Origin of the sequence: Eubacterium sp. AF16-48, from assembly GCF_003479405.1 — a bacterium.
GTDB lineage: Bacteria > Bacillota > Clostridia > Lachnospirales > Lachnospiraceae > Eubacterium_G > Eubacterium_G segne.
Genome location: NZ_QUHB01000001.1, coordinates 1 through 230,686, shown reverse-complemented (window position 1 = coordinate 230,686; position 230,686 = coordinate 1). Strand labels below are relative to the sequence as shown.

The following is a 230,686-nucleotide window of genomic DNA, read 5'->3' as shown; positions in this document are numbered from 1 at the left end:
TCCGGTACATATAACCGGAATATGTCCCTTGGCCTTTAAAAGTTTAATTGCCTCATAAGTATCCTTTGGCATCCCTGTATCAAATCTATATATTGTTCCGTCAATATCGAAAAAAACTATTTTTCTATTATTCATATTAATCCTCTTTATCATTCTTTTTAAAATCACTTTTTATAGACTAACATTTTTGTTTTTTTTATTCAAGTAATGTTTTTTAATGTATTACTGCTTTTATTTCGGCTAAAATAGTATTATAATAAATGATAATAATTATGCTATTGCATAAAAATAAATGTATCGGAGGATTTTATATATGGGATTTTTAAAAAAGCTATTCGGAACCGCAGCAGTTGTTGGAGCCGCAGCAGGAAGTGCACTTTATGTAAAGAAACGCAAAGACACACGTGAAACAAAGGCAGATGATTTCGACGATTTCGATGATACAAAAGCCTTTGAATTTAACAAAAATGATGATTCCGACGGAAACACAAAAGTTACAATAACCATTAATAAAAAGAAAGTTAAAAAGGTAGCAGATGATACTGCTGACATGGTTATTGATGCTGCTGATAAATTAAAAAATACAGTTACTGATAAAATCGGCGAGGAAAACATTGATAATATAAAGGATAAAATTAACAATGCAACGGATTTCGCCAAAGAAAAAGCTAATGATGCTAAAGACATAATTGTTGAAAAAGTTGGTGAAGACAATATCAATATGATGAAGGATAAGGTTTCAACTGTTGCATCTAATGCTAAGGATAAGGTGAATGAAACTGTTGGTAAAATATTTAACGGCGAAGACGAAGATGAAGATATTTTTGAGGATGAAGATATAAATACTTCTTCTGACGATACACCGGACTTGAATGTTACTACAGATGAGGCAGAAAATGCTGAAACTGAAGATGATGTTACCATTGATGATGAGGGCGATGACGATGAATTTCTTACAGATGAGTTAAAGGATTTGTAAGAATTATGATTAATAATTTATAGTAAATAAAAAGGTTGTATCACAATTGATGCAACCTTTTTATTTACCGTATTTATTATTTTGGAAGTTTAAAAGAACTCTTTAATGAAACAATTCTGTTAAATACCGGATGTTCTTTTGTATAATCCTTAATGTCTGCACAAAAATAACCCTGTCTCACAAACTGGAATTTATCCTCTGGCTTAACATCTGAAATGTTTGGCTCAATGTAACATTCCTTAAGAACTGTAAGAGAATTAGGATTTAAGTTAAGGGTTCCATCCTCATTTAACTTTCCTTTCTCTTCATCTACAATATTCTCATAAAGTCTTACTTCTGCCTTCACAGCATGTGGTGCAGAAACCCAGTGAATGGTTCCTTTAACCTTTCTTCCTGTAAAACCGCTTCCGCTTTTAGTTTCAGGATCATATGTGCAATGAATTTCAGTTATATTTCCATTTTCGTCTTTTTTATAGTCAACACATTTAACAAAGTAGGCATTCATAAGTCTTACTTCATTGCTTGGGAATAATCTGAAATATTTCTTAGGAGGTTCCTCCATAAAATCTTCTCTTTCAATATATAATTCCCTGCTAAAAGGTACTTTTCTGCTACCAAGTTCAGGACATTCAACGTTGTTATCCACGTCAAGCCATTCAACCTGTCCTTCAGGATAATTATCAATAATAACCTTTACAGGATCTAAAACAGCCATAATACGTGGTTTTTTAGCCTTAAGATCTTCTCTGATACAATATTCAAGCATAGCGTAATCCACAGAGCTCTGGCTCTTTGAAATACCGCACAATTCAACAAACATCTTAATTGATTCAGGAGTAAAACCTCTTCTTCTAAGAGCTGCAATGGAAACCAGTCTCGGATCATCCCAACCGTCAACAATTCCGTCTTCAACTAATTTCTTAATATATCTCTTTCCTGTAACCACGTTTGTAAGATAAAGTTTTGCAAATTCAATCTGTCTTGGTGGGTTAGGATACTCAAGTTCATTTACAACCCAGTCATATAAAGGTCTGTGATCTTCAAATTCCAATGTACATATAGAATGTGTTACTCCTTCTATGGCATCCTCAATAGGATGCGCAAAATCGTACATAGGATAAATGCACCACTTATCTCCTGTATTATGATGTGTCATATGTGCAACTCTGTAAATAATAGGATCTCTCATATTAATATTAGGACTTGCCATGTCAATTTTGGCTCTTAAAACTTTTTCACCATCTTTATATACACCATTTTTCATGTTTTCAAAAAGCACAAGGTTCTCTTCAACACTTCTGTCTCTGTATGGGCTGTTTTTTCCCGGTTCTTTAAGAGTTCCTCTGTATTCCCTTATTTCGTCTGAACTAAGGTCACAAACGTATGCTTTTCCTTTTTTTATTAATTTTACGGCTGCTTCATACATCTGTTCAAAGTAATTTGATGCAAAAAACAATCTGTCTTCCCAGTCTGCACCTAACCATTTGATATCTTTTAATATGGATTCAACAAACTCTTCCTTTTCCTTTGTAGGGTTTGTATCATCAAATCTCATGTTAAACTTGCCGTTGTATTCCTTAGCAAGTCCATAATTTAAAAGAATTGATTTTGCATGTCCAATGTGAAGATATCCGTTTGGTTCCGGTGGGAATCTTGTTTGAACATGGTCAAATCTTCCTATTTCTAAATCATTGTCAATTATCTGCTCAATAAAATTCCTTGATTCTGCTTTTTCTTTTTCATTAATTTCTGTGTCTATTGCCATCTTTTGCCTCCGGTTTTTATTACTTTATACACAATTGTTAAAATTATACACTAAATGGAACTCTATTTCAATAACGTAAAAAAGGAACTTATAGTAAAGCTCCTTTTTTATGTGTTCTTATCTTTTTACATAAACGTCACAGTATCTTACACCCCAGTCTAAAGCCTTTGAATGGGAACTGAAGAATATATCAATTCTGTTTCCTCTGATAGCACCACCTCTGTCTTCAACAGTATATGTGTGACCGTTAATCACAACCTTTGAGCCAAATGAAAACTGTGATGTATCTGCAGCTATAGTTCTTCCTGCCGTTGCCACGGTACCTGATGCGGTAATACCTGTTGACTTTCCACAGCATCTTGCACAACTGCAATAACCTGTAACTTTAAATGTTCCAACCTTTATATATTTACTTTTTTTCTTTTTTCTCTTGTTCTTAGCAGTTTTCTTTGATTTCTTCTTCTTTTTCTTCTTGCTCTTAGAAGATTTGGACTTCTTTTTTGTGATTTTTATTGAATCATTTGATTCAATAACTATTGGCTCTTCTGAAGTATCTGCTAATAAATTATTGGTGGCTGCTGTATTTGTGTTTAGAACATTTGTAGATAACTTACTAACCTGATTAACAGATTTCGTAATAATGTCTGCATTAACTGACTGTAAAGCTTTAACCTTATCTTCTGTAAGCTTAACATCATTGTTTATTTCATTACCATAGAAACAACTTGAAACCGTAATAACAAGTGTCATGGCAAATAAAACAATGCCAGTAGTGAGTTTTGTTTTATTCATAAATACACTCCTTCTCTATGCACTTATCCTGTGCACAAAGAGTACTATACAGCATTTATTACGTTTTGTCAATAAAATATTACGAATTTGTTACATTTGTGTTTTAATTTGAAATTATTTGGTTAAAATTATTACATTGTATTAGAAGATTTTTTCTAATATTCTGTCTAATACATATTCATGTCCACAAATAACTATTGTGTCATCATTTACAAGAATAAAGGCTGTTTTTCTAAGATTGTATACAACCCCTAATTCGATTCCACCATAGGTTTCTGCTTTTCTTATAATGGAATTTATTTCACGTTTTGACATATTAACTACCGGCATGTCATCTCTACGTTTAAATTGTATAATAGGATATCCACCCTGGTAGCCTGCCACAATTAAATTCTCAAGATTATATTTTTGTGACCAGCACAGAAGTTTTTTATCGCTGATTGTATTCATAAAAGTTTCCTCATTTCCAATTATTTAATATGACGCTGTATAAAATTAATAACCAAACGTCTTGTATCTTCAAGAGCATTTGCAGTAGCAAATTTTCTTTCCGGATGCCACTGTAATGCAAGAATTTTCATTTCGTCTGAACCAAATGCCTCAATGGTGTTGTTTTCCCTGTCTATGGCAAGAGGCTTGAAACATGGTGCCAGACCATCTGCCGGAACCACATCCTGATGGAAATTATTAACCCATATTTCCCTGTTTTCTTCAACAAGATAAACCTTGTGATCAACTCCCCTTGGTCTGTCACTTTCAAGAGTAGGATGATAAAGTAATTTTCCACCAAACAAAACATTTAAATACTGCATACCACGACAGGTGGCAATAATAGGTATACCTTCCCCTATACAATGCTTAATAAGTTTATCTTCCATAATATCACGGTGGGGCTGCAATTCTTCATTATGGCTTCTGTCATAATATTTAACAGGTAGTGCTCCTCCTCCGGCTACTATTAAAAGATCACATTGTCTCTCAAACAATTTTCCGACATTTTTTACATAGTTAGACGCAGGCTGTGGTATAAAGCCCAATAGCTCATAAAATCTAATGTATGCTGCCTCTAACACATCTGTAGGGTCTCCATATTGATTAATTCCCTCTCTTTGGGTAATAAGAGCCCTTAAATCCTCACATTGTATGCCCTCTTTGATAATGCCGTTGGCACAGTCTAATTCCATGTAATTAATGCCTGATGCATAATTATATATTTTTTCACCACATCCTATGGCAGCAGGTATTTCAAATTCTGCACATCTTATTGCCATATGGGATGCCATTCCACCGTACTTTGTAATAAAGCCCTTAATTCCCTTAGTAAATATCCACTCATATCCCGGATCAGCCTTTGGAATCATTACGATTTTATCCATAAGGTCTTCATCGGTTTCATGCTCTAAATTTACAACTTCACCTTCTACTTTTTTGGAAGTAATAAAGTTAGGTCTTGCTTTATTTACCGGAATAACAGATATACCTGTTTCGTTTAAAATTACATCAGGTAAAATTATGTTTGAGTACTCATTGTAATAATCCTGATTTTGTTTTATTACATTTTTAAGAAAAGCTTCTATTTCCTTTATTCCAAGTCTTCTGCAATCCTCTAAATCCTCAACGGAAATCCAGGACAAATCATTTCTGTCAATATTTAATATTTTTCCAAGACTTTGTATTAAGTCAATGGCAAGACTAAGGGATTTTGTAAATTCAAATTTAAAATACTCCCTGCTTTCTATTGCCGTTGTCATAAAATGAATAAAATCCTTTGCAGGTATGTCAAAATTAATAGATAATAATGCTTTTGCCAGAATTTCCTCGCTAAGCCCTGTCTTTATTGCTTTTTCCTTTTGAGGCTTGTAAGTTCCTGTAACCGGTCTAAATACCATCTGATTGTAACTGTCGGTTCTTATGTCATATGTGCCACTTCTTAAATGACCGTACTTGCTGTTAAAATCATCTCTTGTCATTTCACCGGCAGAATATTCCTGGTAATCTTTTTCAAAATCTGAAGATACAGTGGCAATTTCCTTCATAAAATTATCTATATCTTCCTGAACAAACCATCCTGATGCCACAAGGGAACTGCAAAAACTTCTTGCTATAAAAGCCATTCTTGCCTGACGGGTAAACTGTGGTGTTCCAAATCTTCTTATATTTTCAAGAAGTTCAATTATAACTTTAATCAACTCCTGAGGGTTAGAACAATTCTCATATCTGTCTTTAATCCGTTTCCTTATACTTTCAAGTTTCTTAATGTCACCGGTATCATTAACGGAAATTTCATTGTAATTTGATACATTATTAAATGTAAGCTCTTTAAGTGCTTCCACTATTTGTTTTCTCTCACTGCTGGAAAAACCATAGTCTAACAACTCGGTAGTTCTAAGATAAGTGTTAAAGTCATAGCTGGAATATACAATTTCAAATTCTATCTTATCATGTGCCGTAACGTCTTTTTTTAACTTAGATGAATAGAATGAAACTAATTTTTGAGCCAGCTCTTCATCAAGCTTAGCCGGTATAAGGGAATAAAATGAATATTCCAGACTTATATATGGCTTTACACCTATTTTGTACATGAGCTCGTCGTCTAAGCGCCTGTATCCCATAGGTACCAGACCTTCATTCCATGCCTTTGACGTTATAATAAATCTATATAGTGAATAATCCAATGTTCTTGGACTTGTTCCAATAATTTCTGACGGATTCCAAAATGCCATGTCGGAAAACATCATATAATTGCCATCTATTATATTCTTTATGTTTCGATAATCATTTTTCAGATTATTTATTTTGTCATAAAAAACATTAAAACTCTCAGAAGCCCTTTTATTTTTTGAAAAGTTAGCCACTAAAGGTCTGACCTGAAAAATAATAACTTCATTTTTTTTATTAATTGCAAACTCAATATCAAGGGGTATCTTAAGAAGTTCCTCAATTTCGTTAACAGCCGTAAGTAAGTTACACCATTCCACATCTAATTCGTTTAACCGGGTGTTTCTTGCTATCCAAAGTGTTTTTCCACCAATACCACTGGTAACGGAATCCGTTGAGCCACTGTCATCATAATTAATTAAATAATATGGTCTCTGGCCCTGAATATCGTAAGTAAATAATACCCCGCTGTATGCTACATCCACTGCCTGATGCTGAATTAATACCTGCTGATTTGATATATCATCAATGTCTGATGAATAGGACGCAATAACATCATCAATTGCATTTATTACAGATGTAACATTAGATGAATCCACATCCAACAAACTGGTGTAATGACCTGCATTGGACTTTTTGTAACAGTCCTCGTTTGTAGATGAACTTCTTACAACAATTTTTGCTCCCTTAAACTTTTTCCCAATGTTAAGGGCAACCTCTCTTTTGTTTTTTACGTAGTCCTCTACCACAATAATAAGCATTTCTTCAATAAACGCCTTTGTGATAATTTTCTCTAATGCCTTTAAAGTATTTGCTTTTGTTGAAATTATTTCATTCTTAAGGTTATTATTTTTCTCCATTAATTTACTCCTTTGTACTTTCAGGCTCTTTTATATCCTTATTTTCCTTATTATCCTCTAAAAGCTGCTTAGCTGTATTAATGGTATTTTCATCAGGAACCATAACATATGCTTTCTGATTTGGAATACTGTATGTGTAATCTGATGTTCCCTGACCGCTTACACTGTACTGTGTTATTTTCCACTTAGGTGCACGGTTTAACTGAAATCTTACAAGAGCTTTAATGCTTTTCTTTGTCATATTAGTTTGAAAGCATTCACTAATTTCACTTAAAATACTGTCATAATTTTTCAGTAATGCAGGTGACTGGCATTTGGCAATTACAGATTCAATTACTTTCATCTGGTCCCTGCCTCTCTGATGGTCACCTGCAGCAAAGGAATGTCTTTCTCTTGCAAACCAAAGGGCTTCTATTCCGCTTAAATTTTCATTAAGACCTTCTTTGTAGCTAAATCCTGCCGCTGAAAATGCGTAATCAGAATCAACGTCTATACCACCTAAGGCATCAATTATTTTAACAAATCCCGTAAAATTAAGTCGTACATAATAATCAAAATCTACACCATAAATCATTTTAAGAGTGTCCATAGATACATCAATTCCATAATTTCCTGCATGGGTCAGCTTGTCCTTTACACCATTGGATATAGATAATGGTACATAGTAATCTCTCGGTGTTGAAATAAGAACAATGTTACCTGTAAGAGGATTTACTGACATAATAATGTTTACGTCACTTCTACTTTTAACGGTAACGTCTCCTTCTGTATCAATTCCGCTTAAATATACATTGAAACATCTTTTTGTGGCATTACCCTTATCATTCATTTGGGCAACGGCATTTTCCACTGTAGTTGTATAAATACATTTAATTTTGTCTGTAAAATCAGAATATTTGCCATTTTTCTTTCCATCATCCGTGTCATCTCCTGCTGATTCAATGGCATCAATTAATGACTGGTTAAGAATAATTGCATCAACATTTCCCTCTAAGAGTTCCTGTGCTAATGTAACAGGGTCATTTATTTCTTCGTTATCTACAATAGCTGTAAGTTCAGTTTCTATGGCATTTAAAACATTTTTAATATCTTCTGATGAAAACTGACTGTTATATCCGAACTTATACTTAAGGGCATGTTTTAACTTTTCGGCTTTATTTTCTTTAAGAACATACACACCATATTCGTCTGTGGCTAATAAAGAGTTTTTAACTATTTCATCAATGGTTTCTTCTGTTTTAGTAAACATGCCTTTGATTTTTGAATTATATGTTATACCTAAAATACCTGATGTTACCATTGCTGCAATAAGTATTAATGACAAAACAATTGAGAAAATCCTACTTTTAAATCCTCTCTTTACCACGAAAGGAATAATTGAAATTACCACAAGAAATATCTCGGCAAAAACAATATACTTAACCGGGAGATATTCTAACAGCAGATAGTTTTTATATGAGGCAATATCATAAAAAACAACCTCTAAAAATATTAATGCCGCTGTTACCAGAATATTAAATATTAATGCAGTAATTTTTAACTTTTTTCTTATATTCTTCTTTTCCATCTTTTCCTCCAAAAGCATTATTTCAAATATCTTACAGTATACCATTTAATAGTGAAAATAAAAATATATTATTGGAGGCACTGACAATTTTTTTATTATTTTAATCACTGATAAATAATTTCAGCATATTTTATAGCATGGAGGTTATTATGAAAACTATTTCTATTATTTCAGGTGACAAACGACAGTTTTATATAAAAGAATATTTGAAAAATAACGGATATAATGCCGAAATAATAACAAACATGGATTTTAATAATACTGACATTATTGTTGCAGGAACTCCATTTGTGAAAAATAATGAATATATAAATTGCGATTACTATACCGGTTTTCCGGTGGATACATTTCTAGGACTTTTAAAACCGAAACAAATTGTATTTGCCGGTAGCATCAGTGAGGATATAATGAAACTTTTTACTAAAAATATTAAATTAATTGATGTTTTAAAGGATGAAGATGTGGTCTGGAGTAATGCCATGCTTACAGCCGAGGGATTAATTGGTGAGATTATTAAAAATACGGATTTTTCCCTTAATAATTCAAAAGTGCTTATTTTAGGCTTTGGAAAATGCGGAACTAATATTGCTTCGAGACTTTTTAACTTAAATTGTGATGTATCCATATATGACCATACAAAAAAACATTTAAGTCAGGCAGTATCATATGGATACAAAACCTTAGAAAAAGACGATTTTTCCATGGGACTTAATAAATTTGACATTATAATTAATACAGTTCCTGAAGTCATTTTCACAGAATATAACATGAGTCTTTTAAAAAAATCCTGTGTTCTTTTTGAAATTGCAGGCTATCCATATGGCTTTGATAAAAAATTGTCAGAAAAATATGGAATATCCCTTATTACATGCCCCGGATTGCCGGGAAAAACAGCTCCTAAAGCAGCCGGGGAATTAATTGCTAAAAGCATTATTTCATATTTAAAACAGAAAGGACTGGGATAAATGGCTCATAACTTTAAGGATAAGAATATTGGTGTTGGAATTACAGGCTCATATTGTACTTACAAGAAGGTATTTGAAGAGCTGAAACACCTTGCTGACACAAAAGCAAACATTATCACGATTTTTTCAGATAACGCTGCCTCAACGGACTCAAGGTTTGGAAAATGTAAGGACTTTTTAAGTCTTGCAGAGAAAATCAGTGGGCATCCGCCAATTGTTACCATACCTGACGCTGAACCTATAGGGCCAAAATCAATGCTTGACCTTATGATTATTGCACCTTGTACCGGTAACACATTGTCAAAGCTGGCAAACGGCATTTCAGACACACCTGTTCTTATGGCAGCTAAGGCTCATCTTAGAAATAACCGTCCTCTGGTTATTTTTTTAAGTACAAATGACGCACTGGGAATGAATCTTAAGAATATTGGTATTCTATTAAATACCAAGAACATTTACTTTGTGCCATTTGGCCAGGATAACTATATATCCAAGCCCAATTCTATGATTGCGCATGTAGATTTAATAGAAGAAACCATTGAAAAAGCTCTTAGTGGAAGACAAATTCAGCCTGTTATTAAGAGTCCACATGTGACAATTATGTAAAAGGAGTTTTTTATGTGCGGTATTGCCGGTTTTTTTCAAACTAAACATGACGTGTTTAATGAGCATTCCTGTAGATTGCTTACAAATAAACTAACTAATATGAAAAAATCAATAAAACACCGTGGACCGGATGACGATGATATATATTTAGAAGGTTTTGCAGGTCTTGCCCACACCCGCCTTTCCATTAGGGATTTAAAAGGCGGGCATCAGCCTATGTCCTGTATGTATCGTAACCGGATTGCTACTATTATATATAATGGGGAGCTTTACAATACTTCTGAGCTTACAGAAAAGTTAAAGGAGTACTCCGTCACTTTGAAAACAACCAGCGATACCGAAGTTATTTTGTACTGCTACCTTGTATTTGGTCATAGAATTTTCTCCCAGCTAAACGGGATTTTTTCCTTTGCAATATACGAAGATAACACGTTAACTATTGTAAGAGATCATCTTGGAGTTAAACCTTTATTTTACCATTACGACTTTAACCAGTTCGTATTTTCATCAGAAATAAAGGGAATTTTTGCTTACGGAATTGAGCCGGAATTAAATAAGGAAAGCTGGTGCGAAATTATCGGCTTAGGTCCTGCCCATACTCCGGGAAATGGCGTTTTTGAAAACATAAAAGAACTTCTTCCGGGACATTTTATGGAAATCACCTGTGATTCCCATAAAAATATTTTGTGCCGTGACAAATGCTATTGGAAGCTTACATCTAAGCCTCACACTGAAAACTATGAGGATACAGTTAACCATTGCTCCTATTTAATCGAAGATGCCATTGAAAAACAAATGGTTTCAGATATTCCAATATGTACTTTTTTATCCGGAGGTCTTGATTCCAGTTTAGTTTCAGCCATTGTGGCAAAAAAACTTGCCCCTGATAAATTAAACACCTATTCCTTTGACTTTTTAGGTAATAATAAGAATTTTAAGGCAAGTTCCTTCCAAAGCACCCAGGATAGACCTTATGTGGATATTATGGCTAATCATATTCACAGTAACCATTCCTACCTTGAGTGTACTAATAAAGACCAGATTGACTGTTTATACAAAGCCATGATTGCAAGGGATATGCCTTGTATGGCTGACGTGGAATCTTCAATGCTTTATTTTTGTAATTTAGTTTCACAGGAGTGTAAAGTAACCCTTACCGGCGAATGTGCTGACGAAATCTTTGGAGGTTATCCATGGTTTCATAGGGACGATATGCTAAATCAGGCTACCTTTCCATGGTCTTATGATTTAGACGCAAGAACCTGTCTTTTTAAAGATGATTTTATAAGAGAGCTTCCTTTAAAGGAATATATTAATGAAAAATATTTAAATACCATTAAGGAATGTCCTGATTTAATTGATGATGATAAAATTGAAAGAAACAGGAGAAAAATCTGTTATTTAAACGTACGATGGTTTATGATGACACTTTTAAACCGTATGGACAGATGTAGTATGTTTTCAGGACTTGAAGCCCGTGTTCCCTATGCGGATTACAGGATTTTAGAATATGTGTTTAATGTTCCATGGAAATACAAATGTTACAATAATCAGGCAAAAAGTTTATTAGTGGAATGTGGGAAAAATTATCTTCCAAAAGAAGTTTTGTACCGTAAAAAAAGTCCGTATCCTAAAACATATGACCCTGATTATGAAAAACTCTTAGGCAATCTTGCCTTAGAGGAATTTCATGCAAATCCAAAATTAAGTGAAATAATTGACAAAGAAAAACTTGTAAATTTTATAAAAAGTCCAAAAGATTACGGAAAGCCGTGGTATGGGCAGCTAATGGCAGGTCCACAGATGCTTGCATATATAATACAGATAAGCTACTGGTTAAAAGAATATATAAAATAAGAAAACAGGGCTGTATTATAATGATATGCTCCCTGTCTACTTGACAGGGAGCATATCATAACATTTATGTTAAAGTACAGCCCCTTCTTCTTAAATTCCTTTATTTATGCTTTCGCTAATAAGGTTTTCAACTCTTTTAACTTCCTCTAAGAAATTCATCGCAGACATTCTTAGTGCCCCATGTCCCATAATAATCAGCTGCTCTAGGGCATCTGATGTGGCAACGGTAACTTTATATTTGCTACTCATTTTGTGGGTAGTTTTTGCTATATACATATCTGCTGTTTCAGCTGCCCTTGTATACACCACAAACACATTATCATGTTTGTATACTGTTTCAGTATGCCTTTTTACATTATAAGCATCAAATACAACTATAACGGTACAGCCTTTATATCCCTGATAATTAGACATAATATCAAGAAGCTTATCCCTTGCCCCGTCAATGTTGTCTTTAGCTAATTCTTTTAATTCATCCCACGCAAAAATAATATTATACCCGTCTACTAAAACACATTCTGCCAGATTATTCTTATTATTTCCTTTATAAACCTTAGGTTTACTGTCATATCTTCTAACAGTAGGTGTAGCAATTTTTTTTCGTTTTATTTTGCCGAAGGTTCTCTCAAAAATTTCCTCTAATTCCTTATCTCCTGCATAAGTATTTAACCGGGTCTTAGACGGAGTATCAGTATTAATTGTTGTAATTTCCCCAACCTCTATGTTATTAAGATTAGTCTCATCCTTAAGGTGCATATAATCTTCCACCAAATCCCACGGGACATTAAATCCGGCACCGTGGGCACAAAATACAGACCCTGTAGGATTATTTACATCGCTTTCACTGTCATATCCTATTTCATTAATAACTTCCTCTTCATTGTGACAAGGTGCATAGCCTTTATATTTTAAGGTAAGTCTTCCCTTACCATGAGTATACTCGTTGACTTCCGTTATATAATTCCAGATTTCCGATACCGGTGCATAGCCCTTAAGGGTGGCATTACTTTCAGACAACTGTGGTGGATTTGTATAGCCGTACATTCTGCTAATATCATTCATAGCTCTTCCCACACAATCTGCCGGAACATCCAAAGTAAAATCATAATATGGCTCTAAAAGCACTGATTTTGCCTTTTTTAACCCCTGTCTTACGGCTCTGTATGTTGCCTGTCTGAAATCACCACCTTCAGTATGCTTTAAATGTGCCTTTCCGGCAACAATAGTAATACATATATCAGTAATTGGTGCACCTGTTAAAACTCCCTTATGCTCTTTTTCTGCTAAGTGAGTAAGAATAAGCCTTTGCCAGTTTTTTGTCAAATCATTTTCTTTAACCTTTGAGTCTAATATAATTCCACTCCCCGGTTCAGCCGGCTCTAACAATAAATGAACCTCTGCATAATGTCTTAAAGGCTCAAAATGCCCAACACCAATTACCGAATCCCCTATAGTTTCCTTATATAAAATTCCGGCAGAACCAAATTCAACATCCATGTCAAACCGTTCCTTAATAAGCTGCTTTAAAACCTGAATCTGAATAGGCCCCATAACGTTTGCTGTTATTTCCTGTTTTTCACCATTCCACTTTAATTGCAGGGTAGGGTCTTCTTCCTCTAATTCCTTTATTTTTAAATATGCCTGATTAATATTAACCTCATCAGGTGGAATAATTTTGTAGCAAAGAACAGGTATTAAACCAGGGGGTTCACTTTCTTCTTCCTGACCCAATCCCTGACCTGAACATGTTTTGGTAAGGCCAGTTACGGCACATACATCTCCTGCCACAACACTTCCTACAGGTTGGTATTTTTCACCGGAATAAATTCTTATTTCATTTACCTTTTCTTCCCACTCACCGCTATCTATACTGCTTCCTTTAATGCTTTCCTTAACAGACAACTTTCCACCGGTGATTTTCATATGGGTAAGTCTGTTGCCGTTATTATCCTTTGATATTTTATATATTTTGGCTCCGAATTTATCACTGTACACAGTTTCAAAGGTATACTTAAATATCCCCTCTAACAAATCTTCAACTCCTTCAAGCTTTAAAGCCGCACCAAAATAGCATGGAAAAAGCTTTCTGCCAAATATAAGTTCAGTAATGGTTTCCTGACTGATATTTCCTGTTTCCATATATTCCTCTAAAACATTTTCATCAGTCATGGCTATATCTTCTAATATGCCTACATCTCCCTGAAATCTTACAATATTATCTCCAAATTTTTCCTTTAATTCATGTAAAACAAAATCGCCACTTACATTTGGCATATCCATTTTATTTACAAAAATAAAAGTTGGAATCTGGTATCTGGCTAAAAGCTTCCATAATGTTTCAGTATGTCCCTGTATGCCATCTGATGCACTTACAAGAAGAACAGCATAATCTAATACCTGCAATGTTCGCTCCATCTCAGTGGAAAAATCCACATGTCCCGGAGTATCTAATAATGTTACCTCCATATCCTTATATTCAAAGACTGCCTGCTTTGAAAAGATCGTTATTCCTCTGTCTCTTTCCATCTGAAAATTATCCAGATATGCATCTTTATGGTCAACACGACCTAATTTTCTTATTTTTCCCGTTAAATACAATACTGACTCAGAGAGAGTAGTTTTACCACCATCTACATGAGCCAGTATTCCTAATGTAATCTTTCTCATAAATAAGATTATAACTTATAAATTGACAATTTTCAATTTAAGATACACTTATCTGATTACTTTTTTAATATCATAATTTTCATCAATGAGAACAATTCCTGCCCTCTTTCCGTCCTCTATAGTACCACATTCTGAAAGAATGCCTATAGATTTTGCCGGGTTATATGTTGCTGCTTTTATGGCACTGCATTCAGGAATGCCCATTTTAATAATGTTTACCATACATTCATAAACATTTGTGGCACTACCTGCTAATGTTCCATCTTTAAGTCTTACAGCCTTATCCTTTAAGTAAACCGGTAAACCACCTAGTTCGTATTCACCCTCAGGCATACCACATGCCATGGTACTGTCACTTATAAGAATAATTCTGTCATCTCCAAACATCTTAAATGCTGCCTTAATTGCCGCAGGATGAATGTGTATGCCATCACAAATCATTTCAGCCATAACCCTTTCATTTTCTGCAGCTGCCCCTACAACTCCCGGTTCTCTGTGAGTCAGACCGGTCATTGCATTATAGAGATGAGTAATGTGATTAGCTCCCATATCAAAGGCTAATTTTGCTTCATTATAATTAGCAATTGTATGTCCTACTGAAAATGAAATTTTATCTTTTAAAGCCTTTATACAATCAATGGCACCATTTACTTCCGGTGCAATGGTCACAAGCTTTGTAAGTCCCTTAGAATCCTTAATTAATTCCTCTAAAAATTCCACATCCGGCTTATGGACATATTCCGGATTTTGCGCCCCGCACTTATGAGGTGAAACAAATGGACCCTCTAAATTAATTCCACATAAAACAGCCTCACCTTCACCTGATTTGTGATTAGCTGCAACTGAACAAATTTTTTTAAGCCTTTCTAATGGTAATGTCATTGTAGCAGGACAGATATTTGTAACACCATTACTTAACTGATACTTTGCCATAGCACTTATGGCTTCATCAGTTCCATCGCAAAAATCATATCCCACACAACCGTGAAAATGAATATCCGTTAGTCCCGGAATTACCTTAAGTCCCAAAGCATCAACAATATGATTTTCATCAATGTTATCTGCTTTAATAAAATCATCTACTTTTTCTATAATTCCATCTTTAATAAGAATATCCTTTTTTTCAAATTTAAAATCTTTTGTAAAAACTAAACCGTTTTTAATAAGCATTTTTTGCCTCCATATCAGATATATTCATCTATAAGTTCTAAAGCCTCTGCATCACCTACTAACGTTACATCGTTATGTAACTGTAAAACTGAAGCCGGAACATTTGGAGTTACCGGTCCAAAAAATGCTTTCTTAACTATTTCAGCCTTGTTTTTACCATTTACAACAATAACAATTTTCTTTGCCTGCATAATTGATTTGATGCCCATGGTATATGCTTCCTTTGGTACATCATCTATATTTTCAAAAAAACGAGAATTTGCGTTAACTGTACTTTCTGATAATTTTACACAATGAGTTTCTTTTTCAAAAGCCTCATCAGGTTCGTTAAATCCTATATGTCCGTTATTTCCAAGACCTAACAGCTGTAAATCCACCCCTCCGCTTTTCCTGATAATCTCATTGTACTCATCACATGCTTTCTTAGAGTCAGGCTCTAATCCGTTTGGTACATAAGTATTTTCTTTTTTAATGTTAATATGGTCAAACAGATTTTTATTCATGAAATAACGATAACTTTGGTCGTTTTCAGGTGATAGTCCTTTATATTCATCTAAATTAATTGTCGTTACTTCGCTAAAATCCAAATCGCCCTTTTTATACCACTCTATAAGCTGTGCATAAGTTCCAAGTGGTGTCGAACCTGTTGCCAGTCCGATAACACATTTAGGTTTCATTATTATCTGGGCAGAGATAATGTTAGCTGCCATTCTGCTCATTGAATAATAATCCTCCGCTTTGACAATACGCATATTGATTCCTTTCCACTATCAATCATACGTTGGTATTATTTCTGAATTCCTTAGGTGACACTCCTTCATAATTTTTAAAAATTCTTGAAAAATGGGTAACGTCCTGAAAACCTATTTTTTCAGAAATATCCTGAATCTTGTATGACGTAGTTTTCAATAATTCTTTTGCTTTGTCAATACGAATTCTATTAATTATTTCAAAGAAACCTTTTCCCGTATACTGATTTAACAACTTGCTAAGATGCCAGTTACTTATAAAGCACTGGTCAGCCACATCTACAAGACTTAATTTCAAAACATAGTGCTCATACATGAATTTTATGGCATTTTTGATTATGTAATTGTTTGCATCAGTAAACTTAAGTTTCCCTTCGTAATCTGATTCGTCTATGACTCTGTTTTTAATAAATGTATCATAGAGATATTTTTCTTCCGGATCACTTAAATCCCAGATATCACTATCTGACTCCTCGCCCATATCTCCTTTGGACTGGAGATTTTTTATCATAGCATCAATTGCTTCCTCTAATTCATCAAACTTTGACGGCTTAAGTAAAAATCTTGTTACTCCCAGCTTAATAGCCTGCTGTGCGTACTCAAAATTTCTGAATCCGGTAAGAAGGCAAACCTCAATATTAGGATATTCTGATTTGACAGCGGCAACCATTGCCAAACCATCCATATTAGTCATTGATATATCTGAAATGAGAATATCAGGCTGTAATTCCTTTACTAATTGTAACCCTTCTAATCCATTACTTCCTGTTCCTACTATTTCACAATTCCAATTTGCCCACTCAATCCCCTTTTGTAAACCTTCAACGATGATTGGCTCATCATCAACTATGACAACTTTATACATAATTTTTCTCCTTTGCCATTTTTATGTTCTTAATATTTTAACACAAAATGGCAAATTTTTTAACCCTTTACGGCACCTACAGTCATTCCTTTAATAATGTACTTCTGTAAACATAAGTAAACAACAAGTACCGGAACAACTATTAATGTAACGGAAGCAAATAACATTCCGTAGTTTACACCCTCTTTTGAAGATATGTTATTAAGTAAAACCGTAATTGCCCAGTTCTCCTTTGTTCTTAAGAAGAACATCTGTGTGAACAAATCATTGTAACTCCATAGGAAACTAAATATTCCTACCGTAACAAATGATGGCTTGCTAAGAGGCATTATAACTTTAAAATAAATCTGGAATATGTTACATCCTTCCATATATGCTGCTTCTTCTAATTCAACAGGCAATCCCTGTATATAACTTGATAATACAATAATGGCAAATGACATATTACCTGCAATCTGCGGTAAAATTACCGATAAAAGATGTGCACCAACGCTATTTGTATTAACTAATCCCCATGCAGATTCTAATCTGAATACCGGAATAATTGTGGAATAAATTGGGAACATCATTCCCGCATACAAAAGCGCCAGAAGAATACCTTTTCCTTTAAATTTGTATCTTGTAAGTACATAAGCAGCCATTCCCGATAACAAAATAACAACCACAGCCACTGTTCCTGAAATAATGAAACTGTTTTTATATGCACTTATAATATCGTAATTGTCAAATATTTTTACATAATTATCCAATGAAAACAAATCTCCAAAAGGAAGTGAAAAGGAATTACTATATATAGCCTTTCTATCCTTAAATGAGTTTAAAATTGACCATATTAATGGAAAAATTGTTGTCATTGCCCATGCAATAAGGAAGATATAGATGATTATTGTAGAAATTTTTATTTTACTTGCTTTGGTTTTATTCTCCATCTTTACCTCCTACACTTCATAATCACTTTTAGTTTTAAATATTTTATTAACCACAACGGATAACACTACACCGATTATAACAATGATTACACCGATTGCTGCCGCAAAGTCAACATCAGAGAATACATTGTCATACATATATGTACCTGTCAACCATGTATCTGACATACCATTCGGGAACATTGTCCATGGTAAATCAAATACTTTAAGAGCACCTGTAACTGCAAGAACCACACATGTACAAATACTATTTCTAAGAAGTGGTAATGTAATGTATCTTGCACGTTGAAGTTTTGTTGCTCCGTCAATTGACGCCGCCTCATATAATTCTTCCGGTATTCCACTTAGCCCGGTTAGCAATATGATGAAGTAAAATCCAACATATTGCCATATAACCGGTACCAACATGGTAAATATTGCGTGGTCTGCTTTCCAGTCAATAAGTTCATTAGTTGAGGCGTCTAAATAACCAACAAACTGTAAAACCTGGTTAATCATACCTTTATCATAAAGAAAGATAAGGTTAAACAGCAAACCAAGCGCCGTTGCCGAAACAACGATTGGGAAGAAATATACAACTCTGAAAAATCCTGAACCTTTCCTGATGTTGCTTACAAGAAGTGATAAGATAAGCGCAATTCCTACCTCTCCAAGTATTGTTGCAACTATCATGATTCCTGTATTTTTCAAAGCTATAAGCATTTTAGGATCTTGAAATATTTTAATATAATTTATATAAAATGGTTTATTCCACTCAGCAGATGCCGTTCCCATGTATTTAATATGCTGAAAACTGTTTATTATGTTTTGAACAAATGGGTAATACAGGAAAACAAACATGAAAATGAATGCCGGTATAAGGAAAAATATTATCATTTTTTTATTTTTGTAAATTCTTGAATCCATTTTCTCCATTAACCTTTCTAAAATATAAGGGGTTGCTGTTTACCAACAACCCCTGTAGGTTTCAAATTTATTTTATAAAGCTTCTGCTTTATTTATAAATATTATTCACCAAGCTTGTCGATAACTGCCTGTACTGCATCCTTAACGGCTGTTTTGCCCTGTACTATTGATGACATTTCACCAAAGATCGGCTTTCTTACTGCTTCTGATAAGTTATCCTGAACAGCAGGTGAAATTGCTGTTACACCTGCACTAAATGTTACAGCATCTTTTGAAAGAGCAGTCATATTATCTGCCGGTGTTGTTCCATTCTTTAATGCTGTTACACCTGTACCTGCAAATTTAGATACCATTTCATCGCTTGTCATATACTCTACAAAATCAACAGCTGCAGCACGTTTTTCAGGATCATCCCATGCTTTCTTTGTAATGTAGTATCCCATTGAAATACCACCAATAATATCTGTTGATTTACGATCACCCTTACCAGGTACATATGTTACTGTATAGTTTTCCGGGTCCTTAACAGCACTTTCAATACCACCGACTTTCCATGAGCCATCGCAAAGGAAAGCTGCCTTGTCGTTTGTGAATAACTGGAATGTTTCGTCGTCTTTTGCTGTTAATGTATTAGCCGGGAAATATCCTTTTTCGTATAATGTTTTAATATCCTCTAAACCACTAACCCATGCTTTTCCTGCAGCATCATCTACCTTAGCAGGAACTGTGTTATGTGTTGTAGGTGAATCAAAGTTGTAAATTGAATATTCAAACCAATAATGTGGAATTTCAAGTAATGATGCAGCAATTGGTGTATATCCTGCTTTCTTGATTTTCTCACACATCTGTAAAAATTCATCCCATGTAGTGTCTTTTGTTGGAACATCTACTCCTGCTTTTTTAAGAACTTCTTTGTTTACAAACATTCCTTCCCAGAAACCATTAACAGGAATTGAATAATTCTTTCCATCTACAGGTGATGCGCCAAGCATATCATCCTTCATATTGCTTGCATAATCAGGATATTCTTTTCTAATCTCATCAACTGAAACTACCTTGCCCTGTTCAACGAACTGATTTGAATCAACTCCGTTAAAGAAGAATAATACATCAGGTTCTGAACCTGTTTCAAAGTCTGTTGTAATTCTTGACTTAAATGTTTCATCAGATGTTGCTGAACTGTCATCAACCTTGTTTCCGGTCTTGCTTTCCCAGGCTGCTACTGCATCTTTGTAATTCTGTGCATTTGTGTCCTCACCTGCATAAGTTGTTGTAACGCTCAACTTAACTGATTTCTTACTTGTTTCATCACTGGTTTTTTTACCAGAATTGCTGCTACCGCATCCGACCATTGATACTGCCATAGCACCGCATAATACTAAAGCTAGCGCTTTTCTCATAATTAAATCCTCCTTATTCTTATGAATCAGCATTTTTGTATATTATGTATGACGATGATTCATTTATTTGATTTACATTAATTATTTTACACAAAAAATACCAATAAGTGAATGTATCTTATTGGTATTTTCTTGATATTATTTGGTTATTTTATTACAAAAAAAGTGGTGTTTTTGTTTATAATTGCCATTTTTTGTCTGTTGTTGTTCGTTACTCTTTCAACAAAGTACAATTTTACAAGAATCAGCTTAATTTGCTCTTTTTTATTTTAATCTCACTTACCGTTAAATTATCCTGGGGATTAGATATTGTCAATCCACTATCTTCCCCATAAAGTATCTTTAATCGTTTATTTACATTTCTTATTCCTATATGAGAATGATTTTTAATATTTCCCATATCGTTAAGAAGACTGTCTATCTGTTTCCTGTCATGCTCACTTATATTTCCATTATTTTCAACAACAATATATAAGTAATCCTCTTTTTCATATATTTTTAGCTTTCCAATTCTGTTGCCATAAATATCACCACCATGTTCCACCATATTTTCAACTAAAGGCTGAACAATTAATCTTGGAATGTTTATATTAAATAATGTCTCATCCACCTCTTTTTTAAACTGAAACTTACTTCCAAATCGCTGAACAATAATATACAAATATGCATTAACATAATCCATCTCTTTTTTTATTGAAATGAAGGACTCATTATTTCTGTTCATTGTTGCTTCCATCATAACACTTAACGATTCAATCATTTTACTTACATCGTTGTTGCCGGCTATCCTTGCTTTCCAGTTAATAATTTCCAACGTATTGTTAAGAAAATGGGGATTAATCTGAGACTGCAATGCCTGCATTTTTGCATCCCTTACGGCAATTTCTTCAGCATAAATCCTCTCAAAAGATTGTTCAAGACTTACGGACATATGATTAAAGGTATCAATAAGCGTACCAAATTCATTTTTCTTGTTAAAATCTGATATTTCGTATCCATATTCTCCATTTTCAATTTTTTCAGATGCTTTTACAAGACTTGATATAGGCTTACTTACATTGGTATAAAAATAATAAAATGTTGCAAAGAATAATGGAATCAATAATAAAATAATTATGATATATACATAAACTGCCACGTTATTTTCACTTAACATTCCAACTCTGTCAAGTTTTATTACAAAGGAAAGCCTTTGATTATTAACTGACATTGTGATATATGACATACCTTTATTTTTATTGCATCCATATTTAAGAACTGAATCGGTTATTCCTTCACCGTTCATAACTTTTTCATTGGCAAAATATAATAATTTTTTTCTATCCATTGTGTCTAAGGAGCTGCAATTCTTAATCATATCATTTTCCAGATAAATTAATGAATCCTGCGCCCATACCACATTATCAATACTTTTAAATATGTAACTTTTGTTAATTTCCATTACAAGAATTGCTATTGGCTTATACTGACTATTAACAATGTTTCTAATAAGATATAAGTGATTCGAGATTTCAACAAATTTAGTTCCTGTTCCAAGATTTTTTGCCACACTACTTACAGTTGAAAGTGCATTTGCCATAAATTCATTAATGTTAGCATATGTAGAACCTGCCATATTGCTATATGCATAATACTGATATGGAGTTTTCATATTAAACAATAATATGGTATTTGATATTAAGGCGCTATATTTGTAGGTATTATTCAGATATGACGATATTTCATCATACATCTGGGCATCATTGCCGTTTTTTTTATATGAATTATAACTGTCTCTTATAACTCCATCATAAGAGGCTCTTTTAGACTCTTCAATTGCCGCCATAATATTGGTTCTGCAAATTTCAGCAGCATTCTCCATGGAAGTATTTACAGTATCATTTATCTGCTCGTTAGTTTTGGTTTCTGCCACATAAAAAAGAACAATAGCCAAAGCAAGACACGGTATAAACCAACACATTAAAATAACCCTTATCATTCCCCTTGTTAAATCAGATTGTTTAAACTGATTTACATTAAATGAAGCCTTGATATTGTTGAATTTTGTTGACATCTTTCCGTTTTTTCCTGCCTTGTCCATTGTCCTAATAATTCTCCTTAACGTCTATTTATTATTTCAGGCCAAGGAATTTTTCAAATATTTCACATACTTTAATCGCATCATCCTTCTCAGGCATTTCACAGAAAATTCTAATAAGAGGTTCTGTACCCGAGAATCTTCCAATTACCCAGCCACCATTCTTAAAGTATACCTTGCATCCATCCATATAGGATACATGATCTATTTCATATGGCAATTCCGGTAACTTCTTTTCAATCATTAAAAGTTCATGAATTTCTTCTTTCTTTTGAGGACTAAACTTGTAATCTCTCTCTTCCATGTAGATACTTCCGCATTCTGCTTCAATATCCTTATAGATTTCTGAAATTTTTCTTCCGGTTACAGCAATCATCTCAATAAGAAGCATTGCAGCATATATACCGTCTTTTCCATTTATATGTCCTCTAACCGTCAGACCACCGGATGACTCACCACCAATTACAGCATTAACTTCTGTCATTTTTGCTGAAATATACTTAAAACCAACCGGCACTTCATAACATTCCTCGCCAAATTTCTTTGCAACCTTGTCAAGCATATGGGTTGTAGCTACATTTCTAACTACAGCTCCATGCCATCCCTTGTATTTTACCAGATAATAATATAATAACACAAGTATATCATTTGGATGCAAAAATCTTCCTGTATCATCTATAACACCTATCCTATCGGCATCACCATCTGTAGCTATACCAATATCAAAGTTATAATCCATAACTCTTGTTATCAGACCTCTTAATGTTGATGCCGTAGGTGATGGGAGTTTTCCGCCAAAAAGTGTATCATGTCTGTCATGAATTGTTTCTACATCACACCTTGCCGTAAGAAGTAATGTCTTAAGAGGTATTTCAGATACCCCATACATTGGATCAAGAGCCACTCTTAATCCTGCTTCCTTGATTTTTTTCATATCCACAGCTGCAATGATGTTATCTAAATATTCATTTAAAGGATATACTTCCTTTATAAGTCCTTCCTTTTTTGCTTCCTCATAATTCATTTCCTTAATATCATCCGGATTAATTTTTGAAGCATAATCCTCTATTTCTTTTGTCTGATGCTCATCTGCATCTCTACCACCATATGTAAATACCTTTACACCATTGTAAATTGCAGGGTTATGACTTGCAGTAACCATCATTCCGTAAGGCAATTCATGCTTTTCTACATAAAACATAAGAAGAGGTGTTGGTGCTGATTTATTTACAAGTAAAGTTTCAATACCTTCAGCTGCAAATACCTGTCCCATCCACTGCATTGCTTCCTTTGACAAAAACCTTTTGTCATAACCAATTATAATTCCTTTATCTGTCTTATTTTCAGCCTTCATTTTGTTGCACATAGCCTTTGCTAATAACTGAATGTTAGATTTGATAAATTCATCACCAATAACTGCTCTCCATCCACCGGTTCCAAACTTAATCATAGTTTCCTTCCTTTCTTATAACTTTTATCCTAAAACCACTTCTATTTCATTTACGGTTCCTTCCGGTAATACCCTTATTTCAGGAACAATTTCACCATTTACCTTTATTCCCTTAACTCCTTTCATAACAGCATCAGGATTAAGTACTGTGATATTATAAGTAGCTCCTCTCCATTTTCTTACTGCAGAAAATTGCTTCCAGTCTGCCGGTATACATGGATTGATTTCCAGTTTGTCAAAATCAGGTCTGATACCCAGCATATATCTTGTTGCCGAGAAATATGACCATCCACCGGAACCCGTCATAAACGGATGTCTTGCACGGCCAAAGGCTGTGTGATCCTTCCCCATAATAAACTGACAGTAGGAATAAGGCTCTGATTCCCTGATTTCAATCATATCATTCTGGTTATACGGACAAAGTGAATTGTAATATTCCATTGCACGGTCACCACGTCCCAGGACACATTCAGCAGCCCATGCCCATGGATTTGGATGAGAGAATATAGAACCATTCTCCTTTACTCCCGGATATACTCGTGTAACAAATCCAATGTCATCATCCGGAACTGTATATGATGGTGCGTTAAGCATAATTCCGTATTTTGTTGCAAGGTACTTGTGAACACTGTCCATTGCCTTTATGCCCCGTTCATAATCAGAAGCTCCTGATAAAACTGCCCAGGCATTACTTTCCAAATGAACCTTTCCTTCCACATCATTCTTTGTTCCGATTTTCTTAAGATTCTTTGTTATTCCTCTTATATACCAGTCTCCGTCCCAAAGCTGTGTTTCGCATACTTTTTTAACCTTACATGCCATGGCTGTATACTTTTCTACGTCATCATCTCTTCCTAAATACCCTGCCAACTCTAAAAAGCTGTTAATTGCCCAATAATGAAGGAATGAAACCATTGCACTTTCTCCACCGCCTAAATTAAGGCAGTCATTCCAGTCAGCCCTAAGACCCTTACACACACCGGTCTTTCCTACTTCTCTGTCAGAAAAATCAAGTATACTCTTCATATGGTCATATACACGGTCTCTTCCTTTATCTGCATAATCAACTTCCCTGTCAGCAAAGGCTAAATCTCCTGTTTCCTTTATGTATTCAACTATAGATGGTATCAACCATAATGCATCATCTGAACATGCATCTTCTATACCGTGAATAATGTCTTTTTTATTAATTCCCGGAATAACCGTTGGTGATTTGAAAGGCTTTTTCTTTTCCTCTTTCTTTTCAAACCATTCCGGGGAGAATAAATGTAATCCATAGCCCTCTGATACCAGTCCGTTTAGAAGCTGTAGAATTCTTTCTTTACATTTTTCCGGATTTGAATGAGGAATAGTCATGGAATCCTGTGCCGTATCCCTGTATCCTAATCCCGTTCTTCCGCCTAACTCAATAAAGGAAGCAAATCTTGAAAACATAATGTTAACTTCAGACTGATATAAATTCCAGATATTAATCATGGTATTCATGCCTTCGTTTGGTGTATTAATCTGAAGACGGGACATTTTATCTGCCCAATATTCTTCTAACTGCTTATATGAATTATCCACATTTTCAAAGTTAGAATATTTTTCCCTTATTTCTTTTCCTTTTTCTCTATTACCTTCTCCCAGCATAAATACTAAACGTATTTCTTCGCCCGGCTCAAGAATGATATTTTTTTGTAACGAACCGCAATGATTGTTTCCCTTTTCAAAAGAGCCACTGCATTTTCCATTAACAACTGCTATAGGATTGTCTTCTGTATGATACAAACCGATGAATTTATCCCTTAAACAATCAAATCCATCCGGCTCAAAATTTGATGTGAAATACTGATACCCAAACTCTTCATAGAACAAATCATGCTCTATAACTCCATCCTCGTAGGATGAACCTGCGCAATACAAACTCATTTGGAAATTCTGATTATCAATCATAATATGATGGAATGAAAATTCACAGTATGAAAAAATGCTTAGGTTTCTTGGCTTATCATCAGTATTTTTTATTACAACATCCCATAATTCTACATCATCATCCATGGGAACCGTCATTCTCTGACTTGCTTTTATTTTGTCGTAAAGACACTCATATATGGAATAAGAAAGTCCGTGACGGCATTTGTACTGTGCCTTATCAAGAGGCTTCCCTACCGGCTGCCATGAAATACTAAAATAGTCTCCATTGTCATTATCCCTTATATATACATAATGTCCCGGTCTGTCCATTGGAACTGCATTTCCCCTAAATCTTGTAACTCTGTGATATTCCGGTGATTTATAAAACATATATCCACCTGCCGTATGATTTATAACGACACATGTATCCTTTACTCCGAGATAATTAGTCCATGATGCAGGTAGTGCTACATTATCTATAACATACTCTTTTTTCTCATTGTCAAAATGTCCGTATCTCATATACTCCTCCATTTTTCTTGTAAGATTTCCTTTTCACTGTTCATTATAAACATGAATAGAAATAAAAAGAATGACTGGGGTTGTTTATTACTTTTCTAAATTTGGCGAATTAATACCTTTTTACATATAAAATTTTTAAGATGTAATTGAAAACTTTGCAATATAAAAAGAGACACCATTATTGAGGTGTCCCTTTTGTAATTTAAACTACATATACATTTTGTTAAAGTTTGTTAATCTTAAATGCTTCCCATGCTCCTGCAACAGTATCACTTATAGCATATAACTTACCACCATCATTTAGATTAGCCTGAACATACTTACCGTTAGCTATGGAATATAATGCATATTCACCATCGGATATTTTTTCAATAATGAACTTTTCCCACGTTCCTATACTATCACTTCTTGGTAATAACTGACATTTCTCATCAATTACGGCACACACATATTTTCCATTAGAAACTGATCTTAAGGATACTGTTCCGTCGTCATTTGTAACTATTTGGAATGATTCCCATGCTCCACCACATGATGAACGGTTAGCTACAATAGTATCACTACCTCCGTTTTCAGCACAAACAACTTTTCCATTGGCAATTGATGTAATATATGTATCTGCGTTATTAAAATTAACTCTGTCAACTTTTTCAATAATTATAGATGATGTTTTGTCGTTAAAGTCTCCCAGTCCTGATGCATCCTGTAAAAGCGTTTTAGCCCCTCCTGAAAATCCTGCATCATTATATAATATTACTCTATATCCGTCAGGAACTTTAACTGATGAAATCTGGTCGTTTTTAATTCCCGCTGCAACCATGGCACTATAATCATATTTTCCCTCGCCTAATGAAACTGACCATCCACCATAATCTGAATGCTCACAGAAAGTTGCCTTTGCATTAGATGACACATTGGAAGTTGAATCTCCTACCTTTTCAATTACAAATGCTTCCCATGCTCCTGCTATTGAGTCACTTCCTGCAATTAATTTTCCACCATTATTTAAGTCTGACTTAACGTATTTGCCATTTTCAGCACTTCTAATTCCATATTCTCCGTCTTTAATTTTGTATATTTGGAATTTTTCCCATGTACTTGGGCTGTCACTTCTTGAAGTGAGCTGGTTTTCTTCATCTAAAACAGCACATGCATATTTGTTATTTGCTTCAGCTTTAATATTAACTGTTCCATCACCATTATTCTCAATAAAGAATGTTTCCCATGCTCCGCTGTAACTATCCCTGTTAGCCATAAGCGGGTCACTTCCACCATTTTCTGCAACAACATACTTTTCATTTGCTATTGATTTGATACTATATTTGCCATTTGAAAGGTTGGCAGTAGAATATGATGATGTATTAGAACTTCCGATTTTTTCTATTTTGATAGACGAAGTCTTATCATTTAAATCATCACCTACATATGATGCATCTGATGTAAAATCTTTACTGGAACCCTTAAAATCAGCATCATTATATAGGGTAACTTTATAACCTGATGGAACTTTTAAAGATGAAATTGCATCATTTTTAATTCCAGCAGCTAAAATATCACTGTAATTATATGAACCTACACCTAAGGACACTGACCAGCCTCCATAGTTTGAATGTTCATAGAAAAATGCTTTTGCATCCGAGGATGTTGAATCTCCTACTTTTTCAATTACAAATGCTTCCCATGCCCCTGCTATTGAATCACTTCCTGCAACTAATTTTCCACCATTATCTAAATCCGCCTTAACGTATTTGCCGTTTTCAGCACTTCTAATTCCATATTCGCCATCTTTAATTTTGTATATTTGGAATTTTTCCCATGTACTTGGGCTGTCGCTTCTTGGAGTAAGCTGGTTTTCTTCATCTAAAACAGCACATACATATTTGTTATTAGCCTCCGCTTTAATATTAACTGTTCCATCACTATTATTTTCAATAAAGAATGTTTCCCATGCTCCACTATAACTGTCTCTGTTAGCCATAAGTGGGTCGCTTCCACCATTTTCCGCAACAACATACTTTTCATTTGCTATTGATTTAATGCTATATTTACCATCAGACAACTTTATTGCTGCATAAGATGTTGAACTTGAATTATTAATTTTTTCAATTTTAATTGATGATGTTTTGTCATTTAAATCATCACCCACATATGATGCATCTGAGGTAAATTCCTTTTTGTCACCTTTAAAATCTGCATCATTATATATTGTTACCTTATATCCCGACGATACTCTAATAGATGAAATTGCATCATTCTTAATTCCGGCTGATATTATGTCACTATAATTATGTGAGCCTTCACCTAATGATACAGACCAGCCTCCATAATTTGAATGTTCATAAAATGTTGCAACACCTGATGTGTTACTGCCTGATGAATTATTATCTGATGAACTGCTTCCACCTGTAGATGAAACCTTACCCGGTAAATATTCCTTCACAACATTATATATCATATTGTTTTTCCATACTGATGATGTTCCTACAGCTGACCATTTATTTTTAATGGTATCTGCTGAATCATTATATATATCAACTGATTGCGGACTATGATTATAAATACCCCACGAACTGTTTCCGGTAACCTTGTAAGACCATGTTGTCCAATGCCATCCCTGGCTGTTAAATGTAGACATAGCAGTCTTCCAACCCTGTTCCTGTTCAAAACACGTAAATTCTCCTACAAAAGTCGGTACACCATAATTGTGACTTGAAATATCAGAAACTTTTCCTGAAAAATACGATTGCTGGGCGGAACTGCTGTTTTGTGCATTCCATGGATAATAATGGTATTCATATGCAACATTTGTCCATCCGTACTGTGATGGTCTCGGAAGATTATCTGCATCCCAACATGATTCCATTATAATAATATGATCTGAATCTTTTGAACGTATTGCGTTATATATCTCATTGTAAAAGTCCCACTGAAGACTATATGTTGCAGCCGCTTTGATTCCCGGTTCATTTAAAATATCATAAGCTGCTACAGCAGGATTTCCCTTAAAATGTTCAGCTATGCTTTTCCACAAATTCAATGTTTTATTTTTATTGCTTTGATTGTAATATAACTGCGTACCATCATTTACCTCACCGGAATGATCCATACCATTTTGCGAACCAAATGCTCCGTGCATATCCAGTATTACATACATTCCTCTTGAACTACAGTTACTTACAAACCAATCCAATCTATCAAAGGCATTAGACTTTAAATTACCATTATCATCACATAAATTCATATATGTAAAAGGTAGTCTGATAACACTCATACCCATTTCAGCACAATTATCAAAATCCTGTGTTGTCCAGTAATTGTCTTCATATGTTGCTACCAGTTCATCTCTCTTTGAAGAACCAAATCTGTTAGCTAAAGTGTCCATCATTGTTCTTTGATCTGATGCATTAGTGGGATTCATCCAGTTTTCCTGAACAAGCCATCCACCTGCGTTGGTTCCACGCAAATATACAACATCGCCACTTCCCTTTGATTTTCTTATTTGCGTTCCGTTTACCTTTAAAAAATCATTTAATCCAAGGGCTGATGCTGCCTTCACCTGTGTAATGTTTGCAATATTTCCCGTAGCTACCAGTCCTAGTGTCATTGTCAAAGCAAGAGCTGCACTGACAAATTTTCTTCCCATTCTTTTTAAACGTCTCATAAATTACTCCTTGTAAAATCTGTTACATTAATTTTACAACTAAGGATTATCCCTAACAACGGTTCATATTTTAGATGAAACGATTTTATTTTATGAGTACACTAAAAAATACATACCTAAATTTTAGATTACATCGAATTAATTTTATTGAAGTCAATACTTTATAAAATAAAATTCTGTAGACTTCTCGTAGACTTTTACGCGGTATTGACTTGTAGGCACAAAAAAGAGACTCCTGTCAAAATCTACAAGAGTCTCTAAATTCCTTATAAAATCAAAGTTTTAATTAAAATTTGCCTTCATCAGCAGCCTGCTGTACGGAAACAGCAACAGCAACTGTAGCACCAACCATTGGGTTGTTACCCATTCCGATAAGTCCCATCATTTCAACGTGAGCCGGAACTGATGAAGAACCTGCGAACTGAGCATCTGAATGCATACGTCCTAATGTATCTGTCATACCATATGAAGCAGGACCTGCAGCCATGTTATCCGGATGAAGTGTACGTCCTGTACCACCACCTGATGCTACTGAGAAGTACTTCTTACCCTGTTCGATACATTCTTTCTTGTATGTACCTGCTACAGGATGCTGGAATCTTGTTGGGTTAGTTGAGTTACCTGTAATAGAAACACCAACATTTTCATGATGCATAATTGCAACACCTTCCTGAACATCATCAGCACCATAACATTTAACTGTTGCACGAAGACCTGTTGAATATGGCTTTTCGTATACAATGTTTAATTTTGCTTCTTTATAATCATACTTTGTTTCAACATATGTGAAACCGTTAATTCTTGAAATAATCTGTGCAGCATCTTTTCCAAGACCATTTAAAATAACTCTTAAAGGTTTCTGACGTACTTTGTTAGCCTTTTCAGCGATACCAATAGCACCTTCAGCTGCAGCGAATGATTCGTGTCCTGCAAGGAATGCGAAACATTCTGTTTCTTCTTCAAGTAACATCTTTCCTAAGTTACCATGTCCTAAACCAACTTTTCTATGGTCAGCAACAGAACCCGGAATACAGAAAGCCTGAAGACCTTCACCGATTGCAGCAGCAGCGTCAGCAGCTCTTCTACAACCTTTCTTAATAGCAATAGCTGCACCTACTGTGTAAGCCCAGCATGCATTTTCAAAACAAATTGGCTGAATTTTCTTAACCTGATCATAAACATCTAATCCAGCGTCCTTTGTAATCTTTTCAGCTTCTTCAATAGAAGCAATACCATAACTATTTAAAACAGAATTAATCTTGTCAATTCTTCTTTCATATGATTCAAATAATGCCATTGTTGTTACCTCCTATTCCTTTCTTGGGTCGATAATCTTAACAGCGTCATCAACACGACCGTACTGACCTTTTGATTTTTCCCAAGCTGTTGTAGGATCATCACCTTTTTTGATAAAGTCTGTCATCTTTCCTAAGTTAACAAACTGGTAACCAATAACTTCATTATCAGCATCAAGAGCGATACCTGTTACATAGCCTTCAGCCATTTCAAGATATCTAACACCTTTTGCCTTTGTGGCATACATAGTACCTACCTGTGAACGAAGACCTTTTCCTAAATCTTCAAGTCCGGCACCTACTACAAGACCGTCATCTGAGAAAGCACTCTGTGTTCTACCATATACAATCTGTAAGAATAATTCTCTCATAGCTGTGTTGATAGCATCACAAACTAAGTCAGTATTTAAAGCTTCAAGAATTGTTTTTCCCTGAAGAACTTCAGCTGCCATAGCTGCTGAATGTGTCATACCTGAACATCCGATTGTTTCGATTAATGCTTCTTCAATGATACCTTCTTTAACATTTAATGTAAGCTTACAAGCACCCTGCTGTGGAGCACACCAGCCAACACCATGTGTAAAACCTGAAATATCTTTGATTTCTTTTGAGTAAACCCATTTTCCTTCTTCAGGAATTGGAGCCGGCTCATGTTTTGCGCCCTTAGCTACAGGACACATCATTTCAACTTCTTTTGAATAAATCATTTGAATAAATACTCCTTTCGAAATATGTGATAAAATCGTGGGTCAAAGCTGTCTAATGCCCACACCACTACATATTTTCTCATAAAATGACAAAATAGTCTATACTTTTAATGATTTTTTATCAAAATAATTTCCTATTATTTCTGAGTTTCTCTTGTTTCTTCCAATTTGTATCCCCACAAAGCCTTAATTTGAGTTGCCAATCTGTCATATGTCCATTGTTTTTTGCTTCTGGTAACACAATTTGGATCATTTATTTTTAAACCATTATCGTCATAACCATATATAACTATAAAATGACCACTTAAGGTAAAGTCTCCGGGACCCATTGCACATATAATCAGTACACCGTTATCTAATTCACTTTCAATACGTTCCTTAGATAATCCCACCTCATGTATGTTTATTCCATATTCTGCCGGAAAAGTTGTCATTAGCTTCCAAGCTGTTCCGATTCCCTCTACATAATATCCGTTTTCTTCACTATATTTCGCCGCTGTAACCGGTGTTACCTTATCATTTCTTGTTAAACTATACACCACCATTGAAACACAGGTTGGTCCACAGCCTGCCAATCCTATATTAGAATCACCGTAGGTCTTATATCCCCACCTTTTATCCCATTGGATAAGTAGTGGAACTTCAGCAGCCCTTTCATTTTTTGACAACTTGGGCTTGCCCTCTGATTCGTAATCAAAATAGTTCGCTATAAATTCCGCCATTTCAGGATTATTTGCCACTTTTTCCAGCAAATCAGTATCATAATTGTCACGATTTTCATATAAATACTTAATATTCTCGTCACTGTCTGAATATTGTTTTAAAAATTTTAATATTTGTGTTCTTGTATATTCCTTTGGAGCACTAATCTTATATTTCTTTTTTGTTTTACTTTTCTTTTCTGCTGTAGTCTCCTCTTTCTTTTCAGTTTCAACCTGTTTAGTAGCGTTTTCTTTAGACTTATGACTTTCATTCTGTTTTGCAATATTTTGAACAATTCCCACTAACAATACAATGCTGATTATTATTCCGCTTATTGTTATGGCAATTTGAATTTTTCTAAGTTTTTTCTGCTCTCTTCTGTAATCTGACTGTTTCATTGTAAATCTCCTGTAAGTTTGATAAAACAGTTATAGTAATTCTGTGTATATTTTTTGTATCAACTATTGCATTTTTTAATCTTAAACATAAAAAGAGTTATTGCTTTAAAAATCAAATTTAATAAATAAAGCAATAACTCATAATTATTACATATTATTTTGCTGTAATATATCCCTTTGCAACTAAAAGTTCTGCTGATAATACAGCTCCTCCTGCGGCACCTCTAAGAGTATTATGTGATAATCCCACAAACTTGTAATCGTATACACTGTCTTCTCTTAAACGTCCTACTGAAATTCCCATTCCATGCTCAAAATTAACGTCTAAAGCTACCTGCGGTCTGTTATCATCCTCTAAGTACTGAATAAACTGCTTTGGTGCACTAGGAAGTTCTAACTTCTGCGGCTCTCCACTAAAGTTTACCATAGCCTCAATTAATTCTTCCTTTGAAGGCTTTTTAGCAAACTTAACAAATACAGCTGCCGTATGTCCGTCTAAAACAGGTACTCTGATACACTGTGTTGTAATAACCGGTGATGTAGCCTTAACAATCTCTCCATCAACAATCTTACCCCAAAGTCTAAGTGGCTCCTGCTCTGATTTTTCTTCTTCACCACCAATGTATGGAATAATGTTTCCAACCATTTCAGGCCAGTCCTTAAATGTTTTGCCGGCGCCTGAAATAGCCTGATATGTTGTAGCTACAACCTCTGTAGGCTCAAATTTCTTCCATGCTGTAAGAACAGGTGCATAACTTTGTATTGAACAGTTAGGTTTAACTGCAACAAATCCTTTTGTTGTGCCAAGTCTCTTCTTCTGGAATTCTATTACTTCATAATGTTCAGGATTAATTTCAGGAACTACCATTGGTACATCAGATGTCCATCTGTGAGCACTGTTGTTTGATACAACAGGTGTTTCTGTTTTTGCATAATCCTCTTCAATTTTCTTGATTTCTTCCTTTGTCATGTCAACAGCACTGAAAACGAAGTCAACTGTTGAAGCAACTGCCTCTACTTCATTAACATTGTGTACAATCATCTTTTTTACACTTTCAGGCATTGGAACTGACATTTTCCATCTGTCTCCAACAGCCTCTTCATATGTCTTTCCTGCTGAACGTGGGCTTGCAGCCAATGTTGTAACTTCAAACCATGGATGATTATCAAGCAATGTGATAAATCTCTGTCCTACCATACCTGTAGCTCCAAGTACGCCTACTTTTAATTTTTTGTCTAATTTCATAATTTCTCTCCTAAAAAATATATTTTAAATTTTATTTAACAAACTTAATAAAACTCAGACCAGCCATCTCCATTTTTTGAATCAGATTTTTTAGTTTCATCTTCTGTTTTAGAGGTAGTATTCTGCTCATTTTTTTTCTTTGTTTCTTTATTTTCAATGGCTTCATTTGTGAAAATATCATTCATTTCATTGACGTTGCCATTTTTTTTATCATTTTTAGTTTTGCCTGTCTTTTCAGTTGTAGCACTACCAGGCTTTGTTGTTTCCACAACAACGTTTCCCTGTGCATCTGTTACTATTTCTGACAAAGCTTCAACGGTCTGATCCACGTATGTTGTGGTTTCTTTTATTGCAGTTGATGTGGTTATCTTGTTACTGTCACCTTTATCTTTATTTGATTTTTTTATGCCAAATATAACTGCTACAATGGCAATTACAACTATAACCGCTAACACAATTATTACAATCTTCTTATTTTTCATTTACATCTCCACTCTGCGTTGTCTTTTCACGCTGTTCAATTAAATACCTGTTATAATCATCCCGGGATTTTTTCCAGGTATCTGACATACAGTAAATATTAATGTTTACCATCAAGTAACAAAACATCCATATAATAATTAATCCTGTTATGGAAGCGCCTGCCGTTCTCCTTTTAAATAGTGGAATCGAATCCCGATATTTAAAATCTGATAAGAAAATGGCGGGACTAAAAAATAATATGAAAAAGAAAATATATTTTATGACAAACAACACCACATCCATAGGTTCAAAAGTGTAATACTTTATTTCACCGTAGATTCCGGTAATTATATAAAACGTCATAAAACCATAATATAAAATAGCAAGTATCATCTTATATGAAACACCTGAACGGAAACCAAAAAGTTTTATTCTGTCATCTTTTAGGGAATTTTGTCTGTTGTTTCTTCCCTGCCTGTTTCCTCTTGAATAAATATTGTTGTTTTTTGGTACCTTATAAGGTTTGTATGACATATAAAAGCCTCACTATTAATAAAAAATAAAAGCTCCTGGCGTGACTCGAACACGTGACCTGCTCATTACGAGTGAGCTGCTCTACCAACTGAGCTACAGAAGCGTCTAAACAATGATATTATACATAGTTAAAATATAAATGTAAAGTTTAAAATTACATTTACATTACATTTTACCACATTATAATAAGTATTTTTCTTTAACATTCTTGATGTGAAGTATTTTGTCTGCTATAATTTTTTTATGATTAGTTTTAAAGTAAATGATATAAATAATTTTATGCAGCATCTTTTAGTTAAGGAGACTTTTGATAATTATTTATTATGCGAAGGACAAATTGATACTTCTAATTCGTTCTCCCTTAACGGACGGATAAATGCGGCTTTTTATGATTCTGATGAACTTGAAGCAAAAATAAATGACTTTGTATATTGGAAGGATATTAAACATATATGCTTTGAAATCATAAAAGGTAAAAAAGTTCCAACTAAAATGAAGCTGGTATTTTCTCTTGCCAAGGAATATCACGGCAAAATTCTAGACGCCTCCGGTATGGATATGGATTTACACCAAATAGGCGGACTGTACATACATGTTTTATATGAAAATAATACATTAGAAGTTATAACAGGCACTTCCATTAATGTTTTCACCATGGATAAAACATTAGATCATTATTGGGATAAAATGGTTCTTACGTTTTTCAACAATTATTTTTCCTGTGATGAAAACTAATTTTTTCTAAAATGTTAACAAACAGTAAACTTTTAGCACTCGTTTGAAGCGAGTGCTAATTTTGTATTGACTTTTTATTTTTGTGCGTTAAAATTGACTTTATTGAGAAGGATTACCTCTCTTTTTAGATTTGAAATAAAATATTTTTATATAAGGAGTGATTAATAATGGCAAAAACAGGAAGTTTATCTATTAATAGCGAAAACATATTTCCTATTATTAAGAAATGGCTGTACTCTGACCATGACATTTTTTTCAGAGAATTAGTATCAAACGGATGTGATGCGATTACCAAATTAAAGAAATTGGATATGATGGGTGAAACAGAAATCGCTGATGACGAAGAGCTTAAGGTTCAGGTTATTGTAAATCCTAATGAAAAAACCATCACTTTTATTGATAACGGTATCGGTATGACGGAGGATGAAGTTGATGAATATATTAACCAGATTGCCTTTTCAGGTGCTGAAGCTTTCCTTGAACAGTACAAGGACAAAACATCTGATGACCAGATTATAGGACATTTTGGTTTAGGCTTCTACTCTGCTTTTATGGTTGCCGACAGAGTTACAATTGATACATTATCTTACAAGAAGGATGCTAAGGCTGTATTGTGGGATTGTGAAGACGGAACCGAATTTAACATGAGTGAATCTGACAAAACAACCCGTGGCACAAAGATTACTCTTTACTTAAATGAAGACAGTGTAGAATTTGCCAATATGTACAGAGCCCGTGAAGTTTTAGATAAATATTGCTCATTTATGCCTGTGGAAATATTCTTATCTGACGAAACTGCAGAGCCTGAATATGAAACAATTGACGAATCAGAATTAACAGAAAAAGATACTGTTATTGAACATATTGTAGAGCCGGCTAAAACTGAAGAAAAAGAAAAGGAAGACGGTACTAAGGAGACTGTAGAGGTTGAACCTGAAAAGAAAAAAGTTAAGGTTTTGAAGCGTCCGGTAAGTATCAGTGACACTACTCCTCTTTGGACAAAACATCCAAATGAATGTAGTGATGAAGAATATCGTGCATTTTATCATAAGGTTTTCATGGATTATAAGGAACCTTTATTCTGGATTCATTTAAATATGGATTATCCATTTAATTTGAAAGGTATTTTATACTTCCCTAAGATTAATATGGAATACGAATCCATAGAAGGCACTATTAAACTTTACAACAATCAGGTATTTATCGCCGATAATATTAAAGAGGTAATTCCTGAATTTTTAATGCTTTTAAAGGGTGTTATTGATTGTCCTGATCTTCCACTTAACGTTTCACGTTCTGCTTTGCAAAATGATGGTTTCGTTAAAAAGATTTCAGACTACATTACTAAGAAAGTTGCTGATAAATTATCCGGTATGTGTAAAACCGATAAGGAAAATTATGAGAAATACTGGGATGACATTAGTCCCTTCATTAAATACGGCTGCTTAAAAGACGAGAAATTCTGCGAAAAGATGTCTGACTATGTTCTTTTCAAGAACTTAGATAATAAATATCTTACATTTAAGGAATGCCTTGAAGAAAATAAGGAAAATCATGAAAACACTATTTTCTATACAAACGACCCTGTTCAGCAGAGCCAGTATGTAAATATGTTTAAGGCTCAGGGCATCGATGCAGTTATTTTAAAGGACAGCATTGACCAGCCATTTATTACACAGCTTGAATCAAAGAATGAAGGGGTTAAATTTAAACGTATTGATGATGAATTAAACGATTCATTCACGGAAGAATTAAGTGAAGATGAAGAAAAATCATTAAAAGAAAAGTTAAGCGAAACCTTCAAGAAAGCGTTGGGAAGGGAAATTGATATAAAGGTTCAGAAATTAAAGGATGAAAAGGTATCTTCCATGATTACCGTTTCTGAAGAGACACGCCGTATGCAGGATATGATGAAAATGTACGGTATGTCTAATATGGATCCTTCAATGTTTGGCGGAGCCGGTGAAACTCTTACCCTTAATGCTTCTAACAATCTTGTTAAGTATATTTTGGACAATCCGGAAGGTGAAAACACAGAGCTTATTTGCAAACAGCTTTATGATTTAGCATTAATAAGCCATACACCACTTAATCCTGAAAGCATGACAGCCTTCATTGAACGAAGCAATAAAATTCTTGAAATTTTAACTAAATAATTCAAAGAAACTCCGGTTACCTTTTCTTGTGTAATCGGAGTTTTTTCTTTTTATTTAAGTTCCATTGTTCCAAATATTTCTTCTACTGCCAGGTTGTATTTGTACAAATTCTGGCATTTTCTAACTAACTTGGCACACTTATTTTCATCTTCAAAATTCCATGATACATAATTCCAAAATTCCTTCATTTTGAATAAAAGGTGCTTATCAGCTTTCATTATTTTTTCAAAATCCCGGTACAGCCTGTCATGGTACTGTTTTAACATTTCTTTAGTAAGCTTCTCTTGTCCCTTAATTTCATTTACCAACTGTGGATTTGCAATCAGTCCTCTGCCAATCATTACCGCCTCTACATTGTACTTTTTTGCAAAATTTTCATAATCCACAACTGTTCTAATGTCCCCATTATAGCACAAAGGATTCCTGCTCACCTTAAAAGCATAATCAAAAGCATTCATATCCGGCGTATCCCTATACATTTGCTTTCTAGTTCTGGGATGTATGGTAAGTTCACTAATTGGATATTGGTTATAAACCTCCATAATTTCCGAAAATTCTTCAGCATCATTTACTCCTATCCTTGTTTTTACTGAAATATCCAGTCCACTTTCGTCTGAATCCCTCCAGTTAAATATTTCCTCAAAAAACCTGCCCATGGCATCTGTATCCCTAAGGAATCCCGAACCTTTGTTTTTGGCTACTACCGTACCTGAAGGGCAACCAATATTTATATTAATTTCCTTTGTATAACCCATATCCATAATCTGTTTTGTAGCCTTTATAAAATAATCTGCCCGATTAGTTAAAATCTGAGGAACTAGATTTACCTTACCACTATTGTTTTCCGGCAAAATATCCCTTATTTCTTTTCCCTTTAATTTGTCATTTACACAGGGAGAAATAAAGGGAGCATAGTATTTATCCACTCCACCAAACAAATCTGCAAAAACATTTCTATATGTAAATCCCGTTACTCCCTCTAAAGGTGCAAAATAAAATTTCATTTCAACTGACCTTTCATTAGTTTTCTAATTATTTCATTGATTCTTAAGCAAGCTATAGTATATCAAAAGAACATTTGAAAAACCAGTGCTTAAATGATATACTTTTATAGTTGTAGGCTTATTAGGTCTTAAATAAACTAAAAATTACGAAATAGCGAGGTATACATATGAAATTATGGGGCGGTCGTTTTACAAAAGAGGAAAATCAGTTAGTTCATAACTTTAATGAATCTCTCTCTTTTGACCAGAAATTTTATGCACAGGATATACGTGGAAGTATTGCTCATGTTAAAATGCTTGGTAAGCAAAATATTATTTCCACAGATGAAATGAATCAGATTATCAAAGGATTAGAAGGTATTAAGGAAGATATTGATAATGGTACTCTTCAGTTTTCAAAGGAAAGTGAAGATATTCACAGCTTTGTTGAAGCTAATTTAATAGAACGTATTGGCGACGCCGGCAAAAAGCTTCACACAGGAAGAAGCCGTAATGACCAGGTTGCCTTAGATATGAAATTATACACCAGAGATGAAGTGGTTGAAATTAACGGATTACTTAAGACTCTTCTTTCTTCTCTGTTAAATGTTATTGAAAATAACACAGAAACATATATGCCGGGATTTACACATCTTCAAAAGGCACAGCCAATTACTCTTGCCCATCATTTTGGTGCATATTTTGAAATGTTTAAACGTGACCGTGACAGACTTGATGATATTTATAAAAGAATGAATTATTGTCCTCTTGGTTCAGGTGCCCTTGCAGGAACTACCTATCCGTTAGACAGAGAATATACTGCGCAGTTACTTGATTTTGACGGACCGACTTTAAACAGTATGGATTCAGTATCAGACAGGGACTACATCATTGAGCTTCTCAGTGCATTGTCTACTATTATGATGCATTTAAGCCGCTTCTGTGAGGAAATCTGCATTTGGAACTCCAATGAATACAGATTTGTAAACATTGACGATTCCTATAGCACAGGTTCAAGTATTATGCCACAGAAGAAAAATCCTGACATTGCAGAACTTATTCGTGGTAAAACAGGACGTGTATATGGTGCCCTTACTTCTATTCTTACAACAATGAAGGGACTTCCTCTTGCCTATAATAAGGATATGCAGGAAGATAAGGAACTTACCTTTGATGCCATTGATACTGTAAAGGGCTGTATTGTTTTATTTACAGGAATGATTGACACAATGACTTTCAATAAAGATATTATGGAAGCCAGCACCAAACATGGATTTACTAATGCCACAGATGCTGCTGACTACCTTGTAAATCATGGTGTTCCTTTTAGAGATGCCCACGGAATTGTAGGTCAGTTAGTTCTTTTCTGTGAAGAAAAGAAAATTGCCTTAGACGATATGACTTTAGACGAATATAAGGCAATCAGTCCTGTTTTTGAAGATGATATATACAATTCCATCAGCTTAGAGACATGCGTAAACAAGCGAACAACTATCGGTGCTCCGGGACCTGACGCAATGAAAAAGGTAATTAAGGTATATAAAGAATATTTAAACAAATAAATCCGTACACAAAAATCTCCTGTCAGGCTATCCTGTAACAGGAGATTTTTAGTATGTATATTTTTAATCTATATTATTGTTTGATTTGTCCACCTTTTTCTGAATCCAATAAAATATTATGGCAGTCATAATGATTGACCATCCCAGATAAATCCCATTGTTTTCAAAGTGGATGTTCATATATGGAATGTATACTACTTCCCAATCAGTTACCCTTCTGTCAAAGTAATTTGAAACCGAGAAAATGCTTCCAAAAAGTTGAACTGAACCTATTAATAACATCATAAAATTTAATATTTTCCTGTTTTTTACAACCAGTGCCATGACAACAGCAGCTATTAGACCAATCAAAACTGCCATGAAAAAACATTTGTCCCAAATTGCATAATTATCTCCCATAAAATATTTTTCAACATAACTTCTGTCTTTATCTGATATTATGTGTATGCTGTTTTTTAATCTTTCAGCATTATGAAAAATGATACTTGTGGGTATAATATATCCCCATTCCATAACACACACAAACGATACCAGAAACATTCCATTATTTTTAAAAATTTTATCAGTCAGAAAAAATATGAAATAACCTATTACACAACCAAAAATCATAAGAATGGCATTTGGGTTAAGTAAAAACATAATCAATGAACCAAATATTACTCCACAATAACCTGAAAACATTTTTTGTATTGTTACTGTTGAAATTTTGTTCCCCTTTATGCATAAATACAAGCCTCCCAAAATGGATGCCGTTGCTTTAAGTATAAACAACCTCCAAAAAAGAAAAGTTAATATTTCCATAACTCCCTCCATGAATCAATCAAGCCTTAAAAAGGCAATGTTAACCTATATTAATACAAAAAATTATATTTCAAAATTGTATCTTTCTTGTAACATTATCAAATATTTCATACTAAAACAGGCATTACCTTAACGCCAAGGTAACACCTGTTTCTAAATCATATCTATAGTCTAAGTCATTCTAAGGGTTACATATTTTACACGGTTCATACCCCTGTTCTATCACTTCTTCTCTAGAGCCTTTATATTTGCCTTTATTTGCCTCACTCATTTGCTTAACACCTCTACATCCCGGCAAATGGAACTTATGTGTATTCATGTTTAAAATATAATCATACTTTGAATCATCCTGATTCTCATTAGATGTTTGATTTTTTGATGTTCCACCTTTTGAAGTGGTATTTTTACTGTTTCCATTTTGTGCTGTCTTAATTTCCCCTGAGCCACTGCTTTCCCCTGTAGCATAGTTTATTTTTACCTTTGGCTGAACATTATAGCAAAATACGTTAAAACATATTCCGTCTCCATCATCCTCGACAGAATATCCTTCCATTAAGACACCTCTTGCCACCAATTCATTTCCACCAAACACAGGAGTAACCCTATACATTACGTGATTTTTGGTTTCTTTTACATAATCTGCCACCATATTTTCAAAAGGAAGCATACCATCAACATTTAAATATCTGGTTCCCGTAATAAGGTTTCTCTCGTTGGCATTTTCTCCTGATAACTGGTATCCGATTAAATGACATCGGTTGTACAGAGATTTTCCGTCAACAAAATTATATCTAACCGAATGCCAGCCTGTGGGCTTTACCTGACTTATGGAGCCTCTCTTTTCACTAGGCATTAAGTCTGTTCCAACAGATGCCTCAGCCACTCCACATCTTCCCAGATAATCAAGCTTTGAATACTTTTCAAAGGACTTTCCCTTTAATTCATTCTTTTTAAAAAATGGCTCGTTGTTGTTAATTGCAACATATGGTTTGTCTTTATATTTTGGAACACTTTTATAGCTAAATGACGATTTGCTGCTCTTAGTTGTCCTTTTACTACTTTTATTCTTTTTCGACGATGTGTTTTTGCCACTTTTTTTCTTTGGCTTCTTAGAATCACTTTTAGTGGCACTGTTGCTCTTAGTAACTGCCTGAGTTACCTCTGTATTGTCTGAGTAAGTGGATATATCCTGACTACATCCTGAAAACAATAAAGCAATAAGTGTTAAATATACCAGTAAACCTTTAAATTTATTCTTCATTCCTCAAATACACCTCTTTAACTATTTTTTCATGGGAATATCCCTTAAATTCCAAAGTAGACGTTAAATGGTAGCCTTCTAAATTGAGGCAATAATCTGACGGATATACTTTGTCCCATCTGTAAACAATTATTTTCTTTATATTTTCTAACTGAACATCTTCGTTTTCCACAAAACAAAAGTCATTTTCCAAATATTGCCCTTCAAAATCATCAGTTATAACTATGTTTTCACATTCATTTTCAAATAATTTATGAGAATATTCAGTCATTATTAAATTATTGTTTTTAGTAATAAAGGCTATATCCTTAATTACTTCTCTATCCCGGCTTTGTCTTCTGTTATTAAAATACATACCGTTATTTAAATCCAAACATACAATTAAAACCATAGCAAGTGTTTCCTCCTCGTCTACTTATTTGAAATATGCACGTCTAACTGATTATAAGGTATAACAATGTCTTTTTCATCAAGACCTGTTTTGATATGTTCATTTAAATAGTCATATGCCTGCCAGTAATCCTTTGTTTCCACCCATACTCTTGCCTCTAATGCTATGGCACTGTCATCTAATTTGGTAATTGCCACATCATTAGACCTGTCCTTTAGTGTATATGGGCATTTTGATATAATATCCCGTACAACATTTTTAACATTAGCAAGGTCGCTGTCATAGTGAACTGAAAACTTTACGTCTACACGTCTGCCGTCTTCATTGGAATAATTAATAATAGTATTATTTGCCACTTCACCGTTAGGACATTTTATAATTCTGTTGTCATATTTAACCAATGTTGTATATATAATGTCAATTTTCTTAACAATACCTTCTTCACCACATATTTGTACATAATCCCCTATTATAAATGGTTTTGAAACCAAAATAAGTACGCCACCTGCAAAGTTGGCAAGGCTTCCCTGAAGTGCCAGACCTATGGATAATCCACCTGTTCCTAAAAGGGTAATAAAAGATGTTGTCTGGATGCCGATTTCACCACATATAATGATTAAAACCATAACATAACCCACAACTTTTATTATTGAGTCAATAAATTTTACAACTCCCAAATCCACTGTAGACTTAAGAAGTAACTTTTTAACAAATTTCCGGACAAACTTAATTATAATTTTTCCAATTACAAATATTATAATTGCAACTAGTATGCTAAATCCGAAATTAATAAGCTTGTCCACCATGCTATCTGTAAATTTGGCTAATCTGCTTACATCCTGGCTGATTTTTTCAGCATCTAATTCATCTGCCACATTATCGGCTGCTAATAAAAATTCCATAATACTCTCCATAAAATCAATAATGAGGCTATTATACAACAGCCTCATTATATCAGTAAATTATTAAAAATAAATTATTTAACTACTCTTACCTTAATTACACCTTCAACTGCATTTAATTTTTCAATTAAAGCATCTGTTACAGGGTGGTCTAAATCAATAATTGCGTACGCAAAGTCTCCTCTTGACTTATCTACCATATCTGCCACGTTAATGTTTTCACCTGCTACTACAGATGTAAGCTGACCAATCATGTTTGGTACGTTTTTATGACAAATAGTAATTCTGGCTGTCTTATCACATACACCAAGAGTTGCTGCAGGATAGTTTACTGAATTTGTAATATTTCCGTTTTCAACGAAATCCATGATTTCATTTACTGCCATTACAGCGCAGTTGTCTTCTGATTCTTCTGTTGATGCTCCAAGGTGAGGAGTTGCAATTACGCCATCCATATTAGCTGTCTTTGCATTAGGGAAATCTGTAACGTATTTTTTAACCTTACCTGACTTAATTGCCTCAGCCATATCATCATCACATACAAGTAAATCTCTTGCAAAGTTAAGAACAACAACACCATCCTTCATCATGGCAATTGTGTCTTTATTAATCATTTCCTTTGTATCATCAAGAAGAGGTGTGTGAACTGTAATAAAATCACATGTCTTAAAAATTTCTTCTCTTGTATTTACAAGATTAACTGCTCTCTTAAGGCTTAATGCACTTTCAACTGAAAGATAAGGGTCTGTTCCATATACTTCCATTCCCAGTGAAACAGCCATATTTGCTACTAATCTTCCGATTGCTCCAAGACCAATAACACCAAGCTTTTTACCTTTAATTTCATTTCCGGCAAAATTCTTCTTTGCCTTTTCCATTGTCTTGTTAATGTTTTCATCTTCCTTGTTATCGCTTACCCACTTGTTACCTCCGATTATATCTCTTGAAGCAAGAAGCATTCCACAAAGAACTAATTCCTTTACTCCGTTAGCATTTGCTCCAGGTGTGTTAAATACAACAATACCCTTTTCAGCACACTTATCAAGGGGAATGTTATTAACTCCTGCACCTGCTCTTGCTACTGCCATAAGGCTTTCCGGTAAATCTAAATCATGCATTGCCGCACTTCTTACCAAAGCTACATCAGCCTGTGCAAAATCATCTGTCATTTCATAATTATCGCTAAATAAATCTGTTCCTAATTTAGAAATAGGATTTAAACAATTTACTTTTGTCATTTCTCTGCTCCTTATTTTATATTATAATCTGCAGCATAACCTAAAAAGCCATGCTGCAATATATTAAATTACATATTCTCTTTTTCAAATTTATCCATAAATTCTACCAAAGCCTTAACACCTTCAATAGGCATAGCATTATAAATACTTGCTCTCATTCCACCTACAGTTCTATGTCCCTTAAGATTTTCAAGTCCTGCAGCCTTAGCTTCTGCAACAAATTTTGCGTCTAATTCTTCGTTTCCTGTTACAAAAGGAACATTCATTAATGAACGGTCTTTTGGAACTACTGTTCCCTTAAATAACTTGCTGTTATCTAAGAAATCATAAAGAATTTTAGCCTTTTCTTCGTTATGCTTCTTCATTGCTTCAAGACCACCCATTTTCTTAATCCACTTAAATACCTTACCACAGATATAAATTCCATAGCAAGGAGGTGTATTGTAAAGTGAGCCTGCATCTGCCTGTGTCTTCCATGCCAGCATAGTTGGTACAGTACTGTCAACTTCCTCAGGAATTAAATCTTCCCTAATAATTGCAATAACAACACCTGCAGGTCCTACGTTCTTCTGAACACCACCATAAATAACGCCATACTTTGTAACATCAACCGGCTCTGAAAGGAAACATGATGATACATCAGCTACTAATGTATGTCCCTTTGTATTTGGTAATTCATGATATTTTGTACCATAAATTGTATTGTTCTCACAAATATAAACGTAATCTACATCATCATCAATATCCAAGTCACTGCAATCAGGAATATATGAGAATGTCTTATCAGCTGATGAAGCAACTCTCTTTACCTCAAGAAATTTTTCAGCCTCTGCAGCTGCTTTCTTTGCCCACTGACCTGTGATAATATATGCTGCCTTACCATTTTTCTTTAAATTCATAGGAACTGCAGCAAACTGCTGTGAAGCTCCTCCCTGAAGGAATAATACCTTATAGTTATCAGGAATATTCATTAAATCTCTAATATCCTGTTCTGCTTCATCAATAATCTGCTGGAACATTTTTGAACGATGGCTCATTTCCATTACGCTCATTCCACATCCCTTGTAATCAAGCATTTCATCTGCTGCTTCTTTCAATACTTCTTCCGGTAATACTGCCGGACCTGCTGAGAAATTATATACTCTGCTCATTTTTTATTTGCCTCCTAATTTATATTATATATTTAACAATCATATCCTCTTGCTGCTAAATCCTCTTCAGAGAATGCCTCACTGATAGCTGTATTAGCAGGAACCATTGGAAATACCTTATCGTCTTCATCTATCTGTGCATCAATTACACAAGGGATGTTTAATTCGATAGCTTCCTTCAATGCCTTTTCAAATTCATCTACAGTTGTTACACGGTAAGCCTTAGCTCCCATACCTTCTGAAATCTTTACGAAATCAACTGCATCATTAAGAACTGTATTAGAATATCTCTTTCCGTAGAATAATGTCTGCCACTGTCTAACCATTCCCAAAACGTGATTGTTAATTACAATCTGAATAATTGGAATGTTATATCTTGTTGCTGTGGCAATTTCGTTCATATTCATTCTAAAGCAACCGTCACCTGCGATATTTACGCAAATCTTGTCTTTGTTGCCCATTTTTGAACCTATACAAGCGCCAACACCATATCCCATGGTACCAAGTCCACCGGATGTAATAAGCTGTCTTGGTCTGCTATATTTATAAAACTGTGCTGCCCACATCTGATGCTGTCCAACATCTGTTGTAATAATAGCATCTCCCTTTGTAATGTTGTACAAAGAATCAATAACTGCCGGACCTGTAAGTTTCGACTTATCTAAATCAAGAGGATATTTTTCTTTCATTTCCTCTATATGCTTCATCCAGTCTTCATGATTCTGTGGAGTAACTAATTTATTGAGTCTTACGAGAACTTCCTTAATGTCACCTATAATGCTGGCATCAGCCTTAATATTTTTATTAATCTCTGACGGATCCACATCAATATGTACAACACTGGCATTATTAGCAAACTTCTTTGCATTACCTGTAACTCTGTCGCTAAATCTCGCTCCAAGAACTAACAGTAAATCACATTCAGTAACACCAAAGTTTGATGTCTTTGTTCCATGCATACCAATCATACCTGTATATCTCTTATTAGTTCCCTCAATAACACCTTTACCCATAAGTGTGTCACATACAGGTGCGTCAACCAATTGAGCAAATTCTCTTACTTCCTTATCTGCTTCAGATATTACGGCACCACCGCCAACTAAAATAAACGGTTTCTTAGAAGCTGCAATCATTTCTGCAACTGTATTTAAATCATCTTCAGTAATCATATCTGAATATCTCTTTATTTCTTCAGGCTTCTTACTTTCAAAATCAATCTTGTTAGCTGTAACATCCTTTGTAATATCTACAAGTACAGGGCCCGGTCTTCCGCTCTTAGCAATTTTAAATGCTTTCCTAAGTGTAGGTGCTAAATCCTCAATTTCCTTTACAATAAAGTTATGCTTTGTAATAGGCATTGTTGCACCAACAATATCTATTTCCTGGAATGAATCCTTTCCAAGACCTGATTTTGCAACGTTAGCTGTAATAGCTACCAGTGGAACAGAATCCATATATGCTGTTGCAATACCTGTAACAAGATTTGTTGCTCCCGGACCTGATGTTGCCATACAAACTCCAACCTTACCTGTTGAACGGGCATATCCGTCAGCAGCATGGGCTGCACCCTGTTCATGGGATACAAGGATGTGATTTATATCATCTGAGTTCTTGTAAAGCTCATCGTAAATATTTAAAATAGTTCCTCCCGGATAACCGAATACTGTATCAACACCCTGTTCTTTAAGACATTCTATAACAATTTGTGAACCATTTAATATCATAGTATTTCCTCTCTTCCGCTTTATTTATTTATCTCTAATGTAGCTCCCTTATTGCCTGATGTAACCATAGAAGCGTATCTTGCTAAATAGCCTGTAGTTACCTTTGGCTCTCTAGGCTGCCATTTTTCTTTTCTCTTTGCCATTTCTTCATCTGAAACATCTACATTAAGTGTCATTTCAGGAATATTTATCTTAATAATATCTCCCTCTTCAACTAATGCTATAGGTCCGCCTACAGCTGCCTCAGGTGATACGTGTCCAATGGAAGCTCCTCTTGAAGCACCTGAAAATCTGCCGTCTGTAATAAGAGCAACTGTCTCACCAAGACCCATACCTGCAATAGCTGATGTAGGATTTAACATCTCTCTCATACCAGGGCCACCCTTAGGTCCTTCATATCTGATAACAACAACATCACCATCAACAATTTTTCCACCTTTAATTGCTGCAATAGCATCTTCCTCACATTCAAACACTCTTGCCGGTCCTTCATGTACCATCATTGAGTCTGCAACTGCTGAACGTTTAACAACTGAACCATCAGGTGCAAGATTTCCCTTAAGAACTGCAAGACCACCTGTTTTACTATATGGATTGTCTAACGGCCTTATAACCTCAGGGTTCTTATTTACGCAGCCCTTAATATTCTCTCCAACAGTCTTTCCTGTAACTGTCATACAATCTTCATGTAATAAACCAAGTTCACTTAACTCATTCATAACTGCGTAAACACCACCGGCTTCGTTAAGGTCTTCCATATATGTAGGACCTGCAGGAGCCAAATGACATAAGTTAGGTGTCTTAGCACTGATTTCATTAGCAAATGAAATATCAAAATCAAATCCTATTTCATGGGCAATTGCCGGAAGATGTAACATACTGTTTGTTGAGCATCCCAGTGCCATATCTACTGTTAATGCATTGAGAATTGCATCTTTTGTCATAATATCTCTTGGTCTGATATCTTTTCTTACCATTTCCATTACAGCCATACCTGCATGTTTTGCAAGTTTAAGTCTCTCAGAATAAACTGCCGGAATGGTTCCATTTCCTTTAAGTCCCATACCCAGTGCTTCTGTTAAGCAGTTCATTGAGTTAGCTGTATACATTCCTGAACATGAACCACATGTAGGACATACCTTTTCCTCAAATTCTCTTACGTCATCAAGAGTCATTTTACCGGCAGCATTAGCACCAACCGCTTCAAACATTGATGAAAGACTTCTCTTCTGACCATGTACATGTCCTGCAAGCATTGGTCCACCTGAAACAAATACTGTTGGAACATTAACTCTGGCAGCTGCCATTAAAAGTCCCGGTACGTTTTTGTCACAGTTAGGAATCATTACCAATGCATCAAACTGATGGGCTTTAGCCATACATTCAGTTGAATCTGCAATTAAATCTCTTGTTACGAGAGAATATTTCATTCCCTCATGTCCCATAGCAATACCATCGCAAACAGCAATAGCCGGGAACATAATTGGAGTACCACCTGCCATGGCAACTCCCATTTTAACTGCCTGTGCTATTTTGTCCAGATTCATATGTCCCGGAACAATTTCATTATATGAACAAACAATACCAACCAAAGGTCTTGAAAGCTCTTCCTCTGTCATACCGAGAGCATTAAACAATGACCTGTGTGGTGCCTGCTGTATTCCTTTTTTTACTGAATCACTCTTCATAATAAACCTCCTGAAATTTAAATTCTCTTTACGATTTCATTGCCCATTTCCTTACAGCCTACCAGTGTCATGCCATCTGACATAATATCAATTGTTCTGATATTATCTTCAAGAACCTTTTCCACTGCCTTTTCCACTGCATCAGCTTCCTCATCCAAATCAAAGGAATATCTAAGCATCATAGCTGCTGAAAGAACTGTAGCTATAGGATTTGCCTTGTTCTGTCCTGCTATATCCGGTGCTGCTCCATGACTTGGTTCGTAAAGTCCGAACTTATCCTCTCTAAGACTTGCTGATGATAACATTCCTATGGAACCTGTTATCATACTTGCCTCATCTGATAAAATGTCACCAAACATATTTTCAGTAACTACCACATCAAACTGTGCCGGATTTTTTACCAGCTGCATTGCACAGTTATCTACCAACATATGGGTAAGGGTAACTTCAGGATAATCCTTTGCCACTTCGTTTACAATTTTGTCCCACAATCTTGAACTGTCCAATACATTAGATTTATCAACGCTTATGACATTCTTTCTTCTCTTCATTGCAATGTCAAAAGCTTTTTTAGCAATTCTTCTTATTTCATTTTCGTTATATGTCAAAGTATCTGTTGCCGTAAGAACCCCATCAACTTCCTCTGTTTTTCTTTCGCCAAAATAAAGTCCGCCTGTAAGCTCTCTTACAATAATCATATCAAAGCCTGCATCTGCCACTTCTTCCTTTAACGGACATGCACCCTTCAATTCTTTGTAAAGATAAGCCGGTCTTAAATTAGCAAAAAGATTCAAACCTTTTCTAATTGCAAGAAGCCCTGCCTCCGGTCTTAAATTAGGTGGTAGTTCATACCAACTGTCTTTACCGACGACTCCACCCACGGCACCTAATAATACCGCATCACTTTTCTTTGCTGTCTCAAGTGCATCCTCTGTAAGAGGGACACCATATTTGTCTATAGATATGCCACCCATATCAACTTCCGTGTATTGGAAACTATGTCCAAACTTTTCCCCGACAGCATTAAGAACCTTCTGTGCTTCTGTAACAATTTCCGGTCCGATTCCATCTCCTGGAATTACTGCAACATTAAAATTCATTATGCATCCTCTTTTCCTTATAGTTTCTAGTGGATATAATTAATTTCTATGTATAATCAGTGTATTTAATTTCTAATTATAAAAATCCACATTAACTCATAAATTATAACCCAAATAAACTCATTTTTCAACACATATATCTTAATCAGTTTTATTGATTATTTTTACTGTGAAAAAATCGTATATTTTAGTTAAGTTTTGCCGTAAATATATAACTATAAAAAGAAGGAACATCTGAAACCCTGATTTCAGATATTCCTTCCAATATCAAATCTAAAAACCTAGATTATAACCCGCATGTTTAAAATATTATGCTTCTGCTTTTTCCACGTCAACTATTGCTGCCTTCTGCATTGGTATTCTGCAGTTTTTGTTTCCACCAAACTCAACAATAACTGTTTCTTCCTGAACATCAATAATCATTCCGTAGAATCCGCTTGTGGTTAAAACACTATCACCGATTTCAACACTATCCATTAAAGCTTTCTGCTTTTTTTCCTGTTTCTTCTGTGGTCTGATAGCGATAAAATACATAAATCCAATAATAATTACAACATATGCAATCATTATAAGTATTCCCTGACTTGAGCCTGAACCTGCTGCTACTAAAACTGGCATAAAACCTACCTCCTAATTCTTGTCGTTTTCTTTAAAACCTTCCAGTTTATTATTTTTATACTCACTGTATCTTCCGGCTTTTATAGCCTCTCTGATTTCCTCCATCATTGTATTATAAAAATATAAATTATGCAATACACACAAACGCATTCCCAACATTTCTTTAGCTTTAAGTAAATGTCTGATATATGCTCTTGTATGATATTTACATGCCGGACACTGACATCCTTCCTCTATCGGTCTGTCATCAGTCTCATACTTTGCATTAAACAAATTGAGCTTTCCTGCATTAGTATAAACATGACCATGTCTTCCGTTTCTTGAAGGATATACACAATCGAAAAAGTCAACTCCCCTCTCAACTGCCTCTAATATATTAGCCGGTGTTCCTACACCCATAAGATAAACCGGCTTGTCTCCCGGAAGATATGGAACTACCTTTTCAATAATACGGTACATTTCCGCGTGACTTTCCCCAACTGCCAGACCGCCTATGGCATAACCATCTAAATCAATATCAGAGATGGCTTTTGCATGCTCAATACGGACATCATCATATATCCCCCCTTGGTTGATTCCAAAAAGCATCTGATTTTTGTTTATTGTATCCTCAAGACCGTTTAAACGATTCATTTCCTTTCTGCATCTTTTAAGCCATCTTGCAGTTCGTGCAACTGAATTTTCAATATAGTCTCTTGAAGCCACACTGGAAGGACATTCATCAAATGCCATGGCTATGGTTGATGCAAGATTTGACTGAATCTGCATACTTTCTTCCGGACCCATAAAAATCTTTCTTCCATCTACATGAGAGTTAAAATAAACTCCTTCTTCTTTTATTTTTCTAAGACCAGCCAGAGAAAAAACCTGAAATCCACCTGAGTCTGTAAGTATGGGCTTATCCCAATTCATAAACCTGTGTAAGCCCCCAAGCTGCTTAACTATCTTATCTCCCGGTCTTACATGAAGGTGATAAGTGTTAGATAATTCCACCTGTGTCTTTATTTCCTTTAAATCTTCTGCAGCTACTGCACCTTTTATGGCTCCTGCCGTACCTACGTTCATAAATACAGGAGTTTCAATAGTGCCATGCACCGTTTCAAACCTACCGTACTTTGCTGCCCCATCTTTTGCTAGAACTTTAAACATATTATACCTGCTTTATTATATTATACTCAAAAATGCGTACATTTATATTTTATAACATTATTTTGATATATTTTCAATATGTAAACAAACCCAAAATGTATTTTCCGGTCAAACATTAAGTTGACACCTGTTTGAGGATATTGTTATACTGTTATAGGCGATTTTACGGAAAGGAGACTTGCTATATGGCTGGTTCAACATACGGAAATATTTTCAAAATTACAACATGGGGTGAATCCCACGGCAAGGCATTAGGTGTTGTTGTAGATGGATGTCCTGCGGGACTTGAATTAAACGAAGATGACATACAGAAGTTTTTAAATAGAAGAAAACCCGGTCAGTCAAAATATACAACCCAGCGAAAAGAAGATGATAAGGTTGAAATACTTTCAGGTGTATTTGAAGGAAAAACAACCGGTACACCTATTTCAATGATTGTAAAAAATAAAGACCATCATTCTGCGGATTATAGTGATATTGCTTCATATTACAGACCGGGACATGCAGATTATACATTTGATGCCAAGTACGGATTTAGGGATTATCGTGGTGGTGGACGTTCCTCCGGTCGCGAAACCATCGGACGTGTTGCTGCCGGTGCCATTGCCTCAAAAATTCTTGAGAAGCTTGGCATTGAGATTCTTACATATTCTAAGAGTATTGGCAATGTTGAAATAGATTACAAAAAATTTAACAAAGATGAAATTGAGAAAAATCCTGTTTATATGCCTGATTCAGATGCTGCAAAAGCAGCTGAAAAAATTTTGGGCGAAAAAATGGCTGAAATGGATTCATGTGGTGGAATAATTGAATGTATTGTAAACAATATGCCAGCGGGAATTGGCGAACCTGTATTTGACAAGCTTGATGCTAATATTTCCAAAGCCATTATGTCCATCGGTGCCATTAAAGGCATTGAAATAGGTGACGGTTTTGAAGTTGCCAAAATGTCAGGCTCAACGGATAATGATGGATTCAGCATTGAAAACGGTGTTATTTCCAAGACATCTAATCACGCCGGTGGAATTTTAGGTGGAATGAGTGATGGCTCTTCTATTGTGGTACGTGCAGCAGTTAAACCTACACCATCTATCGCAAGAACTCAACAAACCATTAATAAATCCGGTGAAAACATTGATATTAACATAAAAGGCCGTCATGACCCGATTATTGTTCCCCGTGCAGTGGTTGTGGTGGAATCAATGGTTGCCGTTACTCTTGTAGATATGCTTTTTACGGGAATGACTTCTAAGTTAGATAAAATAATAGACTTTTACAAATAAAAACTATTTATACTAGAAATCCTTAGCAAAACCTAATCTTTGCTAAGGATTTTTTCATATATCAGCCCCATTACAAACCATAACGGAGCATAGTCTAACCGAACAACTCCTTTTATATTATATTTCGCACTGCTATAATCCCACGGACAATTGTTACTTTTCTTTAACAGGATTCCTGACACAAATTCCACCAGAAATATTCCTGCTGTATAAACTGCTCCCCTTTCCACCATTGGTTTATTATAAGCTTTAAGTTTTTTACTAATTGGCTTAATCACTGATGCCATACCATATATTGGAAACATCCATATGGATGTCTTTCCTATAAGTTTATAATTTTTTTCTTTAAAACAAGAGGCTGATGTAAAGAGTACCTCAATACACCAGCCTGTTATTCCACATTTTATAAAATCTCTGTTAATTACACTCTTCATATGTGTAATTATTTCCAAAAATATGAATCTTATTCATATAACGGATACTTGTCTGTTAATGTCTTAACCTTTGCCTTAACCTTTTCGCAATTACCTTTTAAATCACTTGCAATATCAGCCATACACTCTGCAATAACATCCATATCCTCTGTATTTAAGCCTCTTGTAGTTACAGCAGGTGTTCCAATTCTGACACCACTGGTAATACCCGGCTTCTGAGGGTCATTCGGAATGGCATTTTTATTACATGTAATGTTTGCGGCATCAAGAGCTATTTCAAATTCTTTACCTGTAATATTCTTGCTTCTTAAGTCAACTAACATTAAGTGGTTATCGGTACCACCTGATACAAGGTCAAAACCTCTGTCAGTAAGACCTTTTGCCAATGCCTGGGCATTATCTACAATATTCTTTGCATATACCTTAAATTCAGGAGATAATGCTTCCTTAAGGCAAACTGCCTTTGCAGCTATAACATGCATCAAAGGTCCACCCTGAATACCAGGGAATACTGCTTTGTTTAATTTATGTTCTAAAGCAAACTCTTCACTTGAGAGAATAAGTCCGCCTCTAGGTCCTCTTAATGTCTTATGGGTAGTTGTTGTAGTAACATGCGCATAAGGAATAGGGCTCATATGCTGACCACCTGCCACAAGACCTGCAATGTGTGCCATATCTACCATTAAATATGCTCCCACTTCATCTGCAATCTCTCTGAATTTCTTGAAATCTATCTTTCTTGGATAAGCACTTGCACCTGCCACAATAAGCTTTGGCTTAGCTTCAAGTGCTATTCTTCTTACTTCGTCGTAATCTATAAATCCATTCTCATCTACGCCGTATGATACTACGTCAAAATATGTTCCTGACATATTTACAGGTGAACCATGGGTAAGGTGTCCGCCAGCATCAAGACTCATACCCATAACCCTTTCTCCCGGTTTTACCAATGCGAAAAATACAGCCATATTTGCCTGTGCACCTGAATGAGGCTGAACATTGGCGTATGTACATCCAAATAATTTCTTAGCTCTTTCTCTTGCCAATTCTTCCACTACATCAACGTATTCACATCCGCCGTAATATCTCTTTCCCGGATATCCTTCTGCATATTTGTTTGTAAGGTGGCTTCCCATAGCTGCCATTACACCTTTGCTTACAAGATTTTCAGAAGCAATAAGTTCAAGATGTGAACGCTGTCTTCCAAGTTCATCTTCCATTGCTTTAGCAACTTCTGCATCTGCATTTTTAATTTCATCAAATGAAAACATAATAAAACCTCCATATATTTATAATCAAACGACACTTAAGCCGATTTTTTCCCTTATTACTTTACCATAACCTTCTATATTTTTAAACTAATTTTTTAATTTTGTTCTATTTTAATCCGAAAAATAATATTTATTAAGGTAAAACTAAAGGAGGATACTATGTACAAAATTCTTGCATTTGACAACGGTCAGCCGGCTATACTTTACCACAACGGACATAACGTATATATGTATACGGCAATTAGAGGACATATCCACCCTGAGGGGATTATTTTTAATGACGTAAAAGATGACTTTAGAATTTATGATGGTAATAAAAAATACGCCTTCTATATATCCACCGACAATAAAATAAAAACTGCAACCTTGTCGGGGAATCATTTTATGGAGTTTTTATCCATTCCTTTAGAAGACAGCAAAAACGGGCGTACTATTGTAAATGTTTCACCTATAATGTGCGAAAATGAACTTTACATATTTTATTGTACTCACAATAACCATAGCAATTTCTGTGATGTTTATTATCTGCTTTGCTCTGCACCAAACCATACATGTCTCATTAAGCGTAACATTAAAAATTATAATGACTTCGATGTGGTAAGCTCTAACAGGAAAACCTATATCATTTTGCAAAATGACTGCTACTACTTAAGTAAAAACGGAACCATTACAACAATTACAAAAAACGGACCTGACAATGTGAATTTAGCTGCTAACGAAACCATTGAACAATTAAAAGATTCATTATCGGAAAAAAGCAGTGAACTAATTAAATGTCAAAAGCAGATTTATGAAAAAAACATGGAAATATCTAATCTTAAATATACAAAAAAACAGCTTTCCAGACAGTGTGAACAACTAAGCAGTTATGTTGGAAAGCTTCAGGATGAATTAAGGAGAATAAAATTTATGTAAATCTCACAAAAAACTTTAGGCATTTGTATTTTAACATTGCAACTTTTACATAACTTTTTTATAATTATATTGCTGTGTTGTATAATGTGATGTTTTTTTCATTATACAGCAGTATTTTATTATTATATTTTATGAGGGGGTTTTATGCAATGAAGTCAACATTCAAAGCACTATTTCTCGCGCTTACAATGGCATTGTTTGTCCTGCCTGCAGTAAGCACAAATGCTGCGGATATTAACAATATCCCGGCACCGGATTACACACTGAAATACACAGTTGATAAATCCGACACATTTATTTATTCCTATAACGTAAAGGATTTTGGTGCGGTAAGCGACGGCGTTACCGATAACACCAATATTTTCCAGAAATTGCTTAATAAGCTTGGCAATTTAGGCGGAGGTACCTTATATGTACCAACCGGAAAATACGTTATAAAAGGAAACCTTACTATTCCAAAGGGTGTAACTTTACGTGGTGACTGGACAAAGCCATCAAAAAACAGTGCATTACCTGAAGGAACCTTACTTATGGCGTATACAGGAAAAAACGGCAATGAACGTTCTACGCCATTCATCGAAATGGCACCTGAAACAGGTGTTATGGATCTTGCAATATGGTATCCTGAGCAGGATGCGAATAATGTTGTACCATATTCTCCTACTATCAGATATGGTTTAAACAATTACTTCGGAAACGAGTATTGTAACACAAGAAACGTAACTTTAGTCAACTCATACATAGGTATTCTTTTCAATTATGATAACGGTGGAGCTTCTCCTGTTGTTTACAATTTGTACGGAACAACTCTTTACAAAGGTATTGAAATTGACAAAATTGCCGATGTTGGACGAATTGACGGAGTTCACTTTTCACCTGATTACTGGACAAACTCAGGTCTTTCAAACGCTCCATCAAACAAGACTTCTTTCGAGTCTTACATGAAGGAAAAATCAACCGGTATTGTTATGAGACGAAACGACTGGTCATACACATGTAACATTAACATTGATGGTTATATGTGTGGATATGATTGTGAAAAAACACTTTCAGCCGATGACAATGCAACTCCTAACGGTCACCATTACAATTTCAACATAAAAAATTGTAAGACAGGTATCATGATTAATGCTACAAACAGCGTTGGTATCTTATTTGATAAAATCAAACTTACTAACTGTGAAACAGGTATCAGCTTAGGTGATGGTACTTCTGATGTTGCCCAGTTCTTCGACACAACAATTGCTGCATCAAAGTATGCTCTTAGAACTTCTACCACATCAAATACCAAGGTGATTTTTAACAAGTCAAACGTTAAATCAGGTCAGGTATCAATTAACGGTGGTACCCTTACAGCTAACAGTTGTGAGTTTAACAACTTAGCTCCACAGCTATACTTTGGATTATCGGGTCGTGGAATCATAAAGGGATGTTCATTTAAAAACGGAAGAAGCATTTCTAATAATTCAATTTATGAAATCACATTTTCAGATAAAGCTGATATAACAAGTGTTGAAGATTTTCCTGAAATATCATTTGATTTCCATGTGCCAAACAGATATGTATTATATGATGTAACAAAAGCACCATACAATGCAAGCACCTCTTCTAACGATAATACTTCTGCTATTCAGGCAGCCTTAAATCAGGCTTCAGCAGATGGTGGCGGTATTGTATTTATTCCAAATGGAAAATATAAGGTAAGAGGTCATTTAGATGTACCTTCAAATGTTGAATTAAGAGGAAATGTTGATTTACAGACAGTACCTCACGGTTCAGGAACTATATTAGAAGCATACGAAAACAGAAACAATCCTAACGGCTCATGTTTCATTAACCTTAAAGCTAATGCCGGACTTAGAGGTATCGTAGTTGATTACCCTGAACAGGTATTTGATGGTTCTGAATCATGGATGCCTGCTGAATATCCTTATACTATTCAGGGACAGGGAGCTAACATTTATGTTATTAACTCATCAGTAAGAGCTTCTTATAAGGCACTTGATTTATTTACATATAAGTGTGACAACCATTACGTTGATTTCTTAGGCGGTCACTGTTTTAACGTAGGTGTTAAAGTTGGTAACAACTGTAAAAACGGAAAATTATTCAACCTTATGTTTAACGTTATCGTTTATGCATGTGGTAATGAAAGCAAATTCGGAAGCTTTACCAATATGCCTAACGGTGTAAGTAATGCTCCATTATACAGTTATGGACTTAAATATTTAGATTTCCTTATTTTAGGAGATTGTACAAACGAAATTCTTTATAATGATTTCCACTATGGTTCAGCCCATGGTTTAGTGCTTCAGAACGAAGGAAATGGTGGTCCGTCCGGTTCATCAATGGGTATGGGTATTGATGGTTCAAGTAATTCAATTTATGCCGGTGCCGGAACAAACAAGAGTTTCGATTTATATAATTCACAGGTTGTTGCCCTTAGCAACGTAACAAACGATACATCATACTACTATCTTGATAGTAATTCAGGTATTACTTTAAACCTGTACAACTCAGATTATTGGGGACAGGCATATTATGGCATTAATGCACAGCCTTCTTCAAACACAACATTGAATTTAGTTGGTGCCCACTTCCAGAATCCTGGTCAGAATACTTTTGCAAGTATGTCTGGAAGTAATGCAAATATCATTTCTTCTAACTTAAATCAGAATGGAAATGGTTTTGTAAATTCAGGAAGCGAATCACATATTTCCATAAGTGGTTCCACTGTAAACAACAGAGACAATGCCACAACATCCTTTAAATTATGGGATAGTAACCAGAGTGCTTATGCATCTCTTTCATCTGATGGCTTACTGTCAAATATTTCACGTTCAGGTTGGGTAGCTTCTGCTTCTGCTAATAACGGAAATGCATATAAAGCCTTAGATGCCAATATTGGAACAAGATGGGATACATCCGGTGGTCAGGTTTATGGACAGTGGTTTACTGTTGATTTTGGTAAAACATACCAGTTTAATACATTAATTCTTGATACAGCTACAAGTACATCTTCAGATGCTCCTGCAAGCTATGAAATTTACGTAAGTAACGACGGAAATAACTGGGGTGGTGCTATTGCATCCGGTTCAAGTTCAAGTGGCGTAATAACATTCAATACTCAGAATGCCCGTTATGTTCGTGTAATGCAAACCGGTTCAAAAGGAAATTACTGGTCAATTCACGAATTCTATGCTTTAAATTCAGCAGTTGGAAATGATTTACCAAATGGAACTGTTGACACCGGAGAAATTGATACTCCGGATCCTGATCCAGTTGATCCAATCACAATTAGTAATTTAGTTAAGATTGAAGGCTACCAGATTAGCTCACAACTTAAAGGTTTCAGAGTAATTTCTTCGGTTGAACCAATTATCAACAACTTAAGTGTTGTGTCTTATGGTAATATTTACGGGTATGCTGATATGGGTGTTACAGATTCAGATATGGTTATTGATTCAACAAATCAATATGTAGCTAAATTTGAAGCAACACAGGCAGGTATTATTGACCGAAAGTTCGGTTCATCTGACACTGCTACTTACTTCGTGAGAACAATGACTAATAACGGAACTACTGCCGCTGCTTACAATGCCAACTATAAAGTTAGAGCATATGCTGTTTTATCAGATGGTTCTGTTGTATACAGTAAAGTTTATAATTACTCTATATACAAAGTTGCAAGAGTCCTTTACGATTCATGTCGTATGCCTAATGCAGCTTCACACCAGTACCTCTACAATGATATTTTATCTGTAGTTAACAACAATTACAAAAAAGTAGACTATGACTGGGGTTCAACAATTGTAAAGAAGTAAATTACAACTAAAATTTAAATTAGGTAAATAAAAAACAGCTGAGGCCCACGAATAATAATCGTTGTGTCTCAGCTATTTTTATTTAATCCGGGTAAAATCTCCATGCTTCCCAGTGTGAAGCAATTCTTCCCGATGGTCACTGGCTACAATCAAAACATTTTCACCTATTTCAAGCTGCCCTAAAACTATTTTATCATTTAACTTAATTGATAAATCTTCTTCCTTTATCTTTAATGACTTTGTAATAATATCAAGATTATTCTGGGAAGTATAAAAAGAAATAAACAATTTTTCAGTATATGTATTACCATTTCTATGTTCTGCAAAAAAGCATACACCGCCCCGGAATGTACAAATTCCAACACAATGTATGCTTTTATAATTTATTATATATATATTTATTTTTTAATAATTGCAATGTCCAGTTCTTCTAACTGTTTGTCGTCAACTTCCCCCGGTGCGGCAGTCATAAGACATGATGCATCCTTTACCTTAGGGAATGCAATTACCTCACGGATATTATCCTCACCTGACATATGCATAACCAATCTGTCAAGTCCGTATGCAAGTCCTGCGTGTGGAGGAACGCCATACTTGAAAGCATCTAATAAGAAACCAAACTGTTCATGAGCAGCCTCAGGTGTGAAACCTAATGCTTCAAACATCTTTTCCTGAATGTCAGCCTGATGTATTCTCACACTTCCGCCACCTATTTCTGAACCATTTAATACAATATCATATGCTTTAGCACGGACTTTTCCTAATTCGTTGCTGTCAATATACTTAATATCTTCTTCCATAGGCATTGTAAACGGATGATGCATTGCTAAAAATCTGTTTTGCTCATCAGACCACTCAAACTGTGGGAATTCAACAACCCATAAGAAGTTAAATTTGTTCTTATCTATAAGTTCTAACTGTTCACCTAACTCTAATCTAAGTGCTCCTAAAACATTCCATACAACCTTATTTTTATCAGCGGCAAATAACAGCAGATCACCTCTTTCACCATCCATGGCTTTAACAAGATTGTCTAACTCTTCTTCTGTCATAAACTTTGCAAAAGATGACTTATAAGTGCCATCTTCATTAATGCAAAGATATGCCAAACCTTTAGCACCATTTCCTTTTGCCATATCAACAAGCTTGTCTATTTTCTTTCTAGGCATTGCTCCCTGACCTTTAACATTTAAACCTCTAACCGTACCACCGTTTTCTATAGCTCCGGTAAATACTCCAAAACCACAATCTTTTACTACGTCAGTAACGTTTACGATTTCCATTCCAAAACGTGTATCAGGTTTATCTGAACCATATCTGTCCATTGCCTCCTGCCATGTCATTCTTGGAATAGGAAGCTGAACGTCAACGTCAAGTATTTCCTTAAACAAAGCCTGCAACAATCTTTCGTTTACATCAATAACATCGTCAATATCCACAAATGAAAGTTCCATGTCAACCTGTGTAAACTCCGGCTGTCTGTCTGCTCTTAAATCCTCATCTCTGTAGCATCTTGCAATCTGAATATATCTGTCAAATCCTGAACACATTAAAAGCTGTTTATACAGCTGAGGAGACTGTGGCAATGCATAAAATGCTCCGGGATGAATACGGCTTGGGACAAGATAATCTCTTGCGCCTTCCGGTGTACTCTTACATAATGTAGGTGTCTCAATTTCAATAAAGCCTTCATTTGCCATAAATTTTCTTATAGATGTAGTTACATCACTTCTTAGCTTAAGATTTCTCTGTAAATGAGGCTTTCTTAAATCCAAATATCTGTATTTAAGTCTTAATTCCTCTCTTGTATTTGAATCCTCTTCTACCGGGAATGGAGGTGTATCTGCCTCAGATAAAATACGCAATGTGTCAACTGTAACTTCAATGTCACCTGTAGCCATTGTCTGATTTATTGCGCCATCACGCTTTCTAACTGTGCCTTCTGCCGCAATAACATATTCACTTCTTAGTTCTTTTGCCTTTTCAAAAACTTCACCGTCATTTTCGTTAAAAACTAACTGTAACAAACCTGAGCGGTCTCTTAAATCTATAAATATAAGACTGCCTAAATTTCTTCTCTTCTGAACCCAGCCCATAACAGTTACTTTTTCACCAATATTTTGGTTGCTAACTTCTGTACATCTGTGACTTCTGTGAAGTCCCTGCATTGATTCTGCCATATTGTATACTCCTCCTCACTATTTAAGTGGATTTTTATAAAATTCTTTAAATTCATTATATCCCTGAGCCATAAGCTGCTCTTTCTGGAACTTTTTATTCTTGTTCATTCTTGTTACAAGAACTTGCTTACCACTCTTTCTTTCTTCCTGGGCATTAGCAATAACATCACAAAGTGCATCGCCGCTTACGCCTTTTTCTATAAGATAAACAACCTTATCATAGTCTTCCGGAATCTTAAATCCCTGTTCCATAAGTAATAAAACAATTCTTTCAAACCCAATTGAAAAACCGCATGCCGGAACATCGTGACCTGTAAATTTACCAACCATCTTGTCATAGCGTCCGCCACCTCCACAGCTTCCTCCAAACTCGGGAATGGCAATTTCAAAAATTGTTCCTGTATAATAAGACATTCCACGTACCAAAGTAGGATCAAACACAATCTCAAAATCAGAAGACTTTGTTGCTCTTACACTTTCAATAATTTCATTCATCCATTCTTTTACGTCATCTCCCATATAATCTCCCAGTTTTTCTGCAAGATAAGCTATAGGGTCTTTTTGTCCTTCGAGTTCCTTAAATAAATCTGTATATTTTTCTACAGCCTCCGGTGAAAATTCATATTTAATTAATTCTTCTTTTACACCTTCAAGACCGATTTTGTCCATTTTATCAAGAATAATGAATACGCTGTCATAAGATTCCTCCGGGAAACCACTATACGCAGCCATAGCCTTTAATATTCTTCTTTCATTTATTCTGATTTGGAAATTTTTAAATCCCAACTTTCCAAGAGTTGTTGTTGTTGCAAGAATAAGTTCTATTTCAGCCAGATTGCTTGGATCACCTAATATATCAATATCGCACTGCATAAACTGACGATATCTTCCCCTTTGAGGTCTGTCTGCTCTCCAGACATTTCCCATTTGAAGTGCCTTAAAGGGTGATGGCAAATCATTAGCATTTTTTGAATAATATCTTACAAGAGGTACTGTTAAATCATATCTTAATCCATTATCAACTAAATCCATCTCTTCCTTAGCTGTTTCAAGATTTAATTTTTCTCCTCTTTTTAAAATCTTAAATATAAGTTTCTCGTTTTCACCACCCTGCTTGCTTGTAAGATTTGAAATATTCTCAACACAAGGTGTTTCAATTTGTGTAAAGCCAAAAGCTTTATATGTATCCTTAATTACATTCTGTACATAATTTCTAATTTTCATTTCTTCAGGAAGAATATCTTTCATTCCTGTAACGGGTTTCTTACTTAAAGCCATTTTACCACTCCTTTTAATGTTTTTTCCAACTATACAATTTTACTATTATTAATCCAATTTAACAACCTTTTTTCTTTCAATCATTTCATCAATTCTATCTATATATAAATCTACATTTTTCAATGTATCAATTCTTTTTCCTTCTTTTCTGTCTTTAGACAGCAATTTAGTTACCGCTCCTGCACCGGCAGCCCACACATTCTGATAATCACCCATCATTAAAATGTTGTAAATTCCTTCCTTTCCAACCTTAGAATAACCTACATTTTCCTGATTACCAACCATATTTTTCTGTCTGTACATATAATATGGAACCATTTTCATTTTTCCGGCATATTCTTCCGTTATTTTCATTAACCTGCTACTGTTTTCCATGGTCATGTCGCAATATCTGTCCTTTTCCACATTAAGTCTTGAAGCCCTTTTTAAAGCAAGAGAATGAACTGTAATTCCGTCAGGATTTAGTTTAAGAGCTTCTTCCATGGAGTATTTTACCATTTGGGCGTTTTCTCCCGGCAGTCCCACAATAAAATCCATATTGATGTTATCCATACCGCATTTTCTTGCAATGGCAAATGCTTCTTTTACCTGAGAAACAGTATGCTTTCTACCTATAATTTCCAATGTTTTCTCATTCATGGTTTGAGGGTTTATGGATATTCTGCTTACTCCATGCTTTTTTAGAACCATTATCTTATCTTCCGTTATACTGTCAGGTCTTCCTGCCTCCACTGTAAATTCAACTACCGTGGAAAAATCAAAATTATCCTTCAAGGCATTTATAAGCCTGTCTAACTGATTTGGTTCAAGGGTAGTGGGAGTTCCTCCACCGATATATACCGTATTTAGTTCCCTGTTTTTTAGCTTTATTCCAAGATATTTAATTTCCTTTATAACTGCATCTAAGTATAAATCAACTTTTTTTCTGTATTTTTCTATTGGAAATGAGGTAAATGAGCAATACAAACAGGTTGTAGGACAAAAGGGTATCCCTACATACAAACTAAATCCATGTTTATAATTTATTTTTGACAAAATCTGTCGCTCTCTGTCAGCTATATCTATTGCCAGATTTAACTTCTCATCAGATATCAAATATGTTTCTTTCATATAAGACATAATTTCTTTCCGGCTAATGTCTTCTTCCAGCATCATCTCCGGAATCTTAGATGGCCTTATCCCTGTAAGTGTTCCCCAGGGAAGTTTCTCTTTCGTATCTGCACTTAACAGCTTATATAACAGTTTCTTTAATATATTCTTAGTTTCTCTTCTGTCTGAAAAATCACAAAACATTTCACCTTCTACAGGCTCTTTTTCCTTACTCCACACCGAAATACATATCTTGTTTTTTTCATATTTTACAGATATTTTCCGGTATGAATTTTCAACCCTGTCATTAATTTTAAAGGGATGACCGGTATAAAATGCCTGTACAAGTGATTGTACGTCATATTCAAACTGTGCCGGTTCTATTTGTATATCAATCATTAATAGTACACCTTTTCGCTGTCAATATTTGTTATGTTCATATGTCCCGGATATACCTCTGTCTCTCCCGGTAAAACCAGAAGTTTGTTTTTAATGGACTTAATTATATCAGATTCACTTCCTCCCGGAAAATCCGTTCTTCCTCTGCTTGCCTGAAACAAGGTATCTCCGCTAAATAAAACCTGCTCCTCTTCAATATAAAAGCATCCGCTTCCCGGAGTATGCCCAGGAGTAAGAACATATTGTATATCAAATCCCGCTACCTGAAAGTTTTCACCATCTTCTAAAAACTTATCTCCATTAACTTTTACAGGTTCTCCAAACATAGACGACAGATTCATTCTGCTGTCTGTAAGGACTTTTTCCTCTTTTGCCCCTACAATGACAGGAATATTATATCTTTCCTTCAGTTGATTTACGGCTCCGATATGATCAAAGTGTCCATGGGTAAGCAATATTGCCTTTGGAATCATTTCCAGTCTGCTTACATTAACTGATATTTTCAGTTCGTCATCTCCCGGATCCACAATAAATCCCTCTTTTGTATCCTTATTCATACAAATATAGCAATTTGTATAGCACTCGCTTACAGTAACACTTCTAATCATTATCTTAGCCATATCAAATCTCCTAATCTTTTATTAACTGCTTGTTCTTTCAATGTCAATTATACTGTCAATGGTTCTTATTTTTGCAATAAGACTATTTAATTCATCTGTACCCTGAATGGCAAAAGTCATTGAAATAGTGGCAATGTCGGACTTACTTGTTCTACTGTTAATACTGTTTACGTCAATATTTCTCTCTGTAAATATCTTTGACAGGTCAGTAAGTATTCCCACACGGTTATGTGCATATATAACGATTTCCGTCATATACTTTCCATCCTGCTCTGATTCGTCAGCAGCCCAGCTTGCCTCTATAAGCCTTCCTCGTTCAATATCCGGAAGATTTATAATATTTACACAATCGGTTCTGTGTATAGAAACACCTCTTCCTCTGGTGACAAATCCCACAATTTCATCTCCCGGAACCGGACTACAGCATTTTGAAAATCTTACAGCCACATCATTCATTCCCTCAACAATAATGCCGCTTTTTGATGAATTATGTTTCGTTCCCTGCTTGTTTCCATTAGCTTCATTTAAAACATCTTCATCTGTAATTTCAATTTTATGGTCTTTATTGTATTCGTCTAAAAGCTTGTTTACAATCTGACCTTCCTTTAATCCTCCATGGCCTATAGATGCCACTAGCGAATCCCATTCCTTGTAGCTATACTTAAGCCTTACCTTATCCATATATTCAGGCTTAAATATTTCTGACATTACTATGCCTTTAGACTTACAATACTTTTCTATAAGTTCACGACCTTTAACAATATTTTCCTCTTTATTTTGCTGTTTAAACCACTGGTTTATTTTGTTCTTTGCCTGAGTGCTTTTAACAATTTTTAACCAGTCCATACTAGGGCCCGTGGAATTATTAGAGGTTACAACTTCTACACGGTCACCGTTTTGTATTTTATAATCAATGTTTACCATTTTTCCGTTAACACGGGCACCTACCATCTTGTTTCCTACGGCACTATGAATACTGTAGGCAAAATCAATTGGCGTAGAGCCGTTTGGAAGATTTTTAACATCTCCATTAGGTGTAAAACAGTAAACTCTCTCTGAGAACATATTAAGGTCATCTTTAAGTAAATTTAAAAATTCCTTATTATCTGACAAATCTCTCTGCCATTCAAGAATCTGCCTTAACCAGCTAATCTTCTGTTCCTCATTATCTCCCTCACCTGTGATATTTTCTTTATATTTCCAGTGAGCAGCGATACCATACTCAGCGGTTTTATGCATTTCGTATGTTCTAATCTGAATTTCAAAAGGCTGTCCGTTAGGTCCGATAAGGGTAGTATGTAAGGACTGATACATATTCTGCTTTGGCATGGCAATATAGTCCTTAAATCTTCCCGGAACCGGTGTATATTTCTCATGAATAATGCCTAATGCACCATAACATTCCATAACGCTGTCTACAATAATTCTAACAGCAAATACATCATATATCTGGTCTAATGTTTTATGCTGCATTGTCATTTTCTTGTAAATACTGAAATAATGCTTAACACGTCCGTCAATAGTAGCCTTAATTCCTGCTTTTTCTATATATCCTGCAACTTCAGCAATGAGATTACTCATAAATTCTTCTCTATGCTCAAGTCTTTCATGGACACCTTCAACTAATTCCTTATATTTTTCAGGTTCAAGATATCTTAAGGCAAGGTCATCTAATTCTATTTTAATTTTAGAAATACCAAGTCTATCCGCGATTGGAGCATAAATATCCATTGTCTCCCTTGATTTTTCTTTTTGCTTTTCCGGTGTCATATATTGCAATGTACGCATATTGTGAAGCCGATCAGCTAATTTTATTAAAATAACTCTGATATCCTTTGCCATGGCAAGAAACATTTTCCTTAAGTTTTCAGCCTGTTTCTCTACCTTGTCAGTATCATAATCCAATCTGGTAAGTTTGGTTACTCCATCTACTAAATCTGTTACTTCCTCACCAAATTCCTTTATCATTATTTCCCTTGTGGCAGATGTATCTTCCATAACATCATGCAAAAGACCTGCCATTATGGATTCCTTGTCCAATTCCAGGTCTGCCAAAATAAGGGCAGTATGAAGAGGATGTATGATATAAGGCTCTCCGGATTTACGTTTCTGGTCACCGTGGAAATTTTTGGCAAAATTATACGCCTTCTCTATCATATGCAACTCATCTGCCGACGGATGATAATGTTTAATTTTGTCTATAAGTCTCCCGTATAATTCCTCAGGGGTTGCCTGTTCTTCTTCTTTTGGAATTACACCGTGATTTTCGATTTTTACATTGTTCATATTATTTCCCTTCATATGCTACAACTGAATCTACTCTATATCCTTCTAATTTCTCTCTACCTTTTAATCCTGCTAATTCCATAAGGAATACGCAACCAACTACAACTCCACCAAGTCTTTCTACTAAATCAATAGCTGCTTTTACTGTTCCGCCTGTGGCAATCAAATCATCAGTTATAACAACTCTCTGTCCCGGTTTAATGGCATCTACGTGAATTTCAATTTCAGCTGTACCATATTCCAAATCATATTCTTCTGAAATAGTTTCACAAGGCAGTTTACCTTTCTTTCTAACCAAAACAAAGCCTTTATTTAAAGCATACGCAATAGGTGTACCCAAAGCAAAGCCTCTGGCCTCTAAACCTACAACCACATCAAAATCCAGGTCTTTTACCTTATCTATCATGGAATCAATAGCTATCTTAAGCCCGTTAGGATCCTTCATTACTGTTGTAACGTCTCTGAAAATAATACCCGGTTCCGGAAAATCAGGTATGCTTCTAATGTACTTTTCTACCTCATGCATTTTATCTTCTCCTTCTTGCTATATAATTATTTATTTTATAGTTGTCATAATTATATATTACCACAACCCTTTTAACAAAATCTATCTATTATTATTTGTAAATTTATCCTTCCATTATACTCATTTATTTCCGGATAGTATGTTGCCATAATTTTCAAATTATTCTTTTGACCCTGAAGGGCCTTATTTACCTCTTCCTCACCGAATTTTTCAGACAAAAATGCCATAAAATCAACAGCACTGTTAAACTTAACTGCAGTCATTCTGTAATGATTTTGATTTTCTACAACCATTTTTATTACATTTCCTGATTTTCCCAGTATTTGCAAACTGATAATCTTTAGATTTTTTTCTGCAAAAACCGGCTTTTCATTGCCTTTTCCATAGGGCTTAATAACCTCTAACTGATTTACGAAATCCATTGTAATATATTCCAAAGGCAGGGCAATGTCAATCCATACCTTTAAATATAAATCTTCTTCCGTTAAATTACAATTTTCATTTAACATTTTTCTAAATAAATCTATATTTTTTTCTTCTAAAGATATTCCCGCTGCCATTTTATGACCACCAAATTTTGTAAGCAAACTTTTTACCTTTGTAAGTTCTGAATACATATCGTATTCCTCAATAGAACGACCTGATCCTTTAACTCCCTGTTCAGCATCTGTCAGGACAAACGTAGGCTTATTATACTTTTCTCTTACCCTTCCTGCAATAATTCCTGCAATGCTTTCATGACAGTCTTTAAGGTATAAAACCAATACTTTGTCATCCATATCCTGTGCCATTTCAATTGCTGTCATGGCTCCTTCATTAGTCATATCCTTACGTTCAGCATTTAATTCCACCAGTTCTTTTGCCAAAACTTCCGCCTTTTGAGTATCTATGCAATCTAATAACTCCGTGGCACGTTTTGCCGTGTCTAATCTTCCACTGGCATTTAGGCAAGGGCCTATAACAAAACCAAACTGATAAGATGAAAGATTATTTTTATCTAACTTACAGGCATTTATTAAAGCATTTATACCAATATCATTACAGTCTTTTAGTTTTTTAATGCCCTGTTTTACTATAATTCTGTTTTCTCCCTTTAAATCCACTACGTCACATACAGTTGCAATAGCAGCGTAAGGAAGTAACTTATATAATTCGTTTTTGCCTATGCCTTCTGTTTCAAACAATGCCGATATAAGCTGATATGCAACCATTGCTCCACACAGCTCTTTAAATGGATAGGGGCAGTCTGCCTGTTTGTGATTTACCACTGCATCTGCATTAGGAACAATATATTCTCTTTTTCCATCAGTTTCTTCAAAAGGTACCTCGTGATGGTCAGTAATAATAATATTCATTCCAAAAGATTTGGCATATTCCACCTGATTATAAGCTGAAATACCGTTATCACATGTTAAAATAGTATCAATACCGCTATCATAGGCATTTTTAATTAGTTTTTCGTTTATACCATAGCCATCTTCTATTCTGTGGGGAACTACAAGGTCTATATTTGCCCCTAGCTTTTTTAATGACCTAAATAAAATATATCCGGAAGTTATTCCGTCAACATCATAATCGCATATTATTCTTATTTTACTTTCATGACTGATTTTTATTCTTAGTATATCAACAGCCTTATCCATATCTTTAAAAAGCCATGGAGAACTTATTTTTTCCAAATCGTCATTTAAATAATTATAGATGTCCTCGTCACATATTACATCTCTGTTTCTAATTATCCTTGCAATTACCGGACTGATATGAAATTTTTCAGAAATATGATTAAAATCTGCCCTTTTTGTCTGTAAAAACCATTTCTCTTTCATAATAATTATGCCTTGTTCCTAAATAGTATTTTAAAAAGAAAAACGGCACCACCATTTAGATGGTACCGTTAAATACTTCTTAATTATTTTTCTTTGTCGTACTGTTTACCTTTTAATACATACCACAATGCACCTGTAACAAATACTGATGAATAAGCACCGGCTACGATACCTACCATTAATGGTGTTGTAAACTCTTTAATTGATGAAACACCCATAACGAATATCATAAATACAGCAACAAATGTAGTTAATGATGTGTAGATACTTCTTGTAAGTGTTTCTGTGATACTTCTGTCAATAAGACCAATCATTGTTTCACCACGCTTCATAACTGCCTTATTTTCTCTAATTCTGTCAAAGATAACAATTGTAGCGTTTATTGAGTAACCTACTATTGTAAGAAGGCAGGCAATAAACGTTGTTCCAACTGTAAGTCTTGACAATGAATAGAAACCAACAACTATAAGTACATCATGAACTAATGCTATAACAGCTGCTAAAGCAAACTGAATATTCTTAAATCTTAACCAGATGTAAATCAACATACAAATTGTAGCAAGAGCTGTAGCAACAACGGCATCTCTTCTCATTTCAGCACTGATTGTATCTGAAATTTCTGTATCATTAAAGTTCTGCTCGTCATCCTTTGCCTGATATTTGTCAATCAAAAGCTTCTTAAATTCGTCCATTTCATCTGATGACATTTTCTTTGTCTTAATAGAGTATAAGCCCTTTGTACCTGTATCCTTCTGAGCCTGTACATCTGATGTATTTAATGTTTTCTGTATTTCAGGTTTAATTGTATCGTTGAATTCATCGATAGTGTAATCCTTATCAAACTGAACGCTTATAGATGTACCACCCTTAAATTCAATACTATAGTTAAATGCTTCATTTCCTGTTGCCACATTGTAAACAATTGAGCCTAAGCCAATAACAATAACAACTATTGAAATTGTAAACCAAACTTTTCTCTTTTCAACAAACTTGATAACATTCTTTGCTCTTTCCTTGCCATAAAATACCGGTTTCTGGAATCCCATATAATACAGCATCCACACAATTCCTCTTGAAACAACAAGGGATGTAAACAACTGAATGAAGATACCTATTGCAAGTGTCATAGCAAAGCCCTGAACTGTTCCTGAACCTCTCCAAAGAAGAACTAATGCTGCAATAAGTGTTGTAACGTTACCGTCAACGATAGCTGATGTTGCTTTCTTAAATCCAATAGTGATTGCGTTCTTAACTGACTTACCGGCTGCAATTTCCTCTCTGATACGGGCATAAATAATAACGTTAGCATCAACTGCCATACCGATATTAAGAATAATACCTGCAATACCCGGAAGAGTAAGTGTAAGGTCAAATCCGTTAAGTGCAAGAAGCATTAATTCAACATATGATAATAATGCAAAACCTGCAGCAAGACCAGGCACTCTATATACGAAAAGTAAGAATAATACAATAATAACAAACGCTATCATACCTGCCTGAACACTCTTTGATAAAGCATCTCTACCAAGCTGTGCACTCTGAACACTATGACTTAATTCATCCAATGAAAGATCAAGTGAACCAATCTTAATATTATCTGCAAGTGTCTGTGCTTCCTCTAATGTAAAGTTACCTGTGATTTGAGCCTGTCCACCGGTAATTGACTGATTAATTTTCGGGTCACTAAGAACCTCATTGTCATAAATAATGTATGACTGCTGTCCAACATTCTGAGATGTCATTTCACCAAAAATTTTTGTTCCTGCTGTATTAAACTGTAGGTCTACAGCATTCTCTGCTTTTCCTGTCTTTTCATTAGTTGTTGCCTGACCTTTAGCATCTGAAACACTGTCACCTGTAAGCCATACCTTATAATATCCGTCATACTGTCCACCTGTTGTGTTCTTTAACTGGATATATTCCTTGTTTTTAAGTTGCTCATCTGTAGGTGTTGAATCAGCCTTTGTACAGAAATAAAGTGAACCCGGCTTACCTAATTCTTCAAGAACCTTGTCCGCATCATATGCACCCGGGATTTCAACTGTAATTCTATCATCACCCTGCTTATAAGCTGTAGCTTCTGTACTAAATGTATGAATTCTCTTCTCTAATTTTCCTCTTGTAGCTTCAAGAGAATCACTGTTTAACTTATCACGGTCATCTTTCGATACCTGATATGTAATGCTTACACCGCCTTTAAGATCAAGACCCTGTGTAATATACTTAGCCTGTCCGTGATCCCCTACGCCAAACAGAATCACATAACCGGCAAAAGCCATTACTGCAAGTGAAAGTATAAAAAATACAATCCCTTTAGTTTTGTTCATTTTAATTTTCATCTTTTAACCTCTTTCTTATCAGTCAGCGTCGGCTAACGCTGCTTTTATCATTATTGAGCATTCCACCCTTTTTCTCTGCATTTCACATCCGATATCATAAGCATCATTAATTGTGCCATGAAAATTATATGAGTTTGCAGCACAACCGCCACTGCAATAAAATCTTGCAAAGCAGTTTTTACATTTTTCTTTTGAATACACATTACAGTCTCCGAATGTGGAAACAATGTCTTTACGGACAATTCCATCATTTACATTTCCCATAAGAAAATCTTCGTTTCCAACAAATTGATGGCACGGGTAAAAATCTCCCCATGGTGTAACTGCAAGATATTCAGTTCCTGAACCACATCCCGATAAGCGCTTATACACGCATGGTCCCTGATTTAAATCAATCATAAAGTGGAAGAAATTAAAGCCTCTGCCTTCCTTCTCACGCTTTATGTATTCAAGTGCAAGTTTATCGTACTCTTCCATTATTGTCGGTAAATCCTCTTCCCTAATGGAATACGGATCTTCTTCCGGACCAACAACAGGCTCAATTGACATCTGTTTAAATCCTAAATCAGCAAAATGTTTTACATCTTCAGAAAAATCAAGATTATCTCTTGTAAATGTACCTCTTATATAATAATTGGTCTGATTACGGCTTTCTGCAAGCTTTTTGAATTTTGGAACAATAAGGTCGTAACTTCCTTTTCCGTTTCTAAATGGTCTCATTCTGTCGTTGACTTCCTTACGACCATCAAGACTAATTACTACATTAGACATTTCCTTATTCAAATACTCCATAATCTCGTCGTTAAGAAGTACACCATTAGTGGTAAGGGTAAATCTGAATTTCTTGTTGTATGGCTTTTCTAACGAACGTCCATATTCAACTAACTGCTTTACAACCTCCCAGTTCATTAATGGTTCACCACCAAAGAAGTCTACTTCAAGGTTTACTCTATTGCCTGAATTTTTAACAAGAAAATCCAGGGCTTTCTTTCCAACCTCGAAGCTCATAAGTTCTCTTCTTCCGTGATACTCACCCTCCTCAGCAAAACAATACTTGCATGCCAGGTTACAATCATGGGCTATATGCAGGCACAAAGCCTTAACCACGGTCTGACGGTTCTCCTTAAACTTTTCAACAAACGGCTGATATATGTCTTCGGTAAACAGTTGTCCATCTTTTTTTAATTCTTCTATTTCGTCAATTGCCTCTAAAATATCGGACTCATTATACTTATCCTTCAGTTTATCAACAATTTCAGAAGAAGAAATATCTTCAAACAACTCTATAGCATCATATGTAACGTCGTCAACCACATGCACTGCGCCACTGTTAACGTCCATTACAATGTTATATCCATTGCTTTTATACTGATGAATCACTGTGACTTCCTCCCTTTTTAACGCATTATAACAGAGTCGAAAATTCGGCTCTGTTATAAAATAATGCCATATAAAATTTTATTTGTTTTCGCAAGTCTGGTTTCCTACTGTACAAGAAGTCTTGCAAGCAGACTGACATGATGTCTGACATTCACCGCATCCGCCTTTTTTCATTGTGTCCTTTAATGTTTTTGCATTTAATGTCTTAATATGTTTCATGGTAATCCTCCAAATCTATTTTGTGCTTATTTATGTAAAGCTGCACAAGTCTTAGGTTATTATATCACAATATGGTATTTTTTCAAACGTTTTCTTTATTGTATCAAAATCCTGTTAAAATCGTTTAAAATCATTCCCCTATTATCCTATCCCCCCTTTAACTAAGCATTCCTCCTATTGTTCCTGCCACCACGGAAACAATACATCCTGAAAAGAGTCCTACACTTCCTGATGAGACGCTTCCTTTTGAAATTAGTGCTGTGAGAAAAATTATTGCAAAATAAATCAGTCCGGCTAATGCTCCCCACACAAATTTTCTGCTTTCCATAACCTTTCCCACTATCACCCCACCACAAAATGACGCAATTCCATAAATTATCAACACCATTATTTTTATTGTTGCCACAGAAGGTGAAATTTTAAGAACCACAAAAGCAATTAGTGCCAACAATACTGTACTTATAATCATTTGTATCAATGTTTCCTTTAAAAATATCACTGCAACTTTTTTCATAATTTATTTACCGGTAATACCAGCCTTTCCTAACGTTTATATAATAATTTATATTATGAAAGCGTATAATTTATTACGGTTTGTTGACTTTAAATTATCTATATTGTACAATCGACTCTAACAGGCTTTTGCCTGAAATATTTTTTGTAAGGAGATTTATATGGGACCCAGTGACATAGCTCTGCTATGCATATTATTTGTTTTATTGTTATTCTCGGCGTTTTTTTCATCAGCCGAAACTGCTCTTACTACATTTAATAAAGTAAGATTGAGAATGCTCGTTGATGACGGAAATAAGAAAGCTATTGTACTTGATAAGGTACTTAGCAATTCCAGAAAGATGCTTAGCACTGTTTTGATAGGTAACAATATTGTTAATATTGCTGCTTCTTCTCTTACAACAGTTTTAGCCCAGCATATTTTTGATGTAAACATAGTTGTCAGCGTTTGCGTAGGCGTACTTACACTTGTCATCATTATTTTTGGTGAAATTATTCCCAAAACGGTAGCAACTCTTCATGCTGAGTCAATTGCATTATCTTATGCAAAGCCAATTAAATTTTTTATGTTTATTTTAACTCCGGTTATTTTTGTGCTGAATCTGTTTTCCAGCTTTCTGTTAAAAATATTCAGAGTTAACGTAAATTTAAATTCAGCAGCTATTACTGAAGATGAATTAAGAACCATTGTGGGGGTTAGTCAGGAAGAGGGTATTATCGAAGATGATGAGTACGATATGATTAACAACGTTTTTGATTTCGGAGACACATGTGCTAAAGACATTATGATTCCTAAGGTTGATATAACCATGGTTCCTATTGATGTTTCATACGATGAACTTTTATCTGTTATTAAGTCAGATAAATTTACCCGTATACCTGTTTATAAAGATGATACAGATAATATTGTGGGAATTATCAACATTAAAGATATGCTTATAAATGAAGTAAACCGTGTAAATTTTGATGTTAATAAATTAATGCGTGAACCTTATTATACTCACGAAAAAGAAGAGCTTAATGACCTTCTTATAGAAATGAGAAATAATGAGCCCGGAATGTGTATTGTTTTAGATGAATATGGTCAGGCTGAGGGCCTTATTACATTAGAAGATATTGTGGAAGAAATCATAGGTGATATCCACGATGAGTTCGACCAGGCTGAGGAGCTTGCTGTCAGACAAATTGGTGAACATGAATACATTGTTGAAGGCTCAATTAATTTAGATGATTTCAATGACGAATTGGGTACTAATATAGATTCAGAAGATTATGAATCTCTCGGTGGACTTATTATTGAACACTTAGACCGCCTACCAAACAAAGGTGACAGTGTGAAAATTGATAACTGCAAACTTACAGTTATCAAAATGGATGATAAACGAATTGATTTGGTTAAGGTCAAAATTGACCATGAAGATGACACTCCATCTGATGAGGTTAATTCAGAATCTGACAAATAGTTTTGTGGGATATATATAAACGCCCCGTAAGGTATCGATAAATAAATACGAAACATTCCCGTAGATTGTATTATGTATGATATAATTTACGGGATTTTTTATTTCAATATTTTTAGTAATTTTTGGATTTTAATAATTCTTTTATTCTTTTTTTGAATTTATGTGATGCGAGCAGTTGGATTTTAATTTTTATTATATCCATATTCTAGTCATCCCTATTCCAGTCATTTCCATATCTCACCATCTCATCTGCTTCTTAAATATAACTATCAAAAAAGCAGAACTTCAATGTTTTCTTTCGACATAAAGTTCTGCTTATACTTTAATACGATATTTTATAACTGCGAGTATCTCCATTTTCTTCCAATATCAACCCCTATATTAAAGCAATACGCTGTAGATATCATAAACAACATCATTAAGCCTATTCCAAATAATATGCCCGTAATCAAGCGCTTAGTGTTATTACTTTCATACTTTGTTTTTGCCTGTATCAAACCATCTGTTACAAGTGGAATTAATAAAACAAAAAACACCCATATAGGTAAATTTTTCAAAAAGAAATATCCTATAGGAGTTACTATAATTCCTATAAGTTCACCTGTACACCTTGCGCATATTGGAAACTGTTTTCCATGAAAGAAAAATGAACGTTCAGGTCTTTGATGGCATCCAAATATGATGGGTAGCCATTTACATAACCATCTTTTCATGCCACATTCCTAAAATCCTGTAACACTTGATGAAGCACCATACATTCCTGCTCCTACGCCTGCTACAATCACTATAATGTAGAATAATATTGAAATACCTACGCTAACTAAAGCACCAATTCCTGCGGCTTTAGCTGTTTTTGGCTTGGTGTCCTTCCACACAAGGAATAAAATCAAACCTGCTAAAGGAATACAACATCCCAGTAGCCCCCAGCCTATTCCTCCATTATCAGATACATATGGTGTGCCATAATCATTATTATGCGTGTTCTTTGTATCTCCTCCACAATATGGGCATTCAACTGCATTGTCATTAATTTCTTTTCCACAATGGTTACAATACATTTTTTCGTCCTCCTATCCTTTGTTATTAAATATATTACCGTTTGATTATAACAATTCATTTATGTAATTTCAATACAAATGGCACATTTTGTCATTTTTCTGCCTTAAGCACAAAAAATCCCACAAAATGTAGTATGTTTGCACAAACCAACATTTGTGGGATAAAATCCATATTAATTAAAATTTCAATATAAATCACAAGCTCTTAAATTTACAGTTTTTCCCAAAGTTTGCCCTGCTTTTCTTCACAGTATTGGCAACTGTATAAACCATTCTTTTTGTCTGTTAGTACAAAAACATGGTCTAACTCCTGCTCAATAGATGTAATGCATCTTGGGTTTTTGCAATGTAATACATTAACAATCTTCTTTGGTAGCTTAAGATCTCTTTTTTCCACTAATTTACCGTCAGTGATAATATCAACTGTGATATTATGATCAATAAATCCTAATATATCAAAATCCACAATATCTAAGGGACCTTCTACTTTAATTATGTCTTTAACTCCCATTTTTTTACTTCTGGCATTTTTAATAATAGCAACCTGGCAATCTAATTTTTCCAAATTAAGATAATGATATATAGCCATTGCCCTTCCTGCCTGAATATGGTCTAAAACAAAGCCATTTGTTATTTCATCTATATTTAGCATATTATACTTCCACCTCCAACAATGTCAAAATAAGTGCCATTCTCACATACACACCAAACTGTGCCTGCTTAAAGTACACAGCCCTTGGATCATCATCTACTTCAACAGCAATTTCATTAACTCTTGGCAGTGGATGCAAAATCAGCATATCATCTTTTGCTGATTTTAGTTTCTTTTTGTCCAAAATAAAGCTATCTTTAAGTCTTATATAATCCTCTTCATTAAAGAATCTTTCCCTTTGAACCCTTGTCATATAAAGCAAATCAAGCCCACCAATTACATCTTCAAGTCTTGACACCTCTTCATACTGAGCTCCTGCTTCTTTTATATTTTCAATGATATATCCCGGAACCTTAAGCTCCGCCGGTGAAATAAGGACAAATTTTACATTATCATATCTAAGCAATGCGTTAATAAGCGAATGCACTGTTCTTCCAAATTTCAAGTCACCACACAATCCAATTGTAATATTATCAAGTCTACCCTTAAGGGTTCTTATTGTCATTAAATCCGTCAAAGTCTGGGTAGGATGCTGATGTCCTCCATCCCCTGCGTTAATAACAGGAATACCTGATTTTTTAGCTGCAACTAAGGCTGCACCTTCCTTCGGGTGTCTCATGGCACATATGTCTGCATAACATGATATAATTCGTATGGTGTCTGAAACGCTCTCCCCTTTAGATGCGGAGCTTGATGATGCCTCGGAAAATCCCAAAACACTTCCGCCTAAATTAAGCATAGCTGCCTCAAAGCTTAGTCTTGTTCTTGTGCTAGGCTCATAAAAAAGAGTGGCAAGTTTCTTTCCTTTGCAACACTCTTTGTATTTTTGAGGATTCTTTTCAATATCGCCGGCTAAATTTAATAACTTATCCAACTCTTCTACAGTAAAATCCAATGGACTAATTAAATGTCTCATTTCACCCTCCATTCATATGTATTTTTTGCTAATAAGATAATACATTATTGAGGTGTAATATTCAAGGGTATTTACTTATTTTTTTTCACTATTTATTTAATATTTTTGAATTTATAAATATTACATTTTCCGGTAATCTGGTATACTATTATAAACAAATAATTTTTATGGCAGTGTTTTTCCTTAATTGCTTAGTGATAACGGAAAATCACGCCACATTACAGATAGGAGCAAATTTATGACACCACAATATTATAAAGAATTGGAAAAATATTTAAGTTGTGTTAAGACAAAGATAGATTTTAAGCCTGATGTTGCAATTGTTTTAGGCTCAGGTCTTAACAAACTGGCAAAAAAAATCAATGTAAAGGAAACTATTAATTACTCAGATATTGATGGATTTCCCATAAGCACCAATAAAATGCACGCAGGAGCTTTTATTTTCGGATATTTAGGTGACGTTCCGGTAGTCGCTATGAACGGAAGAATCCACTACTATGAAGGTTATTCCATGAATCAGGTTGTTTCACCTATTCGTCTTATGAAACTAATGGGTGCAAAAAAGCTTATTCTATCTAACGCCGCCGGTGGAATTAGCGACAACTTAAATGTAGGGGATTTAATGATGATTACAGACCATATTTCATCTTTTGTACCATCTCCTTTAATTGGACCTAACATAGATGAACTCGGCACCCGTTTCCCTGATATGACCAGCATATATGACAGTGAAATATGCAAAAAAATAAAAAACATAGCAAGGGAAAACAATATTGACTTAAAAGCAGGTGTATATCTCCAGACAACCGGACCTAACTACGAAACACCGGCTGAAATTAATACGTACAAACTTCTCGGAGCTGATGCTGTTGGTATGAGTACCGTATGTGAAGCCATTGCCGCCGTTCATTGCGGATTTAAAGTATGTGGAATAAGCTGTATCACCAACAAAGCTGCGGGAATAACCGGAGAGCCTTTAAGTGATGAAGAAGTGGGCGTTGCTGCCTCTAAAGCATCTGATAAGTTTTGTCTTTTAATTGAAGAACTGGTAAAAAGAATATAAAAAAATGCGAGCAAGACTGTAAGCCGGGTTATGTCTTGGATAATCATCTATCTAGACTTATTGTTGCCAACAAGTTCAAGCAACCTACCCGAAAGCTGGCGGGCCACCATATGCTTTCTGCTCGGTCTTGCTTCGGATGGGGTTTACATTGACCTTTGATGTTACCACCAAAGCGGTAGTCTCTTACACTGCCATTTCATCCTTACCTAAAAAGGCGGTTTTATTTCTGTTGCACTTTCCTGGGAGTCACCTCCACCGGCCGTTAGCCGGCATCCTGCCCTGCGAAGCCCGGACTTTCCTCTCCTGCGTCCTTTCGGCAATAGCAGCAGCGATTATCTGTCTTACTCACAATTATTTAAACTAACATAAACTTATTAAATTTTCAAGTATATAAGTTTCTATTTTTCATACATCCACCTTTTCCTGCAAAATTTCACCTGCACTATACCGGGAATATACTTCCACCAACAAACTCCCTAAGTAAAGAATTTTTAGGAATATTTTCCTTTGGCACTGCCAAAACATAATCTAAGAACTTAAGAAGTCGCTTCGCCTCAAAATACTGCTCTGAATCCTTTGGTACGCTAAATAATGCCGGTTCTGCATATGTTTTTATAACTGACAACTCATAAACCATGGCAGAATTATATATGGCATCTGCACTTTCCTGATATGGGAAAATATTTTTTTCTTCTCCCCTTCTAACCCTCTTCCACATTTCAATGGTTCCTTCTGCTGAAGTTCCACGGGTTCTTACATCCCTTACAATTCGTCTCAATAATCTCCAGTCTGATGTGGCAATTCTGTTATGCTCATCGACATTAAGCGGTGTCAGGGCACTTACATAAATTTTGTATTTTTTGTCACTTGGAAGGCTGTATGAAACTGCATCGTTAAGGCAATGTATTCCCTCAATTATCAGCACATCATCTTCCCCTAACTGAAGATATTTGCCATCAAAAACTCTTTTCCCCACAACAAAGTCAAAATCCGGTAATTCTACCCTTTTACCTGCCAAAAGCTGTGTCATCTGTTCATTGAAAAATTCAATATCTACAGCCTCTACCACCTCGTAGTCTAACTTTCCATCTTCATCTACAGGCGTATCCTCTCTATTGACAAAATAGCTATCCATTGGTATCGGATGAGGTTTTAATCCCTGAGCTATGAGCTGAACTGCAAGCCGGTGAGAAAATGAGGTTTTACCTGATGATGAAGGACCTGCAATCATAATAACCTTTACATCTTTTCGCTTAGCTATGTCCGATGCAATATCGGCGATTTTCTTTTCCTGAATTGCTTCCTGCACCAGCATAATATTATTAATTTCACCACTGGTAATTTTATCGTTTATCTGACCGATAGTTGAAACCCCCAGCATCTTTGCCCACGAAGTAGTTTCCTTAAGCGTATTGTAAACCTTATTCTGGGGCTTAAATTCCGGAACTTCCTTTGGATTTTCTTTTGTTGGAAGTTGCAATACAAAACCTTCATCATAAGGAATCAAATCAAAGTATTTAAGACATCCTGTAGAATATGCCATATATCCATAGAAATAGTCCTCAAAGCCTTCCATTTTGTAAACATTTACAGTTGAAGCTCTCCTGTACTTAAGAAGATGTTCCTTATCCTTCATGCCGTATCTTCCAAACTTTTCAATGGCCTTAGTCACTGATACAACCTCTTTTGTAATTAAAATATCACGTTTTACAAGAGCATTCATTTCTTCTTTAACCTGTTTAACAAATGCATTGTCTACTTTAATGCCTCCACCCACTGCACAGTAATAGCCTTTGCTTACAGAATGTTCAACAGATATTCTTCCTACATTTGACCTTCCTGCCACCTTATAAAATGCCTTTAGCATCATAAAAGTAACACTTCTTTTGTAACATTCGCTGCCAATGTGACTGGCTGTAGTTATAAATTTTATTATACAGTTTTCCGTTAAAACATTAGACAGCTCACTTAATTTGCCGTTACACACAGCTAAAATTATGTCATTTTCGTAAAACTTTTTAAAATCCTTTGCTATTTCATAAATTGTTGTTCCATCTTCATATTCGTATGATACATTTCCTATGTTTACACTAATCATATATCCTGTACGCCTCCCTGTTTAAATAAATTATATTTTCAACTTCCTGCATATTATCACTTTTATTTGCTTTCATTTTTTCAAAGATCTCTGCAAATTTTAAATATTCTTTTTCTAAATACCCTTTTAAAACCAAATCTTTATTGTCTAATAGTATTTTTCCATATTTCAACTCCACATCACTATATATATGGAGTTTTTCGTCATTTTTTAATGCTTTTATAATCGTGTAATATTTTCCACTGTCTATCAGCATTTTTTCATCAATTATTTCCCAGTTATTTTCAAGGAGATACTTTCTTACTAAGTCAACCCTTCTGTGGGGAGACAAAACCAGTTCATTTATGCCTTTTATGTTTTTTCCACGACTTAATATATCTACAATCAAATCTCCACCCATTCCGGAAATAATTGCCCCGTCTACCATATTATCCTTTAGTTTTTCCATTCCATTTGACTGAATAGTTTCTATCTTGTCGATAAGACCATGAATCGCAATATTTTTGTCCGCTATTTTTAGAGGACCTTCATTAATATCCATGGCATAAACCTTACTGCAAATAGAATTTTCTACTAAATATATAGGCACATACCCATGGTCTGTACCTATATCTGCGATTTTTTTTCCTTTAGTAACCATACCGGCCACTGCTTTTAATCTTTCTGAAATCATATATTAACCACTCATCTAATTTAATGAAACATGTATTTTCTGTAACATGCTCTGTTCTTTTATTATCTGTTGTAACTGGGCAATATCTGATGCCTCAGCCGCCTTTTTGTCAAGACTCTCTTTTTTGATTTTTAAAACCGCATCATTTATAGCCTTTTCCTGCTCTGCCAAATCTAAATTAGCTCTTATAGGTGACACGAAAAGTTCTGCCACCATTTTATGTTCAGCTTCATCAGTAAAATAATTCATAATTTTGGCAGGATTTGCCTCACCATTTTCCATTTGCTCCCAAAAAAGTGAAGCAACCTTTCTGTAGAAATCGTCTATAAAATCCTCAGGTGAAATAACCTTTGCCACCTTGTTAAACCAATCCGTTCTGTCTAGAACCGAAGCTAAAAGTATTCTTTGAGCCTGCATAGAAGCATCTTCTTTTTTTTGTTTTTTCTCCTGATAATCTTCGTAGTTTTCCTTTTCTTCCTTACCTACATAAGTAAGTCCGGTCTTTTTTACCAGCTTGGCGAGACCATCCTTTGGTATTTTAAAAATCTCACACACAGATTCGATATAATTTTCCCTTTCAATTTCATCGTTAAAATCAAGAATCATTTCAGCAACCTTTTTATGAAATGCTGTTTTTTCCTGCGGGTCAGACATATTGTATTTTTTTTGTTCCATGGCAACCTGAAAAATAAAATAATTTGTGGCATTTTTTATTCTCTCTTCATATGCCTCTTTTCCCATTGCCTTAATAAATTCATCAGGGTCCTTATAAGGTTTCATGGATAAAACCTTAATTGACAGTCCCACATCCCTTAAATAAGGGATTGCCCTGAGAGCCGCCTTTATTCCTGCCTCATCACTGTCAAAAGTAAGAACAACCTCTTTAACATATCTTTTAATTAAAGATGCATGCCTTGATGTAAATGCCGTTCCAAGAGCTGCCACTGCGTTATTAAAGCCTGCCTGATGAAGGCTTATAACATCCATATATCCCTCGCAAATAAGCATATAATCCTTTCTGGAGCTTCTGGCAACATTTAATCCATAAAGATTACGGCTTTTGTCAAAAACCTTTGTTTCCGGGGAATTTAAGTATTTAGGCTTACCATCTCCCATTACACGGCCTCCAAAGGCTATGACTCTGTTATTAGCATCCATTATGGGAAACATAACACGATTCCAGAATTTGTCATTTACCCCACGTTTTTCGTCGTAGGTAAACAATCCTGTCTCTTTTAATTCTGAATCATTATAACCCTTGTTTTTTAAGTATTTGTAAAGGTTATCGCTATATTTATCAGAATATCCCAGACCAAATCTTAATATAGTTTCATCAGATAACTTTCTCCCTGAAAGATAGTTATATGCCAGCTTTCCTCTTTCTGACTTTAACAGATAGTGATAATATTTGGCGGCTTCTGTATTTATTTCAATAATTTTTGTTTTTAAATCCTTTTCCTGCTTAGCTTCTTTTGAATATTCCATCTTTGGCAACTCAATGCCTGCCCTGTCAGCCAGCACCTCCATTGCTTCAATAAATGTATAATTTTCATATTTCATCAAAAAAGATATTACGTTGCCCCCTTCGCCACATCCAAAGCAGTAATACATCTGTTTATGGGGTGATACGGAAAAAGATGGTGACTTTTCATTGTGAAAAGGACAAAGTCCAAAATAGGAACTGCCTTTTTTCTGTAATTTAACGTAATCCCCTATCACATCAACTATGTCATTTTCCGTTCTTACCTGTTCTATAATATCCTCTGAGTAAAACACTTTATCCTCCTAAATGCCTTATCACATATTCCATGATTTCGGCACAAATATTTTTTCAAATACGGCAACTGAATACTGGTCGCTCATTCCTGCAATATAATCACAAACCACTTGTTCCGGATTTTCTCCCTGCTCATTAATCAGATAAATAAATTCCTGTGGCAGCTTATCAGTATTGTGAAGAAAATAATCAAACATGATTTTAAGCATCTCCGTAGCTTTGGTTTCCTCACTTTTTGCCCTTGGATTAGTATACACGCTTTTAAACATATAACTTCTAAGTCCCATCATGGCATCATGTACCTGCTTTGACATTAAGATATCGTCTTTTTCATAGCTGTTTTCCACTATGTCGTGAACTAATTTATCCAATCTCTTCTTAGTAGTATCTCCTAATATTTCCCTGTAAACCGGCGGAATATCTTCTTCACTTATTATTTTTCCTCTTACAGCATCATCAATGTCATGATTAATATAAGCTATTTTATCAGACAATCTCACAACCTTTCCCTCAAGAGTTGAAGGATTTCCACTGGTTCTATGATTTACAATTCCGTCTCTTACCTCTTTTGTAAGATTTAACCCTCTTCCGTTGTTTTCTAATATTTCCACAACACGTATGCTTTGAAGATAATGTTTAAATCCTAAACTACACACTTCATTAAGAGTTCTTTCTCCTGCATGGCCAAAAGGGGTATGACCCAAATCATGTCCCAAAGCAATAGCCTCCGTTAAATCTTCATTTAAATCAAGAGATTTAGCTATGGTTCTTGCTATCTGGGATACTTCTAACGTATGGGTCAGACGGGTTCTGTAATGATCACCCATAGGCGACAAAAAAACCTGCGTCTTATGTTTCAATCTTCTAAAAGATTTGCAATGAATGATTCTGTCTCTGTCCCTTTGATATACTGTTCTTATATCACAAGGTTCCTCATACCTGTCCCTTCCCTTGCTTTCACAACTTAATGCTGCATAGGGACTTAGTGTCTTTTTTTCCAATTCTTCATTTTTCTGTCTGATATTCATAATCTACCTCCGAAAAATGCTCATATCCGGTACCAATACGCATCTACCAATATACATTTTAGTATACAACACATTTTATTATTAATAAAGAGTTGAAAATTTAATGAGAAAGAGCGTTGCATGGAAAAGTTTGAATTTTTGATGGATGTAAAATCGATGAGTTATGTCTGTTTAGAAGAAAATTTTTATTCTATTGTTTTTAGGATATGTTTTTATTATTTTTGGGCTTTTGTGGGAATTTTTAAGTTTTTTTAACTTTTTTAAAAAAAGTGTTGACACTCCCTTGGCATTATGGTATTATTTTTCTTGCGTTTGAAACGTATGCGGAAGTGTCGGAACTGGCAGACGAGCAAGACTAAGGATCTTGTAAGCATTGCGCTTGTGTGGGTTCAAGTCCCATCTTCCGCATTTTGTTTTTCAAAATGGAAGTCTTTGAGACTTCCATTTTATGTATATAAACAAATATCAATTATGCAGTTGTGGCGGAATTGGCATACGCGCATGATTCAGGTTCATGTCCGGGTTAACTGGGTGTGGGTTCAAGTCCCATCAACTGCATCAAAAATCCTTAAAAGTTGTAGTGTCATACTACTGCTTTTAAGGATTTTTTGTTTGTTAAAAGCTATTCTCCAGCCCAATAGCCTATACTTACCTCCGAAACGCCGACAATGCCTGCCCATAGATACAAAAACTGTTATGCCGGTACCTTCAGCAACCAACACAACAGCTCTTATCTCTTATTTATTCACTTGTTTTCTCTATACCCGCTTCTCCTAAAGTGGTTTCTTCTGCCTCTTTTCCTGTGGTTGTTTCCTCTACCGTTGTAGTTTCTTCTTCCTTCATGTCATCAACAGTCTTAGAAAAAGCCGTTACTAAATCAGATGATATAACATATACATTGTCATCGCCCTTTACCATCATATAATATTTGGTTGAATCATACGGGTTTGCGTTTCCAATGTATATAATATACTCTTTTCCATCCTTGTCTGTAACCTTGATTGTATTTGTAGCAGCGGCCAACTCATCTTCTGACTTTATGAAGCCATAATCTTCTTCACTGCTTACATTATCAATTTTATCATCTGCGTCTATTTCTGCCAGTTTTGACAGCATTTCGGACTCAATGGTACTCTTTTTAAGTTTCACGTCTTCCTGGCCTGAAATTTGCCATTTTCCGTCATTTTTCTTAATTTCCAAGGTACTGTTACTTAACACATAAGAAAAACTCTTTACATCCTTGTAGTCATCTAACTGAAAAGCAACTATTTTGCCTGCTTCTTCTTCCTTTTTTTCTTTCTTGTCAAAGTGACTGCTCATAACAAAATATCCAACAATGCAGACAACTAAAACAACCACAATGACGCCAAACTGAATAAACTGTTTTTTCATTAATATCTTCTCCTTCTAACCCATACTGCTATTCCTGCTAATAACACAATAATAGGTACCACAATTGCAATCAGTATTCCGAACAATCTTGTGCCTGACTCTGTAACTGTAAGTGTAGTCGGAGTCATGCTTTTAGCCGGTACGGATATTGTTTCAACATCCGTTTTAATATATTCTTTTAACGCATTATTTACAATCTGTGTGTTTGAGCTTTGTACCATATTATCTACAGTATCCGCAAGAGAATATACTGAACCGAATACCAACAGATTCGATGTGACAGATGTAGTTGTTTCACTATTAGATGAATCTTCATTTGTTGTTTCTACGCTTGTTTCAGCTTCACCGGTTGTCTCTTCGTTTCCTGTTGTTGCTTCCTCTGACTTGCTACTCTTGTCACCTGATGTTTTCTTAGTTATTGTTTTTGAGGCAGAAACAACTGTATCAAAAGGTCCTGCCACATCACCTTTTCCCTTCTCATAAGATGTAGCATTAGATGGATTTGTCTTTAATACGGAATTGTCAGAAGTTGATGCTAATGCAGTGTATGAAGCACTTGTATCATCACTTTCTGCCTTCTTTAATCCCATAGTATATGGTGTAAATATATAACTTGTAAGTCCTGATGCATAACCTGTAGAACCTTCAGCAAATCCGTAGAATGGGCCATACTGGGTTGCATAACGTGAACTGTCGTTTTCTGCCACAAGACCATCATAAACCTTAACATTATATTCCTCTAAAATAGAATAGAAATTAGGCTTATCAACACCAACACTGGCTTTTGCCTCTAATGCGGCGATTACATTTCCACCTTCCTTAATGTAGTTCTTTATTACATCAACTTCATCCTTTGAGTAATCTGTTTCAGGTCCTAGCAAAAGAACTGCTGAACACTCATCAGTAGAAATTGACGATTTGCTTAACAAGTTAATTTCTTCAATTTCACAGTTATACTTTGAAATTATATCCTTCAAATTCTCCATTGTACCAAAATTATTAGAATCTGATACTATTTCGTTATGACCTGTAACCTGATAGATTTTATAGGTAGAATTTGAACGTACATAAGAAATCGCACTATCTAACTGTCCTTCACAGTCATAGGTTGTAGATGCAGATGCACCTGAATAATAATATGCTGAATTATCTGTAACATAAATGTTATTGTAATCAACAACCTTTGATTTTTTATTTGATGCGTTGTATACAATAATACTTCCGGCTGTTGGTGCAGTATCAGTGTATGTTTTGTAGAAGTTAGGGTATCTGTTTGTATCCTTATATTCTACTTTTATGTGTTTTGATGCTGTTTCGTATCTTGCTAATGTCTTTTTAATTGTAGAATCCGCTTCTGACTTAGAAGCCATAACATATAAGGTAATATCCTTATCAAGTCCCTTTAGCATTTTCTTTGTATCACTTGAAATAGAGAAAAGGGATGTAGATGTCATATCCGCTGTTGCCCATGCTTCTTTAGATGTTATGGTACCTGCAATAAGGTTTACAAAAACAACCAATGCAACTACAACAGCTATAAAACCTGTACTGAAAATTCCCGTTCCAATAAATTTCTTTGATACATTCCATCTTCTCTTCTGAATTGACTGGCATGTAAGAAACAAAAATACAGCTGTTAAAGATATGTAGTACACAACATTTGACAAAGTAATTACACCATTTAAGAAATCCTGCATAGGTGAATATAAATCAAAACATCCAAGAATTTTTGTGAGAATATTTCCATCTGACGAAATCATGGATGTAAGAGAACCCATTAAGTAGCCAAGAAGTAAAACTACAATACTTAATATTGCAGATATTACCTGACTTTCTGTTAATGATGAAATAAACATGCCAATGGCAATAAATGCAATTCCGTAAAGGAATAATCCGAAAATATTAGTATATGCTGTCTTAAAAGGCATATTTCCGAATTTTGACAAAATCACCGGGTATAAACACATTATAAGAACCGGTATGGCAAAAATCGTTGTTAGTGCCATAAATTTTCCCATTACAATTTTTCCAACTGAAACAGGTGCAGTAAGAATTAACTGGTCAGTTTTGAGCCTTCTTTCATCTGCTATTATTTTCATTGTAAGAATAGGAACCGTAAATACCAGAATAAAGAGACTCTGGTATACCGGATACATACTTGTCAATCCATTTTGTAAATTATAGTATACAAAAAATATACCTGCTACTAATGTTGTAACCGCAATAAACAAACATGCGATAACTGATGTAAAATAAGATTTTAACTCTCTTTTATATATCGCAATCATTACTTATTTTCCTCCTTGTGGGATATTTCATTTAACGCTTCAACTTCCTTGTCGATATCCTCCTGAAGCTCCTTTTCAGCTTTGCTTTTACCTATTCTGCGCTTTTTCTTTTCCGGAGCTGCATAATCCTTCGTTAATTCAATAAATATATCCTCAAGAGTCTTATGCTTAAAGTCCATCTTTAAAATAGGTAATCTGCTATTTGCACATGCATAAAAGATTTTCTCACGTACATCACTTTCCCTGTCACTTATAATTGTAAGGTTAACATTATCTGACTTATCAGATTTTGTCATTTCATATTTTCCTACATCTGATACAGTTCCCATCATAGCTGTAACTGCATCCTTGTTGCCTTTAATCTCCATTTCAAGAACATTTTTTCCTGCCATCTGGTCAACTAATTCCTTTTCGCTGCCGGCAGCTACCAGACATCCTCTGGAAATAATATATATGTAATCACAAACCTCACTAATCTCTGATAAAATATGAGAGCTTAATATAACAGTATGTTTTTTCCCTAACTGCTTTATAAGCTGTCTGATTTCAATTATCTGTTTTGGATCAAGACCAACTGTTGGTTCATCCAAAATAATTACTTCCGGCATACCAATTAGTGCCTGAGCAATTCCCACTCTTTGCTTATAACCTTTTGACAGATTTCTAATCAGCCTGTTTTCCACCTGATCAGTCTTTGTCATATTTAAGGCATCCTCTATATTCTTTTCTCTTTTGCCTTTAGGTATCTTCTTAAGTTCTGCCACAAATTTCAAATATTCTCTTACAGTCATGTCCTGATAAAGAGGTGGCATTTCCGGAAGGTAGCCTACACACTTTTTTGCCTGTTCCGGTTCCTTAAAAATATCACGTCCGTCAATTTTTACCGTTCCGGAGGTTGCCCCTATGTAACCGGTTATAATATTCATTGTAGTAGATTTTCCTGCTCCGTTTGGTCCTAAAAACCCGTATACCCGTCCCTTTTCAATTTTTAAATTCAAGTTATCCACGGCTAAGTTATCGCCGTATTTTTTCACAAGATTTTCAATTTCAATAACGCTCATTAATATGCCTCCTACTATTTTAAACCTCATTGATAAATATTATATTTTTATAATGTGTTTTAAATTAGTAAAATTTGTGTTTTAAATTAGTTTATTTTGTGTTTAATTTGTGACCAATGTTACATAAAATAATTTTACTATAATAAAAAAAGACCTAAAGTGACCATTAATCACTTTAAGCCTTTTTATTAATTAGAATATATAATTAAAAAATATATTATGCTAATTTTTCTTTAGCTGTTTCAACTAACTTTGCAAATCCTTCTGCATCATTAACTGCCATTTCAGCTAACATCTTTCTGTTCATTTCAACGCCTGCTAACTTAAGTCCATACATAAACTTGCTGTATGAAAGTCCGTTAATTCTTGCAGCAGCATTAATTCTTGCAATCCATAACTGTCTGAACTGTCTCTTCTTCTGCTTTCTTCCTGCATATGCGCTTGTCAAAGCTCTCATAACTGACTGCTTTGCTACTCTATACTGTTTTGATCTAGCTCCTCTGTAACCTTTAGCGAGCTTTAATATTCTATTATGTTTCTTTTTAGCGTTCATTCCGCCTTTAATTCTTGCCATTTCTATTTCCTCCTACACTAGATTAAAATGCACTGTTCCAATTCACCTTCTAATCTGAAATAATTACAGATAAGGTAAAATTTTCTTCATGTTCTTTACGTTTGTAGCATCAGCTGTAGTTGCTTTTCTAAGATTTCTCTTTCTCTTAGCTGATTTTTTAGTTAAAATATGTGATTTGTAAGCTTTATTTCTTTTAAGCTTTCCTGTACCTGTCTTTTTGAAACGTTTTGCAGCTGCTCTGCTTGTCTTAATTTTTGGCATGTCTTATTCCTCCTTAATAATCATCTAAAGCTTAACGCTTTTTTTCTAAAAACATTGTCATGTTTCTGCCTTCTAATTTTGCCGCTTTGCTAACCTGCGCAATGTCTTCTAACATTTTTGCAAAGTCATCCAAAACATGTGCACTACTACTAATATGAGCCATCTCTCTTCCTCTAAAACGAAGAGTAACCTTTACCTTATCGCCTTTTTCAATAAACTTTCTGGCATTATTTGCCTTAGTTTTTAAATCATTGATTTCAACGTTAGGTGAAAGTCTGATTTCCTTTGTTTCAACAACATGTTGTTTCTTCTTGGCTTCTTTCTCTCTCTTCTGCTGTTCATAACGAAACTTACCATAATCCATTATTTTACATACAGGTGGCTGAGCCTTTGGAGCAATCTTTATTAAATCAAGTTCAGCTTCGTCTGCTAACTTCTGTGCATCTCTTGCAGACATAACGCCTAACTGCTCTCCATTTGTTCCAATAACACGAACTTCTTTATCTCTAATCTGTCCGTTAATCATTAATTCGCTAATAGTATTGCACCTCCAAATTATTTTTCATTTTCAAAACAAAAAAGTGGATAATCCAAACAGATTATCCACTAAAATACAAAAGAAGTGATAAATAAAAACCATTACCACATATAAACCTCGACTCGCCTAATGCGTCTGGGTGAGGGTGGATACCCTGCTTGATTTCACAACATTAGTATACTACCATCATCACTTTTAAATGTCAAGAGTTTATATATATTTTATTTTATTAAATTTTCCGTAACATACGTTCATCACCAAAGGTAATGCTTAGCATGTACATTCAAAGCTTCCACATTCTGTCTGGCTCTGATGTGTTGCACCATTTCCATCAATGGTAATCTGGGATGCATGACATTTACAGTTATCGTTAAATGTGCATCTTACTGCATCGCATCTTACATCAACTGATCCTTCAGGTCCACAGTCACACTTAGAAGAAAAGTTATCTCCCGCTTCCCTAAAATCACCACAGTAGGTTGCATCTGTAACTGTTGCATCCGTGCCTCCTACTTTAATGCCATCTCTACAGCACATTGACTCCTTGTTATAGTAACAATTTTTAACAGTACAATTTAACTTTGTCATAATAACCTCCACAATATTAATTTCGGTAAAAACCGATACTAATATTGTGGATTTTTTATTATTAATTATTCAAAACTATTTGCTTTCTTCCATCTCAACTTTTCTGATTTCTTTAGTATCAATTTCCTTACAAATCTGCTCAATAAAAGTATCTAAACTCTTAACACCCTCATCTCCTGCGAATCTGCTTCTAACTGATACAGTACCATCTGCTTCTTCCTGCTGTCCAACCACAAGCATATATGGAAGTTTATCAAGTCTTGCTTCACGAATCTTATATCCGATTTTTTCAGAACGTGAATCAACTGTAACATCAATGTGTCTTGCCTTTAATGCTTTTGCTACAGACTGAGCGTATTCCTCATATTTTTCTGAAATAGGGAGAACTCTAACCTGTTCAGGACAAAGCCATGTTGGGAACTTTCCGGCATATTTTTCAATAAGCCATGCCAATGTTCTTTCATAACATCCGATAGAAGTTCTATGAATAATGTAAGGTCTGACCTTATCACCTTTTTCATCAATATAGTACATATCAAACTGTTCAGCTAACAATGCATCCCACTGTATTGTAATCATTGTATCTTCCTTGCCGTATACATTCTTTGCATTAATATCAACCTTTGGTCCGTAGAATGCAGCTTCTCCCACGTCTTCTACAAAAGGAATATTAAGTTCTGTTAAAACATCTCTGATATCCTGTTCTGTTTCGTTCCAAACTTCCGGTTCACCAATATACTTATCCTTATTTTCAGGATCCCATTTTGAAAGATGATATGTTACATCCTCCTCTAATCCTAATGTCTGGAGACAATACTGAGCAAGGGCTATACAATTCTTAAATTCCTGTACCATCTGATCCGGACGAACAATTAAATGTCCTTCTGAAATAGTAAACTGACGAACTCTTGTAAGTCCGTGCATTTCACCTGAATCTTCATTTCTAAACAATGTAGATGTTTCACCGTATCTGCAAGGAAGGTCTCTGTAGCTCTTCTGACTTGCCTTATATACATAATACTGGAACGGACATGTCATAGGACGAAGGGCAAAAACTTCTTTATCATTCTCTTCATCTCCTAAAACAAACATACCCTCTTTATAATGATCCCAATGTCCTGAAATACGATATAAATCTGATTTCGCCATAAGTGGTGTCTTTGTACGAACATATCCCCACTCGTTATCCTCTAAATCCTCAATCCATCTCTGGAGCTTCTGAACCATTTTTTCTCCCTTAGGCATTAAAAGAGGAAGTCCCTGTCCAATTACATCAACAGTTGTAAATAATTCCATTTCACGACCTAACTTATTGTGATCACGGTTCTTAGCATCTTCTAACTTTTCAAGATAGCTGTTAAGTTCATCCTTGCTGTCAAAGGCTGTTCCATAAATTCTCTGAAGTCTTGCCTTATTTGCATCACCTCTCCAATATGCCATAGATGATGAAGTAAGCTTAAATGCCTTAATTTTCTTTGTAGACATAAGGTGTGGTCCTGCACATAAATCAACAAATTCACCCTGACTATAGAATGAAATAACTGAATCTTCTGGTAAATCCTTAATAAGTTCTACCTTATATGGTTCATTTCTATCTTCCATGTATTTAATTGCATCTTCACGGGGAAGTGTAAATCTCTCAAGTTTAGCACCTTTTTTAATGATTTTTTTCATTTCGGCTTCAATCTTGTCTAAATCTTCCCTTGAAAATGGTTCACTGTCAAAATCATAATAAAATCCATCATCAATTGATGGTCCAATGGCAAGTTTTGCATCAGGATATAAATTCTTTACAGCTTCTGCTAACACATGTGATGTTGTATGTCTGTAAGCTGCCTTTCCAGCTTCATCCTTAAATGTAAGAATATTCAATGTACAATCCTTGTCAATAGTTGTTCTTAAATCAACAACCTCTCCGTCAACTTCTCCTGCGCAGGCTGCTCTTCCTAATCCTCCTGCAATGTCATAAGCAATATCATTAACTGTCATTGCCTCTGCATATTCTTTTACTGAGCCGTCTTTTAAAGTAATTTTCATTTTCCTGGTCTCCTTATCCATTTATTTTTTGAAACATAAATAGGTAATAAAAAAAGCCCCTGTTTATGTTTCCATAAACAGGGACGCAATATACGCGGTTCCACCCTGATTGCCAAATAAATTGGCCCCTCATTACGATTATAACGGAATCACCGTGCTTGATTAGAGCCACTCAGAGGTAGTCTTCAATTACCCTTCTGTAAGACACTTCCAACCATGGTGCCTCTCTCTGTTACCCTCCGGATAACCTACTGTCCTCGTCATCGTTTTAACAATTTTCATTATAACACCTTAACCGATGTTGTCAACCTGAATAATCTAAAAAATAATGCCATTTTTTCATTATTTTTTTTTTAATATACCAACTATTTAGTATAAAATTCCTGAGCAAAATACGTTTCTACACATGTAGTATTCCACTGATTTACATATTCTTTTGTATAGCTGCTTATACCAATATATGTAAAATCCCTGCTTAACATATTCTGTCTGTGCCCTTTAGAAGCATAAAGATTCTTGTATGCCATATTCACAATCTTCGCCCTTTTACTTGCCGCATCAAGATTGTATGACAGATTTTCGCCAATGGCACTTCCAATTTTAAATCCCACATCTCTGTATGCTGTCTTATAAGCCAACCCATTAGGTCTTGTGTGAGCAAATATCTTGGCAGCTTCCTTTGCACGTATATCAGCCACCTTTGTAACTTCACTTTTTAAAAGTAACGGCTTTACCTTTGTCTTAACTCTGTCTTTATTAACAAGGCTAAGCATTATGTAAATATTCCTCTGATTATAAACCTGATCTATATTGCTATAATTAGTTACCGTAACCGGACATTTAAACGTTTTACCACCACACTTTGCCATAACTGTACAACTACCTACTGCCTTTGCTGTTATTACTCCATTACTAACAGTTGCAATTTTTTCATTATTTGAACTCCATGTAATACTTCCACTACTATTTAATAGTTCTAATGTAAAGGTTCCATTCTGTGTATCTGAAATTACAGATTTTTCATCTTTATATGTTACACCATAAAGATTTATATGAACTTCCGAAACGCTAAATGTTGTGTCTTTATATTCAACCACTTTAACTACCTTTTTAGGTATCTTTTTAACTTTAACACTACATTTTAACTTTTTACCACCAACCTTGGCAGTAACTGTTGCTTTTCCAGCTTTCTTACCGTAAACTACACCCTTATTGCTTACCTTTGCAACTTTTTTATTTGAACTGTACCACTTTGCTTTCTTCTTTGTTCCTGCGACTTTCAGTTTTATTGAATAACCTTCCGTCATGGTTATCCATGAATAATTCAATCTTGCTTTAGCCTGCACTACACTAACATCACCGAAACAAATGAAAGCAAATGACATAATCCATATCATAAGCATTAAGATAGTTTTCGCACCTCTCTTGTTATAACTAAAAATACTCTTTTTCATATTTTTCCTCTTTTCGATGTAAACCTGTGCAGACATCAATAAAGCAAAAAAATTAGTCTATCCGATCATTTCTTCTAGACTAACTTTAGCATTTTGTATTGTTTTTGTAAACAAATCCTTATTGTTTTTTATTATTCTTTATTGTTTTATTGATAATTAAAATGCACTTTCGATAGTGCAAATTAGCATTATAGAAAGTGCATCCTTAAAAATACATTATTTTATTTTGTAATTGTAGCTTATTTTTGCATTATCAAATACATATTGCTGTGCCTTGTCTAACAAAACAGCTTCTTTCATTTCATCTTTGGTGTAAAGTTTCTTCATTTCCTCTACACTGTCAAGATTAACTTCCTCATATTCATTCTCATACATTTCTTCAATTTCATCATCTGAAGCTTCAAATCCCAAATCCTTAACTAACTGCCACATAACGAGTTCTGACTTTACATTATAAGTATACTCTTCATCTAACTTTTCATCTGTATACTGATACTGTTTCTTATATTCCTTAACAGATATGCCTTCATCTTTAGCCTCAGCCTCTATATGTCCGTCAAGCTCTGCTACAATATCATTATACAAATCAGCCGGATATCCACTCATAGTTGCATTATCTACAACCTTCTTCCACAAACGTTCTTTAAGATTTGATTCTATAATGTACTGCTTTTCCCATTCATAAAGTTCTTTAGCAGTTGTAACACCATATAAATCTTCTAAATTTTCCTTAACCCACTTATCAGTAACCTTATTAACAACTAATTCAGATACATCTCTTACCTTAATTTCCAATTTAACTTTTTTACCTGAATAATCCTCAACAGAACCTGCTAATTCCTTTGCTTCATCGCCACTTACTTCTAACGATAGCTTTTGTCCTGCCTTTGTTCCAATAAGCTTGTCATATACCTTTTTATCCGCAGCATCATCATTTTTACCAATATAAAAAGATGCTTCTTTCATAGATAAATCGTCAACTTTTTTATTGTCTATATACGCTACAATATCCACATCTACCTGATCTGTTTCCTTTGCAGCTCTGTCAACCACATCATATTCGTTAGTTTCATCAGCAAGATTTTCGTCCCATTCTTCCTGCGAAATTTCATCCTCTATGCCTTTTACCTGACCTAACTTTATGTATTCTTCCGTATTATAGCCGACTTCCTTATTAATATCACTCTTTGGTTTAATAACCTTCGCCCAGTAAACTACACCGGCAAATACAGCTAATATAACCACAATGATAATAGGAACAATAAGCTTCGCCGGACTTATTTTCTTTTTATCCGTTTTTGCATTATCCTCAATGCTGTCATTAACATTATTAATATTGTTTTCTTCCACTACATTATCTCCTTTTGGTATTTTATTAAATTAATTCTTTGTATAAAAAATACAAAGGATCCTTATCCTAAAAGACCCTTTGTATTCTATCATATATTATTAAATTAATACACCTTTTTCATATTTTTTTCACATTAAACTTCTGTAGTGTAGTTTGGTGCTTCCTTTGTAATATGAATATCATGTGGATGACTTTCCTTAAGGGATGCAGCTGAAATCTTAACGAATTTGCCTGTTTCCTTAAGTGTCTCAATATCCTTAGCTCCACAATATCCCATACCTGAACGTAAACCACCCATAAGCTGGAATACAGTATCTTCAAGACTTCCCTTGTATGCAACTCGTCCTTCAACGCCTTCAGGAACTAACTTCTTCGCATTTGTCTGGAAATATCTGTCCTTGCTACCATTTTCCATAGCAGCAATACTTCCCATGCCTCTGTATACCTTGTATTTACGTCCCTGGAATAATTCAAAATCTCCAGGTGCTTCATCACATCCTGCAAACATTGAACCCATCATACATACGCTACCACCTGCAGCAATAGCCTTAACAATATCACCTGAGAACTTAATACCACCGTCTGCAATAATAGGAACACCATATTCCTTCGCTACCTCGTAGCAGTCCATAATAGCTGTAACCTGTGGTACACCAATACCTGCAACAACTCGTGTTGTACAAATAGAGCCAGGTCCGATGCCAACCTTAACTGCATCTGCTCCTGCTTCAATTAAATCTCTTGTAGCAGCTCCTGTAGCAACATTTCCTGCTATTACCTGAAGATCCGGATATTCTGCCTTAATCATCTTTAATGTCTTAAAGATATTAGCTGAATGTCCATGAGCTGAATCAATAACAATAGCGTCAACCTTTGCTTCTACCAAAGCTTTAACTCTTTCCATTACATTAGCTGTGATACCTACAGCAGCACCACATAAAAGTCTACCCTGCTCATCCTTAGCTGAAAGAGGATACTTAATCTGCTTTTCAATATCCTTAATTGTAATAAGACCTTTAAGATTAAAATCATCATCTACAATTGGAAGTTTTTCCTTTCTTGACTTAGCTAAAATAGCTTTTGCCTCTTCAAGAGTAACTCCTTCCTTTGCAGTAATAAGTCCGTCTGATGTCATAGACTCTTTAATTAATTTATTTTCATCAGTTTCAAATTTCAAGTCACGGTTAGTAATAATTCCAACTAACTTTCTTCCTACAACAATAGGAACACCTGAAATTCTGAATTTTGCCATTAAATCATTGGCGTCTTTTAATGTGTGCTCCGGTGTTAAATAGAATGGATCTGTTATAACACCATTCTCAGAACGCTTAACCTTGTCAACTTCATCAGCCTGCTGTTCAATAGTCATGTTCTTGTGGATGATTCCAATACCACCCTGTCTCGCCATAGCAATAGCCATTCTGTATTCTGTAACTGTGTCCATTCCTGCACTCATCATAGGAATATTCAATTTGATTTTTTTAGTAAGATGTGTAGTAAGGTCTACCATGTTAGGTGTCACCTCTGAATACTGAGGTACTAATAACACATCATCAAATGTAATTCCTTCACCAATAATTTTACCCACTGATTTTTCCTCCTAATAGTTTAATATGAATTTATTGTTGAAAATACTAACACCGGAAAACCACTTTGTCAATGACAAAATGGTTTCCTAAAAAATTTATTTTTTTACGATACTCGGCTTAACATGATACATAGCATCTAATACTTTTTCGTTTGGTTCAAATATAACCTGCTTACGTCCATCTGAATCATTAACAATCATAGAATAGAGATTAGCGTTTCTGCATCTTGTTGAATAATCTTTCGTAATCGTATTATTAATTTTGCTCACAACTTCATCAGACATTGAAGGAGCTACAATTTCAGCATTTTTAATATCATAGCATGCAATTGTCTTTCTCTTTCTCTGACCCATAATCTTGTCAATGGATAACTCGCCATTTAAAAAAGAATACTCGTATTCCACGCTGGTATATCCCCAAATAATGTATGTTACATAAATAAGCAATGCTGTGATGGTAAGTCCTAATGCACCAATAATCAGCATACTAAATATACCTGCAAGTACAAAAATAATAGCAATCGCCCTCATTAAAATACCAGAAATACTTATTTTTTTCTTTACAATCTGTTCCACAAATACTTCGTCCATATTTTCCTCCGTAATCTCACCGCTGTTTATTCAACTGATGCTATATAATAGTAAACCGGCTGTCCACCTGAATATACTTCAACTTCTAAATCAGGTAATTCTTCGGAAAGCTTGGATGCCAAAGTTTGTGCTTCATCTTCCGTGACACCTTCACCATAGTAAATACTTACGATTTCAGAATCTTCATCCTGCATTTTCTTAATCATATCAACAGTTGTTGCTGTAATATCATCACCAACTGACAGGATTCCTTCATCGCCGATACCCATGATATTTCCTTCTCTAATTTCTTTATCATCAATAACCGTGTCTCTTACGGCATATGTGATTTCACCTGTTTTAACATAAGACATACTGTCAGTCATAGCTTCTTTATTGTCTTCTGCTGAATTATCCTCAACAAAACCTATCATTGCTGAAATTCCCTGAGGAATAGTCTTTGAAGGAATAACTATAACATTCTTATCCTCCACAAGGCTTTCAGCCTGATTTGCAGCAAGAATAATGTTTTTGTTATTTGGTAAAACAAAAATTGTTTCTGCATTGACCTTTTCTACAGCATTTAAAATATCTTCCGTGCTAGGGTTCATAGTCTGTCCACCGGAAATAATGTAATCAACATTTAATCCCTTAAAGATTTCATCTAAACCTTCTCCTACTGATACTGCAATAAAGCCATATTTCTTCTTTGGTTCATCTGTCTTTTTCTTTTCTTCTTCTGCCTTCTGCTGTTCAGCAAGCTTCTCGGCATTCTTAATAAGTCTCTCGTGATGCTCCTCACGCATATTATCAATTTTCATTCTTGATAATGAACCATATGTCAAAGCCCTGGTAAAGGCTTCACCAGGCTGGTTTGTATGAACATGTACCTTTACAATCTCATCATCAGCCACAAGAACAATTGAATCACCAATCGACTCTAAAAATTCCTTGAAGGACTTTTCCGTTTCATCAGACATAGGCTTATCTAAATTAATGATAAACTCTGTACAATATCCAAACTTGATATCTGCCTCTTCCATAGGTATATCGTCTTTATTAATGCCTGATGGCGCAGATACCTCATCAAGAGTATAATCAACTTCTTTGCCAAGGAATGCATCATATGCCCCCTTTAACACTGTCATAAGACCCTGTCCGCCTGAATCAACTACTCCTGCCTGTTTCAAAACCGGTAACATTTCAGGTGTCTGGCTTAAAACATAATCACCATGCTTTATAATTTCATCAATAACAACTGCCAAGTCATCAGTTTCACCCAGCATTTCACATGCCTTATCAGCCATGCCTTTAGCCACTGTAAGAATAGTTCCTTCCTTAGGCTTCATAACTGCCTTGTAAGCTGTCTCAACCGCCTTAACGCATGCTCTTGAAAGTACCTCGGTGTTAATTTCTTCGTACTTCTTAATTTCTCTGGTAAATCCTCTGAAAAGCTGTGACAATATAACTCCTGAGTTACCTCTTGCACCTCTAAGTGAACCTGTAGAAATTGCCTTCGCCATATTCTCCATGGTAGGCTCTGTAATTCCACCAACTTCCTTTGCTGCTGACATAATAGTCAAAGTCATATTAGTTCCGGTATCTCCGTCTGGAACCGGAAAAACATTTAGCTCATTAATCCATTCCTTTTTTGCTTCAAGGTTCTTGGCACCGGCTATAAACATCTTCTGCAAAGTCTTTGCATCAATAACTTTAATTTCCAAATTTTTATCCTCCTGAGGGTAAGACGTAATTAGTCTATTGTTCTTACACCTTCAACATATATATTAACTTTCTTTACCTTCATTCCGGTAAATTCTTCTATCTTATATTTCACGCTGGATATAATATTATCAGCTATAGTTGCAATATTAACACCATATGCAACTATAATGTGAAAATCTATTGTAATTTCATTATTTTCATCAATAACAACATTAATTCCCTTAGTGGAACTGTCTTTCTTTAATAGTCTTACAAGACCATCCTTAACGCTTACCATAGCCATTCCTACTATACCGAAACACTCGTATGCTGTTTCACCGGCATATTTTGCAATAACTTCAGGGCTTATAAGTATCTGTCCTAAATCCGTGTTCATTTTTCCTTTCATATATTACCTCCGTAAATAGTAGTATCATTTAATTTATTCTATACAATATTGCAATTCAATATTGTTGTTTCCGTAACTTAAATTATTATACTATCTTTAACATGAAAATGAAAGCCATTTTTATAGAAAGCTACAGCAACACAATCTTTTGTAATGCATTCCTATACAAAGAAAGAGCAGACATAAAGATTCAATCTCTTATCCGCTCCTTCTTCTATTTATGCATAGTTTAAAATCTATACTACGCTCTTTCTACTTTTCCTGATTTTAAACAAGATGTGCAAACATACATTTTCTTTGCTCCGCCTTCAGTCTTAACTTTAACAGACTTTACGTTTGATTTCCACATTTTATTTGAACGTCTGTGTGAATGGCTCACAGCGTTACCAAAATGAGCACCTTTACCGCAAATACTACATTTAGCCATAATCGCACCTCCCTTTGTAAAAATTAGGTCAAACTACTTCATTGACCTGACACAAAGGACATTTTATCAAAACCAGATACAAATTGCAAGTATTTTCTAAAAAAAGTTTTGCAACGAGAATTAGAATCCACTTGCAATCCTCACATCACAGTTTTTTATTTACATCTTACATTTATTGTATTACATATATTTTGTTGTTAGGCTGTTTTAAACTATATACATTTTTGTATTCTTGCGTAACTATCATATGATGCATATTGTATTGTTACGCTTTTAAGATAACTATAATTTTTGAAAAGACAACTCTTTTGATAGCATAGTTTGAAAAAATATGTGAAGAGGTACTTTAAGAGTATAGTTTGAATGTTCTTCATGAAGATTTTTATACTATCATCTAGTTTGATAAAGAAAATACAAAAAAATAATGGCTAATAAAGCTATAGAGGGTCCGACAATGCCAGCCCCTCTAAAACTTCAATTACTCTAAAGTAATCCTTATAATAAATATGTTAATTAAAATTCAGTGTTTTCCAACTTAAGAAATCATCAGATATAGTTTGACCCCAATGAGCATCAGTAATCTGTACATTACCAACAGTTGCATTACCCCCTTCAACATTAACATTGGTGTACCACACATCACTAATAGTATTTCCCGATACATCATGCCAGTTATGTGTCCAACTTAAATCACTTCTGTTTACTGCATATGCTTCAATATCAATATCATTTCCATCTCCACCATTATCAGTTCCCTTTGTCTTATGATCAACATATACTCCATCATACGCTATATGGTAAATAGGTATATTATCACCATTATGAATAGTTGCAACTCCCTTATGGAATCTATGAACAACATCAATGTTTTTAAACAAGACATTATAAATCTTTGCATCTTTATTTTTATATCCGGCTTCGCACCTACTACTGCCGGCACCACCCATATCCGTTTCATATCCGATTTCCAAACACTGTGCTATGTCATTCCATACAGTACAATCTTCAACTCTAATGTCATGAGCATTAATATTATCATAGTTCTTTACAACTATAGAGTCGTCAGAAGACCTTACAAAACATCCATCTAAAAATACGTTATACGATGACTGTATAGTAATTCCATCACCATTAGATCTTGCTGATACCACATTTACGTCTTTAAATAATACATTATTGCTGTTTCTTATATTTACAGCCCATCCTGTAGGGTCAAGAATTGAAATACCAATAACCTGAACATTGCTACTTCCTAATTCTGTTCCACCTTTTCCGTTATTCTTTGGTGTATTTCCATCATAATAAACCGGCTCATAACCTACACTTACCGGATTTCTTCTGTTATTGCCTCCCCAAGGGCCCCAGTTATTTTGGGTAATTATTCCTCTTCCTATTATCTTAGAATTATTCATACAATGAACATATCCGTTTAAGACAGCTCCACCTTCAATCCAAAGGATTTTACCTTCCGGTACAACAAGGTCATCTGTTTTCTCATATGAGCTAATAGTTTTCCAAACATTATCCGGTTTATTAAGAATATCCTGTGCAAAAAGCATTATGCTGTTTGCACCTTTATAACTACCGTTAAATTCAATGCTATACTGTCCCTGCTGCCCTTCCTTCATATTGATGGTTATATATGTCGCTCCATCCTTAGTTTCCTGTGTGGCTGATAATCCCTTTCTTGTTGGTCTTATTGTTACAGAATTTATATCTGTGCGATTAACCTTTATTCGTACGCTGGCATCTCCTTTATAATCAAATATTGCCACATTACCAAATGTCACCGGATTATTAGTTGCGTATGTTCCTATTCTCTTATCTTCTTCATAAACTCTTGTTTTAAATACCCCAACACTTTCATCATTAACGGTCATTGAAACATCACCTGATGCATCAAATGTCTGTGGTACTCCATATGCCTGAACCTCTGATGTTGTAGCCTCAGTTGTTACCTGAATGGTTGCACCGTCACCTACAGCACTTCCTCTTACGGCCTTTACTGTGTAACTTGCAGTATCTCCAACATTGAATGTTCCGGTATATGTATATGAGCAATCTGTTGTCGTTCCTATTAACTCACTACCTTTATAAACATTATATGATGTTGCATTGTCAGCTGCATTCCATGATAAGCTTACCTTTGTCTCATTGCTCTTAGTACATGTAAGCCCTGTAACAACTCCCGGCTTAACATCCGCTGCATCAACATTTACGTTATCAGCAGTATCTTGTGTGTCAAAATAACTATTTACAATATATGGTATCGTTATTGTTACAGTTTTTCTATTATTATTTCTATTTATCTCATCGGTTTTATCCTTATCATCATCATTTATGTATGCTTCTACGGTATTTGTACCTTCTGTTGCTTTCCATAAGTGACCATGTCCGGCATCTGTTCTATTTCCACCATTTGTTATAAATATATGAGATTCACCAGGCGCTAACGAAGAGTCATTGCCCCTGAAGGTATCATCCCACATCATTCCGCCACCTGTGTCATATGTGCTTCCATTAATATAGAATGCCATACCGCATTTAACACCAGCAGGCTTTGCAGTATCACCTGCATTAACTCCTACTGCCTTAAATTGTATAATATCCCCTACATTTATTGTTCCATCATCCTCACCTGTGGTTACATTATGATATCCAATATCTGTAACAACCATATCTACACCACCGGTTACAGCTGTATAATCCGTATTAAATTTTCTTTTAACGTTAATTTTCTTAGTAACATCACTGCCCTCCATTTGAGACACTATGGTATGTCCGCCACGAGTAGCTGTCCAATTGCTTTCTATCTTAACATATCCACCTGCAGGAATATCCTGAGACAAAGTAACTGTCTGGAATGATGAGCCGTCTATTGCCATATTAACTACGTGTTTTGTTCCTGCCGGTATATCCGCGTTCCCTGTATTCTTAACCAAAGTTGTAAATGTAATTACGTCGCCTTCATATATTTCACTTGGGAATCCACCTAAAGCAACTACCTTAGCTTCCATATTTTCTGTAGCTGCCGCAGCTACTGCAATATTACTTCTTGAAGCAGTAACCTTTGTACCTTCTATATCTATAGACGCATCTGCTGTAAACACACCTGCTTCTGTAGGTGTCCATGGACTCACATTCATGGATACCTCACTATGCGCCTCTATTGTTATTGTCCCGGTAAGTGTCTGATTGCCAATCTTCACAGCAACATGCTTATTCATAACCATCTGGTCGCCTTCATTTTTAGCTGTTACTGTAATCTTTACAGTATCTCCTACCTTTGGATTTTCAGGAGAATATGTTATTCCCGTAATTTTAACATGATCAGATATTGGTTTCGTAGTCGGAGCTTCAGTTGTAGTTTCCGGTGTAGTCGGTGCTACTGTTGTTGTCTCCGGTTCCGCTGTTTCCGGCTCTGTAACAGGTTCTGCACTATTTACGTCTCTTTGAGATGTACGGTTATTATTGGATGTATTTCCATCGTTTATATCAGCAATGGCCGTAACTAAACATTTGCCACTATATGAACCACTTACTGTGTATTCAACCCTTGCTGTTTTTCCTGCGCCTAAACCTGCCGCAATCTTTTCAGTTCCTATGCTTTCCCTATTAACATAAAATGACATATTAAAGTCACTTCCAACACTTGCTGCTCCCACATTTTTGTAGTCAGCATATACCTTTGTAGCGCCATCTTTCTGATAAATGCCAACTTTAGTTATAACAACATCATAACCGACAGCAGCCTTTACTGAATAACCGGTTACCAAATTTAAATTCATAACCATAGTAAAAGCCATAAGTAAGCTAAGTATTTTTCTTATCTTCCCTTTCATCATTTGTTTCTCCCTTCACTATTTATTTATCAATTCTGCGTTTAACGTTTAACGAACCATATACTGAAATTGTATTATTTTATTGGCATAATGTCAAATACAACTTAACGTTTATACTGTTGTAAAATCGTTTTTTCCTAAACTTTAATCACACAAAACTTCCTTAGCAATATCTGCGCTCATTTTTGCATCCTTTGCATAGTAATCTGCCCCTATCTGCATGGCATAATCTGCTGTTAAAACAGCACCGCCTACCATAACCTTGCATTCTACATTATTTTCACGTAAAAGCTTAATGGTTTCTTCCATTGAGCCAAGGGTTGTTGTCATAAGAGCTGACAAACCTACCAGATGAACATCATTTTCTATAGCTGAATTAACTATAGCCATAGGGTCTACATCACGGCCTAAATCAATAACATCAAAGCCATAATTTTCCAGTATAACCTTGACAATATTTTTCCCAATATCATGTATGTCACCTTTTACTGTAGCTACTATTATTTTACCCTTACTTTCAGATACCTCACCGTTATTTGCCAGATAATACTTGATTTCCTCGAAGCATTCCTTAGCCACATCTGCCGCCAAAATAAGCTGTGGAAGGAATATTGTGCCTTTTTCAAATTTATCTCCCACCACATCCAGTGCCGGAATAAGCATTTCGTTAATTATCACCATGGCATCTGTGTTGTTTAACAAATCCTTAGTTATACTTCTTCCGTCATTTTTCATTCCTGTTTCCATTGCATGAAGAAGCATATCTGCCTCTTTGCTTCCAAGAGATACTGCTCCTGCACTTTTTACCGTTTTTGTTTCTGTAGCATCTTTTTTAACAGCTACCTCTATGGGATTATTGTTAGAATACTCTATAAAATCCATTGCATTTTCATCTATTGCCGCTAATACCTTATATGTTTTAACAGCCCACACCATAGATGAAACATTAGGATTAATAATAGGTAAATCCAAACCACTGTGAAGTGCCATTGTAAGAAATGTTTTATTTACAATTTCCCTGTTAGGAAGTCCAAAGGAAATATTTGATACTCCAAGAACTGTTTTAAGTCCCAATTTATTTTTTACAATATTAAGTGCCTTAAGAGTTTCCTGAGCAGCCTTCTGTTCAGCAGAAACCGTAAGAGTAAGGCAGTCAATTATAATATTTTCTTTTCTGATTCCGTATTCCATTGCCCTGTTCATAATTTTTTCGGCAATTTTTACTCTTCCTTCTGCACTATCCGGTATGCCGTTTTCGTCTAATGTAAGACCAATAACAGCAGCACCGTATTTGGCAACTACAGGAAGTATTTTATCAAGAACTGCATCCTCTCCATTAACGGAATTGACTATAGGCTTCCCATTGTACACACGAAGAGCCGCCTCTAAAACTTCCGACTTGGTGGAGTCTATCTGCAATGGCACGTCTACAATTGACTGAAGAGCTTTAATGGTTTTAATCATCATTTCTCTTTCGTCAATTTGAGGCAGACCAACATTTACATCTAATATATCTGCTCCCCCTTCTATCTGTTCTATAGCCTGTCCTAAAATATAATCCATGTCATTTTCAATAAGCGCCTGCTTAAAGCGTTTCTTTCCTGTTGGATTAATTCTTTCCCCAACAATTCTAGGCTGATTTACTACAACGGTTTTAAGAGGTGAACATACAGCCATTTCTCCACTGTAATCATTTTTCTTAAAATCGCCGTTTTTCTTTGATTCTTCAAGCATTTCCTTTAATCTTGCAACATATTCCGGAGTTGTACCACAGCATCCACCCATAACCTTTGCACCAAACTTAAGCATTTCCTTACAGATAGTTGCAAATTCATCTGCCGATACATTGTATGTATTAGTGACCGGGTCAGGCAATCCTGCATTAGCCTTTACCACAATAGGAAGGTATGTCCACTTGGATATTTCCTCAACTATAGGAAGCAAGTCTTTTGGTCCTAATGAACAGTTGACACCTAATGCATCTACCCCAAGTCCCTGCAATGTGAGACACATGGCAGATACGGAACATCCCGTAAATGTACGCTTATTTTCTTCAAATGTCATTGTAGTCATTACAGGAAGGTTAGAATTTTCCTTTGCGGCAAGAACGGCAGCCTTTGTTTCTAGCAAATCAGTCATTGTTTCTATTACAATAACATCTGCTCCCTCAGCAGCTACCACTTCTTCCTTAAAAATATCATATGCCTCTTCAAAAGTAAGGCTTCCTGTAGGTTCAAGAAGTTGACCTATAGGACCTAAATCAAGAGCAACTAATGTATCTGTACCTTTTGCTGCTTCCTTTGCATTTTTAATTGCAGCACTAATTAATTCCTTTACGGAATAACCGGTATTTTCCATTTTGTATCTGTTAGCACCAAATGTGTTGGCATATACTATATCAGCACCTGCTTCAATATAGCTTTTATGAATATCCACAATCCACTCCGGCTTTAATATATTCAGGGTTTCAGGAACTGTTCCCACTTCCATACCTTTCTTTTGAAGCATTGTTCCCATTGCTCCATCTAAAAGTACATAATCTCTCTCAAAAATACTATTACCTGCCACAGCTTTTTCCTTCCTTTCTAAATTGACATTTTTCTCTAAAATTACATGTATCACAGCTCTTTTGACTGGAAACCTTAAGATTGTGTCCTAAACCTATAACGCAGGTTACGGACTTAGTAGGAGTAAGCATCATACTGCTGTTTACACAAACCCCCACACGCTTTGAGGCATCTAAAATTTCCAGAAACTTTTTCTGACCCTCTAGAGGAAAATCATCATATCCCAATCCAAATCTCCATGTATGCTCATAGTCCTTAAAATCCTTTAATATAACCTCCTCCGCCTTATCACATACTTGTTCAATAACGGCAGAAGCCAGACTATCTGTTATGATTGCTTCCGTCATACCTGTAATCTGTTTTTTTCTGATTAGCAAATCAACATTTCCCGACAAGGTTGCACACATAAACACCACTTTTTCGCAGTTTTCAAGATGATTAGCAATTGCCTTACCCTCTAATTTAAACTCACTGTTAGGTATCTGACCGTCAACCAAATCAAACACCTTATATGTAAACTTAGGCTCCATAGCCTCTTTTAATTGTTTTGCACACAACAAAAGAAGCTCTTTTGTTGTGTCATCGGGAATCTGATTCCCATATCCCATATATCTAAGAGCTTCATCGAAATTAATGTCTTCAATTATAACGTTTCTGTTATTATTTACCATAATGCCAACCTGTTTATCTATTAGTTTTTTATGATACTTTCAACACTTTTTGTTATTTTTCCTGCAATATAAGGATCATTCATAGTGTAAATGTGAATACCCTCAACACCATTGGCTACTAAATCAATTATCTGGTCAATGGCATATGAAATACCTGCATCTCTCATGGCTTCCGGATTATCACCAAAACGCTGTAACACCTTTGAAAGCTTTGCCGGGATACTTGCACCACACATGGAAACCATTCTTTCTATCTGTTTCTTGTTAGTTACAGGCATTATTCCTGCCTCAATAGGAACATCAATCCCTGCTATTCTTACTTTCTCAATAAAGTCATAAAAAGCATTGTTATCAAAGAATAACTGAGAAATAAGATGGTCTGCACCTGCGTCAATCTTTTTCTTAAGATTTTTTATGTCAGCAATCATGCTTTCTGCTTCCTGATGTACCTCCGGATAGCATCCTCCTGAAACATTAAAGCCCATATTTTTTGACATAATATACTCAGTAAGTTCTGATGCATACCTAAAATCATGCTTTAATTCAAAATTAGGATTAACATCTCCTCTTAAAGCAAGAATGTTGTCTATTCCCTTTTCCTTTAATTCTTCAAGTATACTGTCAATGTCTTCCTTTGTGTTATAAAGACATGTTAAATGAGCAATAGTTTCAATACCGTATTCGTTCTTTATTTTAGAACACAGGTCTACCGTTGTTGCATTTGCAACACCTACTCCTCCGGCACCATAAGTTACACTAATAAAATCAGGATTTAACTGTTTCAATTCCTCAAGTGTCTTATAAATTGTTTCTACACCACTTTCCTTCTTTGGTGGAAAAACCTCAAAGGAAAATACTGTTTTTTTCTTAAATAAATCTGCTATATTCACTTATTTCTCCTTATCAGGGTTTGCAGCAAAACAAATTAAAACCTGCTATAAGGCATATAATTATTATGCAAACCACAAAAAATGTACTTTCTATTAATAACGATAATGTCATTCCCACTGCTAACCAGAATAAAGCAAAACCACATAACTTATGCATCTTTTTTCCTATCCTTATTGCTTATGATATATTTTATGCATTTATTGCGTTTTTTTACCACCAAATCAGGATTTTGCCCTATCTTTCGGTAATAATTTATTAATCGTTTATATTCTCATCTTCATCATAATCGTCATCATTTTTTGATGTAAACTTATTTACAATATCAGGCACCATATCAATAATTCTTGAAATTCCATCATTGTCTTTTACGCTAATAAGCTTTGATGAACCATCTTTAATAATAAGAACGGCACTAGGAGTAATTTTTCCTCCTACACCTCCTGTCCCGTTGTCACCCTTTGAAAAAGTACCGATTCCCATTCCAAAAGATACATCTGCCATTGGTAAAATAATGGTTTCACCTACCACTATAGGTTCTCCTACCACAGACTTTGTAGTAATAAACTGTTCCATTGCCTTTAATAAGTCATCTGTACTTTTTTTATTATCTGCCATATGCTGCCTCCTTTAGCTTAATTTTCTTATTACACTTCTAAGTTTCTTGTTCCAATATAATCTTAAGATATAATATCCGGCAATGCCCACCGTAACTGTACCTTTCGCCTTGATGTTGCCTTCCATTACCTTATTTTCAAAATCAGCGTTTATTCTAAAATGCTTTGGATTAATGTTAAACATACCAAATATCACGGCAATGTATCCAATGGCTTTTCCTGTTTCATCGGGATACTCAAATCCGATTTTTAAATTGCCTCTGACTTTTTTAGGTCGTATATGTTTTAATATCTTTAAAACATATTTTTTTGCAAACCTGTATGCCTCTTTTGTTATGTTTGCAGTAAGAATTTTCTTGTATCTTGCCACCTTTTTCTTTAAATTATCTAAATTTTGAAAACCTTCTTTTATTCTATTGTATATATCCTTTATTTTATCTTTAATTTTCGTAATTATTTCAGATATTTTAATTTTTTTCTTAGTTTTGTCCTTAGGCTTTTTTAAAGTTGCATCTTTCTGTTTTTCAGATACATCTTCTTCCTGTATATTTATATTAATAATATCGGGCTTGTCTTTATTATCTGCATTTCCCTGCCTGCCTTCCGTTTTTACCTGATTTTGCAATTCATCCTTACTTATGGTGTTCTCAGCAGTTTCCTTCTTTACATTATACTTAAAATCATCTTCTGATTTTTTTGAATGCTTTTCTTTTTCAGAATACCTTTTTACAGGAATTCCTAAAATTCTTAAACAATATTTTTTCCCGGTATTATTTATTACAAATCCAAAATGTACTATACCAAACAGCCAGAATGCCTTAACTGTAGCATTATATGACTTTTCATTTAAATCAGCCTTTGCCCTGTAACTAATGGGAAATAGCAATATAAGAAAGGCAAGAGTAAGTAGAACCAACAATACTATACCTATTATTTTTAAAATCAAAAACAAAATATGTACCATAGGCTATGCTTCCCCTGCTTCCATTTTGCTCATTATATATTTCTTAACTTTAACTTCTCCCGTATCATTAAGGCAATCCATTATAATCAGCTGTATCATATCCATTGCCTCTTCCATGCCTTCAGTTATTCCCACAACTACCATGTCTGAATCCCGATACCACTTCTGATTTAAAATATTTGACGGGTATATTTCCAATGTATCGTAGTCATTTTGTGGCAAAGTGATAACGTACTTATTTAATTGAGGTTTTCCATTTTTTATTTTTCTTATAACCTGTCTTTTTTTATCCAAAAGGTTATATCCTACATATAAATCTTCGTACCATCTCATATACCACTCCTGCTACAACCTTAAAGCTAAGCCTGCATTATACCATTTAAAATTTCTATACACGCCAGCTTTTCAGCCTTATCGTTACATGTTACCAGTGTATTGTAAATAAAATCCTGAAGTTCACTTATATTATTAAAGAATATTGGAAGTTCAGATATTGCAGCGGACAAAACCGCTCTGTTTACTGCCTTTTCGTTATCCTTAAATAACTTAGCGTACTCATCACATAACTCCTTTTTCTTAGTTTCAATGTAATCTTCATCAGCAACAGAATTATCCGGTTCTTTCTCCATCTCCACAAACATACTGTCAGAATTTAATTTCGGAAGTCTATACACAACCTCATAAACCTCGTCAAGCTGTAGCTGAGAAATGGTTTCCGAAAAACTCTCCTTTATCTGGTCTGTTATATCATAAGAAGCAAGCAACGGATAAATCTTTTCCTGCTCCCCTTCTAACATAACAAACATATCCTCTATTTCTTCTAATGTTTTCGGACTGAATTTGTTCATAAATAAAAGGTTGGTATCCTTTATTATTTCCACGCAGCCTTTTACTATATTGTCATTTACGCAAAACTCATTGGTATACAGCACTAAAAGCAAATCGTTAAGGATTTCCTGTATCATCATTGCCCCGTCCATCTGTTCATCAATATATGCGGCAATTTCTGAAAGAATATCCTTTGCCTCTTCGTACTGCTCATTTGTAATTTCCTTAAAGTGTATGTCCTTTAACTGTTTAAAGGCTTCTGCCAAATATGGATAGCTTTCCTCCATGGATGCTGTTTTTTCAAGCATGGAGGAACTTTTTATCATATACAGGAAATCATCCACGCTATCTTTTGTACTTCCATTGTATATAGACAAACCGTTTGAAAGCATATCATAAAACTTACTTTTAGTTAGTTTTAAAGGGAGCTGACCTACAACATCTTTTATTTTGCTGTTGACCATCATGTTATCTTCATCTTCAAGTATATACTGCATAAGTTTTCTTGTATAATTTTCATCAGAATAGCCATCAGGAAGCTCATCATCCCTAAACCTGTATTCAACACGGTTAATAGCGTGCTCGTATATATTATACATATCCACAAAACAGGTAACATCTTTTACTTTTCCAATGATTTCATCTCTGATTTCATTTAACGTATCAATGTCTTCCGTCACGTTTTCGTTGTTATCTTTGGCGCATTTTTCTATGATACAGTTTACTTTTTTTAAATAAGAATCATAATCTGCATCCATTATTCCGTCGCTTTCCTGTTTCACAACGTAATAAGTATAATAATTCATGGCAAGTCTTATAAAGGCATATTTATTATTTATTTCCATAAATTTACCATAATATTCCTTAAGACCGCTTTCTACGTTTCTGTTTTTTAATAAATCTCCAACTATCTTCTTCATAAAAGCCTGCTCTTTACTATTTTTATTTCATAATATCGCAGAAATCAAAGGTTGCAAAGTAATCTTTAGGTGTTTCTGCTCTTCTGATCATTTCAACACTGCCGTCTTCCTTTAACAGCAATTCAGCTGAACGTAATCTGCCGTTGTAATTATACCCCATAGCAAATCCGTGAGCCCCTGTGTCGTGGATGTATATATAATCTCCCATATCAATTTTTGGAAGTTTTCTGTCCACTGCAAATTTATCGTTATTTTCACAAAGCGAACCTACAACATCATATACATGGTCGCATGGTGCATCTTCTTTTCCTAAAACCGTTACATGGTGATATGCCCCATACATTGCCGGTCTCATAAGGTTTGCAGCACATGCATCTACCCCAATATATTCCTTGTAGATATGCTTTTCGTGAATTGCCTTTGTTACCAAAGCACCATATGGTCCCATCATAAAACGTCCCATTTCAGTGTATATTGCCACATCATCCATGCCTTCCGGTGTAAGGATTTCTTCATATACTTTTCTGACACCTTCTCCAATAGCCATAATATCATTTGGCTTCTGATCCGGCTTATATGGTATACCAACGCCACCTGAAAGGTTAATAAACTTAATATTTGCTCCTGTTTCTTTTTTAAGAGTAACTGCCAACTCAAATATTGTTTTGGCAAGCATTGGATAATATTCATTTGTTACTGTATTACTGGCTAAAAATGCATGAATACCAAAATTCTTTACACCCTTTGCCTTTAAAATCTTAAATGCCTCTGTAATCTGGTCTAAGGTCATTCCATATTTTGACTCTCCCGGATTATCCATAATGCCGTTGCATACTTCAAAAACTCCACCCGGATTGAATCTGCAGCTTACAGTTTCAGGAATACCACATTCCTTTTCCATAAAATCTATCATTGTTATATCATCTAAATTAATAATTCCCCCAAGGCTGTTGCAGTAAGCAAATTCCCCTTCCGGTGTTTCATTAGATGAAAACATGATTTCGTCATTTCTAAGTCCTAACTTGTCTGCTATCATTAATTCTGTATATGATGAGCAGTCAACTCCACAGCCAACTTCAGCTAACTTCTTTATGATAAAAGGATTAGGGGTTGCCTTTACTGCAAAATACTCTCTAAAGCCCTTATTCCATGAAAAAGCCTCATATACTTTCTTTGCATTGTCGACAAATCCTTTTTCGTCATAAATATGAAATGGTGTAGGATATTTCTTTACAATTTCCTGTACCTGTTCAAGTGTAATAAATGGTTTTTTAGTCATTTTCAGTCCTCCTGGTATCTTTTTTTGTGTTTATTTATCTGCCATAAATATCGCATAAGTATCTTAATCTTTCGATTTTATCATGGCTAAATTGTCCATTTAACATTCTCCATCTCCAATTTGTCCCCATAGATGACGGCAGATTCATTCTGCCAATATGACCTACCTTAAGTACGTCCTGCATCTGGAATATAACAAGATTTGCAACGCTTTCATATGCTGTTTTAAAAACTTTGTCAACTAAATCTTCTATACTTCCGTTTCTGCATTCCATATATTCCCTTATGTAGCCTAATTCCCAGTGCTGCATTCCTGAAAAATACCCAACCAAAGTATCATTGTCATGGGTTCCTCCATATGCCACAACATTTGGAATCCAGTTATAAGGAAGATGGTCATTTTTTCTATCTCCGTCAAAGGCAAATTCCAGTACTTTCATTCCCGGATACCCTGACTTTTCCAGCACTTCCACAACCTCAGGCATTTTAACGCCTAAGTCTTCTGCAATTATGCTTTTACCGTTAATGGATTCATCGATTGCCTTAATTAAATCCATTCCCGGTCCCTTACACCACTTACCGTTTCTTGCGTCATTATCCTCAGCAGGAATGGCATAATACTTAACCGTTCCTATAAAATGGTCAATACGGATAACATCATAAAGATTTGCTGAATGTTCCATTCTCTTTCGCCACCAGCTAAAGTCATCTTTTTTGATTTTATCCCAGTCATAAAGAGGATTTCCCCATCTTTGACCTGTCTCAGAAAAAGCATCAGGTGGAACCCCTGCCACTTTCTTTGGTTCTAAATCTTCGTCTAACTGGAATACTTCCGGATTCTGCCACACATCAGCAGAATCCATTGCTACATAAATAGGGATATCTCCAATAATTTCAATTCCCTTTCCGTTGGCATATTCTTTTAACTTATTCCACTGCTTATAAAACATAAACTGAATAAATCTGTAGTAATCTATTTCTTCAGCTAATTCCTCTTTATATAGCTGTAAAGCCTTTTCTTTTCTGAATTTAATATCATCATCCCAGCTTTGCCATGCCATGTAATTGAATTTCTTTTTACATGCACAATATAGACAATATCCATCAAGCCAGTACTCATTTTCTTCTAAGAAGTCCTGATATTCCTCTGTTCCCAAATGCTTGCTGTTATGATATGCCTCTCTTAAAACAGTAAATCTTGAATTATACATCATTCCATAATCTACATACTGTTCTTCCATATTCCATCTGAAACTTTCAACGTATTCTCTTGTTAAAAGTTCCTCTTCAATAAGCATATCAAGGTCGATAAAATAAGGATTTCCGGCAAATGCCGAAAACGATGCATAAGGACTGTCCCCATAGCTTGTAGGACCAAGAGGCAATACCTGCCAGTATTTCTGTCTTGCCATTACAAGATTATCCACAAATTCGTATGCACTTTTTCCAAAGGTTCCTATACCGTACGGTGACGGTAAACTGCTAACCGGCATTAAAATTCCGGCGCTTCTGCTAAAATTTTCCTGCATTTTATTCCTTCCCTTTATTTATGTTCGTGAGTAAAAAGATGATCCTGACAATATTCCTTATTTCCACTGCACTTTGAACAATATCTAAAAGTAAGATTAGGGTCATCTAACTCTGTTCTTCCACATATATAGCACTTATGAAGTGCTCCATTTTCATGCTTTACAGGTCTTGCCTGACGTACCGACTGCCTGTATTCATGTCTTCTTTTTACCTGTTTAGGATTAAACCTGCTTTTATTTCGTGTTTTTAACCAGTAAATCAAGAAGTTAAGAAGTGATACAACAATTAGTACCGTAATAACTATTGCCACAACTGTTGTATTATTCTTAAATGCATCAAAAATATCAACTAAAAGAAAGGCTCCATATAAATATCCCATCCATTTAATCTTTATTGGGATAATAAAATACAATAGCAGCTGCTCCTCCGGATATGTTGCCGCAAATGCCAGAAAAATTGACATATTAACATAATAAGTGCTTACGCAGCTTCCAAACACTGCTCCAAAATAGTAGGTATAATCTGATATTCCATAAGCTGTCATTTCACTAAACGCAGATGTTGGAAGTATGCCAAAATATACCATTCCCATTAAAATTCCATATAATACCAAAGCACCTAATATGGTAAATATAAATCCCGAAAAAATAAATACATTGTATCTGTAAGTTCCCCATGCTCTTTCTAACCCCTGACCTAACTGGTAGTACAGTAAAAGCATGATAATTGTAAATATGGAAAGCTGTTCCGGTGGCATTAAAATCCATGTGAATATTCTCCACACCTGTCCCCTGAATATCCAGTAGGGATTAAATGCCAGAAATGCCGATATTTCCGGGCTTATTATCTGTAACATATACCCGATGATATAGGCCACAATCAAATATACTGACAAATTTTTTATTGCATATTTTCCATATTTTCTCTCAAAATTTGATGCCATATAAAATGCTCCTGTCTAATATGTTAATCTTTTCTATAATCCAAATTACAGTATAAATTCTACACCTGTGTTTGTCAAACTACTTTATACTTTGTATTAATATATTTTATACATTTCACCAAAAATTCATTATTTATACTCACCCACATAATATAGTTTAGTTGTTTTTTTCATGTATTTATATTATAATAGGAAGTCGTTTTGAGAATTATTTTCAATATTTTAGACTATTTATGTCTTATTTAGGCATTTTTATATGAATTAATTGGAGGATTAAATGGATAATAATTATTACACTCTGGGTATTGATATTGGCTCTACTACAGTTAAAATTGCCATATTAGACCAGAATAAAAATATGGTGTTTTCAGATTATGAAAGACATTATGCTAATATTCAGGAAACCCTTGCTTCACTGTTAAAGAAAGCACAATCACAATTAGGAAATGTGGAACTTGCCCCTATGATTACAGGCTCCGGTGGTCTTGCTTTGTCTAACCATCTTAAAGTTCCATTTGTTCAGGAGGTTGTGGCAGTTGCTTCTGCCCTTGAGGATTATGCACCTCAAACTGATGTTGCCATTGAGTTAGGTGGCGAGGATGCCAAAATTATATATTTCACTAACGGTATTGAACAGCGAATGAACGGTATCTGTGCCGGTGGTACAGGTTCTTTTATTGACCAGATGGCTTCTCTTTTACAAACTGATGCCTCAGGTTTAAACGAATACGCAAAAAATTATCAGGCTATATATCCTATTGCTGCAAGATGTGGTGTTTTTGCCAAGACAGATATTCAGCCTCTTATTAATGAAGGTGCCACAAAGGAAGATCTGGCAGCTTCTATTTTTCAGGCCGTTGTTAATCAGACTATTTCCGGTCTTGCATGCGGAAAACCAATTAGAGGAACCGTTGCATTTTTAGGTGGTCCATTACATTTCCTGCCGGAGCTTAGAAATGCATTTATCAGAACTCTGAAACTTGATGATGAACATATTGTAGCACCACAGCATTCACATCTTTTTGCTGCTACAGGCGCTGCCCTTAATCACAATCCAAATGTAAGAATTAATATTTCTGATTTGTATGAGCAGCTTTCAAAGGGTGTCCGGATGTCTATGGAAATCAAGCGTTTAGACCCTCTTTTTAACAACGAAAATGAATACAATAAATTTATAGAAAGACATAATAAAGCTACTGTAAAGAAAGGTGACCTTACTACATATACAGGCAATTGTTACTTAGGAATCGATTCAGGTTCTACTACAACCAAAGCTGCTTTAGTCGGTGAAGACGGTACTTTACTGTACTCATATTACAGTGGCAACAATGGAAATCCTTTGGCAACCATTATTGAGGCAGTAAAAGATATTTATAAAAGTCTTCCTGACGATGCTAAGATTGTCCGCTCATGTTCTACAGGTTATGGTGAGGCTTTAATTAAGGCTGCACTGCTTTTAGATGAAGGTGAGGTTGAAACTGTTGCCCATTATTATGCTGCAGCATTTTTTGAGCCACAGGTTGACTGCATTTTAGATATTGGCGGTCAGGATATGAAATGTATCAAAATAAAGAATAATTCTGTTGACAGTGTTCAGTTAAATGAAGCCTGCTCATCAGGCTGCGGTTCTTTCATTGAAACCTTTGCCAAGTCATTAAATTACAGTGTACAGGATTTTGCAAAGGAAGCCTTGTTTGCTTCTAATCCTACTGATTTGGGAACGAGATGTACCGTATTTATGAATTCAAATGTTAAGCAGGCCCAAAAGGAAGGTGCCAGTGTTGCCGATATTTCAGCAGGGCTTGCTTATTCCGTAATAAAAAATGCCTTGTATAAGGTTATTAAAATTACTGATGCTAAAGACCTGGGACGTAAAATCGTAGTTCAGGGTGGTACTTTCTACAATAATGCCGTCCTTAGAGCTTTTGAGAAGGTTGCTGACTGTAAGGCTATCAGACCTGATATTGCAGGTATTATGGGTGCTTTCGGTGCTGCCCTTATTGCAAGAGAACGTTACAAAGGTGAAGAAACAACCATGCTCAATTTGTCACAGCTTGAAGCTTTTTCTTATGAAACTTCCATGACGAGATGTAAAGGTTGTACCAATTCATGTCTTTTAACAATTAATAAGTTTTCCGACGGTCGTCGTTTCATAAGTGGTAACAGATGTGAAAAGGGTATCGGTGGTCAGAAAAACAAGGAAAACATTCCTAACCTTTTTGAATATAAGATGCACAGAATATTTGATTACGAACCTCTTGATGCTGACAAGGCTCCACGGGGTGTAGTTGGTATTCCACGTGTTTTAAATATGTATGAGAATTTTCCATTTTGGGCAACATTCTTCAAAAATTTAGGATTTAGTGTTATGCTTTCACCTGTTTCATCCCATAAGATTTATGAAATGGGAATTGAATCCATTCCTAGTGAATCAGAGTGTTATCCGGCGAAACTTGCTCATGGTCATATTGCATGGTTGCTTCAAAACGGAGCTAAATTTATTTTCTATCCTTGTATTCCGTACGAGAGAAATGAAACTCCTGATGCCAACAATCATTACAATTGTCCAATTGTTACATCCTATGCAGAAAATATAAAAAATAATGTTGAGGAATTAAATGACCCTGACATTAATTTTATGAATCCTTTTATGGCACTGACTAATGAGGATACCATCACTTCACGATTAGTTGAGGAATTTACCAAGGCATTTGGCATTAGTGAGACAGATATTAAGAATGCTGCTCATCTGGCATGGGAGGAATTACTTGCTTCTAGATCTGATATGGCTAAAAAGGGTGAAGAAACATTAAAGTATATGGAAGAAACAGGCAAACGTGGCATTGTTCTTGCCGGTCGTCCATATCACATCGACCCGGAAATCAACCATGGTATTCCTGAAATGATTAATTCCTATGGCCTTGCAGTTTTAACTGAGGATTCCATTTCACATTTAGCTGATGTGGAAAGACCTTTAATCGTATCTGACCAGTGGATGTATCATTCAAGACTTTACAAAGCTGCCAACTATGTTAAGACCCGTGATGATTTGGATTTAGTTCAGCTTAACAGTTTCGGATGTGGTCTTGATGCTGTAACTACTGACTGTGTCAGTGACATATTGACTAAGTCAGGAAAAATATATACTGTTTTAAAAATTGACGAAGTAAACAATCTAGGTGCTGCAAGAATCAGAATCCGTTCTCTTCTTGCTGCTATCAGAGTTCGCAATGAAAATCATTTTGAGAGAACAATTCAGCCTTCATCAATTAACAAGGTTGAATTTACAAAGCAGATGTATGATGACAAATATACTATTCTTTGTCCTCAGATGAGTCCTATTCACTTCAAAATGCTTGAATCCGCCCTTAATTCATGTGGATACAATTTTGAAGTAATGCCAAGTAACAAGTCCTGTATTGATGTAGGACTTAAATATGTTAATAATGATGCCTGCTATCCTTCACTTATTGTTGTTGGACAGATTATGGAAGCGTTGCTTTCAGGTAAATATGATTTGAATAAGACAGCGGTTATTATCACCCAGACCGGTGGTGGCTGTCGTGCTACAAACTATATTGGTTTCATTAGGCGTGCATTGGAAAAAGCCGGCATGGGGCATATTCCTGTTTTGTCCTTAAGCTTTACGGGAATTGAAACTAACAGTGGCTTTAAGATTACTCCTCTCTTTGCCGTAAAAGCAGTTGAAGCTGCCATGTATGGTGATTTGTTTATGAGAGTTGTATATCGCACCCGTCCATATGAAGTAAACGCAGGTGAAACTGACGCCCTTCATAAAAAATGGGAATATAAATTATGTAAAGAATTATCCGATAAACATTTTGGCATTCATCGTTTCCGCAAGAATATGAAGAAAATTGTTGAGGAATTTGATGCCATACCTGTCATGGATATCAAAAAGCCAAGAGTTGGTATTGTAGGTGAAATTTTAGTTAAGTTCTCTCCTACTGCCAACAATGATTTGGTTAACTTACTTGAATCTGAAGGTGCTGAGGCTGTTATGCCTGACCTTGTGGATTTCTTCCTTTACGGATTTAGAAATGCTACATTTAAGTATGAAAAGTTAGGCTTTAGCAAAAAATCTGTTTACATTAATAATTTAGGTATTAAAGCTCTTGAATGGATGAGAGGCTCTGCCAAGAAGGCTCTTATTAAGAGTAAGCATTTCACTCCTACTTCTGATATTTGGGAAATGAGTGAAATGGCAGAAAAGGTTGTTTCCATTGGTAACCAAACCGGTGAAGGTTGGTTCCTGACAGGTGAAATGCTTCACCTTATTCATGATGGTGTACCTAATATTATTTGTACCCAGCCATTTGCCTGCCTGCCAAACCATATTGTAGGTAAAGGTGTTATTAAAAAGCTTCGAGCCATGAATCCTGATGCTAATATTGTAGCTGTGGATTATGACCCTGGTGCCAGCGAAGTAAACCAGCTTAACCGAATCAAGTTAATGCTTGCTACAGCTAACAAGCGCTTAAAAAACCAGGAAGAAACGGAAAAAGGCAAAGTTAAGTAAGTTCCGGTAGGAATGTTTTTTGGGTGAGCACGATTTTGTGAATATATGTTTGATGTTTTTAATCTTATAGCTGTGGATTTTGATGTTTTTTAAATTTTGTGGCTGTGGAATTAGTGATTTCTCTGCAACATTCTAGCGCAAATTGTCTCTTTTTCGGCTTGTAACAAAGCAAATCGCATAAAAAAGCAGATTTTTCTATTACACATAGAACAATCTGCTTTTTACTTATAATCATATTTATAACTAACTTCTCTACAATTTTGTATTTCCAATACTCAAACTCATTATTTTCATAATTAATATATCATTCCCTATATATTCTCAATCTGCCAGTCTATCGGCTCCACCCCATTGGCTACCAAAAATTCATTTGCCTTGCTAAAGTGTTTGCATCCAAAGAATCCACGATATGCAGACAACGGACTTGGATGTGGTGCTTCTAAAATTAAATGCTTAGGATTGGTAAGCATTGCCTTCTTACGTCTTGCAGGTGTTCCCCACAGAAAATATACAATAGGTCTGTCCTGTGCATTTACAGCCTGTATAACTGCATCTGTAAACATTTCCCAGCCATGTCCCTGATGGGAATTTGCCTGATGTGCCCTGACAGTTAAAACAGTGTTTAACAGCAAAACACCCTGGTCAGCCCATTTTTTTAAATATCCGTTATTAGGGATATAACATCCCAAGTCATCATGCAATTCCTTATAAATATTTACAAGTGATGGAGGAATGTCATTTCCCGGCAATACTGAAAAAGACAAACCATGGGCCTGATTAACATTATGATACGGATCCTGCCCCAACAGTAAAACTTTCACATCCTTAAGTGGTGTGAAATGAAATGCGTTAAAAATATCATCCGCCGGTGGGTATACTATTGTCTTACTATATTCGTCCCTTACGAAATTATATAAATCTTTATAATATGGCTTTCTAAATTCCGTAGATAAGGGTTCTACCCAGTCATTAGTAATCATTCCCATATTTCTATCTCCTTATATCTAATTTCAAAACAATTTTTCCATTTTCATGTCAGATTTCCGGAATTTTAATGCTTATCTTTGTATCTGACCAAAACAATTTTTAATACCTATTTTTCCAAAATTTCGTTAATAAACAATCTGTCATTAAAAACCTGTACTGCTCTTTTATCTATTTCCAATTCAAAATGTTTTGAAGTAAGCATTTCTCCATCCACATTAAATGTGTAAGGTTCCTCACAATCTACCGTAATCTTTGAATCTTTATATTTCTTAATAGCCTTGTCATTTTCATGTTTTCCCCGGATTAATTTTAAAAGCACAGGCAATATTTTAATCTTAGACATTTTTTCCACAACATAAATATCAAACATTCCATCATCTAATATGGCATGAGGAGCAATTCTAAAACCTCCGCCATAATATTGTCCGTTGCACACTGCAAAAATAGTGCAATAATTACTTACCGTTGTTTCACCCATTGATATCGTAAGTTTCTTAAATTTGTACTTAAAATAAGTGTATACAAGACTTACATTATATCTCTGACTTACCGGAACCCACTTTTTATTCCGAATTACTGACACATTATTTGCCACATCTGCATCCAGTCCCACACATGCTAAATTAATAAAATAATGGCTGTTAATTTTGCCTAAATCAATGTAATGAATTCCTGACTCAAAATTTCTTAATGTCTTATCAAAATCATTTCCACTACCTGTAGGTATATTCCCAAGAATCTTATTTTTTGAGCCTACAATACCGTTTAAAACCTCGTTAAGACTTCCGTCACCACCAACTGAAAAAATTACACACTCTTCGTCAGGAATCTGAGATGCCATTTTCTTTGCCTCGCCTTTCCTTGATGTGTATATAATTTCATAAGGAATTTCCCTTACAATACAGGCTTCCCTTATGTTTTTTTCAATCCGGCTCTTATCTATTTTTCCACTTTTAGGATTAATAATAAAATAATACTTCATGATTTTTCTGCTGTATAACCTAAAATTATCAGATTCTCACAGACACTCCTTTTTCATCAAGATAATGCTTCAAATCCATTATTTCCAATTCCTTATAATGAAACAGCGATGCTGCCAATGCTGCATCTGCATGACCTGTAGTAAGAGCATCATAAAAGTGCTCCTTACTTCCGGCACCACCTGATGCAATAACCGGAATAGAAACATTATCTGCAATAATTTTTGTCAGTTCAATATCATAACCTTTTTTTACTCCATCACAGTCCATACTTGTTAGGAGAATTTCCCCTGCGCCTAAACGGTCTGCTTTCATCGCCCATTCCACGGCGTCCATTCCCATATCAACACGACCACCGTTTTTGTATATATTCCAACCTGAGCCGTCTTCTCTTCTTTTGGCATCAATTGCCACCACCACACACTGACTGCCAAACTTATCTGCCGCCTCGCTTATAAGATTAGGATTCATAATGGCTGATGAGTTAATAGAGATTTTGTCTGCGCCTTCCCTTAATAAAGCCTTAAAATCATCAACTGTTCTTATTCCTCCACCAACTGTAAAAGGAATAAAAACCTGCTCAGCAACCTTTCTAACCATGTCCACAACTGTTTTTCTATGGTCACTTGAAGCTGTAATATCTAAAAAAACCAGTTCGTCAGCTCCTGCCTTATTGTACGCCTTTGCCACCTCCACGGGGTCTCCGGCATCTCTTAAATTAACAAAATTTGTTCCCTTAACCACCCTGTTGTTATTTACATCCAGACATGGAATAATTCTTTTTGTATGCATATCATTCTCCAATCCGTACTAAAGTTTTGCAAAATTTGATAAAATCTTAAGACCTACGTCTCCGCTTTTTTCAGGATGAAACTGGCAGGCGAAAACATTGTCCTTTTCAACTGATGCATGAATATGGGTAACATATTCCGTACTTGCCTTAACCATTTCCTCATCCCTTGCCTTTAGATAATAAGAATGAACAAAATAAACATATGCATTTTCTGCAACACCGTCAAATAATCTTCCATTATTTGTAAGTTCCAGTGAATTCCAGCCAATATGTGGAATCTTATATCCCGGCTTATCCGGTATTCTTAAAATATTTCCCGGTAAAATTCCCAAGCCACTGACTCCCGGTGTTTCATCACTACTTTCAAATAATAACTGTAGCCCTAAACAAATCCCTAAAAATGGTATTTTTTTATCTACCACATCATATATGGTATTTACCAGATTATAATCCTTAAGTTTATTCATTGCATCACCGAAAGCTCCTACTCCCGGCAAAACCACTTTATCAGCGGATAAAATTTCATCGCGATCTCTTGAGAGAACTGTTTCTTCACCTAAATACTGAAATGCCTTTTCAACACTTCGTATATTTCCCGCATCGTAGTCTAGTATCGCTATCATATGTCTAACCTATTTTCCTTCCTTCGGATTAATCCTGCTGTCTAATTCAAACCAAAATTCCACACCGTCTGCGTAATTGTTTACACCGCATCCCATACCATGCCTGTCCATAATTGCCTTAACAATGGACAAACCGATTCCGTTTCCACCGTAAGCCCTCGTTCTTGCTTTATCCACCTTGTAAAATTTAATCCAGATATTTTCAAGTTCACTTTCCGGTATCTGTTTTCCTGAATTAAACACCGATACTCTTACTATACCATTTTTTTCGGTAATTTCCACATTAATTATTTTCTTAGCATCAACATGATTTATGGCATTACTTAAATAATTGGTTATAACCTCCTCAATTTGGAACTCATCAGCCCACACGCTTACAGGTTCCCTATGTCTGAAAGTAATATTTACGCCCTTTTGCTGTGCCTTAATTCCTATTGAATTAATAACACCTTCAATAACTGACACAATATCAAATCTCTCCAGATTAACCTGAGTTCCACCAAATTCCAACTGATTAAGAGTAAGCAGGTTTTTAACCATTTTGTTCATTTTAGCTGCTTCATCTACAATTACATCACAATAATACTGAACATCCTCCGGATTGTCACTTATGCCTTCCTGAAGACCTTCCGCATATCCCTGAATCAGTGCTATAGGAGTTTTTAGTTCGTGGGAAACATTTGAAATAAACTCTTTTCTCATTTCATCCACTTCCTCTTTTTTGGCAATGTCCTTTTTCAATTCAATATTAGCTGATTTAAGTTCAGTAATTGTCTCTTCAAGCTTTTCGGACATTTCATTTATACTTTCTCCCAAAACACCCAGTTCATCTTTATAATGTCCCTGATATTTAACGTTAAAATCCAGCTTTGACATTCTTTTTGAAATATCCGCAAGGCTTAAAAGTGCCTTTGTGTACCGGTTCATAAAGAATAAAATCACAATGGTTGTAATTAAAATTACAACAACCCCAAGAATTAAATAAAACTGATTAGTTATGGCAACACTTTCCTTAAAGTTTTCAACAGACATCCTTATAACTGCAAAGTTTCCATTATCTAAAACGGAATATAACTCGTAATGCTTGTCTGATGTTACATCATCAACCATATATTGAAGTGTATAATCCTTCTTAGACTCTATAACGGTACCTTTATTGCCATTAATATTTTTTCCATAAACAAGGCTTGCCCATCTGTCTGCCAGATTTTTTCCCGGTCCATAGGAATATACCGACTGACCTGAAACATCCACAATTATCAGAGTTGCTCCGTCTGTTTCGCATATACTGTTAAGCTTGCTACTGTTTTTTGAATCCTCAAGGTCCGGATCTTTAGCCACAATTTCCTGTAATGTTTTATATACTTCCTTTATGGCAGCCTGTTTTTTATTTGTATAAAATTTTTCCATGAAAACGGTGCTGAATACTCCAATGCTTCCTACGGAAATTGCCATTATTACAATGATCAGCGCCGTGATTTTGTATCTGATTGAATGTTTCATTAATTAACCTCAAACTTATATCCCATACCCCAAATAGTATGTATGTATTTTCCACAGTCGCCTAATTTGCTCCTTAATTTTTTTACATGGGTATCTATAGTTCTGGCATCCCCAAAATAATCATAATTCCATACATTATTTAAGATATTTTCCCTTGACAATGCAAGACCTTTATTCTTTACAAAATAAGTTAAAAGTTCAAATTCCTTGAAACTTAATTCAACAATTTCACCCTTTACCTTAACTATATGGGCAGCTTTGTTTATTTCAATATCCCCTGCCTGCTCAATCTCTCCCTGGTCAATATTGTTGGTTCTTCTTAATATGGCATCAACCCTTGCAACCAAAATTCTCGGACTGAAAGGTTTTGAAATATACTCATCAACTCCCAGCTCAAACCCAAGAAGTTCATCACTTTCCTCACTTTTCGCCGTAAGCATAATAATAGGAACCTTTGATAATTTTCTAATTTCCCTGCATACTTCCCAGCCATCCATTTTAGGCATCATTACATCAAGAATAATCAAATCAAAATCATTGTTTTTGATAAATAAATTAATGGCTTCTTCTCCGTCTGCCGCCTCAACTACCTTATACTGCTTTCTTGTTAAAAAGTCATTAACAAGCTTTCTCATTCTTTCTTCATCATCTACAACAAGAATTTTCAACTGTTCCATAGCGTACCTCCATATCTTTTACATTTTATCAGTTATCCTGTGATATTACAATTTTATATTTATATTAAATAACAAATATGTGTAAAAAAAATGAATTCCTGTATCTTATCATTATGGTATGATTTAAAGATTTTTGTTTAAAATATTTCTAACATTTTTCCAATCAATTCCTGCATATTTTAATTGATGAAGTATTGTGCTTCCACCTCCACCATCTACCAAAAAATATTCATTATCTTCATGCAATATAAAACAAGTATTATAACACTCTGTAACAAGTGCATTTCCGATACCTAGCATTGTAATATTCATAGATTTTTTCCTTAATGTAGCGCCCCTCCATCGGTCAACGGTAATTGGTCGTAAACATCCTAAAAAAGGACTTTGTTCATTTTGTTTTCTACTCCAATTCTACTTTACTGTGTCAAAAACGGCATAAGATAAAACGGTTTCAGCAATAATTTTTCCTCTTTTCCAACATCTTTCTGTGACAACAAATATATGTTATGCACATTTTTTGAAAACTTCCTGTTAAACTCATTAATTGATTCATGTTTTCCCGAACCGGAAGACTTTACTTCAAAGGCATTTATTTTACTACCTTCCGAAATCAGAAAATCTACTTCATAATAATGTGTGCTTCCGGCTTTTTCCCATGTGTGATAATAGAGTTCTCTTCCTGATGCCGTAATCATTTGAGCAACAAGATTTTCATAAAGATATCCAAAATTTGCAGGTAATTTATCTGAAAGTAATTTTGCATATACATCATTTTCCGTTACCGGTCTGTCAATAAACATTAACGTCACAAATAATCCCGTATCTGAAAGATACAGTTTATAACTATCAAAATCCTTTGTGTCTGCCAGGCTGACTCTTGGATCCGTCGAATTATAACATGGCAAGACAGTTTTTGAGTCAATCAGCTCATATATCAATTCATCTGCCCTGGTATTATTTTTCTTTCCTATAGCAGTTGTGATTCTGTATTTACGCAAATCTTTTGCTAATTGAGCCGGAATCGAATGATATAACGCTGATATTCTTCCGGATGAATCAATCTTTTTAAAATCCTCTTCATAAAGAGATATTATCTGTCGTTTCACCATATCAATTTCTGAAAAGTTTTTCCCTTCTATATATGCTTCCACCGCCTGCGGCATACCTCCTACAGCCATATATACTCTTAAGTCCCTCATTAATTTGCGATTTGTTGCCTGTCCAATAGCTGAATTCATATGATAAATTTGCCGTAAAAGTTCATAATTATTTCCGGCTGCCATGCAAAATTCTTCATAATCCATTGGGTAAACCTGTATTTTCATTTCCTCTGATGGGACAAGAATATCTTTTACATTTTTCTTTATTGAAATTAAAGAACCTGTTTCCAAATAACTATATCTTCCATCAGATACAAGATGCTTTATTGCCTGTCTGGCTTTCGGAAAAAGTTGAACCTCGTCCAAAATAATCAATGATTCATGTTCATATAAAGTTATTCCTGTTTCCGCCTGTAATCTTAGAAAAAACATATTCAGATTTCCTATGTCATTAAAACAATCCCTTATGTTATCTGTTGTTTTTGAAAAATCGATTAAAATATATGACTTATATTCATTCTGCGCAAAATGTTCTGCAATTGTTGACTTTCCAACTCGTCTTGCACCTTCCAGTAAAACTGCATATTTTTCCGAATATTTATCTTTCCAGTCCAACAATTTTCTATACACTTTTCTTTCAAAATACATCACATACCTCCTAAGCTTAACTATATTAAATCATGAAATATGCATTTCTTCAAGATTGTTTTTCCTTATTTTGTGCTTTTCTTCAAGATTATTTATCTTGATTTTGTTCCTTTCTTCAAAATTATGTGCTAAAATTCGTTATTTTCTTTGCAACGACATAATTTTATACTATTCTTCCGGTATATACCAATACGAATGAAAACCACTAAGAAATGTTAATGCATTTTTTGGTATTTGTGTAATGGCAAAATAAATATTACAAAAATCGCCTGCTCCCATTGAAATGGAAAGCACGCCTAACCATGCGAAAAATGACATTTCCGGATTTATAATGAATATCAACAATGGCAGGAAACCAAATATAAGGGTGGAAAATAAACTCATCCAAATAAATTGACCTTTAGTGCAATCTTCTGTGCTTATAACAAACAGTATCCCCCTTTTTATATTTGTATACATCAAAACATCCCCCTTCATCCATATGGCATGTAAAAACTCATGAGGCACTAACACAAGTAACGATGCTATTATTCCCCAAAAATTATATTCTGCTCCTGAAAGAAAAATAAAAATTAAACCAACTATGAATATTCCACATGCAATTCCGTTGGCGATAATTGCAAACTTATTTATATCAGGTTCTTTAAATTGAACTGCACCTTCTTGAACCCGCGTAGGCAAGCTCTGTTCCCAGGTGCCTGCGTGCTTCATAAGGATTCCTCTCACCTTCGGTGTGTTGCCCCTACTTAATACAAATAACGTTTTTGAAAATATGCAACACAAAATACAACCATAAATAAAAAAATCCCCTTTAAATAAGGGGATATAAGAGTGTAGCAGACGCATTAAAAGGCGAACTCCGTTCGCAGGCGTCTGCGTGCTTCATACGGATTCCTCCCACCTTCGGTGGGTCCCTCCTTATGAAAACTAGTGGACTAGATGGGAGTCGAACCCATGTCCAAAAACCCTTCCATCGTTCTTCTACTATCATAGCTGATTATTTGACATTCCCTCTGACTGACGAAAAACAGCATCCTTCAGTCTTCAGTAGCTTCATGTTACTCCCACATACTCAAAGCTTTGTATATAGGGTTCCCTACAAGTGTCGATGCCTGAATCTAAGCCGTAGGCCTCTTAGATCAGACAGCTGCAACTAGGCAGCGTATGCTAAATTATCTTCAGCGTTTAATTTTAATTTGTGATTTGACGCATCACCTGCGGATAGCTTCACCAACTTCCAAATCCCTGTCGAAACCAGTACTAGCCCTTAATTTAATTGTATGAGTATACTAAACCAAAATATTAAAAATGTCAATGGCATATTTGCATCTCTTACTACATATAATACTTGTGGAAATGTTTCATCCTATACTTTGGAGGTAATAAATGTTTAATTTCAAAAAAATCACACTTTTAAAATTTACCATTTTAGGGATTATATTTACGGTAATTACCGGAACCTTATTGCATTTTGTATATGACCTGTCTAACGAAAATCCTGTAGTGGGACTTTTTGCACCAATTAATGAAAGTGTGTGGGAGCATTTAAAACTCCTTTTTTATCCTGCTACCTTATGGATTACCATAGGCTATAAGAAATTTGGCAAAAACAATTGTAATTACCTTTTTCCTGCCTTTTTAGGAGTGGTATCGGGACTTATTACAATTCCGGTACTTTTCTACCTTTACACATTTATTCTAAAAAAAGATATTTTAGTTTTGGATATTCTGATTTTCATAATAGGTGTAATTGTGTGTTTTTCAGTATTCTATTTTGCTCAAAAAAATTATAACTTCTGCTTTATATCAAATAAAAAAGTAATCCTTTTGTGGGAGATTGTGTTTATACTTTTTATACTTTTTACAGTATACCCACCGGCTCTCCCACTATTTAAGGATTACTCTTAATTATTTGTCTTTTCTTGATATAAACCAGTATGCCACACCTGTCATACATCCGCCTAAGATATTACCTAAAGTTACAGGCAACAGATTTCCTACGAAAAATCTGTACCATGTAAGGGATGATACATCCACACCACAATTACCGTACTTCATGTTGGCAAATATACCACCACTAATATATCCCATATTTGCAACGCTATGCTCAAAGCCGCAGACTACAAATACAAAAATCGGGAAATACAGAGCTGCAATCTTTCCACCTGCCGTTTCAGCCATAAGTGTCATCATAACTGCCACACAAACTAAAACATTACATAAGATACCTCTTGTAAATGCATCAGAAGCCCCAAGGGATGCCTTAGTAACGGCAATATTAATAACTCTTGTAGTCATGGCATTATCAAAGGACGAATATACATGACCTATGGTTATAATTCCTGTAACCAGCATTGAACCTAAAAGGTTTCCAATATAAACTACCACCCAGTTTTTTATCATGGATAAAAAGCTTATCCTTTTGTCTAACAAAGATATAACCAAAAGGTTGTTACCTGTAAAAAGCTCCGAATTGTTTAACACCACCATGGCAAGTCCTGCCGGGAATACCAGTGCCATAAGCATTCTTGCTATAGAATGGTTATCGACGGTTGCAGCTACAATAGATGAAGCTGTTCCTGCCAATGAAATAAACATACCTGCCATAATTGATAAAACAAGCATTCTTCCTATAGGCATATTAACCTTGTTTATGCCACTTTATGAGTATTTTATAGTCGCATCTTTTGCTGTAATCATAATTTCCTCCTGATGTTCATTAATAAATAATATTGCCGAACCTTTTTCATTTTAATTGACCACAGCATATTATATATTTTTAATAAGATTAATTCAATTGTTTCTCGTCCCTTTTTTGCACTTTTTTAAGAGTAATATAGAAAATGACCCCATTATCAGTATTTTCAAAACCATATTCTGCATTATGCAACTTTGCAATGCTCTTTACTAAGTACAATCCCAGTCCGCTTCCCTTTTGTCCATTTAAAGTTTCATTTACATCTCCGCTATAGAAAATATCCCATATTTTGTCTTTATATAATTCATCTATATGCTTTCCCATATTCTCCACTTCAATACGGACTGTTTCATTTAAATTCAAAACCCTTACCGTAACCTGTGATTTTTCATCACTGTGCTTAATTGCATTAGACACATAATTTGATACTGCCTGCTTTAAAAGCTTTCCATTTATTTGTGCATAAGTATCAATATCGTATTCTTCTCTCAAAACAATATGATTTGAGTCAAACAGCTTTTTATATTCACTGCATATTTTCCTTACCACATCACTGACATTTTCATTTTTCACTGTGAGATTTTCATTTTCATATTGAACTGAAAAAATAGAAATCATGTCATTTATCATCTGGGACATATTTTCTGTCTCCTCAATAATTGACTTACAATATTCTTCTCTTTTCTCTTCATCATTTAAATACTGTATCATCTCCACCTGGGTAGAAATAATGGCAAGAGGTGTTTTCATTTCGTGGGAAACATTGTTTACAAACTGCTTCTGAATATTTTCCGCCTGCTCTTTTCTTGCAATTTCCTCCTCAAGAATTTCTATCTGATTTCGTATCTGACTAATCATAGTATTAATACTCTCCGCCAAGCCCGAAAGTTCCTTAAATTCCTGATTTTCATCTATTTTTACATTGTAACCGTTTTTAACAGCCAGTCTTGTATTTAGTTCAATCTGCTTTATCGGTTTACTAATACGGTTAGCAATAATCATTGATACAATCATTCCTATTGCAGCGGCAATTAAAACTACAATGGAAAAGAATATTGCATAATATGAAAAGAGTATATTCTTTGTTGTTTTTATTTCATATATGTAGACATAATATTTATGGTTCCCCTGTTTTATTATGCCTCTTCCTTTTATACGTCTTTTTCTATTAATAGTTTTAAATTCATCTTCATCAAATCTGTTAACCTTATCAATAATTCCCCCTTTAATTTTTGCCTTTGCACTTCTTCCATCTATTACTGCGCCTTTTCCCTTACCGTTAGCTGATACATAAATCTGCCTGAAATTTTCATCTGCAATAACAAATCTAAGTTTTTGCTCCTCAAAATTTACGATGTTAGAATCTCCATCTTTTAGTTTTTCTAAATCCTTCTCATGCAATCTGTTAAATGCCTGATTCATCAGTTTCATTTTGCTATTATAGTAATATCCCTGTGCTCCTGATAAAAACAGAATCAAAATCACACCTAAAACCACCACAAGCATTATTCCCTGAAACAGTACCATTTTCCCCTTAATTGATTTAATCATTATTCCACCTCAAATATATATCCAACACCATAAATTGATTTTATATAACTTTGGCAATCACCTAATTTTATTCTAATCTGCTTAATTATTGTATCAACGGTTCTATAGGTGCCATCGTATTCTTCACCCCAGACCGCATTTAAAATCTGTTCTCTTGTTAAAGTAACTTTTTGATTCTTAAGCATAAAACGCAAAACATCAAACTCCTTAGGAGTTGTTACAAAATACTTACCATTTACATATGCCTTTCTTGCAGCACAATCTAACTTAATGGCTCCTGCCTCTAATTCATCCACTATTGTTTCAGGTTTCGTTACTCTTTTTAATACAGCCTCGATTCTTGCTTTTAATAAAACCAGCATGAAAGGCTTTTTGATGTAATCATCAACACCGTTTCCAAAACTTTTTATCTGTTCATAATCTCCTGATTTGGCAGTCATCATTATAACCGGAACTTCAGACAATTCACGTATTTTCTTTAACACATATTGTCCGTCAAATACAGGTAGCATTATATCCAATAACACTAAATCAATTTTCTTAATGTTTTCTTCAAAAACTTTTATTGCACATTCTCCGTCTTTTGCCTCTAATATTTCGTAATCATAAATTTTTAGGAAATCCGCAACTGTCATTCTTAATTTGTCTTCATCCTCAACAATTAATATTGTTTTCTTATCCATCTCGTACTCCTATTGATTTATTTTATTAATATATGAACAGGCAGCTAAAGCCGCAACAGCTCCATCTGATGCTGCTGTTGTAAGCTGTCTTACCTGTTTTGTTCTGCAATCTCCTGCCACAAATACACCTTCCGTATTTGTAGTACATGTTTCATCCGCCTTTATATAACCTTTACCATCTAATTCTACCATATCTGAAAATTTTTCATTGTCAGGCATTTGTCCAATTGCTATAAACGCTCCCTGAACCTTTATTTCAGATAATGTATTCTTTTTAACATTTAATATTTCCAGTCCTTCTACTGATTGCTCTCCTTTTATTGACTTTACAACACTGTCAAAAACAAATTTCACATTGCCTTTTTCTTTTAAAATATCTGTCAGTCCCTTTTCCCCCCTAAATTCATTTCGTCTATGAACAACATAGACCAAATTACAATAATCAGACAAAAACAATGCATCCTCTAATGCCGTGTTTCCTCCACCTACAACTGCCACATCTTTTCCTCTGAAAAATGCCCCGTCACAGGTTGCACAATAAGAAACACCTGCACCGGTTAGTTTATCTTCGTTATTAACTCCTAAGGGTCTGTTTTTAGCCCCGGTAGCTATAATCACGGTTTTTCCCTGATACTTAGTCTTATTAGTTACCACTACTTTATAACCGGAATTATTCTGAATTTTAATAACTTCTTCAAACTTAAATTCAGTGCCTAATTCTCTTGTCTGATTATAAAGATTATTTGCAAAAGTAAATCCGGACACCTTTGAAATTCCCGGATAATTTTCAACCTCCGGAGTATTTATTATTTGTCCGCCATAATTTTTTCCCTCAATTATTAAAACTTTTTTCCCGGCACGTCTTGCATATATTCCTGCCGTCATTCCGGCAGTACCTGCGCCAATTACAATAACATCATACATAATCTTGTCCTTAACCTAGAAATTTTATCAAATAACTTTGATATAAAAAAGTCGTTTCCCACGAAATTCATTACACCATAAATTTTATCATAAAAAAACGGATGTGTATATTATTCTATATATACCCGTCCGTTTTAAACTATAATTATTTATTAATAAGTTCTAATAACTCTTCCTTAGATATGAGTCCAATAGATTTCTGTGCTTCCTCACCATTTTCAAATAATATTAATGTTGGAATTGACATTACATTATATCTCAAAGCAGTTTCCGGCTGTGTGTCAACGTTGAGTTTGCCTATGATTATATCATCTCTCTCTTCTGCAACTTCGTCAACAATTGGTCCCATCATCTGACATGGTCCGCACCATTCTGCCCAAAAATCTACTAAAACAGGCTTATCTGCCTTTAAAACTGTCTGCTCAAAATTATCCTTTGTTATTTCAACTACTGCCATAACGTATCTCCTTTCGTCTTATCACTTTTAGTATATCCACTTTTTTTAATACAATTTATCCCTAATATATTTTACTTTTCATTCCTTCCCTTATATAATACCATTTTATACAGCTGTATTAAAGCTGTTGGTGCAAAAGCCAGTGCAATGGCAAATACCAGATTTCTTACTCCTATATTTGCAATATCAAACAAGCCACTAAGAGGTGTTATAACAATAACTCCACCAATAAAGATAAGTCCTGCCACAAATGCCATTACGCTAAACTTATTTGACAATAATTTTATCTTTGATATTGGTTTATCATTTCTGCAATTAAAGCAGTGGAACAATCTTGCTATGGTTAATGTTAAAAATGCCATTGTTGTGGCAAATCCACTACTTACATTTAAACCTATATAATAAGAAATTACTGTTGCAATTGCAACTAAACCACCTTGAATCAGGATTTTTTGTATAAAATCTTTTGTTAAAAGTCCCTCTTTATGATTTCTAGGAGGCATTCTAAGCAATGACTTATCTGACGGTTCCATTCCAATGGCAATTGCCGGAAGGGAATCTGTCAGTAAGTTCATAAACAAAAGGTGTACCGGCGTAAATGGTGCCGGAAGCCCTAATAAAACTGTATAAAGAACAGTAAGGATTCCTGCCATGTTACCGGATAAAAGAAATATAATGGCATTTTTAATGTTTCTAAATACATTTCTTCCATTAGAAACTGCCTTAATAATAGTTGCAAAATTATCATCTGCCAAAATCATGGTTGCAGCATCTTTAGAAACCTCTGTCCCTGTTATTCCCATGGCTATGCCTACATCCGCCTTTTTAAGTGCCGGTGCGTCATTTACCCCATCACCGGTCATAGCTGTAATATGTCCTCTGTTTTGCCATGCCTTAACTATTCTTATTTTATTTTCCGGAGAAACTCTGGCATACACCGAAATATTTTCAACGTTTTCATTAAGCCACTCATCATCTTTTTTATCCAGCATAAGACCTGTAATAGCCATATCCCCTTCCCGGTATATTCCTGCTTCCTTAGCAATGGCTACAGCTGTCGTTTTGTGGTCTCCTGTAATCATGACTGTTTTTATGCCTGCACTTTTAGCATCCATAACCGCAGGAATCGTTTCCTCCCTGAGAGGATCTGCCATAGCAACTAATCCAATAAATGTATAGTCACATTCCTCCTCTAATCCTAACTTATGGTTAGTTTCCTTGTATGCAAAAGCAAGAACCCTTAGTCCATTTTCTGAAAACTTTTCGTATGCCTTAACAATTTGCTCCTTCTCGTTAATTGTCATATCAACCACTTTATTTTCATGTTTTACCCGGATACATTTTTCTATAAGTAAGTCCGGTGCCCCTTTAGTAAGAATGGTCTCCCTTCCATGCAGCTTACATTTGACACTCATCATTTTTCTGTCTGAATCAAAAGGAATTTCCCCCATTCTGTTAATCCATTTTCTAATGAAATCTGTATCCAGCTTCTTCTGCTGATTTAAATTAACGTTATCTGCCATTTCCATTAATGAGTACTCAGTAGGATCACCAATGTATTTCCCATTAGACAAAATAGCATCATTGGCAATAACAGCATCATATATAAGATATCTGTGTACATCCTTAGTTAAATCAATTTCTTCCGGCTTTATATTCCTTCCAGCTGTGAAAATTTCTTTTACAGTCATTTTGTTTTTAGTAAGGGTTCCTGTTTTATCTGAACATACAACAGAAACACATCCAAGGCTTTCCACTGCTTTTAAATCCTTTATTATGGCATTTTCCCTTGCCATTTTACTTGTTCCAATTGCCTGAACAATGGTAACTATAGACCCTAATGCCTCAGGTATTGCAGCCACAGCCAGTGCCACCGCAAACATCAGTGCATCCAGCGGATTAGTTCCACGGTACAAATATAATGCAAACACAATGGCACTTATAATCATAATGGCAATGGCAAGGCCTTTACTAAATTTATCAAGATTTTGCTGTAATGGTGTTTTATTGTCCCCTACGGCATTTATCATTCCTGCTATTTTTCCTAGTTCCGTATCCATTCCCACAGCAGTAACTACCATTTCTCCACGTCCATAAACTACTAAGCTTCCGGTATATACCATATTTTTTCTGTCAGCCAATGCCACTTCTTCGTTAATAATTCTATTGTTCTTTTCTACCTCTGAGGCTTCCCCTGTAAGAGAACTTTCATTAACCTTTAATGAATAACTTTCCAAAATCCTGCCATCTGCCCCAATGACGTCTCCGGCTTCCACCAAAATCACATCTCCCACAACGATTTCCGAAGATTTAATTTCAAGTTTTTGTCCGTCTCTTTTCACCTTAACCATTGGGGATGATAGCTCCTTAAGGCTTTCCAATGATTTCTCGGCTTTTACATATTGTACAGTACCTAATATAGCATTCATAATAAGAACAACTATTATAACAATTGTACTTTCAACGCTTCCTGAAACAGCTGAAATAATAGCTGCAACTACCAATATGGCTACTAACAAATCAGCAAATTGTTCCACAAAAATTCTAAATATGCTTTTCTTATGTGCCTCCTCTAAAATGTTTTCTCCATATTTTTCTTTTCTGCTTTCCACATCTTTACCAGCCAGTCCCTGTTGAGAAACTCCTAATTCCTTTAGAACTTCTTCTTTTCCCATTCTCCAAAACTCTTTCATATAGACCTCCTCAAATACTTAATAAGTATTTTTATGCGAAAAAAGAACGAGACCTTTATCGCACAAAAATAACGGCGATAAAAGTCTCGTTCTTTTAGAATGTTCTAACTGCACTTCCCGGTTTTAAAAAAACGTGATGACGACAAGTGCACCAACTTACGTTGTGAACTACTCCCTAATATCTTCTAATAGACTAACACATATATTAACCTTATGCAAGTATAACACAATTTTATTTTTTTCAGATATTATTTATGAAACTCTATTCCATAAGATATATTTTTTTCATTATTAGCTGATAATTTGCACTCTCCAGCCTTGTCCTTTAATTCTCCGGTAAAGCCATCGTTATCTGTTCTGCCATACCACGGCTCAATACAAACAAAATCAGCCTCTCCCTTTGACCATATACCTACATATGGAAAACCTGCACAATAAAGTGAAATAAATGGTGTTCTGTCAGGTTTTAATATCCTCACCGTATGTAACTGACTGTTTTCAAAAATCAGTGCATCCTTATCAAACATATTTCTTGCAATATGACATGCATTTTTGTTTAATACAAGAGGATGTGATTCATCCGGATATGCTAAACCATTGCTTTGATTTATAAGAATGTAATGGGCAAATGCCTTTTCAGGAAATTCCAGATAATAATCCTCTCTGCTACATCTGTTATCTCTTGGAATGGCAAATCCCGGGTGTCCTCCAATAGAATAATACATATCATCGGTGCCATTATTCTTAACTTCCCATTCCACCTCTACCATTCTTGGATTGTCTGCTGAAAATCTGTGAGTAACTGTTAATTCAAAATCAAATGGATAGATTTTAAGACTTTCTTCATCAGCCTTTAAACAATGGGAAATACTGTTTTCTGTTTCAGCTACAAGTTCAAATTTCCTATCCCTTGCAAATCCATGCTGTGTTTTCATCTCGTATTCTTTTCCATTATATCTATAAACTCCATTATTTACCTTTCCTACAAAAGGAAATAAAATTGGTGCATGTCTGTTCCATACGTCAGGATTTGCACACCATATACGCTCCTCATTATTTTCCTTGTCATACACACTTACAAGTTCTGCCCCTTTATCTTCTATAGTTACTTTTAAATAGTCATTTTCAATTATGTGTTCTGCCATTTTAAAACCTCTCTTCATAGTATTTACGTTATAATCTGTTCATATTATACAATAATATAATAAAAATTTTAACCCAAATTTAATTATTTATTTGCATTTGTTATAGGGAAATTTATTTTTATGCATTTTCTAAAGAAAACAAAAAGCCATATCTGCACTAAAATACAGTTATGGCTCTTCTATATATTTTATAATTAATTTATGCTTCAAGCATTTTTTCAATTGTGGCAATCTTTGTACAAACTATAAGGATCTTGCTTGCCTTAACTAAATCTTCAGGTGTTGCATAGGATGGTGCAATTCTTATATTGCTGTCCTTTGGATCCTTTCCATATGGGTACGTTGCTCCTGCTCCTGTAAGAATCATACCTGCATCCTTACACATTGAAACAACCTTCTTTGCACAGCCTTCCATTACATCTAATGAAATAAAGTAACCGCCCTGTGGTTTTGTCCATGCGGCAATTTCCGCATCCTTTAATTCCTTGTCAAGCATTGATAATACAGCATCAAACTTTGGTCTTAAAAGAGCTGCGTGTTTCATCATGTGTGCTTTTACACCATCAAAATCCTTAAAAAACTTAACATGTCTTAACTGATTAATTTTGTCATATCCAATAGTCTGAATGCCCATCTGTTTCTTAATAAAAGCAATATTTGCCTTTGATGTAGCCATTGCTGCCACACCTGAACCCGGGAATGAAACCTTTGATGTTGAAGCAAACTCATATACCATATCAGGATTTCCTGCTTTTTCACATTCTTCCAATATATTTAATATTTTTTCCTGTTTGCTTTCATCTTCATATAAATGATGAATTGCATAAGCATTATCCCAGAATATTCTAAAATCCTTTGCTGCCGGCTTAAGGGCCGCAAAACGTCTTACAACTTCATCTGAATAAGCCACTCCTGTTGGGTTTGCGTACTTCGGTACACACCAGATACCTTTTATTGCCTCATCCTCTGATACAAGCTTTTCTACCATATCCATATCAGGACCATCTTCATTCATTGGCACATTAATCATTTCCACGCCAAAAAATTCTGTTATGGAAAAATGTCTGTCATATCCCGGAACAGGACATAACCACTTTACCTTATCTAATTTACACCAAGGTGTTTCACCTAACACACCATGTGTAAATGAACGTGACACGGTATCATACATAATGTTCAAACTTGCATTACCGAAAACTATAACATTTTCCGGTGAAACTTCCATAATATCTGCCATCATCTGTTTTGCTTCAGGTATTCCGTCTAAAAGTCCATAGTTTCTGCAATCAAAACCTACTGTTGTCTTATAGTCTGAATTTCCGTCAAGAACATTCATCATTCCCATGGAAAGATTTAACTGGTCTTCTCCCGGCTTTCCTCTTGACATATCAAGACTAATATCTGATTCAAGAATCTTTGCATATTCTTCCTTTAATTTTACAAGTTCCTCATTTAACTGCTCTTTTGATAAAGTATTGTACCCTGCCATTATTCCTTCTCCTCGCATAAAATAAATTAATTCTTCAGTACATCTATATTTTTAACCACATAATCAATCATTGATATAATTGTAAGTGCAAGGGAAATCCATATAAGAATTTCTCCTATAACATCAAATACTGCATATGGTAAATTTAATATAAGTACTATAATCATCAACATTTGAAATGTTGTTTTAAACTTTCCCCACCAACCGGCTGCAAGGACGATTCCCTGATCAGCAGCCAATGTTCTAAATCCACTGATAAACAATTCCCTGCTAATAATAATTATAACTATCCATGCAGGAATTTTATCCGGTGTAAGACAGATAAGCGCTGAACATACCAATAGCTTATCCGCTAATGGATCCATAAATTTTCCAAAATTAGTAACCAAATTATATTTTCTTGCGATTTTTCCATCAAGAAAATCCGTAAGACTTGCCAATATAAATATTGCCACTGCAATATAATTATTATATGTAATCCCATCTGCAAGTAAAAATATTACAAACACAGGAATACACAAAATTCTAAACACTGTCAATTTATTCGGTAAATTCATATAGCCTCCTAAACTTTACAAAACCAATTCTCCAATCAGGTCATAGTCATTTGTTCCGGTAACCTTTACCTTTACAAAATCTCCTGTCATCAGTTCTTCGTCTGTTACAATAAAAATATTACTGTCAACTCCCGGTATATCCATATATGTTCTTCCCATATATGCATGTTCACCGGATATATGTCCCTCTGTAAGCGCAACAAACTCTCTTCCCACAAGCTTTTCAGACTTTTCAAATACAATTTCCTGTTGTAATTCCATAATTTCATTACGACGGGAGATTTTTACTTCTTCATCTATCTGGTCTTCCATATTAGCCGCCGGAGTATTTTCCTCTGCTGAATATGTAAAAACTCCAAGTCTGTCAAATTCCATTTCATCAACAAATTCCATGGTTATCTGATGGTCTTCCCAGGTTTCTCCCGGAAATCCTGTAATTAGAGTAGTTCTAAGAACAATGTCCGGAATCTTACTTCTAAGCTTTGCAATAATGTCTCTTAACTGTTTATTGTCTGTTCTTCTTCCCATTCTCTTTAAAACATTATCACTGGCATGCTGAATAGGAATATCCAGATAATGGCATATCTTACTTTCTGATGCCATTACATCTATTAACTCATCATATATTTCTTCCGGATAGCAATATAATACTCTGATCCAGTACACTCCCGGAATTTTTGCCAGTTCTTTTAAAAGAACATGTAATGATTTTTTGCCATATAAATCAACACCATACATGGTTGTTTCCTGAGCCACCAAAATAAGTTCTTTTACACCGCTTTCAGCCAGCTCCTTAGCCTCTTTTAAAACGTCTTCCATCTTAACGCTTCGGTAATTTCCCCTTATTTTAGGAATAATACAGTATGTGCAATGTTTGTCACAACCTTCTGCTATTTTTAAATATGCATAACTTCCTGATGTGGATAAATTTCTCGGTGCATTTTCCCCTGCATGAATATCAATATTCTTAAGACAAAAAACCTTTTCCTTTTCCTTAAAGAAATCATTAAGTGCATCTGCAATGCTGTCTATTGCCGTTGTTCCTATGCATATGTCAATTTCAGGGATTTCTTCCTTAATTTCATAATAATAACGCTGTGCCAGACACCCTGCTAACACTAGTGCCTTGCAATTTCCTTCTTCCTTGTATCTTGCCATTTCAAAAATGGTATTAATGCTTTCTTCCTTTGCATCATTAATAAAGCAACAGCTGTTAATTACTATAATATCAGCTTCTCTTTCATCATCAGTAAACTGATAACCTGCTTTTTCAAGTATTCCCGACATATGCTCAGAATCCACAAGATTCTTATCACATCCTAATGATATAAACAGTACTTTCAAACAAAAAACTCCTTATTTTAAAATAAAGCCTAAGAAAAAGTGTCGTAACCGACACTTTATTCCTCTTCTTCGTCTTCGCCTAAAATTCTGATTTTAGAATTATATAATTCATCTACAGCTATTGATAATGGTTTCTTACCTTCTGCATTGTCAATAAGTGGTGTATCACCTGCTATTAACTGTCTTGCTCTTTTAGATGTAGCCATTACAATTGAATATCTGCTCTGTACTACCGGCTGCTCACCGTCTTCAACCTCACTGTTTGCAACTGCCATTAAATCTGAATATGATGGATGTAACATATTATTCTCCTCTCTTAAAACCTAAAATATCTTTTTTAATCTGTTCAACGAAATCCTTATCTGCTAAATCAGGATTGTCATCATTTCTTATGCCATCTATGTTTTTGGCACATGTTTCAACTTTATCATTAACGACAAAATAGTCGTATTTATCTAAATTATCTGTTTCCTCTGCTGCCTTTGCCAATCTGTCATTTATAACTTCTATGCTTTCTGTATTTCTTCCCACCAGCCTTTTCTTAAGTTCCTTAGCACTTGGTGGAAGAATGTATACCATAACTGCTTCCGGCTTTTTCTCCTTAACCTGCAGGGCACCCTGAGTTTCTATTTCCAGAATAACATCTTTTCCCTGATTAATGTTATCCTCAACAAACTGCCTTGGTGTACCATAATAATGGTCTACATATCCTGCATATTCAAGTAGTGCATCTTCATTTACCATTTTTTCAAACTTGTCGTTAGTAATGAAGTGATAATGAACACCATTTATCTCATTTTCTCTCGGCTGTCTGGTTGTTACTGAAACTGAAAACTCATAATTGTCATAATTATTTTTCAAATATTCCATAACAGTTCCTTTTCCAACTCCCGAAAATCCTGAAACAATAATTAATTTTCCTTTTTTCATGGATGTCACCTCTACTCTATATTCTGAATCTGCTCTCTAACTTTTTCAATTTCTGTTTTAAGTTCAATAGCCATATCTGATATTTCTGCATCAGTTGTTTTTGATAAAGTGGTATTTGCCTCGCGGTTCATTTCCTGGGCAATAAAGTCCAGCCTTCTGCCAACAGCTCCTCCCTGAATCAGGGTATCTTTCATGGTTTTTATATGACTGTCCAATCTTACTAATTCCTCATCAACACAAATCTTGTCTGCAAATATGGTAACTTCCTGAGCAATTCGTGCCTCGTCGATGCTTGCCTCATCTAATAATTCATTAATACGTGTAGTTATTTTTTCCTTATATTCTTCTACAATAACAGGAGACTTTTCAGTAATTTTTTCAACTAATACAATCATGTCATCTAATTTTGAAATCAAATCTTTCTTCAGATGTTCACCTTCCACTCTTCTGGTTTCAACTAACTTTTCAGTTGCCTGATCAATAGCTGAAATAACAAGTGACTGTATTACTTCTTCATCATCCTGACCGCTTTCTACCGTAATAACATCAGGGCTTTTAACTATAAAGCTGGTTTTAATGTCATTATCAATGCCTAAATCCTCACTGATTTGTGCAAAGCAGTCGTAATACTCCCTGGCTAATTCCTTATTGTATCTTATGCTTTCGCTTCCCTCACCGAGGTTTTCATATGTTACAAAAACGTCAATTTTTCCACGCTGCACGTATTTCTTCATTTCGTTACGCACCGCGCTTTCTAAGAAATTAAGCTTTCTTGGTAATTTTATTCCTAATTCTAAATATCTGTGGTTGACAGATTTCATTTCTACCGTAACTTTTCTGTCGCCTTCGGTAACTTCCGACCTGCCAAATCCTGTCATACTTTTTAGCATGTTGCCTCCTAATGAACTATTTGCCCATAATTCACTCTATTATAATTCATAGAAGCCTTACCGTCAAGGTTTGAGTTTCCTTGACTTAACCCTTATTTAATATTAAAATTTAATTTGTTACATTTTAAACAAAATTTTTAACTAATTAAGGAGACCTATATGGCTTTTGATGGAATAACCGTATCTGCTCTTGTTTCGGAATTTAATTCCCGTTTAGCAGAAGGTAGAATATATAAAATTGCCCAGACTGAATCTGATGAGCTTATGATTACATATAAGGCAGGAAAAACCCAGCATAAAATGCTTATTAGTGCTAATGCAAGTCTTCCCCTTGCTTATTTTACTGAAAATAACAAGCAGGCGCCTTTAACTGCGCCTAATTTTTGTATGCTTTTAAGAAAACATATTAATAGCGGAAGGATTTTAAGTATAACCCAGCCGGGACTTGAACGTATTATTGACTTTGAAATTCAGCATTTAGATGAATTAGGGGATGTAAAGGTAAAACATCTTATTGTTGAGCTTATGGGAAAACATAGTAACATAATTTTTACTGACGATAACAATACAATTATTGACAGTATTAAGCATGTAACTTCCGTTATGAGCTCTGTAAGGCAGGTTTTGCCGGGGAAACCTTATTTTATTCCTGAAACCATGGATAAGGCTAATCCTCTTGAAATCACAAGAGAAGATTTCTTTAATATTGTTTTTTCAAAGCCTATGGCATTGTCTAAGGCAATATATACCAGTTTTACCGGAATCAGTCCTACTATTGCCGAAAGCCTGTGTTTTGAAAACAAATTAGATTCTTCAATGCCTGCCAACACTATTGTTCACGGTGACCAGAATCTTATATGGATGAGTTTCTATTCTATGATTAATAAAATTAAAAAGCAGGAATTTTCCCCTGTAATTTACGAAAAGGATGGCAAACCGGAAGAGTTTAGTGCTATCCCTCTTTCAACTTATCCTGACTGCGTTGCAACAAATTATGAAAGTATAAGTGAACTTTTAGAAACCTACTATGCTAAGAAAAATCTTTACACAAGAATGCGGCAAAAGTCAGTTGACCTACGAAAAATAGTAACTAACGCCCTTGAAAGGGAAAACAAAAAATATAATCTTCAGTTGCACCAGTTAAAGGATACTGAAAAAAAAGACAAATATAAGGTTTATGGAGAGCTTCTTACCACATATGGCTATTCAATTACTCCCGGAACTAAAGTTTTTGAAACCACGGATTTTTATACCGGAAAGCCTGTTAAAATTACTCTTGACACTACTATGTCACCAATTGACAATGCCAAGAAGTTTTTTGAAAAATACACTAAATTAAAGAGAACTTATGAAGCCCTTAGTGAAATAATAAAGGAGACCAAAGCCTCCATAACCTATTTAGAATCCATTGACGTTTCCCTTGATATTGCTGACAGCGAAGAGGATTTAAAGGCAATTTCTAAGGAATTAAGGCAAACCGGTTATATTAAACATAGCTCTAAGGATAAAAACAAAAAAGACAGGGATAAAAGCAAGCCCCTTCATTTTATATCCTCTGACGGATTTGATATGTATGTGGGAAAAAACAACATCCAAAACGAAGAGCTCACTTTTAAGATTGCCACGGGAAATGACTGGTGGTTTCACAGCAAAACCTTCCCCGGCTCTCATGTTATAGTCAAATGCAATAACAAAGAGCTTCCTGATAATACTTTTGAGGAAGCTGCAAGACTTGCAGCCTTTTACTCAAAGGGTTCTAATCAGGATAAGGTTGAGATAGATTACATTCAGAAAAAACACATAAAGAAGGTTGCCGGTGCCATGCCCGGTTTTGTAATTTATCATACTAATTTTTCCATGACTATTGCCCCTGATATTTCAGGCATTAAAGAAGTCAAATAAATTTATTTGTAATTTAAAAGACAGGTATCTGATTTCATTAAAGAAATTTCTACCTGTCTTTTTATACTTTTTACGATTTTAATGTCAGCTATTATCCTAACAAATCATTATATAACTGCTGGTATTTTTCAGCTGATGCCTTCCATGAGAAATCAGCCTTCATAGCCCTTTCAACCATCTTGTTCCAATCACGTTTTTTATCATAAAATACATGTTCTGCGTATCTTACCGTACCCATCATCTCATGAGCATTATAATTGCTAAATGAGAATCCTGTACCTGTATTTTCGTATTCATTGTAAGGCTGTACCGTATCTTTTAATCCACCGGTTTCGCGGACTATCGGAAGTGTACCATATCTTAAACTCATAAGCTGACTAAGTCCACACGGTTCAAAGAGAGATGGCATAAGAAATGCATCACATGCGGCGTAAATCTTATGAGATAACTCCTCTGAATAGAAAATATTGGCAGATACGTCTTTTCCATATTTCCAGTCAAAATGTCTGAACATATTTTCGTATCTTTCTTCCCCTGTTCCTAAAATTACAAACTGAACTGCATCCTGACACAACTCATCCATAACGCATGCTATAAGATCAAGTCCCTTCTGATCCGTAAGTCTGCTTACAAGTCCTATCATCATTTTCTTTGGATTAACCTCTAATCCCAATTCCTTCTGCAGTGCTGTTTTATTTTTAACCTTTTCTTTTCTAAAATTCTCTACTGAGAAATTTTTGGCAATAAGGTTGTCTGTAGCCGGGTCATATTCCTTGTAATCAATTCCGTTTACAATTCCTCTTAAGCAGTTTGACCTTGCCCTCATAAGTCCATCTAAGCCTTCCCCATAAAACGGTGTTTTTATTTCCTGAGCATATGTATCACTAACTGTTGTTACCATATCAGCATAAACAATTCCACCCTTTAAGTAATTTCCATTATCATAATCCTTTAACTTATCAGATGTGAAATAATAATCTGATAGTCCTGCAATATCCTTTATGGTATCTATATCCCATACACCCTGGAATTTAAGGTTATGTATTGTCATAATCGACTTAATTCCACGATAGAAATCGCCATATGCGAAACTGTCATGTAAATATACAGGAATAAGTCCTGTCTGCCAGTCATGACAATGTATAACGTCAGGTCTGAAATCAATTACCGGAAGTGCTGACAACACAGCCCTTGAGAAAAATGCAAATTTTTCAAGGTCATATCTCACATCACTGTATGGCTTGTCTCCTGCAAAATAATATTCATTGTCAATGAAGTAATATTTAACCCCCTCATATTCCATTTCCATTATTCCAACATACTGTCTTCTCCAGCAAAGGTCCATATAAAAATGATTTAAATAAGTCATTTTATCCTTCCACTTCTGGTTCATACACATATATTTAGGAATAATAACTCTAACATCGTATTCTTTTTTGTCAAAACATTTTGGTAGTGAACCTACAACATCTGCAAGACCACCGGTCTTAATAAAAGGTGCACATTCTGATGCAACGAATAAAATTTTCTTCATAGTTTTACCTCCGGTTCATATTTTTCTTAAGTATATAATACTAAAAATGTCTGATAAATAAAAGGTATTTTTATCTGCATTTGTATTCTAACCTGATTTTGTCTGCAATTAATGCAATAAATTCTGAATTGGTAGGCTTACCCTTTTCCGCATTAATGGTGTAGCCAAACAATTCATCAATGGTGTCCATTCTTCCCCTGTTCCACGCAACTTCAATAGCATGTCTTATAGCTCTTTCCACTCTGCTTGATGTGGTCTGAAACTTCTTTGCAATGGTTGGATAAAGAATCTTTGTAATGGAATTAAGCATTTCCGGGTCATTAACCGACATAATAATTGCCTCTCTTAAATACTGATAGCCCTTAATATGAGCCGGAACTCCCACATCATGTATGATGTTTGTAACGTCCCCTTCAATATTTCTTTCCATAAACTGCTTTTTATCCTCATATGGAGCAATAAGCTTTTTATTTTCAGGTATTTTTCTGTTATATGAGCTTACGCTTTTTATTCTGTCAACAATCATATCCATTTCAAAGGGCTTTAACATATAGTAACCTGCCCCCATGCCAAAGGCATCCTGAATTACTGTCTCATTGCTTATGGCTGATGCAATTATGAAAAAAGGCAATTTAATCATACTGCCATCATTATGTATTTTGTTCATCAGTGACAGTCCGTCCATCTTTGGCATAATCAAATCAAGTATAACAACATCAGGGTTATTCTTCTTTATCATATCATATGCTTCTTCCCCATTAGTTGCCTTGCCAACTACCTCAATTTCACTGTCATCTGATAATTTATCACAAATATTGCTTATTATCTTCTCATTATCATCTACTATGGCTACGTTAATTTTCTCATTTTTTCTGCCATAATTTGTATTAATCACTCTATTTATACTGCTATTTCCCGTATTACTGATCATCATCTATCCTCCTGTTTGTCAAAATACAGTACTGTTTGAATTCTTTTGACAAAGAAGATTATAGATTGTATTTTGTTCCAGTTCAACTTAAAGAAATCGCATAAAAACCCATAATTCGACAAAGGGGTTTACATATAATTTTTTATGTAACATAAAAAGATTAAATACATCAATAAATCGCCAATTTAAAGTCGATTTTTTTACTGAAATGTCGATAAAAAATTAATTAATATAAACAATCATTTTTTCCTTATCTGACAATTCAATAACGTAACCATCTCTTAATTCGTAATACACTTTTGGCTTTAACAAAGTACCATTAACCCTTGTTCCATTAGTGGATGCATAGTCAGCCACCCTGTATTTTCCGTCTTTATATGAAATAACCACGTGTATTTTTGATATATAAGTCTCCGGTATTACAATATTGGCATTTTCTCTTCCAATGGTAAAAGGACTTTTGTTTATAACGTATTTTTTATTATTGTAAATAACCATTGCCTCCGGCTGCTGTGCCACCGGACGTCTTACAGGTTCTTCCTCTTTTTTATAATGTCTTGTAATGGTTTTTTTGCTTAAATCCTTTTTCTTTTTTAATTCTAAATGCGCCTCAGTAAAAGGATTTAACACCATTCCATCCAATCCCTCACAATCATTCATAAATGTATAGGCATCCATTGCTGCCATTCTTATAAGTGAAAATGTATTCATATAGTCCTCCGGTATCTGTTCATAAGAAGTAAATACCGGAAGAAGTCTTGCACGATTTCCATCTTTAACAATGTCAGGAGTCATTGATACCCCTTCCATTACCTCATCATATATTTCACAACCATCAAAGCCTGCCCTTACTGCCATAATTATTTCGGCATTTTGAAGCATATTCACAATATCCTTCCTTTTTACTTTCTTTTCAGGCTTCTTGTTGTATTTTTTTATCATGTCCTCTATTTCATAAGCCAGTTGAATATTATTTCTTCCCATAAATAATTCCTTTCTGCTATTTATTTTTCTATGGTATCACAGGTTAAACAAACCCTTTTATTGATTATACTACATTTTTTGCAAGTTTGGGTATTTTTCTATGCATAGGACAAAACCGTCAAACAATTTATATTTAAATGCCTTCCAATCAACAAATATCATTATCTTTTCCTACTTCTTACGTATCCTTCCTCAATATTCCTAAATACTCCTCATAGACAAACACTCTATTTCTCGCAGCATTGGTGGTCTCCTGCAAAATACCAAGTTCGACGAGCTTCTTTACTGCCGTAGCTACTGTATTATAACTAATACCTAATTTCTTAGCAGTTCTCTTAATATCAATAATCGGATATTGCTCGATATAATCAAACACAGCCCTTAAATTATCTTTACTTCTAGTGGTTTTCGGAAGCTTTTCTATGTTAGTTTCATGCAATACAGAAAGCTGACGAATTGTTTCTAAAGAATCAGATGCTGCTTTACTCACTGATTCCAAAAAGAATCTTATCCATTGTTCAAAGTTTCCACTTCTTCTAACTTCACTAATTCGGTCATAATATTCTACCTGGTTTTTTTTCAAAAAATATGATATATAAATGACTGGTTTTGCAAGCAATCCCTGTTCCATCAGATAAAGAAGTATTAAAAGTCTTCCGATTCTTCCATTGCCGTCCAAAAATGGATGTATTGTCTCAAACTGATAGTGAATCAATGCTACCCGAATCAATGAATCATAATCCGTATTCTCATTAACATATTTTTCTAAATCATCCATGGCTTCTTGCATATCATCTACATTTGGAGGAATATATCTTGCATCTTTTAATGAGCAGTTGGCTGGCCCAATCCAGTTTTGAGAATGTCTAAACTCTCCCGGCGTCTTATCCTGTCCACGAACATTTTCCATTAATACTTCATGTATTTCTCTTATTAATCTGCAACATAAAGGTAATTCTTCCAGACGCTTTAATGCATACTGTGTTGCTTTCACATAATTAATGACATCTGAAACATCCAGATTTGCATTTGTTTCCACTTCCGGATCTAGCACATCATCAAGAGTGCACTGTGTTCCTTCTATTTGTGAGGAAATTAATGCTTCTTTTCTAACATACATTAATATAAACAAATCCGCATTTGAAATTAACTGTGATGCAGTATCTAGTTTTACAAGTTGTTTATTGGCATCTACTAAAAGTCTTACCATTTCCTCATCCATTTTAATTTTTGGCATTGGCGGTAATGGATTTGGTTTAAAAGATTGATAAGTAGCCTCTCCTGTTAAATTGTCAACATACGTTCCTGCTCGACTCATAAAATTTCACCTCTTTTTGAAATAATTATACTGATTATACCTCTTTTATTTCAAAAAATCACCGTGTTTTTGAAATAGATCTATTATTTTTTGTGCCTTATTTCAAAAAATCTTTTTTTGCAACTGCTATAACTGCTTTTGCTCTCATGTATTCCCCATAACCTATTAGAAAGACTTTTGTGGTTAATTGTAATCCAACATATTTTCTATAAATATTCCGTACCCTTTAGTTGGATCATTAACAAAAACATGGGTTACAGCCCCAATAATGTGCCCATTTTGAATAATGGGAGAGCCGCTCATTCCCTGAACTATCCCATTGGTCTTTTTTAAAAGTTCTTGGTCAGTAACTTTAATAACCATATTTTTTTCCTTATTGTTTACATTTATTTCCTCAATTTCTATATCATAATATTCAACATTTCCATTAGTAATAAACTGTATTTTTGCATCTCCTTTTTCTATTTCATCGTGGAATGCCACTTCCATTTTTTTCAGATTATATTTTGAAACTATGTCACTGTTGATTGTTCCTGACAAGCCGCAAAATCTGTTATCCTCTATATTTCCCAATACATTATTTTCATTGTAAAGTATTGTTCCGCAAAGTCCTCCCGGTTTGCCTTTTTCACCTTTTTTTACTCCCCATATATTGGCATTATATATGGTTCCATTATGGGATGATAACAGTTTGCCCGTGTCTATGTCACTGATTCCATGACCTAATGCCCTGTACTTTCCGTCATCTGTTACATATGTTATGGTTCCAATTCCCTGAGAATCGTCTCTTACCCATATTCCCAGCATATATTCACCGTCACTGTTTCTTTCAGGTTTAATTTTCACAGTTCTTATTCCCGTTTCATTTCTTACTGTAAGTAACACTTCTTTATTGCCGTTTTCATTTATCAAATATGATAACTGTGCCTTATTACTTACACTTATGTCATTAAATTTTACAATGTACTCCCCTTCATTTACTTTGTTTTTTGCAGGAGATATTTTATCCCCTGTTCCTGTATCAATGTCACCGGTTCCGATTATCATTACCCCCTGGGTTTTCAAATATAATCCTACAGGAAGTCCCACAGGATAGGCATATTCTTTATCCACTACCTTTACATTGGTATTTTTTAAATCAAAAATACCGAACAGCTTATATTTGCCCTTATAATTTCCCTTTTCACCGGAATATATATCATTTTCCCCTGATAATTTCACAGTATTTTCCCCTGTAACATCCAGCGAAACAGGCATTGAAAACTGATATTTTGTAACTTTGTTTGTTCCCACAAATATTGTATCCGGCAGGTTATTTTTTACATATAATGCTCCTGAAACAAGTATTACAATAAGTGCCGCCAATATTGATGCAATAATGCATTTTTTATATATTTTCATCATATTCATCCCTCCTGATATTATTCCCTTATTTTTCTATCATAATCACCTATGTGTTCCATCCCCTTTTTCTTAAAAATACCAAAAAAAGAAGGAAAACATAATCTTTAACCGATTAATGTTCTCCTTCTTAATATTCCAAAAAACTCAACTTTAAACCAAGTTACTTTTTGTTCTGTCTGCCATATCTTTCATTTCAATTGCGTGGGCAATTGCGGCATCTGTCATAGTTCCGTCACCATTAATTCTGACAATTTCTTTTATTGATTCTTCTCTAGTTAATTTCACAATATTTGTAGCTGTGGAATTATCTTCCATGTCTTTTTTTATAAGATAATGACTATCTGCCATTGCTGCTATCTGAGACAAATGTGATATACATATAACCTGATGATTTGCGCTTATTTTTGCAAGTTTTTCAGCCACCATGCTGGCTGTTTTGCCACTTATACCTGTGTCAATTTCATCAAAAATCAAAGTTTCAATTTCATCCTCTCCTGCAAGAAGAGATTTAATTGCAAGCATTATTCTTGATAATTCACCGCCGGATGCCACCTTAGCAAGAGGTCTTACAGGCTCACCGGGATTAGTGGATATCATAAATTCCACATTATCAAATCCTTTATCTGTTATCTTATCCTTTTTTGTAATATTTATCTTAAAATCAACAGATAAGAAATTCAAATCCTTAAGTGCATCAGTTATGCTATTTTGTAACTCTTTTGCAGCTGTTTTTCTGATCTTTGAGGCTCTTTCCGACAGCACCTGAAGCTTCTCCCGGCTTTCTGTTATTAATCCTTTAATTTGGTCAATTTTTTCACTATAATTATTTAATTCATCAAGATATGACTGTTTCTTATCCTGATACTGCAAAATATCATCTATGGTCTTCCCATATTTTAATTTTAAATGGTTTATGGTATCAAGCCGCTCACTTATTCTGCTTACTTCCCTTGGGTCATATTCTAATTCACCGGTATAATCAGAAATCTCTGCCGACAAATCCCTACAAACGGAATCTATATCAAACAAAGTCTCCTTAAATCCGTTTATTTTTTCGTCAAAATTACTTATGGAGCTTATTTCCTGTGTTGCCTTAGATATTAACTCACCTGCTGACTGCATACTGTCATAACCTATAAGTCCATACACAGATGACAGGGTTTCCACTATATTTTCGCTATTGGACAACTTCTTATACTGCTCTTCAAGCTCCTCATCCTCACCGGGAATAAGATTGGCATTTTCTATTTCATTTACTTCATACATAGAAAACTCAATCTCCCTCATCCTTTGTGCCTCATCTATATTATAGGATGACAGCCGGGACTTAAGTTCAGTATAATTACCATATTCAGCAGATAATCCCTTTAAAATATCCGCCATTTCCTTTTTAGCATATTTATCAAGAATATTTAAATGATTAGAAACATATAATAATGACTGGTGTTCATGCTGACCGTGAATGTCAACTAACATTCCCATTACTTTTTTTAAAACATTAACATTAACTGTCTCACCATTTATTTTTGACACGCTTCTGCTTTCTGATATTTTTCTTGAAACAGTAATAATATTTCCCTCTTCCATAAAAATATCCATCTGCTTAAGCTTAGAAGCACAAACTTCATCTACCTGAAATGTCAGTTCCACTAAGGCAAACTGTGCTCCTGTACGGATAATATCCTTAGATACTTTATTTCCCAGGGCAATATTAACAGAGCCTAAAAGTAATGACTTTCCGGCTCCCGTTTCACCTGTAAGCACAATCAGACCTTTGCTAAAATCTACATCAGCTTCTTTAATTAATGCAAGATTCTTTACATGTAAATTAATTAACATATTTTCTCCTTCTGTGCTCATCTCCCGTTTTTAATATTTAAATAGCCTCTTCTATACGTGCTTTTACTACCGGTGCATCTTCCTTTGTTTTAATGATACACATAATTGTGTCATCTCCTGCTATACAGCCAACAACATTTTCAATACTCATGGCATCTACAGCTGCACCAACTGCCATTGCCATACCTGAAACAGTCTTTATAACAAGAATGTTCTCAGCTATTTCCATTTTTAAAATGCCGTCACTTAATACTCTTAAATACTTTCCGTAAATGCCACCTAATGCACTTACTGCAATGGAGTATTTCTGTCCACCATCCGGTGAAACTGATTTGGTAAGGTTAAGCTCTCTAATATCTCTTGATATTGTAGCCTGTGTTACCGTAAATCCTTCCTTTTCCAATAATGCTGCTAACTCATCCTGAGTTTCAACATTTCTTTCAGTTATTAATTCAATTATTTTACGTTGTCTCTTTGTCTTCACTTTTACCTTTTCCTATCTTAATTTATCTTTTACTGCCTGTAGGAAACTGCTTTCATCAAGTTTTGCAATTTCCGTAGTTTCATCAGCAACACTGATTCTTATTATATCACCGGATACTATATTGTAAATGCCGTCACCGTCAAAAGCAACAGTTCTTCTTTCTTCATTTGGTGTTCTGCTTTCACCTATTACAACCTCAATTTCATCATTTTTTGAAAAAATGATGCTTCTGTTAGTTAAAGTATGAGGGCAAATAGGGGTCAGCATAATCAAATGAGAATCCGGTCTTGCCAAAGGTCCTCCTGCTGAAAGATTATAAGCCGTAGACCCTGTTGGAGTGGACAATATAATACCGTCCGCCTCAAAATTGCCAAGAAGCTGTCCATTTACGAATACTTCATATCTTGTGATTGCCATATCAGCTGCTCTATGTATAACGATGTCATTTAAAACCGTAGATTCATATATGACATTATTATCCCTTATTATTTCACCCTTTAACATCATCCTGGATTCCACATTAAATCTGTCATCCATTAATCTGTCAATGGCTGATTCTACATTTTCCGGAGAGATTTCCGCTAAAAAACCAAGAGTTCCTTTATTCACTCCCACAAATACCACATCAAGCTTCATCAAATCCTTTGCAGTATGTAAAAGAGTTCCGTCTCCACCTATACTTATAACACACTCTGTGTCTTTTGGAAACTCATTTGCATCAAGAACCCTGAAATCTCCCGTTGTAATGTCCACATTATCTGCTAAATAGCATTTACCACCTTTTAGCTTAATGTATTCAGAAGTTTTTTTCGCTAAATTCAATTCTTTATCTTTATAGCTGTTTGATACAATGCAAAAATTCTTCAAATTAAACACCTCTATTTATCAAGTTCCATATGTGAACACTCCACTACTTCACTTGGATTTACATTATTTTCCTGAAAATCTTCCCCTTCTTTTAATTTTTGTAAGTACAGTAAATATTCAATATTTCCCTCCGGTCCCTTTACCGGCGAAAAATCTAAATTAATAATTCCAAATCCTATGCTTTTTGCATATTCAATTACCATTTCTATAACCTGTGTATGTACTTTTTTATCTCTTACAACACCTTTTTTCCCAACGTTTTCCCTGCCTGCCTCAAACTGTGGTTTAATGAGACACACTATCTGTCCGTTTTCACTTAGCAGTTCTCTGACAGGAAGTAAAACTTTAGTTAATGATATAAATGATACATCAATGGACGCAAATTCAATTACGTCATCAATGTCATCCTGTGTAACATACCTTATGTTAGTTCTATCCATGCATACAACTCTGTCATCCTGAACTAATTTCCATGCAAGCTGTCCATGTCCCACATCCACAGAATATACCTTTACTGCTCCATTTTGTAACATACAGTCTGTAAATCCTCCTGTGGAGGCACCAACATCCATACATATTTTGTTGTCAACACACACACCGAATTTGTCCATTGCCTTTTCTAACTTAAGACCGCCACGGCTTACATATTTAAGAGTTTTACCTCTTACCTCTATATTTACCTTTTCATCAAAAGAAGTTCCTGCTTTATCTTCCCTTACGTTATCCACAAAGACAATACCACTCATTATTATTGCCTTAGCCTTTTCCCTTGAAGGTGCAAGACCTCTTTTCACCAGTAATACATCTAGTCTTTCTTTCATTTCAGTAAACCCATTACCTTTTCATATATTTTTTTATCACTTATTCCTAATCTGTCTCTTAATTCTTCCACTGAGCCCTGTTCAACAAATTTATCCTCTATTGCCATAACTGAAACTTTAGTGTTTAAGTTATTTTCCTGAGCATAAGCTTCAACACTTTCACCAAATCCGCCTTTTTTAATAGCTTCCTCAACTACAATTATGTTTTTATGGTTCTTAGCAAGATTTTCAATCATACCATAATCCACAGGCTTTATAAATCTTGCATTTACAAAGGTTACATTTATGCCATTATTTTCAAGGCTGCTTACTGCTTTTTGTGTTTCCTCAACCATATTTCCCACAGCGATTATGGCAATGTCTCTACCTTGCTTTATAATTTCACTTTTGCCATATTCAAATTTATAATTATCATTATGACTTATATAGGCACTGCCTCTTGCAAATCTGACTGCCACAGGAGCGTCAAAATCCATTGCAAACTCCAGTGCTTCTTCTAATTCCCTTTTATCCTTAGGTGCTATCATTGTAAGGTTAGGAATTGCCGACATAAAAGATATATCAAAAATTCCCTGATGGGTTTCCCCATCTCTTCCTACAAGTCCTGCCCTGTCCACTATAAATGTAACAGGAAGTTTTTGAAGACATACATCATGTAATATTTCATCATATGCTCTCTGATAAAAAGAAGAATATATGGAAATTACAGGCTTATAACCTGATGCTGCCAGTCCCGCTGCAAAGGTTACTCCATGTTCTTCCGCTATTCCCACATCAAAGAAACGCTTTGGATATTTCTTTGCAAACAAATCAAGTCCTGTTCCGTCTCTCATTGCTGCAGTAATTGCAACTATCTTCTTATTTTTTGAAGCCAGTTCTACAAGTTTTTTTGAAAAAACATCTGTGTATGTCATAGTCTTCTTATGCACCGTTTCTAATCCGGTTTCAATATGAAAACTGTTAATTCCATGATATTTTGACGGATTTTTCTCTGCAAAGGTATATCCTTTTCCCTTTTTGGTTTTAACGTGTATAACTATGGGATGCTCAATTTTAAGGGCATCATTGAAAATATCTATCATTCCGTTAATATCATGACCGTTTACAGGTCCGATATAGGTTATACCTATATCATCAAACAATCCGCCATGGATAATAAGATTTTTAAGATTATCCTTTGTTTTTTTTACACTTTTAACCAGTTTCTGACCTATTCCCGGAATTTTGCTTAATGAATGCTCCACATCAATTTTAAAATCATTATAATGTTCACCAACCCTGAACTTATTTAAATAATTTGACATGCTTCCTACATTTTCAGAAATGGACATATCATTGTCATTTAAAATAATAACGAAATTCTTGTTTAATGAAGCCACATTATTTAAAGCCTCTAACGCCAGCCCTCCTGTAAGGGCTCCGTCACCAATTACAGCTACAACCCTGTTGTCATTGCCATTTAAACTGTTAGCTACCGCCATTCCAAGAGCTGCGGAAATAGATGTTGAGCTGTGACCTGTGTCAAAGCTGTCACATTCACATTCATTTCTCTTAGGGAAACCACTTAACCCGTCAAGCTGTCTTAAAGTATCAAACTGATTTTTTCTTCCTGTTAAGATTTTGTGGGTATAAGACTGATGTCCCACATCCCACACAATTTTATCTTCCGGTAAATTAAGTACCGCATGAAGTGCAATAGTAAGGTCTACCGTTCCTAAATTAGAAGCTAAATGCCCTCCGGTTTTGCTGACAGAAGAAATAAGAAATTCCCTTATTTCCTGCGCTAACTTAGGATAATCACTTCTGGATATTTTTTTTATATCATTTGGTTTATTAATATTATCTAATATTTTACCCATTGTTTTCTCACTAAAAAATTTATTTATCTCTATCTATAAGCTTTACAAATAAAAACTTCAAGAATGCATCATCTTTATTTAAACTCTCTAATAATTCAATGGCATCCCTTGAATATCTCTTAACATGCTCCTTAGAGATATTTACACCAAGTAAAGAAACATATGTAGTTTTGTGATTTTTTTCGTCGCTTAAAACTGCCTTTCCTAACTGATTAGTATCTCCCGTTACATCCAGAATATCGTCCTGTATCTGGAAAGCCACACCTATGCTTTTAGCAATCTTTTCTACTATATCTATTTCTTCCGCTTTTGCTCCTGCAAGTATGGCTCCTGCCATCATTGAACCTTCAATAAGAGCTGCTGTTTTTAAATTATGAATATAATTAATGGTATCAATGGACATTTCTTTTCCTTCATTTTCAACGTCTACCGTCTGTCCTCCCACCATTCCATATATTCCTGCTTTTCTGGCAATAGTCTGCATGGCTCTTATGGCACGTTTTGGATACTTGCTGTTCATTACTGCATCAGACATTATTTCATAAGCATAATTAAGCAATGCATCTCCTGCAAGTATTGCCATATTTTCACCGAATTTAGCGTGAGTTGTAAGCTTACCTCTTCTGTATTTATCATTATCCATTGCCGGTAAATCATCATGTACTAACGAATATGTGTGTATCATTTCTATGGCAGCCATAAAAGGATATGCCTCCTCTTCCTCGCCTCCAAATAATTTAAGTGTCTCTAATAATACAAGGGGACGCAAACGTTTTCCCCCGGCTTTTACACTATAATTCATTGCATCAATTACTGTCTGCTGTAATCCTTCTTCAGTAGGACAAAAACTATATATAATGTCTGTTACCTTATCGATTTTGTTATTATATAATATCTGTAATTTATCCATTTATATTACCTTCTTCTATTATTTTAATCTGCTTTTCCATGGAATCTAATTTTTCATTACATTCCTTAATAAGCGTTAACCCCTGATTGTAAAGTTCAAAGGAACGGTCAAGGGTAACGTCTTCTTTTTGCATCTCTGCAATAATACTTTCTATTTCATTAAAACTCTCTTCTACAGATTTTTTATTTTCACTCATGGCTACTCCTTACTTTCCTGAAAAACTTCCACTACCTTTGCTTTAATTGTGCCATCTTTAATAATAAGTGACATTTCATCATCTGCTTTTACCTGACTCACAGAGGTAAGTGGTTTCTTATTGCCATCTGTTACATATGCAAAGCCTTTTGATATTTTATTAAGTGGTGACATTCCATTTAGTCTCTCTGCATAAATCTGAAGCTTATGTTTTCTATCATTTAATACATCATTTAATTCTTTGGATAACTTAGTCATTAACTCATCACTGTACTGTCTCCTACTTTGAAGCTGATTAACAGGACTAAATAAATTAACTGACGTTTCATAGGACTTAAGACTTTTTCTGTATATTTTTAATTTATTGTCTATTGACGAAAAAAGCAGTCTGCTATAATTTAGCTGTTTTTCCATAAATTCACTGTAATCAAACACTGCCAGTTCCGCCGCCGCAGATGGTGTAGGTGCCCTCATATCAGCTACAAAATCAGCTATTGTAAAGTCAGTTTCATGACCTACTGCAGATATAACAGGCGTATCGCAGTCAAAAATTGCCTTAGCTACAATTTCCTCATTAAACGCCCACAAATCCTCTATGCTTCCACCACCTCTGCCAACTATAATAACGTCTAAATCCATGGAATCTAAACATCTTATGGCATTAACAATATCCACTGCCGCTCCCTGTCCCTGAACAAGACACGGATATAAATACAACTGTACAAAAGGATTTCTTCTTTTTGAGATGTTTATAATATCCTGTATTGCAGCCCCTGTACTTGCAGTACAGATACCTACTTTAGTTGCATACTTTGGAATAGGCTTTTTGTACATTTTATCAAAAAGACCCATTTCCTCTAACTGGGTTTTCAGTTGTTCAAATCTCTGGTACAAAAGACCTGTGCCCTCTAAAATAATCTGCTTTGCGTATAACTGATATTTTCCGTCTCTTTCGTATACACTAACACTTCCAAGAGCAATTACTTTCTGTCCCTCTTCAAGTTTAAACTTCAACCCTTTTCTGTTTCCGGCAAACATAACTGCAGATATGACACCGGTACTGTCTTTTAATGTAAAATAAATATGTCCTGATGTATGATATTTGCAATTACTTATTTCACCTTTTATATATATGTTATTTAATGCAAAATCAGCATTAAACATATTTTTAATATAAGCATTCACCTGACCTACGGAATATACAGATGCCATTGCCTTCTCCTAAATTCTAATATAATTTCGCCAATATTCCATTTACAAAGGAAGAAGATTCTTCTCCGCCATATTTTTTAGCTAAATTAATTGCCTGATCTATGGCAACCTTCTGAGGGACTTCTTCATCCATTTTCATTTCATAATATGCTAAACGAAGTATGGTAAGATCAACCTTTGACATACGTTCCGTACTCCAGCCTACAGCTACTTCATTAATTTTTTTGTCTATTTCTTCTATGTTTTTCTCTATATCAATTACTCTGGCAGTTATATATTCCCTGTCTGCCTCTTTTGCTATAATGGGGTCTTCTTTATTTTCGTTTATATCATTTTGATTTTCAATAAGCATATCTAACTGTTTTGCCACTTCATTAGCCTCATGGAAATCATTACTAAACAGCAATAAGAAAGTACACTCTCTGGATTTTTCCCTTTTCATAATTATATCCTTTCAAAAACATGTCAATTATAAGCCTTACGGCTTCTACTGCAAAAAGGGTGCCTCTAAGGCACCCTTTAAAAGTCCTGATTAATTCGATAAAACATTAGAAATATTTACATTTACTCCGGCAACTTCCATGCCTGTCATATTTTCAACTGTAGTTTTAACTTTATCCTGTACCTTGTTTGAAATTTTAACAATGTTTTCATTCATTCTGAGAACAATTGATAAATCAATAACTACTGTATTTTCGTCCACTTTAACTCTAACGCCTTTTGAAAGCTTTTTCATTCCTAATCTTGCCACAATCTCTGCCGTAATGTTTCCTGCCATAGCAAGCACTCCGTCCACTTCCATAGCCGCCATAGCTGAAATAACAGCTAAGACATCGTCACTAATGTGTACTTCTCCTAATTCCGAATTATCATTTATTATATATGTGTTTCTTTCAGCTTCCATGTATACCTCCTGGATATTAAAGTCATTCTATCCTTGTAAGTATACCATTAAACCTTTTTTTTTACAACTACCGTAAAGAATGAGTCATGAATTTTTATTCAACATTTTTTAATGCCTCATCCATAGGTACCTTCTTTATCTTTCTAAACTGCAATATAGCAACTAAACCATATGATACAATTCCCAGAACAAACATTTCCACATACACCTTTGGAGCAATGTATAACGAAAGCCATCCTGTATAATCTTTCATCATTTCAAAATAAATAACTTCAATTATTTCCTTTGAAATAATGATGCTTAATAAAATAGATATTACTACAACCCAGGTTGTTGCCATTAAATATAACCTGGCAATTTCTCCATTGTTATATCCCAATATTTTTACCATGGAAATGGAGTTTGTATTCTTTTCAATAATAAGTTTAGTAAGCAAATATATTAAAATTACAAATAGCACAACTGCAAAAATATTTATAAGATAGAATATTTGTCCCATGGAAACATTAAGCTGTCTTGATGTTTTGGTTAAATCATCCTCTGTAATACAGGAAGCAACATCTTTTTCCTTAATATTTAACTCCTTATTTGAAAAATATCCAGTGTAATAATCATCATCTTTATCAAATACCTTGCAGAATTCCTTATTGGACATAAATATTACCAGACCTGCCGGATATTCCACTGTACCCTTTATTTTGAATTTGTACTTTTTACTGCCATACTTCTCTTTTAAGGTAATGGTATCCCCTGCATTTACTCTATACTTCTGGCTAAAAGTATTAGAAACATAATATCCGTCACTTACATCATCTTTTAAATATTTGCTGTTATTTTCAATTCCATAAATACTTATATCCTCTTTCAGGCTGTATTTGCTAAATTCAAGACTGTTTAAACAATACTTTTCCGCCTCATCATCTTTTACATCCACCGGATTTTTAAGAACATACTGATAATTTGCCATCATATTGTCTACTATTTCATCCTGGTATTTTTCCAAAAGAGGATGCATCATAAGACCAAACATAAGCAAAATATTTGCAAAAGCGATACCTACAAATAAAGTAATATAGCTTACCTTATTTTGGAATATGATTCTTAATCTGAATCTGCTCATAAACTTAAATGCCGGAAGTTTAAAGGCTTTTTTGTTTTTCTTTTTGCTTAAATTCCTTCTGATAAATTTAAGAGGACTAAGTTTAAGCTTCTTATAAAGAGATATAAAATTAACCACCAGCATAATTATAAGAGGTACAACTGTTGTTAAAATAAATGCTTTTCCATTCCAGATAGTAACATATGTAGGCAGTGAATAGCTTCCGTAATACATACTTGCAGCAACATATTTAAAGGCTGTATATCCTAATATATTACCTATAACAGCTGCAACTAAAGACACCATTATTGGCAGGAATATATAATGCCTTATTAATTCTGTCCTTGTATAGCCTGATGCCCTAAGAGTTCCTATTACCGCTGCTTCCCTGGTTATAGTGTGATTAATTGTTACGGCAAAAACAAATGCCATTATTACAATAAGTATGTACAAAAGCACCAGCATCATTGACTGATCCCCGCCAATATCGTCCCCTGTAAACTGAATTGCATTGTTCTGATATCTTGGAATATATATTTCCACATTATTCTGAACCATATATACGTCTTCAACCATTTTTTCAAGGAATTTGTCAGACATTTTCTTTTCTTTTGTTTCATTTACCGGCTCATTACGGTACTTCCATACATAGCTGTAACTAATATTATGGTCAAATGCTTCAAAAACATCATCTTTAACTATGGCCACACCAAACAAAACCGCATCAAACATCAAATCATTATTATCTGAATACAATGCACTAAAATCTGACAATGCCACTAAACCTGAAACTTTAAATTTCTTATCTCCTACCCTGATTTTGTCCCCTACTTTAACCTTGTTGTTGTCAGCATACATTCTGTCAATTGTGATTTCATTGTCATTTTCAGGCATTTCGCCTTTCATAAGGCAGATTTTATTTACTTCTTTTCTGTCTTTAAACACTCTTAAAGTGCTGTCATTTTTGCCATCCATGTTACTGTCTGTATCAATATCCTTATAGAAATTTTCATACAAAGTAACATTTTCTTTTTCTATTTCCTTTATAAGGTCATTGTCTGCCTTTTTATCAAGAACAAAATGTCCGTCCTCAATATTATACTTTTCAAAGCTTTCATCGTAGGCGGTTTTCATGCTGCCTGCGGCAACTAAAAAGCCTGATATAAAGCCAATGGTAAGGGTCATAAAAAGAAAAATAACAAGATACTTGCTAAAATCTTCTTTAAGTTCTCTAAATATTCTTTTTCTCAATGGATTCTTCATTTAAGCCACCACCTTACCAGTCCAAATCACTTGCTGATACTTTATTTTTATTTTCAAAGCTGTCTCTGATTTTTCCGTCCTTTAATTTAATAACCTTATCTGCCATGTTCTTTATTGCATCATTGTGGGTAACCATAATAACGGTATTCCCATATTTTTTATTTACATTTTCAATTAACTTAAGGATTTCTTTTGATGTATTGTAATCTAACGCTCCTGTAGGTTCATCACAAAGAAGAATGTCCGGATTTTTTACTATTGCCCTTCCTATTGCTGTTCTTTGCTGCTGGCCTCCTGATAACTGGTTAGGAAGCTTATGTCTGTGTTCATAAAGTCCTAAAGTTTTTAACAAATCATCAATTTCTAAAGGATTATCGCTAAGATAAGCTCCTACTTCTATATTTTCCTTAACGTTTAAGTTAGGAATAAGATTGTACATCTGAAATACATATCCTAAATGTTTTCTTCTGTAATAAGTTAATTCCTTTTCTTTCATGTCAGCTGTTTTTTCACCGTTAATACTTATATATCCACTGTCGGCACTGTCAATTCCGCCTATTATATTAAGTAATGTGGATTTTCCTGAGCCTGATGGTCCCAGCAATACGCACATTTCACCTTTTTCCACTCCAAAGCTTATCCCTTTTAAAACATCTACTTTGTAATCACCACTTCCAAAACTTTTCTTTAATTCATTTATTTCTAAAAACATATACCTACCTTATCCTTTTTTTAATCAAAAAATCCCTCTGTAGACGACCCATAAGGTCTTCTACAGAAGGATTCTTAGGTCATCTTAGTTTCACTTTAATGACATCCCTTACACTTTTTACAATCTCCACCACACTGAAGAGATTTACCGTTTTTCTTATCCTTTACCATGCTTCTTATAACAAAAAATATTATAACTGCAAGTATAAGTAACACAATAGCTGTTCCTATCGTTCCATTCATAAAATCCTCCTTTGTAATAATGGAGTCCGGCAAAAACTAATGCCCAGTTAATTTTTGCCGGTCAGCATAATCAAAATAGCTTACTTAATTTATTTCAATTTTTATTAGTTGTTTTCCTTTGAAGGTCTGAATAACAGATATAAAAATCCGATTACTACTAAGATAGCAATAATTGTAAATATTCCAAATCCTGTTTCTCCTACAATAAGTCCACCAATCTGGTAAATAACCAAAGCTGTAAGATATGCGAAACATGTCATATATCCAATTGCAATCCAGAACCATTTTGAGTTATTCATTTCTCTCTTAATAGCACCCATAGCTGCGAAACATGGTGCACATAAAAGGTTGAATGCTAAGAATGCGTATCCTGCTACAGGTAACATTCCCTCGAAGTCTAATACTCCGAATACACCTACAACTTCTTCTTTTGCAACAAGTCCCATGATTGTAGCAACTGTTGCTGTTGCATCATTAAATCCTAATGGTGCAAATATCCATTTTACAACGTTACCGATTGAACCAAGTACGCTGTCTGCAAGTTCCATATCTGAACTATATCCAAATCCACTTCCTGTATTTCCGAAGTGTGAGCCAAGCCATACAACGATAGATGAAAGAAGGATGATTGTTCCTGCTTTCTTAATGAATGACCAGCCTCTTTCCCACATGCTTCTTAATACAGTACCAACTGTCGGCCAGTGGTATGCAGGAAGTTCCATAACGAATGGTGCAGGTTCTCCGGCAAAAAGTTTTGTTTTCTTTAAGATAATACCTGATGTAATAATTGCAAACATCCCAAGGAAGTATGCACTAGGTGCAACCCACCATGCTCCGTTAAATAAAGCTGCAGCAATTAACGCTATAATCGGAAGCTTTGCTCCACAAGGTATAAATGTTGTTGTCATAAGAGACATTTTTCTATCTCTGTCATTTTCAATTGTACGTGTAGCCATAAGTCCCGGAACACCACATCCTGTACCAATTAAGATAGGGATGAATGCTTTTCCTGATAATCCGAACTTTCTGAAAATTCTATCCATGATAAATGCTACTCTAGACATATATCCACAACTTTCAAGGAAAGCAAGGAATATGAAAAGTACAAGCATCTGAGGTACGAATCCAAGTACTGCACCTACACCGGCAATTATACCATCAATAATAAGTCCTGTTAAGAAGTCATTACAGTGAATAGCTTCTAACCCATTGCCAACTAATACAGGAATACCAGGAACCCATACTCCATATTCTGATGTATCAGGGCCTGTAAATTCTCCTTCTTCATCAATGGCATCTCCAAGAGCTTCGTCCATGTTAAGACCTTTTTCATCAAAAGCGTCATTATATGAACCGTAAGCTTCTTCGAAAGCACCAAAGTCCTTGTCAGCAATAGCATCTTTTACTTCTTCTGCACCGGCAACGTTTTCTTTTACAGCCTTTTCAGCAATCTGCTCAAGCTCTGTAGAGAACACGTTTTCATCTGCCCATTTATCCAAATCTTCCTCGTACTGTGCAGTTCCTATTCCAAACAAATGGAATCCGTCACCGAACACACCGTCATTAGTCCAGTCTGTAGCCCATGTACCAACTGTTGTAACTGATATGTAATAAACAATACACATAACAACGGCAAAAATCGGTAATGCCAATATACGGTTTGTTACGATTCTATCAATCTTATCTGATGCTGTAAGTTTATCAGATTTTGCCTTTGTTACACAATCTTTTATAATTGATGAAATATAAACATATCTTTCGTTTGTAATAATACTTTCTGTATCATCGTCAAAAGCTTTTTCTAACTTATCAATCTGCTTTGACACATCCGGAACAGTCCTCATTATTTCCCTGATTTTTTCATCTCTCTCTAAAAGCTTAATTGCAAAGAATCTTTTCTGTTCTTCCGGAATATCTGCTGAAAGTAATCCCTTAGTTTCATCAATAACTTCTTCAACTTCATTGGCAAACTTATGAACAACTGTATTCTTCTTTTTGCTTTCTGCAAGTTTTACGGCTTTATTTGCCAAATCCCTAATTCCTGTTCCTTTAAGAGCTGAAATTTCAACAACTTCACAGCCTAACTTTTCGCTTAACTTGTTAATATGTATTTTATCCCCTCTTTTTTCAAGAACGTCTAACATATTAACTGCCATAATTACAGGAATACCAAGTTCCATAATCTGAGTTGACAAATATAAGTTTCTTTCAATATTTGTACCATCAACTATATTAATAATAGCATCAGGTCTTTCATTAATAAGATAATTTCTTGCCACAACCTCTTCCAAAGTGTATGGTGACAATGAATAAATACCAGGTAAATCCATAAGAGCCACATCTTTATGACCTTTAAGCTTACCTTCCTTCTTTTCTACTGTAACGCCAGGCCAGTTTCCAACAAACTGATTAGAACCGGTTAATGCGTTAAATAATGTTGTTTTTCCGCTGTTAGGGTTTCCGGCTAACGCAACTTTAATTGACATATTTACTTCCTTTCTAAATAACAAGAATTATTTTGTTTGTTGATTCTACTTTTTGTTAGCATTTGCTAACCTATGGAGCAAAAAAAATTACTCTACCTCAATCATTTCGGCATCAGCCTTTCTAAGAGATAACTCATAACCTCTTACAGTAACTTCTACCGGGTCACCTAACGGTGCAACTTTTCTTACATAAATATCTACACCCTTCGTGATTCCCATATCCATAATTCTTCTCTTTACAGGTCCGTCGCCGGTAAGTTTCTTAACCGTGACTGTCTGCCCGCAGGCAACTTCTCTCAGCGTTTTCATAAAGCACCTCTCTCCTTTTTAGTTAGATCATTATTTTATTAGCCATATCTTTTCCTATGGCAACTCTGGAATCTTTAACATTGACAATAACATTTCCACCGATTTGTGATATAACCGTAACTTCACCGCCAACTACAAATCCCAAACTTTCTAGGAACTTTTTGGTCTCAGCTTTTCCGGATACTCTTTTTACTATATTAACTTCTCCCTCTTTAGCCATCGTCAAAGGCATCATATCACCCTCTCTTTACTCAAAACGCAATTGTACATCTTTGTTTCGCTAATTAGTATAAACTAACTGATATTAGATGTCAATAATGTTTTTTAGTATTTTCTAATTTTTGTTATGTGTAGCAATCTTTTGTTTCTTTTAATATACCAATTGGTTAATTTAGCCAAATTGAATTTATTTATATAACGTGGTATAATTACAGTAAATATTCGTTTTAAGGAGTTTTTCATATATGAAAAGTAATGAATCTGCAGAAAACTATTTAGAGACAATACTGGTTTTGAGTAAAAAGCTCCCGGTTGTTCGTTCCGTTGATATTGCCAACGAACTGGGATTTAAAAAATCAAGTGTCAGTATTGCCATGAAGAATTTGCGTGAAAAAAATCATATAACTGTAACAGATTCAGGTTTTATCTATTTAACTGATGAAGGAAAGGCTATTGCGGAAATGATTTACGAGCGCCATCAGCTTATATCAACATGTCTTGTAAAGCTGGGAGTTCCGGAAGGCATTGCCGTACAGGATGCCTGTCGTATTGAACATGTTATTAGCAAAGAAAGTTTTGAAGCAATAAAGAACCATTTAAAAAATAACACAAAATAAATAAGGTGCTGCCATAAGCGGCACCTTATTTATTTTTGTGCTTTTATTTCGTTCCTGTAGGAGTAATCGTTATATTATCCACACTAACTCCCGCTTTTCTTTTTATCACATCCTCTATCTGTGCTCTCTTTGCATCATCTACTTCCTTTTCGCTTATTATTACATCAGCCTGTTTATCACTAATTGTTACCACAATATCATCAAATCCCTTTGCTTTAAGTAATGTCTCAATGGTATTTTCCTTTTCATTTAATTCCGTAAGTTTCACCATTGATTTTACGGCTTTCTTTTTTTCACCTTCACTTATATCGTTATTATTAATCACTTCTAACAATGTTTCTTTATTTTTGGATCTTATCTGCTCTCTGTTTAATCTTGCCTGTGCCATGTATGAAGCCAAATTAGTGCCATTAGTAAGTACTGCTGCCCCCGGTTCTTTAGTTGTTTCTTCCCCTGCACTTTCTTTTGTTTCCTTATTATTAGCGTCTTCCCCATCTAAGCTTTCAATATCATTATCTCCCGTTAAAAGATTGTCACCGTCATAAACAGATTCATATGTAGTTCCATTTACCTTTGCAGCCTCTTTTTTCTTATCTGCATTATCCGCATAATTCAAGTATCCGGCAACTGCAATTAATACTGCAAGAAATGTTACGATAAACTGATTTTTCTTAAAAATCTTTTTCATGTTACCCCCTTAATATTTAATCAATTTCTACTACAGATATTTTATGCAGGGGAACATCAAACAATGCAGACAACATCTTTATTATCTCCTCCTTTTTTGAAGAATCCCCTATACCTGATGCCATAATGGCTATTCCTTCCACTTCCGGATACATTTCCTTTATCACATAAGGACTTTCTCCATTATCATTTTCCAAAATAACCGTCTTTTTCTTTTGACTGTTGCTTTTTTCCTCATCACTCCCTTTTTTAGATTGAGATGCTTCATCCTCACTGTCTTCCTTTACCACCTTTTCATTTCCGGACTTTAAAGTAACCATAACGGAAACCTTTGAAACTCCCTTTATGCCTTCAATCATATTAGAGATTTTTTCTTCCATTATTTTTCCATAGTCATCTTCAGGGCTTGCACCAATATATTCCGTCTCCCTTATTTTAGTCTGTCCTTCACTCCTTCCATTTTCAAAATATGATGCTCCTATAAGCATTATTCCTGCCAGCACTAAAAGTATCAGTTTTTCTTTACCTATTTTTTTAATTTCCATTATTTTTTTCAGATTCATCTTCATACTTTTCACTTATCCTTTCAAATAAATCCTCCCTGAATTTGTTCACACTGTTTTCTAAATTACTGTTTTTATCTATTTTTACATGGCTATATTCACTTATGATTTTATCTACATTAATGTTGTTTTTTTTGTATTTTACAATAGGATTAAATATAAGCATTAGAAGCAAAAATCCTGCAAAAAGTTTTATATATTTCTTACTGCTTTTTTCCGGAAATATATTTAATATAAGTGTTGTAACAATCATAAAAATACTAATATTTCTTATATATCCATAAACAAATTCCATACTACTCCTTTCCCGTCACTATGCATATTATGGCAATGCTTATAATAAACAACATTGAAGCCCCGATAATCACTTTGGCAAGCATCTTTATTCCCATAACTACACAACTTATACTATTAATCATTCTTTTATCTGCTACAGGCTGTACAACTGCCTGGGCTATCTGCATTGATATGGAATATAACTGAATTTTAATAAAAGGCACTCCGCAAAGCATAATAATCACAATTATGGCAAAACCTCCTATGGTATTTTTTATTAAATTAACAGAGCCTAACAATATACCGCATACTGCATCTGAGCCATCTCCTACCACCGGCAGTGCTCCTACTACCTTTCTAATGGCATTGTTTTTCACTCCGTCTACTGCCGGAAGTATCAGTGCCTGAATAATATTAAGACCAACAACTATACCTACGACGGTTTTATTAATAAAAGCTATGGCGTTTTTCAGCAAATCCGAAGTTTTGGATAAAAAATCCTCTTTTGATATATTATTTATAAGATTAATTGTTACATAAACCTTTATCATTGGAACAAGAACCCTTAAAAATATAAATTGTGCCACACTTATAATAACTAATGTAAGCTGATAAAATCCTGCCGCAGCCACCTGACCTGTTATTGCCACAGACAGGAAATACGCCGGTACAATGCCACACAAAAACTCCAGCAGAAGCCTTACAAAATCAGTGGCAATCAGGCAAAAATTTTCAAATAAAGTCATAAGCATTGTAGTAACAATTAAATAGCATATGTAAAATCCTGTGGAAGATATTCCGTCATTTGAAAACACATTGGCAAAATTAGTAAAAAAAGCAGATAAAATTACAATTAAAAGCAAATTTCCAAGGGCTTTTTCAACCATTGTAAAATCCCCAACTGTTTTCTGATATACCACATTAGAGCATTCCTTTATTACATCTAAAACATTTCCACTCATAATCTCATCTAAAATATGCCTGAAATTTAAATCCCGATACCCGTTTTTCTCCAAAGTTTTTATACTGTCATTTATTTCAAAATCGTCAATTGACATGTACTCTTCATTTTTGTTTAAATCAGATGCCTTTATTGTAACGGTATTTATTCCCCAAATACATATTGCCAGCACAATAGCCATGTAAACATATTTTCTCATACTTAATTCTCCCATACTTTATGTTAAAAGGGATGTAACTGCATATATCAGTTCCGTAAACACCGGCAGACTTACTACTAAAACCGTAAGTTTTCCAAATATCTGTACCTGATTTGCCACTGCTAAATAACCGCAATCCTTGGCAATATCAGAGGATATTTCCGATACAAAGGTGATACCGGTTATTTTTAGTAAAATTTTAATGTAATCTTTACTTATTGAAGTCATTCCTGAAAGCCTGTCCACTATTTCAATAATATCGGAAATTCGCAGCAGGGAATATCCAAAAATAAATATGCACACCACCACTGAAATCATAATTCCATATTCAGGCTTAATTGTTTTAAACCACACCGCCAGAATTACCCCGACAATTCCTATCACACCTATTGTAAGCATCTTTTTCCTTCTTATAACTCAAATAATTTCTGTATTGTTTTAAACAAATCATATATATAAGGTACAATCCACATAAGAACTAATATTAATCCCGCCAAACTTGTAAGAAATGCCTGTTCCTCCCTGCCACTGTGTTTTAATATCTGCCCTATAACCGACACGATTATCCCCACAGCAGCAATTTTAAAAATCAATCCTATTTCCATACTTTCTTCACCTTTCATTTGTTATAAAAATAAAATGGCAAGAAATGCCCCTGCAGCTATTCCGGTAGTTCTGTATAACCGGCATTTCTCTGTTTTACCTTTTTTTAATTCCCCTATATTGTCATCAATACATTCCATGGCATGATCAATATTTTTTATTTGTGTTTCTTTGTCTGTCATACCTATTGTATTTCCCAAATCTTCAATAATTGCTATATCCTCTTTTGACAGTTTACTGTCTGCTACAAAACTTTTTTCTATATTAAACTGCCATGCCTCTTTCAATGTGCCTACATTATCTTTTATCACACCTTCAAAAAATCCCGTCATTATATTATCTGAAATCCCTGTTAATTTTTTCATGGATTCATATATTCCTCCATTGTTATACTTAATTTCCCCTTCCAGTAAAAACAGCATTTTCTTAATCTGCTCTAACTGACTGATACGGGCGTTATAATCCCTTCCCATACCAAATCCTATTCCACCGCAACCTGAAAATATTAATAAACATCCAAATATTTTCAACAACATATGTACTCTCCTATTCTTTTTATAATTACTTTTCTTTCAAACATATTTACCATATCTTGTCCAAACTTTTTTGTAACATCTTCCACATCCCTGCCGTGAGCTGTAGCTATAACCTTTACTCCGCTTACACCGGCTGATTCTATGGCTTCTATATCCTCTTTTTTTCCTATTTCATCTAAGGCAATTATTTTAGGTGCCATTGAACGGATTGCCATTAATATCCCATCCTTTTTGGTGCAGTTACTTAATATATCTGTACGAATACCTAAATCTATGGTAGGCACTCCCATGTACATTCCTGATATTTCATTTCTCTCATCAATAACACATATGCTTGTCCCCGGTGTTTCATTACTGATTTTTTTAATATAATCCCTTAGTAATGTTGTTTTCCCCAATCCCGGTGGAGAGATTATAAGGATGTTCTCAATTTTTTCATTGCTTTTTGTTTTTTCATATAACATTTCTCCGTAATTTTCAATTTGTCTGCATACACGAATATTTAAAAATTTTATATTTTTTATTGCCTTTATCCGGTTATTTTCCTTCACTATTACACCGCCAAATCCAATACGATGACCTCCCGGCACAGACAAAAATCCCTCTTTTATATTGTCTTCAAAAGCATATGCTGAATAATCCGTGGCTATGTTAAATGTATCTGAAATATCATCCTCTGATATTATTACATCTCTAAAAACTTTCTCTGAATTTACCTTATTTATAATCAAAGGGCTGTTTACTCTCATTCTAATCTCCGTTATTTTGTTATATTCCGGGCACCTCTTCACTTTTTCCTTAATTTTTAAATTAAAATACTCATATAGCTCTCTCATTTTTATTCTCCTCATGAAAATATATGATTAATTAAATTTATTATTCTATTTACTTTTAAATTTTTGTACTGTAGAATTAAATTAACAAAACAAAAGAAAGAGGGAATACTTATGAAGAAAAAATCAAATTCACGTAAGATAGTAATTTCTGCATTAGCAGTTGTTTTGGTTACTGCCTTGGGATTTAGCATTGCCTTTGCCAATTCCAAGCCGTCTCATGCCGTGGAGTCTTCCTCCACTATAGAAACTACTGCTTCTGATGTTGTAGAAACTTCTACTACACCGGAAATTAATCTTATTAAAAAAATCACTCTTAATCACTCTTCTTTAACTCTTACTAAAGGAAAGAAAAGTGTATTAAAAGCCAAGGTAACATATGATGGGGATTCTTTTGATACTAACGAGGATTACGTCTGGAGCAGCAAAAATAAGTCTGTTGCCACTATTTCCAAAAACGGCAAAGTGGTAGCTGTTAAAGCAGGCAAAACATATATAATATGCAGTAGTCAAAGCGGAAATGTTAAGGTTCGCTGTAAAATCACAGTAAGGAATCCATATAATCCTGTAAAGACCATTAAGCTTGACAAAGACCAGATGCGTCTTAACAAAAAGGATAAGCGTGTACTCAAACCAATTATTACATACGGTGACAAAAAGAAGAAAAAGTATGCTCACGAGGAACTTATCTGGAGAAGTTCAAATAATAAGGTTGCCACTGTAAACAAAAATGGTAAGGTAACAGGAAAGTCTAATGGTACAGCATATATAAAAGCTACTTCTAAATACACTAACAAGAGTGTTAAATGCAAAGTATTTGTTCAAAATACCAAATATATTGCCATTACCTTTGACGATGGTCCGGGAGAATATACCAACACTCTTCTTGATGCCTTAGAAAAGTATCATAGCAAAGCCACATTCTTTGTTCTTGGAAACCGTGCCGCAGCATATAGCAGTCAGTTAAAACGGGAAAACAACTTGGGAATGGAAATTGGAAGTCACACATACAGTCATAAGAATTTAAAAGCTATTCCTAAAAAAGAAGTTATTAGCGAAATTAATAACACTAAAAAAGCCGTAAAAGATGTTATTGGTGTTGAACCTAGTTTACTTCGTCCGCCATATGGAAACTATAATGCTACAGTAAGCAAACATGCAGGTGTTCCAATGATTTACTGGTCTGTGGATACTGAAGACTGGAAATACAAAAATGCCTCATATGTTAAGAGAACCGTACTCAATTTTGCATCAGACGGACAGATAGTATTGTTACACGACATTCATCAGACAACTGTTCAGGGATTTATTAAAGCCTTACCATCTCTTAGAAAACAGGGCTATGAATTAGTAACTGTAAGTGAGTTATATGCCATTAAAGGCAAGACCCTTAAAAAAGGTGTAATGTATTATGGTCCATATAGAGACAATAATTAAATTATAGTTTAGGCAATAAAAAATAGAGCATTCCAAAATTGATGCTCTATTTTTTATTGGGTTTTATATTACCTTTGACAGGAAAGATTGTGTTCTTTCACTTCTTGGATGTTCAAATACCATTTCCGGAGTTCCCTCCTCAATGATTTTGCCTTCATCCATAAAAATCACTCTTGATGCAACTTCTCTGGCAAAACCCATTTCGTGAGTAACAACCACCATTGTCATTCCCTGTCTTGCCAAATCCTTCATAACATTAAGAACTTCTCCTACCATTTCAGGGTCAAGGGCTGATGTAGGTTCATCAAACAACATAACCTCAGGCTCCATACACAACGCTCTGGCTATAGCCACACGCTGCTTCTGACCACCTGATAACTGCGAAGGATAAGCTTCAGCTCTGTTTTCAAGATTAACTCTTTTCAAAAGCTCCATTGCAGTATTTTTTGCTTCCTCTTTGTCCTTTTTAAGAAGCTTAGTAGGTGCAATAGTCATATTCTTTAAAACACTCATATGAGGGAATAAATTAAAATGCTGGAATACCATTCCTACTTTCATACGATAATTGTTAATATTAGTTTTGCTATCTGTAATATCCTCACCATCGTATGTAATTTTTCCTTCAGTTGGTATTTCAAGTAAATTTAAAGTACGAAGCATAGTAGATTTTCCTGAACCTGACGGTCCTATTATAACTACCACTTCTCCTTTTTTTATTTCAAGACTTACGTCATCTAAAGCCTTGATTTCACCATTTTTATAATATTTCTTTATGTTTTCTGCCTTAATCAGAGGCTTAAAACTATCGTTCTGCATTTCTCAGCCTCCTTTCCAGCTTTCCTAAAAGCCATGTAAAGAACATTACCATAACCAGATAAATAACGGCAATGAAAATAAGTGGGAAATACGGATTATAAGTAGCCGCTCTTACCGAGTCACCTGCTCTTGTAAGATCCATAAGACCTATATAACCACACACAGCAGTTTCCTTTAATAATACAATAAACTCATTTCCAAGAGTTGGAATAACATTCTTAAATGCCTGTGGAACAATAATATAAATCATTGTCTGGGCATAATTGAAACCAAGGCTTCGTCCTGCTTCGTTTTGTCCAATATCAATAGACATAATTCCACTTCTGAAAATTTCTGCCACATAGGCACCTGAGTTAATACCAAATGCCAAAGCAGCAATTGGAATCTGAGCATTGGAGCTTTGGAATACAATAAAGTAAATTATAAGAATCTGAACAACAACCGGCGTTCCTCTTATAACTGTAAGATAAACTTTACATATAAAATTAAGTATTGCTAAAATAATCTTTCCAAATCCCATCCTCATTTCGTCATACTGTCTGGTATAAGTTGTCCTTACTATGGCAATTAACGCTCCTATTGCCACACCTAACAGTAATGCGAAAAAAGTAATTATAAGTGTGTTTTCTAATCCGGTTAAATATAACTTCCAATAATTTTTTGAAAAAAAGCAGGTATCAAACTGTTCCTTTATATCTGCTATACTAAGTGAACTTAACCATTTAATATTCCACATACCATTAAATAATATCTGCATTGTAACCTCTTATCTTAAAAAGGCTGCCCTGCTACAGGCAGCCGAATTTTTTATAATTATTTTGCTTTGATATACTTATCAAGAATCTTCTGGATAGTACCTTCAGCCTTTAATTCATTAAGTGCGCCATTTATTTTATCTTTTAATTCTGTATTATCTTTTGCAACAGCAATTGCGTAATCTTCTGTTACATATTCTGTATCAAGAATCTTAAGACCCTTATTAGCCTTTACAAATTCCTTTGCAGGCTGATTATCAATTACTACACAATCAATCTTTCCACTAACTAAAGCCTGAACTGCATCAGCACCTTTGTTAAACTGCTGAACCTTACCAAATCCCTTGTCCTGAATATCTGATGTACAGTAAATATCACCTGTTGTACCAAGCTGAACACCGATTGTGTTATCAGCACCCTTAGTTGTTAAGTCCTTAACATCTGTAATTTTTGAATCTTCTCTTACAATAACAACCTGAACACCTGTAGCATATGAATCTGTAAAATCTACATTTTTCTTTCTTTCATCTGTTACTGTCATTCCGGCAGCACCTATAGCATCTTTTCCTGATGTAATAGCCGGAATAATTGAATCAAAGTTCATATTATCAACCTTTAATTCCATGCCTAACTTATCTGCAATTGCCTGAGCAATATCAACATCGATACCAACTACATCTTCACCTTCAACATACTCATATGGTGGAAACTCTGCGTTAGTTGCCATTGAAAGAACCTGCTTTCCGTCCCCGCCACTTTTTGAATCTGATGACTTGCTTCCACATGCGCTGAAAACAGCAGTTGCCATAACAAGTACCATTACTAATGAAATAATCTTTTTCATTTTTTTGTTCTCCTTATTAAATATATTTTATCTAATGCATAAAATTTTGCCTTTACAATTATATCTGATAATAGTCATTATTTCAATTAAAAAAATTAAATTTAGTAAATATTGAAGAATATTAATCATAATTGTTACCCATTGCGGTAATTTCTGCTTTCATTTCCTGTACAAATGCCTCCGGCTCTAGCACTTTAACCCATGCCCCCTGACTAAGAAGAAACATCTTTATTCCGTCTCCATAAACATTCGCACTTATTGTATATTTTCCATTTTCACATTTTACAATTTCAGATTCAGGTATTTTATCTAATACTGCCTGAACTGATGGCCCGGTAAATTCAAATTTAACGTACCTCTTTATTCCCTGTCCCGGCCACATATATTGAATCTTGTTTTTAAGCTCCCCTTCATCAAATCTTTCATTATATTCAATATGAAAACCTGTTCGGTGCTTTATGTAACTGACTATTCTGTCCATTCTGTAAAATCTGTTAACTTCTAAGCCATTTGCACCGTGTGCAGCAATAAGATAAAAATAATACTCGCTAAATACAATAGCCAACGGTTTTACCTTTCTTGTTATTTTACTTCTATCCATTTTATAGTATTCAATGGTAATCTCCTTCTGTTCCCTTATACAGTTTGAAATTCCCCATACATTATCTAACACATTATCACAGTCTGATTGTACCGGTATGTAATGATATAACTCTTTAGACGTAAGCTCATTGGTCATTTTCTTATCTTTAGCCGACATAAATGTTTCCATTTTATTTATAATAAGCTTCATTTGATTTTCATTAAAACAACGGCTGGCAATAAGTACCTTTATTACGGCTAACAATTCTTTGCTTAAAAGAAAGTTATCCATTTCTAAATAATACGCTCTTTCCTGATATGAATACATTATTTCACACCCAAAAGACTTTCCTTCATTGTCGCATAAAAAATTCTTTAGTTCATTAATATCCCTTGTTATACTTTTAGTTGATACCTGATACTCCATGGATAATTTCTTTACGGAAACGTATTCACCACAAACTAATCTCATAAATATATCCAAAACTCTGTATTTCTTATGAATCGAATTTGACATTTTAACACTCCTTTATGCTATATTATCTTAGATTATAGCACATCATTAAGACATATGTGTGTCCTGTTAAGTCTTTTATTTTAGTTTTTTGAAACATTACTGCAATAAAAAAAGCACTTTCGTGCTTTTTTTATTTATGATATGGCTGATTATTTATTATTCTGTAACTTCTATATATCTGTTCCAGTAAAATAACCCTCATAAGCTGATGAGGAAATGTCATTTTAGAAAAACTAAGTTTGTAATCAGACCTGTCTGAAACTTTTTTGTGTAATCCCAAAGACCCACCAATAACAAATACTATATGACTTTTCCCATTAATTCCTAACCTGTTAATTTTGTCTGCCAGTTCAAGAGAATCTAACTGCTTTCCATTAATTTCCAAGGTTATAACATAGGCGTCATCAGGTATTTTAGCTAATATCCGGTTTCCTTCTTTTTCTTTTACCATATCAGCTTCTGTTTCTGAACAGTTTTCCACTGTTTTTTCATCCGCCACCTGTACCACCTCTGCCTTGCAGTATCTGGAAAGCCGCTTTAAATATTCATTCACTGCCTCTGTATAAAATTTTTCCTTAATTTTACCAACAGTTAATATTATTATTTTCATATAAACTCCTGCTAGTTTTGACTAAATCTTGATAAGAACTGTCTTGTTCTCTCTTCCTGTGGATTTTCAATTACCTGCTTTGCATCACCCTGCTCCACAATCACTCCACCGTCCATAAATATAACAGTATCTGCCACATCTCTGGCAAAAGCCATTTCATGGGTAACAATAACCATTGTTGTCTTCTCTTCAGCCAGGGATTTTATAACCTTAAGCACTTCTCCCGTAAGTTCAGGATCAAGTGCCGATGTAGGCTCGTCAAAACAAAGAATATCCGGTTTAAGTGCCAAAGCCCTGGCAATGGCTACACGCTGTTGCTGTCCTCCCGAAAGCTGGTGTGGATAATGATTAACCCTGTCTGCTAATCCCATTCTTGCCAACAATTCTTTTCCATGTTCTTCTATTTTGTTATAAATTTCTTTTTTATTCTGCTTAAAGTCAGGCAAATCCTTTGCCAGCATTTTTTCTGCTAATGTAACATTTTCCAATGCTGTATACTGTGGAAAAAGATTAAAAGACTGAAATACCATTCCAAAATGAAGTCTTTTGTCTCTTAAATCCTTATCTTTTTTGCTTTTTATCTGACTTGCATCAAACAAAATTTCATCATTTACTGCAATGGTCCCACCGTTTGGTATTTCAAGAAAATTAAGACATCTTAAAAGAGTTGTCTTACCTGAGCCTGAAGAACCTATAATTGCCAAAGTCTGTCCTTCCTCTAAATCAAAACTTATATTTTTTAAAACATCGGTGCTACCGAAATGTTTCTCTATATTTTTAACTTCTAACATTGCCATTTCAATACACCTCCTTATTTAAAATAATCTAATTTCTTTTCTATGTAATTAAACAAAATGGTAAGAATACCTACGAATATCAGATAAAATACCCCTGTGTAGAACAGTGGCCATATAATACCCTCTGATTTCATAAAGTTTTCCCCCATTACCGTTAATTCCTGTACAGATATAATTCTTGCTAAAGATGTATCCTTAACCAATGTAATTATTTCATTTGACATTGGTGGCACTATTCTCTTAATCATCTGAAGTAATGTGATTTTAAAGAATATTTGGAATTTAGTCATTCCTAGAACCTGTCCTGCCTCCCTTTGTCCTGCGGGAACGCCTTCTATACCACCTCTGAATATAACTGAAAAATAGCAGGCGTAATTAATGGTAAAGGCAACTACTGTTGCAATAACCCTGCTCCATGAATCCCCTGTCCACACATAATATCCTATTAATCCCGGGCCATAGAATATTATAATAATCTGAAGCATAAGAGGGGTTCCACGGATAATCCATACAAACACGTCAACAAGATATTTTAAAGGTTTAAATCTGCTCATTGAGCCAAAGGCAATAATAAGTCCCAGTGGCAATGAAAATATTAACGTTAATATAAATATTTCTACTGATATTCCAAGTCCGCTAAGTAACTCTTCCGTAACGCTTAAAAACATAAAGTTTCTCCTTAATCCTTTTACCGTTTTAAGGCAGAGAGCAAACAACCCTCTGCCTTAAAATAATTTTTCTAAATTTTATTATACCTTTATTTTGATGAAACTACAACTACCTGTGCATTATTGCAGTAAGCATTTGTACATTCCATAGAATTTTTAACTTCATTTGTCAATGTCATACCATTCCAAACAACGTCAATTTTCTTTGAATCAAGTTCCATTGTTTTTGTATCCCAGTTAATTACTACAAATTTAATCTTAACACCCAACTTTTCAGCAAGTTTCTTTGCTAAATCTGCATCAAAGCCAATCCAGTTTCCGTCTTCATCTTTGTAATCCATTGGTTCAAATTCTGTAATACCAACAACTAATGTTCCTTTATCTTTAATGTACTTAACATCATCGCCTTCAACATATTCACCTGCTTTAGCCTGCTCTACTAAGGTATCACTTACCTTATATGTATCAGCTATGGTCTTCATTTCTCCTGAAGCATATATTTCACTGAAGAAATTATTAATGTATGCTGCAAGATCTGAACCCTTTCTGCATCCTACACCATATTCTTCTGTAGTAAGCTTATCTGTGTATTTAAGGTCAGGATAACTTGTTCCTTCACCAATCATAGCACCTGCCATAAGTAAATCAATAATGGCAGCATCAGATGTTCCTGAATTTACTTCCATTAAAGCCTTTGCCTGTGACTGTACAGGGTTTGTGCTCCATCCCTTTGACTTAGCAGCTTCTTCACCGGCTGAGCCCTGTTCTACTGCATATACCATACTTGAAGCATCCTTCTTGTCACCTGTTTTCTTTTCGCTGCTTCCGCAACCTGATAAACATAATGTTGCACACATTGCAACTGAAAGTAATAAAGCAATTCTTTTTTTCATTGTATTCTCCTTTTTAATGTTATAATTCATTAACACTTTAATTAATTAAACAAGAGAACTATATCATAATAAAATATTAAAGTCAATTTTATATTTTTATTTTTGTAATTCATTTACTTGTTATAATATCTTACTTGTTATATAATTAAACTAATTATTTTACAAGGAGAGATATTGATTATGGAAAAAAGCAACATTGAAGATAAAATTTCTGTTGATAATCAGCCTGTGGATGATATTCCTGAAGCTTCCACTGACTTCAACGAAGAATTATCAGATTTTTCAGAAAATAAGGTTCATTCCTTTGTTCGCTTATCTGACAAATATGATGATATTATGTCATCTTCATATACTTTGATTTTAGTAGGTATTGTGGGAATTATTTTTATGATTTTAGTTTGGATGAAGATTATTCCCCTTCCTATCAGTTCAGAAACATCATGGCTGTTTAATTCAGTTATGGGTGGGGTTTTCATTATTTTTATAATTGCAGGGATTGTTTCATTTATGCATGCAAAGCAGGTCAGAATAGAAGCTGATGCTGAAGATAAGCTTATTGAAGAGCTTCTTTCATGGGCAGATGAAAATATTCATGCTGAGGATATTGATGAAGATCTTGATACTACCCAGCCTATGGAATTACTTTATTTTAACCGTGCAGATAAAATCAGGGATTTATTAATGTACCAATTTGAAAACGCCGACGAAGCCCTTATATATGAATATACGGAGCAGATATATCAGAAGCTTTATGAAAATAATGAAGATTAATTAAATATTTGCAAAGAAAAAGGAGTTACGATGTAACTCCTTTTCTTTTGGTTATCTCTTTAATTAAGATTTGGAAGATTGGAAATATATTCTTTAAATAAATTCCAATTTCCTTTTTTAATATCAAATGTATCTTCATTAAACTGATTTTCCACATATCCTTCAATTAGAAACACATCTATTCCAATATTTCTTGCAACCATGTCTTCATGTACATCATTGCCAACCATTAAGCAGTCCTCTGAATCCTTGTCTAACATTTTTAACAGAAACTTATAATACTCAATATTAGGCTTTGCAAAACATGAATTTTCATATGTAGTTATGTAAGAAAAATCCTCCGGATTAAGACCTGCCCAGCCTAATCTTTCATATACGGCAATTTCCGGAAAAACAGGATTTGTTGCCACTACCAGCTGATATCCTTTTTCCTTTAGTATGTCTATACACTCTGCCACTGTATCTATAGGGTGAGTAACATATCTTGCCACAGCGAAATCATCCTTATAGAACTTAATAATTTCCTTCTCCAGTTTTCTTTTAACTTTAGACTCCATTTTTCCATTACCATCTGTCATAAAGTTTTCAAATGCTTTCCAGAAACATTCCTCATTAGTAATAAGACCGTCATTTTGTACCACGGCCTTCTCACCCACCCATAATGCCGCAATAATCTTTTTAGCATCATAGCCTGCTGTTTCAAGTCTATTCTTTAACAGCAAAATATATGTATCTGTAAATTCCTTCATATCCATTGGAAGCAATGTTCCGTCTAAATCAAAAAGTACTGTATTCATCCCTTATCCTATTAAAATTATTCGTCCCAGTTATGATAAACCTGCTGAACATCTTCATCTTCATCAAGTCTGTCAATAATAATATTCATCTTCTTAATGGCGTCTTCATCTGATAATTCTACATAATTCTGCGGAATCATTGTTACTTCTGCCTCTGCCATTTTAATTCCTTCTTTTTCCAATGCTTCTCTTACATTGCTAAATTCCTCAGGTGAAGTAATGATTTCATAGCTATCCTCTTCGTCTGCAAAATCTTCTGCTCCTGCATCAACTGATATCATCATAAGTTCATCTGGATCCATGTCGCATTCTTCCTTATCAATTATAATCTGACCTTTTTCATCAAACATATATGATACACAGCCCTGTGCTCCAACATTTCCGCCACCCTTTGTAAAGCAGTTTCTTACGTTTGCAGCTGTTCTGTTTCTGTTGTCTGTAAGAGCATCGACAATAATGGCAATACCATTTGGTCCATATCCCTCGTATCTCACTGTTTCGTAGTTAATTGCAGCTGCATTACCGGCAGCCTTCTTAATACCTCTTTCAATGGTATCATTAGGCATGTTGTTGGCCTTTGCCTTTGCTATAACATCTCTTAACTTGCTATTATTATTAGGATCTGCTCCACCTTCTTTTACGGCTACCGCAATTTCCTTTCCTATAATTGTAAACATCTTGCCCTTTGCAGCATCATTTTTTTCTTTTTTATGCTTAATATTGGCAAATTTTGAATGTCCTGACATAATTACCCTCTCTTCCGTAATTTTTTATTTATTTTAATCTATTCGCATAATTCAATAGAAATTTTAACATTTTCTAAATTAATAGTCAACTTTCCCTATGCCGCTTTTGTTTATGTATCAAGCTCTAAACTAATTAGCAAAGCGGAATCCACTGTTTTTAATATTTCATTGTCCAGATGGCACACCTTATCCTTTAACCTTTTCTTATCAATAGTTCTTAATTGTTCAAGAAGTATAACCGAATCCTTTACAATGTCACAGTTTTCTTTATTTATTTTTACATGGGTAGGCAGTTTTGCCTTCGTCATACGGGAAGTTATGGCTGCCACAATCACCGTGGGACTATGCCTGTTTCCGGTGTCATTTTGAATTATTAAAACAGGTCTGACTCCTCCCTGTTCCGACCCGATTACCGGTCTTAGGTCGGCATAGAAAATATCCCCTCTTCTTATTACCATTTTTTCACACTCCAAATCATCTAATGTCTTACTAGTTATAGTATTCCACATTTTGGAATGTGTATTCAAAAGATTATTTTAAATTTAACCCCCGGCCCTACAAATCTATTTCATAATCATCTGTGAAGTAGTCTTTCGTGCCAATTACCTTACCGTTTTTTAAATACACCCTTGGAACCCTTTTACCTAAATCACATACAAATTCATAATTAAAAGTTCCTGCAAGCTCCGCTAAATCGTCTATTTTGATTTCCTCGCTTCCATCAGTTCCTGCTAATGTAACCAAATCTCCTACTTTTACGTCCATTCCCGTAACGTCTACCATAAACTGATCCATGCACACGCGCCCTACAATATTAGCGCGTTTTCCATTAATAAGAACATAGCCTTTATTGCTTAAATTACGTGGATATCCGTCTCCGTATCCTAAAGGAATAGTAGCTATTTTCATGTCATCCTTTGCAATATAGGTCTGACCGTAGCTTATTCCCCGTCCTTTTTCGATATTTTTAACGTAAACAACGTGGCTGTAAATTGCCATGGCAGGATATAATTTCATATTGTCCTTATCCATTTCATCTGATGGATACAAGCCATACATTGAAATTCCGGCTCTTGACAGACTAAGGGATGTTTTTTTCATTTCCATCATTGCCGCACTATTGGCACACTGATGTATAGGAATTTTAACCCCTTTTTCTTCCACCAGATTAACAAAGTTTAAAAATTCTTCAAACTGCTTATCTGCAAAGGATTTGTCTTTATAATCCGCCTTGGCAAAATGGGTAAATATTGACTCAATTTTTATATTTGGCAGCTTACTGATTTCCACAATTTCCTCTGCAGCTTCATTAGACGGTATGTATCCTATTCTGCTCATACCTGTATCTACAGCAATATTTATCTTTAATACTTTGTTAAGATTAACTGCATGTTGTGACATAACCTTTGCCATATCCAATGTAAACACGGGAGGTAACATATCTTCTTCTATCACCATATCGTAAGTACATTCCTGAGTATATCCCAGTATAAAAATTGGCTTATCTATGCCATGTCTTCTAAGGTTATGGCCCTCGTAAGCCGTAGCTACGGCATATCCGTAACATATATCATCTAAATCCTTAGCAATAGGTACTGCCCCATGTCCGTAACCATCTGTTTTTATTACTGCAACTATTCCTGTATTTTCATTTAATCTTTCCTTCATAATCTCTACATTTTTATGAATCATATCTAAGTCAACTGTTGCATAACCTCTAAAATACTTGTCAATTTCCATAATTTCACTTCCTGTTAATCTGTAATTACACTTTTTATTTCTTCAATAATATCTGTAGCCATAAGACCTGTTTTTGATACTTTATGGGCTGCCATATCACCTGCTAATCCGTGAACGTAAGGTCCCATTACCGCTGCCTTTTCAAAATCACAGCCTATACCTATAAGGGCTGATATTATACCTGTAAGAGCATCACCACTTCCTGCCGTTGCCATTCCATTATTTCCCGAAAGATTAATGTAAATCTGTCCGTCAGTTGCAATAACGGTTCTTGCATCCTTTAAAACCACATTGGCACCGTACCTGTAATTAAGCTCTTTGGCATAATAAATAAGGTTTTCTGCAATTTCCTTAACAGGTTTATTTATAAGTCTGCTCATTTCTCCTAAATGAGGAGTTAAAATTAATTTCTTATGAAAGTTCTTTTTAACCCTTTCATCTGCAGCAATATTGTTTATTCCGTCAGCATCAATAACTGCCGGGATTTTTGACTCAATTACCTGCTCCACAATCATCTGCTGTATGGTTCCTATTCCTATTCCCGGCCCCACAGCCACAACGTCACACCAGTTTAAACATGCTTCAAAGGCTTTTTTGTTAAATTTTTCTGTGTTGTATGTATTAATCATAGCCTCAGGAATTAATTTTGCAATAATATCCCTGTTATTTTCGTGGGTAAAAATTCTTACAAGTCCTGCTCCTGCCCTAAAGGCAGCCTTAGCACACAAAACAGCGGCTCCTGAAATATCCCTGCTGCCTGCCACTATAAGGATTTTTCCAAATGTTCCTTTATTAGAATAATTAGCTCTCTTTGGAATCATTTTCAAATCATCCACACCGGCATATTCTAATATTTCCGAAGCCTCATTGTAAGACTGTACCGGATAACCAATGTCCGACACCTCTACCTGTCCGCAGTAATCAGCTCCCGGATATAATACCGTGCCTATTTTGTGACAACCGAAAGTTACAGTATAATTGGCTTTTATGGCACATCCCATAACTTCACCGGTATCTCCGTTGATTCCTGATGGAATATCAACGGCATAAATAATATTTTTCATTTTATTTATTTCCGAAATAAGCTGTTCGTATGTACCTGTAATGTCCCTTGATAAACCTATTCCAAATAAAGCATCAACTACCACATCGGCATCTATAACACTAGATACCACAGGAACTCCTATTTTTTCCACAATACTTAACTGGGTTTTAAATTCCTCTGTTGCCTTTTCCTTATCTCCCATAACAAAAATACAGATGTTATATCCTAAAAGATACAACATCCTGCCTATAGCAACACCATCTGCCCCATTGTTACCAATGCCTGCAATAACCTGTATTGTTATATTATTTTTTTGTTTTCTTTCATTTTTGTCAATTAAATCAGCTACACTTTTTGCTGCTCTTTCCATCAAAACCAATGATGGTATTCCAATCTCATTTATCGTATAGCTGTCTATTTTCTTCATATCCGTGCCTTTAACGATATTCTCCATGAGTATGCTCCTATTTGTTTAAACTATTATTTTTTTCTGAAATTCTATATGTAAGCTTCATAAGACTCTCTGACAGATGGACATTTTCAACAATAATGTCTCCCGAAACTCCTAGATCCGTATGGGCAAAATTCCAAAATGCCTTTATGCCACACTCTACCAGTTTCTCAGCTATTTTCTGTGCCGGTTCCTTAGGTAATGTAAGTGCCACAATTTCCACATTATTTTCCTTAACATAATCGTATAAGTATTTAATGTCCAAAACCTTACCGCCTGCTGTGTCTTTACCTATCAGTTCAGGATTCTTATCAAATAACGCAGTAATCTCAAATCCCCTGTTTCTGAAATTGCCATAATTGGCAATTGCCTGACCTAAATTTCCTGCACCTACAATAACCATTTTATGTGTTACGTTAAGCCCTAAAAGCTTTCCGATTTCTTCATATAAATACTGAACATTATAGCCGTATCCCTGCTGTCCGAATCCGCCAAAATTGTTTAAATCCTGTCTTATCTGGGATGCTGTAACATTCATTCTTTTACTTAACTCTTTTGAAGATATACGCTCAATATTTTCCTGTCTTAGTTCATCTAAATATCTATAATAACGAGGCAGCCTTGAAACAACTGCTTTTGATATTTTATTCATGCTAACTCCTCATTCTTTTTTCTCTAATGTTTAATTATAAGTATATAGGGAAACATTGTCAAATATTTATCATTCTTTTATTTTTGGGATTTTTTCATAATTTCAGCCTATATTAAAGTTAATGGGACTTATAAACATATAGTTTAAAAATATGCTTATTTATGGTAAACTGTTTTCCAGGAAAATTTACTTTTACAGGAGAAAACAAATGATATTATCATGTAATCATATATCAAAATCTTATGGTGTTGAAACTATTTTAGATGACTGTTCTTTCTTTATTAATGATAATGAAAAAGCAGCCATTGTGGGAAATAACGGTGCCGGCAAGTCAACCATAATGAAAATTCTAATAGGGGAACTTAGCGCTGATAATGGAAATGTTACCATTGGCAAGGATAAAACCATCGGTTATCTTGCCCAGTATCAGGATTTAAGCTCCACTAATTCCATATATGAAGAAGTAAAATCCGTTAAGCAGGACATAATTAACATGGAACAGCGCCTTATGGGATATGAAAGGGAGATGGCTAACCTGTCAGGTTCTGCCCTTCAAAAGCTTATTGAAGACTATACTAATCTTGAACATCGCTTTCAAATGTTAGATGGTTATTCATACAAAAGCGAAATTGAAGGTGTCATTAAAGGTTTAGGATTTACTTCTGATGATTTTAATAAAGAAGTGGGGAAATTATCTGGAGGACAGAAAACCAGAGTTGCCCTTTGTAAACTCCTTTTAGGAAAGCCTGACATTATAATGTTAGACGAACCCACTAACCATTTGGATTTAAATTCCATTAAATGGCTGGAAAATTATCTTTTAAACTATAAAGGTGCGGTACTTATTATAGCCCATGACAGATATTTTCTTGACAGAATCGTAACTAAGGTCATTGAAATTGAAAATCATAAGTGTCATATTTATGACGGCAATTACTCCGCCTTTGCTGAAAAGAAAAAACAACTTAGAGAGGTGCAGCTTAATCTTTACCTTAAACAGCAAAGTGAAATTAAACATCAGGAAGAAGTTATTGCCAAACTTCGCTCTTATAAACAGGAAAAGTTTTACAAACGTGCTGAAAGCCGTGAGAAGGCTTTAGATAAAATTGAATTAGTGGATAAGCCCGAAGAATTAAATGCTGCCATGAATATTACCCTTGAACCTGACTGTGTAAGTGGAAATGACGTTTTAACTGTTCAAAACCTTTCTAAGTATTACAACACACTGCTTTTTAAGGATATTAATTTTGAAATCAAACGTGGCGAGCATGTTGCCTTAATTGGTGATAACGGTACAGGTAAAACCACTATATTAAAAATCATCAATAATATTATTTCTGCCGATAGCGGCATGGTAAAGTTAGGTACTAACGTGCATATCGGTTATTATGACCAGGAACAGCATAACCTTACTGACAGCAATACACTGTTTGAGGAAATTGCAGATGCCTATCCTGATATGACTAATACCAAAATCAGAAACACCTTAGCTGCATTTATGTTTACGGGTGATGACGTTTTTAAATTAGTTTCCGATTTAAGCGGTGGCGAAAAAGGTCGTTTATCTCTGGCAAAGCTTATGCTTTCAGAGGCTAACTTAATTATTTTGGATGAACCTACCAACCACCTGGATATGACTTCAAAGGAGATTTTGGAAAATGCCATAAACAGCTACACCGGTACAGTATTTTATGTGTCCCATGACCGTTATTTTATTAACCGTACTGCAAGCCGTATTTTGGAACTAACTCATACCAAATTAATTAATTACCTTGGTAATTACGATTACTATGAAGAAAAAAAAGAACAGCTTACTGCTACCTTCGCCCCGGAAATTGTCAAGGAAAAGGAAGCAAAAACTGTTTCAGATAATAAACTTGATTATTTAGAAAGGAAGGCTGAAGCCGCAAGGATTAGAAAATTGAAAAATGACATTTCTAAAGTTGAAGAGAAAATAAAAAAATATGAAGACAGATTAAATGAATTAGATGAGATGCTTGAGGATCCTTCCGTATCTACCAATTCAGCTAAATTAAACGAAATCAGTAAGGAACAAAACGATATCAGTAAGAAGCTTGATGATTTAATGTTACAGTGGGAAGAGTTGTCAGACCAGCTTTAATTATTTGATTTTATCAAGGTTATTTATTGTATTTTAGGCTGTTTTATTCTATACTAGATATATCATTTTACATTTAAGGAGACTATCATTATGGAGAATAGAAAAGTTGTAGTCGCTCTTGGAAGAAATGCCTTTAGCGAGTCATTTCCTAAGCAGCAGGAGCGTGTTAAATTAGCTGCTAAGGCTATTGCAGACTTAGTAGAAGAAAAATATGAAGTTATTATTACTCATAGTAACGGACCTCAGGTTGGAATGATCCAGACAGCTATGACTGAGTATTCAAGACTTGACCCGGACAGAACTGTTGCACCTATGTCTATATGTGGTGCCATGAGTCAGGGATACATAGGATTTGACTTACAAAATGCCATTAGAACTGAACTTTTATCAAGAGGAATTTACAAACCTGTAAGTACCATTATTACTCAGGTCAGAGTTGATCCTTTTGACCGTGCATTTAATGCTCCTTCAAAGGTTATCGGACGTCTTATGACAAAGGAAGAAGCTGAAAATGAAAAGAAAAAGGGAAATTATGTAGAATACGAAGAAGGCGAGGATGGTTACAGAAGAATAATTGCCAGTCCAAAGCCAATTGACATATATGAAATTGATGCCATTAAGGCTTTAGTTGATGCCCATCAGTTAGTTATTGCTGCAGGTGGTGGCGGTATTCCTGTATTACAGCAGCGTACAGGTCTTAAAGGTGCCAGTGGAATTATAGAGAAGGATTACACAGCTGCAAAGCTTGCAGATATGCTTGATGCTTCTACCCTCATGATTCTTACATCTAATGATTATATGACTATTGAAAAGGAGGGTTCTACTGAAACATTAAAGAACATTTCTACAGATGAGGCTAAGGAGCTTATTGATGCAGGATACTTTGATCCTGTTACATCACTTCCTAAGATTGATGCTTCACTTTCATTTGTTTTAGCAGGTAATGACAGAAAAGCCATTATTACTAACTTAAATAAAGCCAAAGATGGTATCAGGGAAAACATCGGTACCATCATCAAATAATCTTGTTATAAAAAACGGTTGAAATCATAATTTCTGAAATTCAACCGTTTTTTTATGTTTATCTCTTTAACGCGTCATAGGCTTCCTGAAAGAAAAACTCCTGGGAATTAATTGGTTCATCATCATTTTCTACTTTGTGATAAACACCTTCATTGTCCATATACCTTGCCTTAATATTATCTTTTAACATAATATCAAAAATATGTCTAATCCTGTTCTTTATATTTTCATCATAAACCGGTGCTGCCACTTCTACTCTTCTCACAGTATTTCTTGTCATAAAGTCCGCTGAAGAAATAAAAATTTTATCTCTGTCCTTTGTTCCGAAAATATAAATTCTGGAATGCTCTAAATATCTTCCCACAATACTAATTACCCGAATATTTTCTGTATATCCCTTAACTCCTGCCACAAGACAACATATTCCACGAATAACCATGTCAATTTTAACCCCTGCCTGGGATGCCTCAACTAACTTTTCCATTATCTTCTTGTCAGTTAATGAATTAAGTTTAAGTCCTATGTAGCCTTCGCCACCATTTTTTACATGATTAATCTCATCTTCTATCATTTGAATAACCTTATTCTGAAGACATTTTGGTGCCACAAGGAGATGATTTGTCTGTTCCATAACCTGAGCCATACAAATTTTGTTAAATGTTTCAGAAACCTCCTGGGCTATCTGTTCATTTGAAGTCATAAGAGACAAATCTGTATATAGCTTTGAAGTTTTCTCGTTGTAATTACCTGTGCCAATCTGACTTACATGCTTTATGTGTCCCTCTTCGCTGTAGGAAATAAGGCATATTTTTGAATGTACCTTTGTATGGTCAATTCCATATATAATACGGCAACCTGCCTCTTCCATTCGTCTTGACCATTCAATATTATTCTGCTCATCAAATCTCGCTCTAAGTTCCACCATTACCACTACTTCTTTTCCATTTTCAGCAGCTTCAATCAGCGTTTCCACTACTCTGGAATCCTTTGCTACCCTATACAAAGTCATTTTTATGGACACAACCCTTTTATCATAAGCTGCTTCCTTTAATAGTCTCAAAAATGAATTAATGCTTTCAAAAGGATAGCTTAACAAAATATCCTTCTCTTCTATCTGGGCAATCATCGGACGGGATTCATCAATATTAGCTGACAGCTGAGGAACCCTTCTGTTAAAGAATAATTCCTTTTTATTTCTTAAAACATCCTGTATTTTAGATACAAAAGAAAGCTCTAACGGAGACTCTGAATAAAACGTCTGATCCATGCTTAAGTCAAGTTCCCTGCACAGTGACTTAATAACCTTTTCATCCAGCATCCTTGAATACTCTAATTTTACAGGGCAAAGTCTCCTTCTTACCTTTATAAGTTCCTCCATGGAATCCCTGTAATCCAGTGCGTCATCATCAAACTGCTGATCATCTATGTCAATATCAGCATTTCTTATAATTCTAATTAAAGACTTACTTTTAACTGTATATTTTTCAAAAATCTTCGGCATAAAATGAAGAATCAGTTCTTCCACCAACATATATTTATTTTTGCTTGATGGAATCTGTACCAATCGGTTAAACACTCCATTGCTGCAAGGCACAATACATAACTTTTCATTACTTTTTGAGCCAAGAAGAGCCACAGCATATATTTCCCTGTTATTAAGGAACGGGAACGGCTGTTTCTTTCCCACCACCTGTGGTGAAAGAAGAGGCATAACAGTGCTGTAAAAATACTTCTCTAAGTATGCGGCATCTTCATCTGAAATTTCCTTAAAACTAATAAGTTCAACTCCCTGCGTTTTAATTTCCTTCATTAATTCCTCATATACATCGTCTTTAATTTTAAGAAGATTTTTGGTGTGTTTAAAAATATGCTCTAGCTGTTCACTTGCCACCATTTGTGTCTTATTTTCCTTAACAGTGTTATCTAAAAGCATCTGATCATAAATTGAACCCACTCTTACCATATAAAACTCATCTAAATTACTAATGAAAATATTGGCAAAGGACAGCCTTTCACAAAGAGGAACCCTCTTGTCAGCTGCTTCTTCTAACACACGTTTATTAAATTTAAGCCAGGATAACTCCCTATTATCATAATAAGGTTTCTTCTTGAACTTTGGCTTATTGCCGTGCTTTTTGCTTTTTGCCATATTGTACTTATTATCCTTAACTTCCATTTTTTCCTCTTTTTTTATTTCCTGTGAAACTCTCTCTTCCATAACCCTCTCTTCCTTCTTAAACTTAAGTGCCTTACCTATAGTCAAAACTATTGCACCGGCTATTCTCCTAAACATATTCCTAATTTTTTTGCCTGTAGCACAAGCTGATTATCAATATTAACCATCTTAGTTTTACCGGCAACATCACTTAATGGAACACTTGATATTTTATTATCCACAAATGTTGCCATATAACCATATTTTTTATTTTCAATTAATTCTCCTGCCATAACTCCCAGCCTTGTAGCCAATACCCTGTCATAAGCACATGGATTGCCACCTCTTTGAATGTGACCTATTGAAGCAGTTCTGATTTCTTTGTCAACATATGGTTCAAGTTCCCTTGCCAGTCTTTCCGCTGCTATCAGGTTTCCTCCCTCTTTACGTTTTTTCTTCAATTCTTTCTTTGTAAGCAGGCTTTCTTCTTTTGAAATAATTCCCTCCGATGCCGCAATAATTATATATTTCTTACCTCTTTTTTCCTTTTCTTCAATATCTTTTACTACTGCATTAATATCGTAAGGAATTTCAGGTATTAATATAATATCTGCGTTTGAAGCAATTCCTGCGTGAAGCGTAAGCCATCCTGTTTTGTGTCCCATTACTTCTACCACAAACACCCTTCCGTGGGATTTTGCAGTTGACTGAAGTTTGTCAATATAATCTGTTGCCACATTAATAGCTGACTGAAATCCAAAACTTACATCAATTCCCTCTAAGTCATTGTCAATGGTTTTAGGAAGTGTAACCACATTTAACCCCTTTTCAAATAAAAGATTTGCTGTTTTGTGGGAACCGTTTCCTCCTGCAACCACTAAACAGTCAAGACCTGTTTTCTTATAAGTGTCAATCATTGACTTAACCTTGTCACGTCCTTCTTCGTCCGGCTCATTAATCAGCTTAAAAGGTGTTCTGGAGTTTCCAATAACAGAACCTCCTAAATTTAAAATATCTTCAAAGTCGCCAATCTTCATTTTTTTATAATTGCCCCTTATAAGACCTTTATATCCGTCTAGGAAACCATAAAACTCAACTTTATTTCTTTCCTTTTCATACAGGTACTTTGCCGTACCTCTCATTGCTGCATTTAATGCCTGACAATCGCCTCCACTTGTTAAAAAACCTATTTTCATTGATAAGTCCTCCTTAATACATTATTTTTATTCCGTGCATTAAGCGAAATCTTATTACTATCTTTCCCAAATACACTGTATATTACCACGTTTTTATAAAATCTATATAAATTATATCATATATTTGTGTAAAGTTTTTAATTACACTTTTAAAGCTTTGTAAGTTTATACAAATCATAATATATTCCCTGTTTCTCCATTAATTCTTCATGGGTTCCCTGTTCCTCTATTCCATTTTCAGTTAAAACCAGTATTTTTTTAGCATTTCTAATAGTTGAAAGTCTGTGGGCAATAACTAAAGTTGTACGGTTTTTGGCTAATTTTTCCATTGATTTCTGAACGATTTTTTCACTTTCGTTATCTAATGCGGATGTTGCCTCATCAAAAATCAAAATAGGTGGATTTTTAAGGAATACTCTTGCTATGGATAAACGCTGCTTCTGTCCTCCTGATAATTTTATTCCCCTTTGACCAATATCCGTATCAAATCCCTTTGGGAGAGACATTATAAAGTCGTAGGCATTTGCCTCCTTTGCGGCCTCTATTACTTCTTCCTTAGTGGCATCAGGTCTGCCATATTTTATATTGTCAAATATAGTTCCGGCAAAAAGATACACATCCTGCTGTACCATTCCTATGTTTTTTCTCAAACTGTTAAGTTTTATGTTTCTGATATCCTGCCCGTCAACGGAAATTTTACCGTCAGACACTTCATAAAATCTTGGTATAAGATTACATAAGGTTGATTTTCCCGCACCGGAGGAACCTACTAAAGCTACATATTCCCCTGCATTTATATCTAAATTAATATGTTTTAAAACTCTGTGCGCATTATCATTATATCTAAAGGAAACATTGTCAAAAGAAATATTCCCTTTAACATTTTTCAATTCTATAGCATCTTCCCTGTCCCTGATTTCCGGTTCTAACTGTAATATTTGCTGAAATCTCTCATATCCTGAATATCCGTTTTGAAACTGTTCCGTAAAATCAATTAATGTTTTCACCGGGTCAGTAAAAATATTAATATAAAGTAAAAAGGTCAGTAAATCTGTTATACTTACGGCATTTCTAGTAATCATAATTCCACCTGATACAATTACAATAAGGTTTATCATTGTATTAAAAGCTGTAAGTCCTGAATTGTATCCACCCATGTAATGATAACTGTTTTTCTTTGCGTCTAAAAATGCATCATTTCCCACTTTAAACTTTTCATTTTCTATATCTTCATTGGCAAAAGATTTAACCACTCTTATTCCTGATAGATTATCCTCTATCTGTTCATTTATAGCGGCAATTTTTACACGATTTTCCCTAAATGCCCTTTTCATTCTTTTGTTGAAAAAGTATGCATACATAATCATAAAAGGAATCAGCACAAAGGCTGCAAAGGCAAGTTTTACGTTTATACTCATTAAAATAATGAGAGCACCTATTATTTTTATTACTGAAATAGTTATATTTTCCGGTCCATGATGCAAAAGCTCCGTTATGTCAAATAAATCTGATGTTATTCTGGACATTAACTGTCCTACCTTTTGGTCATCATAAAAAGAAAAAGGCATCTTTTGAAAATGTGCAAATATTTCTGCTCTCATATCATATTCAATTCTTGCTCCCATAACATGTCCGTAATTTGAAATATAATAATTACAATAGCATTGAAACAATATAAGCAGTGTAACTACTACGGCAATAATTACAAGAGTTTTCATTGCTTTATCCCTATCCATATAAATAACAGTTGATGTTACATACCTTACAACCAAAGGTATCACAAGTGCTACTGCTGATGCCATAATTGCAAAAAACATATCCGTGAAAAATACTCCTTTATATGGCTTGTAGTATGATATCATCTTTTTTAATGTCTCTCTCATTATTTTGCTCCTGATTTCTTTGTTAATTTGGATAATAGTTTTGTTTATACTAAAGACCTCCGGCATTGCCGAAGGTCTTTAAACTAAATTGTGTAAATTTATTTCTTAGCCTGTTTATTCTTTATAGTAAAGTATCCGCTTGATAATGAGTTAGCTCTTGACACTTTAATATAATATGTACCTTTTTTCCAGTTACCCCATGAGTTATATCGTGACTTTGATCCACTCCATGTGCTACTTGAAATAACTTTTCCACTCTTATTTATAATCTGAATTTTAACGCTTCCTGTTAAATTTCCCTGAAGTATAAAAGCAGGTTTCTTTCCTTTTTTGAGAGCTATCTTATACCACTTGGCAGATTTATCACCGGCAGTAATTAATCCCTTAGCTGTCTTATTATACTTAATAGTAACAGCTTTCTTTCTACTGCTTCCTGCCTTTGCTTTAACAGCTGTGTTCTTTACATTAATTGTATGTAAGTTACCATTTCCGGCTGCCGTATTACCACTGGTGCCATTTGACTTAACTTTAAAGTAATAAGTAACACCCTTCTTTACTGCGAAAGTAAACTTATTAAAGTTATATCCTGATGATACCCATTCTTCATCTGACAAAGCCTTCTTCTTTGAGTTTAACAATGTAAGATAACTTCCATATTCGTAGGAAAAACTTACTGTAACCTTTCCTGTTTTTCCAGCCTTATATTTAAATAAGTATTCATCACTTCCACTGTTTCTGTAGTAAGTAATTGTCTGACCTGACTTAATATTTCTTTCTCCTCTTAAATATAAACGGGTGGAAATATTAACTGTGTTAGTATACACGCTGTCATCATATACTGATGATTCTAATCTAATGTAATATGTTCCCTTGTTACTTAAAGCAACATACCCTTTAGCATTAACCTCACCTACTGTAAGATACTTGTAAAAACCTGTTATTCTGTTAGTGCACTGGGCATCAGTATAAATTTCTACTGTCATGTTTTTATCCAGTCTGACAACATTAACATTTAACTCAAGAGCTCCCGGCTCTGAAATATTAACCGGAATTACTAAGCCCTGATCACTGCTCTGTCCCGGAAACTTATCATTTTGTGTAAAAGTATAAGTTTTCGTTGCACTCTTTTCACTACCTGTTACTGACTTGGTTGGTGTAATAGTATCAACTGCCAATACTGCAAATGACATGGCAAACATCATTACAGCTAATGAAGCAACTAATACTAACCCTTTCATGATTTTCTTCATCTCTTAATCTCCTTCTAATATTATATATTGAGATTACATCAGCCCTTCTAAAGTTTTACGAATTGCTAATATAAATTCCTCCGTATTAAGTTTTTTCTTATTTTCCAATGTTGAAATAAGATATAAATCTCCTGTCATTTCTCCATTTTCAATTGTATCAATACAAGCCTTTTCAAGCTTATCTGCAAATGCCATAAGTTCAGGAAGATTATCAAGTTCTCCTCTCTTTCTAAGAGCACCTGTCCATGCAAAAATAGTTGCAATCGGGTTAGTTGATGTTTCTTCTCCCTTTAAATACTTATAGTAATGCCTCTGTACTGTTCCATGAGCAGCTTCATATTCATAATATCCGTTAGGTGAAGCAAGCACTGATGTCATCATTGATAATGAACCAAATGCTGTAGCAACCATATCTGACATAACATCACCATCATAGTTCTTACAAGCCCAGATATATCCACCTTCTGATCTCATTACACGGGCAACTGCATCGTCAATAAGTGTGTAGAAATACTCGATTCCTGCTTCATCAAATTTTTCCTTATATTCATTTTCAAAAATATCTGCAAAAATATCCTTAAATGTATGGTCATATTTCTTTGAAATAGTGTCCTTTGTAGCAAACCATAAATCCTGTTTTGTATCAAGAGCGAAATTAAAGCAACTTCTTGCAAAACTTTCTATTGATTTATTTATGTTATGCATACCCTGAATAATTCCCGGTCCGTCAAATTCGTGAATTAATTCTCTTGTTTCCTCTCCTGCTTCATTAGTGTAAACAAGTTCTGTCTTTCCGGCTGCCGGAATTTTCATTTCAACACCCTTATAAACATCACCATAGGCATGTCTTGCTATTGTAATAGGCTTTGTCCAATTTTTTACATATGGCTCGATACCCTTAACAATAATAGGTGCTCTAAATACTGTTCCATCAAGAATTGCCCTGATTGTTCCATTAGGGCTTTTCCACATTTCCTTTAAGTTATATTCAGGCATTCTTGCAGCATTAGGTGTGATTGTTGCACACTTTACGGCTACACCGTATTTCTTTGTAGCTTCTGCTGAATCAAAAGTAACCTGATCATTAGTTTTATTTCTGTAATCAAGTCCCAAATCATAATACTCTGTTTTTAAATCAACAAAAGGTAATAATAATTCGTCTTTGATAAGTTTCCAAAGAATTCTTGTCATCTCGTCCCCATCCATTTCAACAAGGGGCGTAGTCATTTTAATTTTATCCATTTCTGTTTCCTCCTAAGATTTTGTAGTATCCTTGTAGATTATATCTAAATTCCAAAGGAAAGTAAACCAAAAAGTGGTAAATGACCTTTTCTCAAAAACAGATTGCCCCTTTTTCAGGGACACTTTGTAAATATTACCATCAATTATAACTTATCTACTTAATTTTTGCAGATTTAACATTACTCCATTTTTTTGCAGTTACTTTTTTACTACCGTTTTTTTTGTAAGACTTTACCCTAAAGAAATACTTTTTATCAGCCTTTAATCTGCTAAGGGTTGCTTTTGTTTTTGTAACATACTTACTCTTAGCTCCCTTAAAGTTTTTCTTTAAAGAATACTGTATCAAATATCCATCAGCATCACTAACCTTTTTAAAGGAAACTGTTGCTTTTTTCTTTCCTGCTTTTACTTTTTGCAATGTTGTTTTTGCAGGAGGAACATTCTTCATCCTCTTTTGGTCTGCTGATGTCCATTTATTAAACTTATAAATGCCCCATTTTCCATCTATCTTCACTGGATTTAAATTATTTGTTGACTTACTGATACTTTGAATTTGACCTTTTTTAAAAATCACAGTTCCGTCTGTAGCAGACATTACTTCATAATTACAATCTTTTCCATTTCTGATTTCATAACCATATGCTATATTTCCATCAAATTCTAAATAACCATGTTTTCCAAAGCTATATGCTTTTTTACCTTCTCCACAGTATAATTTCCAATTTTTATTTTTATCCCTAATTGCCAGTTTTTTGATTTTTCCCAAACTATCTGATTCATAAGAACACATTGTTCCTGAAATAGTTTTCTTACCATTTTTCGTAATTACATAACTAGATGTAATCTGATAGTCGTTATTATAAACCTTCACCAAAAATGCATCTTTTTCAAATGCCACCGGGACAATAGACGAATTATACGGCAATGAAGTAACTTTCTTTCCATTATAGTCAAATAAATAAGTATTCTTCCATACACCTCTATTAGAAAAAACATCTATTTTAAGCAGATTTAACTCCTTGTATTCATCATATGAATAAATATAACAATATGCTCCCTCTCCAATTTCTGATGTGTTTTTTCCATCTTTTGAAACTAAATATAACTTTCCATTTTTGTATGCTGAATAATAGTCTGCATCTGACACATCAACGTCTTCGTATCCTGTCAATATTTTTGTTAATGAATATGTATTAATTATATCTGCTGCTTCATTACCATTCTCTTTATTATATTTTACTATTACATTACTTCCATCTTCTATACAATAAACGTAATCACTATTATAATCAAACTGTTTATTTATTTTCTCACTAGAATCCATAATGGTAACATTTCCTGTAAGCCTACCCTGTTGATATGTAATAATTGTTGAAGCGTTTACTTTATGAATTTCTTCAACGCTGTCTGAAATTGAAGATTTCTGCCTTTTCCCTGTATTTTTATCAACAAAATACCACTGATTATTAGCCTTATAATATATTTTTTCATTTATCAATGATACCTTAGAAATAGTTTCACTGCCATTTGCTAATGTGATTTTCTTTTCAACACTTAATGATGGGAAACTATATCTTACATACTCGTTGTTATTATACAATTCCAACGATGAACTATTTACTTCGTTGTTGTAATATTCTTTATTATTTACATCACTTACAATCTTTCCATCCATATTTACCCATAAAGTCTTATATTGTGATATATTATCATCATTTTCTGAAATTGTATCAACCTGTATAATATCTTTATTTATCTGCTCCCAATAAGAACCTGTTCCCATATCTGCAACAACAGTTCCATCTGCCTCTACCATTTTGTAATAGAATCTGGTATATCCGTCTTCTTCAGAGCCATCTAAATATTTACATCCCAAATAGTGCTTCTTATCCTGAAGCAAACATAAATTATCAAATTTTTCCTTTCCCTTATACCCCAATGAATCTTCATTTATTGTCTGATTTTCTTTTGTTATTTTTCCATTATAATCAATTAAATCATATGTGCCATCATAAAATCCAAGAATAATTTGTCCATTCTGTTCTTCTGAATAATCGTATTCTTTTGAAAGTTTTTTAATAAGTTTTCCATTTAAATTTCTTATGCTCCACTGTGAATTTTTATCGCATAGTAAAACTATTTTTCCGTTAAAAACCTGTGCACTTACATAAGAACACGGAATGATTACTTTTCCATTCTTGTCAACCAATCCCCATAAATCCATATCATTTTTGCTTTTTCCTACAATTATGGAGTTGCCATATATTCCATCCACCATGTCGTATGACAGCTTAGGCTTAACCACTACGTTATATGCCTTTTTTGCCGTTGCAGCAGAAGTCTGTACTGCTCCCACAGGTATCATTCCTACTAACATGGTTGAAGCCAATAAAACCGCCCCAACTTTTTTCATTTTTTCTTTTAAATTCTCTTTCATTTGAAATCTCCCTCTTTTTTGTCTCTTTTTATCTCTCTAATTCTATTACATCATTAGAGAATATTCAATATTGCATTTGCATTAACCAGACCTGCCCCCTGCCTGTTTTTATCCATAGACATATCTATGGCATTTTCTTTAAGTATTTTTTTACATTCCACATTAGTTAATTTTTCCTTCTTATTTAACATTAAAGCAACTATTCCTGTAACAATGGGAGTTGCCATTGAGGTTCCGCTTTTTTCAATATATGGATAGCCTTTTTGCCATAAATTTGAACAGCTTATAATTTTATTAGCCGGTGCCACAATATCAGGTTTTATAATACACTGCTTCGTAGGTCCCCTTCCTGAGTAATTATAGGTATATTTTCCGTTTACAAATACCTTAATATTGTCATTTTCTGCCCCTACCGTGATTATTTTTTTACAGTCTCCGGGCGTTGAAATAGAGTTAGGTCCCGGACCGTTGTTTCCTGCCGCCGCCACCACCACATACCCTAAATCCCATAATAATTCCACTTCGTCTATAAGTTTTTTCCCTGCTTTTTCATCATTACTTAATGTTCCAAAAGATAAATTTACCACCCTTATTCCATATTTTTTACCGTTATCAATAATCCAGTGAAGTCCGTTAATTACATTTTCTTCTTTTCCTCTTCCCCTATTGTCCAACACCTTTAACGATACAATTTCAGCCTCAGGTGCAACTCCCATTATTTTTCCCTTTGACATTCTACCGGAGCCGGCAATAATTCCTGACACATGGGTTCCATGCCCCTCATCATCATATACGACATGCCTTTTATTTACAAAATCCTTAAAATATATAATACGATTATCAAAATCCAAATGCTTACTTATTCCACTATCCAAAACAGCTACTGTAATTCCCTTTCCCATTATCCTCTGGTTATGAATATTATTTATTTCTAATTTTTTTATTACTCTGTTCATATTTCCTCTATTGTTAAATTTAATATAATATATGCTTTTGTAATTGCCACCGACATTATTTATATAATTTAGATAAATTTGTAAACAAGACAGGCACTATGCCATATTATTTAGTGTAAACAAAAATTTAGGGAGATTTAACATGAGTGATTTAGCAGCAACAAACTGCGGATGCGGTTGCGACGGAGGAAACAATAACTGTTTATTCCTTATCCTTATTCTCATTTTCTGTGGAGGATGTGGTAATAACGGATGTGGAAACGGAATTTTTGGTGGCAATGACTGCTGTTCAATAATCTGGTTATTCTTAATCTTAAGCTGCTGTGGATGCGGTAACGGTTCATTCTTTGGCGGTGGCGGAAACGGTTGTGGTTGCGGCTGCTAGTTAATGATACTGATTTTTATGAATATGATTTAGAATGCTTATTAAATAACGCCTTATATGGTGAGCATTTGTCTGATACTAACTTCTTAACATTGCTAATATGCCTAAGCATTTTAAATAATTAATCAGCATAAACTTTAATAACCGCAAGCCCAAAGCAAATGGAGGATTACAGCCTAATGGAAAAGCAACAATTAAAGCAGACAAAATATGATTCCTTAGTTACTAACCGCACTATGCAGTTAGTAAAGGCTGTAATACCTTACATAAACAACGATGCCGGTACTCTTATTGGCATGCTTATTAAATTTCAGGAATTACAAAATGCCGCAAGAATTAATAATAATGTTGCCATAGCAGCCATGAACGCTGACAAACACAAAGGTATGGAAAACATGCTTGATGACATTAAGGATTTCTTAGATGATGACAACCGTGAAATGCTTGAAAATATAATGAGCATGATGGAAATGATGAGTATGGATGAAAATGCCATGAATGATTTTATAGGCAGTTTTATGGGCGGTGATTTTAACCAGACTAATAATAATTAATGGAGGATTTTATGTCTAATAACAAGTGGATGGATGACCCTGTATTAGAGGGTATTTCAAATGAGAAATTAGAAATGCTTACAAAGATAATTGAAGGTGCAAAAGGAATGGAGCCTAAGCAAATGCTTACATATTTTATTCAGCAGTCAAATGCTGCCGGAAAACAGGGTATTAACTTTACCAATTCCGAAACAGATTTAATACTCAATGTTTTAAAAGAAGGCATGACACCGGAGGAAATTAAACGCATAGATACTGTGAAACGTATTATGGCAATGTTAGAGAAAAATAAACGAACCGGCAAAAATTCTAAATGACAGGAATTTTCGACTGTATATAGCATAAGTATAGTCTTTTAATGAGCAACCAAAAATAAGACCTGCATTGTTTTTACAAACGCAGGTCTTATTTTACTCTCTAAGTCACAAAAAAACCGCCCTGGGGTTAATGAACTTATTAACTCCATGACAGCTTTTTTGTAATATATTCACTATATATTATTTCTGAACAATGTTTATATCCACTTGAAAACGTTGATTTTACGCTGTTTTTCGCTATCTATCTTCTGATTTACTCCATTTTTACTCCAATTTTAAGCCAATATTTTCAGTTCAGCTACTTCTTCTTTTTTCTTTTCTTCTGAAACATGCGTGTATAAATCAGTTGTCATTGCCAACGTGGAATGACCTAAAAGTTTCTGCACTACCTGTTGGTCTACTCCATTTTCATAACACCTTGTAGCATATGTATGTCGCAGGGTATGACAGGTAAACAGTTCAAATATCTTCGGCTCTCTCTTTTCTTCCTTTGCCAGTTCAATCTCTATCACGTTGATTTTCGCTACATAGTCTTTGATTGCACTATTGACGTTGTAATAGTAAACCGGTGAACCGTCCGAACAGGTAAATACCAAATTTTGAAATTCTTTATGCTGTCTCCATATCGCGCGTTTCCACATCTTTTGTTCCGTCTGCTTTATCTTCTGATTTTGCAAAATCTCATACACTTCATCTGTCATAGGGATGACACGATTACTGGATATGGTTTTTGCGGTCGTATAGAAAAACTTTGAACCCTCAACGGGACTGGAAGCCTTTGAATAATGGATTGTCTTATTGATTGTAATTTCTCTTTTTCCAAAGTCACAATCTTCCCATTTCAGTCCAAGCACTTCTCCAATCCGACAACCTGTTGTCACAGCAAATTTCAGCACATTGATGTGTATATAGGAAGAAGCAAATGTAAAAAATTTCTCCTGTTCCTCTTTTGTTAATACACGCCTTTCCTTTTTCACTTCTTTTGGCATCTCCACACCGATACAGGGATTTTTTCTAATGTATTCGCTCAACACCGCTTTGTCAAGCATATCGCTTAACATAAATCTGATATTCGATACCGTTCCATGTGCAAGACCGCTGTCTATCAAATCATTCAAAAACTTCTGAACGTGATATGTTTTAATGTCCTGCAAATACATCTTTCCGATAGAGTTCTTCACTCTTGAATTGTAGTAACTGTGGTTTTTATATATCGTAGTCATTTTGACTGTTTTCTTCTTATACAACTCTGTCCACGTTACATACCATGTGTTTAAAGTGATACTTTCGCCATTGCCATTCAAACCATGTTCATCTTCATAAACCGCTTCTCGTAACTTCCGTTTTAATTCATTCAGTTTAAAATCATAAAGCGTTTTACGTTTCCCTGTTTTGCTTGTAAATCTTGCAATATAGCGTCCGTCTGCTCTCTGTGAAATTCCCTTACCGAGTTCCTTGCCCTTTAAATCTTTACCCATACCAAACTTTCCTTTCTTCTACTGAAAGAAATATGGTAAAATAAATATTTCAATTTTCATTATATCGACACCTCATTTTCTTTTCAAGCCCTTTTACATTGATATTCCAGCCATTCATCAAGTAATTTCTTATTTGCATACAACCGATTACCTATGCGTACTGTAAATCTATTTTTAGGATTGTTCAACAATTCTCTTGCCTTTGTTTTCCCAATCCCCATATACTCACAAAATTCATTTATATTTAGTAGTGCTTTCTCGATACGATTACCCCCTTTCGCCTAATTTTCTTGCTTTTATATAATCATCATACAACTGCTTTTGTGTGATATTCATTTTTCCATTTGCTATAAGATTACCAATATAATCTCTCTGCTCTATTTTTCCAACCTCTGCAAACAGTTTCAAAGACGGTGCAACATACTTTTCTAGCCACTCCCACACCTTTTGTAAACTTTTCTTCTGTGGTTGCATAGTAAGCTTCACCTTGCCTATGTCTTTCATCAATTCCGCCCATGCTTTATAGGTTGGATAAAGTCTTTTTCGTGTTGTCGTGCTGTCTGTCGGCTTTTCTAAAAATCGTATTTTGCTGTTCAATACTTCCATTGCCAGTCCTGCCACATCTCTATATCTCAATAATTCCTGTACTACACTTACTGCCATTTCCTGCCGAAATCTCAATTCATATCTGTTCCAATTTTCATCTAATTCTATTCCATACTTTTTATTCTGTTCATATCCTTTTTCATAAAATACCAATCTCAAATTGCTGGCTGAACTGCCGAGATAAAGACTGCCACCTTTACTCTGAAACACTTCCTCTTTCAATTCTCCTGAGTCGTGAAAATCTATATCTCTTAGTTTTGTAGAAAGCAATCCCTCTTTTGTCCGTATAATCAAATCGGGAATACTCAAATACGGTTTTCTGTCGTCTATCGCCAAATCAATCCGAGGAAAATTGATATGATACTGACAAACTCTGTTTAAGAAATCAAACCATGTTTCCTCATTGAGTTGTAAAAAATTTTCATAGTTGCGACAGCCTTTCCCGCTCATTAAAATCTGAAAGCCTTGATACTGTGCATTTCCTGTCGGCTTTAGCACCTTGATATTATCGAAGATTGCCACAACCTCATGTCCTGCAATCCCTTTTTCATAGCCTGTTACCGTCATAAGTTCCATAGGTATTCTCAGCACATCTTCTATGACCGCTTCTAACGGAACTTCTTTAATGGTTATCTGACACCAATCTATCAAGGCACTTAATTCTTCTTTCTGTCGTATTACTCCCCTGTTAGTGTAGGGGAGTTCTGGAAGAAAACTTCCGTTTCTTTCTTCCAAATTTATCAAACCTCCTTATCTGCAATGGCGTTGCCATTGCCCTGCCCCCAACCTGCCGTTTGGTACGTCAGAACGAGGGCAGGAACTTTGACCGCCTACATAGTTTTGTTTGGAACAGGGCGGATACCCTTACAGGTAATCTTCTCCACTAATACAGGGAAGTTTCCTCTCTGCACATAAGGGGCATATACTGGTTCTTCCAGTTCCACCACAGCATAAGGCTCAATCTTCGGAAGTTCCGTTGCTTCCAAGCGAATATCCACGCTGTTCCCAAGTTTCATGCTTCCAAGATGAAGTTTTAAGGCTTCCACTTCCTCTGTTTTCTTCTTACTGTCTTTATCATAACGGTAACAGTTATCCGCACCCATGAAACGAAGTTCTCCAAAGGCTTCTTTTACCTGTTCTTTTGTCAATGTAATCTGCATACACGTTCCTTTCTCCCCGTTGAACCGATAGGTCAGTTTTTCATATTTTCATTTTCTCATTACGACGCCGTTTGTTGTTCAGTTATTTCTGAACTTAATTGTATGTTAGCACAGACACATTTGTTTTGCAATAGAAAGTTTAGTTTTTTATAAACTTTTTTGTTTTCTTTTTTCTGAACTTGTGGTATAGTGTCCTTAGACGATACGATATGAGAAGTTATAACGAGATATGGAAAGAGAGGGTTTTTCAGATGAATACAATCGCAGAACGGATTAAATTTGCCATGAGAGCAAAAAATAAAAAACAGGTGGATATAGTCAAAGATACAGGTATCAGCAAAGGAGCGTTCAGTTCCTATCTTTCGGGACAGTACAACCCGAAAGCCGATAAAATGGAATTGATTGCAGACTCCTTAGATGTAGACTTGCGGTGGCTTTACGGACAAAATGTGCCTATGGAACATACAAGCCAAAATAACAACGCTCTGCAATATGTCTTTTACAACAACTCCTGTTCCGAGTATCTTCTTGATAATTTAGACGATATATATATTGCCATGATGACACAGTATGCCGCCCTTATTCCACGCTTTTATGTTCTTGTCAATCGTGCTGGAAATGCAATGCACATACTGCCATTATTTTTGAAAGAGGATAGTTCCCAATTTTATGAATGTCCGTCTGATTTCTTCTATTCCGACAGGCATACCATTTTTACAAGAGATTTTGAAAGTATTCACATGGTATTAACAACCGCCACGATTTACTATTACGGAATTGATACAAAAACTTATGAACCGAAAGTTACCAAACTTGCCTACTCACAAACTGACGATTGCTTTTATATCGACAATGAAGTTCATGATTGTCATATCAAAGCATTTGAAAAAGAAGTGGTAAAAGAAGCACTTTACTTAAAACACAACGCCCAATAACAGACAAGAGGACTTGCAAGGTTTTCTGACCTTTCAAGTCCTCTGCTGTATCATGGTGCTGTTGGCTGTGTCCGTTCCGTCAAGGACTGCCCTACGGCGTATCGGCTTCGCCTTGTTCCTTGACCTCACTAGGTATAGGCAAACTGAAATACGTTTAATCATTCTTACACATTTATTGTGTTTATTTGAATAACACAAACAAAAGTACACAATAATGTAGTAATATTGATAAAAATATTACTAATTTTTTTATTCTTACAACGATAACCAATGCTGATAATAATAAATATAACACTTAAAATCAAAAAAAGCAAATTCCATAAGTTCAAATGATACATATGAGTACCTTTTATAAATCTTGACACCCAATTACTAATATCCACCAATAAAATAAGCACAGTTAAAATTGTATCCGCAATATACGATATAAAGGCAAGTCGTTTAAACTTTTTGTAAGACCATATAGTTACCGACAAAATCAATAATAGAATAGGAAATGAATAAATAAAAACAAAAAACCACATTAACTTTGTTGATGAACCTATTGCGTCCATTTATACTCCCCCTTTCCTCTAAAATATAAAATATCTTTACTCTATTATTTTTAGAGCAATTTCTTTAGCAAGACTACTTGAAACCCGTTCTTTTTGCAAACTATCTTCAAGATATATAGCAAAATATTCTCTTTGTTGTCCCTTTTCAGTAAAACCTATAAACCATGCTTCTCCATTTGTGCCAGAACCCGTTTTCCCATATACTTTTTTCTCTTGCCCATCTTCAATTAACATAATTTTCTTTAATATTTCAACATTCTGACTATCATAAAAACTTTTACCCTCAAAAATTTTTGATAAAACCCCTACCTGTTCATATGGAGATATTTTTAAAGATGAACCTAGCCAAAATCCGTTTAATTCTTTGTATGGATTTATATTACTTCCTTCCCATGCAGAAACATCACAATTACCATACTCCAACTCACTTAGTTCTTTTTTTACTTCTTGTTCTCCCGCACTATTTATAATCTGATGAAAATACCATATACAAGATGTCTGAAATGCTTTTTGCAAAGTCAAATTCTCGTTCCATTCCGAATTTGGATATTGAGTTCCATCATAGTTCATAGTGGAGGTTTCATCTTTAATAATATCGTTGTGTAGTCCTATTAATGTAGAAATAATTTTAAAAGTTGAATATGGGGATACTTCTTGTTCTGCCATATCTTTATTATACAAAGAATACTTGTTTTCTGACGGACTATATAAAACTGCACAGCCAGTAATACCATTAAAGTTGGCACTTAAATCAAGTGTTTCTTCCTCATTGCTCTCTCTCACTTTTTCTTCTGTTTTATCATCTGTTTTTGATTGTTCTAATTGATTTGTTTCTATCAACTCCACTTTTTCTTCTCTAGATGAACACCCCAATAACATTAGAAAACATATTACTAAAATACAGGTAATCTTGAATAATCTTGACATACTTTCTCCTTACAACCTCCAATTTGTTTATTTCTCATAATATCATACTTTGTAATTATTTACACCATTATAATCGCAAAAAATAACGCAGACAATATCTCTATCATCTGCGTCATTCCTCTAATGTTTTCTTGAAATATTTACTCCATTTTCTTTCAATCTTTACTCCAAATTTACTCCATTTTAAAAATCTGTTACGATATTTTGCGGTATTCTATGATACCTTTTCTTTGAAGAAAAATGTCTGTAAACCTTGATTTTCAGCGAACTTTTCAATATTTCCAAGCACTTTATTCTGTTGTGAGAATTTCTTCTCAATTATTTCTGAACAATATTTATAATTCTTCCCGGAACATAAATTTCCTTAATAATGTTTCCTGTTAATTTGTCACCTAAAGCTTCCTTGCCCTGTGCTATGGCATCATCCTTTGAAATGTCAGCAGGTACACTGATAACAACCTTTGTCTTGCCGTTAATCTGTACAGGAACCTGAATTTCATCATCCTTCATCAAATCCTCGTCAGCTTCCGGCCACTTGTTATTTTCAAATACGCTTCCTTCTTTTCCTAGCATCTCCCATAACTCTTCTGCAATATGTGGCGCAAAAGGTGATAAAAGTGTTACGAATGTTTCGATTGTTTCCTTGTCAACTCCGCCTTCCTTCTTAGCGATTTCGTTGAACTTGTTATTGTATTCCATGAAACCTGAAACAACGGTATTTAAGCTAAAGTCCTCTAAACGTCTTGTGATAGTGTGTATCATCTGGTGACGTAATTTAACCATTTCATTTGTAGCCTTTACATCAGCTTCAATGCTGTTTACGGCTAACTTCCAGAATTTAGTAATAAATCTGTAAACGCCATCAATACCTCTCTCATCCCATTCGGAATCAAGTTCAGGTGGTCCTACAAACATTTCATAAATTCTTAATGAATCACAACCGTAATCCCTTACTAAATCATCAGGTGAAACAACATTTCCCTTGGATTTGCTCATTTTAATACCGTTTTTACCGGTAATCATACCCTGATTAAATAATTTCTTAAATGGTTCCTCAAAATCCACAACACCTATATCATACAAGAACTTTGTATAGAATCTTGAGTAAAGTAAGTGCAATACTGCATGCTCTACACCACCGATATACATATCTACAGGCAAATACTTATCTGCTTTTTCCTTAGATACTAATTCCTTATCGTTTTTGTTATCAACATATCTTAAGAAATACCATGATGAACCTGCCCACTGTGGCATTGTGTTTGTTTCACGTTTAGCAGGCTTACCGCAACATGGACATGTTGTATTTACCCACTCATCAATTGCTGCAAGTGGTGATTCACCTGTACCTGTTGGTTCATATGACTCAACATCCGGCAGTAATAATGGTAACTGGTCTTCCGGTACCGGGACAGCTCCACAATCAGGACAATGTATGATTGGGATAGGCTCACCCCAATATCTCTGTCTTGAGAATACCCAGTCACGTAACTTATAATTAACAGTTGCTCTTCCAAAGCCCTTTTCCTCAATAATATGAGGAGCTTCCTTCTTAAGAACTGATGATTCCATTCCGTTCCATTCACCGGAATTAATCATGGTTCCTACAGCTTCTGTATAAGCTTCTGTCATATTTTCTATTTCTTTTCCGTCTTTTGCAATAACCTGAATAATAGGGATATTGAATTTAGTTGCAAATTCAAAGTCTCTGTCATCATGTGCAGGTACACACATAATAGCTCCTGTACCGTAATCTGCAAGTACATAATCTGAAAGCCAGATTGGGACCTTTGCACCATTAAGTGGGTTAATTGCATAACTTCCTGTAAATACACCTGTTTTTTCTTTTCCCTGAAGTCTGTCTACTGATGACTTATTTGCTGCCATCTGGATATATGCTTCCACATCTTTTTCTGTTTCCGGTGTAGCCAGTTCTCTTGCCATGGCATGTTCCGGTGCAAGTACCATAAATGTTGCACCATGAAGTGTATCAGGTCTTGTTGTATAAACTGTAATCTTCTTATCTGAATTTTCTAATTTAAAATCAACCTCTGCTCCATATGACTTACCAATCCAGTCTGTCTGCATTTTTTTAACCTTCTCAGGCCAGTCCAGCTTGTCAAGGTCGCTTAAAAGTCTGTCTGCATATGCCGTAATCTTAAGCATCCACTGTTTAAGATTTTTCTTTGTAACTTCTGCGCCACATCTTTCACAGCATCCGTTTACAACCTCTTCGTTTGCAAGACCTGTTTTACATGAAGGACACCAGTTAATAGGCATTTCCTTCTGATAAGCAAGTCCTTTCTTAAACATCTGAACAAAAATCCACTGTGTCCACTTATAGAACTTAGGATCTGTTGTATTGACTTCCATATCCCAATCATAAAGAGCTGCTATTTCATTAATCTGTCTCTTAATGTTTGCAATATTATCTGCTGTTGATTTTGCAGGATGTGCCTTCATTTTAATTGCGTAATTTTCTGCAGGTAGTCCAAAAGCATCCCATCCCATAGGGTGAATGATATGATATCCATGAAGCATCTTATAACGGCTCCATACATCGCTGATAACATATCCTCTCCAGTGTCCTACATGAAGACCTGAACCTGACGGATATGGGAACATATCAAGACAATAGTATTTTGGTTTTGTGGTATCTTTATTAATTGGTGATATTTCCCAATTATGACGCCACTTTTTTTCGATTTCCTTATGATTATAAGGTGTTGCCATAATTTAATTCCTCCTAAAAAAATGCATGTATAATATGGTGTGGTATTAATCCACTTATATTTTAAAGTCAAATTTATTTAACTTTATTATCCTTTATTCTTCTGTTTCATCCTGTGAAACAGCTTTTGTTGTTTTCTCTTTCTTCTTTTTTTTCTCCGGCTTTTTAGTTGTTTCTTCAAGACCGGCTTTCTGCTTTCTTACCTTTTCTAAATCCTTTGGCGGTGTATATTTCTTATTTGAGCCTGAATCTCTTAAAACTATCTTCACCATTACCTGATACGAACCCACATTTCCAGCCAAATCCTGTGCTTTTATTACTACCGGAAACTCTCCTTCATCTAACTCATCCTTATTAACTGTATATACGGTTATTTTGCTTCCACTTTCATTGGTAGAGGCGCATGCCTTAACCATATTAGTTATGTCAGTTATGTTAGACTCACTATTCATGTCTTTTTTGTCTTTACTTGCAACTTCATATACAAAGCTATCCTTAGAACATGAAACCTTAGGTGGTATCGTGTCAATAACCTTAAATTTCTGTGTAAGCTTTAAAGTCTTTTTTGAAGAAAGCTTATACTTAAAAGTAACCTTTATATCTCCTGTTTCGTCAGTATTTATTTTATTGTATTTAACTAAACCTGTTTTGTTTTTACCATTTTCATCATATAACAAAATATTACCTAAATAATTAGGTTTGTAGCCTCTTTCCACATAAACAGTACCGCTACCACTTACAAGTTCTCCGTTTTTTATTTTCATGTACGGATTGTCACTTTCTGTGTCGGTAGGGTCCCAGCCACAATACTTTTGTGCCTTTGTAAATTCTTCAAAAGGCACCTGTAATTTGTCACCCTTTTGTCCGTTTACAACAGAAACCTCTGTCCCTGTTTTGCAATTTTCATAAATCCAGTCAGAATCCCCTGCACTTAACAGTACACAGGCTCCGTAACTTTTTTTCTTTCCAATTGCATTGTATGAACTTTTATTTAAAGTATAGTTATACTTATTGTTGTATCCTGCCGACTGTATCCAGGAACTGTCTCCAAACATAGTGTTGTTTTTATGCCAGCTACCATTAATATCAAGCCAGGAATAGGTCTTTGATGTTTTATACTTTCCTTTTTTCAAATCACGTCCAACGGAACATCTAAAGCTCTTATATGCCGTCTTTGTATTCCTATCTTTTGAATAACGGTAAACAATTAAAGCATTAAGCTTTTTATTAATCTGGATATAATAATCATCCAAGCCCTCAACATCTGCCTTTTTAGTCTCATTTTCTATACCTTTACCACTAAGACCGCCGGCTTTTTCAGCCTCTTTATTTACCTTTCCCTGAAAGTACATCAGCACGCCAAAAATTATGCCTGAAACAATTAAAATTTCAATAATCATTATTAAAGCATTCTTTAGTTTTTTGTTTTGAAGTTTATGTTTTACACTCAAAATTTCTACCTCTGTGTGATGTTATTCATGCTAAAGGTCTGAACAATCAAAAGCTTATTTTTGAAAAATACCTTCGACCTCAAATTTATATTATACAACATTATCGTCATTTTTCAAGAAGTGTAGTTTATATTATGGCATCCTTCATTTCTTTCACATATTCTCCTACATATGAAACACTGTCTTTTCCGTATTTTGCCACAATTTTAACAATGGCACTACCTACGATAACACCCTCAGCGTATACACTCATTTCCTTTGCCTGCTTTGGCGTACCTATACCCAAACCTATGGCACATGGAACGTCAGTGTTTTCTTTTACTATTTTAGTCATTGCCCCTATATCTGTTGTAATGTTGCTTCTTACCCCTGTTACTCCAAGAGATGAAACCACATATACAAATCCCCTTGCTGATTTTGCAATTTTGGCAATTTTCTCTTTTGATGTAGGTGCAATAAGTGGAATCAAATCTATGTTTTCCTTATCACAATAAGGTGCTAATTCCTCTCTTTCCTCATAAGGACAATCAGGAACTATTACCCCTAAAATTCCACATTCCACACATCTTTTCATAAACTTTTCTGTTCCATATCTGAATATTACATTAATATATGTCATAAAAACCAAAGGAATATGTACTTCATCTTTGATTTCCTTAATTGCATCAAAAAGTTTGTCAGTTGTACAGCCTCCCTTTAATGCCCTAAGGTCTGCCTCCTGAATAACACTTCCCTCTGCTATAGGGTCTGAAAAAGGTATTCCCACTTCAATTATATCTGCACCCTTATCCTGCATTTCTAAAATCAGCTTCTTTGTTGTTTCTAAATCCGGGTCTCCCCCTGTTATAAATGCTATAAATGCCTTTCCATTTTTAAATGCTCCACTTACCTTACTCATAAATCTGTACTCCTCTATATCTTGCAATGGCAGCCACGTCTTTATCTCCACGTCCTGACACGTTTATTACTACTATTTTGTCCTTACTTAATGTTTTTGCGTATTTCATTGCATAAGCAATGGCGTGGGAACTTTCAATTGCAGGAATAATTCCCTCTGTTCTTGATAAATATTCAAAAGCCTCTACTGCCTCCACATCTGTAATCGGAACATATCTTGCTCTTCCCGTATCATGTAAATTGGCATGTTCCGGTCCTATTCCCGGATAATCCAGACCTGCTGATATGGAATATACCGGTGCAATCTGTCCGTCTTCATTTTGACAAAACAGTGATTTCATTCCATGAAATATACCTTCTGTTCCATTTGCCACTGTTGCTGCATTTTTAGGATTATCAACTCCAAGTCCTGCTGCCTCGCATCCTATTAACTCAACTGATTTATCCTCAATAAAATTATAAAATGCTCCCATGGCATTTGAGCCTCCACCTACACAGGCAATAACCGCATCAGGAAGTCTTCCTTCTTTTTCCATTAACTGCTCCTTAATTTCCTTACTGATTACACTTTGAAAATCTCTTACAATTGTAGGAAAAGGATGAGGTCCCATTACTGAGCCTAACACATACAATGTATCATCCATTCTGTTAGTCCATTCCTTCATTGCCTCATTTACGGCATCCTTAAGAGTCATGGTCCCACTGGTAACTGCATGAACCTTAGCCCCTAAAAGTTCCATTCTGAAAACATTTAATGCCTGTCTCTCACAATCTTCCTTTCCCATGAATATTTCACATTCCATATCCATAAGAGATGCTGCCGTTGCTGTTGCCACCCCATGCTGTCCTGCTCCTGTTTCTGCTATTACACGGGTCTTTCCCATTTTTTTTGCCAGCAATACCTGTCCTAAAACATTGTTTATTTTATGGGAGCCTGTATGATTTAAATCTTCACGCTTTAAATAAATTTTTGCTCCCCCTAAATCCTTTGTCATTTTTTCTGCATAATACAAAAGTGACGGTCTTCCTGCATAGTTGTTTAATAAATCTGTTAATTCCTCATTAAACCCTTTGTCATTTTTATAAAATTCATATGCTTCTTCCACTTCGTTTATGGCTGTCATTAATGTTTCAGGAACATACTGTCCGCCATGAATACCAAATCTTCCTTTGCTCATCTCTTTTCTTCCTTTCTGCTATTTTGCCAATTCATCAAGTATTTCTTTTTTATTTTTTGCCCTCATTAGCGTCTCACCAATAAGAACTCCGTTAACTTTTGCTTCTTTAAGCCTTCTTATATCTTCGTTGGTTTTAATACCGCTTTCTGCAATAAACAATACATTATCCGGAACAAGCCTGCGAAGTCTTTCACTGTTTGAAATATCAACCTTGAAAGTTTTTAAATCTCTGTTATTAACACCTATCATCCTTGCACTTGCTTTTAATGCCCGGTTAATTCTTTGAAAATCTATGTATTTTCATATATTCTTCCACATACACGCTTCCGTACCGGGCAATCTTTCCTATATCATTATCATTTCTTGCCAAATCCACTAACATATTATGCTCAGCCAATTCCTTTTCATCTTTTATGAGGCTGTTCTCATTTTCTATATCCTCCGCCTGTGTTTTTCCCTTGGTCTTGTTCCTGCCACAGGAAATGTTGTAAGTTCCCTATCCACTAACTTAACCATGGTTTCCGGAGAAGCTCCAGCTATCTGCATATCTTCTGACTGTATAAAATACATATATGGTGAAGGATTAGTGGTTCTCAAAACTCTGTAAGCATTTAAAAAGCTTCCCTTATATTCCGCTTCAAAACGTCTTGAAATAACTCCCTGAAAAATATCTCCCTCTCTTATGTTTTCTCCACCCTCCACACTTTCTAAAAGAAAGAAGTTTTTCCCAAAGACCTCCATTTCCCTAAGTAATGAAATAGGTGTGATTACATCTGCATATATTTCCTTACATATTGGAATCATGCTGTAATCCTCAAGTAAATGTTCAATTTCTTCAAATTTCTGTGTGTTCATATGTCCTCCTCAAAAAATAATAATGATTTTGGGACAAAAGATTTTGGAATTTCTCATTGATAGGATAAACAAAAAGAAAAGGCCTTTGTCCCTTAAATATTAAGGGACAAAAGCCATAAAATACTTCTGCGGTGCCACCCAAATTAATGTATAACACATTCACTCACTGCATACCATCATATGCGCTCTCTTTTAACGGTGAGTCTCCGTCAGCGTCTACTTCCATCTAAATAGTTTCAAGCTGCCCTCCTAAGTCCATTCATCACTGATAGTCTATTGCCTCACACCAAACGGCAACTCTCTGAAAAACATCTCACATGACTACTTACTCTTAGTCAACGGTTTCCTTTATTCTAAAATTTATATTTCATATTGTCAAGGTGAGATTTACTCTTTCCCCTTGATTATTTTTAAGCATTGTCCTGTATCTGTTTTTCCTGAACATCAGGAGGTGCCTGTTCATAACGGGATACAACATATTCAAATTCACCACTTCCACCGGTTATGGAACGAAGGGATGTAGAATATCCATATAACTCTAACATAGGGACTTCTGCTTCTATTAACTGCTTTCCGTCCTTTGGAGTCATATTAAGTATTCGTCCCCGTCTTTTATTTAAATCTCCCATTATGTCTCCTGAATACTTATCAGGTGCCGTAACACTAAGTAAAGCAATCGGCTCTAACAAAACAGGTCCTGCCTCCAGAAATCCTTTCTTAAATGCAATAATGGTTGCCATTTTAAATGCCATTTCTGAAGAATCCACCGGGTGATAGGAACCATCTGTTAAAGTTGCCTTAACTCCCACTACAGGATAACCTGCTAACGGTCCTGCCTTAACACATTCCTGTAAACCTTTTTCCACCGCTGGGAAGAAATTCTTAGGTACAGCTCCACCAAATATCTTTTCTTCAAAAATATATGGTTTTGACAAATCCCCTGAAGGTTCAAACTCCATAACAACATCTCCGTACTGTCCGTGTCCTCCTGACTGTTTTTTATGTTTTCCCTGTACCTGTGCCTTCTTTCTTATGGTTTCCCTGAAAGCTATTCTTGGCTTTGTAAGTTCCACCTTTACCTTATACCTGTCTTCAAGCTTTGAGGCCACAATCTGCAACTGCTGTTCCCCGATTCCATAAATCAACGACTGTCTGTTTTCTTCATCTGATACGGTTTTCAGTGTTAAATCCTCAATGCAAAGCTTGGTAAGAGCCTGTGCCATTTTATCTTCATCACCTTTATTTACAGCACGATATGCCATATATGTATAAGGCTTTGACATTGTTGTCGGATGATATTCTATAGGCCACTGCCTTGTAGATAAAGTATCGCCGGTTCTGGTGGATGCCAGCTTTCCTATCGCGCCAATGTCTCCTGAATACAATCTGTCAACCTCAATTACATTCTTTCCCCGCATAACATATAATTTGGCAAGTTTCTCTTCCACATCCTTTGTGGCATTATAAACTGTATCTCCGGCTTTCAGTATCCCTGTACGAACTTTTACCAGGGAGTATTTTCCAACAAAAGGATCCATAATAGTCTTAAAAACATATGCTGAAACAGGCTTGTTGCAGTCAAAATCCGCCACTACCTCTTCACCTGTATCTACATTGGTTGCCTTTTTAAGCACCTCTGCCTTATTAGCACTAGGAAAATATTTTTCACAGGTTTGAAGAAAGCTGTTTACTCCCTGACAGCTTACACCTGAACCTATCTGAACCGGAACAATATCACAGCTTATTACACTTTTACGAAGAGCCTTTGATATTTCCTCATATGTAAACTCTTCCCCAGCAAAATATTTATCCATTAACTCTTCATCAGATTCAGCCACAGCCTCCATTAACTGCTCCCTGACAGGCTCTAACTTTGGTTTCACACTATCAGGAATATCTCTTTCAGTATAATTACCTGCATCATCTAAGAATTTTCTTCCTCCCATTTTTACCACATTAACATATCCCGTAAGTTTGTCATTTTCTAAAATAGGAAGATGAAATGGTGCTACTTTCTTTCCGAAATGCTCCTTTAACTGCTCTACAGTTTCCATGTATTTGGCATTTGGTGAATCCATGTTAGTAACAAAAAATATTCTTGGAATACGTCTTCTCTCACATATTTCCCATGCCTTAATGGTTCCTACTTCAACTCCTGCCTTACCGTTTACCACAATAACCGCCGCATCTGCCACGCTCATGGCATCCTCTAACTGCCCTACAAAATCAAAGTATCCCGGTGCATCAAGAATGTTAATCTTAAGTCCGTTCCACTCCACAGGTATAACCGACGCACTAATTGAGAACTTCCTGTTTATTTCCTCTTTATCATAGTCGCTAATGGTATTACCGTCTTCTACACGTCCTTTTCGGGTAATAACTCCTGTAGCATATGCCACGGCTTCTGCAAGAGTTGTCTTTCCCGCCCCACCATGGCCAAGAAATACAACGTTTCTGATATCCGATGTCTTATAAACATTCATATCCCGTACCTCCTTGTATTCAATTTTATATCCGATGGTGTACAAACACCCTAACTATATTTATATATTTTACTCTATAAAATATGACAATACAAGAAAGGTTAATATTTTAACAATTATCTTACAACAGAACTTTTAGAATACTCGACCTTAGTGTACTCTTTATTAACTAAAGTCAGTATATTTTCGTACAAATAATTGTGAGCTGATATATTATTCATCATACTATTTTTATACAATATATCTGCCACATCATAAGCACAAAATGTTTTTGCATCACTATATACATATGTCCCGTCAATTAACTTTGCATATGCCTTCACTGTCCATTTGTCTGTATACTCAGCTGCCTGTTTTGATGTAAAACACACTGTCATTGCATAACTTGAGGCTATATCCGAGTCGGAAGCATTTATTGACAGCTGTCCGTTTTTTGTTCCCTCCACGCTTTTAACATATTTACTGCTGCTTCCAACATGCATATCCTCTTCATCTGCATAGTCAGCTAATGAATAAAGCATACCATATCCTATAACTTCCTTTTGATTTATTACGGAATCTACTGAGTACACAGTTCTCATTCCACCTAATGTTGCACTAATCTGATATCCGTTTATTTCTATTCCCTTACTAATGGTATTGCCTGATTTTGGAATTCCCTGTGGGGTAATGGTTGGTCCATATACCTCCAAAACCGTTTTTCCAGCATCATCCTTTGTAAAATGAATCCTGTCTATACAAAGTCTTCTTGGTTCTGTTTTAGTAAGACTACTGTGGCAATGATATACAATAAACATCTCACTTCCATCAGGTGAAGACACTATTCCATGATGTCCTGCACCATGTACTAATGTATTAGACTGCATAATAGGATTATTTTCATATTTTGTATAATTTCCAAGCGGGCTGGTGGCAGTTGCATATCCACTTCCATAATAATCACTTTCAAAGTGGGAACCTGAATATGTAAGGTAATACACTCCGTCCTTTTTTAGCATAAACGGCCCTTCCGCTACCTTTGCCTTATTTGTTTCCCATGCTTCTTCCGGCGAAATAAGACATGTAATTGTAGAATCATCCATGGTTCTCATATCTGAATTAAGCTTTGCACCATAAATGTAATTACCGTCACTTACTCCGCTTTTTCCATAAAACCTTACAAAATATATATAGTATTGTCCATCATCATCCTTAAACACATGAGCGTCTATTTCTTTACCCTCATGCATAGGCTTCTGTTCCTCCTTCGTCTGGGTAAATGGTCCAAGAGGTGAGTCACTTGTTGCAACACTTAAATGTTCATTTGCAACGTAATACATATAAAACTTACCGTCTTTTTCTATTAAATCCGGTGCCCAAAATCCACTGTCACCATATACATCATTTTTAGATAATGCCCATCCTCTGTCTGTCCAATTAACTAAGTCAGTAGATGAATACACTTTAAATCCTAAATTAGCATTTTCCGTATTAGTTGCATATAAATAATACATACCCTTGTAATACAACACATCCGGGTCTGCGCAGGAATTTAAAACTGAATTGGTATATGTTTTTTCCGGTGTTTTTGGATTATATTCAAATACACTTAAATTTTTAAATGAAGCTCCTGAAAGCCAATGTCTAAATCCTACTGTACCGCTTGAAAAATCATTATCAACTGCCACTATTTTGGCATAATTTTCACCATTATAATTAACATATCCTTTTATTTCATTCCCTGCCACTGCTACAGATACACGATAATATTTATTGTATTCAATTGTCATTTTCTTCTTTGCAATTTCAGTCCATTTATTTTGATGGACTTTTCCCAAAATCACTTCTTTTTTCAGTGCATCTATTCCAAAATAATATCCGTCATAACCATCTGAAACACTACTGTAAGGATTGTTTACCCTAAAAATTATCCCCCCCTGATTGCTGTCTTTACTGCCATCTTCCTTTACGCTTATATCCGCCTCTACAACAAAATCAGTAAATTCATTTCCTGACACAACTACCTTGTTGGAATTTCCTCCATTAATGGACATAACATTTTCATTATATACAGGGGTATTTGAAACTAATCCCGGATAAAAATCAAGACCATATGAATCTCCAAAATTTGTGCTGTATAATAAATTTCCTGTTCCCGGTATTACCTCATAATTATTATTTTTTCCTAAAGTATCCATATGATAAAAACGTTGATTTCCCGAAAAATGATCTATGGAAATTAAAATGTTATTTCGTGAGGTTTCCACAATTCCCGGAGCATATGCTTTAGAACCTCCTGTCCATATGTCGGTTAAAAGCCCCCAGGTTTCAAAATTATCCATTGTTCTTATGTATTTAATATGAGTTCTTCTCTTTGACACATTCTCTGAAGATGAATCCGGTGTGCCTTTGAAATCCTCATCAGTGCAAAATACCACGCCTACAGGTCCGTTACCAACTCTGACAGCCATAGGACAATATGCATTATATCTTCTACCGGATTCCGAATCTATGGTTGACTGATAAACTATTTTTCTTCCTGAATAGTTCCACGTATATCCTCCATCATTAGACTGTATTGCCCTTACCACGTTAGAATACACGCCCCCCGATTTATTATCTTCAATACCTTCCGTCACAACCATGATTCTATTATTTCCTAAATCAACTACAGATGCCATTCCGTCTCTTACAAATTTAGATGAATTAGCATCTCTTGAAGCAGCAACTACGCCGTACTTATTCCATGCTCCCGTAAGACCATCTCTTCCCTGCATTGCAATCCACTGTGCACCGGATACACCATTTTCAGCAGCCAGAGGTTCCGAATCATAATAACACTGCATATCTCCATTTTGTGTCACAAACAGCCACGGAGCACCTACAAACTGACTACATCCTGAAATTACGGTGCTGTCATATACCCAGTTATACCCACCATTATCACTTCTACATACAACAACTGAATATTTACCCTCTGCATTTTTTTCACGAAATGCACAATACACCTTATCTGTCCCTGAAACAGCCATAAACATAACATCACCATAATTAATGTTGTCATTGCTTGCCACTGTACCTATTTTAGTCCAGTTTTCCCCTCTGTTTGAGCTTGTCCATACTTCTATTGTATGACCACTGCTCCTTCCGCCAATTACCGTTCCGTCATCTTTCATTGACATAGAACGTATAGCTCCTGAGCCATAGTATAACTCCTCAGGTGTGTTAGCATATGTTGCACTACCTGATATTAACAGTAATGTAACAACAAAAATCAAGCATAAATATTTCTTCAAAATAAATCCCTCCACTTATAAATATACTTTTATAGATTATTTATATCTAAATTATTTTCTCCCTACAAGTAGTGTAATTTTTTTATAAGGTATTATATTTTATATTCATCACATAAGAATGTTTTTCAGATTCACTTTTCTCTTGATTTGTTTGCTTTAAAGTGTTAAACTTTAAAGTGTTGAAGTAATTATATTCTAATAACAGGATAATTGATTATTTTATTTTTTCGTTTATAATTTACAATGTAAGTATCAAAAGTATAAATTAACTAACAACAGAATGGAGTTTTTATGAGAAATACAGATAGTTTAACATATGGATTTATTGGAATAGGATTAATTGGAGGTTCAGTGGCTAAAGCCCTTCGCCGTGTATATCCCGGCTGTAAAATTATAGTCTACAATCGCGGTGCAAAGCCAAGGGTAATGGCAATGAATGACGGTACTGCAAACATTGCCGTAGATTGTGTTGATGATACCTTTAGGGAATGTGATTACATATTTTTGTGTACCCCGGTGGAAAAAAATGTGGAATACCTTTCATTATTAAAGAATATTATTAAGGATGATTGTATTATTACCGATGTGGGAAGCGTAAAAAGTAACATTCATGCCGCCATTAAAAAACTGAACATGGAGAAGAATTTTATTGGAGGACATCCTATGGCCGGCTCTGAAAAGACAGGCTATGAGTTTTCCAATGACCGCCTTTTGGAAAATGCTTACTATCCTGTTACGCCTACAGATAGCGTTGATAATAAATATGTTAAGGAATACTCCAAAATAGTTTCTGACATAGGAGCCATTCCTATTGAAATATCCTATAAGGAACATGACCGTGTAGTTGCTGCGGTAAGTCATTTGCCGCATCTTATTGCTTCAAGTCTGGTTAATTTAGTAAAGCATAATGACAGCCCTCTTGAATATATGAAAACCTTTGCAGCAGGAGGATTTAAGGATATTACACGTATTGCCTCCTCTTCTCCTGAAATGTGGGAGCAAATATGTATGACAAACAATATTAACATTAGCGAAATGTTAGGACTATATATTGAGGACTTAAAGAAGGTTCAAAATGAATTAGATAAAAAAGACGGCAGGGCTATCAATAATATGATAGCCGAAAGCCGTGATTATCGTGATAATTTAGATGAGCATAACAATAGTATTATCCAGAGAAGCTATAGCGTTTTCTGTGATATTATTGATGAGTCCGGTGCTATTGCAACCATAGCTACCATATTAGCTACTAATGGCATTAGCATTAAAAATATCGGAATCATTCACAACAGAGAACATCAGGAAGGGGTCCTTAAAATCTCATTTTATGATGAATCCTCTGCAAATAAAGCTATTGAACAGCTTGAAAGACACAGATACAAGGTTTTTAAGAAAAAATAAACTAGAAAATATCTTTCAGCTCTGTGATTTTGTAAATAATTTTATCTGCAACACTTAAATCCTGATTTCCTGAATCAGGATTTCTAAATCCAATGCAGGTCATTCCTGCTGTTTTTGCAGCTCTGCTTCCATTTGCAGAATCCTCTACAACAGTACATTCCGCCGGCTTTCCACCAAGTTTTTCTGCTGCTACCAGGAAAACATCAGGAGCCGGCTTTGGTTTTTCCACATTTTCCGCACTAAACAAAAGTTTAAAGCATTTATCTATTCCCAGGGTTTTCATCTGGCTTTCAATATAATCCTGAGATGAAGAAGATGCCACTGCCATTTCATAGCCTTTATCATAAAGATATTTTATTGTTTCCACTGCACCCTCTATTCTCGGAATACCTTTTTCCTTAAGCATCTCATCCTTAACCTGGGAAAATCTTTCCGGCAAATCCGTATATACGCTTACATCCACTCCATATCCCTCTTTTATAAGGTTATACAAAAAGCTTCTTGTAGAACCGATACAGCCTTTATAATGTTCGTAATCAATATCTATTCCTTTTTCCTTAAATACCTTTTTCCATATTTCAAAATGCATAGGTTCGGTATTTACCAAAACACCATCCATATCAAATAAAATATATTTACCCATATTTTCTTTTCTTCCCAATCTTTGTTATTTTGTAATTTCATCAAGAACCTCAAAATAATTTTCAAATGTTTTTTTACAACATAAAGGATTCTTTATAACTATTCCCTCTACTAAAAGACCAATAAGAGAAAAACTCATGGCTACCCTGTGGTCATCGTAGGTTTCAATTTCTGCACCGTGTAATTTTCCCGGCACTATTTTTACATCAGTTCTGCCGTTTACCTCAATAATTTCCGTATCACAGCCTATCTTTTTCAGTTCATTGGCAATAACTGCTACCCTGTCAGATTCCTGCCCCCTTATATGACCGATATTTCTAATGACAGTTGGCGTTGAGGCAAAGGCTGCCACCACTGCCATTGTAAGTGCCTGATCAGAAAAATCCGACATATCAATGTCTATGCCTGAATATTCTTTAATCTGACTTCCGTCAATAATTACACCTTCTTCAGATTCCGCTACAATACATCCTAAGTTTTCTAACACCTTTAAAAATTTCACATCTCCCTGCATGGAATCTAAATGTATCTGATAAACTCTTGCTTTTGTCTTTAAAATAGCTGCCATGGCGTAAAAATAACATGCTGCTGACATATCAGGTTCAATATAGTAATCGCTACAGCTAAATCCGACATTTTCTATCACATATGTATCATCGGTTCTTAAATACTTAATTCCAAACTGTCTCATTAAGTTTTCAGTTATTTTAATGTAAGCACCCTTGGTTCTGGAGCCTGTAAGAGTAACTGTTAACCCGTTTATAACGCCTGCCATCATTAATCCGCTGGCATACTGACTGCTTTTGGTAGTATCTATTTCAACCTTTGTGTTTTTTATTCCCTTAGAATGAATTTCAAAAGGAAAATGACCTTCTTTTTCAAGACAATTAATAGTTACACCACACTGTCTTAAAACATTAATTAACTCTTCCATAGGACGTTTCTTCATCTGTTCAGAAGAATTAAGAGTATAATTTCCACCTGCCACTGCTAACAAAACAGTCATAAATCTTGCGGCAGTTCCTGCACTTCGTACATTTATACATGCATTTTTATTGGGAATATTTCCATTTTCCCCTTGTATAATTACCTGTTTTTCAGATTCATTAATATTAACGTCAAATCCTAAGCTTACAAGACAATCTAAAAACGCCCTGGAATCATCACTAAACAGCACCCCTTTAAGTCTGCATTTTCCCTGTGATAAAGCTGCCAACATAAGTGCACGGTTTGTAATGCTTTTTGAGCCGGGAACCACAACATCAATGTTTCTTTTATCCTTAATTCTTTTTACCTTATAAGTATCCAACTGGTTTTCTCCCATTCATCCTATTTTATAAACATAGCATCGCCAAAGCTGAAAAATCTGTATTTTTCCTTAACTGCAATTTCATAAGCATTAAGTACCTTTTCCCTACCGGCTAAAGCTGACACTAACATAATAAGTGTTGATTCAGGCAAATGGAAATTGGTAATAAGACAATCAATTGCCTTAAACTTATATCCCGGATAAATGAAAATCTGTGTCCATCCACTACCTTCATGTACCACTCCATTTTCATCTGTTACTGTTTCTAATGTTCTGGTACTGGTAGTTCCAACTGAAATAATGCGTCCACCATTTTCTTTACATGTATTAATGAGATTAGCATCTTCTTCATCCACCATATAAAACTCTGAATGCATATGATGTTCCAAAATATTGTCAACCTTTACCGGTCTGAAAGTTCCCAGTCCCACATGAAGGGTAACGTGGGCAATTTTAACACCCTTTTCCCTGATTTTTTCTAATAATTCCTTAGTAAAATGAAGTCCCGCCGTTGGTGCTGCCGCTGAGCCTTCATACTTGGCATATACCGTCTGGTATCTGCTTTTATCTTTAAGTTTGTGGGTAATATATGGTGGAAGAGGCATTTCACCCAACCTGTCTAATACTTCCTCAAATATTCCCTCATAATTAAACTTAATAAGTCGGTTTCCTTCCTCAACTACATCAATAACTTCTCCTGTAAGAATGCCGTCGCCAAAGTTAATAACAGTTCCCGGCTTACATTTTTTGCCGGGCTTAACTAAAGTTTCCCACACATCCTTTTCACGCCTCTTTAAAAGAAGAACTTCGATTTTTGCGTCTGTTCCTACTTTGTTTCCATACAATCTTGCAGGCAAAACCTTTGTATCATTTATAACAAGGCAGTCTCCCGGATTTAAATAATCTATTATTTCCTTAAATACGTGATGCTCCACATTCCCTGTTTCCTTATCAAGTACCATAAGTCTGGAACTGCTTCTATCCTCTAAAGGATCCTGAGCAATTAACTCCTCAGGCAAATCATAATAATAATCATGTAAACTCATTTTATTTTCGCTACACATAATATATCCTCTTTTCTATTTGTTCTTTATTATTTCATCACTATCTAACACAATGGTAAAAGGTCCGTCATTTACAAGGCTTACCTTCATATCCGCTCCAAATATTCCCTTTTCAACTACATCTATTTCTTTTTTGCACTGTGATATAATATATTGGTACATTTCATCTGCCATATCCGGTGCACCGGCGTTTACAAATGAAGGTCTGTTACCTTTTTTACAATCACTATATAAAGTAAACTGTGAAATAAGAAGCAGCTCTCCACCTACGTCCTTTAAAGCTAAATTGGTTTTCCCATTTTCATCTTCAAAAATTCTCATTCCAATTAGTTTTTTAATCATTTTATCAGCAATTTCCACAGTGTCCGTACCGGCAATTCCTATAAAAACCATAAATCCTTTTCCTATTTTGCCAACTACTTTTCCATCTACGGAAACATTAGCATCAGTTACACGCTGTATCAAAAACTTCACTTTTATCACCTCTTGTTTTATTGTCCGCCTACTAGTTTACAATATCTTTTAAGCTTTGTAAAATACTAAAGAAGTTTATCTGTTTCATAAGCTAAATATAATGGTGTTTTTTCACATTTTCCCCTTCTATTTTTTAGATTCTTATAAAAACAGACATACCATTGTAGTTTTCACCACTTATGATATGCCTGTCTTAATCAACTTACCCTTAAGGTTCTATCCTCTAAGCTGGATTCCCATTTCTTCAAGTCCTTTAAGAATCTTCTTCATTGCACTTGAAACATCATTTTCCTCTAATGTTCTGTCCTTTGCCCTAAATACTATTGAATAAGCAACTGACTTGAATCCTTCTTCAATCTGGTCTCCTTCATATATGTCAAAGAGACTGTAGCTTTCAAGATTCTTTCCGCCGCTCTTTTCAATAACTTCCTCTATCTGTCCCACTAAAATATTCTTTGGAACTACCATTGAAATATCTCTTGTGACAGCAGGGAATTTGGCAATGCCCTCATATTTCTTATCAAATGAAGACATTTCATATACATATGGCATGTCAATAACTGCAATATATGCTCTTGTTTTCATGTCATAATTTTCACATACTGTAGGATGAACTTCTCCTAAATATCCAATAACATTTCCGTCATAAACTATGTTAGCCTGACGTCCCGGATGAAGGAATGATTTACCTGCATCAGCATCATAGTGTACTCTGTCCTTCATTCCTACCTGCTCTAAAAATTCTTCCACAACACCTTTCATTGTAAAGAAATCACCATCACCATAAAATCCTAGTGTAAACTGCATTCTTTCATCAGGAAGCTCTGTAAGTGGTAAAGCTTTTGGAAGATAAATATTTCCCATTTCAAAAAGTCTTACGTCTTTGTTTCTTCTGTTGTAGTTTGTAGCTAATGATGTAAGCATACCTCCAAGAGATGATGTTCTCATAACACTGAAATCTTCTCCTAAAGGATTTGAGATAACAATGGATTTTCTCATATCAGAATCCATAGGAAGTAGCAATTTGTCATAAACCTTCGGGCTTTCAAATGAATATGACATTCCCTGTGAAAATCCACAGTAAAGAGCTACTCTTCTTGCAATTTCATCTATTCTTAATTTATAGGATAATTTTCCTGCTGTTGCCTCTCCACTTGGAAGTGCTGTAGGAATGTTGGCATATCCGTAAAATCTTGCCACTTCTTCAGCAATATCGCACATACCAATTAAATCCTGTCTGAATGTAGGTACCGTAATTGTCTTAGTTGCAGCATCATATTTCAGCTCAAGAGCAGGGAAATAACTTACCATCTGCTCCTCTGTAAGATTAAATCCAATAAGTTTATTTACATAATCAGGATCAAATTTAATAGTATGTTCCTCCTTCTTTTCAGGATATACATCTACCATACCTGCAACAACCTCACCGGCACCTAACTCTTCAATAAGCTCACATGCTCTGTTAATTGCATCCTCTGCATTATTAGGGTCAAGTCCCTTTTCAAACTTTCCTGATGCATCAGTTCTAAGTCCTACTCTCTTTGATGAAAGACGGATGTTGGTGCCATCAAAACATGCTGCCTCAAAAAGCATATCCTTAACATCATCATTTATTTTTGAATTTTCTCCACCCATGATTCCTGCTAAGCCTACAGGCTTTTCACCATCGCAAATCATAAGCATTTCGCTGTCTAATTTTCTTTCCTGACCATCTAATGTTTCAAATGTTTCTCCATCATTTGCACGTCTTACAACAATTTTATTTCCTGCTATTGTTGATAAGTCATAAGCATGCATTGGTTGTCCAAACTCTTCCATTACATAATTTGTAATATCTACAAGATTGTTAATAGGTCTGATACCCATTTTTGCAAGACGTCTCTGCATCCATTCCGGTGACGGAGCTATTTTTACATTTTTTACTACCTTTGCACAATATCTTTTACATAAATCCCTATCTTTAATTTCAACTGAAATGTAATCATTTACATCTCCGTCTTTTCCCACAGGAGCTGTTTTTGGTGCCACAAAAGGCTTTTTAAATGTAGCTGCTGCTTCCCTTGCAATACCCATTACACTGTAACAGTCAACTCTGTTAGACGTGATTTCGTATTCAAATACTGTATCATGAAGACCTAACACTTCTACAGCATCAGCCCCTACTTCCACATCATCATCAAATACATATATACCGTTTTCAGGTGCCTTTGGATAATAATCCCTTGATGAGCCTAACTCTTCAATAGAGCACATCATACCATAGGATTCTATTCCTCTAAGCTTGCCCTTCTTAATCTTAATTCCTCCCGGTGTTCTTGAGCCGTCATGTCCTCCGGCAACTCTTCCTCCATCTAAAACTACAGGAACTTTCTGACCTTCTTCAACATTTGGTGCTCCTGTAACTATCTGAATAGTTTCTGTTCCTATATTTACCTGACAAATAACTAACTTATCTGCATCCGGATGTCTTTCTATTTTTTCAATCTGTCCTACAACGATTTTGTCAAGATCAGCATCTAATCTCTCGTAGCCTTCACATTTTGTTCCTGATAAAGTCATTGCATCCATATACTCCTGATCGCTGCATTCAAGTTCAGGAACATATGCTTTTATCCAAGATAATGGTGTATTCATTATTGTAAACTCCTTTCCTTTAGAACTGATTTAAGAAACGGTCATCGTTTTCGTATAACAGTCTCATATCATCTATTTCATATTTTAACAATGCTATTCTCTCTAATCCTACTCCAAATGCAAATCCCTGATATTTTTCAGGATCAATTCCACACATTTCAAGTACGTGAGGATGTACCATACCACATCCTAAAATTTCAATCCAGCCTTCGCCTTTACAGAATCTGCATCCCTTTCCTCCACATTTAAAGCATGAAACATCCATTTCTGCACTTGGCTCCGTAAACGGGAAGTGATGAGGTCTGAATTTAGTCTTTGTATCAGGTCCAAACAACTCCTTGGCAAATTCCTGTAACGTTCCCTTTAAATCTGCAAAGTTAATGTTTTTGTCAATTGCAAGACCTTCAACCTGATGGAATGATGGTGAATGTGTTGCATCTACCTGATCTGAACGGAAAACCCTGCCTGGTGAAATAATTCTGATAGGTGGCTGTGTTTTCTCCATTACTCTTGCCTGAACTGATGAAGTCTGTGTTCTAAGAACGATATTTTTATTAATATAAAATGTATCCTGTTCATCTTTAGCCGGATGATTTGCCGGTATATTAAGTGCCTCAAAGTTGTAATAGTCGTATTCCACTTCAGGACCTTCTACCACTTCGTATCCCATTCCCACAAATATACGCTGCAATTCCTCTAATGCCAATGTGTTAGGATGCTTATGTCCTATTTTGTTCTTTTTAGCAGGAAGTGTAACATCAATAACCTCTGCCTTAAGTTTTGCTTCTCTTGCCTTCTCCTGTAACTGGGCTTTAACTTCCTCCATTTTTTCCTCAATGGCTTTTCTTGTATCATTAACCATCTGACCTACCTTTGGTCTGTCTTCCGGAGCAACATCCTTCATTCCCTTAAGAACTTCTGTCAGTTGTCCCTTCTTTCCAAGGATTTCTACTCTTATGTCATTAAGAATATTTAAATCTTCGGCATTTTTGATTTTTGCAATTGTTTCCTGTTTAATTGCTTCTAATCTCTCCTTCATGTTACCTGTCCTTTCATCTTTATTTTAATAAATAATTTTCTTTATTGCTAACGCAAAAAGTCCCTGCATCATACGATGCAGGGACGAAATATACACTTCCGCGGTACCACCCATATTCTCACGAATAATATCCGTAAACTCTCATTTATGCTTAACGCGCCTCTCACGTCACAAACTACTAAGGAATCCGTTCATAAGTGCGGCTCCTGTGGGAAATTCAACCACTGTCTGAACTTAAGAGACCTTTCAGCCGGTGAGTCTCTCTCTCTTAAAGAAAACAGCTGTCTACTTACACATTCATTGCCTTTACAACATTCAAATTTTAACATACAAAAATATTACTGTCAAGTTTGAAAATTATCTATAGGTTTAATCCAAAATTAAAATTTTAAATTCCACTCTCCCATCTCACAGTGGAATTTACTTT

At 34.9% G+C, this 230,686-nt stretch carries 196 protein-coding genes, 3 tRNA genes, 2 other RNA genes, 2 pseudogenes and 3 other annotated features (1 of these 206 cut by a window edge); of the genes and pseudogenes, 26 read left to right on the top strand and 177 right to left on the bottom strand.

Going from position 1 to position 230,686, the window contains the following annotated elements; translation table 11 throughout:
• Window positions 1-135, bottom strand: the start of a protein-coding gene (locus DWW68_RS01030) for an HAD family hydrolase (protein ID WP_158576777.1). 660 nt of this gene lie to the left of the window's left edge; 135 of the gene's 795 nt are visible here — the first part of the coding sequence; it begins with the start codon at window positions 133-135; the stop codon falls past the left edge of the window.
• A gap of 178 nt (window positions 136-313) precedes the next feature.
• Between DWW68_RS01030 and DWW68_RS01025 the strand changes: the two genes are divergently transcribed.
• Window positions 314-979: a hypothetical protein gene (locus DWW68_RS01025; RefSeq protein ID WP_118588563.1), complete on the top strand. Its 666-nt coding sequence runs from the start codon at window positions 314-316 to the stop codon at window positions 977-979.
• A 76-nt stretch (window positions 980-1,055) separates the two neighbouring features.
• Here DWW68_RS01025 and DWW68_RS01020 read toward each other — a convergent pair whose 3' ends face one another.
• From DWW68_RS01020 to DWW68_RS01000, 5 genes are all read right to left on the bottom strand, one after another.
• On the bottom strand, window positions 1,056-2,744 hold the full coding sequence (locus DWW68_RS01020; RefSeq protein ID WP_118588562.1) for a glutamine--tRNA ligase/YqeY domain fusion protein: 1,689 nt from the start codon (window positions 2,742-2,744) through the stop codon (window positions 1,056-1,058).
• A gap of 117 nt (window positions 2,745-2,861) precedes the next feature.
• Complete coding sequence (locus DWW68_RS13560; RefSeq protein WP_199641165.1) at window positions 2,862-3,536, bottom strand: 3D domain-containing protein; 675 nt, start codon at window positions 3,534-3,536, stop codon at window positions 2,862-2,864.
• A gap of 141 nt (window positions 3,537-3,677) precedes the next feature.
• Window positions 3,678-3,986, bottom strand: coding sequence for a hypothetical protein (locus DWW68_RS01010; RefSeq protein ID WP_021952975.1), 309 nt, complete (start codon window positions 3,984-3,986; stop codon window positions 3,678-3,680).
• A gap of 20 nt (window positions 3,987-4,006) precedes the next feature.
• Window positions 4,007-7,054, bottom strand: a complete 3,048-nt coding sequence (locus DWW68_RS01005) for a gamma-glutamyl-gamma-aminobutyrate hydrolase family protein (protein ID WP_118588561.1) — start codon at window positions 7,052-7,054, stop codon at window positions 4,007-4,009.
• Between the two features lie 4 nt (window positions 7,055-7,058).
• The gene (locus tag DWW68_RS01000) at window positions 7,059-8,621 is read right to left on the bottom strand and encodes an LCP family protein (protein ID WP_158576776.1); all 1,563 of its coding nucleotides are present in this window, start codon (window positions 8,619-8,621) and stop codon (window positions 7,059-7,061) included.
• Between the two features lie 149 nt (window positions 8,622-8,770).
• On the opposite strand from DWW68_RS01000, the gene DWW68_RS00995 reads away from it, so the two are divergent.
• Genes DWW68_RS00995 through asnB form a run of 3 tightly spaced genes read left to right on the top strand, consistent with a single transcriptional unit; the run spans window position 8,771 to window position 12,049 of the window.
• Window positions 8,771-9,586 carry a dipicolinate synthase subunit DpsA gene (locus DWW68_RS00995; RefSeq protein WP_158576775.1) on the top strand — a complete coding sequence of 272 codons (816 nt, stop codon included), beginning with the start codon at window positions 8,771-8,773 and terminating at the stop codon, window positions 9,584-9,586.
• Window positions 9,587-10,192 (top strand): dipicolinate synthase subunit B, encoded by a 606-nt coding sequence (locus DWW68_RS00990; RefSeq protein WP_021952971.1) that lies wholly within the window; start codon window positions 9,587-9,589, stop codon window positions 10,190-10,192.
• Between the two features lie 12 nt (window positions 10,193-10,204).
• Window positions 10,205-12,049 (top strand): asparagine synthase (glutamine-hydrolyzing), encoded by a 1,845-nt coding sequence (asnB, locus tag DWW68_RS00985; protein WP_118588558.1) that lies wholly within the window; start codon window positions 10,205-10,207, stop codon window positions 12,047-12,049.
• A gap of 90 nt (window positions 12,050-12,139) precedes the next feature.
• Here asnB and DWW68_RS00980 read toward each other — a convergent pair whose 3' ends face one another.
• The 18 genes from DWW68_RS00980 to DWW68_RS00895 all read right to left on the bottom strand — a co-directional run bounded on the left by DWW68_RS00980 (window position 12,140) and on the right by DWW68_RS00895 (window position 35,788).
• On the bottom strand, window positions 12,140-14,716 hold the full coding sequence (locus tag DWW68_RS00980) for a TetM/TetW/TetO/TetS family tetracycline resistance ribosomal protection protein (protein WP_118588557.1): 2,577 nt from the start codon (window positions 14,714-14,716) through the stop codon (window positions 12,140-12,142).
• Window positions 14,717-14,764: 48 nt separating this feature from the next.
• A complete protein-coding gene (gene nagA, locus DWW68_RS00975) occupies window positions 14,765-15,886 on the bottom strand; it encodes an N-acetylglucosamine-6-phosphate deacetylase (RefSeq protein ID WP_118588556.1) in 1,122 nt (373 codons plus the stop codon).
• A 14-nt stretch (window positions 15,887-15,900) separates the two neighbouring features.
• The gene (gene nagB / locus DWW68_RS00970; RefSeq protein ID WP_118588555.1) at window positions 15,901-16,638 is read right to left on the bottom strand and encodes a glucosamine-6-phosphate deaminase; all 738 of its coding nucleotides are present in this window, start codon (window positions 16,636-16,638) and stop codon (window positions 15,901-15,903) included.
• A 22-nt stretch (window positions 16,639-16,660) separates the two neighbouring features.
• Window positions 16,661-17,500: a response regulator gene (locus tag DWW68_RS00965; protein WP_118588554.1), complete on the bottom strand. Its 840-nt coding sequence runs from the start codon at window positions 17,498-17,500 to the stop codon at window positions 16,661-16,663.
• Window positions 17,501-17,559: 59 nt separating this feature from the next.
• Window positions 17,560-18,429, bottom strand: a complete 870-nt coding sequence (locus tag DWW68_RS00960; RefSeq protein WP_118588553.1) for a carbohydrate ABC transporter permease — start codon at window positions 18,427-18,429, stop codon at window positions 17,560-17,562.
• 9 nt (window positions 18,430-18,438) lie between these two features.
• Window positions 18,439-19,335: a sugar ABC transporter permease gene (locus DWW68_RS00955; RefSeq protein ID WP_118588552.1), complete on the bottom strand. Its 897-nt coding sequence runs from the start codon at window positions 19,333-19,335 to the stop codon at window positions 18,439-18,441.
• 101 nt (window positions 19,336-19,436) lie between these two features.
• A complete protein-coding gene (locus DWW68_RS00950; protein ID WP_199641164.1) occupies window positions 19,437-20,735 on the bottom strand; it encodes an extracellular solute-binding protein in 1,299 nt (432 codons plus the stop codon).
• Between the two features lie 244 nt (window positions 20,736-20,979).
• On the bottom strand, window positions 20,980-22,815 hold the full coding sequence (locus tag DWW68_RS00945) for a histidine kinase (protein WP_021952962.1): 1,836 nt from the start codon (window positions 22,813-22,815) through the stop codon (window positions 20,980-20,982).
• A gap of 31 nt (window positions 22,816-22,846) precedes the next feature.
• Entirely contained in the window at window positions 22,847-24,262 is a 1,416-nt protein-coding gene (locus DWW68_RS00940; RefSeq protein ID WP_118588551.1) for a phosphoglucomutase/phosphomannomutase family protein, read from the bottom strand.
• Window positions 24,263-24,286: 24 nt separating this feature from the next.
• A complete protein-coding gene (locus DWW68_RS00935) occupies window positions 24,287-26,680 on the bottom strand; it encodes a N,N'-diacetylchitobiose phosphorylase (protein WP_118588550.1) in 2,394 nt (797 codons plus the stop codon).
• A gap of 223 nt (window positions 26,681-26,903) precedes the next feature.
• Window positions 26,904-30,341 carry a cellulase family glycosylhydrolase gene (locus DWW68_RS00930; protein WP_118588549.1) on the bottom strand — a complete coding sequence of 1,146 codons (3,438 nt, stop codon included), beginning with the start codon at window positions 30,339-30,341 and terminating at the stop codon, window positions 26,904-26,906.
• A gap of 286 nt (window positions 30,342-30,627) precedes the next feature.
• On the bottom strand, window positions 30,628-31,638 hold the full coding sequence (locus tag DWW68_RS00925; protein WP_118588548.1) for a GGGtGRT protein: 1,011 nt from the start codon (window positions 31,636-31,638) through the stop codon (window positions 30,628-30,630).
• A gap of 12 nt (window positions 31,639-31,650) precedes the next feature.
• A complete protein-coding gene (locus tag DWW68_RS00920) occupies window positions 31,651-32,343 on the bottom strand; it encodes an iron-sulfur cluster assembly scaffold protein (protein WP_021952912.1) in 693 nt (230 codons plus the stop codon).
• Window positions 32,344-32,480: 137 nt separating this feature from the next.
• The gene (locus DWW68_RS00915; RefSeq protein WP_118588547.1) at window positions 32,481-33,443 is read right to left on the bottom strand and encodes a C39 family peptidase; all 963 of its coding nucleotides are present in this window, start codon (window positions 33,441-33,443) and stop codon (window positions 32,481-32,483) included.
• A 154-nt stretch (window positions 33,444-33,597) separates the two neighbouring features.
• Window positions 33,598-34,689 (bottom strand): aspartate-semialdehyde dehydrogenase, encoded by a 1,092-nt coding sequence (gene asd, locus DWW68_RS00910; protein ID WP_118588546.1) that lies wholly within the window; start codon window positions 34,687-34,689, stop codon window positions 33,598-33,600.
• 44 nt (window positions 34,690-34,733) lie between these two features.
• A complete protein-coding gene (locus DWW68_RS00905; protein ID WP_118588545.1) occupies window positions 34,734-35,171 on the bottom strand; it encodes a hypothetical protein in 438 nt (145 codons plus the stop codon).
• Window positions 35,161-35,685, bottom strand: a complete 525-nt coding sequence (locus DWW68_RS00900) for a hypothetical protein (RefSeq protein WP_021952908.1) — start codon at window positions 35,683-35,685, stop codon at window positions 35,161-35,163. Before DWW68_RS00900 ends, DWW68_RS00905 begins: the two co-directional genes overlap by 11 nt.
• Before the next feature lie 30 nt (window positions 35,686-35,715).
• A tRNA-Thr gene (locus tag DWW68_RS00895) sits at window positions 35,716-35,788 on the bottom strand.
• Between the two features lie 140 nt (window positions 35,789-35,928).
• Here DWW68_RS00895 and DWW68_RS00890 point away from each other — a divergent pair.
• Both DWW68_RS00890 and htpG read left to right on the top strand, forming a co-directional pair.
• A complete protein-coding gene (locus DWW68_RS00890; protein ID WP_118588544.1) occupies window positions 35,929-36,420 on the top strand; it encodes a DUF5721 family protein in 492 nt (163 codons plus the stop codon).
• Between the two features lie 167 nt (window positions 36,421-36,587).
• Window positions 36,588-38,576 carry a molecular chaperone HtpG gene (htpG, locus tag DWW68_RS00885; protein ID WP_021952906.1) on the top strand — a complete coding sequence of 663 codons (1,989 nt, stop codon included), beginning with the start codon at window positions 36,588-36,590 and terminating at the stop codon, window positions 38,574-38,576.
• A 50-nt stretch (window positions 38,577-38,626) separates the two neighbouring features.
• Here htpG and DWW68_RS00880 read toward each other — a convergent pair whose 3' ends face one another.
• The gene (locus DWW68_RS00880) at window positions 38,627-39,580 is read right to left on the bottom strand and encodes a tRNA-dihydrouridine synthase family protein (RefSeq protein ID WP_118588543.1); all 954 of its coding nucleotides are present in this window, start codon (window positions 39,578-39,580) and stop codon (window positions 38,627-38,629) included.
• A 167-nt stretch (window positions 39,581-39,747) separates the two neighbouring features.
• Between DWW68_RS00880 and argH the strand changes: the two genes are divergently transcribed.
• A complete protein-coding gene (gene argH, locus DWW68_RS00875; protein WP_118588542.1) occupies window positions 39,748-41,121 on the top strand; it encodes an argininosuccinate lyase in 1,374 nt (457 codons plus the stop codon).
• A gap of 63 nt (window positions 41,122-41,184) precedes the next feature.
• Here the strand turns inward: argH and DWW68_RS00870 are convergent, their stop codons facing one another.
• The 11 genes from DWW68_RS00870 to tgt all read right to left on the bottom strand — a co-directional run bounded on the left by DWW68_RS00870 (window position 41,185) and on the right by tgt (window position 53,144).
• Window positions 41,185-41,922: a hypothetical protein gene (locus DWW68_RS00870; RefSeq protein WP_118588541.1), complete on the bottom strand. Its 738-nt coding sequence runs from the start codon at window positions 41,920-41,922 to the stop codon at window positions 41,185-41,187.
• A gap of 181 nt (window positions 41,923-42,103) precedes the next feature.
• A complete protein-coding gene (locus tag DWW68_RS00865; RefSeq protein ID WP_118588540.1) occupies window positions 42,104-43,183 on the bottom strand; it encodes a DNA/RNA non-specific endonuclease in 1,080 nt (359 codons plus the stop codon).
• Window positions 43,173-43,574 (bottom strand): hypothetical protein, encoded by a 402-nt coding sequence (locus DWW68_RS00860; RefSeq protein WP_021952899.1) that lies wholly within the window; start codon window positions 43,572-43,574, stop codon window positions 43,173-43,175. Before DWW68_RS00860 ends, DWW68_RS00865 begins: the two co-directional genes overlap by 11 nt.
• 20 nt (window positions 43,575-43,594) lie before the next feature.
• Window positions 43,595-44,476: a mechanosensitive ion channel domain-containing protein gene (locus tag DWW68_RS00855; RefSeq protein ID WP_158576774.1), complete on the bottom strand. Its 882-nt coding sequence runs from the start codon at window positions 44,474-44,476 to the stop codon at window positions 43,595-43,597.
• A gap of 74 nt (window positions 44,477-44,550) precedes the next feature.
• Window positions 44,551-45,714: a phosphoglycerate dehydrogenase gene (locus tag DWW68_RS00850; RefSeq protein WP_118588538.1), complete on the bottom strand. Its 1,164-nt coding sequence runs from the start codon at window positions 45,712-45,714 to the stop codon at window positions 44,551-44,553.
• 68 nt (window positions 45,715-45,782) lie between these two features.
• The gene (gene serC, locus DWW68_RS00845) at window positions 45,783-46,865 is read right to left on the bottom strand and encodes a 3-phosphoserine/phosphohydroxythreonine transaminase (RefSeq protein WP_021952896.1); all 1,083 of its coding nucleotides are present in this window, start codon (window positions 46,863-46,865) and stop codon (window positions 45,783-45,785) included.
• A gap of 32 nt (window positions 46,866-46,897) precedes the next feature.
• The gene (gene ilvB / locus DWW68_RS00840) at window positions 46,898-48,589 is read right to left on the bottom strand and encodes a biosynthetic-type acetolactate synthase large subunit (protein WP_021952895.1); all 1,692 of its coding nucleotides are present in this window, start codon (window positions 48,587-48,589) and stop codon (window positions 46,898-46,900) included.
• 20 nt (window positions 48,590-48,609) lie between these two features.
• Window positions 48,610-50,277 (bottom strand): dihydroxy-acid dehydratase, encoded by a 1,668-nt coding sequence (gene ilvD / locus DWW68_RS00835; RefSeq protein ID WP_021952894.1) that lies wholly within the window; start codon window positions 50,275-50,277, stop codon window positions 48,610-48,612.
• A gap of 17 nt (window positions 50,278-50,294) precedes the next feature.
• Window positions 50,295-51,377 carry a 3-isopropylmalate dehydrogenase gene (leuB, locus tag DWW68_RS00830; protein ID WP_021952893.1) on the bottom strand — a complete coding sequence of 361 codons (1,083 nt, stop codon included), beginning with the start codon at window positions 51,375-51,377 and terminating at the stop codon, window positions 50,295-50,297.
• Window positions 51,378-51,686: 309 nt separating this feature from the next.
• Entirely contained in the window at window positions 51,687-51,995 is a 309-nt protein-coding gene (gene yajC, locus DWW68_RS00825) for a preprotein translocase subunit YajC (protein WP_021952892.1), read from the bottom strand.
• A gap of 12 nt (window positions 51,996-52,007) precedes the next feature.
• Window positions 52,008-53,144, bottom strand: coding sequence for a tRNA guanosine(34) transglycosylase Tgt (gene tgt / locus DWW68_RS00820; RefSeq protein WP_118588537.1), 1,137 nt, complete (start codon window positions 53,142-53,144; stop codon window positions 52,008-52,010).
• Between the two features lie 185 nt (window positions 53,145-53,329).
• On the opposite strand from tgt, the gene aroC reads away from it, so the two are divergent.
• Entirely contained in the window at window positions 53,330-54,427 is a 1,098-nt protein-coding gene (aroC, locus tag DWW68_RS00815) for a chorismate synthase (protein WP_118588536.1), read from the top strand.
• Window positions 54,428-54,459: 32 nt separating this feature from the next.
• Here the strand turns inward: aroC and DWW68_RS00810 are convergent, their stop codons facing one another.
• Both DWW68_RS00810 and glyA read right to left on the bottom strand, forming a co-directional pair.
• The gene (locus DWW68_RS00810) at window positions 54,460-54,861 is read right to left on the bottom strand and encodes a hypothetical protein (RefSeq protein ID WP_118588535.1); all 402 of its coding nucleotides are present in this window, start codon (window positions 54,859-54,861) and stop codon (window positions 54,460-54,462) included.
• 29 nt (window positions 54,862-54,890) lie between these two features.
• Window positions 54,891-56,132, bottom strand: coding sequence for a serine hydroxymethyltransferase (gene glyA, locus DWW68_RS00805; protein ID WP_118588534.1), 1,242 nt, complete (start codon window positions 56,130-56,132; stop codon window positions 54,891-54,893).
• Between the two features lie 159 nt (window positions 56,133-56,291).
• Between glyA and DWW68_RS00800 the strand changes: the two genes are divergently transcribed.
• A complete protein-coding gene (locus tag DWW68_RS00800) occupies window positions 56,292-57,047 on the top strand; it encodes a hypothetical protein (RefSeq protein ID WP_118588533.1) in 756 nt (251 codons plus the stop codon).
• A 149-nt stretch (window positions 57,048-57,196) separates the two neighbouring features.
• Window positions 57,197-60,871, top strand: coding sequence for a glycosyl hydrolase family 28-related protein (locus DWW68_RS00795; RefSeq protein ID WP_158576773.1), 3,675 nt, complete (start codon window positions 57,197-57,199; stop codon window positions 60,869-60,871).
• A 78-nt stretch (window positions 60,872-60,949) separates the two neighbouring features.
• Here the strand turns inward: DWW68_RS00795 and DWW68_RS00790 are convergent, their stop codons facing one another.
• From DWW68_RS00790 to DWW68_RS00735, 12 genes are all read right to left on the bottom strand, one after another.
• Window positions 60,950-61,159: a hypothetical protein gene (locus tag DWW68_RS00790; protein WP_118588531.1), complete on the bottom strand. Its 210-nt coding sequence runs from the start codon at window positions 61,157-61,159 to the stop codon at window positions 60,950-60,952.
• 110 nt (window positions 61,160-61,269) lie between these two features.
• Window positions 61,270-63,051: an aspartate--tRNA ligase gene (aspS, locus tag DWW68_RS00785; RefSeq protein WP_118588530.1), complete on the bottom strand. Its 1,782-nt coding sequence runs from the start codon at window positions 63,049-63,051 to the stop codon at window positions 61,270-61,272.
• Between the two features lie 18 nt (window positions 63,052-63,069).
• Window positions 63,070-64,329 carry a histidine--tRNA ligase gene (gene hisS, locus DWW68_RS00780; protein ID WP_021952883.1) on the bottom strand — a complete coding sequence of 420 codons (1,260 nt, stop codon included), beginning with the start codon at window positions 64,327-64,329 and terminating at the stop codon, window positions 63,070-63,072.
• A 48-nt stretch (window positions 64,330-64,377) separates the two neighbouring features.
• Window positions 64,378-65,817 carry a coproporphyrinogen dehydrogenase HemZ gene (gene hemZ / locus DWW68_RS00775; RefSeq protein WP_118588529.1) on the bottom strand — a complete coding sequence of 480 codons (1,440 nt, stop codon included), beginning with the start codon at window positions 65,815-65,817 and terminating at the stop codon, window positions 64,378-64,380.
• Window positions 65,817-66,437 carry an MBL fold metallo-hydrolase gene (locus DWW68_RS00770; RefSeq protein WP_118588528.1) on the bottom strand — a complete coding sequence of 207 codons (621 nt, stop codon included), beginning with the start codon at window positions 66,435-66,437 and terminating at the stop codon, window positions 65,817-65,819. Before DWW68_RS00770 ends, hemZ begins: the two co-directional genes overlap by 1 nt.
• A 21-nt stretch (window positions 66,438-66,458) precedes the next feature.
• Window positions 66,459-68,723: a bifunctional (p)ppGpp synthetase/guanosine-3',5'-bis(diphosphate) 3'-pyrophosphohydrolase gene (locus DWW68_RS00765; protein ID WP_243052975.1), complete on the bottom strand. Its 2,265-nt coding sequence runs from the start codon at window positions 68,721-68,723 to the stop codon at window positions 66,459-66,461.
• Window position 68,724: 1 nt separating this feature from the next.
• A complete protein-coding gene (locus tag DWW68_RS00760) occupies window positions 68,725-69,249 on the bottom strand; it encodes an adenine phosphoribosyltransferase (protein ID WP_118588526.1) in 525 nt (174 codons plus the stop codon).
• 71 nt (window positions 69,250-69,320) lie between these two features.
• Window positions 69,321-71,075, bottom strand: a complete 1,755-nt coding sequence (gene recJ / locus DWW68_RS00755; protein ID WP_118588525.1) for a single-stranded-DNA-specific exonuclease RecJ — start codon at window positions 71,073-71,075, stop codon at window positions 69,321-69,323.
• A gap of 83 nt (window positions 71,076-71,158) precedes the next feature.
• A complete protein-coding gene (gene secD / locus DWW68_RS00750; protein ID WP_243052973.1) occupies window positions 71,159-73,414 on the bottom strand; it encodes a protein translocase subunit SecD in 2,256 nt (751 codons plus the stop codon).
• An 18-nt stretch (window positions 73,415-73,432) separates the two neighbouring features.
• Window positions 73,433-74,794 (bottom strand): thioether cross-link-forming SCIFF peptide maturase, encoded by a 1,362-nt coding sequence (gene scfB, locus DWW68_RS00745; RefSeq protein WP_021952876.1) that lies wholly within the window; start codon window positions 74,792-74,794, stop codon window positions 73,433-73,435.
• Between the two features lie 78 nt (window positions 74,795-74,872).
• Window positions 74,873-75,013 carry a six-cysteine ranthipeptide SCIFF gene (gene scfA, locus DWW68_RS00740; RefSeq protein WP_021952875.1) on the bottom strand — a complete coding sequence of 47 codons (141 nt, stop codon included), beginning with the start codon at window positions 75,011-75,013 and terminating at the stop codon, window positions 74,873-74,875.
• A gap of 157 nt (window positions 75,014-75,170) precedes the next feature.
• Entirely contained in the window at window positions 75,171-75,527 is a 357-nt protein-coding gene (locus DWW68_RS00735; protein WP_118588524.1) for a TIGR04086 family membrane protein, read from the bottom strand.
• A gap of 160 nt (window positions 75,528-75,687) precedes the next feature.
• Here DWW68_RS00735 and DWW68_RS00730 point away from each other — a divergent pair, with 160 nt between their 5' ends.
• The gene (locus tag DWW68_RS00730) at window positions 75,688-76,989 is read left to right on the top strand and encodes a hemolysin family protein (RefSeq protein ID WP_118588523.1); all 1,302 of its coding nucleotides are present in this window, start codon (window positions 75,688-75,690) and stop codon (window positions 76,987-76,989) included.
• Between the two features lie 335 nt (window positions 76,990-77,324).
• Here DWW68_RS00730 and DWW68_RS00725 read toward each other — a convergent pair whose 3' ends face one another.
• The 4 genes from DWW68_RS00725 to pyrB all read right to left on the bottom strand — a co-directional run bounded on the left by DWW68_RS00725 (window position 77,325) and on the right by pyrB (window position 79,615).
• Window positions 77,325-77,702 (bottom strand): DUF2085 domain-containing protein, encoded by a 378-nt coding sequence (locus DWW68_RS00725; protein WP_118588522.1) that lies wholly within the window; start codon window positions 77,700-77,702, stop codon window positions 77,325-77,327.
• 9 nt (window positions 77,703-77,711) lie between these two features.
• The gene (locus DWW68_RS00720) at window positions 77,712-78,047 is read right to left on the bottom strand and encodes a zinc ribbon domain-containing protein (RefSeq protein WP_118588521.1); all 336 of its coding nucleotides are present in this window, start codon (window positions 78,045-78,047) and stop codon (window positions 77,712-77,714) included.
• 211 nt (window positions 78,048-78,258) lie between these two features.
• Window positions 78,259-78,699 (bottom strand): aspartate carbamoyltransferase regulatory subunit, encoded by a 441-nt coding sequence (locus DWW68_RS00715; protein WP_021952871.1) that lies wholly within the window; start codon window positions 78,697-78,699, stop codon window positions 78,259-78,261.
• Window position 78,700: 1 nt separating this feature from the next.
• Window positions 78,701-79,615, bottom strand: coding sequence for an aspartate carbamoyltransferase (pyrB, locus tag DWW68_RS00710; RefSeq protein WP_118588520.1), 915 nt, complete (start codon window positions 79,613-79,615; stop codon window positions 78,701-78,703).
• 238 nt (window positions 79,616-79,853) lie between these two features.
• Between pyrB and DWW68_RS00705 the strand changes: the two genes are divergently transcribed.
• Entirely contained in the window at window positions 79,854-80,678 is an 825-nt protein-coding gene (locus DWW68_RS00705; RefSeq protein ID WP_118588519.1) for a purine-nucleoside phosphorylase, read from the top strand.
• Window positions 80,679-80,681: 3 nt separating this feature from the next.
• On the opposite strand, the gene rnpB is transcribed toward DWW68_RS00705, so the two are convergent.
• From rnpB to DWW68_RS00680, 5 genes are all read right to left on the bottom strand, one after another.
• Window positions 80,682-81,026, bottom strand: an RNA gene (rnpB, locus tag DWW68_RS00700) — RNase P RNA component class A.
• Window positions 81,027-81,120: 94 nt separating this feature from the next.
• Window positions 81,121-82,776, bottom strand: coding sequence for a nucleoside kinase (locus DWW68_RS00695; protein ID WP_118588518.1), 1,656 nt, complete (start codon window positions 82,774-82,776; stop codon window positions 81,121-81,123).
• The gene (locus DWW68_RS00690) at window positions 82,769-83,449 is read right to left on the bottom strand and encodes a class I SAM-dependent methyltransferase (RefSeq protein ID WP_118588517.1); all 681 of its coding nucleotides are present in this window, start codon (window positions 83,447-83,449) and stop codon (window positions 82,769-82,771) included. The genes DWW68_RS00695 and DWW68_RS00690 overlap by 8 nt, the downstream gene beginning before the upstream one ends.
• 15 nt (window positions 83,450-83,464) lie before the next feature.
• Window positions 83,465-85,225 (bottom strand): DNA primase, encoded by a 1,761-nt coding sequence (gene dnaG, locus DWW68_RS00685; RefSeq protein WP_118588516.1) that lies wholly within the window; start codon window positions 85,223-85,225, stop codon window positions 83,465-83,467.
• Between the two features lie 21 nt (window positions 85,226-85,246).
• The gene (locus tag DWW68_RS00680; protein ID WP_021952865.1) at window positions 85,247-86,254 is read right to left on the bottom strand and encodes a deoxyguanosinetriphosphate triphosphohydrolase; all 1,008 of its coding nucleotides are present in this window, start codon (window positions 86,252-86,254) and stop codon (window positions 85,247-85,249) included.
• 323 nt (window positions 86,255-86,577) lie between these two features.
• Here DWW68_RS00680 and DWW68_RS00675 point away from each other — a divergent pair.
• Together DWW68_RS00675 and DWW68_RS00670 are read left to right on the top strand one after the other, a co-directional pair.
• Window positions 86,578-86,662 (top strand) — tRNA-Leu (locus DWW68_RS00675).
• A gap of 65 nt (window positions 86,663-86,727) precedes the next feature.
• A tRNA-Leu gene (locus tag DWW68_RS00670) sits at window positions 86,728-86,812 on the top strand.
• 183 nt (window positions 86,813-86,995) lie between these two features.
• On the opposite strand, the gene DWW68_RS00660 is transcribed toward DWW68_RS00670, so the two are convergent.
• The 26 genes from DWW68_RS00660 to DWW68_RS00535 form a co-directional block, all read right to left on the bottom strand.
• Window positions 86,996-87,646, bottom strand: a complete 651-nt coding sequence (locus DWW68_RS00660; protein WP_118588514.1) for a DUF4340 domain-containing protein — start codon at window positions 87,644-87,646, stop codon at window positions 86,996-86,998.
• On the bottom strand, window positions 87,646-89,934 hold the full coding sequence (locus DWW68_RS00655; RefSeq protein ID WP_118588513.1) for a Gldg family protein: 2,289 nt from the start codon (window positions 89,932-89,934) through the stop codon (window positions 87,646-87,648). Before DWW68_RS00655 ends, DWW68_RS00660 begins: the two co-directional genes overlap by 1 nt.
• Window positions 89,934-90,995 (bottom strand): ABC transporter ATP-binding protein, encoded by a 1,062-nt coding sequence (locus tag DWW68_RS00650; protein WP_118588512.1) that lies wholly within the window; start codon window positions 90,993-90,995, stop codon window positions 89,934-89,936. The genes DWW68_RS00655 and DWW68_RS00650 overlap by 1 nt, the downstream gene beginning before the upstream one ends.
• 217 nt (window positions 90,996-91,212) lie before the next feature.
• Window positions 91,213-91,569, bottom strand: a complete 357-nt coding sequence (gene rplT, locus DWW68_RS00645) for a 50S ribosomal protein L20 (RefSeq protein ID WP_118588511.1) — start codon at window positions 91,567-91,569, stop codon at window positions 91,213-91,215.
• Between the two features lie 63 nt (window positions 91,570-91,632).
• Window positions 91,633-91,830 carry a 50S ribosomal protein L35 gene (gene rpmI / locus DWW68_RS00640; protein ID WP_021952859.1) on the bottom strand — a complete coding sequence of 66 codons (198 nt, stop codon included), beginning with the start codon at window positions 91,828-91,830 and terminating at the stop codon, window positions 91,633-91,635.
• A gap of 31 nt (window positions 91,831-91,861) precedes the next feature.
• The gene (gene infC / locus DWW68_RS00635) at window positions 91,862-92,356 is read right to left on the bottom strand and encodes a translation initiation factor IF-3 (RefSeq protein WP_021952858.1); all 495 of its coding nucleotides are present in this window, start codon (window positions 92,354-92,356) and stop codon (window positions 91,862-91,864) included.
• A 282-nt stretch (window positions 92,357-92,638) separates the two neighbouring features.
• On the bottom strand, window positions 92,639-92,956 hold the full coding sequence (locus DWW68_RS00630; protein WP_021952857.1) for a DUF1540 domain-containing protein: 318 nt from the start codon (window positions 92,954-92,956) through the stop codon (window positions 92,639-92,641).
• 75 nt (window positions 92,957-93,031) lie between these two features.
• A complete protein-coding gene (thrS, locus tag DWW68_RS00625; protein WP_118588510.1) occupies window positions 93,032-94,993 on the bottom strand; it encodes a threonine--tRNA ligase in 1,962 nt (653 codons plus the stop codon).
• A 76-nt stretch (window positions 94,994-95,069) separates the two neighbouring features.
• Window positions 95,070-95,266 (bottom strand) — a binding site (T-box leader).
• 92 nt (window positions 95,267-95,358) lie between these two features.
• Window positions 95,359-96,447 (bottom strand): Ig-like domain-containing protein, encoded by a 1,089-nt coding sequence (locus tag DWW68_RS00620; protein WP_158576772.1) that lies wholly within the window; start codon window positions 96,445-96,447, stop codon window positions 95,359-95,361.
• A gap of 216 nt (window positions 96,448-96,663) precedes the next feature.
• The gene (locus DWW68_RS00615) at window positions 96,664-97,797 is read right to left on the bottom strand and encodes a hypothetical protein (RefSeq protein WP_118588508.1); all 1,134 of its coding nucleotides are present in this window, start codon (window positions 97,795-97,797) and stop codon (window positions 96,664-96,666) included.
• A gap of 134 nt (window positions 97,798-97,931) precedes the next feature.
• The gene (guaB, locus tag DWW68_RS00610; RefSeq protein ID WP_021952853.1) at window positions 97,932-99,386 is read right to left on the bottom strand and encodes an IMP dehydrogenase; all 1,455 of its coding nucleotides are present in this window, start codon (window positions 99,384-99,386) and stop codon (window positions 97,932-97,934) included.
• Between the two features lie 96 nt (window positions 99,387-99,482).
• Entirely contained in the window at window positions 99,483-99,977 is a 495-nt protein-coding gene (locus DWW68_RS00605) for a DUF6106 family protein (RefSeq protein ID WP_021952852.1), read from the bottom strand.
• Window positions 99,978-100,003: 26 nt separating this feature from the next.
• Entirely contained in the window at window positions 100,004-101,680 is a 1,677-nt protein-coding gene (locus DWW68_RS00600) for a DAK2 domain-containing protein (protein WP_118588507.1), read from the bottom strand.
• Window positions 101,681-101,709: 29 nt separating this feature from the next.
• Window positions 101,710-102,069: an Asp23/Gls24 family envelope stress response protein gene (locus DWW68_RS00595; RefSeq protein WP_021952850.1), complete on the bottom strand. Its 360-nt coding sequence runs from the start codon at window positions 102,067-102,069 to the stop codon at window positions 101,710-101,712.
• A 241-nt stretch (window positions 102,070-102,310) separates the two neighbouring features.
• A complete protein-coding gene (rpmB, locus tag DWW68_RS00590) occupies window positions 102,311-102,496 on the bottom strand; it encodes a 50S ribosomal protein L28 (protein WP_021952849.1) in 186 nt (61 codons plus the stop codon).
• A 509-nt stretch (window positions 102,497-103,005) separates the two neighbouring features.
• Window positions 103,006-106,341 (bottom strand): hypothetical protein, encoded by a 3,336-nt coding sequence (locus DWW68_RS00585; RefSeq protein WP_147365634.1) that lies wholly within the window; start codon window positions 106,339-106,341, stop codon window positions 103,006-103,008.
• 141 nt (window positions 106,342-106,482) lie between these two features.
• Window positions 106,483-108,906 carry a homocysteine S-methyltransferase family protein gene (locus tag DWW68_RS00580; RefSeq protein WP_279220094.1) on the bottom strand — a complete coding sequence of 808 codons (2,424 nt, stop codon included), beginning with the start codon at window positions 108,904-108,906 and terminating at the stop codon, window positions 106,483-106,485.
• Entirely contained in the window at window positions 108,896-109,576 is a 681-nt protein-coding gene (locus DWW68_RS00575; protein WP_021952846.1) for a vitamin B12 dependent methionine synthase activation domain protein, read from the bottom strand. The genes DWW68_RS00580 and DWW68_RS00575 overlap by 11 nt, the downstream gene beginning before the upstream one ends.
• A gap of 20 nt (window positions 109,577-109,596) precedes the next feature.
• On the bottom strand, window positions 109,597-110,466 hold the full coding sequence (gene metF / locus DWW68_RS00570; protein ID WP_118588504.1) for a methylenetetrahydrofolate reductase [NAD(P)H]: 870 nt from the start codon (window positions 110,464-110,466) through the stop codon (window positions 109,597-109,599).
• Between the two features lie 256 nt (window positions 110,467-110,722).
• The gene (locus DWW68_RS00565) at window positions 110,723-111,082 is read right to left on the bottom strand and encodes a GerW family sporulation protein (RefSeq protein WP_021952844.1); all 360 of its coding nucleotides are present in this window, start codon (window positions 111,080-111,082) and stop codon (window positions 110,723-110,725) included.
• A 12-nt stretch (window positions 111,083-111,094) separates the two neighbouring features.
• Window positions 111,095-112,045 carry a DUF2953 domain-containing protein gene (locus DWW68_RS00560; protein WP_118588503.1) on the bottom strand — a complete coding sequence of 317 codons (951 nt, stop codon included), beginning with the start codon at window positions 112,043-112,045 and terminating at the stop codon, window positions 111,095-111,097.
• A 3-nt stretch (window positions 112,046-112,048) separates the two neighbouring features.
• Entirely contained in the window at window positions 112,049-112,378 is a 330-nt protein-coding gene (locus DWW68_RS00555; protein WP_118588502.1) for a hypothetical protein, read from the bottom strand.
• 26 nt (window positions 112,379-112,404) lie between these two features.
• The gene (locus DWW68_RS00550) at window positions 112,405-113,793 is read right to left on the bottom strand and encodes a hypothetical protein (protein WP_118588501.1); all 1,389 of its coding nucleotides are present in this window, start codon (window positions 113,791-113,793) and stop codon (window positions 112,405-112,407) included.
• Window positions 113,794-113,815: 22 nt separating this feature from the next.
• On the bottom strand, window positions 113,816-115,072 hold the full coding sequence (locus DWW68_RS00545; RefSeq protein WP_021952840.1) for a diaminopimelate decarboxylase: 1,257 nt from the start codon (window positions 115,070-115,072) through the stop codon (window positions 113,816-113,818).
• Between the two features lie 34 nt (window positions 115,073-115,106).
• Window positions 115,107-116,600, bottom strand: coding sequence for a 4-alpha-glucanotransferase (gene malQ / locus DWW68_RS00540; RefSeq protein ID WP_118588500.1), 1,494 nt, complete (start codon window positions 116,598-116,600; stop codon window positions 115,107-115,109).
• Window positions 116,601-116,614: 14 nt separating this feature from the next.
• The gene (locus DWW68_RS00535) at window positions 116,615-117,544 is read right to left on the bottom strand and encodes a hypothetical protein (protein WP_118588499.1); all 930 of its coding nucleotides are present in this window, start codon (window positions 117,542-117,544) and stop codon (window positions 116,615-116,617) included.
• A 277-nt stretch (window positions 117,545-117,821) separates the two neighbouring features.
• Between DWW68_RS00535 and DWW68_RS00530 the strand changes: the two genes are divergently transcribed.
• Window positions 117,822-122,084 (top strand): 2-hydroxyacyl-CoA dehydratase, encoded by a 4,263-nt coding sequence (locus DWW68_RS00530; protein ID WP_118588498.1) that lies wholly within the window; start codon window positions 117,822-117,824, stop codon window positions 122,082-122,084.
• Between the two features lie 311 nt (window positions 122,085-122,395).
• On the opposite strand, the gene ung is transcribed toward DWW68_RS00530, so the two are convergent.
• The 23 genes and pseudogenes from ung to DWW68_RS00410 form a co-directional block, all read right to left on the bottom strand.
• Complete coding sequence (gene ung / locus DWW68_RS00525) at window positions 122,396-123,070, bottom strand: uracil-DNA glycosylase (RefSeq protein ID WP_118588497.1); 675 nt, start codon at window positions 123,068-123,070, stop codon at window positions 122,396-122,398.
• Window positions 123,071-123,177: 107 nt separating this feature from the next.
• Entirely contained in the window at window positions 123,178-124,053 is an 876-nt protein-coding gene (locus DWW68_RS00520; RefSeq protein ID WP_021953202.1) for a diacylglycerol kinase family protein, read from the bottom strand.
• 28 nt (window positions 124,054-124,081) lie between these two features.
• Window positions 124,082-124,843, bottom strand: coding sequence for an imidazole glycerol phosphate synthase subunit HisF (gene hisF, locus DWW68_RS00515; protein ID WP_118588496.1), 762 nt, complete (start codon window positions 124,841-124,843; stop codon window positions 124,082-124,084).
• 18 nt (window positions 124,844-124,861) lie between these two features.
• Window positions 124,862-125,467 (bottom strand): imidazole glycerol phosphate synthase subunit HisH, encoded by a 606-nt coding sequence (hisH, locus tag DWW68_RS00510; protein WP_021953204.1) that lies wholly within the window; start codon window positions 125,465-125,467, stop codon window positions 124,862-124,864.
• A 9-nt stretch (window positions 125,468-125,476) separates the two neighbouring features.
• Window positions 125,477-126,970: a HAMP domain-containing sensor histidine kinase gene (locus DWW68_RS00505; RefSeq protein WP_021953205.1), complete on the bottom strand. Its 1,494-nt coding sequence runs from the start codon at window positions 126,968-126,970 to the stop codon at window positions 125,477-125,479.
• Window positions 126,970-127,647, bottom strand: a complete 678-nt coding sequence (locus tag DWW68_RS00500) for a response regulator transcription factor (RefSeq protein ID WP_021953206.1) — start codon at window positions 127,645-127,647, stop codon at window positions 126,970-126,972. Before DWW68_RS00500 ends, DWW68_RS00505 begins: the two co-directional genes overlap by 1 nt.
• 141 nt (window positions 127,648-127,788) lie before the next feature.
• Window positions 127,789-127,959 (bottom strand): annotated as a pseudogene (locus DWW68_RS00495) (MBL fold metallo-hydrolase); the annotation flags it as partial.
• Between the two features lie 104 nt (window positions 127,960-128,063).
• Window positions 128,064-129,395 (bottom strand): AAA family ATPase, encoded by a 1,332-nt coding sequence (locus DWW68_RS00490; protein WP_118588495.1) that lies wholly within the window; start codon window positions 129,393-129,395, stop codon window positions 128,064-128,066.
• 168 nt (window positions 129,396-129,563) lie between these two features.
• Window positions 129,564-130,106, bottom strand: coding sequence for a DUF3267 domain-containing protein (locus tag DWW68_RS00485; RefSeq protein WP_158576771.1), 543 nt, complete (start codon window positions 130,104-130,106; stop codon window positions 129,564-129,566).
• Window positions 130,107-130,323: 217 nt separating this feature from the next.
• Window positions 130,324-130,662, bottom strand: a transfer-messenger RNA (tmRNA) gene (gene ssrA / locus DWW68_RS00480).
• A 641-nt stretch (window positions 130,663-131,303) separates the two neighbouring features.
• The gene (locus DWW68_RS00470) at window positions 131,304-132,050 is read right to left on the bottom strand and encodes a formate/nitrite transporter family protein (RefSeq protein WP_279220096.1); all 747 of its coding nucleotides are present in this window, start codon (window positions 132,048-132,050) and stop codon (window positions 131,304-131,306) included.
• 133 nt (window positions 132,051-132,183) lie between these two features.
• Window positions 132,184-133,644, bottom strand: coding sequence for a HAMP domain-containing sensor histidine kinase (locus DWW68_RS00465; protein WP_118588491.1), 1,461 nt, complete (start codon window positions 133,642-133,644; stop codon window positions 132,184-132,186).
• Window positions 133,644-134,327 carry a response regulator transcription factor gene (locus DWW68_RS00460; RefSeq protein ID WP_118588490.1) on the bottom strand — a complete coding sequence of 228 codons (684 nt, stop codon included), beginning with the start codon at window positions 134,325-134,327 and terminating at the stop codon, window positions 133,644-133,646. Before DWW68_RS00460 ends, DWW68_RS00465 begins: the two co-directional genes overlap by 1 nt.
• Window positions 134,328-134,336: 9 nt before the next feature.
• Entirely contained in the window at window positions 134,337-135,251 is a 915-nt protein-coding gene (trxB, locus tag DWW68_RS00455; protein WP_118588489.1) for a thioredoxin-disulfide reductase, read from the bottom strand.
• Between the two features lie 145 nt (window positions 135,252-135,396).
• On the bottom strand, window positions 135,397-135,708 hold the full coding sequence (trxA, locus tag DWW68_RS00450) for a thioredoxin (RefSeq protein ID WP_118588488.1): 312 nt from the start codon (window positions 135,706-135,708) through the stop codon (window positions 135,397-135,399).
• 71 nt (window positions 135,709-135,779) lie between these two features.
• Entirely contained in the window at window positions 135,780-138,401 is a 2,622-nt protein-coding gene (locus tag DWW68_RS00445; protein WP_118588487.1) for a cation-translocating P-type ATPase, read from the bottom strand.
• A 248-nt stretch (window positions 138,402-138,649) separates the two neighbouring features.
• On the bottom strand, window positions 138,650-139,546 hold the full coding sequence (locus tag DWW68_RS00440; RefSeq protein ID WP_158576770.1) for an aldose 1-epimerase family protein: 897 nt from the start codon (window positions 139,544-139,546) through the stop codon (window positions 138,650-138,652).
• A gap of 199 nt (window positions 139,547-139,745) precedes the next feature.
• Window positions 139,746-141,035, bottom strand: coding sequence for an aminotransferase (locus tag DWW68_RS00435; protein WP_118588485.1), 1,290 nt, complete (start codon window positions 141,033-141,035; stop codon window positions 139,746-139,748).
• Between the two features lie 26 nt (window positions 141,036-141,061).
• A complete protein-coding gene (pgsA, locus tag DWW68_RS00430) occupies window positions 141,062-141,592 on the bottom strand; it encodes a CDP-diacylglycerol--glycerol-3-phosphate 3-phosphatidyltransferase (RefSeq protein WP_021953218.1) in 531 nt (176 codons plus the stop codon).
• Window positions 141,593-141,607: 15 nt separating this feature from the next.
• The gene (gene rimO / locus DWW68_RS00425; RefSeq protein ID WP_118588484.1) at window positions 141,608-142,936 is read right to left on the bottom strand and encodes a 30S ribosomal protein S12 methylthiotransferase RimO; all 1,329 of its coding nucleotides are present in this window, start codon (window positions 142,934-142,936) and stop codon (window positions 141,608-141,610) included.
• 56 nt (window positions 142,937-142,992) lie between these two features.
• On the bottom strand, window positions 142,993-143,238 hold the full coding sequence (gene rpoZ, locus DWW68_RS00420; protein WP_021953220.1) for a DNA-directed RNA polymerase subunit omega: 246 nt from the start codon (window positions 143,236-143,238) through the stop codon (window positions 142,993-142,995).
• Between the two features lies 1 nt (window position 143,239).
• Window positions 143,240-143,866: a guanylate kinase gene (gene gmk / locus DWW68_RS00415; RefSeq protein ID WP_021953221.1), complete on the bottom strand. Its 627-nt coding sequence runs from the start codon at window positions 143,864-143,866 to the stop codon at window positions 143,240-143,242.
• Between the two features lie 11 nt (window positions 143,867-143,877).
• A complete protein-coding gene (locus DWW68_RS00410) occupies window positions 143,878-144,756 on the bottom strand; it encodes a YicC/YloC family endoribonuclease (RefSeq protein WP_021953222.1) in 879 nt (292 codons plus the stop codon).
• Between the two features lie 159 nt (window positions 144,757-144,915).
• On the opposite strand from DWW68_RS00410, the gene DWW68_RS00405 reads away from it, so the two are divergent.
• Window positions 144,916-146,658, top strand: coding sequence for an NFACT RNA binding domain-containing protein (locus DWW68_RS00405; RefSeq protein ID WP_118588483.1), 1,743 nt, complete (start codon window positions 144,916-144,918; stop codon window positions 146,656-146,658).
• 91 nt (window positions 146,659-146,749) lie between these two features.
• On the opposite strand, the gene glgA is transcribed toward DWW68_RS00405, so the two are convergent.
• The 21 genes from glgA to DWW68_RS00300 all read right to left on the bottom strand — a co-directional run bounded on the left by glgA (window position 146,750) and on the right by DWW68_RS00300 (window position 168,266).
• Window positions 146,750-148,192 (bottom strand): glycogen synthase GlgA, encoded by a 1,443-nt coding sequence (gene glgA, locus DWW68_RS00400; protein WP_021953224.1) that lies wholly within the window; start codon window positions 148,190-148,192, stop codon window positions 146,750-146,752.
• A 70-nt stretch (window positions 148,193-148,262) separates the two neighbouring features.
• Window positions 148,263-149,126, bottom strand: coding sequence for a sporulation transcription factor Spo0A (spo0A, locus tag DWW68_RS00395; protein ID WP_243052971.1), 864 nt, complete (start codon window positions 149,124-149,126; stop codon window positions 148,263-148,265).
• A 219-nt stretch (window positions 149,127-149,345) separates the two neighbouring features.
• On the bottom strand, window positions 149,346-150,107 hold the full coding sequence (locus DWW68_RS00390; protein WP_118588481.1) for an FHA domain-containing protein: 762 nt from the start codon (window positions 150,105-150,107) through the stop codon (window positions 149,346-149,348).
• A gap of 178 nt (window positions 150,108-150,285) precedes the next feature.
• Window positions 150,286-151,425 carry a Fic family protein gene (locus DWW68_RS00385; protein ID WP_118588480.1) on the bottom strand — a complete coding sequence of 380 codons (1,140 nt, stop codon included), beginning with the start codon at window positions 151,423-151,425 and terminating at the stop codon, window positions 150,286-150,288.
• A gap of 183 nt (window positions 151,426-151,608) precedes the next feature.
• The gene (gene spoIVB / locus DWW68_RS00380) at window positions 151,609-152,829 is read right to left on the bottom strand and encodes a SpoIVB peptidase (protein ID WP_158576769.1); all 1,221 of its coding nucleotides are present in this window, start codon (window positions 152,827-152,829) and stop codon (window positions 151,609-151,611) included.
• A 150-nt stretch (window positions 152,830-152,979) separates the two neighbouring features.
• Window positions 152,980-154,668 (bottom strand): DNA repair protein RecN, encoded by a 1,689-nt coding sequence (gene recN, locus DWW68_RS00375; protein ID WP_118588478.1) that lies wholly within the window; start codon window positions 154,666-154,668, stop codon window positions 152,980-152,982.
• Between the two features lie 37 nt (window positions 154,669-154,705).
• Complete coding sequence (locus DWW68_RS00370) at window positions 154,706-155,152, bottom strand: arginine repressor (protein WP_021953230.1); 447 nt, start codon at window positions 155,150-155,152, stop codon at window positions 154,706-154,708.
• Between the two features lie 12 nt (window positions 155,153-155,164).
• Window positions 155,165-156,019, bottom strand: a complete 855-nt coding sequence (locus DWW68_RS00365; RefSeq protein ID WP_021953231.1) for an NAD(+)/NADH kinase — start codon at window positions 156,017-156,019, stop codon at window positions 155,165-155,167.
• 11 nt (window positions 156,020-156,030) lie between these two features.
• On the bottom strand, window positions 156,031-156,840 hold the full coding sequence (locus DWW68_RS00360; RefSeq protein ID WP_118588476.1) for a TlyA family RNA methyltransferase: 810 nt from the start codon (window positions 156,838-156,840) through the stop codon (window positions 156,031-156,033).
• Window positions 156,837-158,699: a 1-deoxy-D-xylulose-5-phosphate synthase gene (gene dxs / locus DWW68_RS00355; RefSeq protein ID WP_118588475.1), complete on the bottom strand. Its 1,863-nt coding sequence runs from the start codon at window positions 158,697-158,699 to the stop codon at window positions 156,837-156,839. Before dxs ends, DWW68_RS00360 begins: the two co-directional genes overlap by 4 nt.
• A 19-nt stretch (window positions 158,700-158,718) precedes the next feature.
• A complete protein-coding gene (locus DWW68_RS00350; protein ID WP_021953234.1) occupies window positions 158,719-159,609 on the bottom strand; it encodes a polyprenyl synthetase family protein in 891 nt (296 codons plus the stop codon).
• Entirely contained in the window at window positions 159,602-159,805 is a 204-nt protein-coding gene (gene xseB / locus DWW68_RS00345) for an exodeoxyribonuclease VII small subunit (protein WP_021953235.1), read from the bottom strand. The genes DWW68_RS00350 and xseB overlap by 8 nt, the downstream gene beginning before the upstream one ends.
• 2 nt (window positions 159,806-159,807) lie before the next feature.
• Complete coding sequence (gene xseA / locus DWW68_RS00340; protein ID WP_021953236.1) at window positions 159,808-161,016, bottom strand: exodeoxyribonuclease VII large subunit; 1,209 nt, start codon at window positions 161,014-161,016, stop codon at window positions 159,808-159,810.
• Window positions 161,017-161,032: 16 nt separating this feature from the next.
• The gene (gene nusB / locus DWW68_RS00335) at window positions 161,033-161,458 is read right to left on the bottom strand and encodes a transcription antitermination factor NusB (RefSeq protein WP_118588474.1); all 426 of its coding nucleotides are present in this window, start codon (window positions 161,456-161,458) and stop codon (window positions 161,033-161,035) included.
• A gap of 90 nt (window positions 161,459-161,548) precedes the next feature.
• Window positions 161,549-161,920, bottom strand: a complete 372-nt coding sequence (locus DWW68_RS00330; protein ID WP_021953238.1) for an Asp23/Gls24 family envelope stress response protein — start codon at window positions 161,918-161,920, stop codon at window positions 161,549-161,551.
• Between the two features lie 94 nt (window positions 161,921-162,014).
• Window positions 162,015-164,282: an ABC transporter permease gene (locus tag DWW68_RS00325; protein WP_118588473.1), complete on the bottom strand. Its 2,268-nt coding sequence runs from the start codon at window positions 164,280-164,282 to the stop codon at window positions 162,015-162,017.
• 13 nt (window positions 164,283-164,295) lie between these two features.
• Window positions 164,296-164,994: an ABC transporter ATP-binding protein gene (locus tag DWW68_RS00320; protein WP_118588472.1), complete on the bottom strand. Its 699-nt coding sequence runs from the start codon at window positions 164,992-164,994 to the stop codon at window positions 164,296-164,298.
• Between the two features lie 95 nt (window positions 164,995-165,089).
• A complete protein-coding gene (locus DWW68_RS00315; RefSeq protein WP_021953241.1) occupies window positions 165,090-165,236 on the bottom strand; it encodes a FeoB-associated Cys-rich membrane protein in 147 nt (48 codons plus the stop codon).
• 104 nt (window positions 165,237-165,340) lie between these two features.
• Window positions 165,341-167,722, bottom strand: a complete 2,382-nt coding sequence (locus tag DWW68_RS00310; protein WP_118588471.1) for a ferrous iron transporter B — start codon at window positions 167,720-167,722, stop codon at window positions 165,341-165,343.
• Window positions 167,723-167,809: 87 nt separating this feature from the next.
• On the bottom strand, window positions 167,810-168,031 hold the full coding sequence (locus DWW68_RS00305) for a ferrous iron transport protein A (protein ID WP_021953243.1): 222 nt from the start codon (window positions 168,029-168,031) through the stop codon (window positions 167,810-167,812).
• A gap of 22 nt (window positions 168,032-168,053) precedes the next feature.
• The gene (locus tag DWW68_RS00300; RefSeq protein WP_021953244.1) at window positions 168,054-168,266 is read right to left on the bottom strand and encodes a FeoA family protein; all 213 of its coding nucleotides are present in this window, start codon (window positions 168,264-168,266) and stop codon (window positions 168,054-168,056) included.
• Between the two features lie 229 nt (window positions 168,267-168,495).
• On the opposite strand from DWW68_RS00300, the gene DWW68_RS00295 reads away from it, so the two are divergent.
• Window positions 168,496-168,867 (top strand): metal-dependent transcriptional regulator, encoded by a 372-nt coding sequence (locus DWW68_RS00295; RefSeq protein ID WP_118588470.1) that lies wholly within the window; start codon window positions 168,496-168,498, stop codon window positions 168,865-168,867.
• Window positions 168,868-168,910: 43 nt separating this feature from the next.
• Here the strand turns inward: DWW68_RS00295 and DWW68_RS00290 are convergent, their stop codons facing one another.
• The 8 genes from DWW68_RS00290 to DWW68_RS00255 are packed head-to-tail and all read right to left on the bottom strand — an operon-like array spanning window position 168,911 to window position 173,528.
• The gene (locus DWW68_RS00290; RefSeq protein WP_021953246.1) at window positions 168,911-169,555 is read right to left on the bottom strand and encodes a SpoIIIAH-like family protein; all 645 of its coding nucleotides are present in this window, start codon (window positions 169,553-169,555) and stop codon (window positions 168,911-168,913) included.
• 16 nt (window positions 169,556-169,571) lie between these two features.
• On the bottom strand, window positions 169,572-170,123 hold the full coding sequence (locus tag DWW68_RS00285) for a hypothetical protein (protein WP_147365726.1): 552 nt from the start codon (window positions 170,121-170,123) through the stop codon (window positions 169,572-169,574).
• The gene (locus tag DWW68_RS00280) at window positions 170,089-170,412 is read right to left on the bottom strand and encodes a stage III sporulation protein AF (protein WP_118588468.1); all 324 of its coding nucleotides are present in this window, start codon (window positions 170,410-170,412) and stop codon (window positions 170,089-170,091) included. Before DWW68_RS00280 ends, DWW68_RS00285 begins: the two co-directional genes overlap by 35 nt.
• Window position 170,413: 1 nt before the next feature.
• Window positions 170,414-171,553 carry a stage III sporulation protein AE gene (locus DWW68_RS00275; RefSeq protein WP_158576768.1) on the bottom strand — a complete coding sequence of 380 codons (1,140 nt, stop codon included), beginning with the start codon at window positions 171,551-171,553 and terminating at the stop codon, window positions 170,414-170,416.
• A gap of 18 nt (window positions 171,554-171,571) precedes the next feature.
• Window positions 171,572-171,952 carry a stage III sporulation AC/AD family protein gene (locus tag DWW68_RS00270; protein ID WP_118588466.1) on the bottom strand — a complete coding sequence of 127 codons (381 nt, stop codon included), beginning with the start codon at window positions 171,950-171,952 and terminating at the stop codon, window positions 171,572-171,574.
• A gap of 11 nt (window positions 171,953-171,963) precedes the next feature.
• Window positions 171,964-172,158, bottom strand: coding sequence for a stage III sporulation protein AC (gene spoIIIAC / locus DWW68_RS00265; RefSeq protein ID WP_021953251.1), 195 nt, complete (start codon window positions 172,156-172,158; stop codon window positions 171,964-171,966).
• A 21-nt stretch (window positions 172,159-172,179) separates the two neighbouring features.
• A complete protein-coding gene (locus DWW68_RS00260; protein WP_118588465.1) occupies window positions 172,180-172,692 on the bottom strand; it encodes a stage III sporulation protein AB in 513 nt (170 codons plus the stop codon).
• Complete coding sequence (locus DWW68_RS00255; RefSeq protein ID WP_243052969.1) at window positions 172,683-173,528, bottom strand: ATPase, T2SS/T4P/T4SS family; 846 nt, start codon at window positions 173,526-173,528, stop codon at window positions 172,683-172,685. Before DWW68_RS00255 ends, DWW68_RS00260 begins: the two co-directional genes overlap by 10 nt.
• Window positions 173,529-173,639: 111 nt before the next feature.
• Here DWW68_RS00255 and DWW68_RS00250 point away from each other — a divergent pair, with 111 nt between their 5' ends.
• Window positions 173,640-174,962, top strand: a complete 1,323-nt coding sequence (locus DWW68_RS00250; protein WP_118588463.1) for a polysaccharide deacetylase family protein — start codon at window positions 173,640-173,642, stop codon at window positions 174,960-174,962.
• 63 nt (window positions 174,963-175,025) lie between these two features.
• On the opposite strand, the gene DWW68_RS00245 is transcribed toward DWW68_RS00250, so the two are convergent.
• From DWW68_RS00245 to DWW68_RS00210, 8 genes are all read right to left on the bottom strand, one after another.
• Window positions 175,026-175,754 (bottom strand): amino acid ABC transporter ATP-binding protein, encoded by a 729-nt coding sequence (locus DWW68_RS00245; protein ID WP_147587343.1) that lies wholly within the window; start codon window positions 175,752-175,754, stop codon window positions 175,026-175,028.
• 10 nt (window positions 175,755-175,764) lie between these two features.
• The gene (locus DWW68_RS00240) at window positions 175,765-176,535 is read right to left on the bottom strand and encodes an amino acid ABC transporter permease (RefSeq protein ID WP_243052967.1); all 771 of its coding nucleotides are present in this window, start codon (window positions 176,533-176,535) and stop codon (window positions 175,765-175,767) included.
• Window positions 176,536-176,591: 56 nt separating this feature from the next.
• Window positions 176,592-177,377 carry a transporter substrate-binding domain-containing protein gene (locus tag DWW68_RS00235; protein WP_021953257.1) on the bottom strand — a complete coding sequence of 262 codons (786 nt, stop codon included), beginning with the start codon at window positions 177,375-177,377 and terminating at the stop codon, window positions 176,592-176,594.
• A 121-nt stretch (window positions 177,378-177,498) separates the two neighbouring features.
• On the bottom strand, window positions 177,499-178,476 hold the full coding sequence (locus DWW68_RS00230) for a WYL domain-containing protein (protein ID WP_118588462.1): 978 nt from the start codon (window positions 178,474-178,476) through the stop codon (window positions 177,499-177,501).
• Between the two features lie 130 nt (window positions 178,477-178,606).
• Window positions 178,607-179,086, bottom strand: a complete 480-nt coding sequence (gene rlmH, locus DWW68_RS00225) for a 23S rRNA (pseudouridine(1915)-N(3))-methyltransferase RlmH (protein WP_021953259.1) — start codon at window positions 179,084-179,086, stop codon at window positions 178,607-178,609.
• 11 nt (window positions 179,087-179,097) lie between these two features.
• Window positions 179,098-179,883 carry an amino acid ABC transporter ATP-binding protein gene (locus DWW68_RS00220; protein WP_021953260.1) on the bottom strand — a complete coding sequence of 262 codons (786 nt, stop codon included), beginning with the start codon at window positions 179,881-179,883 and terminating at the stop codon, window positions 179,098-179,100.
• A 14-nt stretch (window positions 179,884-179,897) separates the two neighbouring features.
• Entirely contained in the window at window positions 179,898-180,551 is a 654-nt protein-coding gene (locus DWW68_RS00215; RefSeq protein ID WP_021953261.1) for an amino acid ABC transporter permease, read from the bottom strand.
• A gap of 89 nt (window positions 180,552-180,640) precedes the next feature.
• Window positions 180,641-181,444, bottom strand: coding sequence for a transporter substrate-binding domain-containing protein (locus DWW68_RS00210; RefSeq protein WP_118588461.1), 804 nt, complete (start codon window positions 181,442-181,444; stop codon window positions 180,641-180,643).
• A 180-nt stretch (window positions 181,445-181,624) separates the two neighbouring features.
• Between DWW68_RS00210 and DWW68_RS00205 the strand changes: the two genes are divergently transcribed.
• Complete coding sequence (locus DWW68_RS00205) at window positions 181,625-182,215, top strand: hypothetical protein (RefSeq protein WP_118588460.1); 591 nt, start codon at window positions 181,625-181,627, stop codon at window positions 182,213-182,215.
• A 59-nt stretch (window positions 182,216-182,274) separates the two neighbouring features.
• On the opposite strand, the gene DWW68_RS00200 is transcribed toward DWW68_RS00205, so the two are convergent.
• From DWW68_RS00200 to DWW68_RS00175, 6 genes are all read right to left on the bottom strand, one after another.
• Window positions 182,275-183,012 (bottom strand): HAD-IA family hydrolase, encoded by a 738-nt coding sequence (locus tag DWW68_RS00200; RefSeq protein WP_118588459.1) that lies wholly within the window; start codon window positions 183,010-183,012, stop codon window positions 182,275-182,277.
• Between the two features lie 17 nt (window positions 183,013-183,029).
• Entirely contained in the window at window positions 183,030-183,758 is a 729-nt protein-coding gene (locus DWW68_RS00195; protein ID WP_021953265.1) for a YebC/PmpR family DNA-binding transcriptional regulator, read from the bottom strand.
• Window positions 183,759-183,868: 110 nt separating this feature from the next.
• The gene (locus tag DWW68_RS00190; protein ID WP_118588458.1) at window positions 183,869-184,216 is read right to left on the bottom strand and encodes a type II toxin-antitoxin system PemK/MazF family toxin; all 348 of its coding nucleotides are present in this window, start codon (window positions 184,214-184,216) and stop codon (window positions 183,869-183,871) included.
• Between the two features lie 97 nt (window positions 184,217-184,313).
• Window positions 184,314-185,498: an alanine racemase gene (alr, locus tag DWW68_RS00185; protein ID WP_021953267.1), complete on the bottom strand. Its 1,185-nt coding sequence runs from the start codon at window positions 185,496-185,498 to the stop codon at window positions 184,314-184,316.
• A 14-nt stretch (window positions 185,499-185,512) separates the two neighbouring features.
• Entirely contained in the window at window positions 185,513-186,997 is a 1,485-nt protein-coding gene (locus DWW68_RS00180; RefSeq protein ID WP_118588457.1) for an NAD(P)H-hydrate dehydratase, read from the bottom strand.
• A gap of 10 nt (window positions 186,998-187,007) precedes the next feature.
• Window positions 187,008-187,646 carry a redox-sensing transcriptional repressor Rex gene (locus DWW68_RS00175; RefSeq protein WP_021953269.1) on the bottom strand — a complete coding sequence of 213 codons (639 nt, stop codon included), beginning with the start codon at window positions 187,644-187,646 and terminating at the stop codon, window positions 187,008-187,010.
• A 208-nt stretch (window positions 187,647-187,854) separates the two neighbouring features.
• Here DWW68_RS00175 and DWW68_RS00170 point away from each other — a divergent pair, with 208 nt between their 5' ends.
• On the top strand, window positions 187,855-189,768 hold the full coding sequence (locus DWW68_RS00170; protein WP_118588456.1) for an ABC-F family ATP-binding cassette domain-containing protein: 1,914 nt from the start codon (window positions 187,855-187,857) through the stop codon (window positions 189,766-189,768).
• 90 nt (window positions 189,769-189,858) lie between these two features.
• Window positions 189,859-190,791, top strand: a complete 933-nt coding sequence (gene arcC, locus DWW68_RS00165) for a carbamate kinase (protein WP_118588455.1) — start codon at window positions 189,859-189,861, stop codon at window positions 190,789-190,791.
• 58 nt (window positions 190,792-190,849) lie between these two features.
• On the opposite strand, the gene ppk1 is transcribed toward arcC, so the two are convergent.
• The 7 genes from ppk1 to DWW68_RS00130 form a co-directional block, all read right to left on the bottom strand.
• Window positions 190,850-193,084 carry a polyphosphate kinase 1 gene (gene ppk1, locus DWW68_RS00160; protein ID WP_118588454.1) on the bottom strand — a complete coding sequence of 745 codons (2,235 nt, stop codon included), beginning with the start codon at window positions 193,082-193,084 and terminating at the stop codon, window positions 190,850-190,852.
• Complete coding sequence (locus DWW68_RS00155) at window positions 193,069-194,142, bottom strand: ATP-dependent 6-phosphofructokinase (protein ID WP_118588453.1); 1,074 nt, start codon at window positions 194,140-194,142, stop codon at window positions 193,069-193,071. The genes ppk1 and DWW68_RS00155 overlap by 16 nt, the downstream gene beginning before the upstream one ends.
• Window positions 194,143-194,291: 149 nt before the next feature.
• Window positions 194,292-196,025, bottom strand: coding sequence for an ABC transporter ATP-binding protein (locus tag DWW68_RS00150; protein WP_118588452.1), 1,734 nt, complete (start codon window positions 196,023-196,025; stop codon window positions 194,292-194,294).
• 98 nt (window positions 196,026-196,123) lie between these two features.
• Window positions 196,124-197,275 (bottom strand): hypothetical protein, encoded by a 1,152-nt coding sequence (locus DWW68_RS00145; protein ID WP_118588451.1) that lies wholly within the window; start codon window positions 197,273-197,275, stop codon window positions 196,124-196,126.
• A 33-nt stretch (window positions 197,276-197,308) separates the two neighbouring features.
• On the bottom strand, window positions 197,309-198,517 hold the full coding sequence (locus tag DWW68_RS00140) for an NADP-dependent isocitrate dehydrogenase (protein ID WP_118588450.1): 1,209 nt from the start codon (window positions 198,515-198,517) through the stop codon (window positions 197,309-197,311).
• A gap of 154 nt (window positions 198,518-198,671) precedes the next feature.
• The gene (locus DWW68_RS00135) at window positions 198,672-200,954 is read right to left on the bottom strand and encodes a fibronectin type III domain-containing protein (protein ID WP_118588449.1); all 2,283 of its coding nucleotides are present in this window, start codon (window positions 200,952-200,954) and stop codon (window positions 198,672-198,674) included.
• A gap of 53 nt (window positions 200,955-201,007) precedes the next feature.
• Complete coding sequence (locus DWW68_RS00130; RefSeq protein ID WP_118588448.1) at window positions 201,008-201,910, bottom strand: S8 family peptidase; 903 nt, start codon at window positions 201,908-201,910, stop codon at window positions 201,008-201,010.
• Window positions 201,911-202,052: 142 nt separating this feature from the next.
• On the opposite strand from DWW68_RS00130, the gene DWW68_RS00125 reads away from it, so the two are divergent.
• From DWW68_RS00125 to DWW68_RS00115, 3 genes are all read left to right on the top strand, one after another.
• Complete coding sequence (locus tag DWW68_RS00125) at window positions 202,053-202,295, top strand: hypothetical protein (protein WP_021953279.1); 243 nt, start codon at window positions 202,053-202,055, stop codon at window positions 202,293-202,295.
• A 179-nt stretch (window positions 202,296-202,474) separates the two neighbouring features.
• Complete coding sequence (locus DWW68_RS00120) at window positions 202,475-202,849, top strand: hypothetical protein (protein WP_118588447.1); 375 nt, start codon at window positions 202,475-202,477, stop codon at window positions 202,847-202,849.
• An 11-nt stretch (window positions 202,850-202,860) separates the two neighbouring features.
• Window positions 202,861-203,166 (top strand): hypothetical protein, encoded by a 306-nt coding sequence (locus DWW68_RS00115; protein WP_021953281.1) that lies wholly within the window; start codon window positions 202,861-202,863, stop codon window positions 203,164-203,166.
• 275 nt (window positions 203,167-203,441) lie between these two features.
• On the opposite strand, the gene DWW68_RS00110 is transcribed toward DWW68_RS00115, so the two are convergent.
• The 4 genes from DWW68_RS00110 to DWW68_RS00095 all read right to left on the bottom strand — a co-directional run bounded on the left by DWW68_RS00110 (window position 203,442) and on the right by DWW68_RS00095 (window position 206,410).
• The gene (locus DWW68_RS00110; RefSeq protein WP_118588446.1) at window positions 203,442-204,644 is read right to left on the bottom strand and encodes a tyrosine-type recombinase/integrase; all 1,203 of its coding nucleotides are present in this window, start codon (window positions 204,642-204,644) and stop codon (window positions 203,442-203,444) included.
• 83 nt (window positions 204,645-204,727) lie between these two features.
• Entirely contained in the window at window positions 204,728-204,907 is a 180-nt protein-coding gene (locus DWW68_RS00105; protein WP_081445676.1) for an excisionase, read from the bottom strand.
• Window positions 204,908-204,911: 4 nt separating this feature from the next.
• A complete protein-coding gene (locus DWW68_RS00100) occupies window positions 204,912-205,985 on the bottom strand; it encodes a replication initiation factor domain-containing protein (RefSeq protein WP_330360658.1) in 1,074 nt (357 codons plus the stop codon).
• 95 nt (window positions 205,986-206,080) lie between these two features.
• Window positions 206,081-206,410 (bottom strand): hypothetical protein, encoded by a 330-nt coding sequence (locus DWW68_RS00095; protein WP_015543380.1) that lies wholly within the window; start codon window positions 206,408-206,410, stop codon window positions 206,081-206,083.
• 251 nt (window positions 206,411-206,661) lie between these two features.
• Between DWW68_RS00095 and DWW68_RS00090 the strand changes: the two genes are divergently transcribed.
• Complete coding sequence (locus tag DWW68_RS00090; protein WP_015543379.1) at window positions 206,662-207,345, top strand: helix-turn-helix domain-containing protein; 684 nt, start codon at window positions 206,662-206,664, stop codon at window positions 207,343-207,345.
• 590 nt (window positions 207,346-207,935) lie between these two features.
• Here the strand turns inward: DWW68_RS00090 and DWW68_RS00080 are convergent.
• The 9 genes and pseudogenes from DWW68_RS00080 to DWW68_RS00040 all read right to left on the bottom strand — a co-directional run bounded on the left by DWW68_RS00080 (window position 207,936) and on the right by DWW68_RS00040 (window position 221,696).
• On the bottom strand, window positions 207,936-208,826 hold the full coding sequence (locus DWW68_RS00080) for a penicillin-binding transpeptidase domain-containing protein (protein WP_015543378.1): 891 nt from the start codon (window positions 208,824-208,826) through the stop codon (window positions 207,936-207,938).
• 318 nt (window positions 208,827-209,144) lie between these two features.
• Window positions 209,145-211,559, bottom strand: coding sequence for a leucine--tRNA ligase (leuS, locus tag DWW68_RS00075; RefSeq protein ID WP_118588445.1), 2,415 nt, complete (start codon window positions 211,557-211,559; stop codon window positions 209,145-209,147).
• Window positions 211,560-211,652: 93 nt separating this feature from the next.
• Entirely contained in the window at window positions 211,653-213,008 is a 1,356-nt protein-coding gene (locus DWW68_RS00070; protein ID WP_118588444.1) for a L,D-transpeptidase, read from the bottom strand.
• A 127-nt stretch (window positions 213,009-213,135) separates the two neighbouring features.
• Window positions 213,136-213,906, bottom strand: coding sequence for a tryptophan synthase subunit alpha (gene trpA / locus DWW68_RS00065; RefSeq protein ID WP_118588443.1), 771 nt, complete (start codon window positions 213,904-213,906; stop codon window positions 213,136-213,138).
• Complete coding sequence (gene trpB / locus DWW68_RS00060) at window positions 213,899-215,083, bottom strand: tryptophan synthase subunit beta (RefSeq protein ID WP_118588442.1); 1,185 nt, start codon at window positions 215,081-215,083, stop codon at window positions 213,899-213,901. Before trpB ends, trpA begins: the two co-directional genes overlap by 8 nt.
• 18 nt (window positions 215,084-215,101) lie before the next feature.
• Complete coding sequence (locus tag DWW68_RS00055) at window positions 215,102-215,332, bottom strand: hypothetical protein (protein WP_118588441.1); 231 nt, start codon at window positions 215,330-215,332, stop codon at window positions 215,102-215,104.
• A 34-nt stretch (window positions 215,333-215,366) separates the two neighbouring features.
• Window positions 215,367-215,773 (bottom strand): annotated as a pseudogene (locus tag DWW68_RS00050) (chorismate-binding protein); the annotation flags it as partial.
• Window positions 215,774-216,037: 264 nt separating this feature from the next.
• Window positions 216,038-216,286 (bottom strand) — a binding site (T-box leader).
• A gap of 62 nt (window positions 216,287-216,348) precedes the next feature.
• Window positions 216,349-218,421 (bottom strand): elongation factor G, encoded by a 2,073-nt coding sequence (locus DWW68_RS00045; RefSeq protein WP_118588440.1) that lies wholly within the window; start codon window positions 218,419-218,421, stop codon window positions 216,349-216,351.
• A gap of 116 nt (window positions 218,422-218,537) precedes the next feature.
• Entirely contained in the window at window positions 218,538-221,696 is a 3,159-nt protein-coding gene (locus tag DWW68_RS00040) for a family 43 glycosylhydrolase (protein WP_118588439.1), read from the bottom strand.
• Between the two features lie 291 nt (window positions 221,697-221,987).
• Between DWW68_RS00040 and DWW68_RS00035 the strand changes: the two genes are divergently transcribed.
• Entirely contained in the window at window positions 221,988-223,097 is a 1,110-nt protein-coding gene (locus tag DWW68_RS00035) for a prephenate dehydrogenase (RefSeq protein ID WP_021953291.1), read from the top strand.
• Between the two features lies 1 nt (window position 223,098).
• Here DWW68_RS00035 and DWW68_RS00030 read toward each other — a convergent pair whose 3' ends face one another.
• The 6 genes from DWW68_RS00030 to pheS form a co-directional block, all read right to left on the bottom strand.
• Window positions 223,099-223,740 carry an HAD family hydrolase gene (locus tag DWW68_RS00030; protein WP_118588438.1) on the bottom strand — a complete coding sequence of 214 codons (642 nt, stop codon included), beginning with the start codon at window positions 223,738-223,740 and terminating at the stop codon, window positions 223,099-223,101.
• 24 nt (window positions 223,741-223,764) lie between these two features.
• On the bottom strand, window positions 223,765-225,048 hold the full coding sequence (aroA, locus tag DWW68_RS00025) for a 3-phosphoshikimate 1-carboxyvinyltransferase (protein ID WP_243052965.1): 1,284 nt from the start codon (window positions 225,046-225,048) through the stop codon (window positions 223,765-223,767).
• 20 nt (window positions 225,049-225,068) lie between these two features.
• A complete protein-coding gene (gene queA / locus DWW68_RS00020; protein ID WP_118588699.1) occupies window positions 225,069-226,094 on the bottom strand; it encodes a tRNA preQ1(34) S-adenosylmethionine ribosyltransferase-isomerase QueA in 1,026 nt (341 codons plus the stop codon).
• A 33-nt stretch (window positions 226,095-226,127) separates the two neighbouring features.
• Entirely contained in the window at window positions 226,128-226,586 is a 459-nt protein-coding gene (gene dtd / locus DWW68_RS00015; RefSeq protein WP_118588436.1) for a D-aminoacyl-tRNA deacylase, read from the bottom strand.
• 216 nt (window positions 226,587-226,802) lie between these two features.
• Window positions 226,803-229,220, bottom strand: coding sequence for a phenylalanine--tRNA ligase subunit beta (pheT, locus tag DWW68_RS00010; RefSeq protein WP_118588435.1), 2,418 nt, complete (start codon window positions 229,218-229,220; stop codon window positions 226,803-226,805).
• Between the two features lie 19 nt (window positions 229,221-229,239).
• On the bottom strand, window positions 229,240-230,259 hold the full coding sequence (pheS, locus tag DWW68_RS00005; RefSeq protein ID WP_021953297.1) for a phenylalanine--tRNA ligase subunit alpha: 1,020 nt from the start codon (window positions 230,257-230,259) through the stop codon (window positions 229,240-229,242).
• Between the two features lie 76 nt (window positions 230,260-230,335).
• Window positions 230,336-230,569 (bottom strand) — a binding site (T-box leader).
• Window positions 230,570-230,686: the final 117 nt, after the last annotated feature.

What these genes read in the sequence shown, in the direction of transcription:
- DWW68_RS01025 (WP_118588563.1), top strand. Translation starts at nt 314, where the DNA reads ATGGGATTTTTAAAAAAGCTATTCGGAACCGCAGCAGTTGTTGGAGCC.
- DWW68_RS01020 (WP_118588562.1), bottom strand. Translation starts at nt 2,744, where the DNA reads ATGGCAATAGACACAGAAATTAATGAAAAAGAAAAAGCAGAATCAAGG.
- DWW68_RS13560 (WP_199641165.1), bottom strand. Translation starts at nt 3,536, where the DNA reads ATGAATAAAACAAAACTCACTACTGGCATTGTTTTATTTGCCATGACA.
- DWW68_RS01010 (WP_021952975.1), bottom strand. Translation starts at nt 3,986, where the DNA reads ATGAATACAATCAGCGATAAAAAACTTCTGTGCTGGTCACAAAAATAT.
- DWW68_RS01005 (WP_118588561.1), bottom strand. Translation starts at nt 7,054, where the DNA reads ATGGAGAAAAATAATAACCTTAAGAATGAAATAATTTCAACAAAAGCA.
- DWW68_RS01000 (WP_158576776.1), bottom strand. Translation starts at nt 8,621, where the DNA reads ATGGAAAAGAAGAATATAAGAAAAAAGTTAAAAATTACTGCATTAATA.
- DWW68_RS00995 (WP_158576775.1), top strand. Translation starts at nt 8,771, where the DNA reads ATGAAAACTATTTCTATTATTTCAGGTGACAAACGACAGTTTTATATA.
- DWW68_RS00990 (WP_021952971.1), top strand. Translation starts at nt 9,587, where the DNA reads ATGGCTCATAACTTTAAGGATAAGAATATTGGTGTTGGAATTACAGGC.
- asnB (WP_118588558.1), top strand. Translation starts at nt 10,205, where the DNA reads ATGTGCGGTATTGCCGGTTTTTTTCAAACTAAACATGACGTGTTTAAT.
- DWW68_RS00980 (WP_118588557.1), bottom strand. Translation starts at nt 14,716, where the DNA reads ATGAGAAAGATTACATTAGGAATACTGGCTCATGTAGATGGTGGTAAA.
- nagA (WP_118588556.1), bottom strand. Translation starts at nt 15,886, where the DNA reads ATGCTTATTAAAAACGGTTTAGTTTTTACAAAAGATTTTAAATTTGAA.
- nagB (WP_118588555.1), bottom strand. Translation starts at nt 16,638, where the DNA reads ATGCGTATTGTCAAAGCGGAGGATTATTATTCAATGAGCAGAATGGCA.
- DWW68_RS00965 (WP_118588554.1), bottom strand. Translation starts at nt 17,500, where the DNA reads ATGTATAAAGTTGTCATAGTTGATGATGAGCCAATCATCGTTGAAGGT.
- DWW68_RS00960 (WP_118588553.1), bottom strand. Translation starts at nt 18,429, where the DNA reads ATGGAGAATAAAACCAAAGCAAGTAAAATAAAAATTTCTACAATAATC.
- DWW68_RS00955 (WP_118588552.1), bottom strand. Translation starts at nt 19,335, where the DNA reads ATGGATTCAAGAATTTACAAAAATAAAAAAATGATAATATTTTTCCTT.
- DWW68_RS00950 (WP_199641164.1), bottom strand. Translation starts at nt 20,735, where the DNA reads ATGAGAAAAGCGCTAGCTTTAGTATTATGCGGTGCTATGGCAGTATCA.
- DWW68_RS00945 (WP_021952962.1), bottom strand. Translation starts at nt 22,815, where the DNA reads ATGGACAAGGCAGGAAAAAACGGAAAGATGTCAACAAAATTCAACAAT.
- DWW68_RS00940 (WP_118588551.1), bottom strand. Translation starts at nt 24,262, where the DNA reads ATGATTAAGTTTGGAACCGGTGGATGGAGAGCAGTTATTGGTGATGAA.
- DWW68_RS00935 (WP_118588550.1), bottom strand. Translation starts at nt 26,680, where the DNA reads ATGAGATACGGACATTTTGACAATGAGAAAAAAGAGTATGTTATAGAT.
- DWW68_RS00930 (WP_118588549.1), bottom strand. Translation starts at nt 30,341, where the DNA reads ATGAGACGTTTAAAAAGAATGGGAAGAAAATTTGTCAGTGCAGCTCTT.
- DWW68_RS00925 (WP_118588548.1), bottom strand. Translation starts at nt 31,638, where the DNA reads ATGGCATTATTTGAATCATATGAAAGAAGAATTGACAAGATTAATTCT.
- DWW68_RS00920 (WP_021952912.1), bottom strand. Translation starts at nt 32,343, where the DNA reads ATGATTTATTCAAAAGAAGTTGAAATGATGTGTCCTGTAGCTAAGGGC.
- DWW68_RS00915 (WP_118588547.1), bottom strand. Translation starts at nt 33,443, where the DNA reads ATGAAACAGTCAGATTACAGAAGAGAGCAGAAAAAACTTAGAAAAATT.
- asd (WP_118588546.1), bottom strand. Translation starts at nt 34,689, where the DNA reads ATGAAATTAGACAAAAAATTAAAAGTAGGCGTACTTGGAGCTACAGGT.
- DWW68_RS00905 (WP_118588545.1), bottom strand. Translation starts at nt 35,171, where the DNA reads ATGAAAAATAAGAAGATTGTAATAATTGTGTTAGCGGTTATAGTTGTA.
- DWW68_RS00900 (WP_021952908.1), bottom strand. Translation starts at nt 35,685, where the DNA reads ATGTCATACAAACCTTATAAGGTACCAAAAAACAACAATATTTATTCA.
- DWW68_RS00890 (WP_118588544.1), top strand. Translation starts at nt 35,929, where the DNA reads ATGATTAGTTTTAAAGTAAATGATATAAATAATTTTATGCAGCATCTT.
- htpG (WP_021952906.1), top strand. Translation starts at nt 36,588, where the DNA reads ATGGCAAAAACAGGAAGTTTATCTATTAATAGCGAAAACATATTTCCT.
- DWW68_RS00880 (WP_118588543.1), bottom strand. Translation starts at nt 39,580, where the DNA reads ATGAAATTTTATTTTGCACCTTTAGAGGGAGTAACGGGATTTACATAT.
- argH (WP_118588542.1), top strand. Translation starts at nt 39,748, where the DNA reads ATGAAATTATGGGGCGGTCGTTTTACAAAAGAGGAAAATCAGTTAGTT.
- DWW68_RS00870 (WP_118588541.1), bottom strand. Translation starts at nt 41,922, where the DNA reads ATGGAAATATTAACTTTTCTTTTTTGGAGGTTGTTTATACTTAAAGCA.
- DWW68_RS00865 (WP_118588540.1), bottom strand. Translation starts at nt 43,183, where the DNA reads ATGAAGAATAAATTTAAAGGTTTACTGGTATATTTAACACTTATTGCT.
- DWW68_RS00860 (WP_021952899.1), bottom strand. Translation starts at nt 43,574, where the DNA reads ATGGTTTTAATTGTATGTTTGGATTTAAATAACGGTATGTATTTTAAT.
- DWW68_RS00855 (WP_158576774.1), bottom strand. Translation starts at nt 44,476, where the DNA reads ATGGAATTTTTATTAGCAGCCGATAATGTGGCAGATGAATTAGATGCT.
- DWW68_RS00850 (WP_118588538.1), bottom strand. Translation starts at nt 45,714, where the DNA reads ATGACAAAAGTAAATTGTTTAAATCCTATTTCTAAATTAGGAACAGAT.
- serC (WP_021952896.1), bottom strand. Translation starts at nt 46,865, where the DNA reads ATGAGCAGAGTATATAATTTCTCAGCAGGTCCGGCAGTATTACCGGAA.
- ilvB (WP_021952895.1), bottom strand. Translation starts at nt 48,589, where the DNA reads ATGATATTAAATGGTTCACAAATTGTTATAGAATGTCTTAAAGAACAG.
- ilvD (WP_021952894.1), bottom strand. Translation starts at nt 50,277, where the DNA reads ATGAAGAGTGATTCAGTAAAAAAAGGAATACAGCAGGCACCACACAGG.
- leuB (WP_021952893.1), bottom strand. Translation starts at nt 51,377, where the DNA reads ATGAATTTTAATGTTGCAGTAATTCCAGGAGATGGAATCGGACCGGAA.
- yajC (WP_021952892.1), bottom strand. Translation starts at nt 51,995, where the DNA reads ATGCCAGTTTTAGTAGCAGCAGGTTCAGGCTCAAGTCAGGGAATACTT.
- tgt (WP_118588537.1), bottom strand. Translation starts at nt 53,144, where the DNA reads ATGTTTAAAGTTCTAGCAAAAGATGGGGCAGCAAAGTACGGTAGGTTT.
- aroC (WP_118588536.1), top strand. Translation starts at nt 53,330, where the DNA reads ATGGCTGGTTCAACATACGGAAATATTTTCAAAATTACAACATGGGGT.
- DWW68_RS00810 (WP_118588535.1), bottom strand. Translation starts at nt 54,861, where the DNA reads ATGAAGAGTGTAATTAACAGAGATTTTATAAAATGTGGAATAACAGGC.
- glyA (WP_118588534.1), bottom strand. Translation starts at nt 56,132, where the DNA reads ATGTTTTCATTTGATGAAATTAAAAATGCAGATGCAGAAGTTGCTAAA.
- DWW68_RS00800 (WP_118588533.1), top strand. Translation starts at nt 56,292, where the DNA reads ATGTACAAAATTCTTGCATTTGACAACGGTCAGCCGGCTATACTTTAC.
- DWW68_RS00795 (WP_158576773.1), top strand. Translation starts at nt 57,197, where the DNA reads ATGAAGTCAACATTCAAAGCACTATTTCTCGCGCTTACAATGGCATTG.
- aspS (WP_118588530.1), bottom strand. Translation starts at nt 63,051, where the DNA reads ATGGCAGAATCAATGCAGGGACTTCACAGAAGTCACAGATGTACAGAA.
- hisS (WP_021952883.1), bottom strand. Translation starts at nt 64,329, where the DNA reads ATGGCTTTAAGTAAGAAACCCGTTACAGGAATGAAAGATATTCTTCCT.
- hemZ (WP_118588529.1), bottom strand. Translation starts at nt 65,817, where the DNA reads ATGATTGATATACAAATAGAACCGGCACAGTTTGAATATGACGTACAA.
- DWW68_RS00770 (WP_118588528.1), bottom strand. Translation starts at nt 66,437, where the DNA reads ATGGCTAAGATAATGATTAGAAGTGTTACTGTAAGCGAGTGCTATACA.
- DWW68_RS00765 (WP_243052975.1), bottom strand. Translation starts at nt 68,723, where the DNA reads ATGAACAATGTAAAAATCGAAAATCACGGTGTAATTCCAAAAGAAGAA.
- DWW68_RS00760 (WP_118588526.1), bottom strand. Translation starts at nt 69,249, where the DNA reads ATGCATGAGGTAGAAAAGTACATTAGAAGCATACCTGATTTTCCGGAA.
- recJ (WP_118588525.1), bottom strand. Translation starts at nt 71,075, where the DNA reads ATGAAAGAGAAATGGTTTTTACAGACAAAAAGGGCAGATTTTAATCAT.
- secD (WP_243052973.1), bottom strand. Translation starts at nt 73,414, where the DNA reads ATGAAAATTAAAATGAACAAAACTAAAGGGATTGTATTTTTTATACTT.
- scfA (WP_021952875.1), bottom strand. Translation starts at nt 75,013, where the DNA reads ATGAAACATATTAAGACATTAAATGCAAAAACATTAAAGGACACAATG.
- DWW68_RS00735 (WP_118588524.1), bottom strand. Translation starts at nt 75,527, where the DNA reads ATGAAAAAAGTTGCAGTGATATTTTTAAAGGAAACATTGATACAAATG.
- DWW68_RS00730 (WP_118588523.1), top strand. Translation starts at nt 75,688, where the DNA reads ATGGGACCCAGTGACATAGCTCTGCTATGCATATTATTTGTTTTATTG.
- DWW68_RS00725 (WP_118588522.1), bottom strand. Translation starts at nt 77,702, where the DNA reads ATGAAAAGATGGTTATGTAAATGGCTACCCATCATATTTGGATGCCAT.
- DWW68_RS00720 (WP_118588521.1), bottom strand. Translation starts at nt 78,047, where the DNA reads ATGTATTGTAACCATTGTGGAAAAGAAATTAATGACAATGCAGTTGAA.
- DWW68_RS00715 (WP_021952871.1), bottom strand. Translation starts at nt 78,699, where the DNA reads ATGCTAAATATAGATGAAATAACAAATGGCTTTGTTTTAGACCATATT.
- pyrB (WP_118588520.1), bottom strand. Translation starts at nt 79,615, where the DNA reads ATGAGACATTTAATTAGTCCATTGGATTTTACTGTAGAAGAGTTGGAT.
- DWW68_RS00705 (WP_118588519.1), top strand. Translation starts at nt 79,854, where the DNA reads ATGACACCACAATATTATAAAGAATTGGAAAAATATTTAAGTTGTGTT.
- DWW68_RS00695 (WP_118588518.1), bottom strand. Translation starts at nt 82,776, where the DNA reads ATGATTAGTGTAAACATAGGAAATGTATCATACGAATATGAAGATGGA.
- DWW68_RS00690 (WP_118588517.1), bottom strand. Translation starts at nt 83,449, where the DNA reads ATGATTTCAGAAAGATTAAAAGCAGTGGCCGGTATGGTTACTAAAGGA.
- DWW68_RS00680 (WP_021952865.1), bottom strand. Translation starts at nt 86,254, where the DNA reads ATGAATATCAGACAGAAAAATGAAGAATTGGAAAAAAAGACACTAAGT.
- DWW68_RS00660 (WP_118588514.1), bottom strand. Translation starts at nt 87,646, where the DNA reads ATGAAAAAACAGTTTATTCAGTTTGGCGTCATTGTGGTTGTTTTAGTT.
- DWW68_RS00655 (WP_118588513.1), bottom strand. Translation starts at nt 89,934, where the DNA reads ATGATTGCGATATATAAAAGAGAGTTAAAATCTTATTTTACATCAGTT.
- DWW68_RS00650 (WP_118588512.1), bottom strand. Translation starts at nt 90,995, where the DNA reads ATGAGCGTTATTGAAATTGAAAATCTTGTGAAAAAATACGGCGATAAC.
- rplT (WP_118588511.1), bottom strand. Translation starts at nt 91,569, where the DNA reads ATGGCAAGAATTAAAGGCGGAATGAACGCTAAAAAGAAACATAATAGA.
- rpmI (WP_021952859.1), bottom strand. Translation starts at nt 91,830, where the DNA reads ATGCCAAAAATTAAGACAAGCAGAGCAGCTGCAAAACGTTTCAAAAAG.
- infC (WP_021952858.1), bottom strand. Translation starts at nt 92,356, where the DNA reads ATGATTAACGGACAGATTAGAGATAAAGAAGTTCGTGTTATTGGAACA.
- DWW68_RS00630 (WP_021952857.1), bottom strand. Translation starts at nt 92,956, where the DNA reads ATGACAAAGTTAAATTGTACTGTTAAAAATTGTTACTATAACAAGGAG.
- thrS (WP_118588510.1), bottom strand. Translation starts at nt 94,993, where the DNA reads ATGAAAATTACTTTAAAAGACGGCTCAGTAAAAGAATATGCAGAGGCA.
- DWW68_RS00620 (WP_158576772.1), bottom strand. Translation starts at nt 96,447, where the DNA reads ATGAAAAAGAGTATTTTTAGTTATAACAAGAGAGGTGCGAAAACTATC.
- DWW68_RS00605 (WP_021952852.1), bottom strand. Translation starts at nt 99,977, where the DNA reads ATGGACGAAGTATTTGTGGAACAGATTGTAAAGAAAAAAATAAGTATT.
- DWW68_RS00595 (WP_021952850.1), bottom strand. Translation starts at nt 102,069, where the DNA reads ATGAAAGGAAAAATGAACACGGATTTAGGACAGATACTTATAAGCCCT.
- rpmB (WP_021952849.1), bottom strand. Translation starts at nt 102,496, where the DNA reads ATGGCTAAATGTAGTATTTGCGGTAAAGGTGCTCATTTTGGTAACGCT.
- DWW68_RS00585 (WP_147365634.1), bottom strand. Translation starts at nt 106,341, where the DNA reads ATGATGAAAGGGAAGATAAGAAAAATACTTAGCTTACTTATGGCTTTT.
- DWW68_RS00575 (WP_021952846.1), bottom strand. Translation starts at nt 109,576, where the DNA reads ATGGTAAATAATAACAGAAACGTTATAATTGAAGACATTAATTTCGAT.
- DWW68_RS00565 (WP_021952844.1), bottom strand. Translation starts at nt 111,082, where the DNA reads ATGGCAGATAATAAAAAAAGTACAGATGACTTATTAAAGGCAATGGAA.
- DWW68_RS00560 (WP_118588503.1), bottom strand. Translation starts at nt 112,045, where the DNA reads ATGGTACATATTTTGTTTTTGATTTTAAAAATAATAGGTATAGTATTG.
- DWW68_RS00555 (WP_118588502.1), bottom strand. Translation starts at nt 112,378, where the DNA reads ATGAGATGGTACGAAGATTTATATGTAGGATATAACCTTTTGGATAAA.
- DWW68_RS00550 (WP_118588501.1), bottom strand. Translation starts at nt 113,793, where the DNA reads ATGAAGAAGATAGTTGGAGATTTATTAAAAAACAGAAACGTAGAAAGC.
- DWW68_RS00545 (WP_021952840.1), bottom strand. Translation starts at nt 115,072, where the DNA reads ATGACTAAAAAACCATTTATTACACTTGAACAGGTACAGGAAATTGTA.
- malQ (WP_118588500.1), bottom strand. Translation starts at nt 116,600, where the DNA reads ATGCAGGAAAATTTTAGCAGAAGCGCCGGAATTTTAATGCCGGTTAGC.
- DWW68_RS00535 (WP_118588499.1), bottom strand. Translation starts at nt 117,544, where the DNA reads ATGGCATCAAATTTTGAGAGAAAATATGGAAAATATGCAATAAAAAAT.
- DWW68_RS00530 (WP_118588498.1), top strand. Translation starts at nt 117,822, where the DNA reads ATGGATAATAATTATTACACTCTGGGTATTGATATTGGCTCTACTACA.
- ung (WP_118588497.1), bottom strand. Translation starts at nt 123,070, where the DNA reads ATGGGAATGATTACTAATGACTGGGTAGAACCCTTATCTACGGAATTT.
- DWW68_RS00520 (WP_021953202.1), bottom strand. Translation starts at nt 124,053, where the DNA reads ATGAAGTATTATTTTATTATTAATCCTAAAAGTGGAAAAATAGATAAG.
- hisF (WP_118588496.1), bottom strand. Translation starts at nt 124,843, where the DNA reads ATGCATACAAAAAGAATTATTCCATGTCTGGATGTAAATAACAACAGG.
- hisH (WP_021953204.1), bottom strand. Translation starts at nt 125,467, where the DNA reads ATGATAGCGATACTAGACTACGATGCGGGAAATATACGAAGTGTTGAA.
- DWW68_RS00505 (WP_021953205.1), bottom strand. Translation starts at nt 126,970, where the DNA reads ATGAAACATTCAATCAGATACAAAATCACGGCGCTGATCATTGTAATA.
- DWW68_RS00500 (WP_021953206.1), bottom strand. Translation starts at nt 127,647, where the DNA reads ATGGAACAGTTGAAAATTCTTGTTGTAGATGATGAAGAAAGAATGAGA.
- DWW68_RS00490 (WP_118588495.1), bottom strand. Translation starts at nt 129,395, where the DNA reads ATGTATTTTGAAAGAAAAGTGTATAGAAAATTGTTGGACTGGAAAGAT.
- DWW68_RS00485 (WP_158576771.1), bottom strand. Translation starts at nt 130,106, where the DNA reads ATGAAGCACGCAGGCACCTGGGAACAGAGCTTGCCTACGCGGGTTCAA.
- DWW68_RS00465 (WP_118588491.1), bottom strand. Translation starts at nt 133,644, where the DNA reads ATGATTAAATCAATTAAGGGGAAAATGGTACTGTTTCAGGGAATAATG.
- DWW68_RS00460 (WP_118588490.1), bottom strand. Translation starts at nt 134,327, where the DNA reads ATGGATAAGAAAACAATATTAATTGTTGAGGATGAAGACAAATTAAGA.
- trxB (WP_118588489.1), bottom strand. Translation starts at nt 135,251, where the DNA reads ATGTATGATGTTATTGTAATTGGCGCAGGTACTGCCGGAATGACGGCA.
- trxA (WP_118588488.1), bottom strand. Translation starts at nt 135,708, where the DNA reads ATGGCAGTAGTTGAAATAACAAAGGATAATTTTGAGCAGACAGTTTTA.
- DWW68_RS00445 (WP_118588487.1), bottom strand. Translation starts at nt 138,401, where the DNA reads ATGAAAGAGTTTTGGAGAATGGGAAAAGAAGAAGTTCTAAAGGAATTA.
- DWW68_RS00440 (WP_158576770.1), bottom strand. Translation starts at nt 139,546, where the DNA reads ATGGCAGAACACATAATTGAAAATGACTATTTAAAAGTAACTATAGAA.
- DWW68_RS00435 (WP_118588485.1), bottom strand. Translation starts at nt 141,035, where the DNA reads ATGGCAGGGTACAATACTTTATCAAAAGAGCAGTTAAATGAGGAACTT.
- pgsA (WP_021953218.1), bottom strand. Translation starts at nt 141,592, where the DNA reads ATGAATTTACCGAATAAATTGACAGTGTTTAGAATTTTGTGTATTCCT.
- rpoZ (WP_021953220.1), bottom strand. Translation starts at nt 143,238, where the DNA reads ATGTTACATCCATCATATTCAGATTTAATGGCAGTTGCAAACAGTGAG.
- gmk (WP_021953221.1), bottom strand. Translation starts at nt 143,866, where the DNA reads ATGAAAAAAGGAAAATTAATTATTGTTTCAGGATTTTCGGGAGTTGGA.
- DWW68_RS00410 (WP_021953222.1), bottom strand. Translation starts at nt 144,756, where the DNA reads ATGCTAAAAAGTATGACAGGATTTGGCAGGTCGGAAGTTACCGAAGGC.
- DWW68_RS00405 (WP_118588483.1), top strand. Translation starts at nt 144,916, where the DNA reads ATGGCTTTTGATGGAATAACCGTATCTGCTCTTGTTTCGGAATTTAAT.
- glgA (WP_021953224.1), bottom strand. Translation starts at nt 148,192, where the DNA reads ATGAAGAAAATTTTATTCGTTGCATCAGAATGTGCACCTTTTATTAAG.
- spo0A (WP_243052971.1), bottom strand. Translation starts at nt 149,126, where the DNA reads ATGATGATCAGTAATACGGGAAATAGCAGTATAAATAGAGTGATTAAT.
- DWW68_RS00390 (WP_118588481.1), bottom strand. Translation starts at nt 150,107, where the DNA reads ATGGGAAGAAATAATATTCAACTGGCTTATGAAATAGAGGACATGATA.
- DWW68_RS00385 (WP_118588480.1), bottom strand. Translation starts at nt 151,425, where the DNA reads ATGAGTCGAGCAGGAACGTATGTTGACAATTTAACAGGAGAGGCTACT.
- spoIVB (WP_158576769.1), bottom strand. Translation starts at nt 152,829, where the DNA reads ATGATGAAAATATATAAAAAATGCATTATTGCATCAATATTGGCGGCA.
- recN (WP_118588478.1), bottom strand. Translation starts at nt 154,668, where the DNA reads ATGTTAATTAATTTACATGTAAAGAATCTTGCATTAATTAAAGAAGCT.
- DWW68_RS00360 (WP_118588476.1), bottom strand. Translation starts at nt 156,840, where the DNA reads ATGAAAGAAAGACTAGATGTATTACTGGTGAAAAGAGGTCTTGCACCT.
- dxs (WP_118588475.1), bottom strand. Translation starts at nt 158,699, where the DNA reads ATGGGTAAAATATTAGATAATATTAATAAACCAAATGATATAAAAAAA.
- DWW68_RS00350 (WP_021953234.1), bottom strand. Translation starts at nt 159,609, where the DNA reads ATGGATAAATTACAGATATTATATAATAACAAAATCGATAAGGTAACA.
- xseB (WP_021953235.1), bottom strand. Translation starts at nt 159,805, where the DNA reads ATGAGTGAAAATAAAAAATCTGTAGAAGAGAGTTTTAATGAAATAGAA.
- xseA (WP_021953236.1), bottom strand. Translation starts at nt 161,016, where the DNA reads ATGGCATCTGTATATTCCGTAGGTCAGGTGAATGCTTATATTAAAAAT.
- nusB (WP_118588474.1), bottom strand. Translation starts at nt 161,458, where the DNA reads ATGAAAAGGGAAAAATCCAGAGAGTGTACTTTCTTATTGCTGTTTAGT.
- DWW68_RS00330 (WP_021953238.1), bottom strand. Translation starts at nt 161,920, where the DNA reads ATGGAAGCTGAAAGAAACACATATATAATAAATGATAATTCGGAATTA.
- DWW68_RS00325 (WP_118588473.1), bottom strand. Translation starts at nt 164,282, where the DNA reads ATGAAGAATCCATTGAGAAAAAGAATATTTAGAGAACTTAAAGAAGAT.
- DWW68_RS00320 (WP_118588472.1), bottom strand. Translation starts at nt 164,994, where the DNA reads ATGTTTTTAGAAATAAATGAATTAAAGAAAAGTTTTGGAAGTGGTGAT.
- DWW68_RS00315 (WP_021953241.1), bottom strand. Translation starts at nt 165,236, where the DNA reads ATGAATGGAACGATAGGAACAGCTATTGTGTTACTTATACTTGCAGTT.
- DWW68_RS00310 (WP_118588471.1), bottom strand. Translation starts at nt 167,722, where the DNA reads ATGTCAATTAAAGTTGCGTTAGCCGGAAACCCTAACAGCGGAAAAACA.
- DWW68_RS00305 (WP_021953243.1), bottom strand. Translation starts at nt 168,031, where the DNA reads ATGAAAACGCTGAGAGAAGTTGCCTGCGGGCAGACAGTCACGGTTAAG.
- DWW68_RS00300 (WP_021953244.1), bottom strand. Translation starts at nt 168,266, where the DNA reads ATGATGCCTTTGACGATGGCTAAAGAGGGAGAAGTTAATATAGTAAAA.
- DWW68_RS00295 (WP_118588470.1), top strand. Translation starts at nt 168,496, where the DNA reads ATGAAAAGTAATGAATCTGCAGAAAACTATTTAGAGACAATACTGGTT.
- DWW68_RS00290 (WP_021953246.1), bottom strand. Translation starts at nt 169,555, where the DNA reads ATGAAAAAGATTTTTAAGAAAAATCAGTTTATCGTAACATTTCTTGCA.
- DWW68_RS00285 (WP_147365726.1), bottom strand. Translation starts at nt 170,123, where the DNA reads ATGAAGATGAATCTGAAAAAAATAATGGAAATTAAAAAAATAGGTAAA.
- DWW68_RS00280 (WP_118588468.1), bottom strand. Translation starts at nt 170,412, where the DNA reads ATGGAATTTGTTTATGGATATATAAGAAATATTAGTATTTTTATGATT.
- DWW68_RS00275 (WP_158576768.1), bottom strand. Translation starts at nt 171,553, where the DNA reads ATGAGAAAATATGTTTACATGGCTATTGTGCTGGCAATATGTATTTGG.
- DWW68_RS00270 (WP_118588466.1), bottom strand. Translation starts at nt 171,952, where the DNA reads ATGCTTACAATAGGTGTGATAGGAATTGTCGGGGTAATTCTGGCGGTG.
- spoIIIAC (WP_021953251.1), bottom strand. Translation starts at nt 172,158, where the DNA reads ATGGAAATAGGATTGATTTTTAAAATTGCTGCTGTGGGGATAATCGTG.
- DWW68_RS00260 (WP_118588465.1), bottom strand. Translation starts at nt 172,692, where the DNA reads ATGTTGTTGAAAATATTTGGATGTTTATTAATATTTTCAGGTTGCGGT.
- DWW68_RS00255 (WP_243052969.1), bottom strand. Translation starts at nt 173,528, where the DNA reads ATGAGAGAGCTATATGAGTATTTTAATTTAAAAATTAAGGAAAAAGTG.
- DWW68_RS00250 (WP_118588463.1), top strand. Translation starts at nt 173,640, where the DNA reads ATGAAGAAAAAATCAAATTCACGTAAGATAGTAATTTCTGCATTAGCA.
- DWW68_RS00240 (WP_243052967.1), bottom strand. Translation starts at nt 176,535, where the DNA reads ATGCAGATATTATTTAATGGTATGTGGAATATTAAATGGTTAAGTTCA.
- DWW68_RS00235 (WP_021953257.1), bottom strand. Translation starts at nt 177,377, where the DNA reads ATGAAAAAGATTATTTCATTAGTAATGGTACTTGTTATGGCAACTGCT.
- DWW68_RS00230 (WP_118588462.1), bottom strand. Translation starts at nt 178,476, where the DNA reads ATGTCAAATTCGATTCATAAGAAATACAGAGTTTTGGATATATTTATG.
- rlmH (WP_021953259.1), bottom strand. Translation starts at nt 179,086, where the DNA reads ATGAAAATAATAATATTAACTGTTGGTAAAATTAAGGAAAAATTTTAT.
- DWW68_RS00220 (WP_021953260.1), bottom strand. Translation starts at nt 179,883, where the DNA reads ATGGCAATGTTAGAAGTTAAAAATATAGAGAAACATTTCGGTAGCACC.
- DWW68_RS00215 (WP_021953261.1), bottom strand. Translation starts at nt 180,551, where the DNA reads ATGTTTTTAAGCGTTACGGAAGAGTTACTTAGCGGACTTGGAATATCA.
- DWW68_RS00210 (WP_118588461.1), bottom strand. Translation starts at nt 181,444, where the DNA reads ATGAAAAAAAGAATTGCTTTATTACTTTCAGTTGCAATGTGTGCAACA.
- DWW68_RS00205 (WP_118588460.1), top strand. Translation starts at nt 181,625, where the DNA reads ATGGAAAAAAGCAACATTGAAGATAAAATTTCTGTTGATAATCAGCCT.
- DWW68_RS00200 (WP_118588459.1), bottom strand. Translation starts at nt 183,012, where the DNA reads ATGAATACAGTACTTTTTGATTTAGACGGAACATTGCTTCCAATGGAT.
- DWW68_RS00195 (WP_021953265.1), bottom strand. Translation starts at nt 183,758, where the DNA reads ATGTCAGGACATTCAAAATTTGCCAATATTAAGCATAAAAAAGAAAAA.
- DWW68_RS00190 (WP_118588458.1), bottom strand. Translation starts at nt 184,216, where the DNA reads ATGGTAATAAGAAGAGGGGATATTTTCTATGCCGACCTAAGACCGGTA.
- alr (WP_021953267.1), bottom strand. Translation starts at nt 185,498, where the DNA reads ATGGAAATTGACAAGTATTTTAGAGGTTATGCAACAGTTGACTTAGAT.
- DWW68_RS00180 (WP_118588457.1), bottom strand. Translation starts at nt 186,997, where the DNA reads ATGGAGAATATCGTTAAAGGCACGGATATGAAGAAAATAGACAGCTAT.
- DWW68_RS00175 (WP_021953269.1), bottom strand. Translation starts at nt 187,646, where the DNA reads ATGAATAAAATATCAAAAGCAGTTGTTTCAAGGCTGCCTCGTTATTAT.
- DWW68_RS00170 (WP_118588456.1), top strand. Translation starts at nt 187,855, where the DNA reads ATGATATTATCATGTAATCATATATCAAAATCTTATGGTGTTGAAACT.
- arcC (WP_118588455.1), top strand. Translation starts at nt 189,859, where the DNA reads ATGGAGAATAGAAAAGTTGTAGTCGCTCTTGGAAGAAATGCCTTTAGC.
- ppk1 (WP_118588454.1), bottom strand. Translation starts at nt 193,084, where the DNA reads ATGTTTAGGAGAATAGCCGGTGCAATAGTTTTGACTATAGGTAAGGCA.
- DWW68_RS00155 (WP_118588453.1), bottom strand. Translation starts at nt 194,142, where the DNA reads ATGAAAATAGGTTTTTTAACAAGTGGAGGCGATTGTCAGGCATTAAAT.
- DWW68_RS00150 (WP_118588452.1), bottom strand. Translation starts at nt 196,025, where the DNA reads ATGAGAGAGACATTAAAAAAGATGATATCATACTACAAGCCATATAAA.
- DWW68_RS00145 (WP_118588451.1), bottom strand. Translation starts at nt 197,275, where the DNA reads ATGAAGAAAATCATGAAAGGGTTAGTATTAGTTGCTTCATTAGCTGTA.
- DWW68_RS00140 (WP_118588450.1), bottom strand. Translation starts at nt 198,517, where the DNA reads ATGGATAAAATTAAAATGACTACGCCCCTTGTTGAAATGGATGGGGAC.
- DWW68_RS00135 (WP_118588449.1), bottom strand. Translation starts at nt 200,954, where the DNA reads ATGAAAGAGAATTTAAAAGAAAAAATGAAAAAAGTTGGGGCGGTTTTA.
- DWW68_RS00130 (WP_118588448.1), bottom strand. Translation starts at nt 201,910, where the DNA reads ATGAACAGAGTAATAAAAAAATTAGAAATAAATAATATTCATAACCAG.
- DWW68_RS00125 (WP_021953279.1), top strand. Translation starts at nt 202,053, where the DNA reads ATGAGTGATTTAGCAGCAACAAACTGCGGATGCGGTTGCGACGGAGGA.
- DWW68_RS00120 (WP_118588447.1), top strand. Translation starts at nt 202,475, where the DNA reads ATGGAAAAGCAACAATTAAAGCAGACAAAATATGATTCCTTAGTTACT.
- DWW68_RS00115 (WP_021953281.1), top strand. Translation starts at nt 202,861, where the DNA reads ATGTCTAATAACAAGTGGATGGATGACCCTGTATTAGAGGGTATTTCA.
- DWW68_RS00110 (WP_118588446.1), bottom strand. Translation starts at nt 204,644, where the DNA reads ATGGGTAAAGATTTAAAGGGCAAGGAACTCGGTAAGGGAATTTCACAG.
- DWW68_RS00095 (WP_015543380.1), bottom strand. Translation starts at nt 206,410, where the DNA reads ATGCAGATTACATTGACAAAAGAACAGGTAAAAGAAGCCTTTGGAGAA.
- DWW68_RS00090 (WP_015543379.1), top strand. Translation starts at nt 206,662, where the DNA reads ATGAATACAATCGCAGAACGGATTAAATTTGCCATGAGAGCAAAAAAT.
- DWW68_RS00080 (WP_015543378.1), bottom strand. Translation starts at nt 208,826, where the DNA reads ATGTCAAGATTATTCAAGATTACCTGTATTTTAGTAATATGTTTTCTA.
- leuS (WP_118588445.1), bottom strand. Translation starts at nt 211,559, where the DNA reads ATGGCAACACCTTATAATCATAAGGAAATCGAAAAAAAGTGGCGTCAT.
- trpA (WP_118588443.1), bottom strand. Translation starts at nt 213,906, where the DNA reads ATGAGTAAGGTAAGTGGAGCATTTAAAAATGGAAAGGCATTTATAGCA.
- trpB (WP_118588442.1), bottom strand. Translation starts at nt 215,083, where the DNA reads ATGAGCAAAGGAAGATTTGGTATTCATGGCGGACAGTATGTTCCTGAA.
- DWW68_RS00055 (WP_118588441.1), bottom strand. Translation starts at nt 215,332, where the DNA reads ATGATAGGTGTTAATAACAGAGATTTAAAAACTTTCAAGGTTGATATT.
- DWW68_RS00045 (WP_118588440.1), bottom strand. Translation starts at nt 218,421, where the DNA reads ATGAATGTTTATAAGACATCGGATATCAGAAACGTTGTATTTCTTGGC.
- DWW68_RS00035 (WP_021953291.1), top strand. Translation starts at nt 221,988, where the DNA reads ATGAGAAATACAGATAGTTTAACATATGGATTTATTGGAATAGGATTA.
- DWW68_RS00030 (WP_118588438.1), bottom strand. Translation starts at nt 223,740, where the DNA reads ATGGGTAAATATATTTTATTTGATATGGATGGTGTTTTGGTAAATACC.
- queA (WP_118588699.1), bottom strand. Translation starts at nt 226,094, where the DNA reads ATGAGTTTACATGATTATTATTATGATTTGCCTGAGGAGTTAATTGCT.
- pheT (WP_118588435.1), bottom strand. Translation starts at nt 229,220, where the DNA reads ATGAATACACCATTATCTTGGATAAAAGCATATGTTCCTGAACTTGAA.
- pheS (WP_021953297.1), bottom strand. Translation starts at nt 230,259, where the DNA reads ATGAAGGAGAGATTAGAAGCAATTAAACAGGAAACAATTGCAAAAATC.